The 230,686-nt window shown below is 71.6% G+C and carries 195 protein-coding genes and 13 pseudogenes (2 of these 208 cut by a window edge); 123 read left to right on the forward strand and 85 right to left on the reverse strand.

Annotation, left to right across the window (positions count from 1 at the left end; all coding sequences use genetic code 11):
- The 6 genes and pseudogenes from M2266_RS01085 to araB form a co-directional block, all read right to left on the reverse strand.
- A protein-coding gene (locus tag M2266_RS01085; protein WP_277436355.1) for an ABC transporter permease crosses the window boundary here: on the reverse strand, positions 1–1,096 show its 5' portion. 32 nt of this gene lie to the left of the window's left edge; the window shows 1,096 of its 1,128 coding nt (coding positions 1–1,096); its start codon is at positions 1,094–1,096; the stop codon falls past the left edge of the window.
- Positions 1,096–2,625, reverse strand: a complete 1,530-nt coding sequence (locus M2266_RS01090) for a sugar ABC transporter ATP-binding protein (protein ID WP_277436356.1) — start codon at positions 2,623–2,625, stop codon at positions 1,096–1,098. Before M2266_RS01090 ends, M2266_RS01085 begins: the two co-directional genes overlap by 1 nt.
- Positions 2,626–2,725: 100 nt before the next feature.
- Positions 2,726–3,754 carry an ABC transporter substrate-binding protein gene (locus M2266_RS01095; RefSeq protein WP_277436357.1) on the reverse strand — a complete coding sequence of 343 codons (1,029 nt, stop codon included), beginning with the start codon at positions 3,752–3,754 and terminating at the stop codon, positions 2,726–2,728.
- 78 nt (positions 3,755–3,832) lie between these two features.
- The gene (gene araA / locus M2266_RS01100; protein ID WP_277436358.1) at positions 3,833–5,338 is read right to left on the reverse strand and encodes an L-arabinose isomerase; all 1,506 of its coding nucleotides are present in this window, start codon (positions 5,336–5,338) and stop codon (positions 3,833–3,835) included.
- On the reverse strand, positions 5,335–6,048 hold the full coding sequence (locus tag M2266_RS01105; protein ID WP_277436359.1) for an L-ribulose-5-phosphate 4-epimerase: 714 nt from the start codon (positions 6,046–6,048) through the stop codon (positions 5,335–5,337). The genes araA and M2266_RS01105 overlap by 4 nt, the downstream gene beginning before the upstream one ends.
- Before the next feature lie 57 nt (positions 6,049–6,105).
- Positions 6,106–7,799: pseudogene (araB, locus tag M2266_RS01110) on the reverse strand (ribulokinase).
- A gap of 375 nt (positions 7,800–8,174) precedes the next feature.
- Between araB and M2266_RS01115 the strand changes: the two are divergent.
- The 7 genes and pseudogenes from M2266_RS01115 to mmsB all read left to right on the forward strand — a co-directional run bounded on the left by M2266_RS01115 (position 8,175) and on the right by mmsB (position 17,641).
- The gene (locus M2266_RS01115; protein WP_277436360.1) at positions 8,175–9,533 is read left to right on the forward strand and encodes a polysaccharide lyase family 1 protein; all 1,359 of its coding nucleotides are present in this window, start codon (positions 8,175–8,177) and stop codon (positions 9,531–9,533) included.
- Between the two features lie 110 nt (positions 9,534–9,643).
- Complete coding sequence (locus M2266_RS01120; RefSeq protein WP_277436361.1) at positions 9,644–10,168, forward strand: SigE family RNA polymerase sigma factor; 525 nt, start codon at positions 9,644–9,646, stop codon at positions 10,166–10,168.
- On the forward strand, positions 10,168–11,016 hold the full coding sequence (locus M2266_RS01125) for a hypothetical protein (RefSeq protein ID WP_277436362.1): 849 nt from the start codon (positions 10,168–10,170) through the stop codon (positions 11,014–11,016). The genes M2266_RS01120 and M2266_RS01125 overlap by 1 nt, the downstream gene beginning before the upstream one ends.
- Before the next feature lie 154 nt (positions 11,017–11,170).
- Positions 11,171–13,268: pseudogene (locus M2266_RS01130) on the forward strand (pectinesterase family protein).
- A gap of 373 nt (positions 13,269–13,641) precedes the next feature.
- Positions 13,642–14,697, forward strand: coding sequence for a multiple monosaccharide ABC transporter substrate-binding protein (gene chvE, locus M2266_RS01135; protein ID WP_277436363.1), 1,056 nt, complete (start codon positions 13,642–13,644; stop codon positions 14,695–14,697).
- Between the two features lie 139 nt (positions 14,698–14,836).
- Positions 14,837–16,384 (forward strand): multiple monosaccharide ABC transporter ATP-binding protein, encoded by a 1,548-nt coding sequence (mmsA, locus tag M2266_RS01140; protein WP_277436364.1) that lies wholly within the window; start codon positions 14,837–14,839, stop codon positions 16,382–16,384.
- Positions 16,385–16,387: 3 nt separating this feature from the next.
- On the forward strand, positions 16,388–17,641 hold the full coding sequence (gene mmsB / locus M2266_RS01145) for a multiple monosaccharide ABC transporter permease (protein ID WP_277436365.1): 1,254 nt from the start codon (positions 16,388–16,390) through the stop codon (positions 17,639–17,641).
- An 83-nt stretch (positions 17,642–17,724) separates the two neighbouring features.
- Here the strand turns inward: mmsB and M2266_RS01150 are convergent, their stop codons facing one another.
- Entirely contained in the window at positions 17,725–18,738 is a 1,014-nt protein-coding gene (locus M2266_RS01150) for a LacI family DNA-binding transcriptional regulator (protein ID WP_277436366.1), read from the reverse strand.
- A gap of 116 nt (positions 18,739–18,854) precedes the next feature.
- Between M2266_RS01150 and M2266_RS01155 the strand changes: the two genes are divergently transcribed.
- Positions 18,855–20,126, forward strand: coding sequence for an FAD-binding protein (locus tag M2266_RS01155; protein WP_277436367.1), 1,272 nt, complete (start codon positions 18,855–18,857; stop codon positions 20,124–20,126).
- 54 nt (positions 20,127–20,180) lie between these two features.
- On the opposite strand, the gene M2266_RS01160 is transcribed toward M2266_RS01155, so the two are convergent.
- Positions 20,181–21,197 carry a LacI family DNA-binding transcriptional regulator gene (locus M2266_RS01160; RefSeq protein ID WP_277436368.1) on the reverse strand — a complete coding sequence of 339 codons (1,017 nt, stop codon included), beginning with the start codon at positions 21,195–21,197 and terminating at the stop codon, positions 20,181–20,183.
- A gap of 251 nt (positions 21,198–21,448) precedes the next feature.
- Here M2266_RS01160 and M2266_RS01165 point away from each other — a divergent pair, with 251 nt between their 5' ends.
- The 3 genes from M2266_RS01165 (at position 21,449) to M2266_RS01175 (ending at position 23,872) form a co-directional block, all read left to right on the forward strand.
- The gene (locus M2266_RS01165; protein ID WP_277436369.1) at positions 21,449–22,042 is read left to right on the forward strand and encodes a hypothetical protein; all 594 of its coding nucleotides are present in this window, start codon (positions 21,449–21,451) and stop codon (positions 22,040–22,042) included.
- Between the two features lie 10 nt (positions 22,043–22,052).
- Positions 22,053–22,328 (forward strand): hypothetical protein, encoded by a 276-nt coding sequence (locus M2266_RS01170; RefSeq protein WP_277436370.1) that lies wholly within the window; start codon positions 22,053–22,055, stop codon positions 22,326–22,328.
- 503 nt (positions 22,329–22,831) lie between these two features.
- Positions 22,832–23,872: a DUF1996 domain-containing protein gene (locus M2266_RS01175; protein ID WP_277436371.1), complete on the forward strand. Its 1,041-nt coding sequence runs from the start codon at positions 22,832–22,834 to the stop codon at positions 23,870–23,872.
- Positions 23,873–23,991: 119 nt separating this feature from the next.
- On the opposite strand, the gene M2266_RS01180 is transcribed toward M2266_RS01175, so the two are convergent.
- Positions 23,992–27,018: a discoidin domain-containing protein gene (locus tag M2266_RS01180; protein WP_277436372.1), complete on the reverse strand. Its 3,027-nt coding sequence runs from the start codon at positions 27,016–27,018 to the stop codon at positions 23,992–23,994.
- Between the two features lie 301 nt (positions 27,019–27,319).
- Between M2266_RS01180 and M2266_RS01185 the strand changes: the two genes are divergently transcribed.
- The 4 genes and pseudogenes from M2266_RS01185 to M2266_RS01200 all read left to right on the forward strand — a co-directional run bounded on the left by M2266_RS01185 (position 27,320) and on the right by M2266_RS01200 (position 33,139).
- The gene (locus M2266_RS01185) at positions 27,320–28,618 is read left to right on the forward strand and encodes an ABC transporter substrate-binding protein (RefSeq protein ID WP_277436373.1); all 1,299 of its coding nucleotides are present in this window, start codon (positions 27,320–27,322) and stop codon (positions 28,616–28,618) included.
- A 43-nt stretch (positions 28,619–28,661) separates the two neighbouring features.
- Positions 28,662–29,649, forward strand: a pseudogene (locus M2266_RS01190) (sugar ABC transporter permease).
- Positions 29,646–30,581, forward strand: coding sequence for a carbohydrate ABC transporter permease (locus M2266_RS01195; RefSeq protein WP_277436374.1), 936 nt, complete (start codon positions 29,646–29,648; stop codon positions 30,579–30,581). The pseudogene M2266_RS01190 and the gene M2266_RS01195 overlap by 4 nt, the downstream one beginning before the upstream one ends.
- Positions 30,578–33,139 carry a glycoside hydrolase family 3 C-terminal domain-containing protein gene (locus M2266_RS01200; RefSeq protein WP_277436375.1) on the forward strand — a complete coding sequence of 854 codons (2,562 nt, stop codon included), beginning with the start codon at positions 30,578–30,580 and terminating at the stop codon, positions 33,137–33,139. Before M2266_RS01195 ends, M2266_RS01200 begins: the two co-directional genes overlap by 4 nt.
- A 109-nt stretch (positions 33,140–33,248) precedes the next feature.
- On the opposite strand, the gene M2266_RS01205 is transcribed toward M2266_RS01200, so the two are convergent.
- Positions 33,249–33,926 (reverse strand): hypothetical protein, encoded by a 678-nt coding sequence (locus M2266_RS01205; RefSeq protein ID WP_277436376.1) that lies wholly within the window; start codon positions 33,924–33,926, stop codon positions 33,249–33,251.
- Positions 33,927–34,048: 122 nt separating this feature from the next.
- Here M2266_RS01205 and M2266_RS01210 point away from each other — a divergent pair.
- Positions 34,049–34,198 (forward strand): annotated as a pseudogene (locus M2266_RS01210) (aldo/keto reductase); the annotation flags it as partial.
- A gap of 58 nt (positions 34,199–34,256) precedes the next feature.
- Here the strand turns inward: M2266_RS01210 and M2266_RS01215 are convergent.
- Positions 34,257–35,090 (reverse strand): PaaX family transcriptional regulator C-terminal domain-containing protein, encoded by an 834-nt coding sequence (locus M2266_RS01215; RefSeq protein ID WP_277441022.1) that lies wholly within the window; start codon positions 35,088–35,090, stop codon positions 34,257–34,259.
- 304 nt (positions 35,091–35,394) lie between these two features.
- On the opposite strand from M2266_RS01215, the gene M2266_RS01220 reads away from it, so the two are divergent.
- Together M2266_RS01220 and M2266_RS01225 are read left to right on the forward strand one after the other, a co-directional pair.
- On the forward strand, positions 35,395–36,366 hold the full coding sequence (locus M2266_RS01220) for an alpha/beta hydrolase (RefSeq protein ID WP_277436377.1): 972 nt from the start codon (positions 35,395–35,397) through the stop codon (positions 36,364–36,366).
- A gap of 155 nt (positions 36,367–36,521) precedes the next feature.
- Positions 36,522–36,785 (forward strand): annotated as a pseudogene (locus M2266_RS01225) (chaplin); the annotation flags it as partial.
- Between the two features lie 446 nt (positions 36,786–37,231).
- Here M2266_RS01225 and M2266_RS01230 read toward each other — a convergent pair.
- Entirely contained in the window at positions 37,232–38,218 is a 987-nt protein-coding gene (locus tag M2266_RS01230; RefSeq protein WP_277436378.1) for an NAD-dependent epimerase/dehydratase family protein, read from the reverse strand.
- Between the two features lie 251 nt (positions 38,219–38,469).
- Here M2266_RS01230 and M2266_RS01235 point away from each other — a divergent pair, with 251 nt between their 5' ends.
- Positions 38,470–38,877, forward strand: a complete 408-nt coding sequence (locus M2266_RS01235; RefSeq protein WP_277436379.1) for a DUF2690 domain-containing protein — start codon at positions 38,470–38,472, stop codon at positions 38,875–38,877.
- 100 nt (positions 38,878–38,977) lie between these two features.
- Here M2266_RS01235 and M2266_RS01240 read toward each other — a convergent pair whose 3' ends face one another.
- Both M2266_RS01240 and M2266_RS01245 read right to left on the reverse strand, forming a co-directional pair.
- Positions 38,978–40,021 carry a cation diffusion facilitator family transporter gene (locus M2266_RS01240; RefSeq protein ID WP_277436380.1) on the reverse strand — a complete coding sequence of 348 codons (1,044 nt, stop codon included), beginning with the start codon at positions 40,019–40,021 and terminating at the stop codon, positions 38,978–38,980.
- Between the two features lie 123 nt (positions 40,022–40,144).
- Entirely contained in the window at positions 40,145–41,320 is a 1,176-nt protein-coding gene (locus tag M2266_RS01245) for a PucR family transcriptional regulator (protein ID WP_277441023.1), read from the reverse strand.
- 246 nt (positions 41,321–41,566) lie between these two features.
- On the opposite strand from M2266_RS01245, the gene M2266_RS01250 reads away from it, so the two are divergent.
- From M2266_RS01250 to M2266_RS01265, 4 genes are all read left to right on the forward strand, one after another.
- Positions 41,567–42,826 (forward strand): YncE family protein, encoded by a 1,260-nt coding sequence (locus M2266_RS01250; protein ID WP_277436381.1) that lies wholly within the window; start codon positions 41,567–41,569, stop codon positions 42,824–42,826.
- A 296-nt stretch (positions 42,827–43,122) separates the two neighbouring features.
- A complete protein-coding gene (locus M2266_RS01255) occupies positions 43,123–43,938 on the forward strand; it encodes an NPP1 family protein (protein ID WP_277436382.1) in 816 nt (271 codons plus the stop codon).
- Positions 43,939–44,054: 116 nt separating this feature from the next.
- Positions 44,055–44,798 (forward strand): TetR/AcrR family transcriptional regulator, encoded by a 744-nt coding sequence (locus tag M2266_RS01260; RefSeq protein WP_277436383.1) that lies wholly within the window; start codon positions 44,055–44,057, stop codon positions 44,796–44,798.
- A gap of 149 nt (positions 44,799–44,947) precedes the next feature.
- Positions 44,948–45,724, forward strand: coding sequence for a polysaccharide lyase family 7 protein (locus tag M2266_RS01265; protein WP_277436384.1), 777 nt, complete (start codon positions 44,948–44,950; stop codon positions 45,722–45,724).
- A 136-nt stretch (positions 45,725–45,860) separates the two neighbouring features.
- Here M2266_RS01265 and M2266_RS01270 read toward each other — a convergent pair whose 3' ends face one another.
- A complete protein-coding gene (locus M2266_RS01270) occupies positions 45,861–46,352 on the reverse strand; it encodes a hypothetical protein (RefSeq protein ID WP_277436385.1) in 492 nt (163 codons plus the stop codon).
- A 96-nt stretch (positions 46,353–46,448) separates the two neighbouring features.
- Between M2266_RS01270 and M2266_RS01275 the strand changes: the two genes are divergently transcribed.
- The 3 genes from M2266_RS01275 (at position 46,449) to uvrA (ending at position 50,968) form a co-directional block, all read left to right on the forward strand.
- Entirely contained in the window at positions 46,449–47,672 is a 1,224-nt protein-coding gene (locus M2266_RS01275; protein WP_277436386.1) for a GDSL-type esterase/lipase family protein, read from the forward strand.
- A gap of 83 nt (positions 47,673–47,755) precedes the next feature.
- Positions 47,756–48,340: a GNAT family protein gene (locus M2266_RS01280; RefSeq protein WP_277436387.1), complete on the forward strand. Its 585-nt coding sequence runs from the start codon at positions 47,756–47,758 to the stop codon at positions 48,338–48,340.
- Between the two features lie 159 nt (positions 48,341–48,499).
- Entirely contained in the window at positions 48,500–50,968 is a 2,469-nt protein-coding gene (uvrA, locus tag M2266_RS01285) for an excinuclease ABC subunit UvrA (RefSeq protein WP_277436388.1), read from the forward strand.
- Between the two features lie 2 nt (positions 50,969–50,970).
- On the opposite strand, the pseudogene M2266_RS01290 reads toward uvrA, so the two are convergent.
- Positions 50,971–51,150: pseudogene (locus M2266_RS01290) on the reverse strand (aldo/keto reductase); the annotation flags it as partial.
- Between M2266_RS01290 and M2266_RS01295 the strand changes: the two are divergent.
- A pseudogene (locus M2266_RS01295) lies at positions 51,138–51,350 on the forward strand (LysR family transcriptional regulator); the annotation flags it as partial. The pseudogenes M2266_RS01290 and M2266_RS01295 overlap by 13 nt on opposite strands.
- A 23-nt stretch (positions 51,351–51,373) precedes the next feature.
- Here M2266_RS01295 and M2266_RS01300 read toward each other — a convergent pair.
- A complete protein-coding gene (locus tag M2266_RS01300; protein WP_277436389.1) occupies positions 51,374–52,267 on the reverse strand; it encodes a haloalkane dehalogenase in 894 nt (297 codons plus the stop codon).
- A gap of 182 nt (positions 52,268–52,449) precedes the next feature.
- Here M2266_RS01300 and M2266_RS01305 point away from each other — a divergent pair, with 182 nt between their 5' ends.
- Entirely contained in the window at positions 52,450–52,914 is a 465-nt protein-coding gene (locus tag M2266_RS01305; RefSeq protein WP_277441024.1) for a MarR family transcriptional regulator, read from the forward strand.
- Between the two features lie 24 nt (positions 52,915–52,938).
- On the opposite strand, the gene M2266_RS01310 is transcribed toward M2266_RS01305, so the two are convergent.
- Positions 52,939–53,442, reverse strand: coding sequence for a carbohydrate-binding protein (locus M2266_RS01310; RefSeq protein ID WP_277436390.1), 504 nt, complete (start codon positions 53,440–53,442; stop codon positions 52,939–52,941).
- Positions 53,443–53,504: 62 nt separating this feature from the next.
- Between M2266_RS01310 and M2266_RS01315 the strand changes: the two genes are divergently transcribed.
- Positions 53,505–54,284 (forward strand): GNAT family N-acetyltransferase, encoded by a 780-nt coding sequence (locus M2266_RS01315; RefSeq protein ID WP_277436391.1) that lies wholly within the window; start codon positions 53,505–53,507, stop codon positions 54,282–54,284.
- A 452-nt stretch (positions 54,285–54,736) separates the two neighbouring features.
- Positions 54,737–55,729, forward strand: a complete 993-nt coding sequence (locus M2266_RS01320; protein WP_277436392.1) for a hypothetical protein — start codon at positions 54,737–54,739, stop codon at positions 55,727–55,729.
- 22 nt (positions 55,730–55,751) lie between these two features.
- Here the strand turns inward: M2266_RS01320 and M2266_RS01325 are convergent, their stop codons facing one another.
- Together M2266_RS01325 and M2266_RS01330 are read right to left on the reverse strand one after the other, a co-directional pair.
- A complete protein-coding gene (locus M2266_RS01325; RefSeq protein WP_277436393.1) occupies positions 55,752–56,516 on the reverse strand; it encodes a hypothetical protein in 765 nt (254 codons plus the stop codon).
- A 179-nt stretch (positions 56,517–56,695) separates the two neighbouring features.
- Positions 56,696–57,295 (reverse strand): TetR family transcriptional regulator, encoded by a 600-nt coding sequence (locus M2266_RS01330; RefSeq protein ID WP_277436394.1) that lies wholly within the window; start codon positions 57,293–57,295, stop codon positions 56,696–56,698.
- A gap of 130 nt (positions 57,296–57,425) precedes the next feature.
- Between M2266_RS01330 and M2266_RS01335 the strand changes: the two genes are divergently transcribed.
- From M2266_RS01335 to M2266_RS01345, 3 genes and pseudogenes are all read left to right on the forward strand, one after another.
- The gene (locus M2266_RS01335) at positions 57,426–58,289 is read left to right on the forward strand and encodes a class I SAM-dependent methyltransferase (RefSeq protein ID WP_277436395.1); all 864 of its coding nucleotides are present in this window, start codon (positions 57,426–57,428) and stop codon (positions 58,287–58,289) included.
- A gap of 177 nt (positions 58,290–58,466) precedes the next feature.
- Positions 58,467–59,193, forward strand: a pseudogene (locus M2266_RS01340) (spermidine synthase).
- 194 nt (positions 59,194–59,387) lie between these two features.
- Complete coding sequence (locus M2266_RS01345; protein WP_277436396.1) at positions 59,388–61,910, forward strand: discoidin domain-containing protein; 2,523 nt, start codon at positions 59,388–59,390, stop codon at positions 61,908–61,910.
- Positions 61,911–61,943: 33 nt separating this feature from the next.
- On the opposite strand, the gene M2266_RS01350 is transcribed toward M2266_RS01345, so the two are convergent.
- Complete coding sequence (locus M2266_RS01350) at positions 61,944–62,906, reverse strand: helix-turn-helix domain-containing protein (protein WP_277436397.1); 963 nt, start codon at positions 62,904–62,906, stop codon at positions 61,944–61,946.
- A gap of 206 nt (positions 62,907–63,112) precedes the next feature.
- Between M2266_RS01350 and M2266_RS01355 the strand changes: the two genes are divergently transcribed.
- Positions 63,113–63,592, forward strand: coding sequence for an ATP-binding protein (locus M2266_RS01355; protein WP_277436398.1), 480 nt, complete (start codon positions 63,113–63,115; stop codon positions 63,590–63,592).
- A 3-nt stretch (positions 63,593–63,595) separates the two neighbouring features.
- Here the strand turns inward: M2266_RS01355 and M2266_RS01360 are convergent.
- The 3 genes and pseudogenes from M2266_RS01360 to M2266_RS01370 form a co-directional block, all read right to left on the reverse strand.
- Positions 63,596–63,778: pseudogene (locus M2266_RS01360) on the reverse strand (helix-turn-helix domain-containing protein); the annotation flags it as partial.
- 74 nt (positions 63,779–63,852) lie between these two features.
- Entirely contained in the window at positions 63,853–64,374 is a 522-nt protein-coding gene (locus M2266_RS01365) for a DoxX family membrane protein (protein ID WP_277436399.1), read from the reverse strand.
- A 139-nt stretch (positions 64,375–64,513) separates the two neighbouring features.
- A complete protein-coding gene (locus tag M2266_RS01370) occupies positions 64,514–65,098 on the reverse strand; it encodes an XRE family transcriptional regulator (protein WP_277436400.1) in 585 nt (194 codons plus the stop codon).
- Between the two features lie 112 nt (positions 65,099–65,210).
- Here M2266_RS01370 and M2266_RS01375 point away from each other — a divergent pair, with 112 nt between their 5' ends.
- Positions 65,211–66,656: an MFS transporter gene (locus M2266_RS01375; protein ID WP_277436401.1), complete on the forward strand. Its 1,446-nt coding sequence runs from the start codon at positions 65,211–65,213 to the stop codon at positions 66,654–66,656.
- Here M2266_RS01375 and M2266_RS01380 read toward each other — a convergent pair.
- Positions 66,649–67,509: a UbiA family prenyltransferase gene (locus M2266_RS01380; protein WP_277436402.1), complete on the reverse strand. Its 861-nt coding sequence runs from the start codon at positions 67,507–67,509 to the stop codon at positions 66,649–66,651. The genes M2266_RS01375 and M2266_RS01380 overlap by 8 nt on opposite strands.
- A 118-nt stretch (positions 67,510–67,627) precedes the next feature.
- Here M2266_RS01380 and M2266_RS01385 point away from each other — a divergent pair, with 118 nt between their 5' ends.
- The 6 genes from M2266_RS01385 to M2266_RS01410 all read left to right on the forward strand — a co-directional run bounded on the left by M2266_RS01385 (position 67,628) and on the right by M2266_RS01410 (position 74,185).
- On the forward strand, positions 67,628–68,707 hold the full coding sequence (locus M2266_RS01385) for a 3-oxoacyl-[acyl-carrier-protein] synthase III C-terminal domain-containing protein (RefSeq protein ID WP_277436403.1): 1,080 nt from the start codon (positions 67,628–67,630) through the stop codon (positions 68,705–68,707).
- A gap of 13 nt (positions 68,708–68,720) precedes the next feature.
- Positions 68,721–69,287, forward strand: coding sequence for an isoprenylcysteine carboxyl methyltransferase family protein (locus tag M2266_RS01390; RefSeq protein ID WP_277436404.1), 567 nt, complete (start codon positions 68,721–68,723; stop codon positions 69,285–69,287).
- Positions 69,284–70,300, forward strand: a complete 1,017-nt coding sequence (locus M2266_RS01395; RefSeq protein WP_277436405.1) for an NAD(P)/FAD-dependent oxidoreductase — start codon at positions 69,284–69,286, stop codon at positions 70,298–70,300. The genes M2266_RS01390 and M2266_RS01395 overlap by 4 nt, the downstream gene beginning before the upstream one ends.
- Before the next feature lie 82 nt (positions 70,301–70,382).
- Entirely contained in the window at positions 70,383–71,789 is a 1,407-nt protein-coding gene (lpdA, locus tag M2266_RS01400) for a dihydrolipoyl dehydrogenase (protein ID WP_277436406.1), read from the forward strand.
- A 121-nt stretch (positions 71,790–71,910) separates the two neighbouring features.
- Positions 71,911–72,300 carry a response regulator gene (locus M2266_RS01405; RefSeq protein WP_277436407.1) on the forward strand — a complete coding sequence of 130 codons (390 nt, stop codon included), beginning with the start codon at positions 71,911–71,913 and terminating at the stop codon, positions 72,298–72,300.
- Between the two features lie 241 nt (positions 72,301–72,541).
- Entirely contained in the window at positions 72,542–74,185 is a 1,644-nt protein-coding gene (locus tag M2266_RS01410) for a GMC oxidoreductase (RefSeq protein WP_277436408.1), read from the forward strand.
- A 112-nt stretch (positions 74,186–74,297) separates the two neighbouring features.
- Here M2266_RS01410 and M2266_RS01415 read toward each other — a convergent pair whose 3' ends face one another.
- The 3 genes from M2266_RS01415 to M2266_RS01425 all read right to left on the reverse strand — a co-directional run bounded on the left by M2266_RS01415 (position 74,298) and on the right by M2266_RS01425 (position 76,629).
- Complete coding sequence (locus M2266_RS01415; RefSeq protein WP_277436409.1) at positions 74,298–74,777, reverse strand: carboxymuconolactone decarboxylase family protein; 480 nt, start codon at positions 74,775–74,777, stop codon at positions 74,298–74,300.
- Entirely contained in the window at positions 74,774–75,853 is a 1,080-nt protein-coding gene (locus M2266_RS01420; protein WP_277436410.1) for a dihydrodipicolinate reductase, read from the reverse strand. The genes M2266_RS01415 and M2266_RS01420 overlap by 4 nt, the downstream gene beginning before the upstream one ends.
- Positions 75,854–75,936: 83 nt before the next feature.
- A complete protein-coding gene (locus M2266_RS01425) occupies positions 75,937–76,629 on the reverse strand; it encodes a hypothetical protein (RefSeq protein ID WP_277436411.1) in 693 nt (230 codons plus the stop codon).
- A 282-nt stretch (positions 76,630–76,911) separates the two neighbouring features.
- Here M2266_RS01425 and M2266_RS01430 point away from each other — a divergent pair, with 282 nt between their 5' ends.
- From M2266_RS01430 to M2266_RS01465, 7 genes are all read left to right on the forward strand, one after another.
- Positions 76,912–78,435 carry a chitinase gene (locus M2266_RS01430; RefSeq protein ID WP_277436412.1) on the forward strand — a complete coding sequence of 508 codons (1,524 nt, stop codon included), beginning with the start codon at positions 76,912–76,914 and terminating at the stop codon, positions 78,433–78,435.
- A 115-nt stretch (positions 78,436–78,550) separates the two neighbouring features.
- Positions 78,551–78,763: a hypothetical protein gene (locus tag M2266_RS01435; protein WP_277436413.1), complete on the forward strand. Its 213-nt coding sequence runs from the start codon at positions 78,551–78,553 to the stop codon at positions 78,761–78,763.
- Positions 78,764–78,832: 69 nt separating this feature from the next.
- Positions 78,833–79,078: a hypothetical protein gene (locus M2266_RS01440; protein WP_277436414.1), complete on the forward strand. Its 246-nt coding sequence runs from the start codon at positions 78,833–78,835 to the stop codon at positions 79,076–79,078.
- Between the two features lie 287 nt (positions 79,079–79,365).
- Positions 79,366–80,001: a DedA family protein gene (locus M2266_RS01445; protein WP_277436415.1), complete on the forward strand. Its 636-nt coding sequence runs from the start codon at positions 79,366–79,368 to the stop codon at positions 79,999–80,001.
- Between the two features lie 177 nt (positions 80,002–80,178).
- Positions 80,179–83,691 carry a discoidin domain-containing protein gene (locus M2266_RS32260; protein WP_346780859.1) on the forward strand — a complete coding sequence of 1,171 codons (3,513 nt, stop codon included), beginning with the start codon at positions 80,179–80,181 and terminating at the stop codon, positions 83,689–83,691.
- A 279-nt stretch (positions 83,692–83,970) separates the two neighbouring features.
- Positions 83,971–84,261 carry a hypothetical protein gene (locus M2266_RS01460; protein WP_277436416.1) on the forward strand — a complete coding sequence of 97 codons (291 nt, stop codon included), beginning with the start codon at positions 83,971–83,973 and terminating at the stop codon, positions 84,259–84,261.
- Between the two features lie 30 nt (positions 84,262–84,291).
- On the forward strand, positions 84,292–85,479 hold the full coding sequence (locus tag M2266_RS01465; protein WP_277436417.1) for a glutathionylspermidine synthase family protein: 1,188 nt from the start codon (positions 84,292–84,294) through the stop codon (positions 85,477–85,479).
- Here the strand turns inward: M2266_RS01465 and M2266_RS01470 are convergent.
- From M2266_RS01470 to rhaI, 3 genes are all read right to left on the reverse strand, one after another.
- Positions 85,469–86,938 (reverse strand): rhamnulokinase family protein, encoded by a 1,470-nt coding sequence (locus M2266_RS01470; protein ID WP_277436418.1) that lies wholly within the window; start codon positions 86,936–86,938, stop codon positions 85,469–85,471. The two genes, M2266_RS01465 and M2266_RS01470, sit on opposite strands and share 11 nt — an antisense overlap.
- Before the next feature lie 48 nt (positions 86,939–86,986).
- A complete protein-coding gene (locus M2266_RS01475) occupies positions 86,987–89,032 on the reverse strand; it encodes a bifunctional aldolase/short-chain dehydrogenase (RefSeq protein WP_277436419.1) in 2,046 nt (681 codons plus the stop codon).
- 77 nt (positions 89,033–89,109) lie between these two features.
- Positions 89,110–90,276: an L-rhamnose isomerase gene (rhaI, locus tag M2266_RS01480; RefSeq protein WP_277441026.1), complete on the reverse strand. Its 1,167-nt coding sequence runs from the start codon at positions 90,274–90,276 to the stop codon at positions 89,110–89,112.
- 199 nt (positions 90,277–90,475) lie between these two features.
- Between rhaI and M2266_RS01485 the strand changes: the two genes are divergently transcribed.
- The 10 genes from M2266_RS01485 (at position 90,476) to M2266_RS01530 (ending at position 101,249) form a co-directional block, all read left to right on the forward strand.
- A complete protein-coding gene (locus M2266_RS01485) occupies positions 90,476–92,002 on the forward strand; it encodes a sugar ABC transporter ATP-binding protein (protein WP_277436420.1) in 1,527 nt (508 codons plus the stop codon).
- Positions 92,002–93,054, forward strand: coding sequence for an ABC transporter permease (locus M2266_RS01490; RefSeq protein ID WP_277436421.1), 1,053 nt, complete (start codon positions 92,002–92,004; stop codon positions 93,052–93,054). Before M2266_RS01485 ends, M2266_RS01490 begins: the two co-directional genes overlap by 1 nt.
- Positions 93,038–94,027, forward strand: coding sequence for an ABC transporter permease (locus M2266_RS01495; RefSeq protein WP_277436422.1), 990 nt, complete (start codon positions 93,038–93,040; stop codon positions 94,025–94,027). The genes M2266_RS01490 and M2266_RS01495 overlap by 17 nt, the downstream gene beginning before the upstream one ends.
- A gap of 95 nt (positions 94,028–94,122) precedes the next feature.
- Positions 94,123–95,208: a rhamnose ABC transporter substrate-binding protein gene (gene rhaS, locus M2266_RS01500; protein WP_277436423.1), complete on the forward strand. Its 1,086-nt coding sequence runs from the start codon at positions 94,123–94,125 to the stop codon at positions 95,206–95,208.
- Between the two features lie 71 nt (positions 95,209–95,279).
- A complete protein-coding gene (locus tag M2266_RS01505; RefSeq protein WP_277441027.1) occupies positions 95,280–95,600 on the forward strand; it encodes an L-rhamnose mutarotase in 321 nt (106 codons plus the stop codon).
- Between the two features lie 58 nt (positions 95,601–95,658).
- Positions 95,659–97,077 carry an L-fucose/L-arabinose isomerase family protein gene (locus M2266_RS01510; RefSeq protein WP_277436424.1) on the forward strand — a complete coding sequence of 473 codons (1,419 nt, stop codon included), beginning with the start codon at positions 95,659–95,661 and terminating at the stop codon, positions 97,075–97,077.
- On the forward strand, positions 97,074–98,096 hold the full coding sequence (locus M2266_RS01515; RefSeq protein WP_277436425.1) for a LacI family DNA-binding transcriptional regulator: 1,023 nt from the start codon (positions 97,074–97,076) through the stop codon (positions 98,094–98,096). The genes M2266_RS01510 and M2266_RS01515 overlap by 4 nt, the downstream gene beginning before the upstream one ends.
- Before the next feature lie 67 nt (positions 98,097–98,163).
- Positions 98,164–99,207 (forward strand): LacI family DNA-binding transcriptional regulator, encoded by a 1,044-nt coding sequence (locus M2266_RS01520; RefSeq protein WP_277441028.1) that lies wholly within the window; start codon positions 98,164–98,166, stop codon positions 99,205–99,207.
- Between the two features lie 78 nt (positions 99,208–99,285).
- On the forward strand, positions 99,286–100,209 hold the full coding sequence (locus M2266_RS01525) for a helix-turn-helix transcriptional regulator (protein WP_277436426.1): 924 nt from the start codon (positions 99,286–99,288) through the stop codon (positions 100,207–100,209).
- Positions 100,206–101,249 (forward strand): NAD(P)-dependent alcohol dehydrogenase, encoded by a 1,044-nt coding sequence (locus M2266_RS01530; RefSeq protein ID WP_277436427.1) that lies wholly within the window; start codon positions 100,206–100,208, stop codon positions 101,247–101,249. Before M2266_RS01525 ends, M2266_RS01530 begins: the two co-directional genes overlap by 4 nt.
- A gap of 94 nt (positions 101,250–101,343) precedes the next feature.
- Here the strand turns inward: M2266_RS01530 and M2266_RS01535 are convergent, their stop codons facing one another.
- Positions 101,344–102,651, reverse strand: coding sequence for an MFS transporter (locus tag M2266_RS01535; protein ID WP_277436428.1), 1,308 nt, complete (start codon positions 102,649–102,651; stop codon positions 101,344–101,346).
- A 96-nt stretch (positions 102,652–102,747) separates the two neighbouring features.
- On the opposite strand from M2266_RS01535, the gene M2266_RS01540 reads away from it, so the two are divergent.
- Positions 102,748–103,392, forward strand: a complete 645-nt coding sequence (locus M2266_RS01540; protein ID WP_277436429.1) for a TetR/AcrR family transcriptional regulator — start codon at positions 102,748–102,750, stop codon at positions 103,390–103,392.
- Between the two features lie 51 nt (positions 103,393–103,443).
- Here M2266_RS01540 and M2266_RS01545 read toward each other — a convergent pair whose 3' ends face one another.
- Positions 103,444–104,526 (reverse strand): S1 family peptidase, encoded by a 1,083-nt coding sequence (locus M2266_RS01545; protein WP_277436430.1) that lies wholly within the window; start codon positions 104,524–104,526, stop codon positions 103,444–103,446.
- A 1,036-nt stretch (positions 104,527–105,562) separates the two neighbouring features.
- Between M2266_RS01545 and M2266_RS32265 the strand changes: the two are divergent.
- Positions 105,563–105,739, forward strand: a pseudogene (locus M2266_RS32265) (amidohydrolase family protein); the annotation flags it as partial.
- A 3-nt stretch (positions 105,740–105,742) separates the two neighbouring features.
- Entirely contained in the window at positions 105,743–105,955 is a 213-nt protein-coding gene (locus M2266_RS01555) for a hypothetical protein (protein ID WP_346780966.1), read from the forward strand.
- A 95-nt stretch (positions 105,956–106,050) separates the two neighbouring features.
- Here the strand turns inward: M2266_RS01555 and M2266_RS01560 are convergent, their stop codons facing one another.
- Both M2266_RS01560 and M2266_RS01565 read right to left on the reverse strand, forming a co-directional pair.
- Positions 106,051–109,260 (reverse strand): M28 family peptidase, encoded by a 3,210-nt coding sequence (locus M2266_RS01560; RefSeq protein ID WP_277436431.1) that lies wholly within the window; start codon positions 109,258–109,260, stop codon positions 106,051–106,053.
- A 281-nt stretch (positions 109,261–109,541) separates the two neighbouring features.
- Entirely contained in the window at positions 109,542–110,924 is a 1,383-nt protein-coding gene (locus M2266_RS01565; protein ID WP_277436432.1) for a helix-turn-helix transcriptional regulator, read from the reverse strand.
- 232 nt (positions 110,925–111,156) lie between these two features.
- Here M2266_RS01565 and M2266_RS01570 point away from each other — a divergent pair, with 232 nt between their 5' ends.
- From M2266_RS01570 to M2266_RS01585, 4 genes and pseudogenes are all read left to right on the forward strand, one after another.
- Positions 111,157–111,681, forward strand: a complete 525-nt coding sequence (locus M2266_RS01570; RefSeq protein WP_277436433.1) for a DinB family protein — start codon at positions 111,157–111,159, stop codon at positions 111,679–111,681.
- A 77-nt stretch (positions 111,682–111,758) separates the two neighbouring features.
- A pseudogene (locus M2266_RS01575) lies at positions 111,759–111,893 on the forward strand (GNAT family N-acetyltransferase); the annotation flags it as partial.
- A 310-nt stretch (positions 111,894–112,203) separates the two neighbouring features.
- Positions 112,204–114,207 carry an ABC transporter ATP-binding protein gene (locus tag M2266_RS01580; protein ID WP_277436434.1) on the forward strand — a complete coding sequence of 668 codons (2,004 nt, stop codon included), beginning with the start codon at positions 112,204–112,206 and terminating at the stop codon, positions 114,205–114,207.
- Between the two features lie 321 nt (positions 114,208–114,528).
- Positions 114,529–114,783 (forward strand): DUF6296 family protein, encoded by a 255-nt coding sequence (locus tag M2266_RS01585; protein ID WP_277436435.1) that lies wholly within the window; start codon positions 114,529–114,531, stop codon positions 114,781–114,783.
- A gap of 109 nt (positions 114,784–114,892) precedes the next feature.
- Here the strand turns inward: M2266_RS01585 and M2266_RS01590 are convergent, their stop codons facing one another.
- On the reverse strand, positions 114,893–115,258 hold the full coding sequence (locus M2266_RS01590) for a hypothetical protein (RefSeq protein WP_277436436.1): 366 nt from the start codon (positions 115,256–115,258) through the stop codon (positions 114,893–114,895).
- 153 nt (positions 115,259–115,411) lie between these two features.
- The gene (locus tag M2266_RS01595; RefSeq protein ID WP_277436437.1) at positions 115,412–116,449 is read right to left on the reverse strand and encodes a helix-turn-helix domain-containing protein; all 1,038 of its coding nucleotides are present in this window, start codon (positions 116,447–116,449) and stop codon (positions 115,412–115,414) included.
- Between the two features lie 457 nt (positions 116,450–116,906).
- On the opposite strand from M2266_RS01595, the gene M2266_RS01600 reads away from it, so the two are divergent.
- The 5 genes from M2266_RS01600 (at position 116,907) to M2266_RS01620 (ending at position 125,505) form a co-directional block, all read left to right on the forward strand.
- Positions 116,907–118,844 (forward strand): phospholipase C, phosphocholine-specific, encoded by a 1,938-nt coding sequence (locus tag M2266_RS01600; protein WP_277436438.1) that lies wholly within the window; start codon positions 116,907–116,909, stop codon positions 118,842–118,844.
- Between the two features lie 237 nt (positions 118,845–119,081).
- On the forward strand, positions 119,082–119,822 hold the full coding sequence (locus M2266_RS01605; protein WP_277436439.1) for a class I SAM-dependent methyltransferase: 741 nt from the start codon (positions 119,082–119,084) through the stop codon (positions 119,820–119,822).
- 275 nt (positions 119,823–120,097) lie between these two features.
- Complete coding sequence (locus tag M2266_RS01610; RefSeq protein ID WP_277436440.1) at positions 120,098–120,643, forward strand: hypothetical protein; 546 nt, start codon at positions 120,098–120,100, stop codon at positions 120,641–120,643.
- Positions 120,644–120,822: 179 nt separating this feature from the next.
- Complete coding sequence (locus M2266_RS01615; RefSeq protein WP_277436441.1) at positions 120,823–122,499, forward strand: cellulose synthase catalytic subunit; 1,677 nt, start codon at positions 120,823–120,825, stop codon at positions 122,497–122,499.
- A 15-nt stretch (positions 122,500–122,514) separates the two neighbouring features.
- On the forward strand, positions 122,515–125,505 hold the full coding sequence (locus tag M2266_RS01620) for an SGNH hydrolase domain-containing protein (RefSeq protein WP_277436442.1): 2,991 nt from the start codon (positions 122,515–122,517) through the stop codon (positions 125,503–125,505).
- Positions 125,506–125,596: 91 nt separating this feature from the next.
- On the opposite strand, the gene M2266_RS01625 is transcribed toward M2266_RS01620, so the two are convergent.
- Together M2266_RS01625 and M2266_RS01630 are read right to left on the reverse strand one after the other, a co-directional pair.
- A complete protein-coding gene (locus M2266_RS01625; protein WP_346780860.1) occupies positions 125,597–126,364 on the reverse strand; it encodes an SDR family oxidoreductase in 768 nt (255 codons plus the stop codon).
- Positions 126,365–126,451: 87 nt separating this feature from the next.
- Positions 126,452–126,886, reverse strand: a complete 435-nt coding sequence (locus M2266_RS01630) for a hypothetical protein (protein ID WP_277436443.1) — start codon at positions 126,884–126,886, stop codon at positions 126,452–126,454.
- A gap of 297 nt (positions 126,887–127,183) precedes the next feature.
- On the opposite strand from M2266_RS01630, the gene M2266_RS01635 reads away from it, so the two are divergent.
- The 4 genes from M2266_RS01635 to M2266_RS01650 all read left to right on the forward strand — a co-directional run bounded on the left by M2266_RS01635 (position 127,184) and on the right by M2266_RS01650 (position 129,894).
- A complete protein-coding gene (locus M2266_RS01635; protein WP_277436444.1) occupies positions 127,184–127,963 on the forward strand; it encodes an SDR family oxidoreductase in 780 nt (259 codons plus the stop codon).
- Between the two features lie 189 nt (positions 127,964–128,152).
- The gene (locus tag M2266_RS01640) at positions 128,153–128,284 is read left to right on the forward strand and encodes a hypothetical protein (protein ID WP_277436445.1); all 132 of its coding nucleotides are present in this window, start codon (positions 128,153–128,155) and stop codon (positions 128,282–128,284) included.
- The gene (locus M2266_RS01645; RefSeq protein WP_277436446.1) at positions 128,281–129,276 is read left to right on the forward strand and encodes an ABC transporter permease subunit; all 996 of its coding nucleotides are present in this window, start codon (positions 128,281–128,283) and stop codon (positions 129,274–129,276) included. Before M2266_RS01640 ends, M2266_RS01645 begins: the two co-directional genes overlap by 4 nt.
- 489 nt (positions 129,277–129,765) lie before the next feature.
- Positions 129,766–129,894: a hypothetical protein gene (locus M2266_RS01650; protein WP_277436447.1), complete on the forward strand. Its 129-nt coding sequence runs from the start codon at positions 129,766–129,768 to the stop codon at positions 129,892–129,894.
- A gap of 75 nt (positions 129,895–129,969) precedes the next feature.
- On the opposite strand, the gene M2266_RS01655 is transcribed toward M2266_RS01650, so the two are convergent.
- The 5 genes from M2266_RS01655 to M2266_RS01675 all read right to left on the reverse strand — a co-directional run bounded on the left by M2266_RS01655 (position 129,970) and on the right by M2266_RS01675 (position 135,788).
- Entirely contained in the window at positions 129,970–131,514 is a 1,545-nt protein-coding gene (locus tag M2266_RS01655) for a GMC oxidoreductase (RefSeq protein ID WP_277436448.1), read from the reverse strand.
- Between the two features lie 58 nt (positions 131,515–131,572).
- Entirely contained in the window at positions 131,573–133,156 is a 1,584-nt protein-coding gene (locus M2266_RS01660; RefSeq protein WP_277436449.1) for an APC family permease, read from the reverse strand.
- Positions 133,153–134,622, reverse strand: coding sequence for an aldehyde dehydrogenase family protein (locus M2266_RS01665; RefSeq protein ID WP_277436450.1), 1,470 nt, complete (start codon positions 134,620–134,622; stop codon positions 133,153–133,155). Before M2266_RS01665 ends, M2266_RS01660 begins: the two co-directional genes overlap by 4 nt.
- Positions 134,623–134,832: 210 nt before the next feature.
- On the reverse strand, positions 134,833–135,024 hold the full coding sequence (locus M2266_RS01670) for a DUF1059 domain-containing protein (protein ID WP_277436451.1): 192 nt from the start codon (positions 135,022–135,024) through the stop codon (positions 134,833–134,835).
- A 143-nt stretch (positions 135,025–135,167) separates the two neighbouring features.
- Positions 135,168–135,788: a TetR family transcriptional regulator gene (locus M2266_RS01675; RefSeq protein WP_277436452.1), complete on the reverse strand. Its 621-nt coding sequence runs from the start codon at positions 135,786–135,788 to the stop codon at positions 135,168–135,170.
- 102 nt (positions 135,789–135,890) lie between these two features.
- On the opposite strand from M2266_RS01675, the gene M2266_RS01680 reads away from it, so the two are divergent.
- The 3 genes from M2266_RS01680 to M2266_RS01690 all read left to right on the forward strand — a co-directional run bounded on the left by M2266_RS01680 (position 135,891) and on the right by M2266_RS01690 (position 138,276).
- Complete coding sequence (locus tag M2266_RS01680; RefSeq protein WP_269275108.1) at positions 135,891–136,049, forward strand: hypothetical protein; 159 nt, start codon at positions 135,891–135,893, stop codon at positions 136,047–136,049.
- Between the two features lie 119 nt (positions 136,050–136,168).
- Positions 136,169–136,387: a DUF4190 domain-containing protein gene (locus M2266_RS01685; RefSeq protein WP_277441031.1), complete on the forward strand. Its 219-nt coding sequence runs from the start codon at positions 136,169–136,171 to the stop codon at positions 136,385–136,387.
- Between the two features lie 182 nt (positions 136,388–136,569).
- On the forward strand, positions 136,570–138,276 hold the full coding sequence (locus M2266_RS01690) for an MFS transporter (protein ID WP_277436453.1): 1,707 nt from the start codon (positions 136,570–136,572) through the stop codon (positions 138,274–138,276).
- 153 nt (positions 138,277–138,429) lie between these two features.
- On the opposite strand, the gene M2266_RS01695 is transcribed toward M2266_RS01690, so the two are convergent.
- Both M2266_RS01695 and M2266_RS01700 read right to left on the reverse strand, forming a co-directional pair.
- A complete protein-coding gene (locus M2266_RS01695; protein ID WP_277436454.1) occupies positions 138,430–138,705 on the reverse strand; it encodes a DUF2087 domain-containing protein in 276 nt (91 codons plus the stop codon).
- Between the two features lie 64 nt (positions 138,706–138,769).
- Entirely contained in the window at positions 138,770–139,435 is a 666-nt protein-coding gene (locus tag M2266_RS01700; protein WP_277441032.1) for a family 16 glycosylhydrolase, read from the reverse strand.
- A 412-nt stretch (positions 139,436–139,847) separates the two neighbouring features.
- Between M2266_RS01700 and M2266_RS01705 the strand changes: the two genes are divergently transcribed.
- The 7 genes from M2266_RS01705 to M2266_RS01735 are packed head-to-tail and all read left to right on the forward strand — an operon-like array spanning position 139,848 to position 147,190.
- Complete coding sequence (locus M2266_RS01705; protein WP_277436455.1) at positions 139,848–141,080, forward strand: substrate-binding domain-containing protein; 1,233 nt, start codon at positions 139,848–139,850, stop codon at positions 141,078–141,080.
- Between the two features lies 1 nt (position 141,081).
- Positions 141,082–141,879: an ABC transporter ATP-binding protein gene (locus tag M2266_RS01710; protein WP_277436456.1), complete on the forward strand. Its 798-nt coding sequence runs from the start codon at positions 141,082–141,084 to the stop codon at positions 141,877–141,879.
- The gene (locus M2266_RS01715) at positions 141,876–142,634 is read left to right on the forward strand and encodes an ABC transporter ATP-binding protein (protein WP_277436457.1); all 759 of its coding nucleotides are present in this window, start codon (positions 141,876–141,878) and stop codon (positions 142,632–142,634) included. Before M2266_RS01710 ends, M2266_RS01715 begins: the two co-directional genes overlap by 4 nt.
- Positions 142,634–143,521, forward strand: coding sequence for a branched-chain amino acid ABC transporter permease (locus M2266_RS01720; protein WP_277436458.1), 888 nt, complete (start codon positions 142,634–142,636; stop codon positions 143,519–143,521). The genes M2266_RS01715 and M2266_RS01720 overlap by 1 nt, the downstream gene beginning before the upstream one ends.
- Complete coding sequence (locus tag M2266_RS01725) at positions 143,518–144,825, forward strand: branched-chain amino acid ABC transporter permease (protein ID WP_277436459.1); 1,308 nt, start codon at positions 143,518–143,520, stop codon at positions 144,823–144,825. The genes M2266_RS01720 and M2266_RS01725 overlap by 4 nt, the downstream gene beginning before the upstream one ends.
- Entirely contained in the window at positions 144,822–145,739 is a 918-nt protein-coding gene (locus M2266_RS01730; RefSeq protein WP_277436460.1) for an alpha/beta hydrolase, read from the forward strand. Before M2266_RS01725 ends, M2266_RS01730 begins: the two co-directional genes overlap by 4 nt.
- Positions 145,736–147,190, forward strand: coding sequence for a PHB depolymerase family esterase (locus M2266_RS01735; RefSeq protein ID WP_277436461.1), 1,455 nt, complete (start codon positions 145,736–145,738; stop codon positions 147,188–147,190). The genes M2266_RS01730 and M2266_RS01735 overlap by 4 nt, the downstream gene beginning before the upstream one ends.
- A gap of 283 nt (positions 147,191–147,473) precedes the next feature.
- Here M2266_RS01735 and M2266_RS01740 read toward each other — a convergent pair whose 3' ends face one another.
- Positions 147,474–148,013: a 2'-5' RNA ligase family protein gene (locus M2266_RS01740; RefSeq protein ID WP_277436462.1), complete on the reverse strand. Its 540-nt coding sequence runs from the start codon at positions 148,011–148,013 to the stop codon at positions 147,474–147,476.
- Between the two features lie 216 nt (positions 148,014–148,229).
- Between M2266_RS01740 and M2266_RS01745 the strand changes: the two genes are divergently transcribed.
- Both M2266_RS01745 and M2266_RS01750 read left to right on the forward strand, forming a co-directional pair.
- Positions 148,230–149,297, forward strand: coding sequence for a glycoside hydrolase family 19 protein (locus M2266_RS01745; RefSeq protein WP_277441033.1), 1,068 nt, complete (start codon positions 148,230–148,232; stop codon positions 149,295–149,297).
- 521 nt (positions 149,298–149,818) lie between these two features.
- Positions 149,819–150,457: a response regulator transcription factor gene (locus M2266_RS01750; protein ID WP_277436463.1), complete on the forward strand. Its 639-nt coding sequence runs from the start codon at positions 149,819–149,821 to the stop codon at positions 150,455–150,457.
- A gap of 28 nt (positions 150,458–150,485) precedes the next feature.
- Here the strand turns inward: M2266_RS01750 and M2266_RS01755 are convergent, their stop codons facing one another.
- Positions 150,486–151,100 carry a TetR/AcrR family transcriptional regulator gene (locus M2266_RS01755; RefSeq protein WP_277436464.1) on the reverse strand — a complete coding sequence of 205 codons (615 nt, stop codon included), beginning with the start codon at positions 151,098–151,100 and terminating at the stop codon, positions 150,486–150,488.
- A 24-nt stretch (positions 151,101–151,124) separates the two neighbouring features.
- Here M2266_RS01755 and M2266_RS01760 point away from each other — a divergent pair, with 24 nt between their 5' ends.
- From M2266_RS01760 to M2266_RS01780, 5 genes are all read left to right on the forward strand, one after another.
- The gene (locus tag M2266_RS01760) at positions 151,125–151,538 is read left to right on the forward strand and encodes a PaaI family thioesterase (protein WP_277436465.1); all 414 of its coding nucleotides are present in this window, start codon (positions 151,125–151,127) and stop codon (positions 151,536–151,538) included.
- 194 nt (positions 151,539–151,732) lie between these two features.
- The gene (locus M2266_RS01765; protein ID WP_277436466.1) at positions 151,733–152,470 is read left to right on the forward strand and encodes a Phenylacetic acid catabolic protein; all 738 of its coding nucleotides are present in this window, start codon (positions 151,733–151,735) and stop codon (positions 152,468–152,470) included.
- An 88-nt stretch (positions 152,471–152,558) separates the two neighbouring features.
- Positions 152,559–153,353, forward strand: coding sequence for a hypothetical protein (locus M2266_RS01770; RefSeq protein WP_277436467.1), 795 nt, complete (start codon positions 152,559–152,561; stop codon positions 153,351–153,353).
- An 82-nt stretch (positions 153,354–153,435) separates the two neighbouring features.
- Positions 153,436–154,512 carry a Glu/Leu/Phe/Val dehydrogenase dimerization domain-containing protein gene (locus tag M2266_RS01775; protein ID WP_277436468.1) on the forward strand — a complete coding sequence of 359 codons (1,077 nt, stop codon included), beginning with the start codon at positions 153,436–153,438 and terminating at the stop codon, positions 154,510–154,512.
- A gap of 34 nt (positions 154,513–154,546) precedes the next feature.
- The gene (locus M2266_RS01780; RefSeq protein WP_277436469.1) at positions 154,547–155,155 is read left to right on the forward strand and encodes a nitroreductase; all 609 of its coding nucleotides are present in this window, start codon (positions 154,547–154,549) and stop codon (positions 155,153–155,155) included.
- Here the strand turns inward: M2266_RS01780 and M2266_RS01785 are convergent.
- Entirely contained in the window at positions 155,139–155,375 is a 237-nt protein-coding gene (locus tag M2266_RS01785) for a winged helix-turn-helix domain-containing protein (protein ID WP_277436470.1), read from the reverse strand. The two genes, M2266_RS01780 and M2266_RS01785, sit on opposite strands and share 17 nt — an antisense overlap.
- Before the next feature lie 284 nt (positions 155,376–155,659).
- Here M2266_RS01785 and M2266_RS01790 point away from each other — a divergent pair, with 284 nt between their 5' ends.
- Both M2266_RS01790 and M2266_RS01795 read left to right on the forward strand, forming a co-directional pair.
- Positions 155,660–155,929, forward strand: a complete 270-nt coding sequence (locus M2266_RS01790; protein WP_277436471.1) for a hypothetical protein — start codon at positions 155,660–155,662, stop codon at positions 155,927–155,929.
- Positions 155,930–156,295: 366 nt separating this feature from the next.
- On the forward strand, positions 156,296–156,787 hold the full coding sequence (locus M2266_RS01795) for a hypothetical protein (RefSeq protein WP_277436472.1): 492 nt from the start codon (positions 156,296–156,298) through the stop codon (positions 156,785–156,787).
- 37 nt (positions 156,788–156,824) lie between these two features.
- Here M2266_RS01795 and M2266_RS01800 read toward each other — a convergent pair whose 3' ends face one another.
- Together M2266_RS01800 and M2266_RS01805 are read right to left on the reverse strand one after the other, a co-directional pair.
- Positions 156,825–158,324: a HAMP domain-containing sensor histidine kinase gene (locus tag M2266_RS01800; RefSeq protein WP_277436473.1), complete on the reverse strand. Its 1,500-nt coding sequence runs from the start codon at positions 158,322–158,324 to the stop codon at positions 156,825–156,827.
- Positions 158,321–159,067 (reverse strand): response regulator transcription factor, encoded by a 747-nt coding sequence (locus M2266_RS01805; RefSeq protein WP_277436474.1) that lies wholly within the window; start codon positions 159,065–159,067, stop codon positions 158,321–158,323. Before M2266_RS01805 ends, M2266_RS01800 begins: the two co-directional genes overlap by 4 nt.
- A gap of 228 nt (positions 159,068–159,295) precedes the next feature.
- Between M2266_RS01805 and M2266_RS01810 the strand changes: the two genes are divergently transcribed.
- The 3 genes from M2266_RS01810 to M2266_RS01820 are packed head-to-tail and all read left to right on the forward strand — an operon-like array spanning position 159,296 to position 161,854.
- Positions 159,296–160,585 (forward strand): ferric reductase-like transmembrane domain-containing protein, encoded by a 1,290-nt coding sequence (locus M2266_RS01810; RefSeq protein ID WP_277441034.1) that lies wholly within the window; start codon positions 159,296–159,298, stop codon positions 160,583–160,585.
- A 5-nt stretch (positions 160,586–160,590) separates the two neighbouring features.
- On the forward strand, positions 160,591–161,058 hold the full coding sequence (locus tag M2266_RS01815) for an FMN-binding protein (RefSeq protein WP_277441035.1): 468 nt from the start codon (positions 160,591–160,593) through the stop codon (positions 161,056–161,058).
- Positions 161,051–161,854: an FAD:protein FMN transferase gene (locus tag M2266_RS01820; protein ID WP_277436475.1), complete on the forward strand. Its 804-nt coding sequence runs from the start codon at positions 161,051–161,053 to the stop codon at positions 161,852–161,854. The genes M2266_RS01815 and M2266_RS01820 overlap by 8 nt, the downstream gene beginning before the upstream one ends.
- A gap of 282 nt (positions 161,855–162,136) precedes the next feature.
- Here M2266_RS01820 and M2266_RS01825 read toward each other — a convergent pair whose 3' ends face one another.
- From M2266_RS01825 to M2266_RS01840, 4 genes are read right to left on the reverse strand one after another with little or no spacing between them, the layout of a single operon-like run.
- Entirely contained in the window at positions 162,137–163,138 is a 1,002-nt protein-coding gene (locus tag M2266_RS01825; protein WP_277436476.1) for a hypothetical protein, read from the reverse strand.
- Complete coding sequence (locus M2266_RS01830; RefSeq protein ID WP_277436477.1) at positions 163,135–164,451, reverse strand: MFS transporter; 1,317 nt, start codon at positions 164,449–164,451, stop codon at positions 163,135–163,137. Before M2266_RS01830 ends, M2266_RS01825 begins: the two co-directional genes overlap by 4 nt.
- Before the next feature lie 3 nt (positions 164,452–164,454).
- Positions 164,455–165,867 carry an alkaline phosphatase PhoX gene (locus tag M2266_RS01835; protein WP_277436478.1) on the reverse strand — a complete coding sequence of 471 codons (1,413 nt, stop codon included), beginning with the start codon at positions 165,865–165,867 and terminating at the stop codon, positions 164,455–164,457.
- A gap of 46 nt (positions 165,868–165,913) precedes the next feature.
- On the reverse strand, positions 165,914–167,503 hold the full coding sequence (locus M2266_RS01840) for a discoidin domain-containing protein (RefSeq protein WP_277436479.1): 1,590 nt from the start codon (positions 167,501–167,503) through the stop codon (positions 165,914–165,916).
- A gap of 306 nt (positions 167,504–167,809) precedes the next feature.
- On the opposite strand from M2266_RS01840, the gene cas3u reads away from it, so the two are divergent.
- Entirely contained in the window at positions 167,810–170,680 is a 2,871-nt protein-coding gene (gene cas3u / locus M2266_RS01845) for a type I-U CRISPR-associated helicase/endonuclease Cas3 (RefSeq protein ID WP_277436480.1), read from the forward strand.
- Between the two features lie 187 nt (positions 170,681–170,867).
- Here cas3u and M2266_RS01850 read toward each other — a convergent pair whose 3' ends face one another.
- Positions 170,868–171,329: a hypothetical protein gene (locus M2266_RS01850; protein WP_277436481.1), complete on the reverse strand. Its 462-nt coding sequence runs from the start codon at positions 171,327–171,329 to the stop codon at positions 170,868–170,870.
- Positions 171,330–171,571: 242 nt separating this feature from the next.
- Here M2266_RS01850 and M2266_RS01855 point away from each other — a divergent pair, with 242 nt between their 5' ends.
- Together M2266_RS01855 and M2266_RS01860 are read left to right on the forward strand one after the other, a co-directional pair.
- On the forward strand, positions 171,572–172,285 hold the full coding sequence (locus tag M2266_RS01855) for a DUF3761 domain-containing protein (RefSeq protein WP_277436482.1): 714 nt from the start codon (positions 171,572–171,574) through the stop codon (positions 172,283–172,285).
- A 12-nt stretch (positions 172,286–172,297) separates the two neighbouring features.
- Positions 172,298–172,596 (forward strand): annotated as a pseudogene (locus M2266_RS01860) (transcriptional regulator); the annotation flags it as partial.
- 22 nt (positions 172,597–172,618) lie between these two features.
- Here the strand turns inward: M2266_RS01860 and M2266_RS01865 are convergent.
- Positions 172,619–173,011, reverse strand: a complete 393-nt coding sequence (locus tag M2266_RS01865) for a signal peptidase I (protein ID WP_277436483.1) — start codon at positions 173,009–173,011, stop codon at positions 172,619–172,621.
- 135 nt (positions 173,012–173,146) lie between these two features.
- On the opposite strand from M2266_RS01865, the gene M2266_RS01870 reads away from it, so the two are divergent.
- Positions 173,147–173,359, forward strand: a complete 213-nt coding sequence (locus M2266_RS01870) for a hypothetical protein (RefSeq protein WP_277436484.1) — start codon at positions 173,147–173,149, stop codon at positions 173,357–173,359.
- Positions 173,360–173,395: 36 nt separating this feature from the next.
- Here M2266_RS01870 and M2266_RS01875 read toward each other — a convergent pair whose 3' ends face one another.
- Both M2266_RS01875 and M2266_RS01880 read right to left on the reverse strand, forming a co-directional pair.
- A complete protein-coding gene (locus tag M2266_RS01875) occupies positions 173,396–174,823 on the reverse strand; it encodes a HAMP domain-containing sensor histidine kinase (RefSeq protein WP_277436485.1) in 1,428 nt (475 codons plus the stop codon).
- Positions 174,820–175,536, reverse strand: coding sequence for a response regulator transcription factor (locus M2266_RS01880; protein ID WP_277436486.1), 717 nt, complete (start codon positions 175,534–175,536; stop codon positions 174,820–174,822). Before M2266_RS01880 ends, M2266_RS01875 begins: the two co-directional genes overlap by 4 nt.
- Before the next feature lie 35 nt (positions 175,537–175,571).
- On the opposite strand from M2266_RS01880, the gene M2266_RS01885 reads away from it, so the two are divergent.
- Together M2266_RS01885 and M2266_RS01890 are read left to right on the forward strand one after the other, a co-directional pair.
- Positions 175,572–176,123 (forward strand): hypothetical protein, encoded by a 552-nt coding sequence (locus M2266_RS01885; protein WP_277436487.1) that lies wholly within the window; start codon positions 175,572–175,574, stop codon positions 176,121–176,123.
- Positions 176,124–176,362: 239 nt separating this feature from the next.
- Entirely contained in the window at positions 176,363–177,169 is an 807-nt protein-coding gene (locus M2266_RS01890; protein WP_277436488.1) for a CAP domain-containing protein, read from the forward strand.
- Positions 177,170–177,578: 409 nt separating this feature from the next.
- On the opposite strand, the gene M2266_RS01895 is transcribed toward M2266_RS01890, so the two are convergent.
- From M2266_RS01895 to clpX, 4 genes are all read right to left on the reverse strand, one after another.
- Positions 177,579–179,498 (reverse strand): HAMP domain-containing sensor histidine kinase, encoded by a 1,920-nt coding sequence (locus M2266_RS01895; RefSeq protein WP_277436489.1) that lies wholly within the window; start codon positions 179,496–179,498, stop codon positions 177,579–177,581.
- Complete coding sequence (locus tag M2266_RS01900) at positions 179,488–180,186, reverse strand: response regulator transcription factor (RefSeq protein ID WP_277436490.1); 699 nt, start codon at positions 180,184–180,186, stop codon at positions 179,488–179,490. Before M2266_RS01900 ends, M2266_RS01895 begins: the two co-directional genes overlap by 11 nt.
- A 108-nt stretch (positions 180,187–180,294) precedes the next feature.
- Positions 180,295–181,032, reverse strand: a complete 738-nt coding sequence (locus M2266_RS01905; protein ID WP_277436491.1) for a class I SAM-dependent methyltransferase — start codon at positions 181,030–181,032, stop codon at positions 180,295–180,297.
- Positions 181,033–181,100: 68 nt separating this feature from the next.
- Positions 181,101–182,405: an ATP-dependent Clp protease ATP-binding subunit ClpX gene (gene clpX / locus M2266_RS01910; protein WP_277436492.1), complete on the reverse strand. Its 1,305-nt coding sequence runs from the start codon at positions 182,403–182,405 to the stop codon at positions 181,101–181,103.
- Positions 182,406–182,589: 184 nt separating this feature from the next.
- Here clpX and M2266_RS01915 point away from each other — a divergent pair, with 184 nt between their 5' ends.
- A complete protein-coding gene (locus tag M2266_RS01915) occupies positions 182,590–183,681 on the forward strand; it encodes a TetR/AcrR family transcriptional regulator (protein ID WP_277436493.1) in 1,092 nt (363 codons plus the stop codon).
- A 48-nt stretch (positions 183,682–183,729) separates the two neighbouring features.
- Entirely contained in the window at positions 183,730–184,236 is a 507-nt protein-coding gene (locus M2266_RS01920) for a DinB family protein (RefSeq protein ID WP_277436494.1), read from the forward strand.
- Positions 184,237–184,247: 11 nt separating this feature from the next.
- Here the strand turns inward: M2266_RS01920 and M2266_RS01925 are convergent, their stop codons facing one another.
- On the reverse strand, positions 184,248–184,688 hold the full coding sequence (locus M2266_RS01925; RefSeq protein ID WP_277436495.1) for a protein phosphatase: 441 nt from the start codon (positions 184,686–184,688) through the stop codon (positions 184,248–184,250).
- A 153-nt stretch (positions 184,689–184,841) separates the two neighbouring features.
- On the reverse strand, positions 184,842–186,404 hold the full coding sequence (locus tag M2266_RS01930; RefSeq protein ID WP_277436496.1) for an MFS transporter: 1,563 nt from the start codon (positions 186,402–186,404) through the stop codon (positions 184,842–184,844).
- A gap of 109 nt (positions 186,405–186,513) precedes the next feature.
- Between M2266_RS01930 and M2266_RS01935 the strand changes: the two genes are divergently transcribed.
- The 7 genes and pseudogenes from M2266_RS01935 (at position 186,514) to M2266_RS01965 (ending at position 193,863) form a co-directional block, all read left to right on the forward strand.
- Positions 186,514–187,212: a TetR/AcrR family transcriptional regulator gene (locus M2266_RS01935; RefSeq protein ID WP_277436497.1), complete on the forward strand. Its 699-nt coding sequence runs from the start codon at positions 186,514–186,516 to the stop codon at positions 187,210–187,212.
- Positions 187,213–187,312: 100 nt separating this feature from the next.
- A complete protein-coding gene (locus tag M2266_RS01940) occupies positions 187,313–188,233 on the forward strand; it encodes an NADP-dependent oxidoreductase (protein WP_277436498.1) in 921 nt (306 codons plus the stop codon).
- Between the two features lie 124 nt (positions 188,234–188,357).
- Entirely contained in the window at positions 188,358–188,480 is a 123-nt protein-coding gene (locus M2266_RS01945) for a putative leader peptide (RefSeq protein WP_277436499.1), read from the forward strand.
- A 76-nt stretch (positions 188,481–188,556) separates the two neighbouring features.
- A pseudogene (locus M2266_RS01950) lies at positions 188,557–189,796 on the forward strand (LLM class flavin-dependent oxidoreductase).
- Positions 189,797–189,817: 21 nt separating this feature from the next.
- Positions 189,818–191,212, forward strand: a complete 1,395-nt coding sequence (locus M2266_RS01955) for an NtaA/DmoA family FMN-dependent monooxygenase (RefSeq protein ID WP_277436500.1) — start codon at positions 189,818–189,820, stop codon at positions 191,210–191,212.
- The gene (locus M2266_RS01960) at positions 191,209–192,417 is read left to right on the forward strand and encodes an LLM class flavin-dependent oxidoreductase (RefSeq protein ID WP_277436501.1); all 1,209 of its coding nucleotides are present in this window, start codon (positions 191,209–191,211) and stop codon (positions 192,415–192,417) included. Before M2266_RS01955 ends, M2266_RS01960 begins: the two co-directional genes overlap by 4 nt.
- A gap of 204 nt (positions 192,418–192,621) precedes the next feature.
- Positions 192,622–193,863 (forward strand): MFS transporter, encoded by a 1,242-nt coding sequence (locus M2266_RS01965; RefSeq protein ID WP_277436502.1) that lies wholly within the window; start codon positions 192,622–192,624, stop codon positions 193,861–193,863.
- A gap of 63 nt (positions 193,864–193,926) precedes the next feature.
- Here the strand turns inward: M2266_RS01965 and M2266_RS01970 are convergent, their stop codons facing one another.
- From M2266_RS01970 to M2266_RS02000, 7 genes are all read right to left on the reverse strand, one after another.
- Positions 193,927–194,799 (reverse strand): helix-turn-helix transcriptional regulator, encoded by an 873-nt coding sequence (locus M2266_RS01970; RefSeq protein ID WP_277436503.1) that lies wholly within the window; start codon positions 194,797–194,799, stop codon positions 193,927–193,929.
- A gap of 217 nt (positions 194,800–195,016) precedes the next feature.
- The gene (locus tag M2266_RS01975; RefSeq protein WP_277436504.1) at positions 195,017–195,880 is read right to left on the reverse strand and encodes a class I SAM-dependent methyltransferase; all 864 of its coding nucleotides are present in this window, start codon (positions 195,878–195,880) and stop codon (positions 195,017–195,019) included.
- Entirely contained in the window at positions 195,877–197,418 is a 1,542-nt protein-coding gene (locus M2266_RS01980; RefSeq protein ID WP_277436505.1) for a 4-hydroxyphenylacetate 3-hydroxylase N-terminal domain-containing protein, read from the reverse strand. The genes M2266_RS01975 and M2266_RS01980 overlap by 4 nt, the downstream gene beginning before the upstream one ends.
- Positions 197,415–197,996 (reverse strand): flavin reductase family protein, encoded by a 582-nt coding sequence (locus M2266_RS01985; RefSeq protein WP_277436506.1) that lies wholly within the window; start codon positions 197,994–197,996, stop codon positions 197,415–197,417. The genes M2266_RS01980 and M2266_RS01985 overlap by 4 nt, the downstream gene beginning before the upstream one ends.
- The gene (gene asnB, locus M2266_RS01990; RefSeq protein ID WP_277436507.1) at positions 197,993–199,822 is read right to left on the reverse strand and encodes an asparagine synthase (glutamine-hydrolyzing); all 1,830 of its coding nucleotides are present in this window, start codon (positions 199,820–199,822) and stop codon (positions 197,993–197,995) included. The genes M2266_RS01985 and asnB overlap by 4 nt, the downstream gene beginning before the upstream one ends.
- Positions 199,822–200,673 (reverse strand): hypothetical protein, encoded by an 852-nt coding sequence (locus M2266_RS01995; RefSeq protein WP_277436508.1) that lies wholly within the window; start codon positions 200,671–200,673, stop codon positions 199,822–199,824. Before M2266_RS01995 ends, asnB begins: the two co-directional genes overlap by 1 nt.
- A 309-nt stretch (positions 200,674–200,982) precedes the next feature.
- Positions 200,983–201,909, reverse strand: coding sequence for a response regulator transcription factor (locus M2266_RS02000; protein WP_277436509.1), 927 nt, complete (start codon positions 201,907–201,909; stop codon positions 200,983–200,985).
- A gap of 642 nt (positions 201,910–202,551) precedes the next feature.
- On the opposite strand from M2266_RS02000, the gene M2266_RS02005 reads away from it, so the two are divergent.
- The 6 genes from M2266_RS02005 (at position 202,552) to M2266_RS02030 (ending at position 208,778) form a co-directional block, all read left to right on the forward strand.
- Positions 202,552–203,502: an ABC transporter permease gene (locus M2266_RS02005; protein ID WP_277436510.1), complete on the forward strand. Its 951-nt coding sequence runs from the start codon at positions 202,552–202,554 to the stop codon at positions 203,500–203,502.
- Positions 203,499–204,401: an ABC transporter permease gene (locus M2266_RS02010; protein WP_277436511.1), complete on the forward strand. Its 903-nt coding sequence runs from the start codon at positions 203,499–203,501 to the stop codon at positions 204,399–204,401. The genes M2266_RS02005 and M2266_RS02010 overlap by 4 nt, the downstream gene beginning before the upstream one ends.
- Positions 204,398–205,216: an ABC transporter ATP-binding protein gene (locus tag M2266_RS02015; RefSeq protein WP_277436512.1), complete on the forward strand. Its 819-nt coding sequence runs from the start codon at positions 204,398–204,400 to the stop codon at positions 205,214–205,216. Before M2266_RS02010 ends, M2266_RS02015 begins: the two co-directional genes overlap by 4 nt.
- Entirely contained in the window at positions 205,213–205,995 is a 783-nt protein-coding gene (locus tag M2266_RS02020) for an ABC transporter ATP-binding protein (protein ID WP_277436513.1), read from the forward strand. Before M2266_RS02015 ends, M2266_RS02020 begins: the two co-directional genes overlap by 4 nt.
- Positions 205,996–206,057: 62 nt before the next feature.
- Positions 206,058–207,692, forward strand: a complete 1,635-nt coding sequence (locus M2266_RS02025; RefSeq protein WP_277436514.1) for an ABC transporter substrate-binding protein — start codon at positions 206,058–206,060, stop codon at positions 207,690–207,692.
- Positions 207,693–207,752: 60 nt separating this feature from the next.
- Positions 207,753–208,778 carry an LLM class F420-dependent oxidoreductase gene (locus M2266_RS02030; protein WP_277436515.1) on the forward strand — a complete coding sequence of 342 codons (1,026 nt, stop codon included), beginning with the start codon at positions 207,753–207,755 and terminating at the stop codon, positions 208,776–208,778.
- Between the two features lie 70 nt (positions 208,779–208,848).
- Here the strand turns inward: M2266_RS02030 and M2266_RS02035 are convergent, their stop codons facing one another.
- From M2266_RS02035 to M2266_RS02055, 5 genes are all read right to left on the reverse strand, one after another.
- Positions 208,849–209,208: an STAS domain-containing protein gene (locus M2266_RS02035; protein ID WP_277436516.1), complete on the reverse strand. Its 360-nt coding sequence runs from the start codon at positions 209,206–209,208 to the stop codon at positions 208,849–208,851.
- 202 nt (positions 209,209–209,410) lie between these two features.
- Positions 209,411–209,632 carry a hypothetical protein gene (locus M2266_RS02040; RefSeq protein WP_277436517.1) on the reverse strand — a complete coding sequence of 74 codons (222 nt, stop codon included), beginning with the start codon at positions 209,630–209,632 and terminating at the stop codon, positions 209,411–209,413.
- 135 nt (positions 209,633–209,767) lie between these two features.
- The gene (locus M2266_RS02045) at positions 209,768–210,709 is read right to left on the reverse strand and encodes a sigma-70 family RNA polymerase sigma factor (protein WP_277436518.1); all 942 of its coding nucleotides are present in this window, start codon (positions 210,707–210,709) and stop codon (positions 209,768–209,770) included.
- 295 nt (positions 210,710–211,004) lie between these two features.
- Positions 211,005–211,199 carry a ferredoxin gene (locus tag M2266_RS02050; protein ID WP_277436519.1) on the reverse strand — a complete coding sequence of 65 codons (195 nt, stop codon included), beginning with the start codon at positions 211,197–211,199 and terminating at the stop codon, positions 211,005–211,007.
- Between the two features lie 52 nt (positions 211,200–211,251).
- Positions 211,252–212,493, reverse strand: coding sequence for a cytochrome P450 (locus M2266_RS02055; protein ID WP_277436520.1), 1,242 nt, complete (start codon positions 212,491–212,493; stop codon positions 211,252–211,254).
- 164 nt (positions 212,494–212,657) lie between these two features.
- On the opposite strand from M2266_RS02055, the gene M2266_RS02060 reads away from it, so the two are divergent.
- The 5 genes from M2266_RS02060 (at position 212,658) to meaB (ending at position 220,503) form a co-directional block, all read left to right on the forward strand.
- Positions 212,658–214,694, forward strand: coding sequence for an NB-ARC domain-containing protein (locus M2266_RS02060; RefSeq protein WP_277441036.1), 2,037 nt, complete (start codon positions 212,658–212,660; stop codon positions 214,692–214,694).
- A 38-nt stretch (positions 214,695–214,732) separates the two neighbouring features.
- Positions 214,733–215,233, forward strand: a complete 501-nt coding sequence (locus M2266_RS02065; protein ID WP_277436521.1) for a GNAT family N-acetyltransferase — start codon at positions 214,733–214,735, stop codon at positions 215,231–215,233.
- 131 nt (positions 215,234–215,364) lie between these two features.
- Positions 215,365–217,263: a methylmalonyl-CoA mutase small subunit gene (gene mutA, locus M2266_RS02070; protein WP_277436522.1), complete on the forward strand. Its 1,899-nt coding sequence runs from the start codon at positions 215,365–215,367 to the stop codon at positions 217,261–217,263.
- A complete protein-coding gene (gene scpA / locus M2266_RS02075) occupies positions 217,263–219,503 on the forward strand; it encodes a methylmalonyl-CoA mutase (RefSeq protein WP_277436523.1) in 2,241 nt (746 codons plus the stop codon). Before mutA ends, scpA begins: the two co-directional genes overlap by 1 nt.
- Before the next feature lie 4 nt (positions 219,504–219,507).
- On the forward strand, positions 219,508–220,503 hold the full coding sequence (meaB, locus tag M2266_RS02080) for a methylmalonyl Co-A mutase-associated GTPase MeaB (protein ID WP_277436524.1): 996 nt from the start codon (positions 219,508–219,510) through the stop codon (positions 220,501–220,503).
- Positions 220,504–220,519: 16 nt separating this feature from the next.
- Here the strand turns inward: meaB and M2266_RS02085 are convergent, their stop codons facing one another.
- Positions 220,520–221,524 carry a LysR family transcriptional regulator gene (locus M2266_RS02085; protein ID WP_277436525.1) on the reverse strand — a complete coding sequence of 335 codons (1,005 nt, stop codon included), beginning with the start codon at positions 221,522–221,524 and terminating at the stop codon, positions 220,520–220,522.
- Positions 221,525–221,783: 259 nt separating this feature from the next.
- Here M2266_RS02085 and snpA point away from each other — a divergent pair, with 259 nt between their 5' ends.
- Positions 221,784–222,440 (forward strand): snapalysin, encoded by a 657-nt coding sequence (gene snpA, locus M2266_RS02090; RefSeq protein ID WP_277436526.1) that lies wholly within the window; start codon positions 221,784–221,786, stop codon positions 222,438–222,440.
- Positions 222,441–222,513: 73 nt separating this feature from the next.
- Here snpA and M2266_RS02095 read toward each other — a convergent pair whose 3' ends face one another.
- From M2266_RS02095 to M2266_RS02125, 7 genes are all read right to left on the reverse strand, one after another.
- Positions 222,514–223,131 (reverse strand): DUF6629 family protein, encoded by a 618-nt coding sequence (locus tag M2266_RS02095; protein WP_277436527.1) that lies wholly within the window; start codon positions 223,129–223,131, stop codon positions 222,514–222,516.
- Between the two features lie 100 nt (positions 223,132–223,231).
- Positions 223,232–225,355: a tetratricopeptide repeat protein gene (locus tag M2266_RS02100; RefSeq protein ID WP_277436528.1), complete on the reverse strand. Its 2,124-nt coding sequence runs from the start codon at positions 225,353–225,355 to the stop codon at positions 223,232–223,234.
- Complete coding sequence (locus tag M2266_RS02105) at positions 225,352–226,530, reverse strand: hypothetical protein (protein ID WP_277436529.1); 1,179 nt, start codon at positions 226,528–226,530, stop codon at positions 225,352–225,354. Before M2266_RS02105 ends, M2266_RS02100 begins: the two co-directional genes overlap by 4 nt.
- A 291-nt stretch (positions 226,531–226,821) precedes the next feature.
- Positions 226,822–227,271, reverse strand: coding sequence for a GNAT family N-acetyltransferase (locus M2266_RS02110; protein ID WP_277436530.1), 450 nt, complete (start codon positions 227,269–227,271; stop codon positions 226,822–226,824).
- A gap of 68 nt (positions 227,272–227,339) precedes the next feature.
- A complete protein-coding gene (locus tag M2266_RS02115) occupies positions 227,340–229,274 on the reverse strand; it encodes a sigma-70 family RNA polymerase sigma factor (protein ID WP_277436531.1) in 1,935 nt (644 codons plus the stop codon).
- Positions 229,275–229,451: 177 nt separating this feature from the next.
- Positions 229,452–230,372, reverse strand: a complete 921-nt coding sequence (locus tag M2266_RS02120) for an oxygenase MpaB family protein (RefSeq protein WP_277436532.1) — start codon at positions 230,370–230,372, stop codon at positions 229,452–229,454.
- A gap of 24 nt (positions 230,373–230,396) precedes the next feature.
- A protein-coding gene (locus tag M2266_RS02125) for a hypothetical protein (RefSeq protein ID WP_277436533.1) crosses the window boundary here: on the reverse strand, positions 230,397–230,686 show its 3' portion. The gene runs 109 nt beyond the window's last position; the window shows 290 of its 399 coding nt (coding positions 110–399); its start codon lies beyond the right edge, outside the window — the gene reads right to left on this strand; the stop codon is at positions 230,397–230,399.

Here is a 230,686-nt window from a genome sequence, read left to right on the forward strand (position 1 = left end):
CGGCGTTCGCCGGTGCGTGGTCCCGGACAGTGCCCGGGCGCTTCGCGGTGACGTCCGCGCGGGCGCCACCGCCGGTACCCGATCGGCGGGGCACCTTGCGCGAGAGCACCTTGGCGCGGAACGCCGGGGATTGCAGCAGACAGACCGCCATCACGACCAGCGCCTTGAACACCAGCGTCGTCTCGGGCGGCACTCCGACGGTGTAGACCGTGGTGGACAGCGTCTGGATGACCAAGGCGCCGATGGCGGTGCCGCCGAGGTGGAAGCGGCCCCCGGTGAGTGAGGTACCGCCGATGACGACGGCCAGGATCGCGTCGAGCTCGATCCACAGACCCGCGTTGTTCCCGTCCGCGGCGGCCACGTTGGAGCTGATCATCAACCCGGCGCCCGCCGCGCACAGCGCGCAGAACGCGTAGACCGCGATCGTCAGGCCGCGGGCCCGGATGCCGACCAGCCGGCTGGCCTCCTTGTTGCCGCCGACCGATTCGAGCAGCAGCCCCAGTGCGGTGCGCCGGACGACGAGGCCGGTCAGCACGAGCACCGCGGCGGCGATCAGCACCGACAGCGGGAGGCCGAGTTCGTAGCCGCCGCCGATCAGGTGGTAAGGCTCGCTGTTGACCGTGATGATCTTGCCGCTGGTGATCATCTGTGCGACGCCGCGCCCCGCGACCATCAGGATCAGGGTGGCGATGATCGGCTGCATGCCGATCCCGGCGACCAGCACGCCGTTCCACACGCCCAGGGCGACACAGATGCCCAGGGCGAGCAGGACCGCGACGATCACCCCGCCGGCGCTGTGCTGGTCGGCGAGGTCGCTGATGTTCAGGCAGGCGACGGCGCCGGAGATGGCGACCACGGCGCCGACCGACAGGTCGATGCCGCCGATGGCGATGACCAGGGTCATGCCGAGGGCGACCAGCAGCAGCGGCGAGCCGAGCCGCAGGATGTCGACCAGGCTGCCGAAGAGGTGGCCGTCGCGGATCTGGATCGAGAAGAAGTCGGGGGTGTAGACGACGTTGGTGATCAGCAGGGCGGCGAGCAACGCGAGCGGCCAGAACAGCCGGTGGGCGGCCAGCCTGGTGACGAGGGGCGGCATCAGTGGGTCCCTCCGGTCGCGATGGTCTCCATCAGCCGGTCCAAGGTGAGTTCTTCGGTGTTGGCGAGCGTCGCCACGAGTTCGCGGTCCCGCAGCACCGCGACGGTGTCGGACAGACTCAGCACCTCTTCGAGTTCGGCGGAGACGTAGACCACCGCCATGCCGTCCGCGGCGAGCGAGGCCACCAGCCGCTGAATCTCGGCCTTGGCCCCGATGTCGATCCCGCGGGTCGGCTCGTCCAGGATCAGCAGTTTCGGTTCGGTGATCAGCCACCGGGCGAGCAGCACCTTCTGCTGGTTGCCGCCACTCAGGTTCCGCACGACCGCCTCCGGGTCCGCCGGGTGGATGTGCAGCGCGGCGATCCAGTGCGCGACCAGCTCCTCCGTCTTCCGGGCGGGCAGCGCCCTGACCCAGCCGCGGGCGGCCTGCAGGGCGAGGACGATGTTCTCCCTGACCGTCAGATCGGGGATGATCCCCTCGCTCCTGCGGTTCTCCGAGCAGAAGGCGATGCCGCGCCGGATGGCGGCGCGGGGGCTGCGAAGCGTGGCGGTCCGCCCGTCGACCGTGAGGCCGCCGGTGTCGGCGCGGTCGGCGCCGGCCAGCAGCCGGGCGGTCTCCGAGCGTCCCGCGCCGAGCAGCCCGGCCAGGCCCAGCACCTCCCCCGGGCGCACGGCGAGGTCGAACGGCGCGATGGCGCCCTTGCGCCCCAGAGCGTGCGCCTCGACGAACGCGGTTCCGGCCGGACGGTCCCGGTCGCCCCGCCCCCGCTCGGTGAGCTCCCCGAGTTCCTGCCCGAGCATCGCCGACACCAGCTCGATCTGCGGCAGGTGCGCGGTGCGGTACTCACCGACGAGACGGCCGTCACGGAGCACGGTGATCCGGTCGGACACGTCGTAGACCTGATCCAGGAAGTGCGTCACGAACAGGATCGCCACGCCCTCACCGCGCAGCCGCCGGATCACCTTGAACAGCTGCGTCACCTCCTCACGGTCCAGGCTGGAGGTGGGCTCGTCGAGGATCAGCACCTTCGCCCGGATGTCCACGGCGCGGGCGATGGCGACCATCTGCTGCAGCGCGAGCGGAAGGGTGTCCAACGGCGCGCGGACGTCGATCTCCAGATCCAGGCCTGCCAGCAGGTCACGGGCGCGGCGGCGCAGCTCGGACCAGGCGATGCGGCCGAGCCTGCGGGGCTCGCGGCCGAGGAAGATGTTCTCCGCGACCGACAGGTTGGGGCAGAGGTTGACCTCCTGGTACACGGTGCTGACCCCGGCCTGCTGCGCCTGCAGCGGGCCGGCGAAACGGACCTCGTGGCCGTCCAGCGTCACCGTCCCCGCCTCGGCCTCGTGCACGCCGGTCAGCACCTTGATCAGGGTGGACTTCCCGGCGCCGTTCTCGCCCATCAGGGCGTGCACTTCACCGGGGTACAGGTCGAGACCGACGTCGGACAGTGCCCGGACGCCGGCGAACTCCTTGGTGATGCCGGCCATCCGGAGGATGGGTGGAGCGGGACTGGGCTGCGGCGTCGACATGGGAGCTCCTCTCCTCGGGCCGCTCAGGCTCCGGCCGGGTCCGGGGCGCCCCTCCTGGGGCGCACCCGTCCCGGATCACCGGAGCTGTACTGGCAGAAACTCAGTACTGGCGGTTGGGGAGCTCCGCCGCGGCCTTGTCCTTGGTGAAGACGCCTTCCTTGGACTCGACCCGGGCCGGCACCTCGGCCTTGTCCTTGAGCTTGCGCACGAGGTCCATGACCTGCGGACCGATCAGCGGGTTGCACTCGACGACGACCTCGATCTTGCCGTCGACCATGGCCTGGAAGGCGTCCTTGACCCCGTCGATGGAGACGATCCGGATGTCCTTGCCGGGCTTGAGCCCCGCTTCCTCGATCGCCTGGATGGCGCCCATCGCCATGTCGTCGTTGTGCGCGAAGAGGACGTTGATGTCCTTGTGCGCCTTCAGGAAGGCCGTCATGACCTCCTTGCCCTTCGCGCGGGTGAAGTCACCGGTCTGGTCCGCGACCAGCTTGAACCTGGGGTCCTTGAGGACCAGGTCCTCGAACCCCTTCTTGCGGTCGATGGCCGGGGCGGAGCCGGTGGTGCCCTCGAGCTCCGCGATGTTCACCGTGCCGGTGTTGGCCTTCTCCGCGTCCAGCAGCCACTGGCCGGCGGACGTCCCCTCCTTGACGAAGTCGGATCCGATGAACGTCTTGTAGAGGGACTTGTCCTGCGTGTCGATCGCCCGGTCGGTGAGGATCACCGGGATCCCGGCCGTCTTGGCTTCCTTCAGTACGGTGTCCCAGCCCGTGACGACCACCGGCGAGAAGCCGATGACGTCCACCTTCTGCTGGATGAAGGTGCGGATCGCGGCTATCTGGTTCTCCTGCTTCTGCTGCGCGTCGGAGAACTTCAGCTCGAAACCGGCGGCCTTCGCCGCGTCCTGGATGGACTTCGTGTTGGCGGCGCGCCAGCCGCTCTCGGAGCCGACCTGCGAGAAGCCGAAGACCAGCTTCTTGGCACCGTTCGCGTCCGTGCCGCTGCCCGCGGCGGCCTTCTTGCCCGCCCCGCCGCAGGCGGCGAGGGACACGCACAGAGCGACGGCCAGCAGGGCCGCGGCGGTGTTGCGCGTACGGGGTCTTGCGGGGGTGGAGGCGGTGAGGGACATCGTGCACTCTCCTTTGAGCCGGGGAAAACCCTGCGATGCATGACCTGGTGGTACGACTGCGAATGCGGCCGAAGCCGCTCAGAAACCCCGCGCCAGACGGTGGTACGCCTGGTTCCAGCGGATCTCCTTGGTGAACTGGCGGATCGTGGTCTCCGCGTCGATGACCAGGAGTTCCGCTCCGGCCATCTCCGCGAAGTCCTCGAGCTCTTCCCTCCCGACGGCGCTGGAGAGCACGGTGTGGTGCGGACCGCCGGCCGTGAGCCAGGCCTCGGTCGAGGTCCGCAGGTCGGGCCGCGGCTTCCACACCGCGTGGGCCACCGGGAGATTCGGCAGCGGCTCGGCGGCGGCGACCACGTCGATCTCGTTGGCGACCAGCCGGAACCGGTCCCCCATGTCGGCGAGACCCACGACCACCGCCCGACCCGGGGTGGCTTCGAAGACCAGGCGGACGGGGTCCTCCCGGCCGCCGATGCCCAGCGGGTGGATCTCGCACGAGGGGACCTCGGCGGCGATCGACGGGCAGACCTCGAGCATGTGCGCGCCGAGGATGACCTCCTGCCCGGCCTCCAGGTGGTACGTGTAGTCCTCCATGAACGACGTGCCACCGGGCAGACCGGCGGACATCGCCTTCAGCGTGCGCAGCAGCGCGGAGGTCTTCCAGTCCCCCTCGCCGCCGAAGCCGTAGCCGTCCGCCATCAGGCGCTGCACGGCCAGACCGGGCAGCTGGCGCAGCCCGCCGAGGTCCTCGAAGTTGGTGGTGAACGCCTGGAAACCACCGTCGGTGAGGAACTCCCGCATGCCGAGTTCGATCCGCGCCGCGTACCGCAGCGAGCCGTGCCGCTCCGCTCCGAGGCGCAGTTCGGGCGCGAGGCGGTAGCTCTCCTGGTACTCCTTGGTCAGCTCGGTGACGTCGGCGTCGGCCACCGCGTCCACCACGGCGACCAGGTCGTTGACCCCGTAGGTGTTGACGGAGACGCCGAACCGCAGCTGCGCCTCGACCTTGTCGCCCTCGGTGACCGCGACGTCGCGCATGTTGTCACCGAACCGCGCCACCCGCAGCGTGCGCAGGGCATGGTGCCCGACCGCGGCTCGGGCCCAGGCACCGATGCGCAGGGTCACCGATGGGTTGCTGACGTGTCCGGCGACCGTCTTGCGGGGCACTCCCAGGCGGGACTGGATGTACCCGAACTCGCGGTCTCCGTGGGCCGCCTGGTTCAGGTTCATGAAGTCCATGTCGATGGAGCTCCACGGCAGCTCCCTGTTGGCCTGGGTGTGCAGGTGCAGCATCGGCTTGCGCAGCGCGTCGAGGCCGGCGATCCACATCTTGGCCGGGGAGAACGTGTGCATCCAGGAGATCACACCGACGCAGTCGTCCGCGGCGTTGGCGTCGAGGCAGACCCGCCGGATCGCCTCCGCGTCGGTGAGTACGGGCAGCCACTTCACCCGGACCGATATGTCCGGACTCTCGTTGAGGGCCGCGGCGATCTGCTGGGACTGTTCGGCGACCTGCTGGAGCGTGTCCGGTCCATAGAGCCCCTGGCTTCCGGTGAGGAACCAGACTTCACGGCCTTCGAGCGACTTCATTGCTGAGCTCCTTCGCGGCCGGCGGGCTGCTGGCCGTACACGTTCTGATAGCGGTCGTAGAGCGAGTCGATGTCCGGCGCGGCGATGCCGACCGGTTCCCCGAGCTGACGGGAGATATGGACGGTGCGGGCGACGTCCTCGCACATCACGGCTGCCTTGACGGCGGCCTTGGCGTCCTTGCCGATGGTGAACACGCCGTGGCTCTTCATCAGCACGGCGGGCGAGCGGTGTCCCTGGAGGGTGGCCACGATGCCCTGGCCGATCGAGTCGTCGCCGATCAGCGCGAACGGGCCGACGGGGATCTCCGCGCCGAACTCGTCCGCCATCGCGGTGACGACGCAGGGCACCGCCTCGCCGCGGGCCGCCCAGGCGGTGGCGTAGGTGGAGTGGGTGTGCACCACGCCCCCCACTTCGGGCATGTGGCGGTAGACGAAGGCGTGGGCGGCGGTGTCCGAGGACGGGTTGTGCGCCCCCTCGACGACCTTGCCCTCCAGATCGCAGACGATCATGTTCTCAGGCGTCAGGTCGTCGTAGGAGACACCGCTCGGCTTGATGACCATCAGGTCGTGGCCCGGCACGCGGGCCGAGACGTTCCCCGCGGTCCACACCACGAGCTGGTAGCGGACGAGTTCCTGATGCAGATCACTGACCTGCTGCCGGATCAGCTTGATCGCTGCGTCGGTCTCGGGGCCGAACGTGGGATCGGTCACGGCATCGTTCCTGAGGTCGTTCCTGGAATCGGTCATGAAAGCGGCCTTCCGTGCGCGTCAGTTGGCGGCAGAGGTGCTGGACTCGTTGCGCAACTCGCGCAGCCGGTGCAGCACCCCGCGGTGCTCGCCGCCGAGCAGGTCGTGCAGGGCGCGGTACTCGGCGAACAGCCGGTCGTACGCGTCGGCACGGGCGGCGTCCGGCAAGTACCGGTCCTCGTGCACACGCCCCATCACCTCGGCCGCGGGGCCTGGACGCTGTCGTAGGCCCCGGCCGCCACCGCCGCGTGGATGGCGGAGCCCAGCGCCGGCGCCTGCTCGGAGACCGCGATGCTCAGGGGGCGGCGCAGGACGTCCGCGTAGATCTGCATCAACAGCGGGTTCTTGGTGAGGCCGCCGGCCGCGGTGAAGCGCGTGACGGGCACGCCGGAGTCCTCGAAGGCCTCGACGATGACGCGGGTGCCGAAGGCCGTCGACTCGAGCAGCGCCCGGTAGATCTCCGGCGGTCGGGTGGCCAGGGTGGCACCGACCAGTACTCCGGACAGCCGGTGGTCGACGAGGACCGAGCGGTTGCCGTTCCACCAGTCGAGCGCCACGAGGCCGTGCCCGCCGACCGGTTGGTCCGCTGCCAGCCGGGACAGCAGCGCGTGCACGCTGACGTTCTCCGCGGCGGCCTGTTCGTGGTAGACGGGCGGTACGCCGTGCTCGACGAACCAGCCGAAGATGTCGCCGACGCCGCTCTGTCCCGCCTCGTAACCCCACAGCCCGTCGACCACTCCCCCGTCGACCACCCCGCACATGCCGGGGACCTCGGCGACCTTCTCGCCGTTGAGGATGTGGCAGGTGGAGGTGCCCATCACGGCGAGCATCTCGCCGACACCGGCCGACCGGGCCGCCGGGGCGGTGACGTGGGCGTCCACGTTGCCGACCGCGACGGCGATGCCCTCCGGGAGTCCCGTCCAGGCGGCGGCCCCTGCCGTCAGGCCACCGGCCCGGCCGCCCAGCGGGGAGAGCGGGTGCTCCAGCCGGGTCTGGGCGAAGTCCGCGAAGTCGGGGTTGAGGGCGCCCAGGTACTCGGCCGTCGGGTAGCCGCCGTTCTGGTGGATCCCCTTGTAGCCGGCCGTACAGGTGTTGCGGGTCTCGACACCGGTGAGCTGCCAGACGATCCAGTCCGCCGCCTCGATCCAGCGGTCGGTGAGCCGGTAGGTGTCCGGGTCCTCCTCCAGCACCTGGAGCGCCTTGGCGTACTGCCACTCGGAGGAGATCAGGCCGCCGTAGCGGGCGATCCAGCCCTCACCGCGCTCGTGGGCCAGCGCGTTGATCCGGTCGGCCTGACGCTGGGCCGCGTGGTGCTTCCACAGCTTGGGCCACGCGTGCGGCCGGGCGGCGAGCTCCGGGCGGAGGCAGAGCGGGGTGCCGTCGGCGCCGGCGGGAAGGCAGGTGGAGGCTGTGAAGTCGGTGCCGATGCCGATCACGTCGCCGGGATCGATCCCGGCGGCGGCGATGGCTTCGGGGACGGCTCGCCGGATCACGTCCAGCCAGTCCTCTGGATGCTGCAGCGCCCAGTCCGGCGGGAGCGGCGCGTCGGTGCCGGGCAACCGGTCGTCGATCACCGCGTGTGAGTACGCGTGGACGGCGCTGCCCATCTCGGCGCCGTCCGAGACGCGGACGACGACGGCGCGGCCGGAGAGCGTGCCGTAGTCGATCCCCAGGACATAGCTGGGCCGAGAAGAATTGTTAGCGTTAACACTCATGGGTCGCGCTTTCCGTTCAAGATGGTGAGGCCGTGGGGTGCAACGGGTGGGGCTGGTCTCCGACGCGCGGCCGGCCACCCCGGAATGTTGCACCGAGGTTACCGACCCCCAGAGTGTGAGCGTTAACAAGAGGTGGCGTCAATGCTCCGCGCTGGTCACAAATCGACAACGGGCGCGGTTCCCGGGAACCCCGGCGCGCTCCCCACCGCAACCCGGCCGCGGTAGCGCCAGAGTCCGGCCGCGGTCCCGCGGCAGCTCCTGTTCCTCCACCGGGCGGCGGCACCGAAAAAAATCCCACGTACGGCGGCAACCTTCCCTGCGGCGGCGGCCACTGAAGAGGCGAACCCTCTCTCCGCACCGAAGGAACGACATCACGTGTCTGCCTCCTCGCACCGCCGCTCGCCGTCCCGACGCCTGATGGCACTGATCGGCGTCGCCTCCCTGGCGGCCGCCGGCCTCGCCGTCGTACCGCTGACCATGGGCGCCGGCGCGGCCTCCGTCGACCTCGCGCACGCGGCCCTGCCCGCCAAGGACGGCTGGGCCGCCGACGGCTCGGGCACCACCGGCGGCCAGGCCGCCGACACCGCCCACACCTTCACCGTCTCCACCAGGGCCCAGCTGGCCAAGGCCCTCAAGTCCGGCCCCACCGGCGCCCCGCGAATCATCCAGATCAAGGGCGTCATCGACGCCAACACCGACGACTCCGGCAAGGCCCTCGGCTGCGTGGACTACGCCGCCGGCACCGGCTACTCGCTCAGCACCTACCTCAAGGCCTACGACCCGGCCACCTGGGGCCGCGGCAAGGTGCCCAGCGGAGCGGCGGAGTCGGCGCGCGGCGCGGCGCAGGCCCGGCAGGCCGCGCGGGTGGTCCTGACGGTTCCCTCCCGCACCACGATCGTCGGCGTGCCCGGCACGGGCGCGGCGATCACCGGCGGCAGCCTCCAGGTGAAGAACGCGGACAACGTCATCATCCGCAACCTCAGCCTCACCGACACCCGCGACTGCTTCCCCCAGTGGGACCCGACCGACGGCTCGACCGGGAACTGGAACTCCGAGTACGACGCGCTCACGGTGCGCGGCTCCACGCACGTGTGGGCCGACCACAACACCTTCGGCGACGGCCCGCACTACGACAAGGCGAACCCGTCGTACTTCGGGCGCGAGTACCAGGTCCACGACGGCGCCCTGGACATCACCAACGCCTCCGACCTGGTCACCGTGGAGTACAACCGGTTCACCAACCACGACAAGACGATGCTCATCGGCAGCAGTGACAAGGACACCAAGCTGCGGGTGACGCTCCACCACAACGTCTTCCAGGGCATCGTGCAGCGCGCCCCGCTCGCCCGGGTCGGCCAGATACACCTGTACGACAACTACTACGACACCGCGACGCTCAACAACTACACCCACAGCTACAGCATCAACTCCCGGGCCAAGGCCCAGGTCGTGGCGCAGAACAACTACTGGGCCCTGTCCGGCGGCCGCAAGACCTCGCAGCTGCTCAGCGGGGACGGCACCGGCTCGGTGGCGGGCAGCGGCAACCTGGTCAACGGCACCGTGACCGACCTCGTCGCGGCATACAACGCCGAGCACTCCTCCAAGAAGATCAAAACGGCGGTGAACTGGACGCCGAAGCTGACCGCGGGTCTGGAGCCCGCCGCCGGGCTGCCCGCGGCACTCGCGAAGAAGGCCGGCGCGGGCGTCCTGACCTCGACGGGAGGCACCTCCTGACGCTGGAGCGGCCGTCCGGCGGCCCACCGGGCCACCCGCGGCCGGCGGTTGCTAAGCTGCCGCCTCCACTTATGTGAACGCTCACATTTCCTGAAGAGGTCGCCACGGACATGCTTCTCGAGGACGCATCCGCCGAGTTCCACGACTTCTTCGAGCGCCACTACGCCGAACTCGCCCGCCTCGCCCATCTCCTGACGGGCGAGGCGGACGCGGCGGACGACCTCGCCGCGGACGCGCTGACCGCGCTCTGGCACCGCTGGGACCGGGTGCGGAGCGCCGACCACCCCCTGGCCTACGCCCGGGGCGTGGTGTCGAACATGGCGCGCAACCGCATCCGCGGCGCGGTCCGTGAGCGGCGGCGCGTCGCGTTGTTCTGGTCCCGGCACGACGACCGGACGGAGGACCCGGACATCGCGGCGGTCGTGGACGTCCGCGCCGCACTCGGCCGGCTTCCCTTCCGCAAACGCGCGTGCGTCGTGCTGCGGCACGCTCTCGACCTGTCGGAGAAGGACACCGCCCTCGCGCTGGGAATATCGGTCGGTACGGTGAAGAGCCAGACCTCCAAAGGCCTGGCGGAACTGGAACGCACCCTCAGCGGACGGGCCGCCGAGGCACTCGCGGGGAGGAGGAGCTGATGGACGACGTACGCAGTCAGCTGCGGCGGGCCGCATCCGCCCACCAGCCGGACCGGGCGCGCATGCTCGCCCGCGTCCAGCGCGGCATGCTCGCCTCCCCCGACCCCGCCGACCCCGGCCCGGCCGGTGCCCGCACCGCCCGGCACCGCAACCGGATCGCCCCGTCCTGGCCGAAGGTCGTGCTCACCACCCTGGTGACCGCCGCGACCCTGGCCGTCGGAGGGCTCGCGGTGGGCGCCGTCGTCAGGAACCACGAACCGCACCAGGAGTCCACCGTCGGCGGCCCCGGGACGCCGCGATCCCCCTCCCCCGGTTCCCCGTCGCCGAACGGCGCCGGACCCGGGCAGCCGAGCCGCACCGCACCACCGCCCTCCAGGACCGGCCGGCCCACCACGCCGTCCAGCACACCCCGGCCCGGCCACACGACCGCCACCCCGCCGAGCCGTCCGCACACCGAGGACGGACCCCTGTGGGCCGACGGATCCGTCGATCCCCACAGCAACACCTTCTGGGCCCAGAGCAACGTCACCCTCAAGACGCGCACGACCCTCACCGCGCTGAGCGTGGAACTGCGCATCGCCCAGACCGGCGGTGTGCACAGCACCGACAGCTGGCGAACCCTGCCCGCCGACGACTTCACCCTCTCCGTACGGGAGGACGACGACTGGCTCGTCTACCACTGGACCCTCAAAGCGGGCAGGACCGTCCCGGCGGGACAGCACACCTTCGCCGGCCAGTACAACCACACCGCGGGCGGGCGGGACGCCAGGGCCGACAGCTATCGGATCGAGGCCGGCACGGCGGACGGAAAGCCCGCGGTCTGGGGCGACTTCGCTCGCAGCACCTGAGCAGCGACGGCCGCCGCCAGGGCGTGTCGTCACATGGGCGGTGTCCGCCCGGAGGGCGGGCCCGTAATTCCTGGCGGGCGCGGCAACCTTTGCGGCCGTGGTGGTGACTGGTGGGTGCGACACCCACCAACGAACCCCCAGGGCAGATGAGGTCATGGAAAGCACTCAGCACAAGGCACGCCACCGCAGGCGCCGACTCGGCTTGATGATCGGTCTCCCGGTGGCGCTGACCACCGCTGTCGGCGTGACGTACGGAGCGGCCTTCGGGGCGTTCGGTGACGACGCGCAGCCGAAGGCGGCCGCGGCCACCACCACCCCGGCCTGGGCCGGCGCGAGCGCGGACGGCTTCGCCTCGGTCAACGCGCTGGGGCAGAACGGCACGTACGGCGGCCGCGGCGGCGCGATCGTCACGGTACGGAGCCTGGCCGACCTGGAGAAGTACGCGACCGCCACGAAGCCGTACGTCATCGTCGTGGCGGGGACGATCACCATGACCCCCAAGGGCAAGGAGATCAAGGTCGCCTCCGACAAGACGATCGTCGGCTCGGGAACCGCGGGCCAGATCGTCGGCGGAGGGTTCTTCCTCGGTCAGGGCGTACACAACGTGATCATCAGGAACCTCACGATCCGCGACTCGTACGCCGGCACGTGGAACGACAAGGAGCACGACTGGGACGCCATCCAGATGGACGGCGCCCACCACGTCTGGATCGATCACAACGATCTGCGCAACATGGCCGACGGGCTGATCGACAGCCGCAAGGACACCACCTATCTGACGGTGTCCTGGAACCGGTTGACGCACGACAACAAGGCCTTCGGCATCGGCTGGACCGAGCACACCACGGCCGACATCACGATCCACCACAACTGGTTCCACGAGACCCAGCAGCGCAACCCCTCCGCCGACAACGTCGCGCACGCGCACCTGTACAACAACTTCCTCCAGGACGACCCCGGCACGTCCATCACCGCGGCCTACGGCAACTACGCGCGCGGCAGGACGCGGATGGTGCTGGAGAACAGCTACTTCGAAGGCCTCGCCAACCCGGTCATCAAGGACCCCACCGCCGCCCTCGTGCAGCACGGCAACCTCTTCGTGCACACCAGCGGCCGCAACGAGAACGGCGGGACGGCCTTCGACCCCAAGGCGTACTACGCCTACACCCTCGACCCGGCCACCGCCGTCCCCGCGAAGGTGAAGTCCGGCGCCGGCCCCCGCTCCGCCATCGGCACCGTGTCCGCCGTGTCCGCCACCCCCTCCGCTCCCGTGGCCACGGCCCCCCGCCCCCGCAGCCACGACCGCCTTCACCGTCGCCAAGGACGGCTCGGGCCGGTACCGAACCGTGCAGGCCGCCGTCGACGCCGCTCCGGCGAACAGCGCCTCCCGGATCGTCATCGCCATCAAGCCGGGCACTTACCGGGAGACGGTCAAGATCCCGTCGAACAAGCCGCACCTCACCCTGCAGGGCACCGGCGGCAGTCGCCAGGACACCGTCATCGTGCAGAATCACGCCTCAGGAACCCCCAAACCGGGTGGAACCGGCACCTACGGGACGGGCGGCAGCGCCACCGTCGCCATCGAGGCCGATGACTTCGAGGCCCGCAACCTCACGATCTCCAATGACTTCGACGAGAAGGCCCACCCCGGGATCAGCGCCCAGGCGGTGGCGCTGCGCACCGCCGCCGACCGGGTGGTGCTCGACACCGTGAGCGTCACGGGCGACCAGGACACCCTTGAGCTGGACGCCGCCGGGAAGAAGCCCGGCCGGGTCCGCGTCACCAACTCCGAGATCGTGGGCAACGTCGACTTCGTCTTCGGCGGGGCCACCGCCGTGATCGACCGGTCGGTGCTCACCCTCAAGAAGCGGTGGGACGGGAGCTCGGGAGGCTGCGTCACGGCGCCCAGCACCGCCGCCGGCCGCAAGGGCTTCCTGATCACCCGCTCCACCATCGACGGCGCCGTCGCGCCCGGGGGCTTCGCCCTCGGCAGGCCCTGGCACGCGGGCGGCGACGCGTCCCTCGACCCGCAGACTACCGTGAGCCACTCGACGCTCGGCAAGCCCGTCAGTGCCGCCCCGTGGTCCGATATGGGCGGCTTCTCCTGGAAGGACGACCGCTTCGCGGAGTACGGGAACACCGGCCCCGGCGCGGGCGCCGAGGGCCCTGACCGCCCGTACCTGACCAAGGCGCAGGCGGCCGGCCAGGAGATCGACGACTGGCTGGGCGACTGGACGCCCGCCGGTTCGTAAGCTCTGTGCGCGGACGTCGCGGGGCGCCGTACCGGCTGCGGTCGGCGCCCCGCGACGTCGTGCGATGCGAAACGGTGACCCAAGGGCCCTTGACGCCCTTTCTGTTAGCGTTAACACTGCTGTAACGCCAGGCCAGCGACATGGCCAGGCCGGGCACCGGCGGGCTTGCCAACAGCCACCGGGCCCCTGTCGGCCGAGACCGATCCGAGCGCGGTCCCCGCGCCCTCATCGCACCCCGCCGGCCACGGGGACTCGACCGGTCCGAGGACACCGGGGTCACGCGGAGGCCGTACACGAGCCCCGCCGGCCACGGCACATCACTGGAGGAAGTGTGCGGAAGATATCGACAGGCCTCGCCCTGGTTGCGCTAACAATGGTGTTGGCCGCCTGCGGGCAGGCCGCCAACGGCGTTGGCCCCCATGCGAAACACGCTGACGCCAAGGGTGGCCTGGTGGGTATCGCGATGCCCACGAAGTCCTCGGAACGCTGGATCAACGACGGCGCCAACATGGTCAAGCAGTTCCAGGCCAAGGGGTACAAGACCGATCTCCAGTACGGCGACAACGTCGTGGAGAACCAGGTGTCCCAGATCGAGAACATGATCACCAAGGGCGCCCGGCTGCTGGTCGTCGCCGCCGTCGACGGCTCGTCGCTCACCGATGTGCTGCAGAAGGCCGCGGACGCCGACATCCCGGTGATCTCCTACGACCGGCTCATCCTCGGCACCAAGAACGTCGACTACTACGCGACCTTCGACAACTACAAGGTCGGCGTCCTCCAGGGCACCTACATCGCCGACAAGCTCGGTCTCAAGGACGGCAAGGGCCCGTTCAACGTCGAGCTGTTCGGCGGTTCTCCCGACGACAACAACTCCCCGTTCTTCTTCCGGGGCGCGATGAGCGTGCTCAAGCCGTACATCGCCGACAAAAAGCTCGTCGTCCGCAGCGGTCAGACCAACTTCAACCAGGTCGCCACCCTGCGCTGGGACGGCGGACTCGCGCAGTCCCGGATGGACAACCTGCTCAGCAAGTCCTACACGTCAGAGCGGGTCGACGCGGTGCTCTCCCCCTACGACGGCATCTCGATCGGCATCCTGTCGTCGCTCAAGGGCGTCGGTTACGGCGGTGCGGGCAAGGACCTGCCCATCGTCACCGGCCAGGACGCCGAACTGGCGTCGGTGAAGTCCATCATCGCCGGCGAGCAGACCGAGACCGTCTCCAAGGACACCCGCGCCCTCGCCAAGGTGGCCGTGCAGATGGGTGACGCGGTGCTCAGCGGCGGTAAGCCCCAGGTCAACGACACCAAGCAGTACAACAACGGCAAGAAGGTCGTACCGGCCTTCCTGCTGCAGCCGGTCAGCGTCGACAAGGACAACTACCGCAAGGTGCTGGTCGACACCGGGCAGCTCTCCGCCGCTCAGCTCAAGTAGCCGGCTCCGGGGAGCTGCTCCCCGACCTGTCCCCGACCTGTTCCGCGGCGGCCCAAGGCCGGGCCCCCGGAACGCTGGTGAGGGCGGCCCGGCCTACCAGGCCGACCGCCCCCGCCACCGACCCGAACGGATGCACATCATGGCCGGACCCGTCCTGGAGATGCGTTCGATCAGCAAGTCCTTCCCCGGCGTCAAAGCGCTCTCCGACGTCAACCTGAGCGTGGCGCCCGGCGAGGTCCACGCCGTCTGCGGTGAGAACGGCGCAGGCAAGTCCACCCTGATGAAGGTGCTCAGCGGGGTGTACCCGCACGGCACGTACGAGGGCGACATCCTTTTCGAGGGTGAGCCGTGCGCGTTCAAGGACATCCGGGCGAGCGAGCAGCGCGGCATCGTGATCATCCATCAGGAACTCGCCCTGGTGCCCTACTTGTCCATCGCGGAGAACATCTTCCTGGGCAACGAGCACGCCTCGCGCGGCATCATCAGCTGGCACCGCACCCTCACCCACGCGAAGAAGCTCCTGCAGCGGGTGGGTCTGCACGAGAACCCGCAGACCCGGGTCGCGGACATCGGGGTGGGCAAACAGCAGTTGGTCGAGATCGCCAAGGCGCTCGCCAAGGAGGTCAAGCTCCTGATCCTGGACGAGCCGACGGCCGCGCTGAACGACGAGGACAGCCGCAAGCTGCTCGACCTCATCCTCGAACTCAAGGCGCAGGGGATCTCCTGCATCATCATCTCGCACAAGCTCAACGAGATCGCCCGCGTCGCCGACTCCGTCACCATCCTGCGGGACGGCCGGACCATCGAGACCGTCGCCGTCGGCACCGAGGGCATCTCCGAGGACCGGATCATCCGGGGCATGGTCGGCCGCGACCTCGACCACCGCTACCCCGAGCGCACCCCCGACATCGGTGACGTCGCCTTCGCCATCGAGGACTGGACCGTCCTCCATCCGATCGACCACCAGCGCAAGGTGGTCGACGACGTCTCGGTCCATGTGCGGCGCGGCGAGATCGTCGGCGTCGCCGGCCTGATGGGCGCCGGCCGTACCGAGCTGGCGATGAGCGTCTTCGGCCGCTCCTACGGCCGGTACACCGGCGGGCGGGTGCTGCTCGACGGGGTCGAGATCAGGACCCGTACGGTGCCGGAGGCGATCGGGCACGGCCTCGCGTACGTCACCGAGGACCGAAAGCAGCTCGGGCTCAACCTGTCCGAGGACATCAGCCGGAACATCTCGCTGAGCGCGCTGGGAAAGGTCTCCCGGCGCGGCTGGGTCAACGAGCACGAGGAGACGCGGGTCGCGGAGAAGTTCCGCGCCTCGATGAACATCAAGGCGCCCTCGGTGTTCGCGGAGACCGGCAAGCTCAGCGGCGGCAACCAGCAGAAGGTCGTCCTCAGCAAGTGGATCTTCTCCGAGCCCGACGTGCTGATCCTCGACGAGCCCACCCGCGGCATCGACGTCGGCGCGAAGGCCGAGATCTACTCGGTGATCGCCGACCTGGCCGCCCAGGGCAAGGCGGTCCTGGTCATCTCCTCGGAACTGCCCGAGCTGCTCGGCCTGTGCGACCGGATCTACACCATGGCCGAAGGCCGGCTCACCGGCGAGGTGGACCGCACCGACGCCACTCAGGAATCACTCATGCGCCTCATGACCGTGAGCGCGGCAACCCAGAACGAGCAGGTGTGACGCATGGCCCAGACACAGACCTCCGGCATCGAGCCGAGCACACCCACCGACGGTAAGCCGACCGGCCCCACGGGTGCCGGCAGCGGGGTGGGGCAACAGCTGGTCCAGGCCCTGCGCGGCAACATCCGCCAGTACGGCATGCTGGTCGCGCTGGCGCTGATCATCGTGCTCTTCCAGATCTGGACCGACGGCACCCTCCTCAAGCCGCTCAACGTCACCAACCTGATCCAGCAGAACAGCTACATCCTGATCCTGGCCATCGGCATGATGATCGTCATCATCGCGGGCCACATCGACCTGTCGGTCGGCTCGCTCGCCGCCTTCGTCGGGGCGGCCGCCGCGGTGATGATGGTGAAACACGACGTGCCCTGGCCGGTGGCGCTCGTCGTCGCCCTGCTGATCGGCGCGGTCGCCGGCGCCTGGCAGGGGTTCTGGATCGCCTACGTCGGCATCCCGTCCTTCATCGTCACGCTGGCCGGCATGCTGCTGTTCCGCGGTGGCACCCAGATCCTGCTCCAGGGTCAGTCCGTGGCCCCGTTCCCGCGCGGTTTCCAGAAGATCAGCAGCGGCTTCATGCCGGAGGTCGGCCCGTACACCGACTATCACAACCTGACCCTGCTGCTCGGCATCGCCGTGCTGGCGATCGCGGTGTTCCAGGAGTTCCGCGGCCGTCGCCAGGCCGCGAGCTTCGGGCTCGACCTGCTGCCGGTGGGCTTCTTCATCGCCAAGCTGGTGGCCATCGCCGCCGCGGTGACCGTGTTCACCCTGACGCTCGCCAGCTACCACGGCTTCCCCATCGTGCTGCTCATCCTGGGCGCCCTGCTGGTCGGCTTCGGCTACCTGATGCGCAACTCGATCCTCGGCCGCCACACCTACGCGATCGGCGGCAACGAGCCGGCCGCCCGGCTGTCCGGTGTGAAGAGCAAGCGCGTCGTCTTCCTGGCGTTCGTGAACATGGGCGTCCTGGCCGCGCTGGCCGGCATGGTCTTCGCGGCCCGGCTCAACGCCGGTACGCCGCAGGCCGGTATCAACTTCGAGCTGGAGGCGATCGCGGCGGCCTTCATCGGCGGCGCCTCGGCCTCCGGCGGCGTCGGCACCGTCCTCGGTGCGATCATCGGCGGTCTGGTGCTCGGCGTGCTCAACAACGGCATGTCACTGGTGGGCATCGGCACCGACTACCAGCAGGTCATCAAGGGCCTGGTGCTGTTGGCGGCCGTCGGCTTCGACGTCTACAACAAGCGCAAGGTCGGCTCCTGACCTGACGCCTTCCCCACGTGCTGCGCCGCCGGCCCCCGAGAGCAGTTCTCGGGGGCCGGCGGCGTATCGGCACGGCGCGCGGCTCAGATCACCGGGGTCGTCGTGCTGCCCCGCACGATGAGCTGAGGTTCGATCACATGGTGCGGGATGCCGGTACGGTCGCCGCCCTCGATCCGGTCCAGCAGCAGCCGGATGCTGGCCCGGCCGACCGCGGCGAAATCCTGCCGGACGGTCGTCAACGGGGGCGCGAAGAACTCCGCCTCGGGGATGTCGTCGAAGCCGGCGATCGCCACGTCCACGGGGATCCGCACCCCCGCCTCCCGGAAGGCGCGCATGATACCCAGGGCCATCTGGTCGTTGGCGGCGAATACCGCCGTCAGATCGGATCCCCCGGCACCCCGGCGACCGACGCGGCCGGCGAGTTCCTGACCGGCGCGGTAGCCGGAGAGCGGGCTCCAGTCGCCGATCAGCGGCGGTGGCACCTCGGCGCCCGCCGCCTTCAGGGCCGCCTGCCACCCCGCCAATCGGGCCGCCGCCTCCAGCCAGTCCTGCGGGCCCGCCACGTGCCAGACGGTGCGGTGGCCGCACCCGAGCAGATGGTCCGTGACCAATCGGGCGCCCAGGTTCTGATCCACCGACACGCTGGGGATCTCCAGGTCGTGGCCGCCCTCGACGGTCACCACCGGGAAGGGGTGGCGCAGCTCGAACAGCGCGGCGGCCGCCTCGCGCTGCGGGGTGATCACCACAGCGCCCTCCACACCCCACTCACCGAGGTGTTGCAGCGCCTCGGTGAGGCTGAGCCGGCTGAGCGCCCGCCCGCTGACCGTCGAGACCATGTACCCCTCGGCCCGGGCCGACTCCGCCAGCCCCGCGACGGTGCTGGCCGGGCCGAACAGCGTGGTGTCCGCCGCGACCACACCCAGCGTGCGGGTGCGCCGGGTGGCCAGGGCCCGTGCGGTGGAGTTGCGGCGGTAACCGAGCTCGTCGATCGCCTTCTGTACCCCCGCCCGGGTCACCTCGCGCACGTTCGGGTGGCCGCTGAGCACCCGGGACACGGTCTGGTGCGAGACCCCGGCCAGGTGGGCGACGTCCGCCATGGTAGGGAGACGGGTGTCGTCGGCAGGCCGTGGCACGGACCCTCCTGGTGCTGACACGATGAAGAACGAATGTAATTGTTAACGATAACAAAGTTGCCCGATCAGAAAGACGAGCGATGATGACTTCCCCGCCGATCAACTGGGCCGGCAACGTGACGTTCAGGGCCCGACAGGTGCACAGCCCGTCCTCGGTCGAGGAGCTGCGGCAGATCGTGGCCTCGTCGCAGAGCATTCGCGCGCTCGGGACCGGGCACTCCTTCAACCTCGTCGCGGACACCGAGGGCGATCTCGTGCGCCTGGACGGCCTGCCGCCCCGGATCGACATCGACCGCCGCGCTTCAACCGTGACCGTCGCCGGCGGACTGCGGTACGCGCAGGTCGCCCGAGAGCTGCACCAGGAGGGCTTCGCCCTGGCGAACATGGCGTCGCTGCCGCAGATCTCGGTCGCGGGAGCCGTCGCCACCGGCACGCACGGCTCGGGGAACGGCCTGCGCGGCCTGGCCACGGCCGTGGCGGGGCTGCGCCTGGTCGGTCCGGGCGGCCGGCTGACGGAGCTGCGCCGCGAGAACCCGCAGGACCAGCTTGCCGGGGCCGTGATCGGGCTGGGTGCCCTCGGCATCGTCACCGACCTCACCCTCGACATCGAGCCGTCCTACGACGTCGCCCAGTGGGTCTACGACGGGCTCTCCCTCGACCGGCTGTCGGACGGTTTCGACGAGATCTCCGGCGCCGGCTACAGCGTCAGCGTGTTCACCGACTGGCACGCGGACGCCGCCCAGATCTGGCTCAAGACGCGGACGGACCGGCCGGGCGCCGGACGCCCCGGCGACCGTTGGCTCGGAGCCCGGCCGGCCGACGGCCCGCGCCACCCGATCCCGACCATGCCCGGCACCTGGTGCACCGTGCAGTCGGGCATCCCCGGGCCGTGGCACGAACGGCTCCCCCATTTCCGGCCGGACTTCACCCCGAGCAGCGGAGCGGAGCTGCAGTCCGAGCTGCTCCTCCCGCGCGCGGCGGCCCGCGAGGCCTTCGTGGTCCTGCGCGACCTGGGCGACCGCATACGTCCCTGCCTGCAGATCTCGGAGGTCCGCACCGTCGCGGCGGACGACCTCTGGCTCAGCCCCGCCTACCGGCAGGACTCCGTAGCGCTGCACTTCACCTGGAACGAGGACACGGCGGCGGTCCTGCCGGTCCTCGCCGCCATCGAGAACCGCCTCGTACCGCTCGGGGGCCGGCCCCACTGGGGAAAACTGACCACCCTCGTACCGGAGGACGTCATCGGCCGCTACGAGCGCGCCGGCGACTTCGAGAAGCTGATGGCCCAGCACGATCCCGCCGGGGTCTTCCGCAACGGCTTCGTGGACGACCTGTTCCCCCGTACGTCGTAGCCCGTTCCGTTCCTCCCGTGCGCGCTGCGGCACACCCACGGGAGGAGCCCGCGCTCAGCGGGACGGGGCTGGGCCCGTGCTCCTGCGCAGCACCATCTCGGGGGGCACCAGGATGTGGTGGCGCGAGTGGCCGACGCCGGCCAGCTGCTCCACCAGGAGCTCCAGCGCGCGACGTCCCAGCTCGCCGAAGTCCTGGCGCACGGTGGTCAGCGGCGGGGAGAAGTAGGCGGCCTCGGAGATGTCGTCGAACCCGATGACGCTGATGTCACCGGGGATCGCCCGGCCCGACTCGTGCAACGCCCGGAGCAGGCCGAGCGCCATGTGGTCGTTGGCGCAGAACACCGCCGTGACCTCGGGGTCCGCGGCCAGCCCCAGCCCGGCCTCGTACCCTGAGCGGGCGCTCCAGTCCCCGCTCCGCACCGTGGGCACCGGCGCGCCCGCCGCCTCCAGCGCCCGGCGCCAGCCGTTCTGCCGGGCGGTGGTCTCCAACCAGCCGGGCGGGCCCGCGACATGATGCACCGTCGGGTGCCCGAGGTCGAGCAGGTGCCGGGTGGCCGCCAGAGCGCCCGACTCGTTGTCGATCGCCACCACCGGCACGTGGGACTCGCTGCCGGAGCCGACCGCGACCACCGGCACCACGGTCGAGAGTTTGCCGAGCGCGCTGACCGCCGACGTCTGCGGCGCGATCACCGCGATACCCTCCACGCCTTGGTCACGCAGCCGGTCCACGGCTTCCTGCACCGATCGGCTGTCCAGGGACCGCAGACTCGCCACACTGACGAAGTAGCCCGCGCTGCGCGCCGCCTGCTCGATCCCGTCGAGCATCGAGGCGGGCCCGTAGAGCACGCTGCCGAAGCTGACGACGCCCAGTGTCTGGGAGCGCCGGGTGACCAGGGCCCGCGCCGCCGAGTTGGGCCGGTAGTCCAGCTGGCGGATCGCGGCGAGCACCCGGTCGCGGGTCTCCTCGCGTACGTGCGAGGCCCCGTTGAGGACCCGCGACACCGTCTGGTGGGACACGCCCGCGACCCGGGCCACGTCCGCCATCACCGGCGGACGCGCTTCGGGATCCATCCGCCCGCTACCCACGTGTCAGTACCCCTCCTCGGCGATTCCCGGCGGCCGCCCGTCCTGGGGCGACCTTCGTACGGTCACTGGGGAAGAGTCTATTTGTTCGCGATCACAGAACAAGGCACGAACCCGCGACGGTGTGAGCGCCGACTGGGGTCGGTCCGAGCCTGGTTCGGCACCTACCCGGGAAGGGCGCCGCTACCGCTACCATGATCATCTCGGCGGATCTGCCGAGTTCGTTCCTTGGGGGAATCTTGCGTTTCCAGTACACCGTCGCGGCCTGCGCCGCCGCGCTCGCCGTCCTGATCGTCCCGCTCGCCGCCACGCCCGCCGCGGCCGCCCTGCCGACCACCTCGGACACCGTGACGGAGCACGAATTCTCCGGGCACATGGACATCGGGTGGCGGGTCCAGCCGTACCGGCTGGACCCCATTCAGATCACTCTGAAGGACACGGCGACGGACGGCTACTCCATCGGCATCCGGCTGGTCACGTACGGCGAGAACGGCAAGATCATCTGGAAGTTGCGGACCATCCCGGCCGGCCAGGACACCGCCTACTGGACGACGTACGCCGAGCCGGGCGGTTACATCAGCTCCGGCCTACTTCGACGTCTGCAAGATCAAGGTGAGCACCGGCACCCTCTGGTCCTGCGAGTCCTCGAGGGTGATGAACGCCCCGTTCGACGACTCCTCGGTGAGTCGACTGGGCTGAGCACCGACACCACCCTGCCACGCGAAGGGGGCGCCCGCTCATCCGGGCGCCCCCTTCCGCATGCCCTTACGCGGCGCCGGCCCGCCTGCCGCGAGGACTCCGCCCCCGCTCGCCGGGATGGGCCGGGAGTGTGACAGTGGAGAGATGAGCTGGGCGTCGTGGACAACCACAGGAGTCTTCGCCGGGCGCGGCGGGGTGCGCACCGATGAGGTGGGGATCCTGACGGGCGACCTGTCCGTGCACACCACGTGGACCGGCGACGAGGCACGCATCGCCGTGCAGTACAGCGGCTCGTCGGACTGGTTCACCATGACGGGCAGCCCCATCCCCTGCCCGTCAGAGGCGGAGAGTCGGAACCTGCACGACGAGGTGGTCGAAGCGGTCCGCGCCGGCACGGCCGCGACCGTCCCGCCGCACTGACCGCCGACACCGTCCCCCCGCACCGACGCCGGACACCGGCACGGCGGCCGGTCCCTGACCCTCGGAGCCCTGACTTCCGGGGCCAGCCCCCCAGGCCCAGACCCTCAGGCCCAGACCCTCGGGTCCCGACCCGCAGGCCCTGACCCTCCGGCCCTGATCCTCGGGCCCTGACTCCCATGCTCTGACCCCCAGGCCGTGGACCGCCGTGGACCTCAGCCGCCGAACCTCAGCCCCCGGTCCCCCGCAGGGGCTGAGTGGGCTGTCCGCAGCACTCCGTGCGACGAACGATCACGGCCTTCCGCCCCGACGGTGGCGGAGAGCGCTCCCCCGCCGGGGTCCGCCGTCACCCCGCCAGGGGTCCCACCCCGGGGACCAGTGGCACATTTCCATCGAATAAGTCTCTTTCTGCCGGTGAGTTCACCTTCTATTGACATGTTCGCGCGCCCGGCGAAACACTGTGGGCGCTTTCGGAGAGCGCTCTCCCGCATGTCTAGGAGGCCCGCATGGTTCGCAAGTCCAAACTCTTCTCCGGTGGTCTGATCGCCACCGCCGCCGCGCTGGTCGCGTTCGGGTTGAACACGGTCGGCGCCACCGCCACCCCGACCGGCGACCCCGCCGCTCGGGCGGCGTCCCACCTCGGGCACACCGCCGCCATGATGGCGGCGCCGGCCGGCACGTATGTGCTCGCCGATCCGCAGGTCACCGGGGTCGTCCCATCCCAGGCGACCCCGCCCAACCGGTACTTCCACGAGTTCCAGGCCAACTGCTCGGTCACCCGCAACATCCCCGACGACCCGATCGTGTACCCCGGTCAGCCCGGCGCCTCGCACGACCACACCTTCATGGGCAACACCACGACGGACGCCAACAGCACCCAGGCCTCGCTCAACGCGGGCGGCACCTCGTGCAAGGCGCCCGGCGACAAGAGCGGCTACTGGATGCCGACGCTCTACAACGGCAGTCAGGTCATCAAGCCCATCGGCCCGCAGGTCATCTACTACAAGACCAACCTGATCGACTACACCAGTGTCCGTCCGTTCCCCAAGGGCCTGCGCTTCGTCGTCGGCAGCCCGATGGCGACCGCGGACCAGTTCCGGCAGGACAAGGGCTATGTGGCGGGCTGGGAGTGCGGTGACAGCTACCACAACATCGACTTCCCCGTGACCTGCACGCCGGGGAGTCAGCTCAACATCCGCTACCAGGCGCCCAGTTGCTGGGACGGCAAGTACCTGGACACCCCCGACCACAAGAGCCACATGGCCTACCCGGTCAACGGCCGCTGCTTGGCGGACCACCCGGTCGCCCTGCCGATGATCGAGTTCAAGATGGCCTTCCCGGTCTCCGGGGACATGTCCCGGGTCCACCTCTCCAGCGGCAGGGCCTTCTCGTTCCACTACGACTTCTACAACGCGTGGGACGCGCCGACCCTGGGCGCCCTCGTCAGCCACTGCATCGTCGGCGGCCTGCAGTGTGACGCCCGCGGCTACGACCAGACCCACCCCGAGGCCGGCGCCGCCCTCAACGACCAGTACGTCCTCCCGTAGCACCCGCACCACACCCCCCACAGCGCCTCTCCGAACGCAGCGACAGCACTCGGCCGGCCCGGTAACCCACCGGGCCGGCCGAGGTCGTCGCCGTTCCTCTCACGAGCCGCCGACAGCCGTCAGCCGTAGACGCCGAACTCGTACAGCGAGTAGCCGTACGTGGTGCCGCGCTGCGTCAGGTTCAGCCGTACGTAGCGGCCGGACGCGTTGACGGTGAGGTCCTCGATCCCGCCGGTTCCGGCCGTCGTGGAGTACGCCGTGTTCCAGTTGGTCCCGTCGGTGGACGTCTGGATCTGGTACGCCTTGCCGTAGGCGCCCTCCCAGCCGAGTTGCACGTGGTGCAGCGCGGTGACCTGGCCCAGGTCGACCTGGACCCACTGCGGGTCGCTCCACTCGCTCGCCCAGCGGGTGTCCCACTTGCCGTCGGTGGTGTTGGACGGCGGGAAGGGCGCGCCGTTGCCCTGTGACTGGTAGGTCGACGCCGTGGTGGGCTTGCCGAGGGCGACGTTGGTGCCGTTGACCGGCGGGGCGGTGACCCGGAAGGACTTGGTCTCGATGCCCACGTTGCCGTGGCCGTCGAAGGCGTAGACGTAGACCTTCCACACACCCAGCGTCTTCGGGGCCGTGACGGTGAAGCGGCCGTCGCCGGTCTGGGTGAAGGTGACCTGCTGGAAGCCGGTGTTCCCGTCGACGTACTTGCTGGTGTACATCAGCTGGTAGCGCAGTGCGTCACCGTCGGGGTCGGAGGTGGTGGTGCTGACGGTGAAGGTGCCGCCCGCCGGCACCGTCGTGGTGTTGCCGAGGCTCATGGCGTTGATCACGGGTGGGGTGTTGGCCTGCGGGGTGCCGCCGTAGTCCTTGGCGACGGAGTAGTAGGCGAGCCGCTTCCAGCCGCTGGGGCGGACGTTGAACCAGACGCCGCCGAAGTCGTTCTCGTTGCCGTAGTGGAAGAGCGTGGCGCCGAGCGCGACCCCGGTGTGGCCGGCGATGCAGTTCCAGGCGCTCAGGTAGCCGTCGCGCTTCTGGAGGTCGGTGGGCTCGGTCGGCACGCCGTTGGCGTCGTTGGGCACCTCCCACTCGCCGGCCTCGCCGGACTCGGTGACGATGTACGGCTTGGTGTAGCCGCCGTCGGTCCAATTCTTCTTCACGTCGCAGACCGCGCCGTAGGAGTTGACGGCGTACAGGTCCAGGCTCGGGGTGCTCGCCTTGTAGTACGCCCAGGCTCCGGTCCAGGCGTCGGTGGAGGTGACCGGGTGGTTGGGGTCGATCGCGTGGATCGCCTGGGTCACCTGCTCGACGAACTGGGCGTAGGCGACGCGCTGCTGCTCGATCGCGGCGCCCGTGTAGTGGTCCTGCATGGTGAGCAGCACCTCGTTGCCGACGTCCCACATCAGGACACCGGGGTGGCTCTTGTAGGTGGTCACCCATTTCTTGATGTCGGCGAGGGTGTTCGCCTTGTACGCGGTGTCGTTGACGTAGTCAGCGCCCTGGTTGAGCCAGAAGCCGTTGATGACCTTCAGACCGTAGGCGGAGGCACTGTCCAGCAGCGCCTTGCTGCCCGCGTCCGTGCCCCAGTCGCGCAACGTGTTGACACCCATCGACCGCAGGTCGCGCAGGTGGGCGTCGGCCGTGTCGTTGGAGGGCCCCCAGGTGATGCCCTTGACCTGGTACGGAGCGCCGTTGACCTTGAGCTGCCAGTTGCCCTGGCCGCCGGTGACGTGGACGTCACTGGCGCCGGTGGGCACCGGCGGGTCGGTGAGCGGCGCGGGCGCCGGACCGGTGATCTGGGAGACGGTGACCTGGCCCACGCTGAGCGTGCCGCCGGAGCTGGTGGCGGCGTTCGGGGAGGTACAACCGCAGACGCCGTTGGGGTACGAGCCGCCGATCGACAGGTTCAGGGAGAGGAAGAAGCCGTGGTGCACGGCCGCGTTCCAGGTGCTGACCCCGGTCTGGGACTCGTTGACCTGCCAGATCTGCTTGCCGTCGAGGTACCAGCGGATCTGTTCGTCGGACTTCGAGCGGTCGATGATCTCGGAGTAGGTGTGGAAGCCGGTCTGGCAGCCGATGCAGCTCGCCAGGCCGCTGCTCAGGCCGCCGTACTCGTCGCAGTTGCCGCCGGGGGCGGTGCCGCAGTGCAGGGTCGCCGCCTGCTGGCTGCGGCCGTGGACGTCGGCCATGATGTCGGTCTCGCCGACGGCGGGCCAGGCGGCGGGGTTGCCGCGGTAGCCGGCGCCGGTGGCGCGGAAGGACGGCCAGTAGCCGATCGCGTTGGCGGGGTTGGGCTGCTTGATGGTCGCGGAGATCTGCAGCTGTCCGCCGGCGGGTGCGGCGAAGTCGCTGCGCTGGGTCTCGATGCGGCCCGAGGTCCACGCGTCGCGGTTCCTCAGCGCGGTGATGTTCAGGTTTCCGCTGCCGTCGAGGCCGACGTTGGCGGTGGAGTCGGACGCGGTCTCCACCTCGCCGGTGCCCCAGTTCGCCGGGCCGCCGGGGTAGGACGTGCCGGTCCGGGTGATCCAGTTGGCGGCGGAGGGCGAGGTGTTGGCCGCGCCGGTGAAGTCCTCGTTCCACACCGTGGTCCAGTCACCGGCCGGGGGGTCGGTGGGCGGGGGGTCGGTGGGCCCGCCCCCGGCGCCGTAGACCTGGAACTCCCACAGCGAGTAGCCGTAGCCGTTGACCCGGGCGGTGCCGTACATCCGCACGTAGCGGCCGGTGGCCGAGACGGCGAGGGTCTCGGTGCCGCCCGCGCCGGTGGTCGTGGAGTAGGGCGTGGTCCAGGTGGTGCCGTCCACGGACACTTGGATCTTGTACGCGGTCGCGTGGTTCTCCCACTTCAGGACGACCTGGCTGATAACCGACGAACTGCCGAGGTCGACCTGGAGCCACTGCGGGTCGCTCCACGCGCTGGCCCAGCGGGTGCCGTTGTCGCCGTCGACCGCGGCGGCGGCTGCCAGGCCGCCCCCTTCGGCGGACGAGGCGAGCGCGGGCCTGCCCTGCGACAGCAGAACGGGAGCGGCGGCGTGCGCGCGGCCGGCCGGTATGACCAGCGCGTACAGCGCGAGACACAGCGCGATCACGAGAGGGGTGGTCAGTCGGAGTGCGGGAGGGAGGCCGCCGTGCCGTGCGGCGGCGCAGGGGGGAGGTCGCATACCGGGAGTCCTGTCCGGGACGTGGGGGTGAGAGCTGGGAGAGCGCTCTCTGAGTGGAGTGATGGTTTCCTTCACGTTTCCGGAGTGTCAAGCGCTGTGACGGATCGGGCGTCCTGAGGATGCTCCACCTCCGTGTTTTGTCACGCTTTCGGGCACTGCGGAGACCAGGACGTTGATTTACCGCTCCGCATCCGTCGCGAACCCTTGACAGCCACGCCCCTTCGGCAGGAATCTACGCCAGCGGGAGAGCGCTCTCCCGACCCCGACGCCGCTCTCCCTCCCCAGCCACCGAGGACCCACCATGCGCGAGACCCTCACCGGACGCACCACCCGGCTTACCGCCGTCGGCGCCACGCTCGCGGGCGCGCTGCTCGTCACCGCCTGCGGCGGCAGCGGCGCCAAGCCCGCGGCCGACAGTCCGGACGCCAAGATCACGCTCACCGTCAACCTCTTCTCCGACTTCGGCTACAAGGACCTCTACGCCCAGTACCACCAGTTGCACCCCAACATCACGATCAAGGAGAACCGCGCCGACATGGGGGCGCACCACCAGAACCTGCACGCACACCTGGTGGCCGGCAGCGGCACCGCCGACATCGAGGCCGTCGAGATCGGGCAGATAGCCGGCTTCCAGGGGCAGGCGGGCAAGTTCGTGAACTTCCTCGACCACGGCGTCGACAAGAGCCAGTGGGTTCCGTCCAAGACCAAGCCCGCCGGCAGCAAGGACGGTTCGTCCCTGTACGGCCTCGGCACCGACATGGGCGGCATGGCGCTCTGCTACCGCAGCGACCTCTTCAAGAAGGCGGGCCTGCCCACCGACCGCGACCAGGTCTCGGCGCTGCTCACGGACTGGAACGCCTATTTCGCCGCCGGCAGGCAGTTCCTGGCCAAGAGCCCCGACAAGAAGGCCAAGTGGTTCGACGCGGGCAGCAACGTCTTCTCCGCCATGGCCGCGCAGTCCCCGCAGGGCTTCTACGACGAGTCGGGCAAGGTGATCGCCGACTCCAACCCGGCCGTCAAGCAGGCCTTCGACCAGGTCGCCGGTGCCGTCAAGGACGGCGAGTCCGCCGGGGTCGCGGCCTTCACGCCCGCCTGGGACACCGGATTCCAGAAGAGCCAGTTCGCCACCGTCACCTGCCCCGCGTGGATGAGCTACGAGTTCAAGGCCAACCCGCCCGCCGACGGCGGCACGTGGGACATGGCCAGGATCCCCGGCGGCGGGGGCAACTGGGGCGGTTCCTACCTGACGGTGCCGACCCAGAGCAAGCACACGGCGGCCGCCGTCGAGCTGGCCAAGTGGCTCAGCGCGCCCGCCCAGGAGGCGTGGCTGTTCAAGAACAAGGGGTACTTCCCGTCCGACCAGGCCCTGTGGAGCCAGCCGGACATCGCCTCGTTCACCGACCCGCTGTTCAACAACGCCCCCACCGGCAAGATCTTCTCCGAGTCCGCGAAGGCACTGAATCCGCAGCCGCTGGGCGCGCACGGTGGTGACATCGGCAACGTCTTCGGCAACGGCCTGGTCTCCGTGGAGCAGGGCAAGGCCACCCCGGACAAGGCCTGGAAGAACTCGCTCGCCGAGATCGCCAACATCGGCGGCTGATCCGCCCGGCCTCCCGAACCCCGTCCGCAAGGAGTACGCCGCCATGGCCGTGTCGACGACCGCATCACCACCCGCCACCAGAACGCCCGCGGCTCCCACCGCCCGCGGGCCGTCCCGGTTCGCCTGGCGCCGCCTGGAGCGCACCTCCTCGCCCTACCTCTACATCGCCCCGTTACTTCCTGGTCTTCGCCGCCTTCGGGCTGTTCCCCCTGCTGTACACCGCGTACGTCTCCCTGACCGGGTGGCGGGCGGACACCGAAGGCAGCGAGCACACCTTCGTGGGGCTGGACAACTACCGGGCGCTGCTGCACGACCAGTTCTTCTGGAACGCGCTGAAGAACACCCTGGGCATCGGTGTGCTGTCCACCGTTCCGCAACTGCTGCTCGCCCTCGGCCTGGCCCACCTGCTCAATTACCGGCTGCGCGGCCGCACCTTCATCCGGATGGGGGTGCTGCTGCCGAACGTCACCTCGGTGGCCGCCGTCACCATCATCTTCGTCCAGCTCTTCGGGCGGGACTACGGGCTGGTGAACTGGGTGCTCGGCCTGTTCGGCGTCGGCCACACCGACTGGCAGGCCGGCACCCTGTCCTCCTGGGTCGGCATCTCCTGCATCGTCACCTGGCGCTGGACCGGCTACAACGCCCTGATCTACCTCGCCGCCATGCAGGCCGTGCCCTTCGAGCTCTACGAGGCCGCCGCCATCGACGGGGCGAGCCGGTGGCGGCAGTTCCGCAGCATCACCATCCCGATGCTGCGCCCGACGATCCTGTTCACCGTCATCACCTCCACCATCGGGGCGCTCCAGATGTTCGGCGAGCCGCTGCTGTTCAGCGCCAGCCAGACGCCCATGGCCGGTGGCTCGCAACACCAGTTCCAGACGATGGCGCTCTACACGTACGACCAGTTCTGGGGCAAGTTCAAGTACGGCTACGGGGCCGCGATCTCCTGGGCGATGTTCCTGGTGATCGTCCTCATCGTCGCGCTGAACTTCGCCCTCGCGCGACGCATGAAGGGAGTCGACGCCGCATGAGCGCCCCCGTTCCCCTCACCGGCACCACCCACCCCACGCACCAGACCCCTGCGCACCAGGCCCCGGCGCACCGGCAGCCCCGCCGCACCGGCAGCCGACGGGCCCGCGACAGCCAGCTCACCGCCGGGCGGGGCATCTACGCCGTCCTGGCCGTCGTGGTCGCGCTCTCGCTCTTCCCGCTCTACTGGACGGTGGTCGCCGCGTCCCGCGACAACGCCTCGATCACCCGCATGCCACCCGTCCTGCTGCCCGGCTCCCGGCTGTGGTCCAACATCGGCCGGGTCTTCAGCCAGTCCGACATGCAACCGGCGCTGCTCAACTCGGTGATCGTCTCCACCCTGGTGACGGCCTCGGTGATCACTACCTCGACCCTGGCCGGCTTCGCCTTCGCGAAACTGCGCTTCCGGGGCCGCAACGGCCTGCTCGGTGCCGTCGTGGCGACGATGATGGTGCCCACCCAACTCGGCATCATCCCGCTCTACATCATGATGGCGAACTGGCTGCACTGGGCCGACCACCTCCAGGCCCTGATCTTCCCGTCCATCGCCAACGCCTTCGGCGTCTTCTTCATGCGCCAGTACCTCGTCACCGCCGTCCCCGACGAACTGCTCGACGCCGGACGCATGGACGGCTGCACCACCCGCGGCCTGGCCTGGCACGTCGTGGTGCCGGCCGCCCGCCCCGCGATGGCGGTGCTGGGGATGCTGACCTTCATGGCGACCTGGAACGACTTCTACTGGCCCAAGGTCGTCATGACGCAGCAGAACCCGACCGTCCAGCTGTCCCTGTCGGAACTGGCCAGCGGCTACTTCCGGGACAACTCACTCGTACTCGCCGGCACGCTGGTCTCCAGCCTGCCGATCATCGTGGTCTTCCTTCTGATGGGCCGCCAGATCCTCGACGGAATCATGCAGGGAGCGATGAAGGGATGACCGTGACCGCAGAGGACCCCACCGAACCGGCCGTCCCCGGCGCCCCCGTACCCCCGGGCGCCGTACCCCCGGCCACCGCGGCGCTGCCGTCCGCCGAGGAACTGGACCGGCTGATCGCCAAGCTCGACCTGACCGCCAAGGTGCGGCTGCTCTCCGGCTCCGCGGTCTTCCGCACCCCGGCGGAACCCGCCGTCGGGCTGCGGGCCATGACGTTCTCCGACGGCCCGGTCGGGGTGCGGGGCGAGCGCTGGGACGAACGCGACGCCGCCCTCACCCTGCCCTCCCCCACCGCGCTCGCGGCCTGCTGGGACGAGCAGCTGGTCGAGGAACTGGGCGGACTGCTGGCGAGCGAGGCACGCCGCAAGCGGATCGACGTCCTGCTCGCACCCACCCTCAACCTGCACCGCTCCCCCGTCGGCGGCCGTCACTTCGAGTGCTTCTCCGAGGACCCGCTGCTCACCGGCCGCACCGGCGCCGCGTATGTGCGCGGGGTGCAGGGCGGCGGGGTGGCGGCGACCGCCAAGCACTACGTGGCCAACGACTCCGAGACCGAACGCCTCACCCTGGACGCGCACATCGACGAACGCACCCTGCGAGAGGTGTACCTGGCGCCCTTCGAGGCCGCCGTCCAGGCCGGTGCCTGGGTGGTGATGTCGGCGTACAACGCCGTCAACGGCACCGCCATGTCGGAGAGCCCGCTGCTCGACGAGCCGCTGAAGGGTGAGTGGGGTTTCGACGGTCTGGTCGTGTCGGACTGGGGCGCGGTGCGCTCCACGGCCGCCTCGGCCCGCGCGGCGCAGGACCTGTCCATGCCGGGGCCGAATGCCCTGTGGGGCGCTGCGCTGGTGCGGGCGGTCGAGGACGGCACCGTCCCCGAGGCCGCCATCGACGCCAAGCTCCGCCGCATCCTGCGGCTCGCCGCCCGCGTCGGGGCGCTCGCCGGCCCACCGCCGCGCCCCGTGCCGCCGCCCGCGCCCTCCCCGGAGGCGGCCCGGGCCCTGCTGCGCCGCGCCGTCGCCGCCGGGGCGGTGCTGCTCCGAAACGAGGACGCGCTGCTGCCGCTGAACCGCGCGCGGCTGCGGTCGGTCGCGGTCATCGGGCCGAACGCGGCCGCGGCCCGGATCCAGGGCGGGGGCAGCGCCGGTGTCTTCCCCGCCGCCGCGCTCTCGCCCCTGGAGGGCATCCGCGGCGCACTGGAGGGCGGCACCGAGGTCCGGCACTGCGCGGGCGTCTTCCTCACCGCCCGCCCGACGCCGTTGTCGGCCCGGAACGCCTACGACCCGCGTACCGGTGAACCGGGTGTCCTGGTGCGCTACCTCGACGACCAGGACGCCGAGGTGCACGTCGAACACCGCCTCAGCGGCCGGATCCTGGAACCCACCGACGCCGGCGCGGACATCAGTGCGGCGACCACCGTCGAGGTCAGTGCCGTGCTGCGGCCTGACCGGTCCGGCGTGTGGCGGTTCGCGGTGGTCGGTCTCGGGCAGGTGAGCCTGCGGGTCGACGGCCGGACGCTGATCGACGAGTACGTGGCGCCCGAGTCGCGGGATCCCACCTATCTCCACGTCGCGCCGTCCTTCCGGCAGGTGCCCTGGCAGGTCGAAGCGGGCCAGGACGTGCGACTGGTGGCACGCCGCCGGATGGAGGCCGATTCCGGATACCCGGTGGCGCTGGCCGCCGACCCGCCGCGTCGCGACGAGGACGCGGAACTGGCGGCGGCCGTGGAGTGCGCGCGCTCCGCGGACCTGGCGATCGTGGTGGTCGGCACCACCGACGAGTTCGAGAGCGAGGGGTTCGACCGCCCGGGGCTGGCCCTGCCGGGGCGTCAGGACGAACTGGTGGCCGCCGTCGCCGCGGCCAATCAGCGGACCGTGGTCATCGTGAACTCCGGCGGACCGGTCGAGATGCCGTGGCGTTCGTCGGTTCCGGCCGTCCTCCTCGGCTGGTTCCCCGGCCAGGAGGCGGGCGACGGGCTGGCCGACGTGCTCTTCGGCGCAGCGGAGCCGGGCGGCCGGCTCCCCACCACCTGGGCGGCCCGCACCGAGGACGTCCCGGTGTTGGACACCGTGCCCGTCGACGGCGTCCTGCGCTACGCGGAAGGCCCCCGCATCGGCTACCAGGCCTGGCTGCACGCGACGAACGAGCCGGCCTTCTGGTTCGGACACGGTCTCGGCTACACCCGCTGGAGCTACGAGGGTCTCTCGGCCCCCAAGGCGCTCGCGGCGGGGGCGGCGCTGACGGTCCACGTCCGGCTGCGGAACACCGGTGCGCGGGCGGGGCGGGAGGTGGTGCAGGTGTACCTCTCCCGTCCGCCGGACGCCTCGGCCCGCGGCCCGGAACGCCGGCTCGCGGGGTACGCCGCCGTCCGGGCGGAACCGGGCGAGACGGTGACCGCGGCTGTCCGCGTCGAACCGCGTGCCTTCCAGTACTGGTCGCCCGAGCACGCCGGCTGGCGCACCGAGCCCGGCGACGTCGTCCTGTTCGCCGGATCCTCATCGGCCGAACTGCCGCTGCGTGCCCGACTCACGGTGACGGCGGAGCCGGAACCCTCGCCCTGACCGGCACCCCCGTCCGCCTCCCCGCGGACCGAGAGCGGGTGTGCCCTCCGGTCCTGACCCCGGAGGGCACACCAGGGGCCGTGGCGCAGTATTCGGGAGCCGCGGTTTCTTACGGGGCGCTCCAGACGACGGGCCTGCTGAAGTAGGGGGTGACCTCGCCGGCCCCGGACGGCCCCTCGTTCCACCGGACCTCGCGGATGGAGCCGCCGCCCGGCACCAGGTAGGCGAGGCAGGTCTGGTAGGACTTCCCGCCCGCGAAGGGCTTCGGCGCCTTGCTGTCGGCGCACCGCTTGAACTCGCCGATGAAGGTGACGGACGACTGCTGCTGGCCGCGGTCGTCGATCGCCTGGAAGGCGATGTCCGGGTCGTCGTCCCCGGTCGGCGCGGTGCTACCCGTCGCCTTGACGCGCACCTTGACGTAGTACGGCGTGGCCGTGGACTCGGTCGCGTTCAGTTGCACGTTCTTGAAGTCGTCGATCGAGCCCTTCTCTATCGACACGACGGAGACCTGGAGCGGAAGGCCCTTCTGTACCTTCCGCAGGTCGAAGGCGCCCAGCGGGACCCAGGCGACGGTAGCGTCCTGAGCCACCGCGAGGCGCGTACCGGCCGGAGTGAGCCCGGTCGATCCGGCTGCGGGGTCGGCCGACGCCTGCGCCGGTTCGGCGGGAGGGGCGGGCGTTCCGGTGGCGGGGGTACCCACCCCGGACGATCCGCTCCCGCCGCAGGCGGTGAGGGCGGAGGTGAGTAAGGCGACCGCGATCAGCGCGGCTCTACGGTTTGGTGTCACCCAAACAGCGTGGTCCGGCACGGCCCGCGTGTCGCGTCGTGGTCCGCTCAGTGGAACGCTCATCCGCGCCCGGGGGCTGGAATCCACCGCGCCCGCCGCCGAGTTGAAGCAGGAGGGGAAGATCCGCGCCCGCGGTGTCCACCGTCATCCCCGGCATGCGCACCGTGCGCAACGTGGAGCGCAACACCGCCGTGAGAGACGGACGCCCACTGACCGCCGACCAGCTCGCCGTGCTCGCCAAGCACCGCCGGCAGCGCAACTTCTCCTCCTGACCCACTCCCGCGCCCCCACCGATTCGGCATCCCGGCCGCCCTCGGCGGGGCCGGGCCGTCATCCCGACTCCACGACGTCCTCGTAGAGCCGGAAGATCCGCGGCCCGGCCGTACCGCCTGCGCGTTCTCGTTCTCGCAGCAACGACCAGCAGCGGGAGACGAGTCGGCGGGCCTGGGTGCCGGCCCAGGGCCGGGGCAGCAGCTCCGGTGGGAGCAGGGGGTCCGGTTCCATGGCCCGGGTGAACTCCGCGGCGATCTCGACGGCGATGGTCAGGAGTTCGGGGGCGGAGAGCTCCGCCGGATCGTTCAGCCGTTCCAGGCGGGACCCGGCGACCGCGGTCAGGCGGTGGTAGCGGTCGGCGATGGCGTGCTGGGGCCATAGTTCGCGGGCGATCGCGCCCGGCTCGCGCAGGTCGCCCCTTCGCAGGTCCTTCGAGGTGAGCAGGGTGACGCGGTCGGCAACGTCCAGACGGCGGGCCTCGTCCTCGACATAGGACTCCCACGCGTTCGCACTGACGTACAGGCCGCCTTGCAGGACCGCTCCGCCCAGCCGCACGAGGGCTTCCCGCAGCGCGTCCCGGGCCGCACGGGCCGCTTCGGGTACCGCGAACGCGGCCAGGTGCCACGTGCCGTCCCAGGGCGCGAGCCCCGTGTCCTGCTGGAACGCGTACCGGACGAACTCGACGTCGGGCGCGATCGAACGGACGGTCTCGGCGGTGGCGCGCAGCAGCGCCTTACGGCCCCGGCCCTCATGGGTGAAGGCGCCCTCGGCGACGAGCCGCTTGATGCACAGCCGCACCTGCTGGTCGCTCATGGCGAGCGCGCCGGCGACGTCGTACAGTTCACCGGCGTCCACGGTGCCGTCCTCGCGGAGGAGCGCGTCGACGAGCATGCGCGTCGGGACCTCGACGGGTCCGGCGGTCCCGCGTGCCTCGGACCCGGCCGCGACGCCCCGCCGTACGACGATCGCCGCCCGCGCTTCCGATCCCACGGCGTCCACCCGCCCCTTGTCGTCATCCATGTCGGCCGCCGATCTTTCAGACTACAAACGATCGTATCGTATACGATAGTTCTACTTTCCGCCGATCCCTTGGAGGCAGTTCAGGCGGTCCGGAGACAGACCCCCGCTTCGACGGCTGCACACCGCCGTCTGGCCACTCGTCGCCGCCCTACTGGTGGTCGCGGCCCTCGGTGGCGTGATCCTTTGGCAGAACACCTTCGACGTGGATGAGCACCGGGTCACCATCCGCCAGGACGGGCGCACGCTCAGCGGCGTCCTCAGCACGCCCAGGGACGGGCGCGCCCGGCACGGGCTGGTGGTGTTCGTGCACGGCGACGGGCCGATCGACGCCACCCACGAGGGCGGATACGACCCCATGTGGGAGGCGTACACGCGGAGCGGTTACGCCCCCTTGCCCTGGGACAAGCCCGGCGTCGGCGACACGCCGGGTGACTGGCTCGGCCAGTCGATGGACGACCGGGCGGACGAAGCCGTGGCCGCCATCGCCTGGGCCCGGTCCCGCCCGGAGGTCGACACGGCGCGGGTCGGGCTGTGGGGCGCGAGCCAGGCCGGCTGGGTACTGCCGAAGATCGCCGCGCGGACACCCGTGGCCTTCGTCATCGCGCTCTCCCCCGCCATCAACTGGCTGCGGCAGGGTCGCTTCAACCTCCTCGCCGAGTTGCACGCGGAGAACGCGTCGCCCGCACGCGTCCAGCGGGAGACGGCCGGCAGCGACACCACACGCCGCCTGCTGGAACAGCGGGCGACCTTCGAGCAGTATGTGCGGATCCTGGGCGATCAGGACGGAATGACCGCCGGCCGCTGGGGGTTCATCGCGAGGAACTACACCGCGGACACGACAGCCGACCTGCGCGCGCTGCGCGGCATACCGGTGATGCTCGCCCTCGCGGGCCGGGACATCAACGTGGACACCACCGATACCGAGTCCGTCTACCGCGCCGTTCTGGCGCCGACCGGCCAACTGGCCGTCCGGCGCTACACCGACGCGAATCACTCGCTGGCGAAGCGCTCCCTCGAGGGGTCGGAGCTCAAGATCACTTTCACCGCCCTCTTCGCCCCGCGATCCCTCTTCGCCGACGGCTTCCTCGACGACCAACGGCGGTTCCTGCGAGATCTCCGCGGGAACGCCGCTCCTCAGGGTTCCTGACCCGTCGCGAGCACCGGGTGCGCTGTTGCGGTGAGATGCCACTTATGTCCTGGCAAAGTCGGCGTGTTGGTGTGCTTTTCGAGGGGAATGTGTGGGCTTGATCGTCGGGTCTGTGCCGCAACCGATGCGGTACTCACTCGACAAGGAGAAATTTGATGTCGCGTTTCGCCAAGGTCACTACGGTGGTCGCCGTCATGGGCTCCGCCCTGTTCGCCGGTGCGGGCATGGCTTCCGCCGACGCGGGTGCGCAGGCCACGGCCATCGGTTCGCCCGGCCTCCTGTCCGGCAACGTCATCCAGGTGCCGATCCACATCCCGATCAACCTTTGCGGCAACACCGTGAACGTGGTCGGCCTGCTGAACCCGGCGTTCGGCAACACCTGCGAGAACGGCTCCGGTCAGGGCAAGGGCCACGACGACGGCCGTAACGGCGATGACGGCCGCAACGGCGACGAGCACGGTCGCCAGCACGGCCAGCACGGCCAGCACGACTCGCAGGGTGGCATGGAGACCCACAGCCAGCAGAGCGGCCAGCACAGCGAGCACGGTCAGCAGAGCGGGCAGCACAGCGAGCACACCCAGCAGAGCGGCCAGCACAGCGAGCACACCCAGCAGAGCGGGCACGCCCAGCAGAGCGGGCAGCACAGCGAGCACACCCAGCAGGCCGGTCACCAGAGCCACGACCAGCACGGCAACGGTGGCGAGGACGACTGCGACCACTGATTCGCGGCGTGCCGACGGTGTGCCGGACCTTCCCGTACAAGGTCCGGTACACCGCGCGCGTCACCCTTCGATCTGAGAACGCCGATGGGCCCGACGGTCGTCCGCCGGGCCCATCGGCCTCTGGGGTCGGGGGCGCCCCCGGATCAGCTCAGCGCGGCGAGCAGTGCGCGCTCGCGCTCGCCGCTCAACCCCGCACGGCGAGGGCGGTCCAGACCCTGCTCCCGCTCCCAGCGCAAGGTGTCCGCCAGCAGCTCCGCCCGGGGCCGGTGCCGCAGGCCGGCCGCGTCGGCCGCGTCGCCGTTGCGGGCGCTGAAGCCGATCCAGTCCGGGTCGGCCATCCACATCGCGAGCGACTCGGGGCCCATGAACTCGCCCACCTCCTGGGCGAGCAGCCAGCTACGGTCGGCCTCCACCACCCGTCCGGTGTGGCCGCCGATCTCCCGCGACATGGCGAGCCAGTGCCCGAAGGGCACGACCGGCCCGACAGCGTTGTACGTCCCGGTCGTCCCGTTCTCCGCACAGCGGAGCAGCCACGCCGCGAGGTCCCTGGCATCCACCGCCTGGGTCGGCACGTCCAGTGAACCGGGCACGAGCAGCGGTGCCAGCGGCTCGCGAGCCGACCGCGCGACCCAGTACCCGGTGCGGCCGCTGTGATCGCCGGGTCCGCCGATCAATCCTGCCCGGGCGATGAGCAGCCGGCCCGCTACCGCGGCTGTCGAGATGTGCTCGCATGCCACCTTGGCCTGCCCGTACTCCTCGCGCTCGACCTCGTCCCGCTCGGCCGCCGGGAGCAACTCCGCGGACTCGTCCGCGTCCACCTGCCCGTGCGTCGCGTACGCGCTGACCGATGACACGTACGTCCAGTGCCCCGCGCGCTCGCCGAGTGCCGCCAGTGCCCCGCGGACGAAGCCGGGCTGCCACGACACCTCGAACACGGCGTCCCAGTCCCGGCCCGCCAGACTCTCGTAGGCCGACGCGTCGCCCCGGTCCGCGACGACCAGGGTCGCGCCTTCGGCCACTTCGCCGCTCTCCCCGCGGGCCAGGCACGTCACCCGGTGCCCCCGCTCCAGTGCCTGTCGCGATATCTCACGACCCAGCCATGCCGTTCCGCCCAATACCAAGATCTCCATCGGGCCACTCAAACACCGGCCGCCGGCCCGCGCGACAGGACTTCGCCGACAGCGGAGAGGTTCACCGAGAGCGGAGCGCTCCGCCCCGCACATCCGCCCGTACGTCTCACTGCGGCGGTGCGGTGAAGATGACGCGCCCCGCGGTTCGAAAGGGTGACACGCGCCGAAATCCCCGCACGACGACCACCCGATAGGACAGGATTTTCACGTTCTTCCCCCGCCTCGGGGGGAATCTGTCGAGAGGACCCCGAATGTCTGTGTTCAAGCGCCGGATCGCCGCCGGAGTCAGTGCCGTCGCCCTCATCGGGGGAGGGCTGCTCACCGTGGCACCCGCCGCCGGCGCGGCGTCCGGCGCACCGGTGGTGTGCGACACGAGCAGCGCCGTCAGCAAGAAGACCGCGCGCAACGGGAACATGATCATCGAGCTGCGCTACAACGCGTCCACCCGGTGCGCGTGGGGCCGGATCAGCAGGGCACAGGTGCAGAACCAGGTCTGGGTGGACCGGTCGTCCAATGGTGGGGCCTCCTGGACGGGTCCGATGGGGATGAAGCACCTGACGTCCGGCACGGGCACGTACACGGCCGCCTTCAACGACGCCGGCTACGTCATGCGGGCCTGCGCCTACAACGGCAGGACCGTCTGCACCGGCTGGTACTGACGGATGTGAGTGCCGGGCCACGCACCGGCGTGGCCGACACGCGTCCAATGTCCCGGCACGCGCCCAACCTCCCCGCACCCGTCCAACCGCACCGCGCGCGTCAACGACCCGCGGGGTGCTCCGCGGCCGCTTCGTCGAGGAACTCCCGGTCCCGACCGGCCCGCGAGCGGTCCTCGTCCGAGGCGTCGGTGATGTCGAGGAAGACCTGGTCGGCCGCGGGCCACTTCTCCCGCATCCCGGCTTTGATCCGACCGGAGACCTCCTCGACCTCCTCACTGTCCAGGCCGCCCACCAGGTCCACCCGTGCGGCGACCAGCGTGGAGTCCATTCCCAGCCGCATCGTCAGCAGCGAGGTGACGGCGTCCACCTCGGGCTGCTCCGCGAGGAAGGACCGTATGCGCAACTGCAGCCCTGGATCGACGGCCTCGCCGATCAGCTGTCCGCGGGCGTCCTTCCCGAGCCGGTAGGCGACGTAGATGAGGAGGACGCCGATGGCCAGCGACGCGCCGGCCTCCCACTGCACCTGCCCGGTGACCATGTGCAGCGCCATGCCGGCGATGGCCAGCAGCACACCGATCACGGCCGTGCTGTCCTCGGCCAGGACGGTCCGCAGGGCCGGGTCCTCCGCCAGCCGGAGCTGCTGGAGCATGCCGCGGCCCGCCTCGCGGGCCTGCCCGCGCACCTGGAGCAGCGCTTTCGCCAGCGACGCGGCCTCGGCGAGCAGCGCGACGACCAGGACGCCCAGCCCCACCAGATAACCGGTGTGGCTCTCCTCGCCGCTCGACCGCAGCGCCTCGACCCCCTGGAAGACCGAGAAGCAGCCGCCCATCGTGAAGATCCCCACCGCGGCGAGCAGCGACCAGAAGAACCGGTCCTTGCCGTAGCCGAAGGGGTGCTCGCTGTCCGCCGCGCGCTTGCTGCGCTTGAGGGAGGCGAGCAGGAAGACCTCGTTCAGGCTGTCCGCCACCGAGTGCGCGGCTTCGGAGAGCAGGGCGGGGGATCCGGCGAAGAGTCCGCCGACCGCCTTGGCGACGGCGATGACCAGATTGGCACCGAGGGCCATCAGGATCGTGCCCTTGGTCTCGCCGTCCCCTCCGGACGAGCCCCCGGCCGCCTCGGCCGCCTTATCGGACTGCTGTGTCATCAGCGGACAACCCTCCCGATCGGCTCCTGTCGACGTCGCCTACCCCTACGGAACACCCGCACACCCGGCCCGGTGCGGTGGCGCGCCGTCCCGCGTCGGCGAACGACCCGCGGGGGCGGCAGGTCAGCGCGGTCCGAGCCAGGTGCGCAGCGCCCACCACCAGTGGAGCGTGTCCAGGACGGCCGCCCGGCTGTGCGCGGTGACCGCCTCCAGGGAGGTGCCGACGGTTTCCTCGAACCGCGTGAGCCGGTAGCGGATGGTATTCGGATGGACGTGCAGGGCCGTGGCGGTGCGGTCGAACCGCTGCCCGTGGTCGAGGTAGGCGAGCACGGTGGTCGCGAGCTGCCGGTGGAAGGAGTCAGCCGGGTCGAGGGCGCCCAGGAGGGTGCGGCTGAGCAGGTCCGCCATCGCGGGCCGGGCGGCCAGCGCGCTCGGTCCGGCCAGATCGGTGACCTGGTGCAGGCCTCGCAGCCCCTGCTCCTCCGCGCACCCGAGGGCGTCCAGGCACAGGGCGTACAGGGGACGGATCCGGTGCAGGGGCGCCGGGGGTGCGACCACCACCAGTGCCTGGACGTCGAGCGGTCCGGGCGGCGGGAGCCGGGTGGCGATCCCGGTCAGCTTGCCGTCCACCAGGCCGAACAGGCCGGGGTTCGTGACCAGGTGCCGCTCCAGGGCACGGGCTCGCACGGGGTCGGTGACGTCCGACACGACGCAGTGGTACAGCCCTTGCGGCTGCAGCCCGGTGTCGGCCAGTTCGTCGCAGGACAGGGTGCGCGCGTCGCCGAGCAGGAGCCGGCGCAGTACCTGGGTGCGGGCTTCGCGGGCCGTGCGGGCCAACTCCAGTTCGGCTTCGTGGTACCCGGTGATGACGTGGATCTCCAGTGCGCCGGTGTACCGGTCCGACTGCAGCAGGACCTCCAGCATGACCTCGGCGGGAACACCCGCGGCCCGGGCCCGTTCCATGGCGATCCGCACCGCGCGGTTGCGGCCCGCCTGGACACCGCGCAGCAGGGCGGTGATGGGCACGCCCTGCGCGGCCCGGTCGCCACCCAGCAGGACGGCCGCCTCGAAGTCCGGCTCGAAGTCCGGTTCCGGCTCCCCCGGTTCGCGGGGCCGGACGAAGGCGGCCAGCCCGGCGGCCAGCATCACCTCGACATGCCGCCGGTTCTCCGCGGGCGGCAGCCGGGCCACCTCTACGGAGTCGGCACGCGCCGCCGCGACGACCTCGTCGACGACGGCCGGGTCATCGGCCATGGCCCGGAACACCGCGGCGAGGGCGCTGCGACCGGCTTCGACCATCACGTCCTACCGCCTCCGCCCGGTGTCCAGGGGCGGTTGGGACCGAGTCACAACCGGAGGCCGCGTCCTTGGGGACCGGTGCCTATCGGTGGTGCGAGCCGCCTTGGTTTCCTGTGGACTACCGAAAAGTAACACCAGGGTGCCGTGCGGGAGACCCCCCGCACGGTGCCGCCCCGCGTCCGCCCGAGCCGCGGCGAACCTCCGGTCGGCGGGCCCCCGTTCCACGCCATCGACTCCGGAGATTCCATGAACGCATTCAAGCGCCCGAGGACCTCTCTCGTCCTGCTCGCCGCGACCGCGGCCCTCACCGCCGTGTGCGCCGCTCCGGCCGGGGCCGAGCAGCCCAAGGCCTCCGGCCCCCTCAGGGAGGTCCTGTTCGTCGGGAACAACTGGGACGGCACCGCCGACGTGGTCCGCTCCACCGGCACCTTCGCGAAGGTCGGGCACGTCAATGTGATCCCCGACAAGGCGCAGCGGCTCACCGAGATCTATCTCAACCCGGTACGGCTCGCCATCTACCTCGCCATCCAGCAGGGCCCCGGTGAAGGCCACGACCAGTACGTCGACGACATGTACACCACGCCGGACGGACGGTCCGTGGTCGTCTCCCGCCCCAGTTTCGGCGACGTGGTCTCACTCGACCTCGCGACCGGGAAGGTCAACTGGCGTTACCAGGTGTCGGGTTACCGCTCCGACCACATGGCGCTGTCGCCCGACGGCCGGCGCGTCGTGGTGTCCGCCTCCCTGGCGAACACGGCTTATGTGATCGACATCGAGACCGGACGGCAGCTCGGCTCGTTCGCGACCGGTGACAAGCCGCACGAGAACGTCTTCACCGAGGACGGAAAGTACCTCTGGAACATGTCCATCGGTGAGGTCCAGACGAGTCTGGACGACCCGCTGTGGGACTGGACCAAGGGCGACCGGCACATCACCGTCGTCGACGGCACCACCTACCAGCCGATCCGGACCATCGACATGCGGGCCCGGCTCAACGCGTTCGGCCGCTCGGACCTCTCCAACGCCGTGCGACCGGTGGCGTTCTCCCCGGACTGGTCGAAGCTGTACTTCCAGGTGTCGTTCTTCAACGGGTTCGTCGAGTACTCGGTCGCCACGGACACGATCACCCGGGTCAAGACCCTGCCGGTGAACCCGGCCACCGACCCGGACCGGACCAAGTGGCCGAACGACTCGCGCGACCACGGCCTGTCGATGAGCCCGGACGGTGCCAAGCTGTGCGTCGCCGGCACCGTGGACGACTACGCGACGGTTGTCGACCGGGCCACGCTGCAGGAGGGTCCGCTCGTCCCGGCGTCGAAACCGTACTGGGCCACGGTGAGCGGGGACGGCAAGTCCTGCGTCATCTCCGAGAGCGGGGCGAACCAGATCACCGCGATCGACTTCGCCACCGGACAGAAGATCCTCTCCGTCCCCGTCGGCTACCACCCCCAGCGCGTCCGCCTCGGCCACGTCCCCACCGACTGGACAGGACCGGCCGCCGGGTGACGCCCCGCACCCGGCTGCGACCGGTCATCACCGGGTCCGTGCGATCAGTCGCGCCGGCAGCCGGGTGCGGGGAACGATCCGGTCGACGGCCCTTGCCGAAAGATCTTTCCGTGCACCTGCGGCCGAACAGTCGGCTTCCTCGTGAATCAGTCAGCGATTCACGGGCGGGACACCGGACCGTTCGTCCGGAGGACTTCTCCGGCCGACATCACCCTCATAGAGTGCGCGAATCCAGTACGTAATCCGGGCGAGGACTCTCACCCCACATGTATTGCCGGGGAGTTGATGTGCACAGCATGCCGTCGCCGACGAAGAGCCCGGGGGAAACGGTCGACCGCCGCCCGTTGCGTCAGGGCAGAATCCGTCGGTCCACGATCGCGAGCGTCCTCAGCGCGGCGGCCCTGGTGCTGGCGCTCCCGACCGACGCGAGCGCCTCCGTCCTCCAGGCCCTTCCCCAGAACGCCGACGGGCTCGAGCAATCCTTCTCCCCGGCCTTCGACTACGACGGGGACGGCTGCTACGCGACCGCCGCCATCGGCGCCGACGGCACCCTCAACCCCGGCCTGAAGCCCGGCGGGGACGTCAACGGGCACTGCCACGATGCCCCCCAACTGGTGAACTCCAACACGTACTCGCGCGAGAAGTGCAACAACGGCTGGTGCGCGGTCGTGTACGCCGGCTACTTCGAGAAGGACCAGGCGACCCTCGGGCCCGTGGCCATCGGGCACCGGCACGACTGGGAGCACGTCGTGGTGTGGATCAACGACAACCAGGTCCGGTACGTCTCGACGTCGCAGCACAGCGGCTGGAAGGCGTACCCGCGGTCGGCGGTGCGCTTCGACGGCTCCCACCCGAAGGTCGTCTACCACAAGGACGGCGCCTCGACCCATTTCTTCCGCCTCGCCAACGCGAACGACGAACCGCCGGAGAACGTCACCGGCGGCTGGTTCTATCCGCGTCTCGTCGGCTGGAACGGATATCCGGCGGGCCTGCGCGACAAGCTCATGAACGCCGACTTCGGCTCGGCCACGATCAAGATTTCGGACAACACCTTCCATGACGCCCTCAACAACTCCAAGCCCGCCGGGATCCCGTTCGACCCGTACGCCTGACATCAACTCGGCGGTCGTGGACCGCCGTTGCCGCCCATCACCGAACACGCGGACGCGGTGCGGGTGTTCGACGCAATACGGTTGATTCTCGGCCACATTCCCCAGGTGCGGTAGCCGTGCGTAGATCGCTCGCGTACGTTCAGTTCTCGTTGCACATGGCCAGCAGCGACAGCGGAGGTTCGGCCGTCGTCCCGTGGGGGGAACGACGGCCGGACTTCCGGCTCATCCTCAAGGGAGTCGTGGTGACAGGACGTCCTCGGGGAGTGCACGACTCGGCGATCCTGCGGACCACGGCCGAGGTGATCGGCCGGGTGGGCCCCTCGGGCCTCACCCTGGCGGTGGTGGCCCGCGAAGTGGGCATGGTTCCCGCCACGCTCGTGCAGCGGTTCGGATCCAAACGGGGTCTGCTCCTGGCACTGGCCGAGCAGTCGGCGAAGGACGCGGTCGCGCTCTTCGGGCGCGCGCGATCCGCACGCGAGACGGCGCTGCAGGCCCTGGTGACGCTGACGGTGGAGTCGATGCGTTCCATGTCCTCACCCGAGGCGTACGCCAACCACATGGCCTTCCTGTGCGTCGATCTGACGGACCCGGAGTTCCACCGGCACGCCCTGGCCGTGCACCAGGCCCAACGGCAGGCGGTCGAGGACCTGCTGACCGAGGCGGTGTCCACCGGCGCGCTCCGCGCGGGGACGGACGTCACCACCCTGACGCGGTCCGTGCAGGCGGCCGCCGCCGGCACGGGCCTGATGTGGGCCCTGGACCGCCAGGGCACCCTCGCGGAGCGGCTCCGGCAGGCGATCGACACCGCCCTCTCGTCCCACCAGCCGACTTCTCGCCAGGTCGATTGTTCACAGACATGAACTGCACGTAACACTGTGAACCGGAACGAACAACTCCATGAACAGAGAGGACCGTTGACGCTGCCGCGGGGCCGTGCTATCCAGATCTGGCGCACGGTTGGACTAGACCTAGTTCACATCCCTGAATACAGCGCTGGAAGGCCCCCCACATGAGATCTCGTTCCAAGATCCTCGTCCTGGCCACCGCCGCGGGCATAGCCGGCACGATCGGCCTGCTCGGCACCACGGCCCACGCGACGTCCCCCTCCGTCGCGCCCGGTGGCAACTTCAACCTGTCGGTATGGCAGTTGCAGGAGCCGGTCGGCTCCCCCGGCTCGCCGACCACCATCTCGTCGTCCCGGCTGCAGGGCGCGAACGGGTTCCAGGACTCGTACTTCTACACCGACACCCGTGACGGAGCGATGACCTTCTGGGCGCCGGAGAAGGGCGTCACCACCCCCAACTCGAACTACGCCCGCTCCGAGCTCCGCGAGATGAACTCCAACGGCAGCTCAGCGGACTGGTCACTCAGCGGCGCCCACAAGCTCAACGCGACGCTGCGCGTGGTGTCGGTGACGTCGAACGTCTGCGTCGGACAGATCCACCTCGGCACGGGCGGTTCCTCCACGAAGCCGCTGGTCGAGCTCTACTACCACGCGAACGGCGACATCGTCGCGGGCCTCGAGAACTCGCCCTCCGGCGGCCAGACCACGCACACCGTGGGCCACGTGGCGGTCGGCAAGACGTGGAGCTACACGATCGCCGTCTCCGGCGGTCACACGATCGACCTGACCATCAACGGCAGCACGACGCACTACGCGATCCCGTCGTCCTTCAACCCGTACAAGCAGTACTTCAAGGCCGGCTCGTACAACCAGTCGTCCTCCAGCAGCACGACCAAGGGCGCCCGAGTCGCCTTCTACGGGCTGACCGTCTCCCACAGCTGATCGGCTCCCCGGCTCCGCGCGGCGAGAGGCCCGGTGCACCGGACCTCTCGCCGCGCGGCACGACGCCGTTGCGGTCCCAACCCCTCGGGAACGGCCTGCCGGGCTGCCGGGCAGGCCCGCGACCAGGTGCGGGGGGTCACGGCCGCAGAACGGACCGATCGAGGGTGAACAGGTTGTCGGACGGGTCCACAACGACTTTGATGCGCAGCCCGAGCCTCAGCCAGGGTTCGTCGGCGAGTCGGTAGACCGCTTCGAACGGGAGCACACCCTCACCGCTGACCGCCAACCGCAGCTTCGCCCGGTCCGCGCAGCCGTCGTGCTGTTCCTCCAGCTCCAGGGCGACGATCTCGGCGACCGCCGGCAGCCCGCGGCTCCGCAGCCGCTCGGTGTCCGACTGCTCCAGGTCCGCCCCGAGCCACATCGAGACGCCGAAGAGGACGGGCAGCAGCACCATGCCGGCCTCGACGAGCACCATCCACCATGTCCGGTCGTAGTCGGCGGCGAGCAGCACCCCCGACAGGACCACCGCGCCCGCCCACCAGCACACCGCGCCGACGCGTTTCACGACGCGCGACCGCGCGTCGCCGATGAACGCCACTCTGGCGCAAGCACCCTCGTCGGTGGTCATCTCGCCAGCCTAGTTCCCCGGGCCGTCAGCAGTGTTGCCGTACGGGTCACCCGAAAATGCTGTGCGGACCACGTATCCGGTTGACAAAGTGGGTTCATGACGTCTCCGCACGACCCCGGTCCCGGCTCCGCCACCCCGCCCCGCGCCACGCAGTGGACCACCACGCCCGTCACGGCCGATCTGCTGCGCGGCGCGCTCGACGTGGAGCGCACCGAGCGCGGCCTGCTGCCGCACCGGCTGCCCGCTTGGGCACGCGCCCAGTGCGCCGACGAGCAGCTGGCCACGGTGGAGGCCCAGCCGTCCGGCGTGCGACTGGCCTTCCGCACCCGGGCCACGTCGGTCGAGCTGCACGCCCTGCGGACCAAGACGACCTACGAGGGCGCCCCGCCCCGTCCGGACGGGGTCTACGACCTGCTCGTCGACGGCCACCTCACCGCGCAGGCCAGTGTCACCGGCGGCGACGAGTTGCTGGTGGATCTGGCCACCGGATCGAAGGAGACCAGGCCGGGACCGGTCGGCACGGTCCGGTTCCCCGGTCTGCCCGAGGGGATGAAGAACCTCGAGATCTGGCTGCCCCACAACGAGCAGACCCGGCTGGTGGAACTGCGCACCGACGCCCCCGTGGAGGCCGCGCCGGACGACGGCCGCAGGGTGTGGCTGCACCACGGCAGTTCGATCAGCCACGGCTCCGATGCCGCGAGTCCCACCACCATCTGGCCGGCGCTGGCCGCATCCCTCGGCGGCGCGCAACTGATCAACCTCGGTCTGGGCGGCAGCGCGATGCTCGACCCGTCCACCGCCCGTGTGATGCGCGATACCCCCGCGGACCTCATCAGCGTCAAGATCGGCATCAACGTGGTCAACGCCGACGTGATGCGGATGCGCGCCTTCACTCCGGCGGTGCACGGCTTCCTCGACACGATCCGCGAAGGACATCCCACCCTTCCGCTGCTGGTCGTCTCGCCCATCCTGTGCCCCATCCACGAGGACACCCCCGGCCCCTCCGCACCGGACCTCAGTGACCTCGACGAAGGGCGGATCCGGTTCGTGGCCGCGGGCGATCCGGCGGAACGGGCCTTCGGGAAGCTGACGCTCAACGTCATCCGCGACGAGCTGGCCCGCATCGTGAAGCAGCGGGCGGCCGACGACCCGCACCTGTACTACCTCGACGGCCGCGACCTCTACGGCGACGCGGACCACGCCGAGCTGCCGTTGCCCGACCAGCTGCACCCCGACGCGGCGGCCCACCGCCGCATCGGCGAACGCTTCGCCGCCCTGGCCTTCGGCCCCGACCGGCCGTTCGCGGCCGAGCTGGGCTGAGCGGACCTGAGCCGCCCGCCCCGCACCGGAACCGCCCCGTGCGAAGATCCCACCACTGCGCACGATCGCCGAGGAGGACGAGAATGTTCGCGACATCGCTGGGTGACGGAGCCGAACTACGGCCGCTGGAACCCTGGCAGGCCGAGGAGTTCCTCGCCCACATGGACCGCGGCCGCGCATTCATCGGTCAGCACGTCGGGCTGCCCGACGCCACCCCCGACCTCGACTCCACGCGGAACTGGCTCCAGTCGTACGCCGACAAGACCGCGGCCGACGCAGGGCGGCTGTACGGCATCTGGCTCGACGGGCTCCTCGTCGGCGGCGTCCTGTTCCGGGTCTTCGACGCGAACGCCGAGACCTGCGAGGCCGGCTGCTGGCTGGAGCCGGCCGCCGCGGGGCGCGGCCTGGTCACCCGCGCGGCCCGCGTGATCATCGATTGGGCGATCGAGGAGCGCGGCATCCACCGTGTGGAGTGGATGGTGTCCTCCAAGAACACCCCGAGCATCAACGTGGCCAAGCGGCTCGGCATGAGCCGCGACGGCGTCCAGCGCGAGAGCTCCCGCTACCGGGGTGTCCGGCAGGACATCGAAATCTGGTCCGTGCTCGCCCCCGAGTGGCGTGCCGCGCGCTCCGCGCACCCCGCCGGGACGCCCCGGACCGAGGCGTAGGCCGGGCCCCGGCCCCGGCGGAGGCGGCAACCCTACGTGATCATCGACAGCGGTCACGGTGACGCCCGATCCCGCCCAGGTGCCGAAGCGGGGCGGGCGGTTCAGGCTGGACGGAGGAGGACGCACCGGCCAGCTGCTGCTCCCGGGCAAGGAGGGGACGTGCGGAACAACGCGACCGACCACTTCGTACATGTCCGAGGCGCCGCCGAGCACAACCTGAAGAACATCGATGTCGATGTCCCCCGGGACGCGATGGTCGCCTTCACCGGGGTCTCCGGTTCCGGCAAATCCTCGCTGGCCTTCGGGACGCTCTACGCCGAGGCGCAGCGCCGGTACTTCGAATCCGTCGCGCCGTACGCCCGCCGGCTGCTGCAGCAGGTCGGCGCACCGCAGGTGCAGGAGATCACCGGACTGCCGCCGGCCGTGGCCCTGCAGCAGCGCCGGGGGGCGCCCAGTTCGCGGTCGACGGTCGGGACCCTCACCACGCTCTCCAACCTGCTGCGGATGCTCTACTCGCGCGCCGGTACCTACCCGCCGGGAGCACCGCGGCTGGAAGCCGAGTCGTTCTCGCCCAACACCGCGGCCGGTGCCTGCCCGCGGTGCCACGGCCTGGGCGAGGTGCACGACGTCGCCGAGGACCTGCTCGTCCCCGACCCGTCGCTCAGCATCCGGGACGGCGCGATAGCGGCCTGGCCGGGTGCCTGGCAGGGCGCCAACCTGCGCAGCATCGTGAGCGGTCTGGGCATCGACATCGACCGGCCCTGGCGCAAACTGACCAAGAAGACCCGGAACTGGCTGCTCTACACCGACGAACAGCCCTCGGTGTACATCGAGCCCGAACCCGAACGCATCGACTACGGCTACTTCGGGAAGTTCTGGAGCGCCCGCGAACACGTCATGCACGTCCTGGCCGATTCCAAGAGCGAGCGGATGCGGGAGCGGGCCCTGCGGTTCGTCCGGAGCGTGCCCTGCCCGGTCTGCGAGAGCAGTGGGCTGCGGCCGGAGGCGCTCGCGGTGACCGTCGCCGACCGCTCCATAGCCGAGGTCAACGCGCTGCCGCTCACCGAGGTCGTCGCGGTGCTGCGGCCCATCGCCTCGCTGACCGACGCCGGGGCCACCACGTCGACCGCGCTGTCCGGGGAGACCACCGAGGTCGCGGTCCGGATCTGCGCCGACGTGGTCGCACGGGTGGAGGTACTGCTCGACCTCGGTCTGGGCTACCTCAGCCTCGGGCGCAGCTCGACGACCCTGTCGCCGGGCGAGGCACAGCGTCTGCGGATCGCCACCCAGCTGCGGTCCGGGCTGTTCGGCGTGGTCTACGTGCTCGACGAGCCGTCCGCGGGCCTGCACCCGGCCGACGCCGAACCGCTGTTGGACGTGCTCGACCGCCTGAAGGCGTCGGGCAATTCGCTGTTCGTCGTGGAGCACGACATGGACGTCGTGCGGCGGGCGGACTGGGTGGTCGACATCGGCCCCGGTGCGGGCGAGGGCGGCGGACGGGTCCAGTACTCCGGACCGGTGGCCGGGCTGGAGCAGGTCGCGGAGTCTGCCACCAGTGAGTATCTGTTCGGGCGCGCGCGGCCGTTGGAGCACCGCCTCCGCAAGCCGCAGGGGTGGCTGCGCCTGAGCGGCGTCTCCCGCCACAATCTGCGCGACGTGTCCGTCGAGATACCGCTCTGCGTCCTGACGGCGGTGACCGGGGTGTCGGGTTCCGGCAAGTCGACGCTGGTCACGCAGGTGCTCGCGGAGGTCGTACGCGGTCATCTCGGGGTGGTGCCCGACGAGGACGACGAGGCGGGATTCGAGGTCGATGTGCGGGACGCGGCGGGACTCGAGTCGTTCGACCGGCTGGTCCGGGTCGACCAGCGTCCCATCGGCCGCACCCCCCGGTCCAACCTGGCGACGTACACGGGGATGTTCGACGCGGTCCGCAAGGTGTACGCGGCGACGGACGAGGCGAAGGCGCGCGGCTACACCCCCGGGCGCTTCTCCTTCAACGTCCCCGAGGGGCGCTGCGAGTCCTGCCAGGGTGAAGGTTTCGTCGCGGTCGAACTGCTCTTCCTTCCCGGGACCTACGCGGCGTGCCCGACCTGCCACGGCGCGCGCTACAACGCCGAGACGCTTGAAGTGACCTACCGGGACCGGAACATCGCGGACGTGCTGGCGATGACCGTCGACGAGGCCGCCCCCTTCCTCGCCGACGTCCCGGCCGCCTCCCGGAGCCTGGAGACCCTCCGGGAGGTGGGGCTGGGGTACCTCCGGCTCGGCCAGCCGGCGACGGAGCTCAGCGGAGGCGAGGCCCAGCGCATCAAACTCGCCACCGAGTTGCAGCGAGCGCGCCGCGGCCACGCCCTCTACCTGCTCGACGAGCCGACCGCGGGACTGCACCCCGCGGACGTCGCGCTGCTGCTGCGGCAGCTGCACCGGCTCGTCGACGCCGGCAACACGGTCGTCCTGGTCGAGCACGACCTGGACGCGATCGCCACCGCGGACTGGGTCATCGACCTCGGCCCGGGAGGCGGGGACGCCGGTGGCCGGGTGGTCACGACGGGCACTCCGGCGAAGGTCGCCAGATCCAGCCGCAGCGCCACGGCGCCCTACCTGGCGTGCCGACTGGTGAACTCCTGAACTCACTCCACGCTCTCGCGGGCGTGGAGAGCGTCCAGGACCGCCAGTTCATCCTCGGACAGGCGCAGGGCACCGGCTGCCACGTTCTCCACGACGTGCTCCGGGTCTCCCGTGCCCGGGATGGCCGGCACATGAGGACCGCGGGGCAGCGTCCGCGCCAGGCGGACCTGCGCCGCACTCGCTGGGAGGCATCCGTAACATCGCGGGCCCCGAGGTCTTCCCCCTGGACGAGCTGGGCCGGATTGCCCTGGCCCGCAACTCCGACGGCCGCACCGTCGTCACCGACCCGACGGCCGGCATGTTCGCCGCCGTCAAGGGCGACGTCCTCACCGACCAGGACGCCCACCTCGCCACCACCCACTACGCCGACTGGCTCGCCTGAGCCGATCGCCCTCCCGCGGCGCATCAGGACGACACCACGTCCTTGACCGCGTTCGAGGTCAGCCCCTGTGCGTCGAGCCAGCGGGCGATCGCCTCGCCGATCGCGTCGGGCTGGTCCTCGGGGGCGTGGTGCCCGGCGGGTCCGCAGTGCTCGATCTCCAGGGAGGCGATGTTCTCCCGGCTCCAGGCGATCATGTCCTCGCCGATCAGCAGGGTGGGCGAGGAGTCGAAGGTGAGCAGCAGCTTGGGGACGTCGGTACTGGCGGCGAGCCAGGCGTCGTACGCGGTGATACGGGCGACGACGTCGGCCGGTTCGCCGTCGATCGGCATCATGCGCGGCCAGGCCAGCAGGGGTCGGCGGCTGCGCGGAGTCGGGTACGGGGCGCGGTAGGGCTGGACGTCGGCCTCGCCGAGCGGATTCAGGACGCCGCCGGTGAACGCGGTTTCGATGAAGATGTTCTCCTCCAGCACCAGTTGCTCGCCGACGCCGGGGGTGCGAAACGCCTCGAACCGGGACCGTGCGGGAGCGGGCATCTCCGCGGAGGCCAGCGGCTTGAGCATGGTCTCCAGCAGAGCGACACCGCGCACCCGTGCCGGGTGGCGGGCGGCCCAGTCCAGCGCCAGGACACCACCCCAGTCGTGGCCGACCAGGACGACCTCGTCCAGATCCAGCGCCTCGAACCAGGCGTCGAGGTAGCGGACCTGGTCGGCGAAGCCGTAGTCGATGTCGGGCTTACCCGAAGTACCCATGCCGATCAGGTCGGGCGCCAGGGTGCGGGCCCGTCCGGAGACGTGCGGGGTGACATTGCGCCACAGGTGCGAGGAGGTCGGGTTGCCGTGCAGGAACACCACGGGCAGGGCGCCTTCTCCGGCCTCGGCGTAGGCGATGTGGGAGTCGATGACGTGGGCGGTGGCCATGGTCGGTGGGTCCTTTCCAGGGTCCAATTCCGTTTGCTCGACGAACGTTCGCCGCACTAACGGTTTGATGTGGACGACGGTATACCGTTAGTGCCACTAACGCAACGGGTAGGATCAGTGCCATGACGACTGAGCACGCCCAGGCCACCCCGGCGACGACCGCGCAACCCAGCGACGACGACATGGACGACCGGGCGACGCCGGACCGGCTGCGCAAGCTGCCCAGCCGGCTGCTGGTCAGGACCGCGTCACACGCCGACCGCCTGGTGAGCGAGGCCCTGGCGACCGAAAGCGCCCGCAAATGGCACTTCGTGGTGCTGGTCGCCCTCACCGAGGCCGGTCCGGCCAGCCAGTCGGCCCTCAGCACCCGCACCGGGATCTTCCGCAGCGACATGGTCGCCGTCATCAACGACCTCGCCGACCGGGGCCTGGTGGAACGCGCGCCCGATCCCGACGACCGCCGCCGCAACGTCATCACCGTGACCGCGCGGGGCCGCGCGTATCTGCGCCGGCTCGACGACATCATCGACACGGCCCAGGAAGACCTGCTCGCCCCGCTGAACGAGGCCGAGCGCGGTCAGCTGACCAGCCTGCTCACCCGGCTGCTGGACCACCACGCGAAGGCGGCACCGCACGGGGGCAGGTGAACCACCGAGTGCCCGCGGCCTCCGTCAGGACGCGAACTGGAACCAGTTGAGATTGACCACGTCGCCGGAGCCGCTGGTGGTGAACGTGACGTAGACGGCGTGCACCCCTTTCGCCGCCCCGCTCAGCGCGGTCGTCCTGCTCGCCCAGTTCTGCCATCCGCCCGTACTGCTGACCGGCTCGCTCGCAATCACCGGACCCGTCGTGCTGTCGAGGCGATACTGCACCGTGCCGGTGACCCCCGCGCCCGAGGCGAACCGGGTGGTGACCGAGGCCGCCCCGGTCGCGCCGAAGTCGAGGCTGCCGTAGCCGATCCAGTCGCCGGCCGCGATGTACCCGACGTCGGTGCCGCCACCGGTGTCGCCGCAGGCCTCGTTCTGCGTGCCCGACTGGGAGGCGAAAGCCTCCGCCTGCGTCACCTGGTAGGCGCTCGGAACCGACGCGGGACCGTAGGTGAGACCGAAGGCGTACGGGAACAGGGCGGGCTTCCCGTCACCGTCGTTGATCGGCTGCTGGCTCGCGGACTGCATCCAGGTGCTGTCAGGACAGTTCTCGGTTGCCGCCGTCGTCCGTTCGGTGGTGGACTGGGCCGATGGATCACGAAGCGGTACTCGCCCGGTTCGACCAGCAGATGCGGCGGGACGCGGACGCCGACGATCCCTCGGCACGGATCGAGCGGACCGGCGACGTGGTGCGGCAGGTCGGCGCGGGAAGCGACGACTGGAACGGCGTCATCTGGTCGGATCTCGACGTCAACACCGCGGACGACGCGATCGCCGCACAGGTCCGGCACTTCACCTCGCTGGATCGTGAGTTCGAATGGAAGCTGTACGCCCATGACCGGCCCGGGGATCTGGCCGGCCGGCTGCGGGCGGCGGGGTTCTCCGCCGAGCCGGAGGAGACCGTGATGGTCGCTCGGATCGACGACCTCTCCACCGATCTCGCCCTACCGGACGGCATCCACGTCCGGCCGGTCACCGATCCGGCCGGCGTGGACCTCGCGGCAGACGTCCACGAGCAGGCGTTCGGCACGAGCGCCGACCGGCTCCGGCATCGTCTGCTCTCCCAGCTGGCCGGGAGGCCGGACACCTTCAGCATGGTCCTCGCGATGGCCGGCGACCTGCCGGTGTCCGCCGCACGGATGGAACTGCACCCCGGCACCGACTTCGCCGGCCTCTGGGGCGGCGGCACGGTGGCCGCGTGGCGGGGCCGGGGCATCTACCGTGCGCTGGTCGCCCACCGGGCCCGCATCGCCGCCGAGCTCGGCTACCGTTATCTGCAGGTCGACGCCTCCGACCAGAGCCGCCCGATCCTGCGACGCCTCGGCTTCACCGCCCTGACCACGACGACGCCCTACGTGTACCAGCCCTGACGACCTCCGGTGTTCCCGCCGGGGGTGGGGCTGCCGACGCCGGGACTGCCGACGATGGACCCATACGTGAGGCGCAATGTGCGCGCGGATCGCCCGGCTCCGCCACGTCCGGGGCCTGGGCCTGGGCCTGGGCCTGGGCCATCCAGGGATATTCGGATGCATTTCCGCTTCTCGTACGTGCCAGCCCTGCCCCCCTCTGACGGGGCGTTCCTCCGCGGACGGCGCACGGTCACCCCGACGCACGCCCGTTCCGAGGGGGCTTCCGAGCGCGCCGAACCGAGCTTTCGATGTTCCTCTTCAGGGGTGACCCGGCGGGTATCGCCGGGCTGCGGGGCCCCGGCGGCGGCCACCGCCAACGCGTCCGCGACCGGCGGTCGCGACCATCCCTGCCGGTTCAGGCCGGTGGGGGGCTGGCGCGCGGGTCGGAGGCTGCGCTTGGGTTGGACCGTCACATGCGGTCGATCAGAGGGGAACTGATGATGCGCGGGACCCAGATCATCGGACACGCCGTCGCGTCCGTCGCGGCGCTGCTGCTCTGCGCCGGGCTCGCGCCGGCGGCCTCCGCCACGGACGGCCCGGCGCGGTCGAATCCGGCCGCCGTCCGGCTCGACGCATACTGGAGCCCGGCCCGGATGGCGGACGCCCTGAGCGAGGGGCCGGGCAGCGGACTCGATACCGGCAGTGCCAGCCCCGCCGTGGACGGACCCCGGCCCGGCGAGATCATCCCGCCGAGCCGGAGCTTCGACGGCATTCCCCAGGCCGGCACCTTCTTCTGGACCGACGCGTCCGGCTCCGGGCGGACCTGCAGCGGCTCGGTTGTGCTCGCTCCCGGCCGTGACCTGGTGCTCAGCGCCGGGCACTGCCTGAAGGGCTACTCCGGCACCGCCCCGCGGCGCGATCTGGCGTTCGTGCCGCAGTACCACGACGGGCTCAAGCCCTTCGGCGTCTTCCCCGTCAAGAACAACGGCGTCTACGTTTCGCAGCAGTACTACGACCTGGGCGAGCACGCGGGGGCCGCGTACGACGTCGCCTTCGCGGTCACCGAGCCCAACCAGGACGGGACGCGCCTGCAGGACGCCGTCGGCGGCGTGTGGCTGCTCACCGGGACCGGGTACGACCACTTCCCGGTACGGATGATCGGGTATCCCGCGGGGGCGGCGAAGCCGCTGGAGTGCTGGAGCCGGACCACCACGTGGGTGAGTGACGATCCGGCCGACCCGGGTACCTTCTCGCGCATCGCGTGCGACGGGTTCGTGGGCGGGACCAGCGGCGGTCCGATGCTCGTGGCGTGGCCGGGCGGCTGGGCGGTGATCGGGGTCATCGGCGGCTACCACACCGGCGGCAACACACCCAAGGTCTCCTACAGCGCCTACTTCGGCTCCGCCACCCAGAGCCTCTACCGCGCCGCCACCACCGGCGCGCCGCCCGCCGGCCCGGCCTCCTGACAGGTCGGCGCGCCGTAGCGCCTCAGCGCTTCAGCGCCGGAAGGTGACGGCACAGCGCCTCGGGGAACGCCGGGGCGACCTGCCGGATCCACGCGCATCCGGCCACGCCGGACGTGCCAACTGCCCGCCACCCGTCGGGCGCCGCCCGGTAGAACCACCGGAACGTCACCGCGTTCTCCTTGCAGCCCGAGGACGCGTCGCCGCAGGCGGGCCCGGTACGGGCGGAGAGGTCGAGGATCAGCCAGTGGCCGTCGCAGCCGCGGTCGTCCCAGTAGGTGTGCTTCGGGGTGTCGGCGGCGAGTACCGCCTGCTCGTAGGACTGGCTCGTGCAGCCGGTGGGCGCCGGGTCGCAGCCCAGTTCACCGCACTTGCGCAGCGCGGGTCGGGTCGCGCCGGACAGGGTGAAGACGTCGGAGCTGTTGACCATGACACGGTGGCCGACGACGGACAGCGGCAGGCGAACACTCGTCAACGCGCTCTCGTCGCCCGTACACCCCGAACGCTGGTCCCCGCTGCGGGTTTCGAAGGTCACCTTCACGTAGATGACGCCGTTCGCCACGGTGTCGACGGCGGCTTTGAGCCCCCGGGTGCACTTCGTCCCCGACGGCACCTGGACGTCGAGCCGGAGGGTGCGGTCGTCGGACGCCACGCTCACCTTGTTCACCGCCATGGGGCCGGCCAGCGTCCACGAGATGCGGGAATCCGCGGCGGAAGGACTTCCGGTGCCGGCCGTGCCGCCATCGGCGTGCACCGTGCCGCAGCCGCTCAGCAGCCAGCACACCGCCATGAGGGCGCCTGCGAGCCGGGCGACAGCGCCGCCCGGGGCCCGCCGCCTCACGCGCTGTCCGATGTCGTCATCCGGTCCCCCGTTCGCGCCGCCGGGCCTGCGCCCGTCGCAGGTCATCCTGCCACGGGGGCGATGACGACGGCGGGCCCCGATCGGGGCGCCGGCAACGGACGGTGACATCAGGCTCGCGGGCGAGGGACTCCGAGCAGCACGGCGACCAGGCGCTCCGCCTGCGCACGCGCGTCCGGCGCCGCGGCCGGAGCGGTCATCAGCAGGTGATGGACGGTGCCGACCAGGGCGAGCGCGACCGCGGGGGTGTCGGTGCCCTCCGTGAGGCGGCCGAGGCACTGTTCGGCGTCCAGGTAGTCGGCGATCGAACCCTGGATCGTGGCGAAGCCCGGCGCGCCGGCCTCCAGTGCCTGACGGATCAGGAGGGAGGCGCCGGGGCGGGTGACGGCGAGGCCGGCGACGGTGGGGCCCGCGGAGGTCAGGAGTGCCAGGGCGACGGCGACCAGGTTCTCGGCCACGGTGGCCCGGCCCGCGAGTCCGCGCAGTTCCCCGGCCTGCCGCGCGGTGCGCGCGAACCGGTCCAGGACCAGTTCGGCGACGAACTCGTCGAGGCCGGCGAAGTGGGCGTGCAGCATCCCCTTGGCGCAGTTCGCCTCGCCGGTGATCGCCCGGCTGGTCAGCGCGGCCGGCCCCTCGCGCGCCAGGACCTGCTCCGCGGCGGCGAAGAGCCGCTGGCGAATGTCCGGGATGGCCACTCCACGCGGTGACATCAGGCTCCTCCTCCGGCGTCGCAACACCCCTGCTCCGGGCGGGGGTTGTCAGTATGGGCGTGCGCCCATACTGTTTGGGCACTTGCCCATACTAGCCCTGGCAAGCCCCCGCGACCGCCGGAGGTCCGCAGTGCAGCACGTCGTCAACACCGATCAGGCGCAGGCATGGAACGGATACGAGGGGACGCACTGGGCCCGGAACCAGGAGCGTTGGGACGCGGTGAACGAGGGCTTCAACCAGCCCCTGCTCACCGCCGCCGCGATCGGCGAGCGGCACCACGTGCTGGACATCGGGTGCGGGGCCGGGTGTACGACGCGGCTGGCGGCACGCCGGGCGGTCGAGGGCCGGGCCGTGGGCCTGGACCTGTCGGCGCCGATGCTGGAACGCGCCCGGGAGTCGGCGCGGCGCGAGGGCCTGGCCAACGCCGTCTTCGAGCAGGGCGACGCCCAGGTCCACGCCCTTGAACCGGCCGCTTTCGATGTGGTGATCAGCCGTTTCGGGGTGATGTTCTTCGCCGATCCGCGCGCCGCCTTCACCAACATCGCGAAGGCGTTGCGGCCGGGCGGCCGCCTCGCGTTCGTCTGCGGCGCGGATGCCGAGCGCAACGAGTGGCTGCGGGCCGTCATGGCACTGCGCGCGTTCCTGCCCCTCGGAACGTTCGGTGCGCCGGAGCGTTCCGGAGCGCCGACCGGTCCGGGCATGTTCTCCCTGGCGGACCCGGACACCACCCACGCGATCCTGTCCGCCGCCGGCTTCGAGCACATCACCGCCACCCGTGTGGAGGCGTACGGCAACTGGGGCGGGAACGCGGACGAGGCGGCCGACTTCCTGCTGGATTCCGGCCCTGGGCGGCACCTGGCGGAGCAGGTCGGCGCCGAGAAGCGGGACGACGCCCGCCGGGCGCTCACGGACACCCTGCGCGCCCATGAGGAGCACGGCGCGGTACGGCTGCGCGGCACCGGCTGGCTGATCACCGCCGGCCGCCCGCGGTAGGACCCGGCTTCGACGTGGCGCCCGCCCGCGGGGGCGAAGCGGAATGCGCGCGGCGGACGCCGTGCGGCATGCCGGCGCCGTGGAATAGTGGGCGTTTCGGACCCGCCGGAGCGGTTCTCGTGTCCTGCCGGCACGGATCGGCGCGGGGCGGACCGACGGGATGAGAAGGGCGAACGGATGAGCGCGCGTTTCGAGGAGATCGACTGGCGGCCGACGCCGATGGGCGACATCAGTCTGCGGCGGCGGCGCGACCCGGTGTCCGGCGACGAGGTGTACGAGGTGAAGCTCGGGGACGAGTTCCTGATGTCCAGCCTCTTCACCGCCGGCGAGATCGCGCTCACCCGACTCGGACTCGCCCAACTCCCGGACGCCGCCGACCTGGATGTCGTCGTCGGCGGGCTCGGCCTCGGCTACACCGCGCAGGCGGCGTTGGACGACCCGCGGGTGCGCTCACTCGTCGTGGTCGACACGCTCGGCGAGGTGATCGACTGGCACCGGCGCGGGCCTGGTCCCCCTGGGTGCCGGGCTGGCCTCCGACCCCCGCTGCCGCCTGGTCCAGGGTGACTTCTTCGCCATGGTCGGCGACGACACCGGCCTGGATCCGCGGACACCGGGCCGCCGCTTCCACGCCGTCCTGCTGGACGTCGACCACTCGCCCCGCCACGTGCTGCACCCGCGTCACGCGGCGCTCTACCAGCCTGCGGGGCTGCGCGCCCTGGCGGACCGACTGCATCCCGGCGGCGTCTTCGCCCTGTGGTCGAACGACCCGCCGGACCAGGAGTTCAACGCCGTCCTCGGGCAGGTCTTCGACCGATCGCAGGCGCACGTCGTCGACTTCGACAATCCGCTGCAGGAGGGGACGGCGACGAACACCGTCTACGTGGCGAGGACAGCCGGGCCGTAGTCCCCGGGGCGAACGGATCGGGCCTCCGGGGCACTTGGCTGACCCGGGGGCCGGTCGGATGATTGCGCGAGGGCCCTCTTTACAGTCGAGCTCCTTGCTGGCACGGTCTTCTTGGCCATCGCCGGGTTCAATTGGGGGGCACGGCGGTCGCTGACGTGTCTGGGGGGACCGTTGTGCCGTTTCTGTCTTCGCGTTTGCCGTGGCTGCTCCGCCTGCGCTCGCGCCGGCTCATACTGATCGCGCTCGGCGCGGTCGTCGCCGCGTTCGTGCCGTTCCTGGCGGCGGGCGGGTCCGCCGTCGCGGACGGCCGGCCGGCCGTTCCCGTCGCGGACGGGACGGCTCCGCCGCCCGCTCCGCACCACGGTGTCGCGCCGGCGTCGGCCATGCAGCCGATCGCCCCGGTCCTGTCCAGGGCGGGCTGGACGGCGGCCGCGAGCGACGAGGAGACGATCGGGGAGAACGGCCGGGCGGTCAACGTCCTGGACGGTGACCCCGCCACGCTGTGGCACAGCAAGTGGACGGCGCCGGCCACCGCGCTGCCCCACAGCATCACCATCGACATGCACCGCACGGCGGTGGTGTCCGCCCTCGTGTACCGGCCGCGTACCAACGGTCCCAACGGCCGGGTCGGGGTCTACGCCATAGCGCTCAGCGCGGACGGGCTGACGTGGACGCGGCCGGTGGCCACCGGCACGCTGCCGGACGACAGCACCGTCAAGACGTTGAACTTCGCGGCGCAGGGGACCAGGTTCGTACGCCTGACCGCCTCGACGGAGGCCGGGAACCGGGGCCCGTGGACCTCGGCAGCCGAGATCGACCTGCTGGGCGATCCCGGCCTACCCGCCTCTGTCGTCGAACTCCCCGTCACCGGCTGGACGGCGACGGCGAGCGACGAGGAGACCGCCGCGGAGAACAACCGCGCGAGCAACGTCCTGGACGGCGACACCACCACCCTGTGGCACAGCAAGTGGTCCGGCACCCCGACCGCCCTGCCGCACTCCATCACGCTGGACATGCACACCAACCAGCTTGTCTCCGCGCTCAGTTACACCCCCCGCGTCTCCGGGGCCAACGGCCGTGTCGGCGGCTACTCCATCGCCACCAGCCTCGACGGGGTCACCTTCGGGGCCCCGCTGGCCGCCGGAACGTGGAAGGACGACGACACGGTCAAGAACGCCACCTTCACCACCCCGACCACGGCCCGGTTCGTGCGCCTGACCGCCACCAGCGAGGCCGGCGGCCGCGGACCGTGGTCCTCCGCGGCCGAGATCCGTCTCAGCGGGCCCGCCGACCCGGCCGTCGCCGGGCTGTGGAGCCCGGTCACCGGCTTCCCGCTCGTCCCGGTGGCCACCGCGCTGCTGCCGAACAACAAACTGCTCGCCTGGTCGGCCTACGCCGTCGACCGCTTCGGCGGCAGCAACGGCTACACCCAGACCGCCATCATGGATCTGACCACCGGCCAGGTCACCCAGCGGCGCGTCGACAACACCGGTCACGACATGTTCTGCCCCGGCATCGCGATGCTCGCCGACGGCAGGGTGCTGGTCACCGGCGGCAGCAACGCCTCCCGCGCCAGCATCTACGACCCGCGCACCGACGCCTGGACCGCGGCCGCGGACATGAACATCCCGCGCGGCTACCAGGCCATGACGCTGCTCTCCAACGGTGACGCCTTCGTCCTCGGCGGCTCGTGGAGCGGCGCCCAGGGAGGCAAGGACGGCGAGGTGTGGTCCGCCGCGACCAACACCTGGCGCAAGCTGCCCGGCGTACCGGCCACCACCACGATGACCGCGGACCCCGCCGGGCCCTACCGTGCCGACAACCACCAGTGGCTCTACGGCACGTCCAACGGCCGGGTGCTGCAACTCGGTCCCAGCAAGCAGCTCAACTGGATCGACACGACCGGCGACGGCACCATCACCCCGGCAGGAGTGCGCGCCGACAGCCAGGACGCGATGAACGGCAACGCCGTCGCCTACGACATCGGCAAACTCCTCACCCTCGGCGGCGCCACCGCGTACCAGGACGTCAACGCCACCAACCGCGCCTACACCGTCGACCTCACCGCCGGTCCGCAGCCCGTCAGCACCCGCACCGGGGACATGGCCTTCGCCCGCGCCTTCAGCAACAGCGTCGTCATGCCGGACGGCAAGGTCGCCGTCTTCGGCGGCCAGTCCCGGCCCGTACCCTTCTCCGACGCCACCTCGGCGATGACACCGGAGATCTGGGATCCGGCCACCGGCGCCTTCACCCGCATGGCGACCATGGCCGTACCCCGCAACTACCACAGCACCGCCGACCTGCTGCCCGACGGCCGCATATTCTCCGGCGGCGGCGGACTGTGCGGCGACTGTGCGACCAACCACTTCGACGGAGCGATATTCACCCCGCCGTATCTGCTCAATCCCGACGGCACGCGGCGGCCGCGGCCCGCCATCACCAACTCGCCGCCCGCGAGCGCCGGTTACGGCACCACGCTGACCGTCACGACGAGCACGCCGGTGACGGCCTTCTCCCTGGTCCGCACGGGAGCGGCCACCCACTCCACGGACAACGACCAGCGCCGTGTGCCGCTCGCCTCGCACCAGGTGTCGGCGGGGGTCTACGAACTGACCATCCCCACCGACCCGGGAACAGCGCTGCCCGGCAGCTACCTGCTGTTCGCCCTCGACGCCGCCGGGGTCCCCAGCATCGCCAAGACCATCACCCTCGGCTGACCGCCACCGCGGGAACGACGTCGCGGGTCCCGCCTACAACCAGCCGCGCTTGGCTGCCTGCAGACCGGCCTGGAAGCGGGTCTTGGCGTCCAGAACCTCCAGCAGGTGGGCCACGCGGCGGGTCATGGTCCGCTGGGTGATGCCGAGCGCGCGAGTGATCGTGGCGTCCTTCATGCCGGCCGCCAGCATCGACAGCAACTCCTGGTCGGCGGGGACCAGGGCGCCGGCCGCGCCCTTCTTGTCGACGGCCAGTGGGGTCGCCCGCTCCCACAGCAGGTCGAAGCAGGTGACCAGCGCCGTCAGCAGCGGAGAGGGATGGACGAACAGGGCCGCCATCGACTCGGTCGCCTCGAAGTTCAGCGGGATCATGGCGGCACGGCGGTCCGCGATGAGCATCTTCATCCGCACCGCCGGCAGGCTCCTGGCCTGCTCGCCGGCGTCGATACAGTCCTGGACGAAGTGCATGCGGCCTTCGAGCGACACCGAGTCGTAGATGACCCGGCAGCTGACCCCGCGGCGCAGCAGGTCGAACTCGATCGGATTGAACGTCGGGCTGCTGAAGTACGGCGGGCAGTCGATGACCTGCATCTCCTCCTCCGAACCGAGCTGCATCTGCTCGACCCGGTTCAGCTGCGCCTCGCGGCCTTCCACCAGCTCGACCAGCTCACTGGGGTGCCCCGCGCCCTCGCCCTGCAGCCGCAGGGCGAGCGAGCGCACGTGTGCGCGGAGCTCCTCCAGTTCCCGCTCCCGGCGGGAGGCGAGTGAGCCGACGGCCGCTTCGGGAGGGGAGGCGACGTAGCGCACGGGCGAGCCGGTCAGCCGCGTGATGAGGCCGGCGTCCGCCAGGCGGCCCAGGGCCGGGCGCAGGCGCGCCGCGGTCGAGCCGTCGAGGGCTGCCAGCTGGGCGGCGGTGCTGCGCGGTGCGGAGAGCAGGTGCAGGTAGAGGGCGCTTTCGACCTCGCCGAGCCCCACCGGCGCCAGAAAACCGTCGGACACCTGACCCCCAGATGGGTGCGTCTACTTATGGTCAATGTCTACTATCCGGCATTCCCCTCAGGAAGGGACCGGTTTACGGTGGGTTTCGGCCAATCCGTTCGGACCTCTGGATCGGCCTCCCCAGCGGCAGCACTCCGAGGCGGCCCCGCTCGGCCTACGGACACTTTCGACCCGGGTTCGATGCCGCCCCACCGGAAGGATCCGCTGTGCCGGTCTCCATCCAGTCCCAGCTCCGCCAAAGCGTCTTCACGGTGCCCACCGTCGCGCTATCGGTGCCGACCACCCGGCGCCGCGCGCGGGCGCACTTCGCCGAGTGGGACCTGGACGTGGAGCACCCCGTGGTGGAGACGGCCCTGTTCATCCTGACCGAGCTCCTGACCAACAGCGTCGAGCACACCGCCCACCGCTCCCCGACCGCCGATATCATCCTGGCGCTCGGCCCGCGCAGTCTCATCGTCGCCGTGCACGACCGCCACCCCCACTGCCCCCGCCCGACTCCCGCCCCGCATGCCGATGGAAGCGGCGGATGGGGGCTGCGCCTGGTGGCGGATCTCGCCGCGGAAGCCCATGGCAGCACCCACACCCGCACCGACGCCGACGAGCAGGGGAAGACGCTCCTGGTCCGTCTCCCCCGCCCGGACCGGACTCCGGCGTGCGCCCACGACGCCTTCCCGTACTCCTCGTAGGACTCACGCGGCGAAGCGGCGGAACGAGGACCGGTAGGCGTACGGGGTCACTCCGACGACGCGTTGGAATCGCTCGCGGAACGCGGTCAAAAACCCGAAACCCGCCTGCGTGGCGATCCGCTCGACCGCGTGGTCGGTGGTCTCCAGCAGGAACTGCGCCCGGCGCACGCGCGCCCGCAGCAGCCAAGGCGGCCTCCTCGCCCTGCGCCGGCTGGCAGCGCGGCAGGCGGACGGTGCCACGCCGTGAGAACGCGGGTGTCCTACTCCTCGTCGGCGGCCGCCTGGGCCTTCGCCCGCTTCGTGACCACGGCGGCCGCCGCCAGCGCGCTGCCCACGAAGGCGGCCGAGACCATCCACGGCCGGTCGAACCGGTGGTCGGTGGCGTGGTCGAGGGCGTAGCGACCCGCTCCCGCGAGGCCCACCGTGGCCGCGGTGAACCCGAGGAACGCGGGGTATTCGAAGCCGCCGCCCTGCGCGAAGAACCCGGCCGGCGCGTGGACCGCCACGGCTCCCGCCATCGCGCCCGCCGCTGCCGCGCCGGCCGCGGGGGTGCCCAGGCCCAGTGCCAGCAGTGCCCCGCCGCCCGCCTCACCGAGGCCGGCGGCGAGCGCGCTCTGCCGGCCGGGTGTGAACCCCATGTGCTCCATCGCGTCCGCGGTCGCGGCCAGTCCTCCGCCACCGAACCAACCGAACAGCTTCTGCGTCCCGTGGGCCATCAGCACCGCGCCGGTGCCGACTCGAAGGGTCAGCAGACCGAGGTCCCGTCGGTTGATGCACGTCATCACTGTCTCCAGGTGGGTGGCTGCGCTCGAACGGCTCCGGGCAGATCTCTCCACTGTCCGTGCCACGAGCCGCGTCCGCGCCCCGGCCGTGGGCCATCCGGGCGTCGGCGCGCCGAGCGTCACCGCACCACCGGGCCCGTCACGCGCGAGGCTTGGCGCGCACGTGCATGCGCTCTCCCTGCCTCCCGAAGAGGCTGAGGACCTCGACCGGCCGCCCGTCCGCGCTGCCGAACCAGTGCGGCAGCCGGGTGTCCCACTCGGCGACCTCGCCGGGGCCGAGGACCAGATCGTGTTCGGCGAGGACGAGCCGCAGCCGGCCTTCCAGCACGTACAGCCACTCATAGCCCTCGTGCGTACGAAGATCCGGCTCGGTGCCCCGGTCGGGGATGATCATCTTGTACGCCTGCAGTCGGCCAGGAGTGCGGGACAGCGCTATGGACGTACCGCCGTTCGTCATCGGGCGCGGTGTCAGCCGGACTCGCGGATCCCCCACTTCGGGAGCGCCGACCAACTCGTCGAGAGCGACGTGGTAAGCGGCGGCGAGCGGCAGCAGCAGTTCCAGGCTGGGGCGGCGCTGCCCGGACTCCAGCCGGGACAGGGTGCTCCTGGAGATGCCGGTCGCCTCGGAGAGCGCGGCCAGGGTGAGGCCGTGCTCGGCGCGCAGTCGCCGGAGCCGGGGAGCGACCTCGTCGAGGACCGCTTGGTGGGGCGCGGGGTTGTCCATACGCGCATTCCATCCTGGCGTCCCGGGATTGGCAACAAGAGTTGCCGCCCCGCCGCGCCGGGTCCACGCTCCACGGCATGACTGCCACAACGACCAGGGAACGGAGTCCACGGTGACGACGATCAACGCGGGACGGGACACGGCGGCGGCCGAAGCGATGGCGCCTTCCGTCCGATGGGCGCTCACCGGTCTCTCGCTGTCCATGCTGCTGTCCTCACTCGGTACCAGCGTCGCCAATGTCGCCCTGCCGACACTGGCGCACGCGTTCACCGCCTCGTTCCAGCAAGTCCAGTGGATCGTCCTGGCGTACCTCCTCGCCATCACCACGGTGATCGTCAGCGTCGGGCGGCTCGGTGACCTCATCGGCCGCCGACGGCTGTTGCTGGCCGGGATCCTCCTGTTCACGGCGGCCTCGGTGCTGTGCGGGCTCGCGCCGGGGCTGTGGTCGCTGATCGCCGCCCGGGCGGCGCAGGGCCTGGGAGCAGCCATCATGATGGCGCTCACCATGGCGTTCGTCGGTGAGACGGTTCCGAAAGCGCGAACGGGCAGCGCCATGGGACTGCTCGGAACGATGTCCGCTGTCGGCACCGCGCTCGGTCCCTCACTGGGCGGCGCGCTGATCTCCGGACTCGGCTGGCGGGCGATCTTCCTCGTCAACGCGCCGCTGGGCGTCCTGGCGTTCTTCCTGGCACGCCGTCACCTGCCCGCCGACCGGCAGCGACCCGGGACCGGCCGACCCCGCTTCGACCGGGTCGGAACGCTGCTGCTCGCTCTGACGCTCGGGGCCTACGCGCTCGCCATGACCTGGGGACACGGAAGCTTCGGTGCGCTCAACGCGACGCTGCTGGCGGCGGCCGTCGTCGGTGTCGGTCTCTTCGTGCGCGCGGAGGCCTCGGCGGCGTCGCCGCTGATCCGCCTGACGATGTTCCGCGATCCCGCGCTGAGCGCGAGTCTCGCCATGAGCGCGCTCGTCTCGACGGTCATGATGGCCACGCTCGTGGTCGGGCCGTTCTATCTCGCGCGCACGCTCGGACTGCACGAGGCGCTAGTCGGGCTGGTGCTGTCCGTCGGTCCGCTGGTCGCCGCGCTGACCGGAGTGCCCGCCGGTCGCATCGCGGACCGTTTCGGCGCCCACCGCATGACGATCCTCGGCCTCGTCGCCATGACGGCAGGCTCGTTGGCGCTGTCCCTGACACCGGCATCCGCCGGCGTCAGGGGCTACCTCGTCCCCATCGTGGTCATCACCGCCGGCTACGCGGTGTTCCAGACGGCCAACAACACCGCCGTCATGACCGATGTCCCGCCGGATCGGCGGGGTGTCGTCTCCGGCATGCTCAACCTCTCGCGCAACCTGGGCCTGATCACCGGCGCTTCCGTCATGGGAGCCGTGTTCGCGCTCGCGGCGGCGACGAACGACCTCACCACGGCGCGCCCGGAGGCCGTCGCCACCGGGATGCGGATCACGTTCGCGGTGGCGGCGGCGCTGATCGTCGTCGCGCTCGTCATCGCCGTCGGAGGCCGGGCGCTCGCACAGCGCCGTACGGGCCGCGTCAGGTGATCGCCGCGCCGCGGCCCACGAGCAGCGCCACGTCCAGCGCCGCCACCGCGATGGCGGCGGCGAAGGCCGCGCGCTGCCGGTGGCGGCCCACCACCGACCCGGCGACGGCGACGAGGACGGCGGCGAGGAGCGCCGCCGCACTGCGGGTGCCGGGCGGGCCGGGCGGTCCGAGCGCCAGGGCGGCGGTCGCGGCCACCAGCGGCAGGGGGAGCAGCAGGCGGGTTCCGCGGGCGCCCAGCCGCTGCGGCCACCCCCGCACCCCGAGCGCGAGATCGGCACGGATGTCCGGCAGCACATCGCCCAGATGGGCGCCGACGCCCAGCAATGCCCCCGCGCAGCCGATCCACCAGGCCGGCCACGGGTGGCCCGGCAGGCTGAGGGCCACGAAGGCCGGCAGGCTCGCGAAGCCGGCCGCGTAGGGCAGCCAGGACCACGCCGTCGACTTCAGGCGCAGGTCGTACGCCCATGCCGCGGCGACCCCCGCCAGGTGGACGGCGCCCGCGAGCGGACCGCAGGCCAGCGACAGCGGCACGCACAAGGCCAGGGCGCATCCCGCGGCCGTCCACACGGTCCCGGCCCGCACATCGCCCGCGGCGATCGGCTTGTCCCGGCGACCGGCGGCGAGGTCGCGGCGCGCGTCGAACGCGTCGTTGCACCAGCCCACCGACAACTGGCCGGTCAGAACCGCCGCCGCGATCAGCGCCGTGCGCGCGACGGTGTGGCCCGCGGCCCCGGCCAGCACGGTCACCAGCACGGTGACGGCCGCCGTCGGCCCGGGGTGGCAGGAGCGCGCCAGCGCCCACAAAGCGGCCCACGCGGGCGCACCGGCGGTCGGCTCCTCGGGGATGGCCACGGGCCGATCCTAGGCACATCCGGTCGTGTCGCAACGTGTCCGGTCGATCACCGGGTGTTGAATTGCCCGTCCCGGGCGAAGTTTCCCGAGCAGGCCGCGCCCCCACGTCGGGAGTCCCATGACCCGTATCGCAGCCGTTCACGGCGCCCTGGCGCCCCACCGTCACGCGCAGGCCGAGATCACGGACATAGTGGCGCGGACGTGTCTGCCCCCGAGCGCCGACCGCCGGGTGCTGGACCGGCTGCACCAGGGATCCCGGGTCCGTTCGCGCCATATGACGCTGCCGCTCGACCGGTACGCGGAGCTCGACGGGTTCGGCGCCGCCAACGACGCCTTCATCGCCGGTGCCACCGCCCTGGGTTCCCAGGTGATCCGCGGGGCGCTGCGTACGGCGGGGCTGACCCCCTCCGACGTGGACCTCCTGATGTTCACCTCCGTCACCGGGATCGCCACCCCTTCGATCGACGCCCGGCTCGTCGGACGGCTCGGACTGCGCGAGGACGTCAAGCGCATGCCGTTGTTCGGCCTCGGCTGCGTGGGCGGAGCCGCCGGGCTGGCCCGTGTGCACGACTACCTGCTCGGACGTCCGGACCACGTAGCGGTGCTGCTGTCGGTCGAGCTGTGCTCGCTCACCTTCCAGCGCGACGACGACTCCCCGGCCAACCTGGTGGCCTCGGCGCTGTTCGGCGACGGCGCCGCCGCCGTCGTGGTCTGCGGCGCCGCACGCGCCGCCGAGCCGTCCGCCGGGGCACCCGCGCCCTCGGGACCGACGATCGTGGCGACGCGCAGCCGGCTGTACCCCGACACCGGACACGTCATGGGCTGGAACATCACCGACTCCGGTTTCCGGGTCGTCCTGGATCCGGCCGTACCCGACGTGGTGCGCCGATACCTCGCCGACGACGTCAAGGGGTTCCTGAGCGAACACGGGCTGAAACCGAAGGACGTGGCCACCTGGGTGTGCCACCCGGGCGGCCCCCGGGTCCTCGAGGCGGTCGCGGAGAGCCTCGAACTGCGGGAGGACGCACTGGACGTGACATGGCGGCACCTGGCCGACGTCGGGAACCTCTCCTCGGCGTCGGTGCTGCACGTGCTGCGCGACACGTGGGCGGAACGCCGCCCACCGGCGGGCGCCCCCGGCCTGCTGTTGGCGATGGGGCCCGGTTTCTGCTGCGAACTGGTGCTGCTGCGCTGGTAGGTCGGAGGATTTCATGATCTGGTACGTGCTGCTGGTGACGGCGCTCGCCGCCGAGCGGGTCGCCGAACTCGTCGTCGCCCGGCGCAACGAGCGGTGGAGCATGGCCCGGGGAGCGGTCGTGGCGGGCCGGCGGCACTATCCGGTCATGGTCGCGCTGCACACGGCACTGCTCGCGGGATGCCTGTGCGAAGCGGGTCTCGCCGGCCGTGCTTTCGTCCCGTCCCTGGGCTGGCCCATGCTGGGCGTGGTGGCGGCGGCGCAGGGCCTTCGCTGGTGGTGCGTCAGCACCCTGGGGCCGCGCTGGAACACCCGTGTGATCGTCGTTCCCGGGATGCCGCTGGTCACCGGCGGCCCCTACCGATGGCTCGGCCACCCCAACTACGTCGCCGTCGTCGCCGAAGGCCTCGCACTGCCCCTGGTGCACAGCGCCTGGATCACCGCCGTCGCCTTCACCGTTCTGAACGCCGCACTGCTCACCGTGCGCGTCCGCTGTGAGAACGAGGCCCTGGCCGCAGCCGGGCCACGGCCCGCACCGGCCGGAGCGCCGGGGCCGGCCGGCGGGCCGGCCGCGACGACGTGATCGACATCCTGGTGGCGGGCGGGGGTCCCGCCGGGCTCGCCGCCGCCACGCACGCCGCCCTCGCCGGGATGCGGGCCGTCGTGGTGGAACCCCGGACCGCTCCCGTGGACAAGGCGTGCGGCGAGGGGGTCATGCCGGGCGGGGTCGCCGCCCTGCGCGCGCTGGGCATCGGCGACGTCCACGGCCGCGAACTGCGCGGTATCCGCTACCTCGACACCACCCGTTCCGCCGAGGCCCGCTTCCGCGGCGGAGCCGGGCTGGGGGTCCGCCGCACCACCCTCCACGCGGCACTGCACCGACGCGCCCGGGATCTCGGCGTGGAGATGGTGACCGGCAAGGTGTCCGACGTGCTCCAGACGGCGGACCACGTGGTCGCCGCGGGGATGACGGCACGCTGGCTGATCGGCGCCGACGGCCTGCACTCCCCCGTCCGCCGCGGCCTGGGGCTGGCGCTCCCGGATCGTGCCGAGGGACGGTACGGGCTGCGCCGGCACTACCGGGTGGAGCCGTGGACGGACCTCGTCGAGGTGCACTGGTCCGCCCACGCCGAGGCCTACGTGACGCCGGTCGCCGACGACCTGGTGGGGGTGGCCGTACTGAGCCGTGTCCGGCGCGGCTACGCCGAACACCTCGCCGAGTTCCCGGCGCTCGCCGCGCGGCTGGAGGGCGCGGCCGTGACGGCGGTGCGCGGCGCGGGACCGCTGCGCCAGCGGGTCCGCCGCCGCGTCGCCGGCCGGATCCTGCTCGTCGGCGACGCCGCGGGATACACCGATGCCCTCACCGGTGAGGGCATCGCGCACGGTCTGCGGAGCGCCGAGGCCGCGGTGCGGTGCCTGCTCGGCGGGCGGCCGGAGCGGTACGAGGCGGAATGGACGCGGCTGACACGCCGCCACCGCCTGCTGACCGCGGCGCTGCTGGCGGCCGCCCGCCACCCGCCCACGGCCAGGCTCATCGTCCCGGCGGCCTCGCGGCTGCCCGCCGTCTTCTCGGCCGCGGTGCACGCTCTGCGGTAGGGCGTGGGCGAGCCGTGTGAGAGACGGCACCCTTGCCCGGATGCCCGCTCGAACCGGGTCCCGGCTGTCTAGGGTGTGGATCATGAGTACACACTTTGACGTCGTGGTCCTCGGCGCGGGTCCCGGCGGGTACACCGCCGCGGTCCGCGCGACCCAGCTCGGACTGCGGGCGGCGGTCATCGAGGAGAAGTACTGGGGCGGGGTGTGCCTGAACGTCGGGTGTATCCCGTCGAAGGCGCTGCTGCGCAACGCCGAGCTGGCGCACATCTTCACCCAGGAGGCGAAGACCTTCGGCATCCGGGTCGAGGGCAAGGTCAGCTTCGACTACCGCGAGGCGTACCTGCGCAGCCGGAAGGTCGCCGACGGCCGCGTCGCCGGCGTGCACTACCTGATGAAGAAGAACAAGATCACCGAGTACGACGGGCGGGGCACCTTCACCGACGACCGCACGCTGCGGGTGGCATTGCGGGAGGGCGGGACGGAGACGGTGACGTTCGATCACTGCATCGTCGCGACCGGGGCCACCACGCGACTGCTGCCGGGCACCTCGCTGAGCGAGCGGGTCGTGACCTACGAGGAGCAGATCCTCACCGACACGCTTCCGGAGAGCATCGTCATCGCGGGTGCCGGCGCGATCGGCGTCGAGTTCGCGTACGTGCTGCACAACTACGGGGTGAAGGTCACGATCGTCGAGTTCCTCGACCGTGTCGTGCCGCTGGAGGACGCCGAGGTCTCCGCCGAACTCGCCAAGCGGTACCGGCGGCTGGGCATCGAGATCCTGACCTCCACCCGGGTGGAGTCCATCGACGACAGCGACCCGGCGGGCAAGGTGCGGGTCACCGTCGCGCGCGACGGGCAGCAGCGGGTCCTGGAGGCCGACAAGGTCCTGCAAGCGATCGGCTTCGCGCCCCGCGTCACCGGCTACGGCCTGGAGGCCACCGGGGTGCGGCTGACCGAGCGCGGCGCGATCGACGTGGACGCGCGGGGCCGCACGAACGTGCCGCACATCTTCGCGATCGGTGACGTCACCGCGAAGCTGATGCTGGCCCACGCGGCGGAGTCGATGGCGGTGATCGCGGCGGAGACCATCGCCGGTGCCGAGACGATGGAACTCGACTTCACGATGATCCCGCGCGCCACCTACTGCCAGCCGCAGATCGCCAGCTTCGGCTGGACCGAGGCCCAGGCCCGCGAGAAGGGCTTCGACGTCAACGTGGTGAAGTTCCCCTTCACCGCGAACGGCAAGGCCCACGGTCTCGGCGACCCGGCCGGCTTCGTGAAGGTCATCAGCGACCGGACCCACGGCGAGCTGCTCGGCGCGCACCTGATCGGCCCGGAGGTCACCGAACTGCTGCCGGAGCTGACCCTGGCCCAGCAGTGGGACCTGACGGTGCACGAGGTGGCGCGCAACGTACACGCCCACCCGACGCTGGGCGAGGCGGTCAAGGAGGCCGTCCACGGCCTGGCCGGTCACATGATCAACTTCTGAGGGCGGCGGCCGCGGAGGGTCCCGGCGGGCAGCACGGACCCTTCGCGCCGCGCCGTGAGGACCCCTTCGCGCCGCTCCACTCCGCGCGCTTCGCCGCCCTGTGCCGCACGATGAGATCGTGATGACGGTACTGCTCATGGAGCACGACAGCGACACGTCCAGTGACATGCGTTCGGCGATCCACGCCAACCGGCACTTCCGCGTCATCGCGCACGGGACGGACCACGCCACCGTGCTGGCGTTGGCCCGGACCCTGCTGACCGATGTCGTGGTCATCGATGCCCGGCTCGACGGCATCGACCCGCTCGCCCTCTGCGAGCAGCTCCGCGCCCTGACCCCGCCACCGGCGGTCGTGATCGTCGCCGCCCACCTGGCCGGCGCCGGGCCCACCCACCACCTCGCCGCCCGCGGTTCCGTCCATCTGCTGCGCGGTTCCGAGCCGCGCGACGTCGTGAACGCCCTGCGGGCGATCGGCGTCCGCCGCAGCAGCTCCGATCCCGACGCCCTGTGAAGCGACCCGGGCGCGGCGCGGGTTCCTCCCGGGCCGGTGGGACGCCGCCGCTTGGGCACACGCTGCGACCGACGTGCGGCAGGGCAATGAGGCGACGCCCTCCGGTTGTGCGGTGGACGCGCACTGCCGTCCGCACGCCGTAGCTGCTGATCGGGCAGAAGTTACCCATAAGTATGTCGTGACTTCACAAGCTGTTAACAGTAGAACTTGTTCCCATTCCGCCAAGAGTGAGGAACATCACATGAGTGACTCTACCATGGGCCGTAACGGTTCTGAGGGTGTTTCACGCCGCCGGTTCATCACAGGAACAGGTTCTATTCTGGGTGCCATGGCGCTCTCCGCGCAGGTCACCGCAGCCCACGCGGCCGCCGCCCCCGCGGCCGCCGCGATCGACGACGGCGCCCACATTCCGGTTCTGGTCATCGGGACCGGATACGGCGGCTCCGTAGCCGCTCTACGTCTCGCGCAGGCGGGCGTCAGCGTACAGATGGTCGAGATGGGTATGGCCTGGGACACCCCAGGCTCCGACGGCAAGATCTTCTGCAACACGACCGCACCCGACAACCGGTCCTACTGGCTGCGCACCAAGACCAAGCAGCCCCTCAGCAACTTCTTCGGCATCCCGATCGACAAGAGCATCCCGCGCTACACCGGGATCCTCGACGCCGAGGACTTCAGCGGCATCACCGTCTACCAGGGCCGCGGTGTCGGCGGAGGTTCGCTGGTCAACGGCGGCATGGCCGTCACCCCCAGGCGCGAGAACTTCGGCGCCATCCTCCCGTCGGTCAACGCCGACGAGATGTACAACACCTACTACCCGCGCGCCAACGCGGGACTCGGCGTCGGCACCATCGACCCGGCCTGGTTCGACACCACGGACTGCTACCAGTACGCCCGGGTCGGCCGCAAGCAGGCCCAGCGCTCCGGATTCCCGTTCGTCTTCGTGCCCGACGTATACGACTGGGACTACATGAAGCAGGAGGCGGCCGGCACCGCCACCAAGTCGGCACTGACCGGCGAGATCCTCTACGGCAACAACTACGGCAAGAAATCGCTCCAGAAGACCTACCTCGCCCAGATCAGGGCGACGGGCAGGGTCACCATCTCAGCGCTGCACAAGGTCACTTCGGTCTCCCCGGCCGCCGGCGGCGGCTACACCGTCGTCATCGACCAGATCAACACCAGCGGGGACACCACCGCCACCAAGACCGTCACCGCGGACAAGGTGTTCTTCGCGGCCGGCAGCGTCGGCACCAGCAAGCTGCTGACCAAGCTGAAGGCCACCGGCGCGCTGCCCAACCTCAACAGCGAGATCGGCAAGGGCTGGGGCGACAACGGCAACGTGATGTGTGGCCGGGCCAACCACATCTGGGACCCGACCGGCGCGCTCCAAGCGACCATCCCCTGCGGAGGCATCGACAACTGGGCCGCCGGCGGCGCGTTCGCCGAGGTCGCACCGCTGCCAACCGGCATCGAGACGTTCGCCTCGTTCTACCTGTCGATCACCAAGAACCCGAACCGCGGCACGTTCACCTGGAACGCCGGGGCCAACCGGGTCGACCTGGACTGGCAGACCGCCTGGAAGCAGCCGTCCATCGACATGGCCAAGACGATCTTCGACAAGATCAACGCGAAGGAGGGGACGATCTACCGGACCGACCTGTTCGGCGTCTACAAGGTCTGGAACGACACCCTCACGTACCACCCGCTCGGCGGCGCGGTACTGAACAAGGCCACCGACAACTACGGCCGCCTGCACGGCTACTCCGGCCTGTACGTCATCGACGGCGCGCTGATCCCCGGCAACACCAGCGTCAACCCGTTCGTCACCATCACGGCGCTCGCCGAACGGAACATCGAAAAGATCATCGCCACCGACCTGTAGCTCCGGTGGCGACAGCCCGACGACAGCAGGCACCTGTGGGAGACGGCCGAAGGTATCTCCCGCGGGGTGGGCCCCGGGGCCGGCCGGATGCGCCGCGCGGCCCCGGAGCGGCTCAGCCCGTGGGCAGCACGCACACCGCGTCGAGGCCCAGCACGTGGTTGAGCCGGCCGAACGCCAGCCAGGCGCCGATACTCATGCTCAGCTCCACGATCTCGACCTGGCTGTAGTGGGCGGTCATCCGGTCCCAGAAGGCGTCGTCGAGGCCGTGGTGGTCCAGCGCGTAGCGCTCGGCGTACTCGGCGGCCAGGCGCGTGCGGTCGTCGAACGCGTCGGTGGTGCGCCACCCGGTCACCGCGTCGGGGAAACTCTCCTCGACCTTCTCCCCGTCCCGGTCGGTGCGCCAGTCGAGGCAGAACAGGCACCCGTTGATCTGGGCGATCCGCAGCCTCGCGGCCTCGAACTCGCGCAGGCCCAGGGTGGTGTGGGCGTACACCGACAGCGAGAAGTTCGCGGCGGCCATCCCGATGCCGGGGACCATGTCGCCCCACACGTACCCGATCGGCTCCTGGCCCTCGGGGATGTCGATTCTCATCGTTGCTTCCTTCCGAGTTTGCCGACTGCGGGACGCAGCGGGACGTCGAGTGCGTCGTAGAGTCCGGGCGCCGCGTCCACCAGCCAGTCGATGGCCCCCACCAGCCGGCCGACCGCGGTGGCGTTCCCGCCGGCGGAGCGGTTCTCGCCCTCGTCGGCGGCCTCGACGGTGACCTCGATCCGCGGGCGGCCCTCGATGATCACCCGGTGGGCGCCGGTGCCGTCGGGCGGCTGTGGCCAGTCCGGCGCGCAGGTCGGATGGATCCGGGTGACGTGCTCGATGACGATGCGGACCTCGCCCTCGACGATGCCCTGCACCTCGAACCGCACGGCGCCCTGGGTGCCGGCTTCGAACTCGCCCATCGTCCGGGTGCTGACGGTGGTGTCGAGCGGCCGCCGGTCCATCGTCTCGCGGATCTCATCGAGTTCGACGCCCAGAGCTCGGGCCATCAGCCGTATCTGACCGCCCCACACCATGGTGGGGATCGTCTCCATCAGCATCAGCGGCTCGTACTCCATCGGCTGGCCCATGCCGACGAGGTACCGGACCGAGTCGGGCTGCTCGTAGGTGGAGTAGTCGAAGATCTCCTGACAGCGGATCACGTCGATGGTGGTGGCGAGTCCGCTGATCAGCAGGGGCAGCACGTCGTTGCCCCAGCCCGGGTCGACGCCGGAGACGAACAGTGAGCCACCGCCGTCCGCGATGGCGGCCAGGACCGGCTCCCGGAACTCCGGCGGGGCGTTGCGCTGGTCGTAGAGCGGGTACAGCGCGGGGGTGACGACGACGGCCCCGGCCCGTAGCGCCCTGACGATGTCGGCGAGGGCGCCGTCGGGACGGATGTCGCCGGAGGCCGCGTACACCACGGCCTGGGGGCCGGCGGCCAGCACCGCGTCGATGTCGTCGGTGGCCGCGACGCCCAACGGGTGGTCGAGTCCGCCGAGGTCGCCCGCGTCGCGGCCGACCTTCTCGGGGTCGTGGACGAGCACGTTCACGAGTTTCAGCGCCGGGTGGGCCTCGACGGCGCGGACGGCGGCGCGCCCGACATTCCCGGTGCCCCAGACGACCGTGGAAATCATGCGGCGGAGGGTAGCAAGGGCCGTCAACAGTTCATAGGGTCACGCGGCACCGTCCGTGATCCCCTCCGCGATCCCCTTCGTCGTCAGTATTCCTGCGGCGGCGGCCTGCGGTGCGCGCCCTCCGGAGTGAAGGTGAAGGTGCCGGCGAACGGGCCGGCGCCGCCGTCGGCACAGCGCACCGCCATGACGACCGGCTGGCCGTACATCGGCGGACCCGACGGGGGGTTGCCCGGCCGCGTCCCGTTCCAGAGGTGGAAGAAGACCATCGGATCCTCGGGCCGCCCGGTGGCGTAGCCCAGCGCCTTCGAGAACTGCGGGTTCGTACCGCCGATGAGCAACGAGGGCGGCCCGAACGACTCGACGACATCGGTGAACCACTTGTTCTCCGTGCACCAGACGGGCACTGCGTCGCGCAGCGCCCGGTACTCCTCGGGCGTCAGCACCCGGTCCAGCTCCAGCCAGCCGTTGCGGTGGGCGAACTCGGCGTAGACGGACGCCGCTGCCTTCTGGTCGCGGTGGTCCGGCAGCAGCCGGGCGAATCCGCCGATGACGCCGGTGGCCTGGAACGCGCCGCTCGCCCGCAGCGCCCGGTTCTCGTCCGCCCACGCCTGCTCGCGGTGGTCCACGAAGGCCAGCGGGTCGATCAGCGTCCGCAGGGCGATCTCCCCGCCGAACACCTCCGGCCGGGGCAGAGCGGCGTTCAGCCGCCCGACCAGGTACTCGCGGATCTCGTCCGCGGAGCGCGTGCCCTCGGTCGCGGCATCGGTGGGGTTCATGTCCGAAGCTTCGCAGATGAACGGGGTGGGCGATCACGCGGACGTGAGCGGAAGGGAGCCCGACCGGCGGGAGACCGGTTTCGGCCATCGTGCGGCGGCGCCCCGATGTGGTCCAGTGCGCGGAGCGGCTGCTGGGCTGGCGGGAGACCGGCCGATCCGTCTATTGGTCTAGTCCTATCTTGGTCCAGACCATTGACATGTCTCCTGCTCAGGGGGTCCCATACTCAAAGCCGCCCCGTAACAAGGGAATTGGCGGTCACCCCCCTCACAGCTTGGACAAGCATGAGAAGCATGCGCTCCCTCCGCGCGGTACTCACCGCGACCGTCACCGCTGTGGCCGCCGCAGGCCTGGCCACGCTCGGCGGTGGCACCGCCCAGGCGGCCACCCCCCTGCCGGCCCACGTCTTCGCCCCCTACTTCGAAGCCTGGACCGGCGAAAGCCCCGCCGCCCTCGCCGCCCAGTCCGGTGCGAAGCACCTGACGATGGCGTTCATCCAGACGGCGGCCAAGGGTTCCTGCACGGTGCTGTGGAACGGCGACAGCGGTCTGCCGATCGCCGCGTCCTCCTTCGGCAGCGACATCAAGACCATCCAGTCGAGGGGCGGGGACGTCATCCCCTCCTTCGGCGGCTACACCGCGGACACCACCAACACCGAGATCGCCGACAGCTGCACCGACGTCAACCAGATCGCCGCCGCGTACGAGAAGGTCATCACGACCTACGACGTCTCGCGGCTCGACATGGACATCGAGGTCGACTCGCTGGACAACAGCGCCGGCATCGACCGGCGGAACAAGGCCATCAAGATCGTCCAGGACTGGGCGGCGGCCAACGGCCGCAAGGTCGAGATCTCCTACACGCTGCCGACGACCACCCACGGCCTCGCCTCCAGCGGGCTCGCCGTCCTGCAGAACGCGGTGGCCAACGGCGCGCGGGTCGACGTCGCGAACCTCATGACGTTCGACTACTACGACAACGCCACCCACAACATGGCGAACGACACCCAGACGGCCGCGCAGGGTCTGTACAACCAGCTCGCGCAGCTCTACCCGGGAAAGACCGCCGCGCAGCTCTGGGGCATGGTCGGCATCATCGAGATGCCGGGGGTCGACGACTTCGGTCCGGCCGAGACGTTCACGTTGGCCAACGCCACCCAGGTGTACAACTGGGCGGTCTCCAAGGGCATCAACACCCTCTCGTTCTGGGCGCTGCAACGTGACAACGGCGGCTGCCCGGGCGGCGCGGCCGCCGACAACTGCTCCGGCATCCAGCAGAACACCTGGGACTTCACCCACATCTTCGCCCCCTTCACCGGCGGCACCACGACCCCGGTCAACGACTTCTCGGTGACCGCCACCCCGGCCTCCGGCTCCGTGGTCGCGGGCAGCTCGACCACCAGCACCGTGAAGACCGCGGTGACCGCGGGCCAGGCGCAGACGGTCAACCTCTCCGTCAGCGGAGCCCCCGCGGGAGTCACCGCCTCGCTCAGCCCCACCTCCGTGACGGCGGGCGGCTCCTCGACGCTCACCCTCGCCACGACCGCCGCGACGGTGTCGGGCACCTACACCATCAGCGTCACCGGCTCGGGCACCTCGGGCAGCCACACGGCGGCCTACACCCTGACCGTCACCGGCGGCACGGGCCACCAGTGCACCGCCGCCGCGTGGGCGAGCGGCACCATCTACACCGGTGGACAGCAGGTCTCCCACAAGGGCCACACCTGGAAGGCCAAGTGGTGGACCACGGGCGAGGAGCCCGGCACCACCGGCCAGTGGGGCGTCTGGCAGGACCTCGGCGCCTGCTGACCCCCCTCCTCCGCGGTGCTGCCCGGCAGGAACCCTGCCGGGCAGCACCGCGTGCGGCGCAGGTCCCGGCGCGCGCCGCCGAGCGCCGGGACCGGAGTCGGCCTACAACAGGAACATGAGGACAGACGAGCTCCCCGACGGATACGGCAGCGTCAGCATCCAGGCGGCCGACGAAGCGACGGTCGCCGCCATCGAGGAGCTGCTGCGCCTGCACTTCCCCGCGGGTCCCGCGGTGCGCTACAGCGAACACCACGCCACCTCGATCCCGCACCGCACGCTCCACCACCTCACCCTGACCCTCGACACCCGGGTCCCCACCGCACCCTGAACGGTCCACCCAGGACCGACCGGGCGCACGCGTACGGGTTATGCGGCACATAAGGCGCACACTGGGGCTATGTCCCTACCCGCAACGCACCAATGCCGTACGTGTTCCACCGACGCCACCGACGGAACGACTCTGCACGAGGATCTCGTCGTGGGAGCGCCGTTGTCCATGGAAGCACTCGACGAGGCGCAGCGTCTGGACCGGTTCGCCCGCAAGTACGCCCACGACGGGTGCCGGGTGACCGAGGTCCGGCAGGTCCCTTCCAGCAGCACCAGCGGTTACGCGTGGTCCGTCCGCTTCCTCGACCACGCCTGAGCGAACTTCCGGGCCGCCGTCCCGGCCGGCCCGGCCCTCGCACGCCCCTCACCCGGCCGGCGCAACGACATCACGCCGGACCCGGGCGTGCGGGTGCGTGTCGTGCCGTCCGTCGGCACGCGGCACCGCTCCGCGACGGGTTCCCTCCAGCTCGAAACCCGCCGTGACCGCCACCCGGCAGCGGCCCTCACCGGGCCGGTGCCCGGCGGCACGGGTACGGTTCAAGATGTGTTCAGCTCCCCTGCAGGACGACACGCGGATGTGTGGCGCCATCCAGTGGGGACGCCATGAGCTGGGCCCTCATGGCGGTCGACCCGACGAGCGGGGCCTCACTGCTCGCCGCCTTCGGCGCGCTGGCCGTCCTGGTGGTGGTCTTCGCCGAATCGGGCCTGCTGGTGGTCGGTTTCTTCCTGCCCGGAGACACCCTCCTCTTCCCCGCCGGAGTGCTCTGCGCCGGCAGGGGTGACTCCGGAGCGCACCTGTCCTTGTGGCAGGTGCTCCTCTGCGCCGCCATCGGGTCGATCGCCGGAGCGCAGGTCGGCTTCCTCCTGGGACGGCACGGCGGCGGTGCGGCCCTGGCCCGCAGCAAGAACGAACGGCTGAAGGCGGCGGTGTGCCGTTCGGACGAGCTGCTGCGCCGCTACGGATACCGCAAGGTGATCGTGATCGGCCGCTTCATCCCACTGGTCCGAACCGTGCTGAGCCCTCTGGCGGGCGCGCTGAACGTGCCGGTGCGCACCTTCACCCTCTGGCAGATCGTCGGGGGCCTGGCCTGGTCGCAGAGTCTCGTGCTGGCCGGGTACTGGCTGGGGAACGCCGTGCCGGGCATCGAGCGCTACCTGCTGCTGATCGTCGGGCTGATCGTCGCCTTCTCGCTCCTTCCGCTGCTGTTCGAGGCCCGCGGACGTTCCCGGTCCCGTTGACGCGCAGAGCTTGAAGCCGTGCCGCCCTGGAGTCGGCACCAGGTCTGCCCAATCTGTTGACAGTGTTCGGACATTGCAAGAAACTCCCTCCGGGAGAGCGCTCTCCATCCCGTTTGGCGTCAATAGCCGAACGCACGAAGCAAGCCGCGCATCACACCCCACCCCCCGGAGATGTGCATGAGCCTCCTGTCTCTCCTCCTTCACCACCTCGCCCGGCGCCGACGGCTGATCGCGGTGGTTCTCGCGGCGGTCCTCGCGACCGGCGGCGCGCTCGGCGCCGTGAACGTCACCGCGAACGCGGCCACCCTCCTGCTGTCGCAGGGCAAGCCCGCGACGGCGTCCTCCACGGAGAACGCCGGCACCCCGGCGTCGGCAGCGGTCGACGGCGACGCCGGAACCCGCTGGTCGAGCGCCGCCGCCGACCCGCAGTGGCTGCAGGTCGACCTCGGCTCCGTCCAGGACATCACCCAGGTCACCCTCAACTGGGAAGCCGCCTACGGCACGGCGTTCAGGATCCAGGTCTCCGCCAACGGCGCCGCCTGGACCGACGCCTACTCCACCACGACCGGCGCCGGCGGCCATCAGACGCTCGACGTGACCACCTCCGGGCGCTACGTCCGGCTGTACGGGACGGCCAGGGCCACCGGCTACGGCTACTCCCTGTGGGAGTTCCAGGTCTACGGAGCCGGCGGCACCCAGCCCGGCACCTGCGGTACCGACAACGCCGCCCTGAACCGTCCGGCGACCGCTTCGTCGACCGAGAACGGCGGCACCCCGGCCTCGGCGGCGGTCGACGGAAACGCCGGGACCCGCTGGTCGAGCGCCGCCGCCGACCCGCAGTGGCTGCAGGTCGACCTCGGCTCCGCGCAGGACATCTGCCAGGTCTCGCTGAGCTGGGAGACGGCGTACGCCACAGCCTTCCAGATCCAGGTCTCCGCCACCGGAACCGGTGACTGGACCACCATCCACACCGCCACCGCCGCCGGCGGCGGGACGCAGAACCTCACCGTCACCGGGAACGGCCGCTACGTCCGGATGTACGGCACCGCGCGCGCCACCGCGTACGGCTACTCCCTCTGGGAGTTCGCGGTCCACACCGGCGGACCCGGCGGCGGACCCGGCGACCCGGGCGGCGGCACCGTCATCTCCGCGTACCAGCAGGCCTCGGCCTCCTCGTGGGAGGGCGCGAACGCTCCCGCGGCGGCGCTGGACGGCCGCGTCAACACCCGCTGGTCCAGCCTGTCCACCGACAACCAGTGGCTGCAGGTGGACCTCGGCGGCCGTGCCACGGTCAGCGGCCTGGCACTGAACTGGGAGTCCGCCTACGCCACGGGCTACCACGTCGACGTGTCCGACGACGCCTCCACCTGGACACCCCTCTACAGCACCACCAGCGGCAAGGGCGGTGTCGAGAACCTGACCGTCACCGGCAAGGGCCGCTACGTCCGGCTGACCGGAACCGCCCGCGCCACCGGGTACGGCTACTCGTTGTGGGAGTTCCAGGTCCTCGGCACCCTCGACACGTCCACCGCCACCCCGCCCATGCTCTCCGGACCCACCAGGGCCCCGGCCCCGGTGAACCAGTTCGCCCTGGCGTCGCCCGCGGACCACGCCATGGTCACGGACACCCGCCGGCCGGCGCTGTCCTGGGCCGGCGTCGCCGGGACCGCCCACTACGAGGTCTGGCTCAACATCAGCCGCACCGACTACGACTTCACGGCCTCCGGCAACCTCCTCGACCTCTACACCAAGGTCGCCGAACCCACCGGCACCACCTACACCCCGACGTGGGACATCAGCGACCGGTGGACCTACCGGTGGTTCGTCGTCGCCGTGAACGGCTCCGGTGCGCGCACCACCTCCGACATCCGCACCTTCAGCGTCTACCTGCCCGACATCGAGACCGTGAACGACGGCGTCGGCATCGTCAACGGCGCCCGGGACCTGAACAAGAACGGCACCATCGAGCCGTACGAGGACTGGCGGCGGCCGATCGAGGTCAGGACCGCCGACCTCCTGGGCCGGATGACCCTGGAGGAGAAGGCCTTCCAGATGTTCTACAACGTCCAGTCCTACCCGATGTCGGGCTGGCACTTCGGCCCGGCCCAACCCGCCGACCTGCACAACGTCCTGCTCTCCACGGCGGCCACCCGGCTGGGCATCCCACCGGTCTCCGCGGGTGACACCACCGCCGGCTACCAGACCACGTACCCGTTGCAGAGCGCGATGGCCGCCAACAAGGACTACCCCCTCGACTACCGGCTGGGCGACATGCAGCGCAAGGAGGAGCTGGAGGTCGGTGCACGGGGAACGCTCTCACCGCTCGCCGAGGTCGGCACCAAGGTGATCTACCCGCGCATCCAGGAGGGCGGCGGAGAGAACGCCGATGTCGCGGCGGCCCAGCTGCGGGCACAGGTCGCCGGGCTCCAGGGCGGCCCGGAACTCAACCCCGGCTCGGTCCTCGCCACCGTCAAGCACTGGCCCGGTGAAGGCGCCGGCGGCGAGGCCGGCATCGTCTACGACGCGGTGACCATCAAGTACCACATGATCCCGTTCCGGGCCGCGATCGAGGCGGGAGCCGTCAACATCATGCCGGGGTACGCGGGCAGCTCCTACCTCGACCCGGGAGGGCCCGGCGCCGGCGACAGTGCGAAGATTCTGAACTACCTGCGGCAGAACCTCGGTTACACCGGTCTGATCACCACGGACTGGCTGCCGTCCGGTGCCTGGGTGAACGCGGCCAACGCCGGCTCCGACGTGATGGGGGGCGCCGACCCGGGCGCCCCCGGGTTCACGATGGCCGACTTCGAGTCGCAGGTCCCGCTCGCACGGATCAACGACGCGGTGACCCGCGTCCTGCGGCTGAAGTTCCAACTCGGCATCCTCGACCACCCCTACGGTGACCCGGTCAACGGTCCCTACCGGTTCCACCAGCCCGCCTACACCGCGCTGGCCAACCAGGCGGCGCGCGAGTCCAACACCCTGCTCAAGAACAACGGGGTACTCCCGGTCAAGCTCAACGCCGGAGACAACATCGTCGTCGCCGGCGCCCGCGCCACCGACGGCGCCGCGTGCTGCATCTGGTCCAGCTACTTCCACCCGGACTACGGCTCGCTCACCCCGCTACAGGCCATCAAGGCCCGGGCCGCGAAAGCCGGAGTCAACGTCTACCAGGACACCGGCCCCTCCCCCAGGCTCGCCGTCGTAGCGGTGGGAGAGCCGTCCTACACCCACGCCACCTCCTGGGTGAACACCCAGCCCTACCTGCCGCCCGATCAGCTCGCCGTCATCCAGAACTTCAAGAACCAGGGGATTCCGGTGGTGGTCGTCCTGACCCTGCCACGGCCGATCGTGATCAGCGACTGGAACGGTCTGGCGGACGCCATCGTGGTGACCTACCGCGGCGGTGAGGAGACCGGACCCGCGACGGCCAGTCTGCTCTTCGGGGACTACCTCCCCAGGGGCAAGCTGCCCTGGCAGCTTCCCCGGAGCCTGGACCAGGTGCTCAAGCCCGGCGGCACCGACACGGTCGCGGACGCGAACGAGAAATGGGACCTGCCCTACGACCTCGGCGCCACGGACGCCCAACGCACCGAGATCCGCGCGAAGATCGATGCCGGGCAACCGGTACCGACCACGTACGGGAACCCGCTCTACCCCTACGGCGCCGGACTGACCGGCTGGAACTGATCCCGCACGGACCGGGTGACGGCCGCACCGCGGCGCGCTGAGGCAGGACGAAGCCCCGACCGCGATCCACCTCAGGCGCGTTGGTGCCCGAGGTGGAGAGCGGTACGGCGGCGGAACCCGGGTAGGTGTGTGGCACACCGGATGTTTAGGGTGAGACGTCCGGTGAACGACGGAGGAGGCGAATCACGTGGGTGCCACACCACGGAGCAGGCTCGGGGACACGACCCGCAGGCCCGCTCCTGCCCGGCCCGCCGGCCGGCCCTCTCCGGGACGGCAGCGATGACGGCCAACCGGCGGCGGCTGCGGTCGGGCACCGTAGTGCTGGGCAGCATGGGTCTACTGGCGGTGAGCCTCGTCTCGTGCTCGTCCTCCTCGGATCCCGACAAGCGGTGCGTGAACCCGACGACGTACAAGAAGCTGGCCGACAAGGAGTGCCGCGACGGCGGTTCCGGCCGGTACTACTACGGCGGCTCCGTGCACAACGGCACCGTCTCGGGGGGCGGTTTCGACAAGTCGACGGTGAAGCGCGGCGGCATCGGTCACGGCGGCTCCGACTCCGGCGGCGGCTGATCCGATGCGCGGCTACATCCGGGGCCGTCGATGAGACGCCACACCGTCGTCCCGCGTCCCGACTGGCAGAACATCGTCGAGCAGCAGGGCGTCGTCTACCCCCTGACCCGGTACCCGGACGGTTCGCTGCGTCCGTACTGGGACGAGAGTGCCTACTACTCCTTCACGCTGCCCGAGGTCGAAGCACTCGAAGACGTCGTGGAGGAACTGCACCGGCTCTGCCTCGACGCGGCGGCGTTCATCGTCGAGCACGACCGCTTCGCGGATCTGGGGATCACCGACCGCCGGCTGGCCGGGCTGATCGCCGAGTCCTGGCGCCGTCGCGCTGAACTGCCGTCCCTGTACGGGCGGTTCGACCTGCGGTACGGCGGGGTGGACGGCGGTCCCGCCAAGCTCCTTGAATACAACGCCGACACCCCCACCTCGCTGGTCGAGGCGGCGAGTGCCCAGTGGTTCTGGATGGAGGACCGGTTCCCGGGCGCCGACCAGTGGAACTCACTGCACGAACGGCTGGTCGCCGCCTGGAAGCGGCAGGCGCCGCTCCTGGCGCCCGGCCCGGTGCACTTCGTCCACTCGGAAGCCGACGAGCTGGGCGAGGACCTGATGACGGTCGCCTACCTGCGCGAGACGGCCGAGCAGGCGGGTCTCGCGACCGAGGCGATGTCCGTCGAGCGCATCGGGTGGGACGAGTTGACGGGACGGTTCGTGGACGAGCGGCTGGGGTTCATCCGCAGCTGCTTCAAGCTCTATCCCTGGGAGTGGCTGGCGGCCGACGACTTCGGTCCACATGTCCTGGACACGCTGGACAACGGCGGCGGGACCGGCGCGACCTGCTGGATCGAACCGGCCTGGAAGATGCTGCTGTCGAACAAGGCGCTGCTCGCGATCCTGTGGGAGCGGAACCCCGGCCATCCGAACCTGCTGCCCGCGTACCTGGACGGGCCCCGTGAGCTGGCCGCCGGTCCGGGGTACGTGATGAAACCGCTGCTGGGCCGCGAAGGCGCGGGGGTCACCCTGCACGAGCCCGGTGCGCCGCCGGCCGTGCCCGACGAGCCGTCCTGCTATCAGGAGCTGGCACCGCTGCCCGACTTCGACGGCAATCGCGTCGTGCTGGGCGCGTGGGTGGTGGAGGACGAGGCCGCCGGTCTCGGCATCCGCGAGTCGGCGGGGCCGGTCACGGACGAGTACGCGCGCTTCGTGCCGCACATCATCGAGTGAGGACCGGCCCGGCCGCCACCTCGTTCCAGCGGCTGCGGTCAGCGGTCGGCGTGTAGTGGCGTAGCGGCTGGGTGACGCGCAGCAGGGAGCGGACGGCGGTGCGGCCGCCGCCGATCACTCCCGCGGCGCGCGCCTGCACCAGGATGTTGCCCAGTGCCGCGGCCTCGGCGGGGCCGGCCACCACCGGCAGGCCGCACGCGTCCGCGGTCAGTTGGCAGAGGAGTTCGTTGTGGGCACCGCCGCCGACGATGTGGACGACGTCGACGTGCCGTCCCGACAGGCGTTGGGCGTCCTCGATGGCCGCGCGGTGCGCCAGCGCGAGGGAGTCCAGGACGCAGCGCACCGTCTCGGCGGGATCGCGCGGGACGGGGCCGCCGGCCCTGCGGCAGGCTTCGGCGATGCGCTCCGGCATGTCGTGCGGGGCGAGGAAGGCCGGGTCCGCCGCGTCCACGACGGAGCGCAGCGGCGGTGCTTGCGCCGCCCGGGCCAGCAGGCGGGCCAGGTCGTGCTCGAGGCCGGCGGCCTTCCAGGAGCGTAGGCACTCCTGCAGCAGCCACAGGCCCATGATGTTGCGCAGGTAGCGGACGGTGCCGTCCACGCCCAGTTCGTTGGTGAAGTTCGCGGCGCGCGAGTCCTCGGTGAGGACGGGAGCGTCCAGTTCCACACCGGCCAGGGACCACGTGCCGCAGGAGATGTACGCGAAACGGTCGGTGTCCGCGGGGACCGCGGCGACCGCCGAAGCGGTGTCGTGCGAGCCGACGGTCACCACCGGCACGGGATGCCGCAGTCCGGTCGCCGCCAAGACGTCCGGCAGAACCTCCCCCGCGGGGTCGCCGGGCCGGCGCAGGGGCGGGAAGAGCGACAGGTCGATGCCCAGGTGCGCGGCCAGGGCGTGGGCCCAGTCGCCGGTGCGCGGGTCCAGGAGCTGGGTGGTGGAGGCGTTGGTCAGCTCCGTGCCGGCCGTTCCGGTGAGCCAGTACGACATCAGGTCGGGCATCAGCAGCAGTCGCTCGGCGGCCTCCAGTTGCGGGGTCCCCCGGGCGGCCAGCAGCTGGTAGAGGGTGTTGAACGGCGCGTGCTGCACACCGGTGGCCGCGTACAGCTCGGGCGGCGGCACCGTTTGCCGGACGCGCTCGGGAACGCCTTCGGTCCGGGCATCGCGGTAGTGGACGGGGTTGCCGAGCAGCGACCCGTCGGCGGCCAGCAGACCGTAGTCGACGGCCCAGGTGTCGATCCCGACGGACGTCACAGGACCGGCCGCCCGCAGTCCTTCCAGGACTCCGCGGTACAGCGCCAGCACGTCCCAGTGCAGGGTGCCGCCGACGTGTACCGGCTCGTTGGGAAAGCGGTGCACCTCGTCCAGGCCGACCGACCCCGCGGTCACCCGGCCGACGATGACGCGCCCGCTGGAGGCGCCGAGGTCGACGGCGGCGAAGGCACGGGGGGCGCTCGGTGGCATGGAAGACCTCACAGGAACAGCAACAGGAAGTGGATCGGAAGGGGGGCCCTAACGCAGGAAGGCCGCTGCCACTCCGGCGTCGACGGGGATGTGCAGCCCGGTCGTATGGCTCAGGTCGCCGCCGGTCAGGGCGAAGACGGCGTTGGCCACGTGTTCGGGCAGCACCTCGCGCTTGAGCAGGGTGCGCTGGGCGTAGAACGCCCCGAGGTTCTCCTCGCTCACCCCGTACACCGCGGCGCGCTGCGCGCCCCAGCCGGCCGCGAAGATCCCCGAGCCCTGGACCACCCCGTCGGGGTTGATGCCGTTGACCCGGATGCCGTGCTCCCCCAGCTCGGCGGCGAGCAGCCGCACCTGGTGGGCCTGGTCGGCCTTGGTGGCGCCGTAGGCGATGTTGTTGGGGCCGGCGAAGACGCCGTTCTTGCTGGAGATGTAGACGATGTCGCCGCCCAGGCCCTGCTGGATCATGATCCGTGCGGCCTCCCGCGAGGTGAGGAACGATCCGCGCGCCATGATCGCGTGCTGCAGGTCCCAGTCGTGGGCGGTGGTCTCCAGCAGCGGCTTGGAGATGGAGATGCCCGCGTTGTTGACCACCAGGTCGACGCCGCCGAAGGCGAGGACCGCCGCGTCGAACGCCGCCCGGATCTGCTCCTCCGAGGTGACGTCGGCCGTCACCGCCACCGCGCGGTCGGCCCCGCCGAGTTCCTCGACGACCTCGGCCGCACTGGTCGCGTTGATGTCGGCGACGACCACGCAGGCACCTTCGGCCGCGAGCCGGTGGGAGATCGCCCTGCCGATCCCCGAGCCGGCGCCGGTCACCAGCGCGACCCGGGTCGCCAGGGGCAGCGCCGGGGGCATCCGGCGCAACTTGGCCTCCTCCAGGTCCCAGTACTCGATCCGGAACTTCTCGGATTCCTCGATCGGCAGGTACGACGAGACCGCCTCGGCACCGCGCATCACGTTGATCGCGTTGCGGTAGAACTCCCCCGCGACGCGCGCGGTCTGCTTGTCCTTGCCGTAGGAGAACATCCCCACGCCCGGGATGAGGATGACCGCCGGGTCGGCGCCGCGCATCGGCGGCGAGGCGGCGGTGGCGTGCCGCGCGTAGTAGGCGGCGTACTGCTCGCGGTACGCGGTGTGCAGCTCCCGCAGCCGCTCCACCGCCGCGTCGAGCGGGGTGTCGCCCGGCAGGTCCAGGACCAGTGGGCGGACCTTGGTGCGCAGGAAGTGGTCCGGGCAGGAGGTGCCGAGCGCCGCCAGCCGGGGGTGTTCCGCGCGGGCCAGGAAGTCCAGTACGGCGTCGGAGTCGTCGAAGTGGCCGATCTGCGGACGGTCCGCGGAGGCGAGGGAGCGCAGCACCGGGGCCAGTGCGGCCGCTCTGGCCCCGCGCTCCGCCGGGGGCAGCGGCGCGAAGCCGGGCAGCGGCGGCCCGAACGGTTCGCTGCTGCCGCGCCGCTCGAGGAACTCCGCGGCGGTGCGGATGATGTCGAGGGAGTTCCGCTCGCACTCCTGCGAGGTCGCACCCCAGGCGGTGATGCCGTGGCCACCGAGTACGCAGCCGATGGCCTGCGGGTTCGCGGCCTTGACGGCGGCGATGTCCAGGCCCAGTTGGAATCCCGGACGCCGCCACGGCACCCAGGCCACCCGGTCGCCGAAGCACTCCTTGGTCAGTGCCTCGCCGTCGGCCGAGCAGGCGAGCGCGATGCCGGAGTCCGGGTGCAGGTGATCGACGTGTGCGGCGCCGACCAGGGCGTGCATCGCGGTGTCGATGGACGGCGCCGCCCCGCCCTTGCCGTGCAGGCAGTAGTCGAAGGCGGCCACCATTTCGTCCTCGCGGTCGACGCCCGGGTAGACGTCCACCAGCGCGCGCAGCCGGTCCAGGCGCAGCGCGGCGAGCCCGGACGCCTGCAGCGTGCCCAGGTCGCCCCCGGACCCCTTGACCCACAACAGCTCGGTGTCCTGCCCGCTCACCGGGTCGATGGCCGAACCCTTGGCGGAGGTGTTGCCGCCGGCGTAGTTGGTGTTGCGGGGGTCGGCTCCCAGCCGGTGGCTGCGCGCCAGCAGCTCGGCCGCCTGCGGGTGCGGTTCTGCGGTCATCGTGGAATCCCTTGCGCGTGGAAGCGGAATTTCGGGCCGCCGGAACAGGAGGCTGTGGTGACAGCGGTCGGGAGCGGTTACGCGCCCCAGCCCGCCTGTGTCCCGCCGACCCGTTCGGCGACGATGCGGTCGGCCCAGCCGGACCGCTTGTAGGCGGCGATCGGGTCCGGGTCGATGCCCTGCTCCTCGCGGACCTCGCGCAGCAGGGGCCGGACGTCGGTGTTGTACGCGTCCATCAGGACGGCGTTCGCCTCCAGCACCTCTCCGGCCTGCTGGGCGGCGCGCAGCGCGACGGGGTCGACCAGCAGCGCCTTGGCGGTGGCTTCCTGCACGTTCATCACGGACCGGATGATCGCCGGGATCTTCGCCTCGATGTTGTGGCACTGGTCGAGCATGAAGGCCACCCCGGTCTCGGGCGCGAGCCCGCCGCCGCGCACCACTTCGTACATGATCCGGAAGAGCTGGAACGGGTCCGCCGCGCCGGCCATCAGGTCGTCGTCTGCGTAGAAGCGCGAGTTGAAGTCGAACCCGCCGAGCTTCCCCTCGCGCAGCAGCGTCGCCACGATGAACTCGATGTTGGTTCCGGGGGCATGGTGGCCGGTGTCGACGACGACCTGGGCCTTGGGGCCGAGTTTGAGGCAGTGGGCGTACGCGGTTCCCCAGTCGGGCACGTCCGTGGCGTAGAAGGCGGGCTCGAAGAGCTTGTACTCCAGCAGCATGCGCTGGTCGTCGGCGAGCCGCTCGTACACCTCGGTCAGCGCGTCGCCCAGGCGTCCCTGACGATCGGCGATATCGTCCTGTCCGGGGTAGTTCGTCCCATCGGAGAACCAGAGTTTCAGATCGCGCGAGCCGGTGGCGTCCATGATGTCGACGCATTCCAGCAGATGGTCGGTGGCCTTGCGCCGGATCTTGGGATCGGGGTGCGTGACGGAACCGAGCTTGTAGTCGTCGTCCTGGAAGACATTGGAGTTGATCACCCCGAGGCGCACACCGCGCTCGGCCGCGTGGGCCGCCAGCGCCGGGTAGTCGTCGGTCCTGTCCCAGGGGATGTGCAGCGCCACCGAGGGCGCGGCCGCGGTGAACTCGTGGACGCGCGCCGCGTCGTCGATCTTCTCCTGCGGGGTGCGGGGCACGCCCGCCTGCGCGAACACCTTGAAGCGCGTGCCGGAGTTGCCGTACGCCCAGGACGGCGTCTCGATGGACTGGGCCTTCAGCGCGGCCTTCACCGTGGACAGGTCGGTCATGTTCATCGCTCCCGCCATGAATCGTTTCACTGAGGGGAAGCTAAGTGCCCGACGAGAGAGTGTCAACCTCCTGGTCACGGGAGTTCACCGCGCGAAGGAGACCGAAGCGGAAATCTTGAAACGAAACCATTGACGCGTCATGTCGCGCTGCCCTAACGTCCGTGCAACTCAGTTGAAACCTTTCATGTGAGGCCTCACCATGGACCAGTCGAAGCCCGCGGAACGGCCCGTCCTGTCGCTGGAGGACACCAGCAAGTCCTTCGGCGCGGTCCGGGCCCTGCAGGGTGTGTCCCTGGCCCTGTTCGCCGGGGAGGCGCACGCGCTCGCCGGGGAGAACGGGGCCGGGAAGTCGACCCTGATCAAAGTGCTCGCGGGAGTGCACCGCCCCGACGCCGGACGGGTACTGGTGGACGGTGAGCCCGTCACCTTCCACGGCCCCTCCGACGCGCGGGACGCCGGCATCGCGGTCATCTACCAGGAACCGACGCTGTTTCCCGATCTCACCGTCGCCGAGAACATCTTCATGGGCCGCCAACCGCGCCGCTCCCTGGGCCGCGTCGACCACCGGTCGGTACGGGACGCGACCAGGGCCCTCATCGAACGGCTGGGGGTCGACCTCGACCCCGGGCAGCTCTGCCGCGGCCTGTCCATCGCCGACCAGCAACTCGTCGAGATCGCCAAGGCGCTCTCCTTCGACGCCCGCGTCCTGATCATGGACGAGCCCACCGCGGCCCTGACCGGAGCCGAAGTGGCCCGGCTGTTCGGTGTGGTGCGGACGCTGCGCGAACAGGGCACGGCCGTGCTGTTCATCTCGCACCGGCTGGAGGAGATCTTCGCCCTGTGCCAGCGCGTCACCACCCTGCGGGACGGCAGGCTGATCTCCAGCGACACGGTCGAAGGACTGACCGAGGACGACCTGGTCCGCCGGATGGTCGGCCGGGACCTCGACGAGCTCTACCCCAAACAGCCCGCCCGGATCGGTGAGACGGCCCTGGCCGTGCGCCGCCTCACCCGCGAGGGCGTCTTCACCGACGTCTCCTTCGACGTCCGCCGCGGAGAGATCGTCGCACTGGCCGGGCTCGTGGGCGCCGGCCGCAGCGAGGTCGTGCGCGCCGTGTTCGGCGTCGACCGCGCCGACGCCGGCGATGTGCACGTGGCCGGGGCCAGACTGCCGGCCGGTTCGCCGACGGCCGCGATGGCCGCCGGCGTCGCCCTGGTTCCCGAGGACCGGCGCCAGCAGGGCCTGGTGATGGAGCTGTCCATCGAACGCAACATCGGCCTGACCGGACTCGACCGGCTCGGCCGCGGCGGCCTGGTGCGCAGAACGCTGGAACGCGGCCGGGCGACGGACTGGGCGGTCCGGCTGCAACTGAAGTACAACCGGCTCTCCGACCCCGTCGGTGTGCTCTCCGGTGGCAACCAGCAGAAGGTCGTGCTGGCCAAGTGGCTGGCCACCGAGCCCGGTGTGCTGATCGTCGACGAACCGACCCGGGGCATCGACATCGGCACCAAGGCCGAGGTCCACCGGCTGCTGTCCTCGCTCGCCGCCGAGGGCCTCGCCGTCCTCATGGTCTCCTCCGACCTGCCGGAGGTCCTGGCCATGGCCGACCGGGTGCTGGTCATGCACGAGGGACGGATCACCGCGGAACTCCCGCGCTCCCTGGCCACCGAGGAGTCGGTCATGGCCGCGGCCACCGGCCGCAACGGCGGAGAGAAGGCAGCCTGATGACAGCGACCGTGGAACAACCCACCGCCCCGCCCGACGCCCGCAGGACGACGGCCCGCTCCCTCACCGAGACCGTCTTCCGGGCCCGGGAGATCAGCATCGCCGGGTGCCTGGTGCTGCTCGTCCTCGGCACCTGGGCCGCCAACCACCGCTTCCTGTCGGAGCAGGGCGTCAAGGACCTGCTCCTCAACGCCTCAATCCTGATCCTGCTGGCCGTCGGCCAGTCGGTCGTGGTCCTCACCCGCAACATCGACCTGTCGGTCGGCTCGGTGGTGGGGCTGTCCGCCTTCGCCTGCGGGAAGTTCGTCTCCGGCACCGACCACAACGCCGCCCTCGCCCTCCTGCTCGGCATCGGCGTCGGCGCGCTCTGCGGCCTCGTCAGCGGCCTGCTGGTCAGCTTCGGGCGGGTACCGGCACTCGTGGTCACCCTCGGGATGCTCTACATCATCCAGGGCACCGACTACTGGTGGGCGCACGGCCAGCAGATCAACGCCGCCGACGTCCCCGCCTCCGTCCTCGACCTCGGCAGCGGAAGCGTCCTCGGCATCCCGTACCTGACGCTCATCGCCGTCGCCGTACTCACCGCCGCCGCCTATTACCTGCGCGCCTACCGCGGCGGCCGGGAGCTGTACGCCATCGGCTCCAGCCCCGAGGCCGCCCGGCTGGCGGGCATCCCCATCCGCCGACGGATCCTGGCCGCGTACGTCCTCTCCGGCGCCGTCGCCGGATTCGCCGGCGCGCTGTGGCTGGCCCGCTTCGGCACCGTCGTCGCCGACAACGCCCACGGCTGGGAACTGACGGTGGTCAGCGCGGTGGTCGTCGGCGGCGTCGCCATCACCGGCGGCACCGGCAGCGTCTGGGGCGCGGCGCTGGGCGCACTGCTGCTCACCACCGTCGGAAGCGTCCTGGTCGTCCTGAAGGTCGACTCCTTCTGGCAGAGCGCCATCACCGGAGCCCTGCTGCTCGCGGCCATCAGCATCGACCGCATCGTGACCCTGCGCATGACCAGCGCCCTGAGGAAGAGGAACGCGCGCCATGTCCACCACGTCTGACCTGAGCCGGTTCCTGCGCTGGGACATCGCCGTCGGCATCCTGCTCGTGGCCGTCTTCGCCACCGGAGCCGGCACCACCGACGGGTTCGCCACCACGGGCAACCTCTCCTTCGCCCTCAACGACATCGCCGAGGTCGCGATCATCGCGCTGCCGATGACGCTGCTGGTGGTCGCGGGCGAGATCGACCTGTCGGTCGCCTCCATGCTGGGCCTGGCCGGCGCGGTCAGCGGCAAACTGTGGGAGTCCGGCTGGTCGTTCGAGAGCATCGTGCCGGTGGTGCTGGCCATCGGGGTCCTCGGCGGCCTGCTCAACGGCTGGCTCGTCACCCGGGTCGGACTGCCGTCGCTGGCCGTCACCATCGGCACGCTGACGCTCTACCGCGGACTGGCCTCGGTGGCGCTGGGGAGCAACGCGGTCACCGACTTCCCCGAGACGTACGCCCGGTGGACGTCGGACACCCACACCGTGCTGGGCATCCTGCCCTACCCCTTCGCCCTGTTCATCGTCCTGGCGGCCGTCACCGGCGTCGTGCTGCACGCCACGGGGTTCGGCCGCTCCCTGTTCGCCACCGGTGCCCAGGAGGAGGCAGCCTATTTCTCCGGCATCCGGGTCAAGCGGCTCAAACTGCTGCTGTTCGTCCTCACCGGTCTGCTGTCGGCCTTCGCGGGCATCGTCTTCACCCTGCGCTACGGCAGCGCCCGCGCCGACAACGGCCAGGGCTTCGAGATGCTCGTCATCGCCTCCGTCCTGCTGGGCGGCGTCGACTTCGACGGCGGCAAGGGCACGCTCGGCGGCGCCATCGCCGGGGTGCTGCTGATCGGCCTGCTCAAGAACCTGCTCATCCTCAACGACGTCGCCAACGAGGTCCAGGTGATCGTCACCGGGCTGCTGCTCGTGGCCTCGGTGCTGACCCCTCGGGTGATCGCCGCGGCCATCGAACGGCGCCACCGGCGCGCAGCCGCGGCTGCCTGACGGCGCGCACCCCATCCGCACCACCGTCACCCCGCACCACTGTCACCCCGAGGACGTCCCCCGTCATCCCGGCAATTCCGAAGAAGGGCTTCGCCATGTCCCTCCCCACCCCCGTCACAGTGCGCGCGCTCACCGCGGTGACCGCCGTCTGCGCCCTCGCCCTGACCGCGACCGCCTGCGGTGGCACGACGAAGAAGTCCAGCTCCGACCAGGGTCCGGGCACCGCCTCGACGGCGTCCGCCGACCCCGGCGCCGCACTCAGGAAGGGGCTGAAGCTCGCCTTCCTGCCCAAGCAGATCAACAACCCCTACGAGACCATCGTCGACAACTCCGGCATCGCGACCGCGAAGGAGATGGGCGGCACCGCCAAGGAGGTCGGCCCCTCCGACGCGAGCGCGTCTTCGCAGGTCTCCTACATCAACACGCTCATCCAGCAGCAGCAGGACGCGATCCTGCTGGCGGCCAACGACCCCAACGCGGTGTGCGGTCCGCTCAAGCAGGCGATGACCAAGGGCATCAAGGTCGTGGCGTACGACTCCGACACCGCCAAGGAGTGCCGCCAGCTGTTCATCAACCAGGCGAGCTCCGAGCAGATCGGCCGCAGCCTGGTGCAGAACCTCGGCAAGCAGCTCAACTTCCAGGGCAAGATCGCGGTGCTCTCCGCCACCCAGAACGCGACAAACCAGAACACCTGGATCGCGTTCATGAAGAAGGAGCTGGCGCTGCCCGCGTACAAGGGGATGGAACTGGTCAAGGTCGCCTACGGGGACGACGACGACCAGAAGTCCTTCCAGCAGACCCAGGGCCTGCTGCAGGCGTACCCGGACCTGAAGGGCATCATCGCCCCGACCACCGTCGGCATCGCCGCGTCCGCCCGCTACATCAGCTCCTCGTCCTACAAGGGCAAGGTCGTGGTCAACGGGCTGGGCACCCCGAACCAGATGCGCAAGTACGTCAAGGACAGCACCGTCGCGCAGTTCTCCCTGTGGGACCCCAAGAAGCTCGGCCGGCTCGCCGCGTACGCCGCGTCCGCCCTGTGCTCCGGTCAGATCACCGGCGCGGAGGGACAGACGTTCAAGGCCGGTGACCTGGGCACCTTCACCGTCGGCAAGGACGGCGAGGTCATCCTCGGCAAGCCCACCGTCTTCGACGCGTCCAACATCGATGCCTTCGACTTCTGAGCGTGCTCCGCATTCCGGCCCGCCGCGTCGCCGCGGCGCGGCCGGCCGCCGGGGACGAGAGGACCGGGACCGTGCCACGCGTCTGCTTCCTGCTCAAGGTCCGCCAGGACCGGATCGACGAATACCGCCGCCGGCACACGACCGTGTGGCCGGAGATGACCGCGGCGCTCTCCGCCGCCGGCTGGCACGACTACTCCCTCTTTCTGCGCGAGGACGGGACGCTGGTGGGCTACCTGGAGACCGACGACTTCACCGCGGCCCAGAACGCCATGGCCGCAACCGAGGTCAACACCCGCTGGCAGCGGGAGATGGCCGAATTCTTCGAGGACACCGACGACGACCGGCCCGACCGGGCGATACGCCCGCTCACCGAGATCTTCCACCTCCGGTGACGGCCGGCGGCCCGGCCGCCCCGCTGCCCGGCCGACCCCACGAACGGAGACATCCGCCATGACCCGCACCCCCGCCACCGCGCGCAGGCCGAAGATCGGCCTCGTGGCGGGGGGACTGGGCGCCTACTGGCCCCAGTTCCCCGACCTGCTGCCCCAACTGCGCCGCTCCGCCGCCCGCGTCACCGAGCGCATGCGGGACTTCGACGCGGACGTCGTCGACGTCGGGTTCATCTCGGACGCCCAGGAGGGCGCGGCCGCCGCGGAGGAACTGCGCGCCGCCGGCTGCGACCTCATCGTCGGATTCCTCACGACCTACATGACCGCCACCATGCTGGCGCCGGTGGCCCAGCGCTCGGGCGCTCCGGTCCTGCTGATCAATCTGCAGCCCACCGAGGCGATGGACCACGCCTCGTTCGACACCGGTCAGTGGCTGGCGTACTGCGGAGCCTGCCCGCTGCCCGAGATGGCCAACTCCTTCGAACGCGCCGGAGTTCCGTTCCGCTCCGTCTCCGGCCACCTGGAGGACGAACGGGCCTGGGCCCGCATCGGCCGGTGGATCCGTGCCGCCGGAGTGCGGTCGGTGCTCCGTAACGGGCGGCACGGCCTGATGGGCCACCTCTATCCCGGCATGTACGACGTCTCGACCGACCTGGCCATGGTCTCCGGCAACCTCGGCGGCCATGTGGAGGTGCTGGAGTTCGACGACCTGCGGGTGCGGGTGGAGAGCGTCACCGACGCCGAGGTCTCCGGGAAACTCGCCGAGGCCCGTGAGACCTTCGTGTTCGACGACTCCGTCGTCGCGGACGACGTCGAGTGGGCGGCCCGGGTGTCGGTCGGACTCGACCGGCTGGTGGCCGACTTCGACCTCGACAGCCTCGCCTACTACCACCGGGGCCTGGACGGCGAGATCCACGAACGGCTGGGCGCCGGCATGATCCTCGGCGCGTCCCTGCTCACCGCCCGCGGCGTCCCGATGGCGGGCGAGTACGAACTGCGGACGTCGTTGGCCATGCTGATCGCCGACCGGCTCGGCGCGGGCGGTTCCTTCACCGAGCTGCAGGCGCTCAACTTCCGGGACGGCGTGGTGGAGATGGGCCACGACGGGCCCGCCCACCTCGGCATCAGCCGGCACCGTCCACTCCTGCGCGGACTCGGCGTCTTTCACGGCAAGCGCGGCTGGGGCGTCTCCGTCGAGTTCGACGTGCGGCACGGCCCGGTCACCCTGGTCGGCCTCGGGCAGACCCGCGACGGCCGCTACAAGCTGGTCGCCTCGCAGGGCGAAGTCGTCGGCGGACCGCTGCTGAAGATCGGCAACACCACGTCCCGAGTCGACTTCGGCACCGACCCCGGCGAGTGGACCGACGCCTGGAGCGCCACGGGCGTCGCCCACCACTGGGCCTTGGCCACCGGTCACATCGTGCCCGACCTGCGCGCGGTCGCCGACCTCACGGGCCTGGAACTGGTCGAGGTCCCTTGAGAATCGGCATCAAGGACGTCGCCGAGCAGGCGGGCGTCTCGCTCGGCACGGTCTCGAACGTCCTGAACCGGCCCGAGACGGTCGCGGAACCCACGCGGCGCCGGGTGCTCGCGGTCATCGAGCGGCTCGGGTACGTGCGCAGCGAGACGGCCCGCCAGCTGCGGGCCGGCCGCAGCAGGATGCTCGCGCTGCTGGTCCTGGACCTGGCCAACCCCTTCTTCGCGGAGCTGGCCAGAGGAGCCCAGCAGGCCGCGCGCGAGGCGGGACTGGCCGTCATGGTGTGCACCAGCGCGGGTGATCCGTCGCAGGAGGGTGTGTACCTGGGCATGTTCGCCGAGCAGCGGGTGCGCGGGGTGCTGGTCACCCCGACCGACGCCACCCGTCCGCATCTGCGGGCGCTGCGGAGCAGGGGAATATCCGTCGTCGCCGCCGACCGGGCCTGGTCCGGCGCCGAGGCCTGCTCGGTGTCGGTCGACGACGTGGCGGGCGGCAGGCTGGCCGTGCGGCATCTGCTCGCCTCGGGCCATCGGCACATCGCCTACGTCAGCGGCTCCCCGCACCTGGCCCAGTCCCGTGACCGGCGGCAGGGCGCGCTGGACGCCCTGGACGAGGCGCGGGTCGCCCGGGAGGGTCTGACGGTGCTGGAGGTGGAGCGGTTCGACGTCGCGTCCGGCCGGGAGGCCGGGGCCCGCCTGCTGGCCGCCGCGGACCGCCCGACCGCCGTGTTCTGCGCGAACGACCTGCTGGCGCTGGGCGTGCTGCAGGCCCTGTTCGCGGCCGGGATCCGGGTGCCGGACGACATCGCGCTGGTCGGCTACGACGACATCGAGTTCGCCGCGGGCGCCGCCGTCCCGCTCACCTCCGTGCGCCGCCCCGCGTTCCGCATCGGCCGCACCGCGGCGGAACTGCTGATCGAGGAGACGGACGGGCGGCCCGACGCACACGAGCACGAGCACATCGTGTTCCAGCCGGAGCTGGTCGTCAGAACGTCCTCGCTGGGCGCTCGCTCCCGAGGGTGATGTGCGTAGCATGAGACCGCGGCCGCTGAGAGCCGCGGGAGACGGTGGTTCGGAGCACGTGGCGCGCATGATGGGCATCAAGGACGTCGCACGGCAGGCCGGGGTCTCCGTCGGCACCGTGTCGAACGTGATCAACCGGCCGGACATGGTCTCCGAGCAGACCCGCACCCGGGTGCTCGAGGTCATAGACCAACTCGGCTACGTACGCAGCGAGTCGGCCCGCCAGCTGCGCGCCGGTCACAGCCGGATCATCGCCCTGCTCGTCCTGGACATGGCCAACCCCTTCTTCGTGGACGTCGCCTCGGGCGCCGAGCGTGCCGCCCGCGAGGCGGGGCTCGGCGTGATGCTCTGCAACAGCGCCGGCAGCGCGACCGAGGAGGCCGAGTACCTGGGTCTGTTCGCCGAGCACCGGGTGCGCGGGGTGCTCGTCACGCCCGCCGACACCACCGGGCGCAACCTCGACTCCTTCCGCCGCCACGACATCCCCTTCGTCTTCGTGGACCGGGTGGTGCCCAGCGCGTCGGCGTGCTCGGTGTCGGTCGACGACATCGCCGGCGGGCGGCTGGCCGCCGGCCATCTCCTGGACCAGGGGCACCGGCGGCTGGTCTACGTCAGCGGCCCCATGCACCTGACCCAGTGCCGGGACCGGCGGACCGGGGCGCTCGACGCGCTGGCCACGGCGGGGCTGCCACCGGAGGCGCTGTCCCACATCGAGACGGACCGGCTGGACGTCGCCTCGGGGCGGGACGCGGGCGCCCGCTTGCTGGGCATGGCCGGTCGGCCCACCGCGGTGTTCTGCGCGAACGACCTGCTCGCGCTGGGCGTGCTGCAGGCGCTGTACGCGGCGGGGGTCGCCGTGCCGCAGGAGCTCGCGCTCGTCGGCTATGACGACATCGAGTTCGCGGCGGCGGCCGCGGTCCCGCTGACGTCGGTGCGCCAGCCCGCCCACCGGATGGGCCGGGCCGCCGCCGAGCTGCTCATCGCGGAGACCGGCGACCGTGCGGGCGAGCACCGGCACCAGCAGATCGTGCTGCAGCCCGAGCTGGTGGTCCGGGGCTCGACCCTGGGCAAGCAGCGCCCGGCCTCCAGCGCCGACACGGGTCGCCGGTAGCCACACCTGCGGGAGGGGGGTCTGACAGACCTACCCTCAGGGGCCCGAAAGGTCTCCGATCGCGTCAATACTTGAGCCATGGGTCTGGACCACGATGTCGAACTGGGTGAATTCCTCCGCTCCCGCAGGGCCCGGCTGGGCCCCGGGGACGCGGGGGTCACCGTCAACGGATCCGCCCGCCGCGTGCCCGGCCTGCGCCGGGAGGAGCTGGCCCGGCTGGCCGGAGTCAGCACGGACTACTACGCGCGGCTGGAGCAGGGGAGGCACCGCAACGTCTCCCTGAGCGTCCTGGACTCCGTCTCCCGTGCGCTGCGGCTCAACGAGGTGGAGCACCTCTACCTGATCCAGCTCGCCCGCCCGCAGCCGCGCGCCGCCCGGCGTCCCGCCACGCGGCCGCAGCGGGTGCGGCCGGGTCTGCACCGGATGCTGGAGACGCTGGACGGGATGACGCCGGCGTTCATCATCGGTCGCGGGATGCAGGTGCTGGCCAGCAACCGGCTGGCCCGCTCGCTGATCTCCGATTTCGAGGCGCTGCCGCACCGGGAGCGGAACCTGGCCCGGTTCATCTTCCTCGACGAGTCCGCCCGGCAGCTGTACCCGGACTGGAAGCAGATCGCCGCGGAGACCGCCGCGGTGCTGCGCCTCGACGCGGGGCGCAACTGCGAGGACCGGGCGTTCTGCGAGCTGATCGGGGAGCTGGCGGTCAAGAGCGAGGAGTTCCGCACGGCGTGGGCCGCGCACGACGTGAGCCGTCGCTCGCACGGAACCAAGCGCTACCGCCACCCCCAGGTCGGGGAGATCACCGTCGCGTACGAGGCCCTGACCCCGCCGGGCGACGCGGACCAGACCCTTTTCGTCTACACCACCGAGTCGGGGTCGCCCTCCGAGACCGCGCTGCAGTTGCTGGCGAATCTCACGGCGCCCCTGACCGCACCGGAGCCGGCCGTGCCACGGCCGACACCTGCCGATCCCGACGACCTTCTGGAGATCCACGCACGATGACGACCACCGTTAACGCCTACGCCGCCCCTTCCGCCAAGGCTCCGCTGGAGCGCACCACCATCCCGCGGCGCGCCGTGCGTGAGCACGACGTACTGATCGACATCAAGTTCGCCGGCATCTGCCACTCCGACATCCACCAGGCCCGCGACGAGTGGGGCGGGGCGCAGTTCCCGATGGTGCCGGGCCACGAGATCGCCGGCATCGTCACCGAGGTCGGATCCGGCGTCACCAAGCACGCCGTCGGCGACCGGGTCGGTGTGGGCTGCTTCGTCGACTCCTGCCGCGAGTGCGAGAACTGCGTCGCCGGTGACGAGCAGTACTGCCTGAACGGCGGCACCGGCACGTACAACGCCACCGGCCGCGATGGCGAGCCCACCTACGGTGGCTACAGCACGCACGTCGTCGTGGACGAGCACTTCGTCCTGGGCATCCCGGAGGGCCTCGCCCTCGATGTCGCGGCTCCGCTGCTGTGTGCCGGCATCACCCTCTACTCGCCGCTGAAGCACTGGAACGCCGGTCCCGGCAAGAAGGTCGCGATCGTCGGCATGGGCGGCCTCGGCCACATGGGCGTCAAGATCGCGGCGGCCCTGGGCGCCGAGGTCACCGTCTTGAGCCAGAGCCTGCGCAAGCAGGACGACGCCAAGCGGTTCGGCGCCGAGCACTACTACGCGACCAGCGACGAGGCCACGTTCCAGCAGCTCGCCGGGCACTTCGACCTGATCGTGAACACCGTCTCGGCCAACCTCGACCTGGACGCGTACCTCTCGCTGCTGCGGGTGGACGGCACCCTGGTCAACGTCGGCGCGCCCGAGCACCCGGTCTCGCTGAACGTCTTCTCGCTGATCGGGGGCCGGCGCAGCCTGGCCGGCTCGATGATCGGCGGCGTCCGTGAGACCCAGGAGATGCTGGACTTCTGCGCGGAGCACGAGCTGGGCGCCGAGATCGAGCTGATCTCCGCCGACCAGATCAATGAGGCGTACGAGCGCGTCGTCGCGAGTGACGTGCGGTACCGCTTCGTCATCGACACGGCCACCATCTGACGGCAGCCCCAGGCCACCAGGCCACCGAAAGGCCCTGCCTCCCGCGGAAGCGGGAGGCAGGGCCTTCGTCGTCGACGCCCGTCCTGCTGCGGGTCTAACGCCGCGCGTACTCGACCTCCTGGACGGCGGCCCGCTGCGGCGCGGGGACACTGCCGCCCACCACGACGGAGTGCTGCACCGCGCGCGTCCCCCGGCGCGGTACCGCCAGCCCGAGCAGCGCGAGCGCCCCGAGGGCCATCACGGCGATGCCGTACTCCCGCGTCGTCGTCAGCAGCCCCCCGCCGTGCACGACCAGGTAGCCGCCGATCACCGCGGGCAGGCCCATGGCCAGGTACGACAGCACGTAGATGGTGGACAGCAGCCCAGAGCGCTCGTGCGGCGCGGCCAACGGGACGATGGTGCGGATCGCACCCTGGAAGCCGCCGCCGAAGCCGACGCCCGCGATGACCGTCCCGGTGAAGAAGGCGGCCGCCGAGTTGTGGTCGACCGCGAGCAGGGTGACGCCGACGCCCACGATGAGGGCCACGGTGCCGAGCAGCATCACCCGGCCCGGGGCGGCGTTGCGCAGCAGTAGTACGGACACCGCACCGCTCCCGGCGAGGGCGAACAGCGCCAGGCCGCCGAGCAGCAGGGAGTCGGAGCCGACCACGCCCCGGACGACCGCCGGCATGACGGAGCCGTACAGCCCGGCCAGTGCCCACACCGCGACCAGCACCGGCGCGGCCACCAGCAGCGGTCCGCGGGCCGCCTTCGGGACACCGAAGCGGGGGCGCAGCGAGGCCAGCGCGCCCGGCTCGGGCGCGGAGGTCTCCCGCATCAGGGCGACGCCGACGCCCTGCAGGACGAACACGGCGAGCAGGGCCACGTAGACGAGGTGGGTGGGTGCGGGGAGGAACTGGACCAGCAGGCCGGAGGCCAGGGCCCCGGTGGCGGTGCCGGTCATGGGGGCGATCGCGTTGGCGATGGTGCCCTTGGCCTTGTCGAGGTCGAGCATGCCCGCGCCGACCGCGCCGACGGCCGCGCCGGTCGACAGTCCCTGGACGATCCGGGCGATCATCAGTTCGGGCACCCCGCCCGCCGTGGTGAGCACGACCATCGCGACGGCCTGCAGCACGAGCGCCGCGAGTAGGACCGGACGGCGTCCGACGTGGTCCGACAGCGACCCGACGGTGAGCAGCGCGGCGAGCACGGCGAGGGCGTAGATGCCGAAGACCATGGTCGTGGTGATGGGCGAGAAACCCCACTCGCCCTGGTAGACGGCGTAGAGGGGGGTGGGGGCGCTGGAGGCGGCGAGGAAGGCCACCACGATTGACGCCTGGAGGTAGAAAGCGGCCCCGGGGCCGAGCCGCCGTTCACGGCGGACGAAGGGGTCGGTCACGGGGAACGTCGGCGGCAAGGACATCGCAGGACTTCTTTCGCCTAGCGGGCGCCGGTCCGATCAGACCGGTCTGTCTAGTTGGCACTTACGGTAGACAGACCGGTCTGGTACTGTCAAGTCATGGCTACGAAAGCGATCGCAGACCCGCCCGCCGCCGCGGGACGTCCCACCGCACGTGAGCGTCTGCTGGCCGCCGCCAACGAGCTCTTCTACGAGGAGGGCATCCATGTCGTCGGCATCGACCGGGTGATCGAACGCGCCGGCGTCGCCAAAGCGACCCTCTACAGCGCGTACGGGAACAAGGACGGGCTGATCAGCGCCTACCTCGCCGGCCGGCACGAGATCCGCCGCCGCCGGGTGACCGCGGCCGTCGGCCGCCACGAGGCGCCGCGCGAGAAGCTGCTCGCCGTCTTCGACGCGCTCGGCGAGGCGTTCGCGGACCCGAAGTACCGCGGCTGCGCCTTCCTCAACGCCAGCGCGGAGGTCGGCCCCGACAGCCCCGTCATCCAGGCCACCGACACCTACCGCGGCTGGGTGCGCTCCGTGTTCACCGACCTCTCCCGCGCCGCCGGCGCGCCCGACCCGGAGCAGCTGGCGAGTCGGCTGGTGCTGCTCTACGACGGTGCGGGCGTGGCCGCCAGGATGGACCGCGACCCCGGCGCCGCCGCGAAGGCGAAGACGGTCGCCGCTCTGCTCATCGACGCGGCCCTCACCGACGCGGCGCTCACCGACCCGGCGCTCACCGACCCGGCCGCGACGGGCTGAGGGGCGGACCCCCGGTAGGAGGTCCGCCCCTCAGTCGTCCGCTGGTGAGGGTCAGCCGATCTGCGCGCCGTACTGGGTGAGTGCGGCCGTCACCGGCTGGAAGAACGTCTCCCCGCCGGCGGTGCAGTTGCCGCTGCCGCCGGAGGTCAGGCCCACTGCGGTGTCGCCCGAGAAGAGCGCGCCGCCGCTGTCGCCGGGCTCCGCGCAGACGTTCGTCTGGATCAGTCCGCTGACCGAACCCTCCTGGTAGTTGACGGTGGCGTCGAGTCCGGTGACGGTGCCGCCGTGCACCTTGGTGGTACTGCCGCTGCGCTGCACCGTCTGGCCGACCGTGGGGTCGCCGGCCTGGGTGATGGGCTGCGTGCTGCCGTTGTACAGGTCCACCGCGCTCGGGTGGGCCACGCTCGTGTCGGTGTACTTGACCAGCGCGAAGTCATGGCCGGGGAAGGTGGCGGCCTCGACGTTGCCGATCTCCGGGCCGCCCGACTTTTCCGACCAGCTCTTGAATGCCACGCCGCAGTGGCCGGCGGTCAGGAAGTACGGCTGACCACCCTTGACCACGTTGAAGCCGAGGGAGCAGCGTGCACCGTCGGCGAAGATCGCGTCCCCGCCGGCGACGAACGGGGTGAAGCGACCGTTCGAGCGCCGCAGTTGCGCGGCGCCGCCGAGCGCCGTGACGCTCTTGGTGAGGCTGTCGAGCCGCGCGCCCTTCACCGTGCTGTCGGCGGTGACCACCACCTGGTTGCTGCGGGGGTCGATGGACCACGCGGTGCCCGGGATGCGGGGCTGGGCGCGCAGGCTCTGCGCCGAACGGCGCAGTTCGGCCATGGTGTGCGTGACGGTCCGGGGGACCGCGCCCGCGTCCCGCACCTTCTGGTCGGCAGTGGCGTCCAGGACGTTGACGACGAGCTGCCTGGTCTTCGCGTCGTAGTACGAGCCGGCGGTGCTGTCACCCAGACGGGAGGTGAGGTCGCTCGCGAGCCGGGCCGCGTCGGTGGGGGCGAGCGCCAGGGGGGAGGGCGTGGTCGGCTGGGCGGCGTTGGCGTGGGGAAGGAGAAAACCCGCGGCGACTACTGCGGCGGCGCTCGACCCGGCGATCGCGATACGACGCCTGGATATCCGACGGTGCTTCAACTCAGTGCCTCCTGTGGGGGGTGGGCCCGCAGCCAGCAGCGGGCCCGCAGGATGTGCGGTCACGAACGGGCGGAACCGCAGGAATCGCTCGTCCGTGCCCGTTGGTGCGGCCGAGTATCCCGACAGCGGCCGGAATTCTGCAAGGTCATGATCAAGCCCTGCCTCCACATCTGTGAACAGGGCGAAGATACCTCGCAACCCGCCCATCGGCAGTGCGGATCAGGGGCTGCCGGAGCGCGGTGCGACGACCCGTTTGCCCGGGGTGAGGTCTAAACCTGTCCGAGAACCGACGCTCGCATTCCGTTTGTGAAGCCGGATATGTTCCCATACGTCAGGTAATCCCGCCGGGGCCACCGGGATCGCGCAATGCCGTCAAGTCCGGTCGGATCGCCGCTCGTTCGCGTGATCTTCCGGGGCCGGGAGACGGAAGGCACCGGCTCCAGGGCGACGCCGACGGCAGCACGCTTCGCGCTCCCCGCGCACACCAGGCCCCCAGAGCTATGTTCATCCCCATGGATCACTTCAACGAGTTATCCCGTCGAGGATTTGTCAGGGCCGGAGTGGGCGGTCTGGGTGTAGCCGCGCTGTCGCTCCCCGCGGGGAACGCCCTCGCCTCCCCGCCGCACGGTCCCACCACCGACCGGCCCCGGACACCACCCGGACCCTCCGATTCACCGCGGGCACCAACGCCTCGGTGACCGCCTCCCCCGCCGGTGACCGGCTGGTCATCGAGGTCCAGCACCGGCGTCGAGGACTACGACCCGGCCTGGCACCCGAACGGCGACGACATCCTGTTCGTGCGGGCCGGAAGCAAGGGCGCCCGCACCCTCGCCTCCGTGGACACCCGCGGTGGAGCGGTGACGGTGGTGCGGACCACGACCACCGGGCTGCTCTCCTCCCCCGCGGTCTCCCGCGACGGCCAAGTGGCCTACGTCCAGGTTGCGGAGACGGTCCCGTTCGCCTACGCGCCCGCCTCCGTCCTGATGGTGGACGGCGAGCCCGTCACCGACGGCGAGGACGTCGCCCCGCTGCCGCCGTGCTGGACCGCCGACGGCAAGCTCCTCTACACCGCCGACGGGCCCTGCGGGCCCTGCACCACGCCGGCGGCCTCAGCCCGGCCCAGGCACTGCGCACCGCGACCGTCGCACCGGCCGAACTCTTCGGCGTCGGCGACGACCTCGGCACCCTCGAGGCCGGCAAACTCGCCGACCTCACGGTGATCGACGGGAACCCGTTCCAGGACTTCGACGACCTCGTCCGCACGACCTGGGTGATGCGCGACGGCATCGTGTACCGGCAGGACGACCTCGTAGCGGAGTACGGCACGACCCTGGCCCAACGCCGCACCACCGACCGGACCGACCGGCTCGACGTCAGCCGCCGACTGCGCCGCGAACCGTGCTGCTCACAGCACGCGTTCCCGCTCTGACGCGCGGCTCACACCCCTCGCACCCCTCGCACCGCGGCCCGCGTCCGTCGAACATGGACACGGGCCGCGGCTCCGCAAGGCCAGAACTGCTCCGCTCAGCAGACGCCCAGATCCTGCCAAACGCCCCACTGACCAGTGGTGCCGGGCTCCTCCCCGGTGGTCCACCACTTGGCCCGCCAGTTATGGCCCTTCCAGCTGACCAGGTTCCCGCCGACATAAATGGCGTTCGGGTCCCAGGTCGTTCCGGTGCAGCCACCGCCTCCACCGGTGACCGTCAGCGAGTAGGTGGTGCTGTGGACGGCGGTGCCGGTACCGGTGACCGTCAGGTTGTAGGTGCCCGCCGTCACCGACGCTCCGACGGCGACGGTCAGGGTCGCGGACGACCCGGACTGCACGGAGGACGGGGAGAACGAGACGCTCACGCCGGCCGGAGCCCCGGAGGCCGACAGGTTGACGGTCTGGGCGCTGCCGCCGGTGGTGGCGGTGGCGACCGTCGCGGTGGTGGTGCCGCCGGGAGCGGCGCTGCCGGAGACGGGGCTGACCGCGACCGAGAAGTCGTCGGTCGGCGCCGTGGTGCCGACCGCGGTCTTCCACAGCGTGTAGGCGACACCGTCGGCGCTGCGGTCCAGCGCCGTCGCGTTGATGTTGCCGGTGGTGTCGCAGGACTGGTGGTAGCAGGAGTCGTACGACCGGTTCGCCGTGCCGCCCCACTTGGTGGCCTGGGCGGTCGTCTTGACGGCGTCGGCGCCCGCCGCGTACCCGGACGTGGGGATGCCCGCCTGCTGGAAGGAGTAGTCGTCGGACCGCCCCTGACCCTCGACGTTCTCCTCGGGACGCAGGTTCAGCGAGTCCCAGTACTCCTTCATCGGGGCTGCCGCGGACGTGGTGATGTTGTTGATGAAGTAGCCGGCGTTGGGCGAGCCGACCATGTCGAAGTTGTAGTACGCCTTGATGGCCGCGCGCTGGGCGGAGCCGAGCTGACTCACATAGAACTGCGAGCCCTGCAGGCCCTGTTCCTCGCCGTTCCACCAGGCGAAGCGGGCGTGCTTGACCATGGTGGGATTCTGCTGGGCCAGGACGAGGGCGTTCTCCAGCAGGGTGGCCGATCCGGAGCCGTTGTCGTTGATGCCGGGTCCGGCCGACACGCTGTCCAGGTGCGCGCCGAACATGACGACCTGGTCGGTGGGCCCACCGGGCCAGTCGGCGATCAGGTTGTTGCCGCGGTTGGTGCAGCTGGAGCAGGACTGCTCGGTGACGCTGTAGCCGGCCGCCTGCAGCTTGCCCTTCACGTAGGCCAGCGACGCCGTGTAGCCGCCGCTGCCGGCCTGACGGGTGCCGCCGTTCTGCTGGGCGATCGTGTACAGCTGCGCCAGGTGTGCCTGGACGTTCGCCACGCTGATGTCGGGCGCGGTGCCGCCGGGGTTGGTGCCACCGGGTGTCACGGTGAGGGTGTACTGGACGGTGTGGCTCTGGGTTCCGCTACCGGTGACGGTGATGACGTAGGAGCCGGCCGCGACCGCCGGCCCGACCGTGACCTTCATCGTCGAGGAGGCACCGGACTGCACCGAGGACGGGGTGAACCCGACCGTCACACCGGCCGGGGCACCGGAGGCCGTCAGGTTCACGGTCTGGGCACTGCCCGACGTGGTGGCGGTGTTGACCGTGACGTTGGCCGAGGCCCCCTGCTGCACCGACCCGGCGGTGGGGCTCAGCGACATCGAGTAGTCGCCGGTGCCGCTGGGGGTACACGTCGGCTCGCCGCTCTGCGCCGGGATGGTGATGGCGTCCCAGGCCGCCTTGGTCCTGGTGAACAGGACGCAGCTCGGGTCGAGGTTCTTGGCGGCGGTGAGTGTGGTGACGCGGTACCGCTTGTAGGTCATGCCGCTGGTCTTGAGCAACATCCCGCCGTAGAAGACCTTGCCGGCCTGCTGGATGCCGACGCCGGTGACGGTGGAGTTGTTGCAGGTCGGGCTGGTGGGCTTGCCGCCGCCGGGGTTGGAGCCCTCGGCCAGCAGGTAGAACCAGTGGTTCAGCGGGCCGGCCGCCGCGTGCTCCTCGGTGCTGGGTATCGAGGAGCTGTAGCAGTTGGGGTCGCCGAGCTGGGAGGGGTTGTACATGATGCGGATCGGACCGTTGCCGGTGAGGTTGATCTTCTCGCCGACGGTGTAGTCGGGGTCGTCGTACGGGGCCGGCTCGTTGGTGTAGGCCTCGGTGAGCGCGCCCATGATGTCGCCGGTCGCCTCGCCGAGACCCGCCTCGTTGTTGGCGCCGCCGGGGGTGTACTGGTCGATGCCGTGGCCGAACTCGTGGCCCACGACGTCGATCGCGGCGATCCACTGGTTGGCCGTGTTGTGGCCGATGGAGACCGAGGAGCCGTCCCAGTAGGCGTTGACGTCGTTGAGGCCGACCTTCACCGGCCAGCTGCCGCCGTTGCCGTTGTGGCCGTTGCGTCCGAGCCAGTCCCGCAGCATGTCCCACTCGTGCTGTGCGGCCCACATGACGTCGACGCAGCCGGTCTCCTTCGAGGTGGCGCTGCCGGTGCCCCAGGAGTCGGTGGACTTGGTGAACACGCTGCCGGTGGTGTAGTCGGCGCAGGTCAGGCCGGGTCGCCCGGGGTCGCGCAGCGAGTAGCCGCCGCCCGAGTTGGTGGTGGCGATGGTCAGTGGGTTCGGCCCGTTCCACTGGCTGTTGCCGCTGCCGGCTCTGACGTCGTCGTAGCTGTCGAGCACCGCTCCGGTGGTCGCGTTCACGAAGACGTGCAGATGGCTGGGGGCCTTCGCGGTGCGGCCGGTGAGGACCGTCTCCCAGGCCAGTTGGTCGCTGCCGTCCTTGACGCGCACCACCAGGCGGCGCGAGTCGACCTTGTCCACCGTGGCGAGCGCGCGGCGGGCGGTGGCCTCGGCGGTCGCGGCCGGGACGGTCGCCGTGGTCGGGACGTTGATCCGCGTCGAGTCGGCGGACCGGGTGGCCTGCACGCGGCCCCGCCCGTCGGCCAGGACCACCGCGTCGCCGCCGACCACCGGCAGACCGCGGTAGGTGCGCTCGTAGGCGACCGAGTACAGGCCGTTGACCCACGGCGTCACCTGACGCCGTTCGTACCTCTCGCCCGGCCCGTTCACCAGCGTGTCGAAGCCGCTGGCGGCGGCCCGGTCGGCCGCCGTCACCGCCAGCGCCAGCGGTCCGGGGGCGACGGCCGGGGTGGGGGCCGCGGCGGTTGCCGCGACGGCCGGCGGGCCGCTGGTGGCGACCATCATCCCGGCGAGGACGGCCAGGGTTGTCCCGGCCGTCACGGTTCTGCGTTTCATGGGGGGCTCCTTGTTGTGGGGCATGCCTCGACCACGAAGTCGCCACTCCACGGCCGGACGATCGGCCCGGGCCGGTGAGGGAGGGGCGGGACTCTCGCGTTGCGAGTGAGCGAGCGAAACGTTCACATCGCGCCATGTCCTCGTCAATGGACTAGTCCAAGTACGGCAACATCCGGCAACTTCCGTCGGAGCGGAGCGGAGCCGACCGGACGGGAGCGGAGCCGACCGGACGGGACCGGAGCGGTGGCGGGACAGGGGGGTGTCGAGGGCCAAGGTGCCGCTCAGATGCGGCGGGGCAGATGCTCCAGCAGATCGCGGGTCTCCCGGGCGCCGGGGTACCGCGTCGTCAGCCTCGCGCGCAGCCCGTCGAGCTCCTGGTTCACACTGGTCCGATCCGCCGCGACCGCCTCCGGGAGCACCGGCGCCGCGGTGGCGACCGCGGCGTCCAACTGCCCTGAGCACACGAACGCGTCGGCCAGTCGCAGGGTGAGCAGCAGCACGGTGGGGCGGTGGGTGGCGGGCAGACAGCTCAGCGACGCCTCGGTGGCCTGGACGGCCTGCCGGGCGATCCGCCGGTCCCCGGTGATCGCGGCGGCGTCGCGCAGCGTCCCACCGATCGACGCCTCCACCTGCAACCGGCCCGTGGCGCCGGCGAGCCAGGGCGCCTCGAGGAGGTCCCGCCCGCCGAGGCGGTCGAGCGCCCGGCGCGAGAGCACGACGCGCCCGCGGCACTCCCTGAGGTCGCCGCTCAAGGCCTGCGCCCGCGCCTGGTGCAGGTGCGACATGGCCGTCATCCACGCGCGGCCCGGGTCCACCGCCCCCAACTCCCGCGCGTAGGCCAGCGCGGACGCGCCGTCCCCGTCGAGGCGGACCAGGGTGCAGACGTCGCACAGCAACGTCGCCCGAGCCACCGCGTCACCCGCGACGTCCGCCCAGGTGAGTCCCCGTGCGAACCAGGCCATGCCGAGGACGCGCTGCCCCCGCTCCACCCGCAGCCACCCCGCGATCTGCGCGCACTCGGCGGCGAGCCGCAGCTGCGGTACCGGCAGCGTCCCGTGCCGGTTCAGCGTCTCGGCCCACCGCACCACGACGCGCAGCACCCGCTCGACCGAGCCGACGGTCGCGGTGGAGACGCTCTCCAACCCGTCCTGGGTGTATCCGACGATCAGGGCGGTCAGCGCGTGCACGGCGTCGGCCTCCGTGCCCGGCCACGTCCTCGTCCGCCGGGGATCGCCGTCGGCGGCGGCCAGCAGCGTGAGCGCGTCGGCGAGCGGTGGCACCTCGCAGTGCCCGCCGTGCAGCGGGCAGGACAGCAACCGGGCGGGCCAGTGCCGGACGGGCCGCGGCGCGGCCGGATCGCCGCTGTCGCGGGGCGTGGTCGAGAACAGCGTCGCGGGCAGGACGGGCGCGCCGTGCCGCGCGTCCGGCCGGTCGGCGAGGATCGCGAGGAGCTCGCCGCCGCCCCCCAGCAACGAGTCGAGCCGCAACGGCAGCCCGGCGGGCGGTTCCCGTACGCCGCCCTCCAACTTGCTGATGAGCGTGTGGTGGTACCCCATCCGGAGCGCCAGTTGACGTTGGGTCAGCCCGGCCGACCTGCGCAGCGTGCGCAGCCGACGCCCGAACTCCGCCCACGACTGCCGAGCTGCGACCGTGTCGGCGCCCATGGACCCTCCCGGCCGCAAGTCGTCTTACCGCCACTGCCGTCCCGGCACCGGCGCACCGAACGGCGCTGGATCCTACTAGAAGATTGCGCCGAGGTGACCGGCGCGTGGGGGCGACCGACGCGATCCGGACGCCTCGGAGCAGGCCCGTTGGGGCCTGACGGGGCCGCGTTCCGGGCCCGAACGGCGATGGTCGATGATGTCGGCCATGACAAGCCCACGAAGAAGAGCAGAGATGTTCGTCGGCGCCGAGCACGACTCCCGGTTCCGCGCCCCGGCCACGGGTGACGAGCGCGCCATGCTCGTCGACTTCCTCAGGTCGCAGCGCGCGACGCTGGAGCTGAAGTGCTCAGGTCTCGACGCCGAGTTGTCCCGGCGAGCCGTGGAACCGTCCACGCTCTCCCTGCTCGGACTCGTCCGCCATCTCGCCGACGTGGAACGCCGCTGGTTCCGGGTCGTCCTCGCCAAGGAGGACGTGCCGCTGCGCTTCTCCTCGCGGGACGACCCCGACCAGGACTTCGCCGGCGCGGTGCCCGTCCCCGAGGTCGCAGCGGCGGCCTGGGAGGCCTGGCGCGCCGAGGTGGCGTTCGCCGACGACTTCGTGGCGGCCGCGCCCGACCTCGACATCGAGGGTGACGACGCGTGGCGGGGGACGGTCTCCCTGCGCTGGGTCCTCATCCACATGATCGAGGAGTACGCCCGGCACAACGGCCACGCCGACCTGCTGCGGGAGCGGATCGACGGAGCGCGCGGCATCTGAGGCCGCGGCGGGCCGCCGCGCGGCGGCCCGCCGCGGCGGTGTCAGTACCCTGGCCCGGCCGCCTGGCTGGAGTGCGCCAACCAGTGGACACACGCGTCGCCCATGTCCATCCGGATCACCGGGCGTCGGCCGCCGTCGCTGCGGCCTGCGGGCTGACACCCACCGGCCGATGGCACGACGGCGAGATCAGGTGGCAGCGGAACCTGCGCTGACGCCCTTCGCGTCCTGTGCGCTCCACCCGCGCTGCGCGCCCGCCCGACTGCGCCCCCTGTCGCGCCCGGCCGCCCGCCCTGCTCCGTGCGTGCTTCCATCCACCGGTTCGGCGAGCGGTGATGTGGGCCGGAGTTGGGCAGGTCTAGGTGCTTCCGGGCCTTTTCATCGCATCGGCCGTCGCATCGGCCACCGCACCAGCACGTGCCGCGCACCGTCCGAACCGTCGAAGGACACCGCCATGGCTCGCCGCGCACCTACCTGCCGTCCGACCCCGCGCACCTACCCGGCCGACGCCTGGGTGGTGCGGTGATGAGGAAGTGGCTGCGCCGGCCGCGGCCTGTCGAGACGACCGTGTCCGACAGCGAGCAGCTGCTGTTCGGCGGGGCGCTGCGCTACGACTGCGGATGGAACCGGCACGACTACACGATGCTGGAGCACTCGGCGCTGTCCATGGCCCGGTCGGCACCGCGGCTGGTGGGCAGAACCGTTCGGCTGGCCTGGCGGGCCGACCGGACCGCCATGCTGACGATGGTCCTGGCCGAGGTCTATCAGGGCCTGGCACACGCCGTCGGACTGCTGGTCACCAACGAGGTGCTGCAGTCGCTGTTCGGGAGTGGGGACACGGACGTGCGGGTGCGCGCGGCGGTGCCCGCGCTGATCGTCGGCATGGCCATCGCCGTGACGAGCGCGGTGGCGGCGTCCCTGTCGACGGCCGGCACCGGCCGCCTGGAGCCGAAGGTCGAGCGGCTGGCCACGCAGGAGTACCTGCGGCACGCCGAGCGGGTGGAGCTGGAGGCCGTCGAGGACGGGGCGTTCCGCAAGCTGCTCGACTCCGCGCAGTTCGGTGCCCAGGCCTCCCGCCAGATGATCAGCGCGATGGTTGCGACGCTGAACGGCACGTTCTCCCTGATCGCCGCGGCAGGCGTGCTCACCGTGTTGCACCCGGTGCTCCTGTTCCTGCTGATGCTGATCGCGGCGCCGCGCGGCTGGGGCGCGCTGCATGTGGCGCAGCGCCGCTACGTGTCCACGATGGCGTGGATCGAGCACGATCGTGCCGCGCGGGTCATCGGTGAATCGATCACCGGGCAGTCGGCCGCCCAGGAAACCCGCGTGCACGGCGTCGGGAAGTTCCTGCTGCACCACTTCGGGCAGATGGCCGGCACGGCCGAGGCGGAGCAGACGCGGCTGGCCAAGGAGAAGGCGGTCACCGAGCTGCTGGCCGCGTCCCTGTCGGGCGCCGCGTCACTCCTCGCGTACGCCACGCTGGCGTGGCTGCTGCTGTCGGGGCGCATGAGCATGGCGGTCGCCGGGACCGCGGTCATGGCGGTACGGACGGGTTCCGCGAACCTGGGCGCGCTCGTCGCGTCGGTCAACCGGCTCCACGAGGAGTCCCTGTACGCCGGCGACCTGGACCGGTACATCGTCGAGGCGACCACCCGCGCCATCCCCGCCGGCGGCGTACCGGTACCCGAGCCCCCGAACGAGATCCGCTTCGAGCACGTCACCTACCGGTACCCGGACCGCGAGCGGCCCGCCCTGGACGACATCTCACTCACCATCTCCGCGGGCAGCGTGGTGGCGCTGGTGGGAACCAACGGATCCGGCAAGAGCACGCTGGTGAAACTGCTCGCCGGCCTCCACAAGGCTCAGGCCGGACGCGTCGTGTGGGACAAGGTCGATCTCGCGGAGGCCGACCGCGACCAGGTCTTCTCTCATATCGCGCTGCTCGACCAGTCCTTCGCGAGATGGCCGTTCACCGCGGAGACCAACCTGGCGATCGGCAGCCCGTCCCGGGCCCCGGAGCCCGATCAGCTGGCCGCGGCGGCCGCCTTCTCCGGCGCGGACGCCGTCATCGGCACGCTTCCCCACGGCATGAAGACCCTCCTGGCGCTGCAGTTCCGGGGCGGATCGGAGCTGTCCGGCGGCCAGTGGCAGACCATCGGGCTCAGCCGCACCCGGTACCGCGACGCCTCACTGATCATCGTCGACGAACCGACCTCCGCGCTGGATCCCGAGGCGGAGATCGCCTGTTTCGAGAAGATCCGCCGGCTCCGCTCACCGACCACCACGGTCGTCCTGGTCACCCACCGCATGGCTGCCGTCCAGCACGCCGACCTGATCTACGTCCTGCACGAAGGCCACCTGGTGGAGCAGGGTACCCACCAGGAACTCCTGGCCGACGGCACCGGGCGCTACCACCGCATGTTCCAGTCCCAGGCGGACCAGTACCTCCCCGCCGGGCCGGCCGGCGGAGGGGCGCACCGGATCCCCGTGGGAAGATCCAGGGAGGTCGGCAGCGAGCCGGCCCAGTGAAAGGGCGCCGGCACATGGCAGCAGGATTTTCGGACTGGAAAGTCAAGAAGCAGTACACGACGAATGACCGCGTGTCGTATTTGGGAAAGGAGTACCGCTGTTTGGCCTCCCACACCTCGAATTCGGCATGGAATCCCAAAGCAGCCGTCACGAAGTGGCAGGAATACAAGCCGTAGCCGCCTGCGGTCGCGTGCCGCGCGGGGCAGTCGTAGCGTCGGAGTATGCCGTCGCACCGTATGCGGACCTTGAGCCGCCCGGTGCCGCTGTGCGACGGCCGACCCGCACTCTCCCGCTGCATACGGTCATTGTTGGGAGCACGCCATGTCCGAGCGCGCCGGCTTCGAGCTCACCTTCACCAACCCCCTCCCGGCGGACGGCACGCCCGCCGAGCAGGTCGTCGAGGTCTTCCCGACGACCGCGGTCGGGTCGGGCGGATATCCGATCTACGTCGACGCGACCAAAATCATCCGCGCCGAGATCAGCGACGCCGGGCAGGTACGCATGATCGCCAGCGGAGGCGGCCAGCGCCCCCAGTCCCCCACCGCGGTCCACCGCCTGCCCCCGGCCGACGACTGACGACCGATGCGCTGACGGCTGACGGCCACGGGTGCGGTTCGGCCGGGACGGCTCGGGCCGGATCTTCCGCCGAAGACCCGACCCGGGCGACGTCCTGCCGGACGAACGGTTACGGGTTGAGCCGGATCGAGTTGATCGGCGACAGGTTCTTGTCCATCCACCAGCCGGGGGCCCCGTAGCCCTCACAGTTCGTGCCGTTGTACCCCAGACAGGTCTGCATGGTCGCTCCCCCGGTCTGGTTGTTGAAGATGCGGTGCATGCCCTCCTGGTTGCTCAGGTTGTGGCCCCCATAGGAGTAGAAGATGAGCGACGGGTTGCCGCCGTTCCAGTCGGGCCCCGGGTAGACGCACGCAGCCCCGGACGGGCATCCCTGGACGGTACCCGCGGCCTGGGCGTCGGTCGTGCCGACCATTGCCAGGGCGCCGGCGGCGAACGCGATCGCGGCGGTCCTCTTGATCCTGCTTACCTCGAACATGGTGGTCTGCTCCTCGGCACGTCAGGTTCTCGTACGACACCCGCGAGTGGCCTTCGGCCCCTCGTCCCGCTGTCGTGTCCGCAGCTTGTCGCGGCACAGCGCACGTCCGCCGCTCACTTTGGCCCGGGCCAAAACGATGCCGGACGCCCCGTGTCAGGCGAGGGGTCCGGCAGGCCCGTCGGCACGCCGGGGACCGGGACCGGGACCGGGACCACCTTCGAGGAGCAGCAGTCCCAGCGACGTAACCGAGTGCAGCTGGTGCTTTCCCTCGCGTCTGCTGACGATCAGGCCCGTGTCGCGCAGCACGGCGAGCTGCTGGCTGGCGGTCGGCACCGACACCCTGGTCGCCGCCGCGAGCTGCGTGGTGGACCGGCAGCTCCCGCCCGCGACCGACGCCAGGAGTACGGCCCGGGTGCGCCCCAGCAGGACCGCCAGGCTCTCCGTGGACAGGTCCTGGGCCGGACCGGTGGAACGGTCCACCGGATAGACGAGGGTCGGCGTCAGGTCCGGGTCCGCCAGGGTGACGGGTTCGCGCCGGCAGAAGTAGGACGGCACGAGGCGCAGGCCACGGCCCTCCAGATGGAGGTCCTGGTCGACGGGGTAGCGGACCCGCAGGACCGGTGGCTCCCACTGCGCCATCGGGCGCAGACTCTTCAGCAGCCCCTCCGTGCCGCCGCCCATCAGTGCCCGGGCGCGCAGGGCGATGTCCGCGCCCACCGTGGCGGACAACCGTTCCCAGACCGGGGCGATGAGCGCCTTCTCATAGGTGACCAGAGCCCATCCCAGGGCGGCGAGCGCGCCGGTGCCGGCATGGGCGAGATCCGTCGGGAAGGGCGCGGTCGTCGGCGTGGCCGCGCCGAGGATCCGCAGTTCCGCGGTGATACGGCGTTGCGGCGTCGAGAGCACCCGGTCGACCGAGGACGCCAGATCGGGTGACGAGGAGGCCGGGGTCAGGAAGTCGGGGAAGTAGGGACCCAGGGGGACGAGCGTGCGCAGCATGGAGGCGGCTCGGTGCGCCGACCCGTGCCGCCGCATCTCAGCCGCCGACGAGCGCCGCCAGGCGCCGAACGTTCCCTCGCCGCCGCGGTCTTGGAGGCGGCACATGCTGCAGACGATCTCCCAGAGCGGATCGGGGTGCTGGATCAGCGATATGCGCTGGAGGTCCTCCGTCGTGAAGTGGATGCGCAGCATATGGTCCCCCCGGACTCCTGTAGGCCCATAGGCCCCGCCACCGTGGCTCCCCTGACCCGGTCCCGGGCCCGACCCGACCCCGGACCCGGACCCGGACCCGGGATCGGGATCGGTGGCGATGTGGATCAGACCGAGGTGAACAGTACGTCCGACCGGGCGCCGTCAGACCGCATACGCGGTGGAACGGCTCGAATCATCCCCTGGCCGCAGCGAGTCGGCCATCGGTGCGGACGGGCGGAGTGACCGGGTCGGAACGCACGGACATCCGGTCGGATAATCACCTGAATTTTCGGCGGAAATGTTCGACACAAGGAATTGAAATCCTTTCTGTAATTCCTTTCGCGACACCCGCGTGGAATACTCCAGGCCGCAATGCGGGCGCGATCGCCCGCCGCCTACGGGTGGTTCGATGGCGCTGACGCCGCTATCGCCGCCGCGCGCTCCGAAAGGCCGACCGATGACCCCACTCAGCCGCCGTACCTTTCTGTCGGCCACCGCCGCGGGCGCGGCCTCCATGGTCGGCCTCGCGGCCGCCCAGGAAGCGGCCGCGGCCCGCACCGGCACCGTGGCCGACGTGAAGCACGTGGTCATCCTGATGCAGGAGAACCGCTCCTTCGATCACTACTTCGGAACCCTGAACGGCGTCCGCGGCTTCGGTGACAAACAGGCCCTGCAGTTCCCCGACGGTGGCGATGTGTTCCGCCAGCCCGACCCCGCCCGCACCGACGGCGGCGCCATGCTCCCGTACCGGATGGACACCTCCAAGTACAACGCGCAGAACGCGGCCGGCCTCCCGCACGACTGGAACACCGGCCACCAGGCCGTCAACAACGGCGCGATGAACGCCTGGATCGCCGCCAAGGGCGAGCGCACCATGGGGTACTTCACCCGCGCGGACATCCCGTACCAGTACGCGCTGGCCGACGCGTTCACCGTGTGCGACGCGTACTTCTGCTCGCTGGCCGGGCCGACGATCCCGAACCGGCTCTACCTGTGGAGCGGCACCTCGGGGCCCGGCCACGACGGCACCACCGGCCCGTGGACCGACAACACCGCGAGCCCGGAGAATCCCGTCGCCGACTGGACGACCTACGCGGACCGACTGCAGGCCGCCGGGGTCAGCTGGCGGGTCTACCACAACCCGACCGAGGACGATCTGACCGGGAACTACGGCGACAACGCCCTCGCGTACTTCAAGCAGTTCCACACCTATGCCCAGGACGACCCGCGGTACGTCAACGCGATGACCAAGTTCGATCTCACCGTCTTCGACCAGCACTGCAAGGACGGCTCGCTGCCCACCGTCTCCTGGTTGGTCGCGCCCTACGTGTACTGCGAACACCCCACGGCCAGCCCGGACTACGGCGCCTGGTGGGTCGACTCCGCCCTGCGGTCGCTGATGTCGAACCCGCAGGTGTGGAAGGAGACCGTGTTCCTGGTGATGTACGACGAGAACGACGGCTACTTCGACCACATGATCCCGCCCACCCCCGAACCCGGCACCCCCGAGGAGTTCGCCAAGGACCGGCCGGTCGGACTGGGCAGCCGGGTTCCCCTGTGGGTGGTCTCCCCCTGGTCGCGGGGCGGGTACGTCAACTCCCAGGTCTCGGACCACACCTCCGTGCTGCGCTTCCTGGAGACGGTGACGGGCGTCCAGGAGCCCAACATCAGCGCCTGGCGCCGGACCGTGTGCGGCGACCTCACCAGCTGCTTCGACTTCACCACCCCCGACTACTCCATCCCCGCGCTGCCCGACACCGTCGAACTGATGGCCAAGGCCGACGCGGGTGCCAAGCTCCCCGCCGTCGCCCTGCCCGCCGCGGGCACGCAGTACGTGCCCGCGCAGGAGACCGCGGCACGACCGCATCGCCAACTGCCCTACGCGCCCCATGCCGAGCTCGCGATCGACCGCTCGACCGGCGTGCTCACCTGCACCATGACCAACTCCGGCAAGGCCGGCTTCCACTACACCGTGTACCCGAACATCATCCAGCCGTTCGCCGGCACCCCGTTCACGGTCGCCCCGGGCGACTCGAAGACCTATACCTGGACGACGTCGTCGGATGACGCGCGCTACGACTTCACCGTGCACGGCCCCGACGGCTTCGTCCGCCGCTTCGCGGGGAGCGTCCACCCCGACGGCCAGAACGCTGCCGCGGTGCCCTCGGTGACGGCCGCCATCGGCAAATCCGTCACCCTGCACCTGGCCAACACCGGCCTGGCCGACGCCTCCTTCGCCGTCACCCCGCACGACCACGCCGGTACCGCGCAGTCCGTCACCGTGGCCGCCCTCTCCCGCGCCACCCTCACCTGGCCGCTGGCCGACGGCCGCTACGACGTCATCATCACCGCCGCCAACGGCTACGTCCGCCGCTACGCCGGAACTGTGCACTGACCGCCGCCGGCCGCCCGAACGCGATCGACCGGAAACCCGCCCCGGCGGCGCCGCACATGCCGTCAGGACGGCCTTGGGCGCACGCCTGGGCGGCCGGAAACACGGCGTCGCGGGTGCTGGGGCACCCCGACCGCCGCCAGGCCGGCCGGCAGCCCCTCAGCCCTTCGGCAAACACCAGCTGACCTGGTCTTATACCGCCGCTGTCGATAGAATCGGCCGCTACGGAAGGGGGTCCGGATGGACCGGGACATCCGCACGGTCGACGACGTTCTGAGGTTGCTGGACGGCCTGTTCGCGCCGGGGGCCGACCGTTGGACCGCCGACGCGGCCGACTGGTGGGACGGCTTCTACGCGGACCGCTCCAAGCCGGTGCCGTTCTTCGTGGCGAGGCCGGACGAAAGCCTGGCCTCCTACGTCGAACGGGGTCTGATCGCTCCTGGCCGCGCCCTGGATCTGGGCTGCGGCCCCGGCCGCAACGCCCTGCACCTCGCCTCCCTGGGCTTCGAGGTGGACGCCGTCGACCTCTCCCCCGCGGCCATCACCTGGGCCGAGGACCGGGCCCGCGAGGCCGGCGCCGACATCCGGTTCCACTGCGCCGACGCCTTCACCGCGACCGGGCTGAACGGCCCGTACGACCTCATCCACGACTCGGGCTGCTTCCACCACCTGCCGCCCCACCGCCGCGTCAGCTACCTCGCCCTCCTGGACCGCGCCCTCGCCCCCGGCGGACACCTCGCCCTCACCTGCTTCGCGGCCGGTGAAACGGGCATGGGCTCCGAACTCCCCGACGCGGACTTCTACCGCGAGTCCGGCCTCCAGGGCGGCCTCGCCTACACCCCGCAGTCCCTGCGCTGGATCTTCTCCGACCTGACGGAGATCGAACTGCGAAGGATGCACGACGAACCACCGGAGTCCCCCTACTTCGGCGAGCCCTTCCTGTGGACGGCCCTGTTCCGCCGCGACACCGGGACCCGGTGACGCCAACGCGGGCGGCGCGGCGGTAGGAGAGCCGGGCCCGGCCGGTCTCCGGGCAGACATCGAGCGTCGGCATTCCGTCCGGGGCCTTGCGGTCGGTGAGGAACAGCGGGCCGCGGGTGGGACGCCGCCGGCTCGGCGAGCACCGACGGCGGGGATCCGCCCCGCATCCGGGAAGGTTGACCTCCGCCGGGACCGGGTAGCCCAGTCGGGCGTCCCCTTCGCGGAGCGGGGTGGCCGCCGGTCGCTGACCGCACCCATGCCGGCAAGGAGTCAGCGTGACCGCGAAGCCCCTCCTCCTCATCGATGTCGACGGCCCGCTCAACCCGTTCGCGGCGCGGCCGCACCGGCGGCCGGCCGGGTACACGACGCACCGCACGCGGCCGTCCGGCTGGGACCTGCCCTGGCAGAAGCCGCTGCGGGTGTGGCTCAACCCGGCCCATGGCCCGCTGCTGCTGGCGCTGCCCTTCGAGCTGGTGTGGGCGACGACCTGGGGCGTGCAGGCCAACCGCTGGATCGCCCCGCACCTCGGCCTGCCCGAGCTTCCCGCCGTCGACTGGCCGGAACTGCACGCCCGGCGCGACGACGGCACCTACTTCAAGACCCACGACATCGTCCGCTACGCCGCCGGCCGGCCCTTCGCGTGGATCGACGACGAGATCCGGCTCCCGGACCGCGAGTACGTCGCCACGCACCACCGCGGCCCCTCCCTGCTCCTGCGCGTCGAACCGAGCCTCGGGCTGCTCCCGGCGGACTTCGACCAGCTCGCCGCCTGGGCACGCGAGCTGGCCGCGGGAGAGCCCGGCAGCGCCGGGCGGACCTGACGGACCGCTTCTGACCTCGGCGTAGCCGGAACGGCGGATGACGGGGCCGTCACGGAAACCTGTCCGCACTGTGAATATGTGCGCGGCCGTCTCGGTCCGTGGATTCTCCCGCAAATGGTCTATACCTTTGGCGGTAGGGTGCGCGGTAGATCGTCAATCGAGCGCCCGTGGGGGGACACTTGACCGTCGACCATCTACCTCAACCACCGTCAGATCACGAGCTCTACTGGTACTTCGGACCACAGCGCCGGTGGGTACTGATCTGTACCTCACTCGCCTTCGTGTTCACCGCGGCCACCATGTTCACCTTCGCACTGCGGACGCCGGCCCTGTGGGCCTTCCTCGCGGTGCTGCTGCTCAACCTGGTGGCCCTGGCACTCTCCTCCGTCAACAGCCTGCGCCAGCGGCGGCTGACCCGGCACTCGCACGAAGTGCTCACCAAGGCCTGGCGTCCGGCCGAACCGCCGGACGTCGACCTCTATCTGCCGACCTGCGGCGAGCCGCTCGCCGTCCTGGAGAACGCCTACCGGGCCGTCGCGGCCGTCGACTGGGCCGGGACGCTGACCGTCTGGGTGCTCGACGACGCCGACCGTTCCGAAGTGGCCGCCCTGGCCGCCGCCCACGGCTACCGGTACGTCGTCCGTCCGGACCGGGGGCACCTGAAGAAGGCCGGCAACCTCAACCACGCGCTCACGGTGAGCGGCGGACAGTACATCGCCATCCTGGACGCCGACTTCGCGCCCAGGCCGGACTTCCTGCACCACCTGCTGCCGTACTTCGCCGACCCCGGCATCGGCATCGTCCAGAGCCCGCAGTGCTTCGACACCGACGAGTCGATGGACTGGATCCAGCGCGCCGCCGGCTCGGCCCAGGAGTGGTTCTTCCGCTGGATCCAGCCCTCGCGGGACGCCAGCGACGCGGCCATCTGCTGCGGCAGCAACGCGGTCTACCGCCGCACCGCGATCGAGGCGGCGGGCGGCTTCGCGAAACTCGACCACAGCGAGGACCTGTACACCGGACTCGCCCTCTACGAGCAGGGGTTCCGGACCCTCTACGTCCCGGTGCTCGTCGCCAAGGGCACCTCACCGGACAACCTCTCGTCCTTCGTCAACCAGCAGTACCGCTGGGCGATGGGCAACCTGCACCTGATCAGGAACTCCGACCTCAAACGCATGGGCGCGCCCTGGCGGATGCGACTGTGCTTCTACGAGGGCATCATCGGCTACCTGACGGCGGCGGTGAACACGTTCGCCGCTCCGCTGCCACCGCTGGTGATGATGTTCTGGTACCCGGACCGGATACGTCCCTGGCACGTCCTGCCGCTGCTCGCGCCCCTGTGGCTCTGGCACGTGCTGCTGCCCCGGATCAGCCACACCCGGTGGCGCGTCGAGGTCATCCGCGCCAACGTCCTGACGAGCGTCGCCGCCGCGGCCGCGTTCCTGCACACGCTGCGCGGTCACAGCGCCGCCTGGGTTCCGACCGGCGCCGGCCGGACGAGACCCAGCGGGATGGCCCGCAAAGTGGTGCTGGTCTCGCTCGCCTGGCTCATCGGATCCATCGGCGCGGCCGCGGCCGGACTCGCCCTGTCGGTCAACCGGAACGGCTGGATGCCCAACTGGGGGCTCGGCCTGTACCTGTTGGTGCAGTGCCAGATCGGCCTTCCGCTGGTCCGCGACCTGATCGCCGAACTGCACCCGGCCAGGACGGCGTCCGCGACCGTACGAACCACGCGGCCGGCCCGGCTCGGCATGCTGCCCAGGCGCTGGCCCGAAGCGCTGGCCGCCACCTCACTCCTCCTGCTCACCGCCCTGCTCGCCTCCGGATGGGTCAGCCCCATGCTTCCCTGGCTGAGCTGAAAGGTCATCGCACCCATGTCCTCCACCACGGTTCCGGACCGACATCCGGAAACCGCCGGCCGTTCCAGCCGTCCGACCCACGGGCCGGACTCCACGGGAAGGATCGGGAAAGCCGCGTCCAGGCCCCCCGCTCCCGGCTTCCGCCCCGACATCGAGGGCCTGCGCGCCGCGGCGGTACTCGCCGTACTCGCCTTCCACGCCGAACTGCCCGGCCTGAGCGGCGGATTCGTCGGCGTGGACGTCTTCTTCGTCATCTCCGGCTACCTGATCACCGGGCTGCTGATCCGCGAGGCCGCCACGACCGGCCGCATCCGCATCGGCGAGTTCTTCTCCCGCAGGGCCCGCCGACTCCTGCCATCGGCGGCCGTGGTGCTCGGCGCGACCGCGCTGGCCGCCGCCTGGCTCACCGTCCCACTGCGCCGAACCGACCTCGAATACGACGTACTGGCCGCCGCGCTGTCCACCGCCAACTGGCGCTTCGTCTCCCAGCAGACCGACTACCTGGCCGCCGGGCGCGATCCGAGTCCGCTGCTGCACTTCTGGTCACTCGCCGTGGAGGAGCAGTTCTACCTGTTCTGGGGTCCGCTGCTCGCACTGATCGTCTTCGCGGTGCTCAGGACGTCCCGCAGGGGCCGGGCCGTGCGGTCGGCCGTGTTCGCGGTCACCGCCCTGCTGACGGGCGGCTCCTTCTTCCTGGCGCTGCACTGGACCCACACCTCCGTCTCCCTGGCCTACCTCGGAACACCCTCCCGGGCCTGGCAGTTCGGGGTCGGGGCGCTGCTGGCGCTGACCCCGTGGCACCGGCTGCGCGGACTGGCGCTGATCCGCCCGGTGTGCGGGTGGGCCGGCGCCGCGGCCCTCGTGTGGTCCGTGGCGCGCTTCGACGCCGCCACGCCGTACCCCGGATACGCCGCGCTCCTGCCCACGCTGGCCACCGCCGCGATCATCCTGGCGGAGACCGGTGACGCGAACGCGTCGTACGGTGTCGGCCGGATCCTGCGCGGCCGCGCACCCCGGGCCGTCGGGCGCCTCTCCTACACCCTCTACCTGTGGCACTGGCCGGTACTCGTCCTCGCCGAAGCCCGGCTGGGAACCCTCGGCTGGCCCGCCAGGGCGGCGTTGACCGCGGCCTCCGCGCTGCCCGCCCTGGCGACGATGCGCTGGATCGAACAGCCGCTGCGCCGCAGCAGGACCGTCTCCGAGTTCCCGAGGCGCGGGCTCGCGCTGGGCATCGCGGCGGTCGTCCTACCGGTGGTCCTGGCGCTGGTGGTCGGCACCGGAACGATGAACCTGCTCGCGTCGGCCCCGGCGTTCGACCCGAAGGGGCTGCCACCGGGCGCGGCCGACGGCAGGTCGCTGCTGGCACGGACCGGCACCCCGCTGCGGGACGGACCGCCGGTGCCGGGAGCCGTCCAGGCCCGCAAGGACTTCCCGCCGGACGGCCCGTGTGAGGTGGCACCCACCGCGACCACCAGCCCGCCCTGCCTGTTCGGCGTGACCACCAGCCCGGACCGGATCGTCCTGCTCGGCGACTCGCACGCCGGCCAGTGGTTCTCCCCCCTGCTGGGCATCGCCGCCGAACGCGGCTGGGCCCTGCAGGAACTGGTGAAGCAGGGCTGCCCGCTGCCCCGGCTGACCGTGCGGAACCCGCAGTTGGGCCGCGCGTACACCGAATGCGACACCTGGCGCGCGAACGCCCTGTCCCGGCTGCGCCGAGGACCGAAGCCCAAACTCGTCGTCATCTCCTCGCTCAACCGCTACACCGACGACCGGAAGCTCCTCACCGCGGGCTGGGAGAAGACGCTGGCGGCACTGCGCGACCTCGGCGTGCCCATCGTCTACATCCAGGACACCCCCGTCCCCGGGACGGACGTTCCGGCCTGCGTCTCCGGACACACCCAGGACCCGGAGGCGTGCGCGTTCGACCGCGACACCGCGCAATGGCCCGATCCGCTCGCGGCATCGATCGCGGCCGGCCGGCTGCCGGGTGTGCGGGCCGTCGAGGTGAACTCCGTGCTGTGCCCCGGCGCGGGCCCCACCTGCCCGGCGGTACTGGAACGGGTCCTGCTGTACCGGGACGACGCGCACCTGACCAATGTCGCCGCCACCGTACTGGCGCCCCGGCTGAAGCGGCTGCTGACGGACGCCGGAGCCCTCCCCGGTTCCGACGCGCTACCCTCGGAGCGGTGGACGCAGCTGCTCAGGGACGACTTCGACGGACCGGCCGGCAGCCGCCCGTCGGCCGCGAAGTGGCAGTACGACCTCGGCACCTGCTATCCCGGCTGCCCGGCCCCCCAATGGGGAACCGGGGAGATCGAGACCATGACCGAGTCGACGGACAACGTCCGGCTGGACGGGAAGGGCGCGCTGGAGATCGTGCCCCGGCTGCGGAACGGGCAGTGGACCTCGGGCCGCATCGAGTCCAAGCGCTCCGACTTCGCCCCACCGCCCGGCGGCGTGTTGCGCATCGAGGCCTCGATCGCGCTGCCCGATGTCACCGGACCCGCGGCGGCCGGCTACTGGCCGGCCTTCTGGACTCTGGGCTCCGGACTGCGCGACGGCTACACCGGCTGGCCCTCCATCGGGGAACTCGACGTCATGGAGAACGTCAACGGCCGCGATTCCGTCTTCGGGACCATGCACTGCGGCACCCTCGAAGGCGGCCCCTGCAAGGAGCCCCAGGGGCTGGGCTCGGGGGACCGCTCCTGCCCCGACTGCCGGACGGGATTCCACACCTACGCCGTGGAGGTCGACCTCACGGCCGGCGCGGAACAGGTGCGCTGGTACCTCGACGGACAGGAGTTCCACAAGGTCACCGCGGCGCAGATGGATCGCGGAACCTGGGACGCGGCCGTGCACCACGGCCTGTTCCTGATCCTGAACGTCGCCGTCGGCGGTAACCTCCCCGCCGCGCTCGGCGCCACCGCGGGGCCCACGACCGCACCGGGGCACCCGATGCGCGTGCGATATGTCGCCGTGTCGGCCCGAGGAGGCGCCCACCCCTGACGCGGCGCGGGGAAGCGCGCCCGCCGGCCCGCACGGACACTGCCGTGCGGGCCTAGGCCGAGCGGGGCGATCCGCCGCCCCGGCACGGCGGTCAGCTGGGGAACATCCCCGCGGTGGCGTTGACCCAGGTCCCGGTGATGGCGACGCCGGCATCGGAGGCGAGGAACGTCGCCAGCGCGGCGATGTCGGCGATCCGCGGCGAGCGCTTCGTCATCCGCATGCTGTCCAGGTGCCCGACCAGGCCCTGCACCGCGGCCTCGTCCATGCCGGTGGCGCCCGCGGCGGCCAGCTTCTCCGGTGTCAGGCTGTCGGCGACACCCGCCGTCCAGATCCCGCAGACGCGGACTCCGGCCGGACCGATCTCCTGGGCGAACTGGCGGATCAGCGCGTCCAGCGCGCCGTCGGCGGCCGCGGTGCCGCCCATCATCGGGCTGCCGTTGGCAGAACCGCTGTTCAGCGAGAGGATCACGCCGGAGCCCTGCGGCACCATGTGGCGGGCGGCGGCCCGCGCGGTGATGAACTGGCAGGCGATGCCTTGGACGACCGGCCGGGTGTAGTCCTCGAGCGACATGTCCGTGAGCGGCACCCCCTGGAAGTCGCCCCGGGGCACGAGGTTGACGGACACGTCCAACCGGCCGGCCCGCTCGACGACCGACGCCGCGTGGGCCTCGACGGCCTGTTCGTCAGTGGCGTCGAGGACGTCGTACTCGGCACCCGTCTCAGCGGCGGTCTTCTTCAGCGTGGCCTCCGTGCGGCCGACGAGGAACACCCGCGCACCGGCCTCGGCGTAGGCCTTCGCGACGCCCGCACCCAGCGAGCCGGCTCCGCCGTAGACGACCGCGACCTTGTTCTGCAGCATGATTCCCGATCCCTTGCTCAGAGGCGCCGTGCGCGCCCGTCATCCTGTACGACGTACCTGGTGCGGAAACTCATCGGTCCGGCCCCGTCACAGCGTCACCGGCAGCCCGAACGCGGCGAACAGCTCGTCGGTGAGCGTCGCGAAGGCCTCCTCGCCGAGCGTCACGCGATTCGTCACGCGGTCGGGTGTGACGTTTTCCGCGGCCGTGGCCTCCAGCGGCGTCGGCGGCGGAGCCGGTGTCTCCTCGCGGGCTTCGCGTGCCTCCCGGGCCAGCCGCCGGAGCTGTGCGAACCGCGGGGAGAGCGACTCGACGTCGGCGTGGAAGGCGAGTGCGGGAGCCAGTCGCAGTCGCCGCACCCGGTCCCCGATCTCCGTGACCAGCTCCTCCGCCGGGACTCCTGCCGGCTGCCGCCGCTCCCGGTAGGCGCGCTGCCTGCACGCCTGGGAGCAGTACACCGCGGTCCTTCCGGACCGCCCACCGGCCACGATCGGCTCTCCGCAGGTCTGGCACTTCCCTGTCATGCCTCACACCCTAAGGACCCGGGCCCGCTCCCCCGCGGCACTTCCCCGTCCCGCTTTCCCGCACCTGATCGAAAGCGCCCCTGGCGTCCTCCGAACAGGCACGCCCTCTCAAGGGTGTTGCGAAAGTCCCGCCTGGCCCGCGACGCCTGGCACGCCCGCCTGCTGCGTTGTCGGGCTCGTCCAAGGACGTCCCGTCGAGGACGACCCTCCGCCTTGCGGTCGGCCGCAGCAGCCGCCGCGGACCCTGCCTTAACGGGCGAACGGGGCTACTTTCGCAACACCCTTTAGGGTGCTCAGATGATCTCGCAAGGATATCTCTCCGACCTGTTCGCGCTGGACGGCCGCGTCGCCCTGGTGACCGGCGGCAGTTCCGGCATCGGCCGCGCCATCACCGGGGCGCTGGCCCGTGCCGGGGCGAGCGTCGTGGTCGTGGCCCGCAGGGAGGCGGAGCTGGCCGGCACGGTCGACGAGTTGGCGGCCGACGGCTGCCGGGCGGCCTGGGTGAGCGCCGACCTGGCCACCGGCGACGGAGTCCGCACGGCGGCGGACGAGGCGTCCGCGGTGTACGGGGAGCCCGACATCCTCGTCAACTGCGCGGGGATCAACCTGCGGCCGCCGATGGACGAGTTGGACGATGCGGTGTGGGACGCCACGATGGCGGTGAACCTGAAGGCCCCCTTCCTGTTGGGGCAGCGGTTCGGTCCCGGCATGGCCGAACGCGGTTTCGGGCGCATCATCCACATCACCTCGCAGCAGGCCCACCGGGCGTTCGTCCAGAGCGGCGCCTACGGGGTCTCCAAGGGCGCGCTGGAGTCGCTGGCCCGCTCGCAGGCCGAGGCGTGGTCGCCGCACGGCGTCACCTGCAACACCCTCGTACCCGGGTTCGTCATGACGCCGCTGAACGCTCGGCTGTCGTCGGATCCCGAGCGGGTCGCGGCGCTGGCCGCGCGCACGATGGTGGGGCGCAACGGCCTGGCCGAGGACTTCGCGGGCGCCGCGGTGTTCCTGGCGAGTGGCGCCTCGGCCTACGTGACGGGGCAGGCGATCTTCGTCGACGGCGGGATGTCCGTGCACTGAGAACGGAACCGGGGCGGGACGCGGACGCGGACGCGGTGGTGAACGGTTCGCGTCCCGGCCCGGCTCTCCTTCCGGCCGCCTCCGAGTGGAGTCACCGGGGACGGCTGCCCGGCGCCGCCACCAGGACCGGAGGGCAATAGGCCGCTCCGAGACGGAAGTTGACCCTTGACAGCGCGGAGACCCCTTCTCGTGCGCACCCAGGGCCGTCCCCTCGACGACCTCGCGTGGTCCGAGCACGAGGTGACCCTCGAAGACCTCGTCCTGGCCTACCTCACCGCCGCCACGCGTCCGGCCCGCTCCCCGATGGATGTGACCGCATGATCTGGCTGACCTGGCGCCAGCACCGCAAGCAGGCGCTGTTCACCGCGGTCGGGCTCGCCCTGCTCGCCGCTCTTCTGGTCCCCACCCGCCTGCGGATGCACGACGCCATGGACGGCTCCGGTCTGGCCGACTGCCTCTCCAAGCTGGGTTCGGCCGAGCTCGTGTCGCATAACGACTGCCAGAAACTGAGTACGCAGTTCTCGAACCAGTTCACCGCCATGCCGTTCGTCAGCGTGCTGTTCGTGGCGCTGCCGCTGCTGGTGGGGCTGTTCTTCGGCGCCCCGCTGATCGCCCGTGAGGTCGAGCACGACACCCACCGGTTCGTGTGGACGCAGGGCGTCAGCCGCCGGCAGTGGGCGCCGGCGAAGTTCGGGATGATCGGCGCCGCCACGACGCTGCTCGCCGTCGTGTACGCCCTGGGCGTCTCCTGGTGGGCCGAGCCGCTGGCCACCATGGGCAACGAACGGTTCACCTACATCATCTTCGACGTACAGGGCATCGCGCCGATCGGCTACACCCTGTTCGCGGTGGCACTGGGCATCTTCGCCGGAACCGTCTGCCGCAAGGTGATGCCCGCCATGGGCATCACACTCGGCGGGTTCCTCGTGGCCCGCATCGGCATCGAACTACTGGCCCGCATCCACTACATGGCTCCGCGCGAGCTCGTCTACGCGGTCACCGGCAACCTGCAGCCGAACCCGAGCCTGAGCAACTGGGTCTCGTCCCTGGGCGGGCGCGACGCCGGCGGCAAACTCGTCCTGAGCGGCAGCCAGACGGGCTGCCCGCCGGTCGGGACCAAAGCGGCCCCGGGGATGCCCGACGCCGACGCGTGCTTGAACCAGATGGGTCTGGGGCGCGGCGCCTACAACTGGCAGCGCTACCAGCCGGGTGACCGCTTCTGGGCGTTCCAGGGCATCGAGACGGGCATCTTCGTCGCCTTGGCCGCACTGCTGCTCTACCTCGCCGTCCGCCGCATCAGCCGAGTCGCCTGAGCGAGCGCCGGGAGCCGCCCATCCGACGCCGAGCAGACGGGTACGGGGGCCGCCGGTCCTGCGACCGGCGGCCCCCTGCGCACCAGGAGCCGCCGAAGCGCCTCACGCGCCGACGTCAGCAGGGCAAGAGCGCGCCGCGCGGCACGCTGGATGAACGCACGACCGCGGCGGCGACTCTACGCCGCCGCACCCGCTCCGCCGCCTGACGCGCCCGGCCCGGCCCCGCACCGGGAGCGCCGTACCCAACCCGGCCGTGATCCAGCGGTGACCGGTCCGGGCGGATATCGCTCCCCCGTGCGAGAGGCGTGCCCGTGCGTTACGTCCGGGTCGTCTCGTGCACCCGGTGGGGTGAAGGGCGGCTTCGGGGGATTGCCTGTCCGGGGCGACGTCGTTGGTCGAGGCGTGACAGTGATCCAGGAGCCCGGGGTCCCGACCGGCCGGCGGCGACGCAGGCCAGGTGACGGCAGGGCTGAAGAATCGGTTCTCCTGATGGACGAGCCTCCGATCTACGCCGCGCTCATCAGGCAGTGGCACCAGCGCGGATGCATACTGCCCGGCCAGAACGACCACGAGTGGTCCACGCTGGTGGCCTCCCGCCCGGGAGCGGGAGGCCACTGATCCGAGCGGGATGCCGGACTTCCCCCCGGCATCCCGCTGTCGGCCGGGCCGTGCGGGTACGGTGAAACGCGGTGCTCAGCCTGACTTGATCATGTCGGCGCACTTTTCGCCGATCATCATCGTCGTGATGCACGGATTGACCGCCGGCAGGAACGGCATCACCGACGCGTCCGCCACCCGCAGCCCGCTGACGCCCTTGACCCGCAACTGCGGGTCCAGAGGCGACTCGGCGTCGCCGGACGCGCCCATCCGTACGGTGCCCGCGGGGTGGTAGACCGTGTTGTGGGTCTTGCGGATGTAGTCCAGCAACTCCTCGTCGGACTTCGCCCCGGGACCGGGGGCCAGTTCCGCGCCGGCCCAGTCGGCCATCGGGGACTGCGCGACGATCTCCCGCGCGAGGCGCAGCCCGTGGGTCATCACCCGCACGTCGTGCTCGTCGGTGAAGTAGCGGGGGTCGACGCGCGGCTTGTCCCGGGAGTCACGGGTCCGCAGCCTGACGGTGCCCATCGAGCGGGCCCGGGTGACGTTCGGCGTGAGGCAGAAGGCGTTCTCGGTCGTCGGGTAACCGTGGCGGTAGGTGTTCATGTCGAACGGCACCTGGCCGTAGTGGAACATCAGGTCCGGCCGGTCCAGGCCCTCCTGGGTGTCGGTGAAGATGCCGATCTCCCACCACTGGGTGGAGGTGGAGACCATGGGCCGCTTGGCCTCCCACATGACCAGTCCCTCCGGGTGGTCCTGGAGGTGGGAGCCCACGCCGGGGGAATCGACCAGGACGTCCACGCCGGAGTCCTTGAGGTGCTCGGCCGGGCCGATGCCCGACAGCATCAGCAGTTTGGGCGAGTCGATGGCCCCGCAGGCGACGATCACCTCGCGCCGCGCCCCGACCGCCAGGGTGTGGATGGTGTCCGGCGCCAGGTACTCCACGCCCGTGCAGCGCTTGTCGGCGTCGAACGACAGCCGCTTGGCCTGCAAGCCGGTGCGGACCTCCAAGTTGGGCCGCTTGCCGAGGATCGGGTGCAGATACGACACCGACGCGGAGGAGCGGGTGCCGTCCTCGCGGGCGTTGATCTGGAACCAGTGCGCGCCGCGCACCACCGTGGTTCCGGTGTTGAACGGTGTGGTGGGGATACCGGCCGCCGCGCAGGCCTCCAGCAGTGCCGTGCCGCACGGGTCGTTCGGCGGGACGTTGCGGATGGTGACCGGGCCCGAGCGGCCGTGGTGGTCACCGGGCGCGTCGTTGGTCTCCAGCCGCTGATAGAGCGGGAAGCAGTCCGCGGCGCTCCAGCCGCTGCAGCCCAGCGCCCCCCATTCGTCGAGGTCCTCCGCCGGCGCCCAGAAAGCGATGCAGGAGTTGTGTGAGGAGCAGCCGCCGAGCACCTTCGCGCGGGCGTGCCGCATGAAGCTGTTGCCGTTCTCCTGCGGCTCCACCGGGTAGTCCCAGTCGTAGCCGGACTCCAGCAGACCCATCCACTTGTCGAGTCGCAGGATGTTGTCGTCGCCGACGTCCGAGGGCCCGGCCTCCAGCACGCAGACGCTGACGCTCGGGTCCTCGGTCAACCGCGCGGCCACCACCGCGCCCGCCGTGCCGCCACCGACCACGACATAGTCGAACTCGTCCATGTCAGTTCTTCCTCGTTTCCCAGTGCGTGCTCACGGTGCGTTCGATCCGTCTCCCCGCCTACGGGGCGCCGTGGACCGCTCCCGGCGCCCCGCCGAAGGCGTGCTCGGAGAGCACACCGGTCTTCTTGCGCTGGACGAACCAGTAGTAGGCGAAGCCGCCGATCGCGACGACGCTGACGAACAGGACGCCGCCCCAGCGCAGGTACCAGTGCTGGGGGCCGGTGGCGTTGTAGACCTCGGGGCGCGGCCACAGGAGGTTGACGGTCATCGCGATGCCCCAGAGCACCGCCAGGATGTTGACCGGCAGGCCCCAGCGGCCGAGGGAGAAGTGCTCGGTCGACGGCGTCCACGTGCCGCGTAGCCGCTGCACCAGCATGGGCATGGTGACCATCAGGTACGCGATGTAGATCATGATGATGGCGATGCTGGTGACGACCGAGAAGATCTGCGGCTGGTTGATGTTGACGACCAGGATGGCGATCGCCACGATCCCGATCACACAGGTGGCCAGCACCGGCGTCTGGAACCTCGGGTGCAGTTTGGCGAGCTTCGAGCCGGCCGGCAGGTTGTTGTCCCGGGCCATCGCGAAGGCCAGGCGCAGCCCCGCGGTCTGCACGGACAGCGCGCACACCGTGATCGCGATGACGACGCACCAGAGCACGGCCTGACCGATCGTCTCGCCGAGCGCGGCCTTCACCACGTACTGGAGCCCGTCGACGGAGAGTTCCTTGGCGTGCAGGTCCGGGGTGGCCAGCAGCGCGAAGAGCAGGATCAGACCGCCGAGGAAGAATGAGGCGATGAGGGCGCGCAGGATGGCTCGGGGCGCGTTGCGGGACGGGTCGATGGACTCCTCGCCGAGCGAGGACGCCGTGTCGAAGCCGTACATCACGTACGCGGAGGCGAGCGAGGCGGTGAGGAACGCGCCGAAGTAGCCGAGCGGCTGCCCCTGGCCGAGTCCGTAGGTGTGCATGATGGCGCTCGGGCCGCGGGTGATGTGCGCGGCGAGCAGGATGATCAGGACGACGGCGGCGATCAGCTCGATGAAGACGCCGGTGGAGTTGATGGTGGCCATCAGCTTCACCCCGAAGGCGTTCACCACGGTGGTGAAGACGATCAGGATCGTGCCGAGCAGTACGGCGTTGGCGGCCGCGTCGTACTTGCCGGTGCCGTCGCCGATGACCTGGAAGAAGCTGGAGATCTGCGGCAGCGTCAGCTGGTAGGCCAGCGCCACGGCGGCCAGCGACACCATGGTGGCGACCGTCATCATCCAGCCCGCCAGCCAACCGACGTGCGGGCCACCCGTCTGCTTGGCCCAGTTGTAGACCGAGCCCGCGACGGGGAAGCGCGCGGCGAGTTCGCAGAAGCACAGCGCGACCATCAGTTGCCCGACGAAGACCATCGGCCAGGACCACCAGTAGGCGGGCCCGCCGAAGCTGACACCGAAGTAGAAGAGCTGGAAGGTGCCGGTGAGGATGGAGATGTAACTGATGCCCGCGGCGAAGGTGTGGAAGTTGCCGAGCGTGCGCTTGAGTCCGGGCTTGTACCCGAGCTCGGTCAGCGCCGCGTCGCTGTCGACCTCACCGGCGACCTCACCGGCGGCGGGTCCGGGGGTCTGGCCGGGGGTCTGGCCGGGGTCGCTCATTCGAACCACCGCTGCGGGCGCGGGGCGGTGTTCCGCCAGATGTGCTTGGCCTCCTGGTATTCGGCCAGTCCGGCCGGGCCCAGTTCACGGCCGACGCCGGACTGCTTCATGCCGCCCCACTCGGCTTGAGGCACGTAGGGGTGGAAGTCGTTGATCCACACGGTTCCGGCGCGCAGCCGGGCGGCCACCCGGTGCGCGCGTTCGCTGTCCTGCGTCCAGACCGCTCCGGCCAGGCCGTACACGGTGTCGTTGGCGAGCGCGATCGCCTCGGCCTCGTCGCGGAAGCGCTCGACGGTCAGCACCGGGCCGAACGACTCGTCGCGGACGACGGACATGTCCGAGGCGCACTCGTCCAGCACCGTCGGCGGGTAGTAGTAGCCGTCGGCCAGTGCCGGGTCGTCGGGCCGTGCGCCGCCGCAGCGCAGCACCGCGCCTTCCTCGAGCCCGGCCGCGACGTAGGCCTCGACCTTGTCGCGGTGCGCGGCGGAGATCAGCGGGCCGGTGCGGGCGTCCTGGTCGAAGGGGCCGCCGAGCCGGATCGTCTGAGCCCGTCGCACCAGCTCGTCCACGAACCGGTCGTGCAGTTCGTCCTGGACCAGCAGTCGGGCGCCGGCCGAGCAGACCTGGCCGGAGTGCAGGAACACCGCCATCATCGCGTAGTCGACGGCGGTGTCGAACTCGGCGTCGGCGAAGACGATATTGGGGTTCTTGCCGCCCAGTTCCAGGGCGATCTTCTTCACGGTGGGCGCGGCGGCGGCCATGATGCGCCGTCCGGTGAGCAGCCCACCGGTGAAGGACACCAGGTCCACGCGCTCGTCCGTGCTGAGCGGCGCTCCCGCGGTGGCCCCGGCGCCGAGCACCAGGTTGGCCGCTCCGTCGGGCAGGCCGGCCTCCTTCAGCAGCCCCATCAGGAGGATGGCGGTGTGCGGAGTCAGCTCACTGGGCTTGAGCACGAAGGTGTTGCCGGCGGCCAGCGCCGGGGCCACCTTCCAGGCGGTCTGCAGCAGCGGGTAGTTCCACGGGGTGATCAGGGAGCAGACGCCGACCGGCTCGTGGACGACCCTGCTGTCCGTCTCCGGGTTGCCGGTGTCGATGACCCGGTCGGTGCCGCCCGAGGCGGCCAGGTTGCCGAAGTAGCGGAAGCAGTTGGCGATGTCGACCATGTCGTATTCGCTCTCCACCAGCCGCTTCCCGGTGTCGAGGGATTCGGCGCGGGCGAAGGCGGCGTTGTCGCGCTCCAGCAGGTCGGCGACGCGCAGCAGCAGCCGTCCGCGCTCGGCGGCCGGAGTGCCGGGCCAGGGCCCGTTGTCGAACGCCTCGCGGGCGGCGGCCACCGCGGCGGCGGCGTCCTCGGGGCCCGCCTCGTCGACGGTGGCGACCAGTTTCCCGTCCGCCGGACAGCGGATCTCGCGCACCCGCCCCGCGGAGGCGGCGGTCCACTGGCCGCCGATGAACAGCTCCGGCATGAAGGCTCCTGTGCGGTTCGTGATGGGCTGTGCGGTCCTGTGACGGTCTGTTACCCGACACTAAGGCGGCCGCCCGGCTACCGCAGCACACAAGCGGCCAACCGGACGGCATCCCTCCGCGCACCTCTCCACGAATCCGGAAACCATGCACACCCATGCGGGCTAATCGCTGACCAGCGGTTCGCGCACAGGGAGATGAACGGAACGCGTTCAGACGTGTTGCGGGGCTTCGTCCTTGAGCATGCCGCGCACACCATCGCGCAGCTCGGCGCCGTCCGTGTGCCCGTGGACCGACACGGCGTGCTCGGACGCGGCGCGGACGACTTCCTCCTCCTCGCCGGTGATGGTCAGCGTGCACCCGGATTCACTGGGCATGTCCCGGCAGTCGGCGACCTTACGCATGACAGACCTCCAGTCCGCCCGATGCGCCGTGCCGCGGGCCCGCGAGCGCGGTGAGCACTGGAGCCGGAGGCCAGGGGCGGGCGCTAGGGCTATATAGCACAAATATAGGCATTTCTACTGAAGAGCACCAGCTCGCGAGTCCCTCAGGAATCGAGCCAGTGCCGCCGGCCGAGACTGATGACGCGCAACTGGCGGCGGGCGGTGGAGGTGATGCGCTCCTCGTCCTGCGGCGTGGCTTCCAGGAACTGGGTCGCGGTTGTCACCATGTGGTCCACATAGAGCTCCGCGAGCATCCGCACGTCGTCCGCCACCCACCCCTCGGAGACGGACTGAAGGGCCAGGCCGGCGGCCACCTCGTCGGCGAAGTGCCGCAACTGGGCGGCGATCGCCTCGCGGACCGGGCGCACGCCGCCGTGCCGCTCGCGGGCGATGAAGCGGATGTGCGGCCGGTGGTCGAGGACGTGGCGGGCGATGATCTCGACCGTGCGGTCGATCAGCCGGTCCGGATCCCGCTGCTCGGCCATCGCCGCCCGGATCACCGAGTGCAGGCTGCCAAGCGACTCCTCCACCAGGGCGACGCCCAGGTCCGACAGGTCCCGGAAGTGCCGGTAGAACGCGGTGGGCGAGACGCCTACCGCACGGGTGACCTCACGCAATCCGAGACTGCTCAGATTCTGGTGCTCCAGCAGGCCCAGCGCGGCATCCAGCAGGGCCTGGCGGGTCTGTTGTTTACGGGCCTGTCGGACGCCGGTGGTGTGACTCATGTCATTCAGTAAACATGTGTTCTCCCAAATCCGCCAGGATAGACTCCTACTCAGTGAACAGTTGTTATCCGAACTTCCCAACTCCCCAAGGGGGAACCGCAAATGAGCCTCGTCGTACTCCTCGTGGCCATGGGCATCCTGATGGGCGCGGCCGCTCACGCCTCGCTCTCGGTCTTCACCGTCGCCTCGGCCCTGATCATCGCCTGGCTGCTGGCCTTCGGCGTCCGCGAGGGCATCGCCCGCGTCCGGAACCACCGCTGACCGGCGGAACCACCGTGGCGTCCACGCGCCACACCAACCAGCAAGGGGGAAACACCGTGAACACCCAGCTCACCTCGTCCGTCGCACACCCGGCCCGCGAGCGCAAGGATGCCGACGGCATGGCCGTCGCCTCGTTCCTGCTCGGCCTGCCCGGCCTGCTCGTCCTCAACCTCGTACTCGGCCCGTGCGCCATCGCGCTGGCCTGCACCGCGCTCATGAAGGGCACCCAGCGCCGCGGCCGTGCCCTGCTCGGCCTGGCCCTCGGCATCGCCGACCTCGTCATTCTGGTGGTCACGACGGTCGCCAACCACGGCGTGCTCTGGCAGTTCGGCGGCTGACCAGCGGGACCCGGCGGCCGACCAGGGGCTCGACGCGGCGCTCGACGTAACCGTCGCGCCGTGTCCGACCGACGGGAATCCTTCGTGCAGACATCTAGGCGTACCGACTGGTCGGTACTACCCTCTGGCCACGCCCCCTGAAGGCGCATCCGCTCGGCACATCCGCACCCAGGAGGAGCCGCATGGCCACGCCCCCGTCGCCGCACGACGACGCCAACGCCGTCCCCGACCCGCCCACCCCGCCCCGGCCGGGCCTCGCCGGCCGCCTGTGGCACCGCGACCTGGCGCACTACCCGGCCAGCGGCCACCGCATGGCATACCTGGCGATCGTCGTCGTGACCACCGTCGTCCTGTACTACATGCTGTACATCCAGTACGCGGTCGCGACCTCGATCATCGAGCACTTCCACATGACGTACACCTACTTCATCTGGGTCTCGGTCATCGGCAACGCGGTGGGAGCCTTCGCCTCCCTGGCCGCCGGTCTCGCGGACCGCTGGGGGCGGGCCAACATGGTCGTCTACGGGCTGCTGATCGCCGGGCTGCTCGTCCTGTTCGGGCTGCCCAACGCCTCCTCCAAAAGCGTGTACCTGGTCCTCTTCACCCTGGTGAGCTTCATCGAGGGTGTCGTCCTGGTCGCCACCCCCGCGCTCATCCGCGACTTCTCCCCGCAACTCGGGCGGGCCACCGCCATGGGGTACTGGACGATGGGCCCGGTGATCGGCAGCCTCGTCGTCACGACGGTCACCAGCCACACCCTCGACACGACCGGCTGGCAGGACGAGCTGCGCTACTCCGGCGCCTCCGGCCTCGTCGTCTTCGTCATCGCGCTGTTCGCGCTGCGCGAGCTGTCACCCGCGCTCCGCGACCAGATCATGGTCAGCCTGCGGGACCGCACCCTGGTCGAGGCCCGCGCCAAGGGCATGGACCCGGAGGCCGTCCAGCAAGGGCACTGGCGCCAGATGCTCCGGCTGGACGTCGTCGGCTCGGCGTTCGCCATCAGCGTCTTCCTGCTGCTGTACTTCGCGGCCGTCGGGAACTTCGTCGTCTACTTCGCGACCGTCTTCGGCTACACCGAGCAGCGCGCCAACGCGGTGGCCAACTGGTACTGGGCTGCCAACGCCATCGCCCTGGTGGTGGCCGGCCTGCTCTCGGACCGGCTCCGGGTGCGCAAACCGTTCATGGTCGTGGGAGCGCTCGGCTCGATCGTGGTCACCGCCGCGTTCGCGATGCGCGCCACTCACTCGGGCACCGACTACTACACGTTCGCCTGGCTGTTCGTCGGTATCGGCGTCTTCGCCGGGCTCGCCTACGCGCCGTGGATGGCGAGCTTCACCGAGACGGTCGAGATGCACAACCCGGCCGCCACCGCCACCGGCCTGGCCGTCTGGGGCTGGATCATCCGGGCCGTCGTCGCCGTCTCGGCCGCGTTCATCCCGGTCCTCGTCACGGCTGTCACCCCGCTGGTCGACCACGGCGCGGAGGTGAAGGCGGCCCAGGTCCAGGCGGGTCCCGCGCTGGCCGTCGTCGGCGCGCACCAGGAGTTGTTCGCCGAGCTCGGCAAGTACCCGCCGACCGCCATCCCGCCGGACCTCACCGCCCGCGCGGTGCAGGAGGTCGGTCCGGCCGACCTCGCGGTGGTCCAGAAGGCGCAGCCGCAACTGCAGTTGCTGCGGGAGTACGGACCCGAGGTGCAGAAGGCCGCCGAGGACGGCCCCGGGCAGTGGCGCACCTGGTGGTGGGTGTGTGTCGGCGGCCAGGTGCTCTTCCTTCCCTTCATCTTCGTGATGTCCGGACGGTGGAGTCCCAAGAAGGCCAAGGAGGACGCCGAGGAGCACCGGCTCGCCGTCGACCGCGAGCTGGCGGCCCTCACGGCGGGACGGGCCTGACGGCAGCGATCGATCGCGGCAGCAGTGACCTCGTCCGCGTCACCGGAACCCCGGTGGCGCGGACGCTCACTGCTCCCGGCACGTGCGGACGCGGGGCGGGTGACGGCGCAGTCGGACGCGGACGGGCGCGATCGGGCGCGATCGGGCGCCCGGTCAGCGGGCCCGTCGGTAGCTGGCGCCGTCGCGGGTCCGGGTCAGGAAGCCGCCCCCCACCAGATACCGCCGCAGCGCCGCGCTGTCCTCGTGCACCGTGTGCAGCGCCTCGTTGATCTCGCGTTCGGTGTACTCCCGGTCGTGCTCGAAGAGCGTCTGTGTCAGGTGGACGAGCAACTGCTCGCGGCGCCTGGCCTTACGCGGGATCGCCACCAGCCTCCCGCGGGAGAACAGGTCGGACACCCCTCGTGAACTGCTTTGATCGTTGTCGGACATGGCCAGAAGCCTGCTCCACCGGCCGGCCCCGGGCAACGTGTTTTCGGTGCGGCGGCGGGGCCGCTCAGGGGCGCGCGGGTCCATGGATCCGCAGGTAGGCCACCTCGTACGACATGGCCGTCACCCCTTCCTCCGGCGCCGGATGGTATCTGCCGCCGGACACCGAGAGGTTCACGATCAGGTAGGCGTGCCAGCCGCGGCCCACGCCCTTCCGGTCGGCGAAGACCCGTGTGCCGTTGACCCACCAGATGACGGATCGCGCGCGGAACTCGACCTTCAGATCCACCCAGGCCCCGGGAAGGATCGACGCGTCGGTGTAGGAGCGGTGGGCGCCCTTGACGTGGTTCGACAATTCCAGCAGATGCGGATTATCGGGGTGGTATTCGAATACGTCGATCTCGTTTCCACCGTCCCGCCACGTCCAGATCGCCGGCCAGGCGCCGATCACCTCGGGCAACTTGACCCGGGTCTCCAGAATGTCGCCGGTACGGACGGTGAATTCCTCGGCACTGCCTTCCGTGGTCAGCAGCCCCGCGTCCCAACTGCCGTCGGCACGACGGGACGCACGGAACGACCCGGTGCGGCAGTAGGCGGCATCGTCCACGAGGTGGTCGAGCTTGTCGTCCCCCGGATTGACCGGCCCACCCTCGGGATACGCCCAGGAGCGTCCCGCGACCCACTGCTCCTGGCTGGTGAAGTCGGCCGTGAAGCGAGGAGGAGTGCCCTCGATCGGGGGCGGCCCGCCGGGAGCGGGAACGGAGTTGTTTGACGCGAGTTTTTGGGTGAGCCATTCCCGGAGCACTGATCCGCGCTGGTTCACGGCGTCCCTCCTGTCGAAAAGGCGGGATGAGATTTCAACCGCGTTTCATGCTAGGGGAATCCGTCTGCAAAGCGCCCGGTACGGCCCTCGAAACCACTCGTACGGTGCGACCTGCATCGAAATTCGCCGGAGGGCGCGTTCAGTGCGGCCGGCGCCTTTCCCGACCGGAGTCGGCTGCGATTGACCAGGGGGCGTCCAGAGAGTGGTCATGGGCCCGCGCGCCATGCCGGACACGGCGGGAACGTGCGTTCCGCACATGTCCGGTGCGGCGGGGCGCTCCTACGGTTTGCGCAACCCATCACCTCTGCGGGAGCCGGTCACCATGCGTTTGCGTACATCGCGCACCACGAGCAGCAGATTCCTCCGCGGGCTGTCCCTGTTGGCCGCCGGCGCGGTGGTGGCCGGGTGCAGTGCCGCGGGGACGGCCGGCGGTTCGGCCGCCGACGGCGCGGAGTCCGCCGCCGTCAAGGTCGGGTTGGTCTACTCCCGCAGCGGGCCGCTCGCCGCGTACGGGAAGCAGTACCGGGAGGGCTTCACCGCGGGGCTCGCCTACGCCACGCACGGCACCGGCAAGGTCGGCGGCCACCCCCTCGAGGTGATCGAGCAGGACGACGCGGGCGAGCCCGCCAAGGCCGTCGCCGAGGCCAAGGGCCTGCTCGGCAAGGGTGTCCGAATCCTGGCGGGGACGACGGACTCGGGAGTGGCCCTGCAGATGGCGCCGCTGGCGGCGCAGAACCACGTCCTGTTCGTCAGCGGTCCCGCGGCGACCGACGCGGTGACCGGGATCAACAAGTACACCTTCCGGTCGGGGCGCCAGTCCTACCAGGACATCCTCACCGCCGGCTCACTGCTCGGGGACCCCGCCGGCAAGAAGGTGACGGTGCTCGCGCAGAACTCCGCGTTCGGCCAGGCGAACGTGGCCGCGGTGAAAGCGGTCTTGGGCGCCCGGGGGGCACGCGTGAGTTCTGTGCTGGCACCGCCCGGCGCCGGTGACCTCACGCCGTTCGCCCAGCAGGTGAAGTCCGGAGGGCCGGACCTGGTCTTCGTGGCGTGGGCCGGCGCCTCCGCCCCCGCGCTGTGGACGGCACTGAACCAGCAGGGGGTCCTGGACACCGCCAAGGTGGTGACCGGGCTCGCCGGCACCGCCTCCTACCCGGTGTTCGGTCCCGCCGGGGGCAAGGTGTCCTTCCTGGCCCACTACTTTCCCGGCGCCGCCGTCAACCCGGTGGAGACCGCGATGATCGACGGCATCACCAAGGCGGGCGGGACGCCGCCGGACCTGTTCAGCCCCGACGGCTTCACCGCGGCCCAGATGGTCGTGCGCGCCATCGGGTCCGGCAGCCCCACCGACACCGCGGCGATGGTGAAGGCGCTGGAGGACTGGACCTTCGAGGGACCCAAGGGAAGCGAGCGGATCCGCGCCCAGGACCACGCCCTGCTGCAGCCGATGTTCACCGCCCGGCTGACCGGGACGACCGCGGCCGCCGTACCGCACCGGCTCTCGGCGCTGCCGATGACGGCGGTCACGCCCCCGGTGAAACCGATGGCGGGCTGACATGACCTCCGCGACCCGCACACCGCAGGGCGCCGGGGACCGACCCGGCACGAGCCCCGCTCCGGTTCTCCGGCTCGACGGGGTCGGCTGGAACGTGGGAGGCGCCACCATCGTCCAGGACGTCTCCTTCGACGTGCACGAGGGCGAGTTCCTCGCCTTCATCGGTCCCAACGGGGCCGGCAAGACCTCCCTGTTCAACCTCATCAGCGGACTCGTCCCGGCCACCCGGGGCACCATCGGACTCGACGGTGCCGACATCACGGCCGAGTCCGTACCGGCCAGGGCCCGGCGCGGGCTCGGCCGTACCTTCCAGACCTCCAGCCTGTGGCCGGCGATGACGGTGGCCGACCACGTACGGCTGGCGGCGCAGGCGGCCGCGGGAGGCTCGTACCGGATCTGGCGGCGCGCCGACCGCCGTCAGCGGCAGGTCGACGAGGTGCTGGAGCGCACCGGTCTGCGGGAGCGTGCCGAGACCCCGGCGGCGAGCCTGTCGCACGGCGAGAAGCGCCAACTCGAACTGGCGGTGCTCCTGGTCGGGGAACCGCGGCTGATGCTCCTCGACGAGCCGATGGCCGGCGTCAGCGCCGAAGAGGTCCCCGCGCTGACCGACCTCATCCGCTCCCTGCACCGGGACGAGGGCCGCACCGTACTGATGGTCGAACACCATATGGAGGTGCTGCTGGGCCTGGCCGACCGGCTCGCGGTGATGCACCACGGCACGCTGCTGGCGCTGGACACCCCGCAGACGGTGATGGACGACGCCACCGTGCAGCAGGCCTACCTCGGGGAGGCGCTGTGAGCGCGGCGGCACCCCTGCTGGCCGTCCGCGACCTGCGGGTCGTCATCGGCGGACGGCACATCCTGCACGGCGTCGACCTCGATGTCGCCGCCGCCGGGGTGACCGCGCTGCTCGGCCGCAACGGCGCGGGCAAGACCACCACCGTGCGCGGCATCCTCGGACTCGTCCCGCGCACCGGCAGCGTCCTGCTCGGCGGCGAACAGACGGTCCGGCTGGCCACCCACGCGCTGGTCCGCCGCGGCATCGGGTACGCGCCCGAGGACCGCGGGGTCTTCGCCGGTCTCACGGTCGCGGAGAACCTGCGGCTCGCGGAGCGGCGAGGGGCCGGCGAACCCGCCTACGACCTGGTCCACGAGCTCTTCCCGGAACTGCGGCAGCGGGCACGGCAGGCGGCCGGAACGCTCTCCGGCGGACAGCAGCAGATGGTCGCCATCGGGCGCACCCTGCTGAACGGGAACCGGCTGATCATCGCCGACGAGCCGACCAAGGGGCTCGCGCCCAGGGTCGTCACCGAAGTGGCCGGGGTGCTGGAGCGCGCCGCGCAGGCCGTACCCGTACTGCTCGTGGAACAGAACCTCTCCATGGTGCGCCGGCTCGCCGAGCACTGCGTCGTCCTGGCCGACGGCCGCACCTCGCACCGCGGCCCCGCCGCGGCCCTGCTCGCCGACCCCGAGGCCATGCGTCGCCTGCTGGGCGTCGGGCGGGCCGGCGGAGCGCCGACCGGGACCGATCGTTTCGAGAAGGGCGGCGTCTGATGCCCACCATCGTGCTGCTCGCTCTCACCGGACTGGGGCTGGGGGCGCTGTACTTCCTCGTCGCGTCCGGACTGGCCCTCATCTTCGGCCTCATGGACGTCCTGAACTTCGCGCACGGCGCGCTGCTGTCGATCGGCGCCTACGGCACCTGGTGGGCCGCCTCCGGCCACCTCCCGGGAGCCGGCTCCGGCGGCTTCGGGTTCGTCCTGGCCGTCGCCTTCGGCACCGGGACGGGAGCCCTGGCCGCCGTGCTCCTCGAACTGGCGCTGATCCGGCCGCTGTACGCGCGCCCTCGTGAGCAGGTCCTCGCCACCGTCGGCGTCGGACTGGCCGTTCCCGCGCTGCTCTCGGCGATCTGGGGAGCCGACGCCCGCCCCTTCCCCGGGCCGCGGGCGCTGTCGGGCACGTTCGTACTGCTGGGTGCCCACGTACCCGTCAACCGCCTCGTCCTGACGGGCGCCGCCGTGGTGGTGCTCGCCGCTGTGAGGCTCTTCCTCGGCGGCACCCGGCACGGGCTCGTCGTCCGCGCCGGGGTCGAGGACCGGGCCATGGTCGCGGCGCTGGGCATCGACGTCCGCAGGGCCTTCACCCTGGTCTTCGCCATCGGCGGGGCCGCGGCCGCGCTGGCGGGCGCCCTCAGCGGCCTGTACTTCGGATCCGTCGACCCCGGTCAGGGCACCTCGCTGCTCATCTTCGCCTTCGTCGTGGTCGTGATGGGCGGCCTGGGGTCCGTCACCGGCGCCGCGCTCGCCTCGGTCGCCGTCGGTCTCGTCCAACAGTTCGCCAACTACTACACCACCGCGGGACTCGGCGACCTCGCCGTGGTCGTGCTGCTCGCCGCGCTGCTCCTCGTCCGGCCGCGCGGCCTCACCGGGAGACTCGCGTGACCACCACGACCCAGACGCAGGACCCCGTCCGCGAACGCCCCGCCACCGCCGCCGACCGCGGTCGCCGTCGGGTCACCCGCTGGTGGCCGGCCGTCGTGCTGCTGGTGCTGTTCGCCGCGCCCTACAGCGCACTGCCCCTGCCGGGGCTGCTGGACGGACCGATCGGCAGCCCCGGCAGTCTGCAACTGCTGGCCCTGTGCCTGGTCTTCGGGGCCCTGGCCACCGGCTACGACCTGTTGTTGGGCCGTACGGGGCTGCTCTCCTTCGGCCACGCCCTGTACTTCGCCGCCGGCAGCTACGCCACCAACACGCTCCTGCTGGAGGCCGGGCTGCCCTTCCTCACCTCGGCGCTCCTCGCGCTGCTCTTCGGCACGGCGCTGGCCGCGCTGCTGGGCTCCGTCGGCCTGCGGGTGAGCGGTATCGGCTTCTCGATGGTGACGCTGGCGTTCGCCCAGGCCGGGTCGATCCTCGTGCAGCGCGACCCGGGCGGCCTCACCGGCGGGGAGGAGGGGCGGGCCGCCCCGGCGGACCGGTTGCCCGCCTCCCTGGTGGGTATCGACAACACCGTCAACCTGTACTGGATCGCCCTGGCCTACCTGGTCGTCACGCTGGTGGCCGTCCATTGCGCGGTGCGTTCTCCCACCGGCCGGGTCTGGGAGGGCATCAAGGAGAACGAGCGCCGGGTGGAGGTGCTGGGACTGCGGCCCTACGGCTTCAAGCTCGTGGCGTTCGTCCTGTCCGGCGCCCTGGCGGCGCTCGGCGGCATCGTCTACTTGCTGCTGACGGGCGGGGCCACCCCGCAGACCACCACGTCGAACTTCACCCTGTCGCTCCTGGTGATGGTGGTCCTGGGCGGCTCCGGCTCACGCTGGGGACCGCTCGTCGGCGGGGTCCTGTACACCTGGGCCGACCACCGCCTCGGCGACCTGGCCGGGTCCGGCGCGGTCACCCTGTCGCTCCTGGTGATGGTGGTCCTGGGCGGCTCCGGCTCACGCTGGGGACCGCTCGTCGGCGGGGTCCTGTACACCTACACCACGGCGACGAAGACCGGGCCGTGGGCCGACCACCGCCTCGGCGACCTGGCCGGGTCCGGCGCGGTGGCCGGACTGCCCGCGGTGCTGCGCGTACCGCTCTCCCAGCCCCTGTTCCTGCTCGGCACCGTCTTCGTCGCCGTGGTGTACCTGCTGCCCGGCGGAGTGGTGCGGCTGCCGGAACGGATCCGCGCCACCCGGACCCCGAGAGCCACCGGCCGCACCATGACCGACGCCGAGCCCACCGAACGGAAAGAGATCCCCGCGCCATGACGCAGACGCCCACCCCCGCCGTCGAACCCGCGGCGTTCGAGGAGTTCACCGTTCCCGTCGAGGGCGGGGACCTCGCCGTGCTGCGCTGGCCCGCGACCGTGCCGGACGCGCCGGTGGCGCTGGCACTGCACGGCATCACCGGCAACGCCCTGTCCTGGGCACGCGTCGCCCACCACCTGGCGGGCCGCGTCACACTGATCGCCCCCGATCTGCGTGGGCGGGCGGGCAGTTCCGCGCTGCCGGGACCGTACGGGATCGCGCGCCACGCCGACGACGCGGCGGCCCTGGCGGCGGTGGTCGGGGCGCGGCGCGTGCTGCTGGCCGGGCACTCCATGGGCGCGTTCACGGCGTCCCTGGCCGCGGTGCGCCACCCGGACCGGTTCTCCTCCCTGCTGCTGGTGGACGGCGCCGTCGGATTTCCGGCCCCGCTGGAGCTGGCACCCGACGAGCTGATCACGGCGGTGATCGGGCCGGCCATGAGCCGCCTGTCGATGACGTTCCCCGACCGCGCCGGCTACCGGTCCTTCTGGCAGGCGCACCCGGCCTTCGGCTCGTCCTGGGGGCCTTGGGTGGACGACTACGTCCAGCGCGACCTGGTGGGGCAGGAGCCGGAACTGCGCTCCTCCTGCCGGATCGAGGCCGTCCGCACCGACGGCGTCGACTTGTTCTCCGAGGACGTGCTGGCCGCCGTCCACCACCTGCCCTGTCCCGCCCGGCTGCTGTGGGCCGAGCGGGGGCTGATGGACGAGCCGCAGGGGCTGTACGACGAGGAACGCCTGGCCGCGGCCGGCCTGGACCGTCGTGTCGTCACCCCGCTGATGCTGGCGGGCACCAACCACTACACCATCCTCATCGGGGACGACGGCGCCCGCGAGGTGGCCCGGCACCTCATGGAAACGGCAGGCTCGTCATGACCGCATCCATCCTGCGCGGCCTCTTCCGGCGCCTCAACGTGATCGTCGTCCTCGGGCTCCTCGCCGCAGGACTGGTGAGCGGGCCGGCCGCCGCGGCGGGCGGCACCTACCAGCAGGTCACCGGCTTCGGTTCCAATCCGGGCAACCTGACGATGTACCAGTACACGCCGGCGAACCTTCCCGTCGGCGCCCCGCTGGTCCTCGCGCTGCACGGATGTACGCAGACCGCGAACGACTACCACACGCACTCGGGCTGGCAGAAGTTCGCCGACCTGTGGGGCTTCGCCGTGGTCTACCCGCAGACCAGCGCGGTCAACAACAGTCTGTCGTGCTTCAGTTGGTTCGACGCGACGAAGGACACCCGAGGGCGCGGCGAGGCGGCCTCGGTGCTGCAGATGGTGGACCACGCCCAGGCCCAGCTCGGTTCGGACCGCCACCGGATCTTCGTCACGGGCCTGTCCGCGGGCGGCGGCCTGGCGGCCGACCTGCTCGCCGACTACCCCGACGTGTTCGCCGGCGGATCAATCGACTCCGGGCTGCCCGCCCAGTGCGCGACCACCCAGAACGCCGCCTCCTCCTGCCAGAACGGCACCCGGAACCTGACCCCCGCGCAGTGGGGCGACACGGTCCGCGGCTCCTTCCCCGGATACACCGGACCGTGGCCGCGGGTGGCGATCTGGCAGGGCACGTCCGACACCACCGTCAAACCGGTCAACGCCACCGAGCTGCGCGACCAGTGGACCAACGTGCAGGGCATCGGTCAGACCGCGTCCAGCACGCGGAGCCTGCCCGGCAACACCACCGTCAGCACCTACGCCGACAGCGCGGGCCGTCCCGTCGTCGCGCTGTACTCGATATCCGGCATGGGCCACGGGCTGGCCGTGGACCCCGGTTCCGGCGACGACCAGTGCGGCACCGCCGGCGCCTACTTCCTCGACACCGTCTGCTCCAGTTACCACACCGCCACGTTCTGGGGTCTGGACGGCTCCCCCACCGCGCCCGGCCCCCTTCCCGCGCCCACCGGCCTGCGGGTCACCGCGACCACCGGCAGCACCGTCTCCCTGACGTGGAACGCGGTCGACGGCGCCGTCTCGTACTCCGTTCGGCGCAACGGCACCGCCGCGGGATCCACCGCCTCGACGTCGTACACCGACACCGGGCTGGCCCCCGAGGCGGCCTACGGCTACACCGTCGCCGCGGTCGACTCCTCCGGCGCCACCGGTTCCGTCTCGGCGACGGTCACGGCGACGACAACCGGGGCCGCACCCCGGTGCTTCACCGCCGGTAACTACAGCCATGTGGCGGCCGGGCGCGCGCACCAGAGCGGCGGTTACGCCTACGCCAACGGCTCGAACCAGAACATGGGCCTGGACAACGTCTTCACCACCCACACCCTCCAGGAGGCCCCGAACGGCTACTTCGTCATCGCCGACGGCGGCTGCCCCGCCTGACGCCGCTCGGGGCACCCGCGCCGGACCGACCACGCGCGCACCGCGCACAGGGGTGATATCAGTCCACTGTGGAAGAACATCGTGATGTGAACGGACCGGACCGGATGTCCCGGCAGCCGCGGCTGCTCTCGACCTCCTGCGGCGACTGCGCGTGCTGCGGGGAGGGGGCCTGCGTCAGAGGACCGGACAACGGCTGCCCGGTGGACCTGGAGAGCGTGACGTCCTGCCCCTGCCTCCTGACCTGACCCGCACGGCCCGGCAGTGGGATCCGGGGTCGGGAGGTTCAGCCGCGCAGCGGGAACGTCCGCCCGTCGTGCCAGCGCTCGCCGTCCCAGACCACGAGCTGGACCGCCGTGACGCGACCGGTGAAGGGGAGCCCGCCCGTCAGCTCGGTTTCGATCGTGTCCAACACGCTCGGATCCGGGCTGTAGGCGACGGTCAGGTGCGGGACCACGTCGGCATGGCGGCCACCGTACGGCGGCGCCTCCGGCCAGCGGTCGACGACGCCGGCGGTGAGCGCGCGAAGGGGGCCGTCCGGCTCCGGGGCGAGATAGAGCATGCCGGGGAATCGTCCGCAGCGGCGGAAGCGCGTCTCGAACGGCGGGTGCGCGGCCAGCGTCGTCTCCAGGGCCTCGATGACGCCGTCGTCGATCCGCGCGTGGTCCAGGAACGGGTAGAGCACCGACACGTGCGCCGGGACCCCGGTCGCGGCCGCGGGGTCGAACCGCCCCCGCCACGGGCCAACGAGCTGTTCCGCCTCCGGAATCTTGATGACCAACGCCGTCCGGCCCGCCGGATACCTCGCGCTGTCCTCTGACGCCATCGTTCCGTACCGGTCCCGTCCGTCGCTCAGCGGTCGCCGTTCGGCAGGCTATCGCAGGCGTCGTCGACGGCTTCACCGCGCCTCCCCCACCGAACGGCCGCCACCTCGGGGAATGTTGGTCCAGACCTTGACAGGTCCAGACCAATCCGATTAAGTGCAGGACGATCCTCCACTCAACCCCCCACTAGGAGTGGCCCCGTGTCCAAACAACGCATCATGGCGTTTCTCACCGCTCTGATCGTCGCGGTCGGACTGGCGGTCCTCGTACCGCTGGCGTCCACCGCTTCCGCCGCGCAGTGTACGACCGCGTGGAACTCCTCGACCGTGTACACCGGCGGGCTGTCGGCGTCCTACAACGGTCACAACTGGTCCGCGAAGTGGTGGACCCAGAACGAGACCCCCGGCACCGCGGCCGTCTGGGCCGACCAGGGCGCCTGCGGCAGCACGGGCGGTGGCACCGGTGGTACCGGCGGCACCGGATCGTGCGACTACCCCGCGTGGGTCGCGGGCCGGGCGTACGTCACCGGTGACATCGTCAAGTACACCGACGGCAAGGCGTACCAGGCCGAGCACGACAATCCCGGCTACGACCCGGTCATCAGCACCTGGTACTGGGAGCCCTACACCTGCGGCGGCTCGTCGACCACGCCGCCGCCCAGCCAGGGCGGCTTCCCGGTCACCGAGGCGCAGTTCAACCAGATGTTCCCGAGCCGCAACTCGTTCTACTCCTACAGCGGCCTGACCGCGGCCCTGAGCGCCTACCCCGGATTCGCCAACACCGGGAGCGACACCGTCAAGCGCCAGGAAGCCGCCGCGTTCCTGGCCAACGTCAACCACGAGACCGGCGGACTCGTCTACATCGTCGAGCAGAACACCGCCAACTACCCGCACTACTGCGACGCGAGCCAGTCCTACGGCTGCCCCGCCGGCCAGTCCGCGTACTACGGACGCGGTCCGATCCAGCTGAGCTGGAACTTCAACTACAAGGCGGCCGGCGACGCGCTCGGCATCGACCTGCTGCACAACCCCTCCCTCGTGCAGACCGACTCGGCCGTCGCCTGGAAGACCGGCCTGTGGTACTGGAACACCCAGAGCGGACCGGGCACCATGACCCCGCACAACGCCATGGTCAACGGCGCCGGCTTCGGTGAGACCATCCGCAGCATCAACGGAAGCATCGAGTGCAACGGCGGCAACCCCGCCCAGGTCCAGAGCCGGATCGACGCGTACCAGCGCTTCGTCCAGATCCTCGGAGTCCCGGCGGGCAACAACCTCGGCTGCTGATACCCACTCCCGACCCCATGCCCCACGAACGGCTCACGGACCAGGCGACCTGCTGCCCGGTCCGTGAGCCGTCGGCGCGTCGGAACCATTCCAGGTCACCGAAGAACCGATTGTTTTCGGAAGCAATGGCTCATTCAGGCAGTCGGCGCAGCTGTCAATAGCCCTATCCGGAATATCTCATTCATGTCTCCCCATGTGGGTTACCGTGATGTAAGCTTCGGCGCGGGTCCAAATGAACCATAGAAGGCCACACGTCGGACAACCCGCACGTAGGCCTTCTTCCGCTGTGCGCCCGTTTCCCGTCCGCGCGGAATGTTTTTGGATCGCTTTACTCCCTGAGGAAGTGCGCTGTGCCGACCAGCGGGAAAACTGACCTCGTTGCCGCGTCCTCCCCCTGACCATGGGGAGACGCGGCTTGTTTGCGGTCGGTTCTCCGACTTTATTCGATCTTGTGGTCGTCAGACACGGCTCTCCACAAGAGGACCGCAGACGGCCATACGGGGGAAGGCAGGACGCCGCACATGGCTCAGATACAACTGCTGATCGCCGATGACCAGGTCGTGACCCGATCCGGTCTCATGGCGATGACCAGGGAAGCTCCAGGACTGGACGTGGTCGCGGTGGCCCATGACGAGGCCGGCGTCCTGACCGCGGTGGACCGCGCGGATCCCGACGTCGTCCTGCTCAATCTCCGCACCCTGACAGCCGAGCGGTTCCGACATCTCGTCCGACTGGTCGGCGCGCATACCTCGATCATCGTCCTGTGGTGCCACGACTCCCTCGTCACGATCCAGGACGCCCTGCGGGCCAAGGTCGCCGGCTTCATGGACCTGGAGATCCTGCAGGAGGACTTCGCCAGCGTGATCTCCCTGGTCAATCGCGGCTGTGCGGTATATCTCCTGCCCCATGAACGGCTCTCCGATATCAGCACCGAATATCCGGTGTCGTCCGACCCGGTCGCGATATCAAGTCTCACCTCGCGGGAGAACGACGTACTCCTGCTGCTGGCCGACGGGATGACGAACAAACAGATCGGCTCGACCCTGCATATCGCCGAGAACACCGTCAAGAAACACGTCCACCGCGCGATGATCAAGTTATCGGCCTCCAACCGGGTGGAAGCGGCGCTGCTCGTCTCCCAACTCGGCCCCAAGCGGTGAGGGGCGATGCCCGGCGCGACCGCTCCGATCACTTCAGGAGGGACGTGAGCAGCACGTCGTACGTCCGTCCCGTGCCAGTGACCGCCGCGACGCCCTTCATGGCGACCTCGTGCCCGAGGTAGGTCAGCGCGCCCAGCAGCGCGAGCGCGAGTTGCCGGGACGTCTCGGCGCCGTCGAGGCCGGGGTCACCGGAGTTGCCACCGGGTCCGGTGGTGGGACGGGCCCGCTCCACCAGTCGGATCGTCGCCGACAGCCACCACTGCTCGTCGATCCGTCGCCATCGCTCGTACCCGAGCACCGCCGGCGCGTCGAGCAGCAGCAGCCGGGCCACGGCAGGATCGGCGCACAGGGCGAGGAACTCCTGCCCGGAGCGGAGCAGCCGCGCGACGGGTTCGTCCTCGACATCGAGTGCCTGGATCCGTAGCGCCAGTTCACGGTGGATGTCGTGCACGACATCCACCAACAGCGCCTCCTTGCCCGCCCAGTGGTGGTACAGCGCACCGGTCGTCACCCCGGAACTCCTCGCGATCTCCGCGATGGTCGTCGCGGAGTAACCGCGCTCGCTGAACAACTGCCGGGCTTGACGGGTCAGTTGGGCGCGGGTGCGCTGGGTTCGCTCCACGTTGGATCTGCGCGTCGACATACCGAACGATGCTATGTTATTGCGATGATGGATGTCGATGCAGCTCAGGCCGTTCTCGATGACAGCCCCTTCGGGCCCTGGTGGGGATTCCGCGTGAAAGCCGTCGGCAAGGGACAGGCCAAGGTCTCGCTGCCGCAGCGCCCGGAACTCTTCCGCCCGGGTGGTGTCCTGCAGGGCGGCTGCGCGATGACGCTCGCCGACGTCGCCTGCTGGATCGCGATCATGTCGCTGTTCGGCGAGGACGATCCTTCCGTCACCCAGCAGATGACGACGAGTTTCCTCGGCCCGGCGCGCACCGATCTGGTCTGCGAGGCGACGATCGTCCGGCCCGGCCGCCTGATCGTCTACGGCACCGCCGCCACGACCGACACCGCCGGCAAGCTCGTCTCCCACCACACCCTGACCTACATCCGGCCACCGGAGCGCAACGCGGTCTGAGACCTCCAGCCGTCCCCCGGTCGCAGCCGGCACCGCCGGCTCGGAAGGTACTCCGCGAGCACCCCCTGGATACCCCGTAAGTGCCACCGGCATACTCCCTTCGTTCCCCGCCGATAGGGCCCCATCGTGGCCTACCGACGCCGTGAACCCCCCGGATAGGCTGAATTTCATCAGCTACCCGGAGGAGAATTCGTATGGCGACCGTCTTTTCGGAGACCGTGGATTTGGAAAGCGTCGGGGAACTTCCGGAAGAATACCGGGAGGTGCTGACGCATCAGATGCTCGCCAACGGTGAAGGCGAGTTGAGCGCGGGCGACACCTACGTCGACTCGTTCTATCCGCTGGCTCCCAATGCCGACGAGCGCTATATGTGCCTCAAGTTCGGCATGGAAGAGGTGGACCACTTCCGGCGCTTCGCCAAGCTGCTCACCCCACTCGGCGTCGACACGTCGCACATGGTGAATCAGGCGGTCGCGGACCGGCGTTACTTCCCGGCCGAGAGCATGACCACGCAATTCACCGTCTGGGAGGAGCGCGCCGCGTTCAGCTTCCTGTGCGAGCTCGAAGGGCATTTCCAGATCAAGGAGATGACCACGAGCACCTACGGGCCGCTGCGGGTCGAGGCCGACGCGATCCTCAAGGAAGAGGCCCGGCACTTCGGTTACGGCAAGCGCCTGATGCAGGAGTCCTACGACGCCGGCGCGCCGTCGCGGGACCGGGCCCAGAAGGCGCTCGACAAGTTCTATCCGATGGCGCTGGACATGTTCGGCCGGCCCGACTCCCGCCGCGGGCGGCTCGCCGTCCGGTGGGGCCTGCGCAAGAACGACAACGGTGAGTTGCGCGAGCTGTACAAGGCCGCGATCGCCGAGCACATCGAGAAGATCGGGTTCTCCGTCCCCAAGGTCGACCCCTCGCAGCTGCAGTTCGCCTGAGCGCCGCGCCGCCGGCCCGCCCTGCCGGCCCGCCCTCCCCGCCCGATCCACCTCCCCGGAACCATCCACCTCACCGGAGTAGGAATCGATGACGACGACCGACATGCTGATCGACCGGATCAAGACGCACCGCGTCTTCGACCACCCGCTCTACGAGCACTGGGCCGCGGCGCCCCCGTCCGCCGAGGTCTCGGGCGCCCTCTTCCACCAGGTGCAGTCGTTCTGTGCCTCCACCCGCCCCGGTGGCGACTTCCCCACCGCCCTGCGCGGTCTGGGCTGGGAGGAGCAGGCGGTCCTCATCGAGGAGATCGTCGACAGCGAGTCCGGGCACGGCCCGGAGCTGGCGACGATGGCGGGCCACATCGTCAACCGCACCGGCGCCCAGGTCTTCGACGACGTCTATGACACCGAGCGCGTCGAGGAATGGCTCAAGAGCTCGTCGGACCGGCTGCTGGCCGGACTGCCGGGGTACGACCTCGCGACGGGCCTGACGCCCCAGGCGGCGGCCGCCATCGAGGTGTTCCGGCGCCGGTTCTCCTCCGACGCGGACACCACCGTCCGCAACCTCGGTACGGCGCTCGCGCTGGAGATCATCTCCAATCAGTCCCTGATCCCGGGCGAGAAGCGCGCGCTCATCGACTCCGGTCACTACAAGGCCGACATCGACGAGCCGGAGATGCACTACATGGCGGAGCACTGGGGTGACGCCGGTGCCGAGCAGCAGCACGAGGCGAACGTGATCCTGGCCGTCTCCTCCGTCATGGACTCCTCGAACAGCGCGCGGATCGAGGAGGGCGTGGAGGACTTCCTCGAGTCCCTGTGCGCGCTGTGGGACGTCCTGGACGCGGCGCTGCTCGCGTCCGGGCTGCGACCGGCCGCATAACTCTCTGCCGGACGGGCCGGCGGTTCACGCCCGCGGGCGGAGCCGCCGGCCCGGCTGTCACCGACGGACCCAGGGGTGGACCATGAGCGTGTTCAAGCAGATGGACGGCCACGAACAGGTGCTGCTCAGTTCGGGCCCCGGTGGGCTCCGCTGCGTCATCGCCATCCATTCGACCTTGCTGGGCCCCGCGCTCGGCGGCGTCCGCTTCCTTCCGTACCGCGACGACGACCAGGCCATCGACGACGCGTTGCGCCTCTCGCGCGCGATGACGTACAAGGCCGCCTGCGCGGGTCTCGACATCGGCGGCGGAAAGGCCGTCATCTTCGGAAGCCCCGGCGTCGAGAAGTCCGAGACGCTGCTCCGCGCGTTCGGGCAGGCGGTCGAGAGTCTGTCCGGGCGCTTCATCGCCGCCTGCGACATGGGCATCACCACCGCCGACCTGCGGGTGATGCGCAAGGAGTCGCAGTGGATCCGCGGCCTGGACGTCGAGGAGGGCGGCTCGGGTGAGTCGGGTGCCATGACCGCCTACGGGGTGAGCCTCGGCATCCGGGCGTGCCTGGAGTTCCTCTACGGCAGCGACAGCCTGGACGGCCGCCACATCGCCCTCGACGGGGTCGGCAAGGTGGGTGCCCGGCTGGCGGCCCATCTGGCCGACGCCGGCGCGCAACTGACGGTGGCCGACATCGACCAGGACAAGGCCGAGCAGGTGGCCGACGCGTGCGGGGCGGAGGTCGTCAGCCGGGAGCAGCTCTACCTGCTCGACGTGGACGTGCTGAGCCCGAACGCGGTCGGCAACGTCATCGATACCGGTCTGGTGGACAAGCTCCGCTGCCGGATCGTCGCGGGCGGGGCCAACAACCAGCTCACCGCACCGGCGGTCGCCGACCGGCTGGCGGCCCGCGGCATCCTGTACGCACCGGACTTCGTCATCAACGCGCTCGGCCTGATCCAGGTGGTCGACGAACTGCACCCGGCGGGGCACGACATGGCCCGGGTCAGGCAGCGCGCGCAACTGATCCCGGAGCGGCTCGTCGAGATCTTCACCCGGGCGAAGAACCTGAACATCAGCACGGCCGCCGCCGCGACCGGCATGGCACGGGACCGCCTCGCGGCGGTGCGGGGGGTGCGGTCGTTCTGGCTGCCGCCGCGGTGCACGTGAGCCGGCCGCACGGCGCGAGGGGGAGCGTCCGCTGATGGAACTGGAAGCCGCCGTCCGCACCCGCCGCAGCGAGCACCGGCTGCTCGATCCCGCCCCGAGCGACGAGGAGTTCACCGACCTGCTCGGCTGGGCGGCGACCGCGCCCGACCACGGCCATCTGCGTCCCTGGCGGTGGATCCTCGTGCGCGGCGAGAGCCGGGCGGCGCTGGGCGCGTCCTTCGCGTCCGGCGCCACCGACGCGGAGACCGTCCGGCGCGAGACGCGGAAACCGCTGCGCGCCCCGCTCCTCGCGACCCTGGTCTTCGTGCCGCGACGCAGTCACCGGGTGCCGCACTGGGAGCAGCTCGCCGCGAGCGGCGCCATGGTCAACTCCCTGATGCTCCTGCTGCACGACCGCGGGTTCGGCAGCATCTGGCGCACCGGCTCGTCCGTCGACTCCGTCGGGACCCGGACGCTGCTGGGCCTGGCCCCGCACGAAGGACTCATCGGCTGGCTGTACGTCGGCACCCCCGACCCCACCCGGCGGTCGGTCCCGCGCTCCCCGGTACCGGTCGCCGACCGGGTCTCCCGGCTCGCTCCCCCGCCCTGCCCCGCGTCCGCCGGCCCAGGGGACGGACGGGCGGTCACTACGAGCACGCGCTGAACGGGCCCCGCGGGAGCGGGGCGTCGGCCAGGTCCGGCGCTCCCCCGCCGAGCAGCCGCAGGCCCAGCGGGGTCGCCGCGTGCAGGACGTACTTGCCGTCGCGGCGGCTGTCCACGAGCCCGCCGTCCCGCAGGACCCCGATCTGGTAGCTGACGCCGGGCAGAGTGACGCCCACCGCCTCGGCCACCTCGGAGGTGGTGCGGGCGCTCCGGCCGGCCACCGCGGCCAGTGCTCTGGCTGGAAAGGGAACACCTTCGTGAGCTTCGTGAACACGTGCTGATCCTCCTGGGACGGGCGCCGAAGCCCGCTGAGGAGGTAAGACTCTCCCGGGCCGCCACCCCCGGTCTGGCCATATCCGGTCACGAGCGCCGCCCTCGTGGAGGGGGTGTCAGGGGTCACCGTCCGCGTATACCCAAAATTTAGCGACTTGTCAGTGGGGCCTGACAGGATCAGCGTGCTCGGTCCACGAGCGCTACGGGGGACGTACGGGGGATGGGGAACGGCATGACGGAATTCCTATGGCCACGGGGGGCGGACGCGGAGGACACCGCCGCGCTCGAGGCCTGGCTGGACGCGCGCGGATGGGAGATCGACCCGACCATCTTCATGGCCGGCGTCGGGGGTCCGGCGGTCCAGGTACGCCGTATCGGCGAGACATGGCAGGACGGGGACGACGGCCTGCTGATACTGCCGGGCGAGTCCGTGACGTTCGACGCCTGGCGGATGAGCGTCGTCCGGACGACCGGCAGGGGAATGCTCTGCCGCAGCGCGTAGAACGGCTCGCCCGGCCGCCGCGATGGACGAGCGGCGGCCGGGCGAGGCCCGCCGGCGGGCCCGAGGGGGATTCCAGTGCCGCGCGAGGGGGCGGTGACAGGCTTGGAGGGACCGCTTAGGCCGTGTCTGACACATCCCGCCTGGCCCGGGACGCCTGGCACACGCGCTCTCCCCCAGCTACCGCTGGGAGGGGCCCCCAGTTGTCGGGCCCGCCCCGGTACGTCCAGTACAGGGGCGACCCTCCGCCGTGCGATCGCACGCACCAGACGCCCCGGGCCCCGCCCTCCGGGCGGACGCCGGTATGTGTCAGACACGGCCTAGCGTCGCGATTCCGCGAACCCTCCGGCCACACACCCAAGGATCTCCGTGCTCGACATGAATGCCCTCCAGCGGGGCGATGTACTGCTCCAGGCCGCCGTCGCCGAAGCCGCTCTCGGCGAGTCGGCCACGGCCCGCGGCAGGATCGACCTGCTGCTCGAACTCGACGACGAAACGCTCTACACCCTCACCAAAGCCGCGGTGACCTACCTCATGCGGATCCATCGGGCCGAGGGCGGGGAATGGACCCCCGGCCCGGACGCCGGGGCCGGTGAGAGCCACGCCTCCGCGGGCCGGAGTTACACCGTCGCGCTGCTCGACGCCTGGTCCGCGCGCGAGGGTGGCACCTTCAAGTCGCTCTTCGCCGCCGCGGCCGCCGATCCGCGACACCGTGCCGAGATCCTGCGCGACCCGTTCGACTTCGCCGTCGAAAGGGCGCTGGAACTGGCCGCCAAGCACGTCGGCCCGCACACCCTCGTCCGGCAGTTGTGCAAGTCCATCGCCCGGGAGGACCGCTCGATGTCCCAGGACTGGCCCTGAGCCCGCCGGGTGGGAACGCACGCCGCGGGAGCCCGCGCTACCGCGGCCCCGCGGCCTGATCCGCTCCGTCCGGCGCGTCGCCGTCCGCATCACCCTGGGGCAGCCGCACGGTGAACTCGCTGCGTCCCGGCCTGCTGCGGGCGGTGACCGTACCGCCGTGCGCCTCGACCACGGCGGCGACGATGGCCAGCCCCAGGCCCGCGCCGCTGCCCGCGCCGGCTCGCCGCCGGTCGGCCCGCGCGAAACGTTCGAAGAGCGTCGCGCGGACCGCCTCCGGCACCCCGGGGCCGTTGTCCGCGACTCGCACTTCGACCGTTCCGGCCGTCCCGTCGCCCGCCGGAACGGTCCGCAGCCGCAGCGCGACCTCGGTCCCGTCCGGGGTGTGGACCCGCGCGTTGGCCAGCAGGTTGGTCACCACCTGCTGCAACCCATGGGCGTCGCCGGGGACGGTGACGGGCTCCTCGGGCAGTTCGAGCACCCACCGGTGCCCGGGTCCCGCGGCCCGCGCGTCGTCCACCGCGTCCAGCACCAGCCGGGTCAGGTCCACCGGCCGGCGCTCCAGCGGCCGGCCCGCGTCCAACCGGGCGAGCAGCAGCAGGTCGTCGACCATCTCGCCCATCCGCGCGGACTCCGCCGCCACCCGCTCCAGCGAGCGCCGTACCTCGGCCGGAACCGGTCCCGGGTGGCGCAGCGCGAGTTCCGCGTGGCCGCGCACCGAGGCGACGGGGGTACGCAGCTCATGACTGGCGTCGGCCGCGAACCGGCGCAGCCGTTCCTCGCTCGTGTGCCGCTTGGACAGGGCGTCCCCCACGTGGCCGAGCATGAGATTGAAGGCGGTGGCGACCTGGCCCGCCTCGCTGCGCGGATCCGCGTCCGGAACGCGCAGCGGCAGCGCGACCTCGCCGCTGTCCAGTGGCAGCCGCGTCACGGCCGTGGCGGTCGCGGCGACCCTGCGCAGCGGCCGCAGCGACCAGCGCACCCACAGTGCCCCGGCCACACCGGTCACCACCAGGGCCCCGCCGAAGACCGCCGCCTCGACCAGCTCGAGGCGCTCCACGGTCTCCTCGACACCGTGCAGGGGCAGACCGGTGATCAGTAGGTCCTGGTCGTTGCCGGCCACGGCCTTCACCCGGTAGCCGCGCAGCGCCGACAGTTCGATGTCGTGGGCCCGGCCGTCGACCGGGACGGCCGCCAGGGCCGCCTTGTCGGCGGCGGTCAGTTCCACCGTGGTGTCGGTGCCTGAGCGCACCACCGCGGCGTCGGTGACCACTCCCGCGAGGAGCCGCGCGCCGAAGGTGCCGGGTGACTGGCGACGGGTGTCAGCGTGCTTCTCCCCGCCGGGTCCGCCGCGCTCCCCCGCGTGCTCCAGGCTCGCCGGGAACTTCCCGCCCGCGTCGCCGAGCTGCTGGTCGAGACGCTCGGTGAGGAAGCCCCGCAGCGCGAGCACCGCGGCGATGCCGACGGCCGCGCAGCTGACCGCGAGGAGCACCACCAGTCCGCAGGTCAGCCGGGCGCGCAGGGAACGCGGGCCGATCACGCGGTAGCCGGCTTGAGGACGTATCCGGCGCCCCGCACCGTGTGGATCATCGGCACCCGTCCGGCGTCGATCTTCTTGCGCAGATAGCTGATGTAGAGCTCCACGATGTGGGCCTGGCCGCCGAAGTCGTACGACCAGACGCTGTCCAGGATCTGCGCCTTGCTCAGTACCCGGCGGGGGTTGCGCAGCAGGTACCGCAGCAGCTCGAACTCGGTCGGCGACAGCTCGATGGTCAGCCCGCCCCGGGTCACCTCGCGCGCCTCCTCGTCCATGACCAGGTCGCCGACGGACAGCAGCGCCCCCTCGGACCGCTGCCCGCTCATGCCGGCGCGCCGCAGCAGACCGCGCAGCCGGGCCAGCACCTCCTCGAGGCTGAACGGTTTGGTGACGTAGTCGTCACCGCCCGCCGTGAGGCCGGCGATCCGGTCCTCGACGGCGTCGCGGGCGGTCAGGAACAGCACACAGATCCCGGGCTGCCGGTCCCGCAGCCCGCGCAGCACGGACAGTCCGTCGAAGTCCGGCAGCATGATGTCGAGGACGACGGCGTCGGGCTCGAAGTCGCGGGCCGTGGTGAGCGCCGAGGCCCCGTCGGCGGCGGTACGCACCTGCCAGCCCTCGTAGTGCAGAACGCCGGCGAGGACCTCGAGCAGGTCCGGCTCGTCGTCCACGACGAGGACCCGGACCGGGGTGCCGTCCGGGCGGGTCAGGGAGGGTGGCGGGGGCGCCGCGGGAGGGATGTCCATGGTCGGTCCAGCATGCCGCCCCCACCTCTGAGTTTCCCATGAGACCCGCCCCTGACATCCCTTTCAGAGCTGATTCAGAGGTTGCGGCGACACAGTGGGCGGTCAGCCGACGAAAGGGGACATCTCGTGGCGACGACCTACGGTCATCAGGCGGGCCGGCAGGGTTCCGCGCCGGCCGGCCACGGCAGACCGCCCGCTCCACGCGGCCGGCGCTCACCGGCCGGACCGGTGCTCGCCCTGGCGGGGGCCGGAGCGGTCGCGGTGCTCGCCCTGTGGTGGCACGACACCGCCGCGGTCGTCGGACCGGCGGGGTGGTTGATCGGCGCGGGCCGGATCGCCGGCCTCCTCACGGGCTACGGCTGCGCTGTCCTGGTCGCCCTCATGGCCCGGGTGCCCGCCCTGGAACGCGGGGTGGGAAGCGACCGGGTGGCCCGCTGGCACGCGATGGCCGGGCGCTACACCATCTGCCTGCTGCCGGCCCACATCGTCCTGATCGTCTGGGGCTACGCGGTCCAGGCCCACACCGGCCTGGTGCACGAGACCACGACCGTGGTGTTCGACTACCCGGAGATGCTCAAGGGGACGATCGCCGGGCTGATCCTCCTCGCCACCGGCGTCCTCTCCGCGCGGGCCGTGCGCCGCCGGGTCAGCTACGAGACCTGGTATTACCTGCATGTCCTGACCTACCTCGCGCTCTTCCTCGCTTTCGGCCACCAACTCGCCCTCGGCGCCGACTTCGCCGGGAACGCGGCGGCCCAGAACGCCTGGTACGTGCTGTACCTCGGCGTCGCGGCCCTGGTGGTGTGGTTCCGCGTGCTGGCCCCCGTACGGTTGAACCTCCGCCACCGGTTGCGGGTCGCCGCCACCGTGCGCGAGGCGCCCGGCGTCGTCTCCGTCATCATCCGGGGCCGCCGGCTGGCTGAACTGCACGCCGAGCCGGGCCAGTTCCTGCGCTGGCGGTTCCTCGCCGACGGGCTGTGGTGGACCTCCACCCCGTACTCGCTGTCGGCCGCCCCAGGCCCGGACCAGCTGCGCATCACCGTCAAGGCGCTCGGCGACCACAGTGCGGCGCTGGCCCTGCTCCGGCCCGGCACCCGCGTCTGGGCGGAGGGACCCTACGGGGCGCTGACCTCCGCCCGCCGGACCCGGTCCAAGGTGCTGCTGCTCGCCGGCGGCGTGGGGGTCACCCCGCTGCGCGCCCTGTTCGAGACGCTCCCCGCCCGCCCCGGCGACCTGACGCTGCTGTACCGGGGCCGCACGGCCGACGACCTGGCGCTGCGCGCGGAACTGGAGGCGATAGCGCGTTCCCGCGGGGCCCGCCTGTACTACGCCGTCAACGCGGCGGACGGCACCCGTGCCGCCATCACCACCACCGGCCTGCGGACGATACTGCCCGACATCGGACAGCACGACGTGTACCTGTGCGGGCCGGACGGCATGGCGCTTGAGTCGTACGACGCCCTGCGCGCGGCCGGGGTGCCCGCCGCCCACATCCACCACGAATCCTTCGAGCTGTGAGCGCCATGCGAACCCATCCCCTGCGCCGCGTCGTGCTGAGCGCCGCCGCCACCGTGACCGGCGTCGTCCTCCTGCTGTCCCTGAAGCCGCACGCGCAGCAGCAGTCGGTGGCACGGGCCGGCACGGACTCCGGCTCCTCCACGCCCACCGCGACGGGCTCCGCCCCGGCGCCGTCCACGGGCTCGGCCTCCGGCGCGGCCCGCACCGTCGACGGGGACACCGTCCAGACGCGGTTCGGGCCCGTGCAGGTGCGGGTCACCCTGAGCGGTGCGAAGATCACCGCGGTCACCGTGCTCCAGGTACCGGACGAGAACGGCCGCGACCAGGAGATCACCGACTTCTCCGTCCCGCAGCTGACACAGGAGGCGCTCGACGCGCAGAGCGCGGACATCGACACCGTCTCCGGGGCGACCTACACCAGCGAGGGGTACATCAGCTCCCTGCAGAGCGCCCTGGACAGGTCCCATGGCTGACTCCGCGCAGCGACTGCGGCACGTCGAGCACGTGATGGGCACCGTGTTCTCGTTCGACGTCCGGGGAGACACCGGTCCGCGCACCCGCACCGCGCTGGCCGCCGCCACGGCCTGGCTGCACCACGTGGACGAGGAGTTCTCGCCCTACCGGCCCGGCAGCCAGGTCAGCCGGCTGGCCCGCGGCGAACTCACCGCCGACGGGTGCTCGCCGGAGGTACGCGAGGTGCTGCGGCTGTGCGCCGACGCCGAACACCGCAGCGGCGGCTGGTTCAGCGCCCGCTACGCGGGAGGGCTCGACCCGACCGGACTCGTCAAGGGCTGGGCCGTGGAGCGGGTGGCCGCGATGCTGCACTCCGCGGGCGCGCCCGACGTCTGCGTCAACGGCGGCGGAGACGTGCAACTGCACGGCGGACCCTGGCGGGTGGGGGTCGCGGACCCGCTGCGGCCCGGTGCCGTCGTGACCGTCGTCGAGACCCGGCAGACGCTGGCCGTGGCCACCTCGGGACCCGCCGAACGGGGCTGCCACATCCTCGACCCGCACACGGGCGCGCCCCCGGCCGATCCCCTCGCCTCGGTCACGGTGGTCTGCCGCGCCCTGGGCGACGCCGACGCGTGGGCCACCGCCGCCTGCGCGATGGGCGCCGAGCGGGCTCACGGGTGGCTGGAGGGCCTGCCGGGGGTGGATGCCTTCACGGTCACGCCCGACGGCGGCACCTGGCAGACCGCCGGCTTCGCCCGGCTCAAGGGCAGATACATCTCACTCTGTGGCAGCGGGGACAGACGACGCGTCTACTGACGTCAACGACCGGCTCCGGGTCCATTACGCGCTCCTGACTCTCCAGCACCCGCCACGGCTGTGCCCGGCGGGCTCGTTGTGCTCGCTCCTTTAGACGCTTGAGCCGCAGTTTGGGTTCGCCTTTGACGCAACTTCGTGACAGCGCACGGCCCGACGGCGCTCGTACGCCCCCTCTTGGTGCTCCGCGTCCGAGTTGTACCCGGACTCAGGTTTCACACAGTGAAGGCCCGGTGGCCGCCGGTGGTCCACCGGCGGCCACCGTGTGTGCCCGGAACCCTTCCGTCAGCGACTTGGTGACGCTGCGTCGACAATGAGTTCACGGGGCCGACCCGTCCCGTCGGCCGGGACCGCCCAGACGTCGGACCCGCCCTTGCCCCGGGACTTGGCGTACATGACGGTGTTCCCGTCGAACCACGCGGCCTGGTCGTCCACGCTCGCCGTCTCGGCGAGCGGGGTCTCCCGCATCGTCGACAGGTCGAGCACGTGCAGCCGCCAGGGCCGCGCCGCGTCGGCGGAGACCCGCTTCTTGAACACCACCCGGGTGCCGTCCGGCGACAGGGAGGGGCATTCGGCGTTCTCCCGCAGGGTGTGCGCCTGCCACGTGCCGTAGTCGCCCTGGACGAGGTACGTCTTGCCCTTGGTCGTCACCGTCGCGTAGAAGCGGTTGTCGTCCGCCGCGAAGGTCACCCCCCAGAAGTTGACGTCCGACGCCCGGTAGCGGCGGCCGTCGATGAACAGCGGGATGTCCTCGATGTTCAGCACCGCGTAACCCGTGCGCGTGTCGAGGATCCCGGTCCAGGTGGAGAAGCCGCCCCGATTGTAGGAGTCCCCCTGCACGAACACCGTCCAGGAGACCATGCGCCCACTGGGTGAGACCCGGGCGCGGTTGGGGATGCCCGACAGCTTCACCCGGCGGACCTCGCGCAGTTGGCGGTCGACGATCAGCGCGTACGTCTTGGGCAGGGCGCCGGTGCCGGTGACGAGGCAGACGCCGGTGCCCGCCGCGCTGTAGAACCGCTCACAGCCCAGCCCGCCGACCGTGCGGGGAGCGCCGGGTCCGCCGGCCGGCACCGCCGCGACGTTGCCGTGACCGGCCCCGGGAGCGGTGTCCCGGAAGAGCAGTTGTCCGGGCCGCCCGGTGTCGATCGGTTCGCCGTGGAAGGCGGGAACCGCTTCGCGCCGGGCGGCGTGCACGCTGTAGCCGACCCCCAGCCCGGCCAGCACCAGCAGGGCGAGCACCGGGGCGAGCAGCCGGACATGAGCGTGCCGGCGGATGTCGATCATGCGCTGGTCTCCTGGTGGTGCGAGAGGACATCGGGAGGTGCGTCGGGGCCGCCGGTCCCGGCGGCGTCCGCCGGGAAGCCGAACCGGGCCACCAGCAGGCACACCGCCAGCCCCGCCGCCATCACCGCGAGCCCGGTGCGCGGCCCCCACGCCGTCCAGGCCGCGCCGAGGATGATCGAGGAGACCACCCGGGCGCCCGCCTGGCCGGTCTGCAGCAGGGCCATGCCGCTGGTCCGCAGCCCGGCGGGGAGCAGCGGGCCGGCCGCGGCCATCAGCACGCCGTCGGTCGCGGCGTAGAACACCCCGTGCAGCAGCAGCGACGGGATCAGGACGAGCAGCCCGCCCGCGGGTCCGAGCAGCATCGCGTACGCGCCGAGCAGCGCCACATGGCCGGCGAGGAACATCCTGAACCTGCCGGTGCGGTCCGCCATCCGTCCCAGCGGCACGGCGAGCAACAGGTAGGCGCCGGTGGTGCCGAGCGGCAGCAGCGGGAAGTACTCCGGGGCGATCCCCAGCCGCCGCTGCAGCAACAGGTAGACGAAGGAGTCGCTGACCGTGACGAGACCCAGTGCGGCGGTCAGCAGGCAGGTGCGGCGGAACGCGGCCGCGCGCAGCAGTCCGAACGCGGCGCGCAGCGCGGGCTCCCGCCGGTCCGGGGACGGATCCTGCCGGTCCCGCACGAGTGAGACGAGCAGCACCACCCCGAGGGCGGCGACGCAGAAGCTGACGACGAACACCGCGTCGTAGGCGGTGCCGGTCGCGGCCAGGACCGCGAACGCCGCGAGTGGGCCGATGAAAGCGCCGACGGTGTCCATCGCCCGGTGCACGCCGAAGGCGAGCCCGAGGATCTGCGGCGGTGTGCTGAGGGAGATCAGCGCGTCCCGCGGTGCGGTGCGCAGGCCCTTGCCGGCCCGGTCGGCGGCCACCACGGCGCCCAGCGCACCCACCGAGCTCCCCGCGGCCAGCAGGCCGAGTTTGCACACCGCCGACAGCCCGTAGCCGATCCCGGCGACCAGTTTGCGGCGCCGGCGGCGGTCGGCGAGATGGCCGCCGACGAGCCGCACCAGGACGGAGGCACCGGTGTACAGGCTGTCGAACATGCCGAACGCCAGTGGACTGAGGCCCAGTTGCAGGACGAGGTAGAGCGGGAGCACCGCGCTGACCATCTCCGAGGAGACGTCGGTGACCATGCTGACGGCGCCGAGCGCGACCACGTTGGCGGGGACCGAGCGCAGCAGTCCGGCCCGGCGCCCCGGGCGGAGGCCCGGGGCGCCGTCGGCGGCACTGGTGGTGCTGCTCGCCGAGATGTACATCGGCTACTTCCACCCGCTGATGTCGAGCAGTACGCCGTGTCCGGTGACGTTGTACTGGACGATCACGTACAGATGGCGCCCGGACGCGTCGAAGACGCCCCCGGTGAACGAGCCCATCGGGTCGTTGACGGTCGCCACCCGGACACAGCCGTCGCTCTGCAGGTCGGGGTCCGAGCCGTCCGGCAGGCAGCTCCACAGGTCGTTGCCGTGGAAGCCCTGCAGATCGCTCTCGGTGTCACCGTCCTCGTGCACGACCCAGGTGCCGCGGCCGGGCCGGAAGGCCATGTTGTCGGGCATGTTGACCGCCGGACTGCCCGGAACGAACAGCTGGAGCTGCGGGATCGCCGCGTTGGTCACGGCGGTGGCCACCGTCCCGTCGGTCAGGCACACCGACTGGCCCCAGTTCTGCGCCTCGTCCTCGTCCCCCGTCTCGTTGACGCAGGCGCGCACCTGCCCCGCGGCGAGCGCGGTTCCGTCCAGGTCCATGTCCTCCGGCCGGTACAGGCCGGTCAGATGGAGCGCCTCGGTGGCCCCGGTCAGGTCGGGGTCGGTGCGGTCGGGGACGGGGATCCAGGCGCCCTGTCCGGTCTGGGTGCCCTGGCCGTAGTCCCGGCCACCCTCGTAACGGCCCAGCCGCAGCCCGTAGACCCGGCCGGAGGCGAGCGGCGACTCGCTCAGCCGGTGGACGGCGCCGGCGCCCGCCGCACGCGGCTTGTCCGGCACGAACTTGAACAGCGCGCCGCCGGGCGCGCCCTTGTCGGGGCGGTTCTCGTCGGCGTAGTAGAGCAGGCCGTTGGGCAGCACCGAGATGCCTTCGTAGGACATCCGTCCGATGCCGGGCCTGACGGTCAGGTTCGCCGCCCCGGTGCCACCGCTGAAGCGGCCGGTGGAGCGGTCGAGCGTCACGCCCGTGGTGTGCAGCGGGTCGATCAGTTCGTAGAGCCGGCCGCCCTCCGGCCCGCCACCGGTCTCCTCGCCGATGACGATGGTTCCCCAGGCGGTGCGCCGGACGGGGTCGCAGGCCTCGGCACCGGTCAAAATCGTCTGGGACCTCCCGGTCGCCAGTTCCGTGCGCAGCAGTCCCGGCTGGTCCGGGTCGCTCTCGTTACAACTGATGAGCCACCGCGGGTCGGAGTCGCTGGGCCACAGGGCGCCCTGATCGGTCGTCAGCGGCAGTCGCGCGGTGACGACCCGCACCTTGAGGCTCTTGGCGAGGGTGACCAGTCGTTCCGGGTGCGCCAATGCCTCCGCCTTGCCGATCGGCCGGGTCGAGGAGTGCGCCAGGTCGCCGGTGACGCCGTGCGGGTTGCCGCGGTCGGCGGCGTCGGCCCGGCCGGGCGCGGCGCCGGCGAAGATCGCACCGGCTCCGGCCGCCAGGGCCACCATGGCGGCGAACGCCGTCAGGTGTCGTTTCACGTGTTCTCTCCTTGTTCCACGGCGTGGGCCGCGGGTCGCGCGTGGGTCAGTGGCAGGTGACGGGACCGAAGGTGTCGAGCACCGAGCCGTTGTCCTGGACCAGCTGTCCCGCGTACGTGGTCGGGGTGAGGGTCAGCTTCAGGACGGCCTTGACGTCGGTGATCCGCTTCTGGCTGTTCGGCTGCGCGCTCTCGAAGCCGTAGCTGTCGGCGCCGCCGGTGCCCACGAGCAGTTCGCGGACGCCCGCCGGGTCGGCGCCGCCGGTCGCGTTCTGTGGGGCGTAGCGCTCGTAGAGGTGGTCGTGGCCGTTCAGGATCAGGTCGGCGCCGTGGGCCCGCAGGATCTGCCACATGGGCTTGCTGACCATGTCGGCCTGCGGTCCGGAGCTGTACAGCGGCCGGTGCCAGTACGCGGCGACGCAGCCGTTGGTGTTCCTGGTCAGGTCCGCCTCCAGCCACTTGCCCTGCGCGGAGGTCGCGGACATGGAGATCTCGGTGTCGAGTGCGACGAAGTGCCAGCCGCCGCGGTCCCAGCTGTAGTACGTCTTGCCGTCGGGGGTGGCGCGGGCGCCGAAGTACGACTTGTAGCCGGCCGCCGGGGTGCTGTCGTCGTACTCGTGGTTGCCGGTCGACGGGTGGGTCTTGTTCAGGAACCGGCCCCAGGTCGTGCCGTAGTACTTCTTGAAGTCACTGAGGCTGCCGGTGTCGTACTGGTTGTCGCCGAGGGTGAGGACCTCGTCGGGGTTGATGGCCTCGACGCGCTTGGCGGTGTTCTCCGCCCCGCAGTCCTTGCCCGCGGAGCAGCCGGGGTCGGCGATGTCACCGGCGGCGACGACCGTGAAGGAGGCCGCGCTCTGACCGGGTGTGCCGATCACCGGCGCGCTCGCGGCGGAGAGGTTGCCGGCCGCGTCCTGGGCCCTGACGGTGTAGGTGTACGCCGTCCCCTGGGTGCGGCCCGGATCGGTGAACGTGGTGCCGGTCGCGGTGGCGACGACCGCGCCGTCCCGCGACACCTGGTATCCGGTCACGCCGGTGTCGTCGGTGGACGCGTCCCAGGCGAGGGTGACGGACGTGGTGGTGGTGCCGGTCACCCGCGGGTTCCCGGGCGCGGTCGGCGCGGTGGTGTCCGGGCCACCGGCCGGGCCGTACACCTCGAACTCGTTGAGGGAGTAGCCGTAGGCGGTGCCCCGGGCGGTGCCGTACACGCGGACGTACCGGCCGGAGGTGCCGGACGGGACGGTCACCTCGTCGATGCCGCCGTCACCGGTGGTCGTCGAGTACGCCTTGGTCCAGGCGGAGCCGTCGGACGACACCTCGACGCGGTACCCCTTGCCGTAGGCGGCCTCCCAGTCGAGGTGCACGCGGGTGAGGGTGCGAGGGGTGCCGAGGTCGACGCGGATCCACTGCGGGTCGAGCCCTTCCTCACTGGCCCAGCGGGTGGTGGTGCTGCCGTCCACCGCCTTGGCCGCGTTGTAGGAGGAGCTCTCGTCGGACGACGACAGGGCCGGCTTGCCGCGGGACAGCAGCACGTCGCCGGCGGCGTGTCCGGACGACGTGGCCGACAGGCCGATGAGCAGGGCGAGGGCCGCCACCAGGCCGTACAGGCGGCGATGGCGGGCGGACAGGGATGGGGACAACGTCTGCCTCCGGGCGTGGGAGATCCAACCGCGGCGCCCGGATGTGCCGGGACGTCGCGAGGCCCACGGCCGGGACAGATCTCTCACTGAGCGCGTCACATCCGGGGATGCCGCGCCAAGCCGCGTGCAGCGAGAGTGACAAAGGTCCTGAGAGCCGTCAAGAGGAGTTAGTAAAGTTTCCTAACTTGTCATGCGGATCAGTCCTCCGTTCACGCGGTGCCCGCCCCGTCCGGCGGCCGGGTCATCCTTCACAAGTCCGGGTGCGGCCTGGGAAACTGGGGCCGACACCCAGGAGGAGTCCACCCCATGCTGGAACGCGAACTGGAACCGGGCGACTTCACCGCCTTCTGCCGCGAGACGCACGGACACGAGCCCTTTCCGTGGCAGACGGCGCTGGTGGACCGGGTGGTGAAGGACGGCTGGCCGCAGGCCGTCACGGTGCCGACCGGGCTCGGAAAGACCTGGGTCCTGAACGTCGCGGTGTTCACCGCCGCCCTCCGGCGCGGCCGGCCCGGAGCCGCCCCGCGGACACCCCTGCGGATCTTCTACGCCGTCGACCGGCGGTTGGTCGCCGACGAGGCCTACGAGCACGCGGCGCGGCTCGCCCAGGTGCTGCGTGAGGCACTGGCGGATCCGTACGCGGGCCGGCCGGTGCCTCCGGTGGGCACGGTCACCGGACGCGTCGCGCGGGCGCTGTGGCGCGAGGGCGACAAGGACGTGCTGGAGGCGACCCGGATGCGGGGCGGGGTGACCTGGTCGCCGAACTGGCTGGAACGCCCGGACCGACTCTCCCTGGTGACCGGCACGGTCGACCAGGTGGGCAGTCGCCTGCTCTTCCGCGGCTCCGGCACGGGCACCCGGCGCCGGTCGATCGAGGCCGCCCTGACCGGCACCGAATCGCTGATCATCGTCGACGAGGCGCACGGCGCCGAGGAGTTCGCAGCCGCGGTACGCGCCGCCTTCGCGCTGGACGGGACGCCCGAGGACCTGCACCCCGTCCTGATGACCATGTCCGCCGTCACCGGACGCGGCAGCGCCGACGCGCACGGCATCACCGATGACGACGAACGTCACCCGGTGGCGGGCACGCGCCTGCGGTCGGCCAAGCGGCTGCATCCCGTCGAGGTCGGAACGGACCCGGCCGATGCCGACCGGCAGCTGCCCGTCTCGCTCGCGGCGTGGGCCCGGCAACTCGGCGAAGGCGGCCGCGTCGTCGGGGTCGTGTGCAACACCCTCGGGCGGGCCCGAGCCGTCCTGGAACTGCTGCCCGGGGAGAAGGTACTGCTGACCGGGCGCAGCCGGGCCGTGGACCGGGAGTACCTGCGCTGCGGGTGGTACGACCGGACGAAGTCCGGTCGGGAGACCCGCCACGACGGCCCGTTCTACGTGGTGACCACCCAGAGCGTCGAGGTTGGCACCGACCTCGACTTCGACGCGCTGGTCACCGAGGCGGCCCCGCTCCCCGCACTGGTCCAGCGGCTGGGCCGGCTCAACCGCGTCGGGCGGCACACCGCCGCGCGGGCCGTCGTGGTCCACGGTGCGGCCGAGCCGGGTGGGAGCGGCGGCGCCGCGCGCGACGCCACCTGGCGCCGACTGACCGCACTGTGCCCGCCCACCGTCACCCACCCCGGCGGGACTCCCGAACTCACCGGCCCGGGTCTGGACGCCTCCCCCACCGCCTTGCGCCGACTGGCAGCCGAGGTCGATGCGGAGGAGTGGGAGGCGATGCGGGGCGCCCGGCCGGCCGGTACCCCCGTGCGTGCGGCGGACCTGGACGCCTGGGTGCGCACCGAGCCGGCACCGGACCCGGATACGCCGGTCGCCCCGTATCTGCACGGCATCGACGCGGGCGCCCGGCCCCGCGTCCACGTCGTCTGGCGGACCCGCGAGACGGGCCGGACGGCCGAGGAGTGGCGCGAGACGGTGAACCTGTTCCCGCCGGCCGCCGAGGAGAGCGTCGAACTGCCGCTGCACGCCGTACGGCGGTGGTTGACCGGCAGACCGAACGCCGCCGCCGTCTCCGACGACGACGCGTTCCCCGGGCCGGGCGAGGAGCCTGCGGACGGCCCGCCCGGCGGCGGGGCCGCAGTGGAGATCCTCCGGTACCGGTTCGACGCGCCCACCGCGATCGTCACACCCGACGACCTCGAGCCCGACGACCTCGTCGTACTGCCGACGGCTTTCGGGGGGTGCGACGCGTACGGCTGGAACCCCGGCTCCACGGACCCGGTCCTCGACGTGGCGGACCTGGTGGGAGGCGGCGACGAGCGGGCCGTCGTCAGGATCGGACCGGGCCTGGCCACCGCCGTGCGCGTCTGCGACCCCGCGCTCGCCTCCCCCGTGGACCGGCTGGTCACGGAGATCGCCAGCGACAGCGCGCCCCTCACCGCCGAACGCGAAGCCCGCTACCGCGGCCGTTTCGCCGAATTGGCCGGCAGCGCGCCCGATGACCTTCCGCACCTCAGGGTCTTCCGGGCGCTGGCCCGCGGCGGCCGGCTCCTCACCGTCGGCGGCCCGCCGCTGTTCGTCGCCGGCCGCGCGAGCCTCGACGGGCCGTCCACGGCGGGCCTGCCGCAGACCCTCGCCGAACACCAGGCCGAAGTGTCCGCGGCGGCCGAGTGCTACGCCCGCAACCTGCGCCTGGACGACCGAACGGTCGCCGCCGTCGCCCTCGCGGCCGCCCTGCACGACGAGGGCAAACGGGACCCTCGCTTCCAGACGATGCTGCACGGCGGATACGAGGAAGCAGCTCTCGCCGCACCCGAGCCGCTCGCCAAGTCCGGTACGGACCCGGCCGACCGGGCCGGGTCCGGAACGGCCCGGCGAGCCTCCGGCTATCCGCAGGGGATGCGCCATGAAGCGCTGTCGGCCCGCATCGCCGCGCTGCACACGGCCGCCCGCGACGACCTCGACGCCGAGTTGGTCATCCATCTGGTCGCGTCCCACCACGGTTTCGCCCGGCCGCTGCTGCCGCCGGTCGTCGACCCGGACCCCCGCTCCCTGCACCTGACCATCGCCGGCCGGGAGGTGACCGTGGGCACCGCGCAGACGGTGGACCCGGCGGGCCCGGCACGGTTCGAATCGCTCAACCGCCGGTACGGACGGTGGGGGCTGGCCCGGCTGGAGGCGATGGTGCGGCTCGCCGACGTGTACTGCTCCATCCAGCGGGAGACCTGACGGAGTCGGGCGGGATCCATCCGGCCTGGTGCTCTGGCCGGAAAGGTTCACCGGTTCGCGACGCCCGGCACGGCACTTCGCTGCGTTGTCGCAGTCGTCCGAATACGCCCGGTACGAGGACGATCCTCCGCCGTGCGACGCACCGCGCCGGACGCCGCGAACCAGGCAAACCCTTCCGGCCAGAGCACTAGAAGAGCTTCTGGCCGGTGGACCGCCACCGCTCGCCGTGCGGTTCGGCCAGGCCGTCCTGGGCCAGCACCTTGAGGTGCTTGAGGATGGTGCGGGACTGGTAGCCGACGGCCGTGCACAGCTCGTCCACCGTGATGCCGCCGTCCCCGGCGGACCGCACCTCCTGCCAGGTACGCACTGCGTGGTGGCCGAGTCCGCCGTCCGGCGCCGCTTCGGAGGATCTGGCGGCGTCCGGCGACACCGGCTGCGCCGCCGCCGGCGTCCGCGGGGTGGTCCGCGCGTTCTGCGGGGTGGTCTGCGGTGTGGGCGCGCCGCCCCGCTCGTCGTCGAGGACGGCCCTTGCAGCGGCCGGAGCCGACGCGGCCGGGGTCCGGGGCGCGGCCGGCGGCCGCGCGGGGCCGGCCGGACGGGGGTTGCGGTTGACCGTCCGGTGCCTACGGCCCTTCTGGTGCTTGCTCATCGTGTCGTCCTGTTCCGCGGCGTCTGCCGCCGCCTGAGGGATACCACTGGCCCGGAAAGGTGGTGCGGGCCTCTCACCTCAGGAAACGATCACAACGACAGCAGGTCACCCACCGGCCTTCTGCGATGCCGCCCCCGCGCGTCCCGCCGTGATCGCACTCGGTAACAGCTCGGCCACTTCGCCCCGGCCGCCTCCGCGTCCCTGCCACGCTGCATCTCCAACCGATCTGGGGGACGACCACCATGCACCGCATCCTTACCGCCGCGTGTCTCGCGGCGGCCGCGACACTCACGTTGACGGCCTGCGACCCGGCGGCCGACGACAGCAAGTCCATACCTCCGGCGGTCACCACGACCGCCGGCGCACCGACCACCGCGCCCACCACCCCCTCCGCCGGCACGCTGCCTTCACTGATCGGCAGGCCGCTCACCGCCGCACGGGAAACCGCTCGCACCGCGGGCTTCACCACGGTGAACGCCCACGACGCCACCGGCGCGATGAGGGCGCAGACCACCGAGTCCGACTGGAAGGTCTGCTTCCAGCGGCCGGGCCCCGGCCCCGCGGACCTCGCGACCCCCGTCGCCCTGGCCGTCGCGTTGACCGCCGAGACCTGTCCGACCGCCGACGGCAGGCCCGCCCCGACGCCGACACCGACCCCGAAACCGACCCCGACGCCGACCCCTGCCCCCAGCACCTCGAAGCCGAAGCCGAAAGCGACCACCACGCACTCGGGCAACGGCACCAGCGGCGGAAGTACCAGCGGCGGTAGCAGCACCTCGGGAGGCGGCTCGGGAGGCGGCTCAGGAGGCAGTGGTGGCGGTAGCGGCCACACCGAACCGCCCGTCGACGACCACGGCGGCGCCACCGCCCTGTGCAACGACGGCACCCTCTCCTTCGCCGCGCACCACCAGGGCGCCTGCTCCCACCACCACGGCGTCGCGGTCTTCTACAAGTAGTCGCCGTGCGCGGAGGACCCGTTCCGGGCCGACCCGCACGTCGCCGCGCTCGCCGACGAACCGACCGTCACCGCGGGGAGGCCTTCGCCGGGCGGATGGGGAGCCTGCCGGGCCTCCCCCGGTCCCACGGCGTCGAACGGCTGGTCCACCCCGGAGCGGGCGAACTGCGCCTGGCCTACGAGTCGCTCGAGTTGGCCGCCGACGACGACCAGCGGCTCGTCGTCCACCTTCCCGCGGACGACGCCACCTCCGCCGCGCTCGACCGCCTCACCGGCCGCCGGCCCGGCGCCCTGCGCGCGGTGGCCGGCTGAGGACCGCGCCGAGGGCCGGCCGTCAGCCGGACACCCGTGCGGAGTCGTTCTCCTCGACCACCTTGTAACCGGCGACGGAGGGCCAGCGGACGGTCAGCACGACCGACTCCTCCTCCGCGTACCAGGAGTGGTCGACGCCCCGGCCCCACACGACGTAGTCGCCCTGCTCGGCCAGGAGAACGCTGCGTCCGGGGAGCTCCACCCGGAAACGGCCCTTGATGAGGACCAGCAGAGCGGTCCGTTCCTCCGCGGTGACCCAGACGGCCCGCTCGTCACCCGGCGGGTGGACGCCCCACTTGATCTCGACGTCCTCGCTGTGCCGGGGGTCGGATTCGTCCTTGAAGTGACCGAGCAACCAGCCCCGGTCCAGTGCGGCGTCGACGCCCGCGTTGCCCACATACACGCTGTCGTTCATGATTCCCGACGGTAGCAGCCGGCCTTCGCGGCGCCGACGCGGCCCGATGGAAGCCCGATAGCGGGGCCGGGTGACGATCCGGTTGCGGTGGCGCCGGGCGCGTATCCCGTCCCGGGCCGGTTCGTTGGCGTTGACATGCAGCACGTCGACAACAAGGACCGGACCCCGCTCGTCGTCCGGTGGCTGAGCATGTACGGCCCGGAGGGCATGGCGCACGAGCCACCGCGGGGCGGCCGCCGCGGTGGACCCCCGCCGCGGGTGGATCCGGCCCGGCGGGCGCGCGGGGCGATGCTCGGCTTCGCCGTCGTCACGATCGCGGCGGCGGTGGCGGCGGTGCTCCTCGGCTGAGCACCCGCACGACCGACCGCGCGCGACAGGACGGGCTCATGACCGGGCCCACCAGCGCGACCGCGCACCCCGTGCGGCCGCGGTACGCCGGCGGCGCTTGCTGCGGCCGCCGCTGCCCTGTGCGGCGGCGAGCCCGAAGGTCACCTCGATCCGGGCGCCGCCCAGCCGGCCCCGGGTGATCTCCACCGCTCCGCGGGTCACGGCGGCGGCCCGGTGCGCGATGTCCAGTCCGAGGCCGGTGGAGACCGTACTGACCCCTCGTCCCACGGCACCGTCCGGATCGGGGATCCCGAGACCGGCGTCCTCGACCGTGAGCACCACACTCTGCGCGCCGCGCTCCAGGCGCACCGAGAAGGCGGTGCCGGGAGCGGTGTGCCGGAAGACATTGCCGACCAGGGCGTCGAACACGGCCGCGAGGTCGTCCTCGGGCAGGTCGATCAGGGCTTCCTCGGCGGTGACGTCCACCTGGAACGGCCGGTGCTGCTGCTCGGCCAGGACGGCCCAGAACGCGGCTTTGCGCCGGATCACCGCGGCCGCCGCGCAGCCCTCCGCGGGCGCGCCCGCGCCCCCCGGCCGGCCGGCGGTCGCGACCCCGGACAGCGGCCGCAGACCCCGGCCCATCGGCCCCACGGCGAGCGGCGTGCGGGCGGCGGTGATGATGGAGTGCAGCTCGGCGTCGAGGTGGTGGATCGCGGCGGCGATGCGTTCCGCGTCGGCGGTCGGCCCCATCCGGTCGGCGGTCAGGCGCAGCGCGGTCAGCGGCGTGCGCAGCCGGTGGGAGAGGTCGGCGACGAGTTCGCGTTCGACGGCGAGCAGCTCCAGCATGCGGTCGGCCATCGCGTTGAAGGCCAGGCCCGCCTCGTACAGCTCGGGCGGTCCCATCGGGTCCACCCGGACGTCGAGGTCCCCCCGGCCCAGGGCGTAGGTGGCGCGGGACAGGTTGTGTGAGGAGCGCACGACGCGGGCCGCGAGCCGGTCGGCGACGAGCGTGGAGCCGGCCACCAGCGCCACCGCGAGCAGTGTGATGGCCCCCCAGGAGGCGGCCACCCCCCGGTTGAGCCGCTCCTTCGGGACGAATTCCTCGATCACCGCCACCCGTCCGGGTCCGAGGACGACCGGCTGGAGGTAGACCCAGCCGCCCGGCCGGTTCTGGGCGATGGCCTCGCCGTCGCGGGCGGCGCGCCGCAGCAGGGCGGCCGGCGCGTGCGTCGGTCCGACGACCTGGCCGGTCGGCAGGTGGACGCTCAGGTCCTCGCCGGGGGCCAGCACCGAGATGGCCTGGCGCAGGTCGGGTATGTCGTCGGTCAGGGCCAGTACGGGGGCGAGCGCGGCGGCCTGCTGTTCCGCGGCGGTGATCGCCTGGTTGCGGGCCTCGGAACGCACCAGCAGGGCGAGGGGTATCAGGAAGGACAGGGCCACCATGGAGGTGACCGCCAGTGCCACCCCTGCCAGCGTGCGTCTCATGGCGGCGTCACCAGCTTGATGCCGACGCCCCGCACCGTGTGCAGGTACCGCGGACGGATCGCGCGCTCACCGAGTTTGCGTCGCAAGGCGGACAGATGCACATCGATCGTTGCATCGTCGACATACGACTCGCGCCACACCTCGGTCAGGATCTTGCGCTTGGAGACGACGCGGCCGGCGTTGCCCGCCAGAAAGGCGAGGAGGTCGAACTCGCGCCGGGTCAGCTGCAGCTCCCGGCCGCCCAGGTGCGCGGTGCGGGCCATGGCGTCCACCCGCAGCTCACCCACGACCATGGGGCCCTGCGTCGCGGTCGGGCCCTCGTGCAGACCGCCGGGGACCGAGGCGACGGCGCGGCCGACGCGTCGCAGCACCGCGGTCAGCCGGGCGGTCAACTGCCCGCTGGAGAAGGGCTTGACGAGGTAGTCGTCGGCGCCCGCGTTGAGCAGCCGGACGATCTCGGCGTCGTCGTCCCTGGCGGTGACCACGAGCACCGGCACCTGCGAGATGCCACGGATCATGCGCAGCGCGTCACTTCCATCCAGATCGGGCAGCCCCAGGTCCAGGATCACGGCGTCGAGGGGCCCTTGTGTCACCTCTCTCAGTCCGCTGAAACCATCGGCGGCACTGCGCACCACATGCCCGTCACCGGTCAGGATCTCGATCAGTGCCGCGCGTATGGCGGGGTCGTCTTCCACGACAAGGACGCTGGCCATGCGGCACACCGTAACGGATCAGCCATGATGGTGCCGTGCCCCGTCCGCTGCGCTACCTCATGATCTGGCTGTGCTGCACGGCTCTGACCGTGACCGCCGCCTTCCTGGCCGTGCGCTTCGTGGTGCATTCGACCTCACCGCTGCCGCCGACCGCCCGTGCGCTGCCGACGGTCTTCAGCACGCCGACCTCCCCGCCGGGCCCGCTGGTCCCCGCCACCTCGGCGCCGCGGACCCCGCCCACTCCCACCCCCCGCAGGACACCGACGGCGACGCCGTCCACCCGGACGCCCACCACGCGGCCTCCGACGACGGCCGCGACCACCGGCGGGCACACCGCGTCGAGCGACTGCCGGGGCGGCGCGGGGGTGCACAGCATGCAGTCGGTGGGCGGCCGGGTGACGTTCAACATGGGGGCCGACGCGATCTGCCTGGTCTCCGCGGTGCCGGCGCAGGGCTTCACCACCAGTACGAAACAGGACACACCGGATACTTTGACCGTGACGTTCCTCAGTGCCACCCACCGCTCGGAGACCACGGGGACCGTCCGCCCGCAGCCGCAGGCGGTCACCCGCGAAGTCTCCTGGTAGCCGCGGCCGTTGTCCGCGCGGGCTCCAGGGGCCCCGAACCGAGCGGAACCTGTGGAGAACCTTAGGAGAACCTAAGGTTCCCGTCGCGGTGTGGGACGGGGCCCGGAAAGCCTCTAAGTTCGATTTCGGCCGGTCACCGAAGCAGCACCCCTCCGACCGGCCGTGTCACCTTCCGGCGCGGGGCACCCCCCTGTGCTCCGCGCCGGCCCCCACCTCCGATCCCCCGAGGTCTTCCCCACATGAGCTCGCACCGCCGCGCCGATCTGCCCAGCGCCCCCTCGCCGCAGCACCGCGCACCGCGGCAGCCCCGACTGCGCAAAGCCGTCCTGGGCGCGGCCGTCATCGCCGCGCTGGGTGGCGGGACGGCCTTCGCCTGCATAGGCGGCGGCTCCGGCCGCGCCCCAGGACAGCCCACCGCTGCGTCCCCCACCGCAGCGGTGGGCACCCACGACCCGGCACCCACCACCCTGCCCGCCTCCCCGGTGACGCACCCCGCCCGGCCGACGGCGAAGCCCACCCGCACTCCCCCGCGCCACACCACGCCGCCGCCCCGGCCGACGCCGACCGCGACCACGGCGAAGCCCGCCCCCACCACGTCCGCCCCGTCGGATCCGCCGGTCTCCGGCGACGCGGTGCAGCAGGTGCTGGCCAAGGTCAACCAGGCCAGGGCGGCCCAGGGCCTGCCGGCCTACACCCTCCTCGACGGTCTGAACCGCAGTGCGGCAGCGCACAACAAGGTGATGTCCGCCGGTTGCGGACTGTCCCACCAGTGCCCCGGTGAACCCGCGTTCGGCGACCGCGAGCGGGCGCAGGGCGTGCAGTGGATGTCGGCGGGAGAGAACATCGGCGAGGGCGGACCGGTCGCGAACACCGAGCAGGCCATCGCCAAGATGGCACTCGGACTCACCCAGAGCATGCTCGACGAGCGGCCGCCCAACGACGGACACCGCCGCAACATGCTGAGCTCCTCCTTCACCCACATCGGGATCGCGGTGTTCCGGGACGGTTCCGGAACCGTCTGGCTCACCCAGGACTTCTCCAACTGAGCCTCCGCACCGCGCTCCGCGCCGGGGAAGACGACGCGATGGCGGATATGCGCCGCCGCCGCGCACGCCTCCCCGCCGCGGCGGAACCGCACAGCGGCCGCCACCTCGGTGGCGGCCGCTGTCGCGGCTGTTCCGGCGGCAGGGCCCGTTGCGGCCGGTACGCGTGACGCGGCGGCGGACCCTGACAACTTCCTAAAAAGTGTCGGCAACACTGACCGGCATGATGAGTGCGCTGAAGCGATCGATACCGGCTCGGCCGCGGAGGTGGCGGTCCGTGGCACTCGCCACCACCGTCCTCGCGGCCCTGACGGCGGTGACCGGTTGCGCGGGTTCCGGAGCCGGCGGCGTCAGGGCGTCACGGGTGGTGCTGGCACCCGACGTACCCGACACGGCCGGCGCACCCGCCAGATCAGTGACCGCGGTGACGATCACGCGGGCGGTTCCCCCGGAAACGGCCGCGTGGCTCGGCGGCGTCGCCAGGTACCCGTCCCGCTGATGCCGGGCCGGTGGCCGTACCGTCCGGGGCCTCGGTCGCGGGACGCGCCGGCAGCCGCAGGGTGAAGACGGTGGACTCGCCCAGGACGCTGCGGGCGCTCACCGTGCCACCGTGGGCCTGCGCGAGCTGGCGGACGATGGCCAGCCCCAGTCCGCTGCCGCCGGTGCGGCGGCTGCGGGACCGCTCCGCCCGCCAGAACCGGTCGAAGACGTTGGGCAGATCCTCGGGCGCGATCCCCGAACCGGTGTCGGCGACCTCGATCACGACCATCTCGCCGCTCCCGTGGGCGTGCAGGCGGACGGTGCCGCCGGACGGGGTGTGCCGCAGCGCGTTGGACACCAGGTTGCCGAGCGCCTGGCGCAGCCGGACGGGGTCCGCACTCAGCTGGGGATCCCCTCGCACCTCGCACTCGATCCTCACACCGGCCACCTGCGCGTGGGCGAGGTTGGCGTCGGCGACCTGGTGCAACAGGTCGCGCAGTCGCACCGGTTCGGGGTGCAGTCGCAGGGTGCCGGCATCGGCGGACGCGAGGTCCTGCAGGTCGTCGATGATGTGCTGCAGGAGCAGCGCTTCGTCGTGGAGCGACGACAGCAGCCGCTGGTCGGGCACGACGATGCCGTCCTTGGCGACCTCCAGCCAGCCGCGGATGTTGGTCAGCGGGGTGCGCAGTTCATGGGCGATGTCGCTGACCATGGCCTTGCGCTGCGTCTCGGTGCGCTCCCGGCGTTCCGACAGGTCGTTGAAGGCCTTGGCGAGGAAGCCGGTCTCGTCGCTGGTGGTGACCGGGACGCGGGTGTGCCGTTCGGTGGGCTCCTGGGCGGCGTCGGTCAGGGCACGCAGCGGCCGGACCAGGCGGGTGGCGATCAGGGCCGTCACGATGACGGTGAGCAGCAGGACGAGTCCGGTCACGCCCGCAATGCGGGTGGTGTTGGCCCGGGACAGGTCGAAGCGTGGCGAGCTGGCGGCGGTGTCGCTGACGAACAGCTGCGCGGCCGGGGCGACGAAGGTGCGCAGTTGCTCCCGGCGGCTGGCGTCGATGCACTCCTGCAGCACCTGGAAGTCCGGCGCCGCCTTGCGCCCCTTCTCCCAGGTGAAGTCGGCCGACAGGGCCACATAGCCCGCGATGACGGACCCCTGACGGGTCAGGCAGGCGTTGACCAGGGTGTCGAGGCCGGACAGGGCGCGCCGCTCGGTGGCGGTGGGCCGGGTCATCTCCACCAGACCGCAGTCGTCGAAACCGTAGGCGTCCGGCGTCGTCCGACCTTCGCGGGCCACCTGCACGGTGGGCCGCCCGCTGGGGCCGTCGACCACCTTCCCCACCCAGCCCTCGTCGCGCAGGCACGCCAGCACCTTGCCGGCGACCAGCGCCAGCTCCGCGCGCTCGGCGGCGGGCAGCAGGTACGGTCCGACGGCGCGCGGATCGATGCGCGAGGCCGCCTGGGTCGCGCTCTGCCCCTGCAGGGGGGTATCGGTCCGCAGGGCGTCGATGACGGCGAACGCCCGCGGCGGCAGCCCGGGGCCCTCGGGCGCGGAGTCGGCGAGCACATGGCGTTCCTGGTCGGTGAGCGCGACGCGGCGGCCCGTCACCCGGGCCAGCCGCTCGATCGTCGGCCGGACTCCGCTCCAGGCCCGGTGTCCCGCGGCGTAGCCGGTCAGGGTGTCGTGGATCATCGCGTCGTCGGACAGGATCTGGCCCTGTTCCTGCTGGATGGCCCGGGTGGTGGTCTGCACGGCGAGCCACGCGGTCGCGACGATCGAGCAGAGCGCGATCAGCATCGAGGTGACCAGCAGCCGGGCCAGCAGGCTCTTGCGCAGCGGGACGTTACGGCCCACGGCGGCCTCCGGTGAGTTTGTACCCGACGCCGAACACCGTCAGCAGGCGCGCCGGCTTGCGCGGATCGAGCTCGATCTTCTTGCGCAGGTTGAGGATGTGAACGTCGATGGCGCGCTCGGAGATGGCGCGCTCGTATCCCCTGACACACTCCAGCAACTGACCGCGGGTGAAGACCCGGTCCGGTTCGGCCGCCAGCACCCGCAGGATCTCGAACTCCCCCGGTGTGCAGACCACCGGATCCCCCGCACAGGTCACCGCCCGCCGGGCGGGGTCCACCGCCAGGGTGTCCACCCACAGGACACCGTCGGCGGCCACCGGCGGTCGCTGGACGCGGCGCAGCAGGGCGTGAATGCGGGCCATCAGCTCGCGCGGGCTGTAGGGCTTGGTCATGTAGTCGTCCGCGCCCAGTTCCAGGCCGAGCAGCAGGTCGTCCTCGTGCGAGCGGGCCGTGAGCATCAGCACCGGCAGGTCGCTGCCGGGCCGCAGGATCCGGCACACGCCCAGGCCGTCGATCTCCGGCAGCATCACGTCCAGGACGAGCAGGTCGGGCCGGCTGCGTCGCACCTCGTCGACGGCGGACCGGCCGTCATGGACGACGGTCGCGGTGTGGCCGTGCGCTTCCACGCACCGGCGCACCAGTTCGGCCTGCATTTCGTCGTCTTCCGCGACCAATATATGTGCGCACACCCTCGCGATGTTAAACGCACAAGTGTTCAGGAATGCCGGCGTGAGAGGTTTCCCGCACCCTGACACTTTCCTCATATCCACCCGCGAGAATCCGCCGGCGGAAACGGCTCAGGTGCGCCGGGCCACCACCAGGCGGCAGTGCGGGCTGCCGTCGGGGCGCCGGCCGAACTCCTCCAACGGCACCAGTTCGACCCGGAACCCGGCCCGAACCAGGTCGTCGCGGACCCCCCGCAGCGGGAAGGTCCGGTAGTACATGACGAACGGCGGACGCCACAGCGCGTTGCGGACGCGCATGACGGCGTCGAATCCCCACAACCCCCAGTACAACGGGGAGCGGACGGGCAACGGCGCGGCGAGCGGGAAGGCGAACACACCGCCCGGCCGCAGCGAGCGGTGGACCTCGGCGAACAGCCCCGGGCGCTCGGCGGGCAGGAAGTGCCCGAACGCTCCGAAGCTGACGGCCAGGTCGAACGCCGCTGTGAACGGCAGCGCCCGCACGTCCGCCCGCACCCAGTTCACCGCGGGCCCGCCCTTCGCGGCGACCTCCCCCGCGGCGGCCTCCCCCGCGGCGGCCAGCATTCCGGCGCTGAAGTCGACTCCGGTGACCCGCTCCCCGCACAGCTCCCGCAGCACCCCGACCCCCGCGCCCGTACCGCAGCAGACGTCGAGTCCCGTTCCGAACGGCCCGAGCGGCCGCAGCGCGCCGGTCACCGCGTCCAGGAAGCGGTCGGGCGTACGGAAGGGCGTGTGGTCGAACTTCGGCGCCAGCAGGTCGTAGCCCTGCTCGATCGAGGAGAGCGCCTGCACCGTCAGTTCGCGGAAGGTGGGTCCTTGGGAGGTGAACACCGCACCCAGCCTAAAGGGTGTGGTGAAAGTAGCGCCGGACCAGGCGGGACTTTCGCAACACCCTTGCGTCAGGCGGTGCGTTCGCCGGGTTCCGGCGCGGGGGCGGGGCGGTCGCGCGGGATCAGCGTCGGGTTGACGTTGTCGAGCACCGTGTCGCGGTCGACGACAACGCGGGCCACGTCGTTCCGGCTCGGCACCTCGTACATCACGTTGAGGAGCACCTCTTCGAGGATCGTGCGGGCCGCCCGGGCGCCGGTGCGGCGCAGCAGGGCCTGCTCGGCCACCGCCGCGATGGCGTCCTCGGTGAACTCCAGCTCGACGCCGTCGAGTTCGAAGAGCTTCTGGTACTGCCTGACGAGCGCGTTGCGGGGCTCGGTCAGGATCCGGGTCAGGGCCGCGCGGTCCAGGGGCTGCACGGTCGTCACCACGGGCAGCCGGCCGACAATCTCCGGGATGAGCCCGAACTTCACGAGGTCCGCGGGCATCACATCGGCGAAGGCGTCCTCGTCCCGCTTGCGCCGCTGTTCCGTGCCGCGCACCTCCCCACCGAATCCGATGCCCGCGCGGCTCGCGCGCCGCTCGATGATCCGCTCCAGCCCGGCGAACGCACCGCCGACGATGAACAGAACGTTGCTGGTGTCGATCTGGAGGAACTCCTGGCGCGGCTGCTTGCGGCCGCCCTGCGGCGGCACGCTCGCGACCGTGCCTTCCAGGAGCTTCAGCAGCGCCTGCTGGACACCTTCGCCGGAGACGTCGCGGGTGATCGACGGCCCGTCGCTCTTTCGGGCGATCTTGTCGATCTCGTCGATGTAGATGATGCCTCGCTCGGCCTTGCCGATGTCGTGGTCGGCGGCCTGGATCAGCTTGAGCAGGATGTTCTCGACGTCCTCCCCGACGTAGCCGGCCTCGGTGAGGGCGGTGGCGTCCGCGATCGCGAACGGGACGTCGAGCATCCGGGCGAGGGTCTGGACGAGGTACGTCTTGCCGCAACCGGTCGGCCCCATCAGCAGGATGTTGGACTTGCCGAGCTCGACGCCGTCGCCCTTCGCGCCGCGCTGCCCGCTCCCGGCGATCGGCGGGCGCACCCGCTTGTAGTGGTTGTAGACCGCCACCGACAGCGCCTTCTTGGCACTGTCCTGCCCGATGACGTATCCGTCGAGGAACGCGTGGATCTCGCGCGGGGTCGGCAGCGCGGGTGACGCGGCTCCGAGGGGTTCGCCGGTCTCCTCCACGAGGAGTTCGTTGCAGAGCTCGACGCACTCGTCGCAGATGCAGATGTCGGCGGGTCCCGCGATGAGCTTGTTGACCTGCTTCTGGTTCTTCCCGCAGAACGTACATTTCAACAGGTCACCGCCGTCACCGATGCGTGCCACGCGGAAATGTCCCCTCAAACGGTCGTACCGGTCGGGTGGCCCCGTTGAAACCCCGTTGGAAATGATCTCGCTATCGGGAAACCCACTCGAATGCTGTGACCATATGACGTCACCATTTGAATGGTCAAGGTATCTTGAGCCGCGACGGACGCAACGCGGAAGCGCGAAGGCAAGAGTGAGGGCGATGGGCCGGCCCAGCAGGGTGGAGCTTCAGGAGCGCAACCGCGCCAAGGTCCTGGCCGCGGCCCGGGACGAGTTCGCCGAACACGGCTTCCGCGACGCGAAGGTGGACCGTATCGCCGGACGCGCCGGCCTGACCCGCGGCGCCGTCTACTCCAACTTCCCCAGCAAGCGCGCACTGTACTTCGCCATCCTGGCCGCGCTCGCCGAGCACGCCCCCGAACCGCCGCACCCCGAGCCGGGGCACACCGCCTCGGACGCGCTCGGTGCGCTCGCCCGCGCCTGGGTCGCGCGGCTCCCGCTCGCGGACACCGACGAGCCGCACGGCACCTCCCGGCTGGGGATGTACGTGATGCCCGAGATCCTCGCCGAGGAGCGCATCCGGCGGCCGTTCGCCCAGCTGATGAAATTGGACGCGCTGCTGCTCGGCCTGGCCCTGGAGGGCCTTCGGGCGCCGGGAGCGCCCTCCGGCAGCCTGGTGCGCGTCGCGGAAGCCGTCCTGACGACCCTGCACGGCGCCGCGCAGATGGCGGCGGTCGCGCCCGGCTTCGTCGAGCCGTTCAACGTCGTCAGTGCCTGTGCGCGGCTGGCCGGCCTGGACCTCAACGGCTGGTGGCCGCCCCCGCATGTGATCACCCAGGCGTGGCCGACCGACGAACCGTGGGCCCCGCCGCCCACGGTCGACGCGGTGCACGGCGGACCCGCGCGGCTCGTGGACGACGGCGTGGTGGCCGTGCTCGGACTGCACCGACTCGAAGCGGTGGAGGAGGCGGTCCGGGCGGCGGCGCCCGGAGCGACGGTCACCGCCGTCGTGGTCACCGGGGACCCCGACGAGTTGGCGCCGCTGGCGCGGCTGGCCGTCGCGGACCTCTGCGGCTGCCTGCGGCGGGCCTTCCCGCCGTCGGCCTGGCCGCGCCTGCAAGTGGTCTTCGACGAGTCGGGCGCCCTCGCCGCGGCGGCCGGCGTGCCGTCCGTCAGCGACGGGACCGAGGTCGCCGTCCGCATCCGGGGCGGCCGGATCACCGCCCGCGCCGACGGCCGCGGCGCCTGCCACGCGACCGCGTCGTCCCCCGACCCACGACCCGGCGGGCGCTGACGCACCCGCTGCCCGAACTCCGCCCGACAGCCGAGATGAGGACCCGTCATGGCCACCGAACGCATCGGCCCGCCCACGGTCGCCGATGAGCGCGAGATGCTGCGCGCCTTCCTCGACTACCACCGCGCCACGCTCGCCATGAAGTGCGACGGACTCTCGGACGAGGACCTGCGCCGCCAGTCGATGCCGCCCTCCACGCTCTCGCTGCTCGGGCTGGTGCGGCACATGGCCGAGGTGGAGCGGGCCTGGTTCCGCCGGATCATCGACGGACAGGACATACCGCTCGTCTGGTCCGACGAGCGCGACTTCCAGGCGGCGTACGACGCGCGTTCCGCCACCCGGACCGAGGCGTTCGACGCCTGGCGGACGGAGGTCGAGCACGCACGCCGGATCGAACAGGAGGCGACGTCGCTCGATGTGACCGTCCACGAGCCCAAGGGGGACGAACACGTGTCGCTCCGGCTGGTGATGCTCCACGTGACGCTCGAGTACGCCCGCCACAACGGCCACGCCGACCTCCTGCGGGAGGGCGTCGACGGGACCGTCGGGGCCTGAGAACGCGGCCGTCAGGAGTGCTCGCTCGTGAAGCGGCGGACGTAGCGCCGCTGCCAGGGCGTCTCCACCGCGTGGGCGTCGTAGTGGCGGCGGACGAACGCCACCGCCTCGCCCGGCGGGACGCCGTCGAGGACGGCCAGGCACGCGAGGGCGGTACCGGTCCGCCCCCGTCCGCCGCCGCAGGCGAGTTCCACACGTTCGTCCGCGGCCCGCTCCAGCGCCTCGGCGAGGACGGATCGGGCCTGTGCGTCGTCGCTCGGCAGCCGGAAGTCGGGCCAGCGCAGCCAGCGCGCTTCCCACGGCACCTCGGGCGGCCGCTTGCCGAGCAGGTGGACCGCGAAGTCGGGCACCGGCCCCGCCGGAAGCGGCCTGCGCAGCGCCCGACCACGCACCAGACGTCCGGAAGGGAGCCGGACGACTCCGGCGTCGGTGGCACTCCAGGCATGCGTCACCCGCCCACCGTAACCGCCGTGCCACGCGGGGCGTTGGAGTTCCCCGCACCGGCGCACGGCGCCGGGAGGACCGTCCTCGGCCGTGTTCCGGTGCGCTCGGCGCAGTGCCCCGCGCGGCCGAAGGCGCCGCCTCCGCATCCATCCGCGGGCGACTTACGCGCCGAGAGCCGCGTCGGACCGTTCCAGCGCCGGTCCCGGCACCGGGGACAGCGGCTCCGGGCGGGAGCGCAGCAGGAGGAAGACGGCCACGGCGGTGACGGCCATGACCGCCGCCCCGCACCGGACGGCGAGGTGCAGGGCGTCCACGAAGGACGCGTCCATCGTGCGGTGCAGCGCCGGGGGCAGCCCGGAGCCCCGGACGAGCCCGCCCGCGCCGTCGCCCGTGACCGAGGCGACGATGTCGCGACGCGCCTGCGGCGGGGTGCCGGCGGATTCCAGCCGGTGGGCCAGGCCGGCGGCCAGCCGACTGGTCAGCACCGCGCCCAGGACGGCCACGCCGACGACACCGCCGAGTTCCCGGACGGTGTTGAGCGCCGCGGAGGCCATGCCCGCGGCGGACGGTTTCACCCGGCGCAGCACCGCGATGGAGGCGGGGGCGAAGCTCAGGCCCATGCCGAAGCCCATCAGCGGCAGGACCCACAGGTACTGCGGATACCGGGCGGCCGACCCGTAGAGGGAGAGCCCCGCCAGCGCCACGGCGCACAGCGACAGACCGGCGACCAGCGGGGGGCGCACGCCGTACCGCAGAGCGAGCCTGCCGGACAGCGGCGACGCGATCATGATCATGGCGGTGCACGGCAGCGCCGCCACTCCCGAGCCGGTGGGCGCCCACCCCAGCACGTTCTGCATGTACAGCGGCAGGAAGAACATGACGCCGAACATGCCGAAGCTGACGGTGAACGCGGCCAGCGCCGCCCCCGCCAGGACCCGGTCCGCGAAGAACCGCAGGTCCATCATGGGGTCGGTGGTCCGCAGTTCCACGACGACGAACAGCAGCAGCGCCACCACCCCGCCCAGCGCGGCGGCCTGCGTGACGGGATCGGTCCAGCCGCGGCTGGGGCCCTCGACCAGCGCGTAGACCAGTCCGCCCAGTCCGGCGGCCGCGAGCAGCTGTCCCGGCAGGTCGAGCCGGGCGGTGCGGGAGAAGTACTCCGGCAGCACGCGGGAGCCCAGGAGCAGCGCGGCGCCGCCGATCGGGACGTTGATCCAGAAGACGCTGGCCCAGCCGAAGGCGTCGACCATCGGGCCGCCGATGACCGGTCCCAGGGCGAGTCCGATGGCGGAGATGCCGGACCACAGGCCGATGGCACGGGCGCGTTCACGCTCGTCCTCGAACGTGTGGCGCAGGATCGACAGGCTGCCCGGGGTGAGCAGTGCCGCGCCCAGACCCTGCGTCATGCGTGCGGCGATGAGCAGTCCGGTGGTTCCGGAGAGCGCGGCGAACGCCGATCCGGCGGTGAACAGGGCGAGGCCGGCGAGGTAGATCCGGCGCCGCCCGTAGCGGTCGCCGAGGGTGCCGCCGGTGAGCAGCAGGGCGGCAAAGACGAGGCTGTACCCCTCCACGACCCACTGCAGGCCGCTCACTCCGGCGTGCAGCTCCTGCCCGATCCGGGGCAGGGCGGTGTTCACCACGACGTTGTCGAGCATGGCCATGAACATCGTGGCGCACAGTGTCGCGAGCACCAGGTTCTTACGTCGGGAGCTGAGCTCCGCCATGAGGTCCCCTTACAGTGTTAGTCGATTCTCTAACACCGTTAGATTGCCTCTAACGGTGTTAGATGGCAAGGGGATGCCGACGGCGACAGTGAGGACGAGGTGGCGACCGATGAGGACAGACCGCGCGAAGGCGCCCAACCAACAGCCGCCGCTGACGCAGGAAGCGCTGGTGGCGGCGGCCCTGCTGGTGCTGGAGCGGGACGGCCTCGACGCGCTGTCCATGCGCAAGGTGGCGGCCGAGCTGGGGGTACAGGCGCCCTCGCTCTACTGGCACGTCCGTAACAAGGAGCAGCTGCTGGACTTGCTGGCCGACGCCCTGGTCGCCGACGCCGAGCCCCCGCCGCGGGTGGGCGACTGGCGCGAGCAGCTGCGCGCGTACTGCCATCTGCACCGCCGGCACCTGCACGGCAAGCGCGACGCCGCCCGGGTCGTCGCCGGGCGCTTCAACCTCGGCCCCAGTCTCCTCGTCATCCTGGAGGACCAGCTGGACCGGCTCCAGGAAGCCGGGTTCCCGGCCGCGGAAGCCGCCCTGACCAGCTACCTCCTCGGCAACTATGTGACCGGCTTCGTGCTCCAGGAGCAGTCCCCCCTCTCGGCCGCCGAGGCCGTGGGGCACGCCACCCGCACCGAGGTCGTCAACGCCGCCCGCGACCACCTCCAGCAGCTCCCCGCCGACCGGTTCCCGCACCTGGTGGCCCTCGCCGTGCCGCTGTCGGAGCCGAACATGGAAGACCGTTTCGCCTTCGGACTGGAACGCATCCTCGACGGGCTGGCCACCCTGCTCGAGCCGGAGCGCGGCACGCGGTGACGACGGCGGACCGCGCACCGGATGACACCCGGGCCGGGGCTCCGGCAGCATGGTGCCTCCGCGCCCCCTCCGACACCTCGACCAGAGATGCGAGACACCGATGCCCAAGGCGTATGTGTTCACCCGGTTCGGCGGTCCCGAGACCGAGGCCTTCGCCGACGTGCCGAGGCCGGTGCCCGGCGCGGGCCAACTCCTGGTGGCGGTCAGGGCGGCCGGGGTCAATCCGGTCGACTGGAAGCGCCGGACGGGATACGTCCAGGCCAACGCGCCGGCGGTGGAGCTGCCCGCGGTGATGGGCGGTGAGGTCTCCGGTGTGGTGGAGCAGGTGGGCGAGGGCGTCGAGGGGTACGCGGTGGGGGACGCCGTGTTCGGCAACCCCCTCACCGGCGGGTACGCCGAGTACACCCTGCTGCCGGCGGCGAGCACCGCGCACAAGCCCGCCGGAGTGTCCTGGGCCGACGCGGCGACGCTGCCGGTCGCCGTGGCCACCGCCTACGACGGCATCCAGCAGCTCGATCTGCCGGCCGGAGCGACGCTCCTGGTCAACGGTGTCGGCGGCGGAGTGGGCAGCGCCGCCGCACAGATCGCGACACATCGCGGTCTGCGGGTCGTCGGCACCGCGAGCGCGGCGAAGAAGGGATTCGCCGAGTCCTTGGGCGTGGTGCACGTTGAGTCGGGTCCCGGCGTGGCGGACCGGGTCCGCGCGGCGGCGCCCGAAGGCGTCGACGCGGTCTTCGACCTGGTCGGCGGCGCTTCCCTGGAGGAGGTGGCCGCGCTGCTCGCGGACCCGGCGGGACTGATCAGCGGGCCCGACAAGGTCAACGTCGTCAAGCTCGGCGGATCGACGGTGGCGCGGAAACGGAACACCGAAGTGCTCGACGCCGTCGCGCGGTTGGTCGCCGAGGGCGTCCTCGACCCGTTCGTGACGCGGACCTTCCCCTTCGAGCAGGCCGGTCAGGCGCTGCGTACCGTGGAGGAGGGCCACACCCGCGGCAAGGTCGTGATCGAGGTCGCGCGGTAGGTCGAGGCCTCGCGGTGGTCCGGCACGGGCGGCCGACGGCCATTGCGCCGGACGATCCCGGCGGGATAGCGTCGATACGAGGTGCCGAGGCCACCGGCCGTTCGAACCGGAAGAGGTGATGACGATGCGGACAGCACAGGATCGTGTCGTCGTCGGCACTCTCGTCCCCCGCGGACCCGTCGTCCACCTGTACGGCCGCCAGCACATCGATCTGCAACGGGTCGCCGGCTCCCTCTGTTGTCACTGATCTGACTCCCTGCCGACGCACCACGCCTCCGGGGCGGTGCGTCCTCATCCGGTCACATCAGGAAGGCAACCGCGCCATGTCCGCATCCCTGAACCCGTTGCACCTCGCCGTCGCACTCGACGACGCCGGCTGGCATCCGGCCGCCTGGCGGGAGCCCGGGGCCCGTCCCCGGGAGCTGTTCACCGCCGGCTACTGGGCCGACGCCGTCCTCGAAGCCGAGCGCGGGTTGCTGGACTTCGTCACGTTCGAGGACTCCCTCACCCTCCAGTCCGCCGACCGCACCGGGCCCGACGAGCGCACCGACCAGGTACGCGGCCGGCTGGACGCGGTGCTCGTCGCCGCCCGGGTCGCCCCGCTGACCACGCACATCGGGCTGGTACCGACGGCGGTCGCCACCCATACCGAACCGTTCCACCTCTCGAAGGCGATCGCCACCCTCGACTACGTCAGCTCCGGCCGCGCCGGAGTACGCGTCCGGGTCTCGGCACGGCCTGACGAGGCGGCGCACTTCGGCCGCCGCACCTTCCCGCCGCTGCTCGGTACCGCGGACTCCGGCCGGTCGCACTCGCCGGACGTGGTCACCGAGTTGTTCGACGAGGCGGCCGAGTACGTCGAGGCGGTGCGTCGGCTGTGGGACAGCTGGGAGGACGACGCGGAGATCCGGGACGTGGCCTCCGGCCGGTTCATCGACCGGAGCAAGCTGCACTACGCCGACTTCCGCGGCCGGCACTTCGACGTGAAAGGGCCCTCGATCACGCCGCGGCCGCCGCAGGGACAGCCCGTCGTGACCGCTCTCGCCCACTCGGCGGGGCCGTATCAACTGGTGGGCCGGGCGGCCGACGTCGGCTACGTCACCCCGCACGACACCGACGAGGCCCCGCACGATCGTCGCCGCGGTCCACGCCGAACAGCAGGCCGCGGGACGGGGCGACGAGACCCTGCACGTCTTCGGCGACCTGGTGGTCTTCCTCGACGAGCGGCCGGGAGTGGCGCGGTCGCGCCGGGACCGGCTCGACGCCCTGTCCGGCGAAGCCTGGACGAGCGACGCCGAGGTGTTCACCGGAACACCGTCGGAACTGGCCGATCTGCTCCTGGACCGGCGGCGGTCCGGACTCACCGGCTTCCGGCTGCGCCCCGCCACCCTCAGCCGGGACCTGCCGGCGATCACGCGCGCACTGGTACCCGAACTCCAGGCCCGCGGCGCCTTCCGCCGTTCCTACGAGGCCGGCACGCTGCGCGGCCTGCTCGGCCTCCCGCGCCCCGCCAACCGCTTCGCCGCCGGTGTCGGCGGCGCCGCCGACACCGTCAGTGCCTGAGCCGGAGGGATCCGACCGACCATGAGCAAGCCCCTCAAGCAGATCCATCTCGCGGCGCACTTCCCCGGCGTCAACAACACCACCGTGTGGAGCGACCCGGAAGCGGGCAGCCACATCGAGTTCAGCTCGTTCGCGCACTTCGCCCGCACCGCCGAGCGCGCCAAGTTCGACTTCCTGTTCCTCGCCGAGGGCCTGCGACTGCGCGAGCAGGGCGGCGAGATCTACGACCTCGACGTCGTGGGCCGCCCCGACACGTTCACCGTGCTCGCCGCGCTGGCAGCGGTCACCGAACACATCGGCCTGACCGGCACGATCAACTCCACCTTCAACGAGCCCTACGAGGTCGCCCGCCAGTTCGCCAGCCTCGACCACCTCTCCGACGGACGCGCCGCCTGGAACGTCGTCACCTCCTGGGACGCCTTCACCGGAGAGAACTTCCGGCGCGGCGGCTTCCTCGCCCAGGACGACCGCTACTCGCGCGCCGAGCAGTTCCTGCGCACCGCGTGGGAGCTGTTCGACTCCTGGCAGGACGATGAGATCATCGCCGACGCGGAGTCCGGCCGCTTCCTCCGTGACGCGGAAGCGGGGGCGTTCCGCCACCGCGACCAGCACTTCGACATCTCCGGTCGGTTCAACGTCCCGCGCAGCCCGCAGGGCCGCCCCGTCATCTTCCAGGCCGGTGACTCCGAGGAGGGACGCGAGTTCGCGGCGGCCACCGCCGACGCGATCTTCAGCCGGCACAGCACCCTGGACGCCGGGCGGGCGTTCTACACCGACGTCAAGGACCGCCTCGCGCGCCATCACCGCAACCGCGACGAGCTGCTGATCCTGCCCGCCGCGACGTTCGTGCTCGGCGACACCGACGCCGAGGCGCGCGACCACGCGCGCGACGTGCGCAGGGCGCAGGTCAGCGGGCAGACCGCGATCAAGTACCTGGAACAGCTGTGGAACCGCGACCTGTCGGGTTACGACCCGGACGGTCCGCTGCCTGACATCGACCCCGACCCGGGCGAACACACGGTCGCACGGGGCCGGGCCAGCGTGCGGATGTTCCGGGACCCGTTGGCCACCGCGAAGGAGTGGCGGCAGAAGGCCGAGGCCGGCGGGTTGTCGATCCGCGAACTCGTGATCGAGACCACCGGCCGCCAAACCTTCGTCGGTTCCCCCTCCACCATCGCCACCACCATCGACGAGTTCGTCCAGACCGACGCGAGCGACGGCTTCATCCTCGTCCCGCACGTCACCCCCGGCGGCCTGGACGCGTTCGCCGACACGGTCGTCCCGCTGCTCCAGGAACGGGGCGTCTTCCGGCACGAGTACGAGGGCAGCACACTGCGCGACCACCTCGGCCTGGACCGGCCGGCGGCCGGGAACAGCACACGAAGCAACGACAGCACGAAGAAGGCGGCGTCGTGACGGAACCCCACTCGGACCACGGTCGGCCCGTACCGCTGTCCGTCCTGGACCTGGCCCCCATCAGCTCCGGCTCCACCGCGGCCCAGGCACTGCGCAACACCGTCGACCTGGCGCAGCGCGCCGAGGCCGCCGGATACCACCGGTACTGGCTGGCCGAACACCACCTCACCACCGGCGTCGCCGGGGTGTCCCCGGCGCTGCTGATCCAGCTCGTGGCGGCCGCGACCGAGCGGATCCGGGTCGGCGCCGGCGCGGTGCAACTGGGCCACCGCACCCCGCTGTCGGTGGTGGAGGAGTTCGGACTGCTCGACGCGCTGCACCCGGGCCGGATCGACCTCGGCCTGGGCCGCTCGGGGTTCCGCAAGCCGGGCGGCACCGCGGCAGCCGCGCCGCGACCGGCCGTCACGCCGCCGTCCGCCGGGCCCCGCTCCACCCCCGAGGGGCTGCTGATCCCCGCGCCCTACGACATCAGCCGGCTCATCGGCTCCCCGCTGCTCGCCCGCTACACCGAGCTCGTGCAGTTCCCCGGCGCCGAACTCCCCGACTACCGGGACCAGGTGGAGCAGATCCTGGCCCTGATACGCGGCGATCACCGCACCGAAGGCGGTCTCGAGGCCCACGCCGTTCCCGGGGAGGGAGCCGACCTGCAGGTGTGGATCCTCGGCAGCAGCGCCGGGGCCAGCGCCCGCGCCGCCGCTGCGCTGGGGCTGCCCTTCGCGGCGAACTACCACGTCAGCCCGGCCGCGGTGCTGGAGGCCGTGAACGCCTATCGGGAGGCGTTCACGCCCTCGACGGTGCTGGACCGGCCGCACGTACTGGTCTCCGCCGATGTGGTGGTGGCCGAGGACGACGACACCGCGCGCCGTCTCGCGAGCCCGTACGCCCTGTGGGTGCACAGCATCCGCTCGGGCCGGGGCGCGATCCCGTTCCCCAGCCCGGAAGAGGCTGCCGCGCACGTGTGGACCGAGGAGGAGCGGGCCCTGATCGACGACCGGGTGCGCACGCAGTTCACCGGCTCGCCGGGGACTGTCGTCGAGAAACTGCGCATCCTGCAACGGGCCACCGGTGCGGACGAGTTGCTGGTCACCACCATCACCCATGACCACCAGGACCGCGTCCGCTCCTTCGACCTGCTGGCACCCGCCTGGCACGCCGCGCAGGCAACCCGTCCCCAGCAGACGGGTCGTGACTCCTCCGCGGCCTGAGAGCCTATGAGCTGCGGTCACAGGATGTTCGCCTGTCTGGCTGGGCGTCGCGCGGTGGCACACGATGGTGGGGCCGGACGGCCCCGTCCCCACCGGAGCCGAACCCCGCCGTCCCGCCCCGTCCCCGCCCCGCCGCAGAGCGCGGCGGGAGCGGGCTCGGGTTCCCCCGGCTCCGGACCCACGCTCGCAAAGGCTGTGATCCCCTTGAGCCGCACTCCCGGCGCACCCGCTGAGCCGGCCGCCGCGCCCGAGACCTACGACTGGCTGCGCTATGCCGGCGTGTTCGCCCTGCTGTTCCTGTTCGGGACCGAGACGTTCCTGGTCTCCCCCCTGCTTCCGACCATCGCGGGGGACATCGGCGTCAGCGAGACGGCCGCCGCTTCCAGCGTCACGGCCTACGTACTGGTCTACGCCGTCTGCGCGCCGTTCCTCGGCCTGCTCAGCGACCGGATCGGCCGCCGGCAGACGCTGCTCGCCGGCACCGCGCTGTTCATCGCGTCCAACGCGGCAGCCGCGCTCTCGACCGGACTGGCGCCGCTCGTGCTCTCCCGGGCGGTCGCCGGGCTGGCCGCGGCGGCGGCCGGGCCCGCGATCTGGGCGCACATCGCCGAGACGGCCCCCGACCGCTTCCGCGGCCGGGCGCTCGGGCTCGGCATGGCGCTGTTCTCCTGCGGGCAGGTCGTCGGCGTGCCGCTGGGCAGCGCGCTGGCCGGGATCGCCGGATGGCGCTCGGCCTTCGTGGCGCTGGCCGTCGGCACCGCCGCCGCGCTGCCGCTGCTCCTGCGGCAGGTCGCGGCGACCCCGCACACCGCGGCCCCGATCGGCGCCGCCAAGGCCATCCTGGCCGGCTGGACCGACCCGGCGCTGCGCCGGGCGCTGGTCGTCAACACGGTCTTCCACGCGGCCAACCTCGGGGCGTACACCTTCCTCGGCGCCCTGCTGGTCCACCGCTTCGCCCTCTCGGTGGCCCAACTCGGACTGGTCGGCGTCCTGGTCGGCGCGGGCAGCGTGACCGGCTCGCTCGTCGCCGGCCGCCTCGGCGACCGGGCCCGTGCGGTCGGCCGCTCCCATCTGCCGCTGCTCGGAGTGTGGGGCGTGCTGCTCGCCACGGGCGTCGCCCTCACCGCCGGCGGTCCCGGCCTGATCGTGGCGCTCGTCGGGGTGACGGTGTGGTTCGTGGCCAGCGGCGGCTTCGTGACCGATCAGCAGACTCTGGCGGGCACGGTCGCACCGGAGTTGCGTGCCACCTCCAGCGCCTGGCTGACCTCGACGATGTACGCCGGAACGGGCGTGGGAGCCTGGGCCGTCGGGGCCTTCGGGAACGTCTCGACGGGCACGCTGGTCATCGGGGTGAGCCTCGCGCTGCTCGGCGCCCTGGGAGGCCTGGCGGTCAGCCGCGGGCTGCGCACGCCGGCGGCTCCCGTCGAGGCCGCCGAAAGCGTCTGACCGCGAACACGGGTGAGGGCCGCGGCATATGCCGCGGCCCTCACCCGTACGATCCGTGGCCGCTCAGCCGACGTGGCGTTCGGGCAGTCCGGTGACCGCGCGCAGCGGATGTTCGGTCAGCGCCGACATGCGGGAGTGGTCCTCGGCGGTGCGCGGGGTGAACAGCAGGACGAGCGCCGAGGGGTCGTCCACCGGGTGGAACGAGGACAGCGCCAGTTCGATCCGGCCGATGCCCGGGGGTTCGACGACCACGGCGCGCGCGGTCAGTTCCGCCACCGAGTGGCAGCCCCACCAGTGGCGCAGTTGCGGGGCGTCCTCGTCCAGACGGCGGTAGACCTCACCGGTCCTGGGGTCGGACAGGGAGGTACCGGCCTGGGCGCGGAAGTGCTGGAAGACGTTCATCGCCAGCGGCTCCCAGTCGTGCAGCACCGCGCGCAGCTGTCGGCCCGCCACCATCAGCCACATCAGGTTGCGGCGGTCCGCCGGCACCGCCTCGGGCGCTCCCCACAGCGCACTCCACGCCGTGTTCCACCCGAGCAGGTCGAAGTGCCGGTCCAACAGGACGGCCGGGCTGGTGGGCCAGGAGTCCAGCACCGGCTGCACGGTCGACGCGAGGGCCCCGGACCGGTCGGTGTCCAGCGGACCGGTCGGCTCGTGGTGCCCCGCCAGCCGCATGGCGTGCCGCAGCCCCGCCGGATCCAGCCGCAGGGCCCGCGCGACCGCCTCCAGCACCTGCCGGGAAGCGGTCACGCGGCCCTGTTCCAGCCAGGTGTACCAGGCCAGTCCGACTCCGGACAGCGACGCGACCTCCTCGCGCCGCAAACCGGGCGTGCGGCGGCGGGAGTTGGCGGGCAGCCCCACGTCCGCCGGTTGGAGCAGTTCGCGGTGGGCTCGCAGGAAGGCGCCGAGTTCCTGGCTGGGGAGGGGGGTGGACATCGGAGGTGACTCCTCGGCCGGCGGGGTCGGTACGGGACTTCCAGACTAAGGGCTGTCCCGCAATCCCTGGTGGAGCAGCGCGCGGCGTCAGATGCGGTGCACCGCACGGCGGAGGGGCACCCGCATACTGGATGTATTCGGGCGTTCCGACAACGCGGCGAGGTGCCCGTAGCTGTCGTCGGGCGCCCGCCAGGGATTACGGGACAGCCCTGAGGGGTCAATCACGTTGCCGGAGTTTCCACAGTCGTACGGGCATGTTGCTGACCCAGCCGCGTTCACCCTGCCGCCGCCAGGCGGCGTCTCCGACCGCGCGGAAGAACTCCTCGCGCCGTTCGGGCGGGACGAGGCGGCTGTAGTAGTCGCCGAAGGTGGCGGCGTGGAAGTGGCTGTACTGGGCCGCGTCCTCGACGTGCACCACCGCGTCGCGGTCGAGGACCGACTCGACCTGGAAGTACTCCTCCAGGAGCCCGGCCAGGTCCTCGACGGTCCGGGTACGGGTGGCGATGGGAAGCACCACGCCGTCCGCATCCCCCTCCCCCGCCGCGAACACGCCGGGCACCGAGTCCCGTTCGGCGCCCAGCGCCACCAGGGCGTCGCGGACGAGGTCGTCCTCACCGCCGAGGCCGTGCGCGTCGCGCGCCGGGTGGTAGGTGGTCAGCAGGAAGCGTCCGCCGGGTGCGAGGTGGTCGGCGACCCAGGCCAGGATCCGGTCCTCGTCGGGGTACAGCCAGTGCAGCACCGACGTCATGGTGACCACGTCCGGCCGGTACTCCAGCGGCGCCGGCACCGTCAGATCGGCCTGGTGCAGCGCGACCCGGTCGCCGTACGGTCGCAGCCGCTGCGCCGCCTCGGCGATGCGGTGTTCCGAGCGTTCCAGGCCGACCGCCAGCCGCAGCGACGGGTGGCGGTCGAGGGCGGAGCGCAGCAACTGGCCGATGCCGCTGCCGAGGTCGAGCAGCACCTCGGGTTCGCCCGGCACCTGGTCGAGCACCCAGTCACGGTCGTGAACCTGCCGGAGCCTGCTGGCGTCCGCGTACCCGGACAGGGTCCGGGCCTGGATCTCGACGGCTGACGCGGTCACGGCTGGACCTCCGGGGATGTGGGGTGCTGGACAGCTTCCGGGGCTTCCGGAGCTGCGGTTTCAGCGGGGTCGGCGGGGTCGGCGGGGTCGGCGATCAGACGCTGCAACCGCTCACGCACGCTGCTCTGGTCGTAGCGCCGGTACAGGTTGATGCGGTTGCGGGCCAGGTCGCCTCGGTGCACGAACTCGTAGAGGTCCTGACGCTGCCCGAAGCCGTCACCGGTCAGTTCCCAGGCGAGCCGGAACAGCCGGGACTTGTGTTCGGCGTCGATGCCGCGCCCGCGCATGTAGCGGTCCAGGTGCGGCCGCAACCGCGGGTTGGCCAGGTCGTTCGCCGTCGGCTGCATCAACAGCCCGGAGGCACCGATGCCGCGGACGATCTCGACCGCCTTGCCCGCCACCTCCGCGGACCACACCCGGCTGGCCGCGGTGTCGCCCGGCGCCAGCAGACCGCTGTCGGTGACGGTGGCACGGGCCTCGGCGGCGTCCAGGAAGTACTCGGTGAGTTCGGCGTATCCGGCGAGCGTTCCCAGGTCCTCCTGGATGTTGCGGAAGCCGTCCACCCCGATGCTCTCGGCCACGAGGGTCGCGGTGGCCAGCAGGGTCCGCAGCCGTTCGCGGTAGCGGACGTGGCCGATGTAGGCGCTCCAGGCGTTGATCCGGCCCAGCCCGGTCCTGGCCAGTTCGCTCTCGCGCAGCAGGAAGACGCGGTCCCAGGGCACCAGGACGTCGTCGAAGAAGAGCATGGCGTCCTGCTCGTCGAACCGGGCGCCGAGCGGATGGGCGTGCCCCCACGGACTGCTGCCGAGCGGTTCGCGGCACAACGTCACCAGGCCCGGCGTGTTCAGCGGCAGGGCGAACCAGACGACGAACTGCTCACCGCGGCGCTGGGCGAACGACGCCGACAGGTAGACCAGCACCTCGTGCGCCAGCGGCGCCAGGGTGGTCAGCTGCTTGGCACCGCGCACGACGATGCCGCGCTCGTTCTCCGACAGCACGCGCAGCGCGAGATCGGGGTCGTCCACCGGGTCGGTGGAGCGGTCGATCTGCGGGTCACCCAGCGCGTGCGAGAGCACCAGGTCGTTGCGGGAGGTGTGGTGGTACCAGGCCTCGGCGTTGGTGCCGAAGCCGGTGCGGGCCCGTTCCAGCTGGTGGCGGAAGTCGTAGAGGCCGACCGCGATGGAGGCCATGAAGGCGGGTGAGCGCCCGTGCTGGCCGAGGGATTCGGCGTGCCAGAACTCGGCGCTGCGCCGCTGCACGCGCAGCTCCTCCACCGTGCGCGGCGGCTGGTAGGCGCGGGCCAGCCGCTGACCGGTGGCCGGGTCCTCCCAGGTGAGCAGGGACCGGTGGTCGGGGTGGTGCTGGAGGTCGAGGAGCCGGCCTATCTCGTCGGCGGCGGGCTTGAACGCCGGATGGCCGGCCGGGTCGGTGACGCGCTTCCCGTCGAGGTACAGCTCGCGGCCGTCGTCGAGTTCGGCCCGGTACCGGTCGGCGGTGAGCAGCCCCCGTCCGGTGTCGGTGGTGTCCAGCAGGGTCATGCGTGCACTCCAGTCGGGGTGGTCGGTTGGCGGTCGAGGGAGCGGTACCGTCCGTCGTGGTAGAGCAGCGGTTCGCCGTCGCCGGTGCTCGCGGCGACGGCCTGCCCGACGAGGATCGCGTGGTCGCCGCCGGGCAGGACGCTGTGCAGCCGGCAGTCGAACCAGGCCAGGCAGTGCTCCAGGACGGGTGCGCCGGTGGTCTCCGCGCGCATCGGCGCGGTGGTGAAGAAGCCCAGGGCGCGGCCGGCGCCCGGAGCGGCGAACCGCCGGGCGATGGACTCCTGTTCGCGGCTCAGCGCGCTCACGGCGAAGCGGCCGCTGCCGCGGACCGCGTCCACCAGCGGGCTGCGCCGGTCCACCGCGACGCTGACCAGCAGCGGGTCCAGGGACAGCGGGCTCAGCGAGGAGACGGTCTTGGCGAACACCTCCTCGCCGTGCCGGGTGGTCAGGACGGCGACCCCGGTGGTCCAGTGCCGGGCCGCGGCGCGGAAGGCGTCCGCTCCCAGGGCCGGATCGGCCCGCGGGCGGCCGGACGACGCGGTCTGCGTACGGGCGGCGGACCGCGCGCCGGGCGTCATCGCAGCCCCACCCGGTAGGCGCGCAACCACTCGTCGACCTGCACCAGGTGGTCGAGGCCGCCGACGGGGTTGGGAGCCGTTCGCGGACTGGGCAGCGGACGTCCCTCGGTGAACGCCCGCCGCACCACGTCCCGGTCCACCAGGTCGAAGACCGGCGCCCGCGGGTCGGCCAGCAGTTCGTGCGCGCGGGCGGTGAGCACCTCGGTGTAGCGGACCGCGGGCGTCGACGGGTACCCGCTCTTCGGCCGGTCCGTCACCTGCGGTGGCAACAGGTCGCGGACGGCGTCACGGAGCAGGCCCTTGGAGCGACCGCCGGGGGACTTGAGGTCCCACGGCACGTTCCACAGGTACTCCACCAGCCGGTGGTCGCAGAACGGCACCCGCACCTCCAGACCCACCGACATGCTCACCCGGTCCACCCGGTCCAGCAGCGGCGGGAGCCAGCGGGTCAGCGCCAGATGGAACACCTCCCGCAGCCGCCGGTCCGCTCCGGTCTCGCCGTCCAGCCGCGGCACCGCGGCCAGCGACCGCCGGTACGCCTCGGCGGTGTACTCGTCGGGGCGCACCTCGGCGCGGACCTCGGGGCGCAGCAGGGCGGCCGGGGTGGTGCGGCCGTGCAGCCACGGGAAGGTGTCGGCGGCGAGAGCCTGCCGGTCGTGGAAGTAGGGGTAACCGCCGAAGATCTCGTCGGCGGCCTCGCCGGAGAGCGCCACCGTCGAGTGCCGCCGCACCTCACGGAAGAGCAGGTGCAGTGAGGCGTCCATCTCGCCCCAGCCGGGGCGGTCGCGGGCGCGCAGGACCGCGTCGCGGGCGTCGAGCAGGTCGTCGTCGGGGACCAGCACGGAGGTGTGCCGGGTGCCGATGTGCTCGGCGGCGGCCTGGACGTACGGGGCGTCCAGGGTGGTGCGCCAGGCGTCCGGGGTGCGTTCCGCGCTGCCGGGGAAGTCCACCGAGAAACTGGTCACCTTGCCGTGGCCGGCCCGTTCGCGGGCGGCCGCGGCCAGCGCGGTGATGGCGCTGGAGTCCACTCCGCCCGACAGCAGGGTGCACAGCGGCACGTCGCTGAGCAGTTGGCGCTCGACGCTGTCGGCAAGGAGCGCGCGGACCGTCTCGCGGGTGGTCACCGCGTCGTCGGTGTGCGGCCGGGACTCCAGCGCCCAGTACGTCGACTGCCGGGTCGCAGACCTGGCGACCGTCACCACGGTGCCGGGGCGCACTTCGTGCAGACCGCGGAAGAGCCCGTGGCCCGCTGTCGGCGCGGCCGGCAGGGCGAAAAGTTCGGCGATGCCCTCGGCGTCCAGTTCGGGCCGGAAGAGCGGGTTGGCCAGGACGGCCTTGGGTTCGGAGCCGAACAGCACCCCGGTGGAGTGGGCGTGCCAGTACAGCGGCTTGATCCCCAGGTGGTCGCGGACCAGCAACAGTTCCTCGCGGCGGGTGTCCCACAGCGCGTACGCGAAGATGCCGTTGAACCTGCGGGGTGCCCGGTCGCCCCACTGCACGTGAGCCCGCAGCACGACCTCGGTGTCCGAAGCGGTGCGGAACTCGTGTCCCAGTGCCCGCAACTCGGTGCGCAGCTCGCGGTAGTTGTAGAGCTCGCCGTTGTAGCTGAGCACGGCGCGCGGAAGGGGGAGGTCGCGCAGCGGCTGCACACCGCCGTCGAGGTCGATCACCGAGAGCCTGCGGTGTCCGAGTGCGGCGTACTTGGAGAGCCAGACACCGTCGGCGTCCGGTCCCCGGCACGCCAGGGTCTCGGTCATGGACCGCACGGTCTGTTCCCGGGTGCGCAGGTCGGTGTCCCAGTCGACCCAACCGGTGATGCCGCACATCACGCCTCCCGCGGGGTGGTGGGGAGGGTGGCGCCGGCGGCCGGGGCGTCGGCCTCCCAGCGGCAGCCGTGCCCGGTGGGTCCGCTGCGCAGCCGGTGCGCGGGGCGGTAGCCCTTGGCTCGGATGTTGGCGGACAGCGCCTGCGTGCAGTAGGTGCACGGCGAGGCGAGCGTGATGGCCACTCCGCTGCGGCGGGCCTTCTCGCGGTAGTCCCAGATGGCGCAGTGGGTGATGGTCAGCGCGGCGTGGTCGGGACCTTCGGGTTCGTCGGAGTCGAACTCGTAGTCGGAGCCGTAGAGTTCGGCCTGCCGGGCGATCCGGTGGATCGGGTCGGCGGCGCCCCGCCCGTGGTCGGGCTCGACCGTGCGGTACACCTCGGCGTTGGCGCCGGCCCACCCGGCGAGCGCCTCCTCGCCGTAGCGGGAGACGAGGAAGCGCTCCATCAGGGCCTGGCCGCGGAAGAACACCCGCTGCCAGGCGACCGAGTCGGCGTCCCGCGCGTCCGGCAGGTCGGCGAAGAGTTCGGCCTGCAGCGCGAACCAGTCGGTCAGGTGCAGGTGGTCGCCCCGCGCGACCAGGAACGAGGTGAGCCCGGCCTCGGCCTCGTGCAGCCGTTGGCGCCACAGGGCCGAGCGCTCGTCGTCGGGCATCGACCGGTACGCGGGGCGGTACGGGGCCGGGTAGGGCAGGTCGTACGGGACGCCGGACGACGGGAGCGCCGCGCCGTCCCCGGAGCGCGGCTCCCCCAGCACCGCGGTGCGCGGTCCTGGGACGGTCCCGGCGCCCGCGCCGTGTGGAGGGGGTTCCTGGGGTCCGGTCCGTGCGATGGCTGCCTCGGGCACATCGCTCATCAGGGTCTCCTTCTACAGGTTCGCAACGGGGGGGCGGGTCGTGCGGGACCGCGGGCCCCGGGCGGTGCGGCCGCCGCGCGACCCCGGTCCGGGTGTCGGCCGCGGCGGTCTCGGTCGTCGGCAACGCTACGGAGCGGCGCCCCGTGGCCAGAAGCCCCGAACGGAGCGGGCCCGGGCGACCTACGGAGCCCGCGGCTGCTCCTAACGTCGCCCCGTCCTTGGCCCCGTCCGGCCGAACCCGGACACGCCGGAGGCGGGCACCCCCTACGGGTGCCCGCCTCCGACCAAAAGTCCCCTGGGGGGCCGCTCTCAGCCCGCCAGACCGTGCCGGTGGGCGTAGAGCGCGGCACGCAGCCGGTCGGACTGGCCGATCTTGCGCATCGCCTGGGTCAGGTGTTTCTTGACGGTGGCCTCGGCCAGCGCGAGTTCGCGCCCGATCTCCGCATTGCCCAGGCCCCGGGCGAGCTGGGAGAGCACGTCGCGCTCCCGGTCCGTCAGTCCGCAGTGCTGCGGCGGTGACTCCGCCGCGTGCCCGGCCAGGCTCGCCAGGTGTACCCGGGCCGACGGCGGAGCCGGCAGGAAGACGGCCCCGCCCGCGGCGGCGGTCGCCACCGCGCTGATGATGCGGTCCTCCGGCAGGTCCAGCGGGAAGCACCCGTTCGCCCCGGTCAGCAGCATCCGGCTGGCCTCCGCCGTACTCTCCGCCCGGCGCAGCAGCAGCACCCGCGCGTCGGGCGCCCCGTCGGGGCCGCGCAGTTCGACCACGGCGGCGAGGTCGTCGGCGAGCGTCGCGCCACCACCCAGCAGGATGACGTCGGGCTGTACCCGCCGCACACCCTCCACGGCGCGCAGCGGGTCACCGGTGCTGCTGCCCACCACGGTCATCCCCGGCACGCTGGCCAGCACACTGCGCAGTCCGGCGCTGGCCACCGGGTGCCGTTCCACCAGGAACACCCGGGTGGTATCGGTCGCCCGGTCGGCGGCCACGGTGCACAGCGGGTGCCCACAGGAGCAGGCCGGTTCGGCGGCGGGGCGGCGTGCGGGGCCGCTTCCGGCGGAGAACGCGTCCGGCTCGACCAGCAGTTGGTGCCCCGCGATGAGGTCCAGCGGGTTGTCGATCTCGATGTGCAGCGCGTTCGCCGTGTCCGGCCGGGGCGGGGCGGACGCTCCCCGCCGCCCGGACTGACGCCGGTTGCGTCCGGAGCACGGGTCGGCCAGTTCGGTCAGCGTTCCCATCGGGAACCCCCGGACCGGAAGGGCGGGTTGACGGTGCGGGCGGGCTGTCCGGCCCGGCCGGCTGGTCGACGGGTCAGGTCGCGGATGTCGTGCGGCATGGCGGTGCGGTCCCCTCGGAGGTGACGGAGCCGGTCCCTGGCGGGACGGGGGCGGCGATGCGGCGCGGACGCCACCCACGTCCCCGACGGTTCCGTGGTCGGGGAACGTCACTGACGGATCATCAGGAGGGCGGCCGGCCGCTACTGGAGGAGGGGCGCTGCCGGGCAGCCAGGGGCTGGGCGGTCAGCGCGGGGCGCCGGGGCGACAGGTTTCGTCGAAGCACCTGCGGTGCCACGAGCCGCAGATGCCGACCAAGGTGAAGTCGGTGCGCCGGATAGCCATGCGCGCAGGGTAATTCCGTACTCGAGTACGGGTCAAGGTCGGTCCACGACCGCCGTTGCGGGGCAGCGCGCTGATCCGCACCGCCGATCCTATGACCTCAGGTAACAGCATGAACGCCTGACTGGCTGTCGCCCCGCCCGCTGAGCCACCTTCAATCCCATCGGCCGGAGTGACCGGCCCTGGAAGGACCACGCTCATGCCTGCCGCTGCCCGCCTCTCCGCCGCCCGTCCGCCGGGCGCCCCTGTCCGGCCGGTGCCCGCATGAGACGGTTCCTGATCCGCCGGCTGCTGCTCGCAGTGCCGACCCTCGTCGGGGTGACGCTCGTGGTCTTCGCCACCGTGGCCCTGGTGCCCGGTGACCCCGTCAGCGCGTTCCTGGGCCCCGGGGCACCGCCCGAGGCGCGCCGGGCGCTGACGGAGCGCCTCGGTCTCGACCGGTCGCTGCCCGTGCGGTACACCGACTGGCTGACGCACGCCCTGCACGGCGACCTCGGAACCTCGATCGCCGGCCAGCGCCCCGTCGACCAGCTGCTGCTGCCGGCGCTCGGCCAGACGCTGCTCCTGTCGGCCGCTGCGTTCACGCTGGTCCTCGTCGGCGGGATCGTCCTCGGCGCCGTCGGCGCCCTGCGGCCCCGCGGGCCGCTCGGCAGACTGTCCGGCGCGCTGAGCACGGTGTCGGTCTCCGCCCCGCAGTACTCGGTGGCGCTGCTGCTGATCGCCGTCTTCGCGGTGCGGCTGCGCTGGCTGCCGGCCGGCGGTACGCATGACGTCTTCGGCGACGGCGGCTTCCAGGACCTGCTGCGCCACCTGGTCCTGCCCGCCGTCGCGGCGGCCCTGGTCCCGCTCGGGCTCACCGCCAAGGTGTTCCGGGCCGCCCTCGGATCGGTGCTCGCGGGCGATCTCGCCGACAGCCTGCGGGCGCGGGGCCTGAGCCGGGCGGCGGTGCTGCGGCACTGCGTGCACAACGCCTCCCCCGCACTGCTCACGATCGGCGGGCTCCAACTGGCCTACCTGCTGGAGGGGGTGGTCTTCGTGGAGACGCTCTTCGCCTGGCCCGGCCTCGGACATCTGCTCTACGACGCGCTCAGCGCCCGCGACCTGCCCCTCATCCAGGGCGGCGTCCTGGTGGTCGCGGTGGCCTTCGTCGGCGTCAACATCCTGGTCGACACCGCGCACGCCTGGATCGACCCGCGGGTCCGGAGCCCGCGATGACCGTGCTGCGTACCGAAGCCCCCGCGCGCGGGCGGCTCTCGCTCCGGGCCCTGCGGGCCGGAGCCGCGCTGCGCCGCGACGTGGGGCTGCTGCTACCCGCCGCGCTCGCCGGGCTGCTGCTCCTGCTGGCCGTCGCGGCGCCCCTGCTCGCCCCGTACGACCCGGTGGCCGGATCCCTGCAGGCGCGCCTGCTCGACGTCGGCAGCCCCGGGCACGTCCTGGGTACCGACGGGCAGGGCCGCGACGTGCTCAGCCGGCTCATCTGGGGCGCCCGGCCCTCCCTGATCGGCGGATTCGTCCCGGTGGCGATCGCCGCGACGGCCGGGACCGCGCTGGGCATCGCCGCCGGGCTCGGCAGCCGGGTCACCGAACAGGCGCTGCTGCGCTCCCTCGACGTGCTGTACGCCTTCCCCGGCATCCTGCTGGCGATGACCATCGCCACCGTGCTGCCGGCGGGGCTCGGCGCGACCGTGTTCTCGCTGTCGGTCGTCCTCACCCCGGCGGTGGCGAGGGTCGCCCACACCGAGGTCGCGCGGATCCGCACCGCCGAATACCTCGAGGCCGCCAGGGTCAGCGGCGCCGGGCGGACGACGGTCGCCGTGCGCCAGGTCGTGCCGGTCATCGCTCCCGTGATCCTGGCCTACGCCTCGTCCCTGATCGGGCTGTCCGTGGTGTACGCGGCGGGGCTCTCCTTCCTCGGGCTCGGGGTGCCACCGCCCACCGCCGAATGGGGGGCGATGCTCGACGAGCTACGCCCCAGCCTGCTCACCCACCCCGGCACCGCCGTCCTTCCCGCTGTCACCATCCTCCTCGTCTCGGTGGTCTTCAACACCCTCGGCGAGGCCCTGCGTCGCCGCATCGGCGACTCGCGCGACCTCGCACCGGAGGCTGTCCGATGACCCCGCGCGAACGGCCGCCGACCGGTCGGCCGGCGCTGTACGTGGAGGAGTTGTCCGTCCGGTACCCGGGCCGGGAATCCGCCGTGCACGCCGTGGACACCGTGTCGCTCTCCGTCGAGCCCGGCGGCGCCCTGGTGCTGCTCGGCGAGTCGGGCAGCGGCAAGACCACACTCGCCAGGACCGTGCTCGGGCTGCCCGGCCGCAACGCCCGGGTCACCGGCCGAGTTCACCTGGGCCCGACCGACCTGCGCGCGCTGCCGGAACGGGAGTTCTCCCGGGTGCGGGGCAGCCGGATCGGCTACGTGCCGCAGGACCCCACCGGGTCGCTCGACCCGCTGCGCCGCATCGGCCCGCAGATCACTGAAGTCCTACGCCGCCACCGTGTGGCCACCACCCGCCGCGCGGCCCGCGACGCCGTGCCCGGACTGCTGACCGCGGCCGGGATCCCGGAGCCGGAGCGCATCGCGCGCAGCTTTCCGCACGAACTCTCCGGCGGGCTGCGCCAGCGTGCGGCGATCGCCCTCGCGGTCGCCTGCGAGCCCGAACTGCTGATCGCCGACGAACCCACCACGGCGCTCGACGCCCTGGTCAGAGCTGAGATCCTGGACCTGTTCGGCAGTCTGCGCACCCGACTCGGCCTCGCGGTGCTGCTCGTCACCCATGACCTCACGGTGGCCCGCAGGGTCGGCGGACAGGTGGCGGTGATGCGCGCCGGGCGCATCGTCGAGTCCGGTTCCACCGATCAGGTGCTCTCCCGGCCGGCCCACTCCTTCACCGCCGAACTCGTGGCGGCCCGGACGGCGGTACGCCGATGATCGGGCCGGCGGGCACCCCCCTGCTCCACCTCGACCGGGTCACCAAGCGCTACCCCGGCGGCCGGCTCGCCCTGGACGGGGTCAGCCTGGGCCTCGGCCGCGGTGAGACGGTCGGCCTGGTCGGCGAGTCCGGCTCCGGCAAGTCCACCCTCGCCCGGCTGGCGCTGGGACTGCTCGCGCCCGACACCGGTTCGGTCCGCTTCGCCGGCCACGACCCCCACCGGCTCCGCGGCCGCGGAGCGCGGGCGGTACGCGGACGGCTGCAGTTCGTCCCGCAGAACCCCGGCGGCTCGCTCAACCCCGCCCTGCGGGTCGGGGACGCGGTGGCGTTCGCGCTGCGCCTGCACGGCACCGCCCGGCGGGATCGGCCGCAGGCGGTGGCCGCGCTCTTCCAGCAGGTCGGGCTCGACCCTGCGCTGGCCCGGCGGTACCCGCGCGAGCTGTCCGGCGGACAGTTGCAGCGCGTGGCCATCGCGCGCGCCCTGGCCCCCGGCCCCGAGCTGCTGGTCTGCGACGAACCCACCTCCGCACTGGACCGCACCGTCCAGGCGCAGGTGCTGGACCTGCTCGTGGAGCTCCAGGACCGCACCGGCGTCGGGTGTCTGTTCATCTCCCACGACCTCGCGGTCGTCCGGCATCTCGCCGACCGGGTGCTGGTCCTGCGGCACGGACTCGTGGTGGAGGAAGGACCGACCGCCGACGTGTGGCGGGCACCTCGTCACCCGTACACCCGCGCCCTGCTCGCCGCGGCCGGCGATGAACCGGCCGACCTCGTCTGACCGTTCGGGCCGCCCTGTGCCCGTCCGCCGCACCCATCTCCCAGCCAACCCGAGGACTCACGATGACGCACCACCACGCCACCCCCCGCCTCCGGCGCAGAACCGGGGCCCTGTTGACCGCGGGAGTGCTGCTCGCGGCGGCCGGCTGCGGATCGGCGGCCTCCACGACGGGCGCCGACGGCACGGGCGCCTCCGACGCCACCGGCCGGGGCGGCACCCTGGTGATCGGCGCGACCGGCAAGCTGCCCAACCCCGACACCGTCATCGGCGGCGCCGGATTCGAGGGCAAGCGCCTGGTCAGCTTCCAGCTGTACGAGGGGCTCACCCGCTACGACCTGTCCAGGACCGACGCGCCCCCGGAGATCACCGGCGCGCTCGCGGAGTCCTGGAAGGTCGCGGCCGACGCCAAGACCTGGACGTTCACCCTGCGCAGGAACGTGAAGTTCCAGGACGGCACCCCCTTCGACGCCGACGCGGTCGTCTTCAACCTCGACCGCTACCTGGACAAGCACAGCGCGCAGTACACCGACGCACTCGGTGCGGCGGCGCAGGAGTACGCCGGGGACATCGCCACCTACCGCAAGGTCGACGCCGAGCACGTCGAACTGGTCACCACCGCGCCGAACGGGCACTTCGCCGAAGACCTCGCCCATGTCCTGATCGCGAGCCCCACCGCCGTCCGCAAGTACGGGGCGGCCGACTTCGGGCAGCACCCGGTCGGCACCGGGCCCTTCGCCTTCAGCTCCCAGACCGCCGGGCAGGAGATCACCCTGGTCGCCAACAAGGGGTACTGGCGGGGCGTGCCCAAGCTCGACAAGCTGGTGGTCAAGTCGCTGCCGGACGTCGCCGCCCGCACCGCCGCGCTGCGCTCCGGCGGCGTCAACTGGATCGAGTATCCGAACCCCGACGACATCGACAGCCTCAAGGCCGACGGGGTGCAGCTCGTCACCAACAGCTATGACCACCTGTGGTACTGGATCCTGGACACGTCCAAGGCGCCGTGGAACGACCCGCGGGTCCGGCAGGCGGCCAACTTCGCCATCGACCGCAAGGCGATCGCCGAGAAGCTGCTGCACGGCACCGCCGACCCGGCCTACCAGGCCGCGCCCCGCGCCACCTTCGCGTTCGACCCGGCGGGCGACGCCTACTCCTACGACCCGGCCAAGGCGAAGCGACTGCTGGCCGAGGCGGGGAAGACGGGCGGTTTCAGCACCACGGTCACCGTGCCGACCGGCGGCTCGGGGAACCTGCTCCCGGTCCCGATCAGCGAGGCGATCCAGCGCGACCTCGCCGCCGTCGGCATCAAGGTGCAGCTCCGCACCACCGACTGGTCGACGCTGATCAGCGCGGAGGCCAAGGGCCAGGTCGCCCTCGGTTCCGACGCTATCGCGCAGTCCACCACCCTGTTCCAGTCCGAGGCGCTGCTGCCGCTCTTCATCGGCAGCAAGAGCCCCTTCTGGACCGGCCACTACACCAACCCGCGGGTGGACTCCCTGCTCGCTTCCGCGTCGGCCTCGACGGACCAGACCAAGCGGCGGGCCGACTACCGGCAGGCGCTGGATCTGGTGAGCAAGGACGCGCCGTGGCTCTTCGTGGTCAACGACCGCAATCCGCGGGCGCTGTCGCCCAAGGTGCGCGGCCTGGTGCAGCCGCAGTCCTGGTTCCTGGACCTGACGACGGTCTGGGTCCGCTCGTAGGTCCCGGCGTCAGGCTGCGCCTTCCCACCGCTCACCCGCCACGAGAGGACCCGTCGTCCCATGACCGCCCCGCACGAACCGCCCGCACGAACCGCGGCGGCCCCACCGCGGTGGGGTATCACCCTGCCGCTGCCGGGGCTCACCATCGACCGGCACCGTTTCATCGTCGAACGGCTCCCCGACCTCGGGTACACCGATATCTGGAGCGCCGAGGGCGGCGGCACCGACGCCTTCACCCCGCTGGCGGCCGCGGCCGCCTGGTCCTCGTCGCTGCGCATCGGCACCGGCATCGTCCCGGTGCACACCCGTGGTCCGGCGGTGCTCGCCCAGACCGCCGCGACCCTCGCGCAACTCGCCCCCGGGCGGGTGCTGCTGGGAATCGGCGCCTCGGTGCCCGCCCATGTGACCGACATCAACGGCATCCCGTTCGACGAGCCGTTCAAACGCACCCGGGACGTCCTGCGGTTCACCACCCGGGCGTTGCGCGGCGAGCACGTCTCCGGGGACTTCGACACCTTCTCGATCACCGGCTTCCAGCTGCCGCATCCGCCCGCCGCACCGGTCAAGGTCATTCTCGGCGCGCTGCGTCCCGGCATGCTGCGGCTGGGCTTCACCGAAGGGGACGGGGCGATCACCAACCTGCTCTTCCCCGAGGACGTGCCCACCGTGCTGAACGCGGTCGGGCCGCAGCCTGCCGGCAAGGAGCTGGTGGTCAAGGTGTTCGTGTGTCCCACCGAGGACACCGACTACGCCCATCGCGCCACGCGTCCCTTCCTCGCGTGGATCCTCAACCGCGAGCCGTACCGCAAGTTCCACGAGTGGCTCGGGCACGGCGAGTTGCTGCGCGAGTCGCACGAGCGCTGGGAGGCCGGGGACCCCGAGGGAGCCCAGAAGGCGCTGCCGGACGAGGTGGTGGATGGTCTGTTCATCAGTGGGTCGCCCGAGGAGTGCCGGGAGCGCATCCTGCGCTACCACATCCCGGGGGTGACCACGATCCAGCTGTACGTCTCGCTGCCGCCGGAGGTCTTCGTGAGCCGTGCCAAACTGCTCGACACGCTGGCCCGGCTGGGGCCCGCCGCCGGCTGAACCGGCGGTCCTGGTCCGCGGTCACCGGTTCCGCCGAACGGAGTCCGCGGGGCCGGCCCTCCCCTCGGGCCTACGTGGCCGGTTCGGGTGCCGGCATGTGTTCCAGCACGTCGAAGTCCAGACGGAGTTCGGGGAGCCGGAGGACCCGTAGCAACGGCGGGTGGGTGCAGAGCAGGCGCACCCGTCCCTCCCTGGCGACCGCGCGGCTGCGGGCGCGCACCAGGGTGGTGATGCCGCTGCCGTCGAGGAACTCGACCTGCCGCAGATCGATGAGCAGGTCCGGGTGGCGGCCCGCGGTCAGGGAGTCCAGGAAACGGGTGAGGTCGGGGGCGGTCAGAAGATCGATCTCGCCGCGGAGCGGCACCACGGTGCAGTCACCGTGGGTGTGGGTGTGGTCCGGTGCGAACACGGGCGTGCTGGACTCTTCCACGACGGCTCCCTCGGATACGGGACGATCGTGCAGGGGCACCGACAGGGTCAGGGTCGACGCGAGTTACCGTACGTGCGCTCGACACGATTCGGACCTTGTTCGCGAAAGCGATGCGTGGGCAATACCAGTGTGGTAGGAAACGAGTTCCTACGCCGCGCCGACCCACCACAGCACCCCTCCGGGCCCGTGGCCCGCGGGACGGTCAGGCGCAGTAGCGGATCAGCCAGTCGTTGTCGGGGTCACGGCCGAACCGCGGGTCGCTCGGCGCGTTCGACGGGCTCTCCTCGACCATCTGCTCCGGCAGGACGCGCTCGGGAAGCCGCCCGAAGCGGGCGGCCCGCCCTCCGGCCGGGGCGTCGACGGGACGCTGCCCGTCTGGGCCCTGCCTGCTGGAATGACCCGCTCGTTCGTGACGTGTGTTCATGGCGACCTCGGACTCGGCTCGGCACAGCTGGGAGCCCGCATGGCTCCTACCGCGCCAACGAACCGCGCGCCCCGGAGATTCCCCGGCCGACCCCTCCCACGCCGCCGACCCCGCCCACCCCGGCCGGGACCCGCGTCAGCCCATGCGGGAGAGCTTGTCGGGGTTGGTCACGAAGTAGATGCCCTGTACCTGGGCGCTGCCCGGGACCAGTTCGACGACCAGTACCGCGAAGGGCGTTCCGGCGCGGAACAGCACCGCCGAGGGGTCCCCGTTGATCCGCTCGTAGCGGATGTCCAGTCCGCGGCCGGCGCGGCCGGCTCCGGCGTGCAGGACCCTGGCCACCTTGTCGCGACCGTGGACCGGCCGCCGCCCGGCGGCCGTGGCCTTGCCTCCGCCGTCGGCCCACAGCGTCACGTCGGGCGCCAGCAGTGCGAGCAGCGCTTGCAGGTCGCCGCCGGACACCGCCGCGGCGAACCGCTCGGTCACCTGCTGCCGCAGCCGCGGGTCGGCCCGGTAGCGGGGGCGCCGGGCGTGCACGTGCTCCCGGGCGCGGTGCGCGAGCTGGCGGACCGCGGCGGGCGTGCGGCCGAGGATGTCCGCGGTCTCGGTGTGGGCGTAGCCGAACAGCTCGTGCAGGACGAACACCGCGCGTTCCAGCGGGGTCAGGGTCTCCAGGACGACCAGCAGCGCCATCGACACCGACTCGGTGCGCTCGGCCACGTCGGCGCCGTCACTGGGGGCGGGCACATCGGCGAGCGGGGTGATCAGCGGCTCGGGGAGCCACGGTCCGATGTACGTCTCCCGTCGCCGGCTGATCACGGCCTGCCGGGCGAGCGCCTTGTTCACCGCGATCCGCACCAGGTACGGGCGTGGAGCCGCGATCGGCTCCGCACCGGGCGCTCCCGCCCGGGACGTCCAGGCCAGCCAGGTCTCCTGCAGCACGTCCTCGGTGTCGGCGACGCTGCCGAGCATGTCGTAGACGATGGAGAACAGCAGCTCGCGGTGGCCGACGAACACCTCCGTGGCGTCGTCCGCCGTCGTTGCGCGGGCACGGTCGGCGGGCGGGGTGTCGGACATCGGGGGCCTCCTGTCGCTGGTAGCACCCGAGAGCGGTGCGGACGGCCGGAGTGTGACATCCGCACCGGCCTACCGGGCGGTATCAAAGGGGGCGTGACCCCTCGACGCGGGGGTACGCGACGAGCGACGAGTGTCGCCCGCGAGACCCGGAGGTGTGCCGTGGATTCTTCCCGCCTGCTGCTGAACGCCGTTGTGCGCGTCGTCTGCCCGCGGTGCTACCGCGCCAGGTGCATCTGCGCGAAGCGGGGGCAGTGCGCGTACTGACCGGCCCGCTCCCGGCGGGGCGCCCACGGTGTCAGTCCTCGACCTCGATGGCGCCCGCCGGGCAGCACGCGACCGCCTCCTCCACGGCGGACCACGCGCTTTCCGGCGGAGCGCCCGGCAGAAGGACCACCCGCCCGTCGTCGTCCGCCTGGTCGAAGACCTCGGGGGCGGCCAGGACACACAGGCCCGAGCTGCAGCACAGGGAACGGTCGACGGTGACGCGCACGGGGTACTCCTTCACAACAGGGGGGTCGGGCGGTGTCCGGCGCAGGCCCGGCTCACCAGGCCACGGGCAGCTGGAAGAGTCCGAAGATCGCCATGGTGTCGCGGAACGACAGCTCCCCGGTGGGGACGGCGATGCGCAGCCCCGGCAGCCGCCGCACGATGCCGGTCAGGGCGATCTGGAGTTCCAGGCGGGCCAGCGGCTGGCCCAGACACTGGTGGACGCCGAAGCCGAAGGCCAGATGGCGGCGGCCGGGACGCCCCACGTCGAGCCGGTCCGGCTCGGGGAAGGCCCGTTCGTCCCGGTTGGCCGCGGCCAGTGAGACGAGCACGCCGTCGCCCGCCCGCACGGTGACGCCGCCGATCTCCGTGTCGGCCAGCGCCACCCGCGGCAGCCCGGTGTGCACGATGGTCTGATGGCGCAGCAGTTCCTCCACCGCTCCGGCCACCCGGCCCGGATCGGCGCACAACAGCTCCCACTGGCGCGGATGTTGCAGCAGGTCCAGGACGGACAGCGCCGTCATGTTGGCGGTGGTCTCGTGTCCCGCGATGAGCAGCAGCAGGGCCATCCGGACGGTGTCGTCCAGGGTGAGTTCATCGCGGTCCGGATGGGCCGCGAGCAGCCGGCCGAGCAGGTCGTCCTGGGGATGGACGGCCTTCTCCTCCACCAGGTCCCGCAGGTAGCCGCTCAGCTCGTCGCGCGCGGCCCGCACCTGCTCGACGGGGGTGTGCTGGTTCAGCAGCACCCGGCTGCGGTCCTGGAAGAAGGCGTGGTCGGCGTAGGGCACACCCAGCAGTTCGCAGATCACGAGCGAAGGCAGCGGCAGGGCGAACGCGTCGACCAGATCCGCCGGCGGGCCGGCGGCGATCATGTCGTCGAGCAGGCCGTCCACCATGCGTTCGACGCGCGGTCCGAGCCGCGCGACGCGCTTGATCATGAACTCCTGCGTCACCATGCGGCGCCGGCGGTCGTGCTCCGGCGGATCCATCCGGATGAACGAGGGGGGCGAGTCGCGCAGGGCGGTCGCGGCCCGCGAGACGAACGGGAAGCCGTCACGGCTGGAATCGGCGCTGAACCGCTCGTCCCGCAGCACTTGGCGAGCCTCGGCGTGCCGGGTGACGAGCCAGGGCCTGCTGCCGTCCCAGAGCGTGACACGGGACGCGGGAGCCTGCTCGCGCAGTTCACCGAGAAGGGCCGGCGGATCCATCGGGCAGCCGCGCCGCGCCGGGAAGGCGGGGTCCACGGCACGGCCGGCGGACGGGCCGCCGGGGGACGGGGTGGCATCGGTGTGGGTCATGGAGAACGTGCACCTCCGGTGGGAGCCTCCGGGTTGATTGGTCGCCTGAGGAAACTAATTCGACCGTAGATCGTCCGCCCCGCAAGCGGTAGGGCGCCTTCCGGACAGGTGGATTCCCCGTCCCGGCTGCCCGCGCTTCCGCCGAGTGCCAGACTGGGCCCGTGATGGGGCACATTCCCGAGGAATCAACCAGTTTCGTCGGACGCGTCAGCGAACTGGCCTGCCTGGACGCAGCGTTGACCGGCCACCGGCTGGTCACCTTGACCGGTATCGGCGGCGTGGGCAAGACCCGGCTGGCGTTACGGGCGGCGGCCCGCGCCGCCGAACGATATCCCGACGGCGTGTGGTGGACCGACCTGTCGTCGCTGGACGGGGAACGGCTGCTGCTGGCGACCGTCTCGGACGCGGTCGACCTCGCCGACCACTCGTCCCGCATGCCGGTCGAGGCGCTGTGCGAATGGCTCGCCGGCAAGGAGATGCTGCTGGTGCTCGACTCCTGCGAGCACCTGGTCGACGGCTGCCGGGACCTCGTGGCGGATCTCCTGACCACCGTGCCGGGCCTGACCGTCCTGGCCACCAGCAGACAGCCGCTCGGCCTGGACTCCGAACACGTGGTGGACGTCCTGCCGATGCCGACCGACGGCGGGGACGCGCACTCCCTGTTCGTCGAACGGGCCACCGCCGCGGGATCCGCCGGCCGGCTCACGGAGCCCGGAGCGGACGCGGCCGTCGGCATGATCTGCCGCCGGCTGGAAGGCATCCCCCTGGCCCTGGAGCTCGCCGCGGCCCAGGTCGGCCGGGCCACCGTCCAGGAGGTCGCCGAACGCCTGGGCTCCCGCTTCGACCTGGTGAGCCGGTCCCTCGCCGTGTGGCCGCAGCGGCACCGCACCCTGCGGACCACGATCGGCTGGAGCCATGAGCTCTGCCGGCCGGTGGAGCGACTGCTCTGGGCGCGGCTGACCGTCTTCCGGGGCGGCTTCGACCTCGAATCGGCCCGGTCGGTCTGCTCGGGCGGCCCGTTGAGCGCCGAGGCCGTCGGCTCGGTGCTGGAACGCCTGGTGGCCCAGTCGGTGGTCCGCCGGGACGGCGGGCGCTACCGCATGCTGGACACCATCCGGGAGTACGGCCAGTGGTGGCTCCGGGCACTGTCCGAGGAATCCGCGCTGGCCGACCGCCACGCCTACCACTACCTGCGGCTGGCACGTCAGGCCGACGCGGGATGGCTCAGCGCCGACCAGGCCGGCTGGTACCGCTGGGTCAGCGCGGAACGCACCGACCTGTGCACCGCCCTGGACCACCTCCTGGCCACGGACCCCCGGCACGCTCTGGACCTCGCGGGTCTCATCGGGTTCTTCTGGAGCGGCTGCGGACTCCTCCACGAAACCCGCGAATACCTGGAACAGGGACTCGCCGGGTACCGGACGCGCGGCCCCGAACGGACCCGGGCCCTGTGGGTGCTGGGACTGACCGTGACCCTGCAGGGGCAGTACGAGGACGCCCGGCGGCTGAGCGTGGACGCCGCGCGCGCGGCCTGGGAGGACGGCGACACCGAGGCGGTGGTCGCGGCGGCCAACATCAGCGGCCTGATCTCCGTGCTGACGGGGCAGCCGCTCGCCGCGCGGGTGACCTCCGACCACGCCCTGGAGGTCGGTCCCGGCCGGTCCTTCGTCTCGGCCGCCCGGTTCCGCTGCCGGCTGGTCAAGGTCTTCGCCCTCATCGGACTCGGCAAACTGCCGGAGGCCCGGGCCGAGGCGGAAGCCCTGCGCGAACGGTGCGTGGAGCTCGACGAGTGCTGGACCCGCTCGTACCTCGACTACCAACTCTCCATCGTCGCCCTCCTCGCGGGCAATCCCACCGCCGCGGCCTGCCACGCCCGCACGATGCTCGACGGCAAGCGGCTCCTGCGCGACAACTTCGGCATCGCCCTGGGACTGGACCTGCTGGCCGCCGCCATCGCGGCCCAGGGCGAGGGCGAACGGGCGGCGGGGGTCTTCGGCGTCGGGCAGGCCTTCTGGCGCACGGTCGGACATCCCCAGCGCGGGACACCGGAGTTGGGCCCGATCCGGGCGGAGTGCGAACGCACGGCCCGCGCCCGGATCGGCGACGAGGCCTACGAGCGCGCCTTCCGGCGCGGCGCCGCCGCGGACCTGCAGACCGCCCTCGCCTCCGTGCTGGACGCCGCCTCCCCCATCGAGGCCTGATCCGGACCGCCGCACCCCCGGGATGGCATCCTCGGCCCATGAACGCACCGCGGGTCATCCCGATGAGCACGGCGCACGCGCCCGACGTCCTGGCGATCTACCAGGCCGGGATCGACGAGGGCGACGCCACGTTCGAGACCGCGGCGCCGGACTGGGCGGCCTTCGACGCGGCCCGGCTCCCCGCCCACCGGAGGGTCGCGCTCGACGGGGACGGCGGCGGTGTCCTGGGGTGGGTGGCCGTCTCACCGGTCTCCGGCCGCCACGCGTACGCCGGGGTGGTGGAGCACTCCGTGTACGTCGACCCCCGGGCCCGCGGGCGCGGGGTCGGCGCCGCCCTGCTCGACGCGCTGGTCGCCTCCACCGAGGCGGCCGGCGTCTGGACCATCCAGTCCGGGATCTTCCCGGAGAACACCGCCAGCCTGCGCCTGCACGACCGGGCGGGCTTCCGGGTGATCGGCACCCGCGAGCGCATCGCGCGGCACCGCGGCGTCTGGCGGGACGTGGTGCTGCTGGAGCGGCGCAGTCCCGTCGTCGGCTGACTCCCGACATCCGTGGGGCCGCTGCACCGAAGGCCCAAAAGCCCCGGTTCAGGACGGCGGGGGCGGACAACGAGGGCAAGGTCACAGTCGTGGGCCTGCCCTGTCTTTAGCGGCTGCCCTAGCCTTTCCCCATGACGGTCCTGCCTGATCACGGACTCCCTCTGGCCGACGAGTTCCCCGACGCTTCCCGCGAGCAGTGGCAACGCCTTGTCGAAGGCGTACTGCACAAAGCGGGCACAGCGGTCCCGGGCACCCCGGCCGAGGAAACGCTGTCCACCACGCTCCAGGACGGGATCGCCACCCGTCCGCTGTACACCGCGCAGGACAGCGCCGCGGAACCCGGATATCCCGGTTTCCCGCCGTTCACCCGCGCCGGACGGCCGGAGGGCACCGCGCGCGCCGGGTGGGACGTACGCCAGCGGCACGCACGGCCCGATCCGAAGCGCACCAACGAGGCCGTACTCGCGGACCTGGAGAACGGCGTCACCTCGCTGTGGCTCCTGGTCGGCGGCTCCGGCCTGCCCGTGTCCGCGATCCCGGCGGCCCTCGAGGGCGTCTACCTCGACCTGGCACCGGTCGTCCTGGACGCCGGCCCCGAGTTCGACGCCGCCGCCCGTGAGCTGCTGAGCCTCTACGAGACGCGCGACGTGCCGGCGCACTCGGCGCTCGGCAACCTCGGCGCGGACCCACTGGGCCTGGCCGCCCGCACCGGGCAGCACTCCGGGTACGGGACATGGGCCGCGGCGGCCGCCGAGCTGGCCGCCCTGTGCCACCGGGAGTACCCCGGGCTGCGGGCCCTGACCGTGGACGCGCTGCCCTATCACGGAGCGGGCGCCTCGCCCGCGCAGGAACTGGGCGCCTCCCTCGCCACCGGCGTCGCCTACCTGCGCGAGCTGACCTCCGCGGGGCTGACCGTCGACGCGGCCCTCGGCCAGCTGGAGTTCCGTTACGCGGCCACCGCCGACCAGTTCCTGACCATCGCCAAGCTGCGCGCCGCGCGGCGGCTGTGGGCCCGGGTCGCCGAGGCGAGCGGGGCGGCCCCCACCGCGGGGGCGCAGCGCCAGCACGCCGTGACCTCGCCGGTGATGATGACCCGCCGTGATCCGTGGGTGAACATGCTGCGCACCACCGTCGCCTGTGTGGCGGCCGGGGTGGGCGGCGCCGACACCGTCACCGTGCTGCCCTTCGACGACGCGCTCGGCCTGCCGGACGACTTCGCCCGGCGGATCGCCCGCAACACCTCGTCGATCCTGATGGAGGAGTCGCACCTGGCACGGGTCATCGACCCGGCGGGCGGCTCCTGGTACGTGGAACAGCTGACGGACGAACTGGCGCACGCGGCCTGGTCCTGGTTCCAGGAGATCGAACGCGCCGGCGGCCAGGCCGCGGCCCTGCGCTCCGGGCTGATCGCCGAGCGCCTGTCGGCCACCTGGGAGCAGCGGTCCGCGGACCTCGCCCACCGCCGCGAGCCGATCACGGGGGTCAGCGAGTTCCCCCACCTCGCCGAGCAGGGGGTGGAACGCGAGGCCGCTCCCGACGCGCGGCTCGACGGCGCCGGCGGCGGACTGCCCACGGTCCGGCGCGACGACGCGTTCGAGGCGCTGCGCGCCCGCTCCGACGCGCACCTCGCCGCCACCGGTTCCCGCCCGCGGGCCTTCCTGGCCGCGCTGGGCCCGGCCGCGGCGCACACCGCACGGGCGAGCTTCGCCGCCAACCTGTTCCAGGCGGGCGGCATCGAGACCGTCCAGGACCCGGTGACGGTCGACGCGGCGACGGCCGCCGAGGCGTTCACGCGCAGCGGCGCCACCGTGGCCGTCCTGTGCTCCAGCGACAAGCTGTACGCCGAGCAGGCCGCGGACACGGCGGCCGCCCTGGTCTCGGCCGGCGCGCTGCGGGTCTTCCTCGCGGGACGCCCCGGCGACGAGCAGCGGGAAACGTATCTTCGGGCCGGAGTCGACGAGTTCGTCTTCGCGGGCGGCGACGCGGTCGCCGTCCTCGCCTCCGTCCTCGACCGCATGGGAGTGGCGTGATGCAGGGCAGCACGGGACAGCCGGGACCGATTCCGGACTTCACGGAGATCGGCCTGGAGCCCGAGGGCCCGGCCGACGGCGGCGGCGTCACCGGGGAGCAGTGGCGGGCGGCCGTGCGGGAGAGCACGGGCAAGGACGACGAGGACCTGCTCTGGCAGACCCCCGAGGGCATCGCCGTCAAGCCGCTGTACACCTCCGACGACCTGGCCGGTCTCGACTTCCTGGAGACGTATCCGGGGATCGCGCCGTACCTGCGCGGGCCGTACCCGACGATGTACGTCAACCAGCCGTGGACCATCCGGCAGTACGCCGGCTTCTCCACCGCCGAGGAGTCCAACGCCTTCTACCGGCGCAACCTCGCGGCCGGTCAGAAGGGGCTGTCGATCGCGTTCGACCTGCCCACCCACCGCGGCTACGACAGCGACCATCCGCGGGTCACGGGCGACGTCGGCATGGCGGGCGTGGCCATCGACTCCATCTACGACATGCGGCAGCTGTTCGACGGCATCCCGCTGGACCGCATGAGCGTGTCGATGACGATGAACGGCGCGGTGCTGCCGGTCCTCGCCCTCTACATCGTCGCGGCCGAGGAACAGGGTGTGCCCCCCGAGAAGCTCGCGGGGACCATCCAGAACGACATCCTCAAGGAGTTCATGGTCCGCAACACCTACATCTACCCGCCGCAGCCGTCGATGCGGGTGATCTCCGACATCTTCGCGTACACCTCGCAGAAGATGCCGCGCTACAACTCCATCTCCATCTCCGGCTACCACATCCAGGAGGCCGGGGCCACGGCCGACCTGGAGCTGGCCTACACGCTGGCCGACGGCGTCGAGTACCTGCGCGCGGGGCTGGAGGTCGGTCTGGACGTGGACGCGTTCGCGCCCCGGCTGTCGTTCTTCTGGGCCATCGGCATGAACTACTTCATGGAGATCGCGAAGTTGCGGGCGGCCCGGCTGCTGTGGGCCAAGCTCGTCAAACAGTTCGACCCCAAGAACCCCAAGTCGCTGTCACTGCGCACCCATTCGCAGACGTCGGGCTGGTCGCTGACCGCGCAGGACGTGTTCAACAACGTGCCGCGCACCTGCGTCGAGGCGATGGCCGCCACCCAGGGCCACACCCAGTCGCTGCACACCAACGCGCTGGACGAGGCGCTGGCGCTGCCCACCGACTTCTCCGCCCGCATCGCCCGCAACACCCAGCTGTTCCTGCAGCAGGAGTCGGGCACCTGCCGGGTGATCGACCCGTGGGGCGGCAGTGCGTACGTCGAGAAGCTCACCCATGACCTCGCCCGGCGCGCCTGGCAGCACATCGAGGAGGTCGAGGCCGCGGGCGGCATGGCGAAGGCCATCGACGCGGGCATCCCGAAGCTGCGCGTCGAGGAGGCCGCGGCCCGCACCCAGGCCCGCATCGACTCCGGGCGGCAGGCGCTGATCGGCGTCAACAAGTACCGCGTGGGCACGGACGAGAAGATCGACGTCCTCAAGGTCGACAACTCCTCGGTGCGCGCCCAGCAGATCGAGAAGCTGCGGCGGCTGCGCGCGGAGCGCGACGAGAGCGCCTGCCAGGACGCGCTGCGTGCGCTGACCGCGGCCGCCCGGGACGGGAACCGACCCGGCGGCGGCCTGGAGGGCAACCTGCTCGCGCTCGCGGTGAACGCCGCGCGCGCCAAGGCGACCGTCGGTGAGATCTCCAACGCCCTGGAGGAGGTGTACGGACGGCACGTCGGCCAGATCCGTACCATCACCGGTGTGTACCGAGACGAGGCAGGAACGTCACCCGGCGTGGAGCGCACCCGCAAGCTGGCGGACGCGTTCGCCGACGCGGAGGGCCGGCGCCCGCGCATCCTGGTCGCCAAGATGGGCCAGGACGGCCACGACCGCGGCCAGAAGGTGATCGTCACCGCCTTCGCCGACCTCGGATTCGACGTCGACGTCGGCGCGCTGTTCCAGACGCCGGCCGAGGTGGCCCGGCAGGCGGTCGAGGCCGACGTGCACATCGTCGGTGTCTCCTCGCTCGCGGCCGGCCACCTGACGCTGGTGCCGGCGCTGCGCGAGGAACTCGCCGAGGCGGGCCGGGAGGACATCACGATCGTCGTCGGCGGCGTCATCCCGCCACAGGACGTCGAGACCCTGCACGAGGCGGGCGCCGCCGCGGTGTTCCCGCCCGGCACGGTGATCCCGGACGCCGCGTACGACGTGCTGAAGAACCTGGCCGCCGCTCTCGGCCACGAGTTGTGAGCCGATGGCACCCACGATCGACATCGACGGTTACATCAAGGGCGTCCTCGACGGGTCGCGGCCGCACATCGCCCGTGCGATCACCCTCGTCGAGTCCACCCGCCCCGCCCACCGCGAGCTGGCCCAGCGGCTGCTGACCGAGTTGCTCCCGCACTCGGGAACGGCCCGCCGGGTCGGCATCAGCGGGGTTCCCGGCGTGGGCAAGTCCACGTTCATCGACGCGCTCGGCACCCTGCTCACCGGCCTCGGCCACCGGGTCGCGGTACTGGCCGTCGACCCGTCCTCGACCAGGACCGGCGGCTCCATCCTGGGCGACAAGACCCGGATGGAGCGCCTGGCGGTGGATCCGGCGGCCTTCGTGCGGCCCTCCCCCACCTCCGGCACGCTGGGCGGCGTGACCCGGGCCACCCGCGAGTCGATCATCGTCATGGAGGCGGCGGGCTACGACGTGGTGCTGGTCGAGACCGTGGGTGTCGGCCAGTCCGAGACGGCCGTGGCCAACATGGTCGACTCCTTCCTGCTGCTCACCCTGGCCCGCACCGGCGACCAGCTGCAGGGCATCAAGAAGGGCGTCCTGGAACTCGCCGACCTGGTCGCCGTCAACAAGGCCGACGGTCCGCACGAGCGCGAGGCCGCCTCCGCCGCCCGGGAACTGGCCGGCGCGCTGCGGCTGCTGCAACCGCTGGACGCCGGCTGGACGCCGCCCGTGCTCACCTGCAGCGCCCGCGAGAACAGCGGACTCGACGCCGTCTGGGAGCGCCTGGAGCAGCACCGGAAGGTGCTGCTGACCGATGGCCGGCTTGAGGCGAAGCGGCGCGACCAGCAGATCGAGTGGACCTGGTCCATGGTCCGCGACCAGCTCCTCGCCCGGGTGCGCGAGCACCCGGACGTACGCGGTCTGGCGCCCGCCGTGGAACGGCAGGTCCGCGAGGGCACGCTGACCGCGACGCTGGCCGCCGAGCGCCTGCTCGCCGCCTTCCAGCCGCCGGACGGCGGCTGACCCGCCGCGGCGGGCGTCAGGCGCAGCCGGCGGTGCGGGACAGCTCGTCCTCGTACAGCAGCGGGGTGTTGTTCCTGGCCAGCCACTGCCGGTACGTGGCGGCCCCGGCGGCCGCCTCCCGGTAGGCCGCCGCCAGGTCGGCGTAGAGCGCGTCGACCCCGTCGGTTCCCACCCCTCCGGGGGCGCCTTCGGGCAGCGCTCGGGAGGCCACGAAGAGTTCGACCGCTATCGGGTCGCCGCGCAGCGGCCGGATGGCCATGCCGTGCCGGGGCTGCGAGGTCGGCTGGCACGGCGCTACCGCCTCGCCGGCGGCGACCATGTCGGCGGCGGTGAGGTAGTCCCCGTACGCGACCCTCGGCGTGAAACCCGAGGCGCGCAGGGCCCGCTGGACACCGTCCCACTCACCGTCGACACTCGGGTCGACCATCCAGCGGTCGCCGGCGACGTCCGACAGCGACACCACGCTCTTGCGCGCGGCCGGATGGTGCGCGTGCAGGGCGATGAACTGCGGTTCCCGCGCGACCAGGACCCGCCGTTCGAGGCCGTCCGGGATCCGCAGCGGCGCGCCCTCGACCTCATGGACGAACGCGACGTCGAGCTGGTTCAGCGCGACCATCTGCAGCAGCGCGTTGGCCGACACGTCCACCCGGATCGTGGTCTCCGCCTCGGGCAGCCGGGCGTGCACCCTGCTGACCCAGCCGGCCATGGCGCGGCTCGCCGTGCCGCCGATCCGCAGGTGCGGCCCCGCGGCCCTGACCACCGCCGCCTGGGTCTCGGCCACCAGCGTGTTCATCTCGGCGACGAGGGGCCGCGCCCGGCACAGGACCGTCCGCCCCAGCGGCGTCGGGCGGCTGCCCGTGCGCTCCCGGGAGAACAGCTGGCCGCCGAGCGCGCTCTCGATCCGTCGGAGCTGTGTCGTCAAGGACGGCTGGGTCATCCCCAGCTGCCGCGCCGCCTTGCGGACACTGCCCGTATCGGCGATGGCGCACAGCGCGCGAAGGTGCCTCACCTCGAGCTCCATGAGCGGAGGATATGGCGGCGTCCGCACGTCGCACCAGGGTCCCGAATCGCAGCAATACCCGTCTTTCGCGTACGAGTTGGCCTCCCCGTTTCGGGTGATGTCGCCGGCCTATCGGCCCCTGACATCATCCGCGGCGGCGTGCGCCTCCCGCACACTCACCGGCATCAGCAGTTCATCCCCCAGCCCCGGTCGCCGTTCCCCCCAATTCAGCTCCACCCGACGGCGATCGACGGCTTCTCGGAGGAGAAGGAGACCCCCCATGCGATACCCCAAGGTGCTGCTTTCGGCAGCGCTGGGCATCGGCCTCGCTGTGAGCCTGGGCACCGTGCCCGCCATCGCCGCCGCCCCCCAGTCGGACCGGACCGCGGACGCCTCGGCGTCCTACGCCGCCTACGCCGGATCGAACGAGAACGCCGCTGCCAACAAGGCGTTCTTCGAGGCGGTCCAGCGGTCCGTCGCCGCCAAGCGGGCGGCCAACCCCGCGCTGCAGACCGTCACACTGATCTACAGCACCGGCAGCGCGCCCTCGTTCAGGTCCCAGATATCGCGCAGCGCGCAGATCTGGAACGCCGCGGAGAAGAACGTGAAGCTCCAGGAAGGCAGCAACGCGGACTTCGCGTACTACGAGGGCAACTCCAGCCAGGGTTCGTACGCCAGTACCGACGGACACGGCAACGGCTACATCTTCCTGGACTACCGGCAGAACCAGCAGTACGACTCGGTCCGTGTCGTCGCGCATGAGACCGGGCACGTGCTCGGCCTTCCGGACCACTACTCGGGCCCGTGCAGCGAGCTGATGTCGGGCGGCGGCCCGGGCACCTCCTGCCGCAACGAGGTCCCGAACGCCACGGAGCGCGCCCGCGTGGACCGGCTGTGGGTCAATGGCCTGGCCGCCGGGATAGCGGCACGCGGCTGATCCACCTCGCCCGACGGCCCCGAGGTCCCCGCGCCGCACAGCGCGGGGACCTCGCGGCGTTCCGCGCCATGGTTCACGGACCGGCCGGCCGGCGGCGCACCCAGGTGAGGACGACGACGGAGGCGGCCGCGGCGAACGCGCACCAGGTGGAGATGAACTCCAGCTGCCAGGCCGCCGCGCAGATCACCGCCCCGGCCGCGACGAGTCCGCCGAGCAGCCACAGCCACCGGTCGCCGCTCAGCAGCAGGGAGCCGATGGTGGCGAGGAGGTAGCCCGCGATGATCAGCGACGGTCGCGGCAGGTGGACGCCGTAGCCGACGGTGTGGCCGCGGACCTCTGCGGTCACGGTCCCGGTGGCGAGGAAGTACGCGAGCGCCATGGCGGTGACCAGCCCCACTGCGGCGGGAAGCGCCAGTAACCGCCGTGCGCTCCCGGGCGCGGCGAGCAGGACCCCGAACGGCACCAGCACCGGCAGCACCGGCAGGGCGATGACGGCCCAGGCCGTGGTGTCCGGCCCCGCGCCGCCGTCGGTGCGCCAGACGGACGCCTCGATGATCTGGTGGGCGCCGAGGAGCAGTGGCAGCGCCGCGAGCGGCAGATCGCGGGGCTGCCGCACCCGCGCCACGCAGGCCACGCCGATCGCGGCGATCCCGGCACCCGCCACGAGGTCGGCGGTCGCGCTCCAGCACATGACGTCATCCCGGGTTCGGCGGAGGAAGGGGCAAGTACACCGTTCGCCACCGTACGTCCCGGGAGGCGGCAGACGGCTCAGGCGCCCCGCCCCTCCCCCGTCAGCCCGCCACCGCGACCGCGAGGGCGGTCTGGCACTCGGCGAGTTGGCCCTCGATGGCGTCGCGGTCGGCGCCGGTCAGGTCCAGGGCCCGCCGGTAGTCCGCGATGGCGGACCGCCAACTGCCCGCCGCCTGGTGCGCGAAACCGCGGTTGTACAGCAGGTCGGCGTCGTCCCCGGTCACCGACAGGGCGCGCGTCAGGTCCTCGACGGCCGCGGCGTGGTCACCGGCCTCGTAGTGCAGGACGGCGCGGTTGGCGAGCGCCGCCGAGCGCAGCGGGTCGGCGGCCAGCGCCGCGTCGAAGGCGCGCAGGGCCGCGTCCGCGTCCTCCTGCTCCATGGCGAGCAGTCCCCGCGCGCACAGCAGGTCCGGTTCGCCCGGGTGCAGTTCCAGGCCCTGCGCGAGGTGCGCGGCGGCGTGGTCCGTGTCACCCGCGTCGATGAGCAGGGAGACGAGGTTGACCCGTGCGGCGAGGTAGTCGGGTTCGAGCTCCAGCACGTACCGCAGATCGCTCAGCGCGCCGTCGGTGTCCCCGGCGGCCGCGCGGGCGTCGGCCCGGTTGTAGTACAGCTCGTGGATGGGCGGGGTGAGGGTGGCGGCCGTGTCGTAGTCGGCGAGCGCCGCCTCCAGGTCACCCCGCCGGTACTGCAGCGCGGCACGGTCGCAGTAGTACTCGGGGTAGTACGGGTCGAGCGCGAGGACGCCGTCGAAATCCTCCAGCGCCTCGTCCAGCCGGCCGAGGGCCACGTTCACCTGGGCCCGGTTGTGCAGCAGCACCGAGCGGTGCAGCGACTGCGCGCCCGGCTCCAGTTCACGGTCCAGCCGGGCGAGTCCCTCGGTGACCAGCCGCAGGGCGGTCTCCGGGTGGCCCCGGCGCAGTTCGACCAGGGCCAGTCCGTTCTCGTGGAAGACGGTGTGGAAGGCGCGGTCGGCGGGGTCGGGAAGCTGCTTGGCGATGGCGATGGAGTTGTTGACGTACTGCTTCGCCAGATCCGAGTCCTGCCGTTCGACGGGGTGGATCCGCGTGTACAGCATGGCCAGGGCGTAGCTGGAGACCATGTGCACCACCGGGTCGGCATACCGGCCGCGCAGCTCGCGGTAGATCGCCTCGGCCTCCTCGGTGCGTCCCAGTGCTCCCAGCGCCTGGGCCGTCTTGCCGCCGGCCACGCAGTACAGCCGCTCCTGCGCCACCGGGTCGAAGCTCTCGCGTCCTTGGGTGGCGAGTTCGATGGCCGCGTCGTAGTAGCCCATCCGCAGGCAGTAGTCGGCGGCGGTCAGCAGGTCGCGGCACTCCTCGTCGGTCCGGGCGCCCGCGTGCGCGCGGTGGTAGGCGATGGCGCCGAGCCGCAGGCTCCAGTCGTCCTCCTCCTCCAGTTCGACGGCGCGGACACGGTGCAGTCCTGAGCGCAGCCGGGGGTCGGCGTTCCGGTAGGCGGCCGCCTCCGCCGGGTCGTCGCCGGTGCCGTCGGAGGTGATGTACGCCTGGAGGAGTTCGTTCGGGACGCGGGTGTCGGGCGCGGTGGGCGCGGCCGGCAGTTCGGTGCGCAGCGTGTGGCGGCCCAGTGCTTCCGCCAGGGTCTCGGGGAGGTCCGGGTCGGCACCGGTGCCGATGGCGAGCGTGAGGACCTCGGTCCTGGCGCGGCGCAGCAGAACCGCGATCAGCTCCTGATCGGTGGGGTCGGCGGCGTGCAGGTTGTCGAACAGGACCAGTTGCGGCCGGCCCGCGCCCGTGCCGGCGTCCTCGGCCCAGGCGTTGAGGAACTCGGTGAGTCCATGGGCGATCCTGCGGGTGCGCAGGGGCGAGTAGTACCGGGTCCGTTCGGTCGGCGACGCCAGGGACGTCAGCGTCTGCGGCGGCGCGTCGACGGTGTCCTTGAGTTCGGGCGCCACCGACAGGATCTCGATCGCGTGCCGGGCGACGAGCGCGGGTCTGCTCCGCAGCACGTCGGGCACGATGGCGCGCAGCAGGCTGCCCGCCGCGGTGTACGGTCCGCGCAGCCGTCGGTGGCAGTCGACGGTGGTCAGGTGCCCGGGGGCGGCGAGTTCTCCGGCGGTCGCGGCCCGCACCGTGCGGTCGGGTCCGCTGAGCCAGTGGTGGCGGGGCGCCTGGCGGTTGCTGGTCATGCGGTGGGTTCCTCTCTGCGGGCGCTCTTCCTGGCCGGCAGGAGGAACGGCAGGGCGAATTGGGCGAGGATCACGGTCACGGAGCCGATGGAGTCCCAGAAGTGCGGGTCGGTGCCGCCGTCGCCGGTCAGCCCGGCGGCCACCCGGGTCGTGAACTCCACCAGCGCCGGGATGATGGCCAGGGCAGCCCAGCCGAACAGGAGGAGGACGCCGCCGATCATCGCGGGCGCGTACCACCGCGCCACCGCGGCGTCGCGCGGCGACCAGGGCCCCGCGTCGGCGGGCCGGGGGCGCACACCGGGCACCCACCGCCACTGCCGGCGCAGCCGGGCGGTCGCCGCTTCGTGCAGGTCCGTGCAGCCCAGCACCGTCGTCACCAGGTAGTAGAGGTCGGTGCGCAGGAAGAAGAAGAACTGCCAGGCGATCCTGAACAGGGTGGGGAAGGCGAACGCCAGGGCGAGGCGGCCCGGCCAGGACAGTCCGCCGTCGGCGGCGTCGGCCGCGGCGGCCAGCGTCAGGGCCGAGAAGAGCAGGACGTCGGCGAGGACCCCAGCGGTGAAGGGCAGGTAGCGGCGCCGGCTCGGTACACCGAGCAGGCCGTCGAGATGGGTCTCCAGGACGAGGAAGTACATCCGTCGACCGACGGTCATCCGGGATCCGACGCCGAGCCGGCGGGAGGCCAGGACGTGGAACATCTCGTGCCACAGCAGGCCCGGTATCTGGCCCAGCAGCAGGACGAGTTGCGTGAGCAGCAGCGAGTCCGCCAGGAAGATCGCGTGGGGGTGCGGGCGGGCCTGCGGCTCCCGCACCATCGCCATGACCCCGGCGGCGGTCAGCGCGGCGAAGACGATCCAGGCCGCGGGCGAGAACAGCCACCGGCCCAGCCGCTGGTAGCGCACCGTGCCCAGCCGTGCGGTGTCCTCACCCTCGGAGCGGACGAATCCGCAGTCGTCGAGGGTACTGAGGAAGTCGGTGATGTCGACCGGCTCGCCGTAGGTCTCCTGGTACCAGTGGGCGGCGGCGGCCGTCTCCATGCCGGCCATGAGGCGTCGCAGCAGTGCGGCGCCGTCCGCCGGGAAGGTCACGTAGGACTCGATGTCCGGGCGTCCGACCGTGACCTCGTCGCGTTCGGTCACGAAGGTGAGCTCATGGAATTCCGGGTGCGGTGCTGTCATCACACGTCTCCTGCGACGGCCCGAGCCCGCGCACGGGAGGGCTTCCCGCGCACGGGCCACCAGCGGGAACTCAGATCAGCACCAGGGCCAGGTCCCGTACTGGGACGAAGCCGAGGTCAGCTTGACCGGGCCGTTCTTGCGCACAGTGATCTTCTTCATGACATCACCTCCTCCGGCGGAAGGTGATGACCGTGTACGTTCACACTTCAGAGACACTCAGGTCCTGCGGGATCCCCAGCTCAGCACGGTGTGCGCGACCGGCGACACACCGTCATACGGAAGCAGTGACAGTCAGTTCTGCGGCCCGTCGAGCACCACGTCGTAGCAGATGAAACCGCGGTGGCGGGCGATCTTGTCATACAGGGCACGGGCCTGCGCGTTGTCCTGGCGGGTGTGCCAGTACAGCCGCGGCACACCGCGCTCCCGCGCCGCGTCGGCCACCTGCTCGATGAGGGCCCGGGCCGCCCCCCGCCCCCGCGCCGCCTCGTCGACGAACAGGTCCTGCAGGTAGCAGGCACCGGCCGACCAGACGTTGGCGTGGAACAGGTAGTGCGCGATGCCGACGACCTCACCGTCCAGGCGCGCGGCGATCCCGTACAGTTCACCGCCGTTGATCAGCCGCTGCCACGTCTCCTCGTACCCGGCGTCGGGCACCACCGTCTCGTAGAACGCCTTGTAACCGCGCGCGAGCGCTTCCCATTTCACCCGGTCCCAAGGACGGAGGGGACTGATTTCGACCATGCCGCCATCCTGACACGGGCTGGTGGAACCCGGTCCCCTCACGCCGTCCGCCGCCGGGCTTCCCCCTGTCAGCGTGCGGCGCGGAACGCCCGGCCCGCCTCCGTCGCGACGGCGCCGCTGCGGAACAGCCCGCTGCTGGGAGCGGTGTCCGACGCCCCGAGGCCGAACCAGGCGTAGCGCTGCAGGTAGGGCAGACCCGCGAGCATCGAGGTCGAGGCGGTGACGAAGGATGCCTGCTGCCGGGGGGTGGGGAACCGGGTGCCGTGCGAGAAGTCGATCAGGGCGTACTCGGTCAGCCAGATCGGCTTGTGGTACCGGTCGTGGACGGCCTGCAGGTACGACTTCAGCCGGCTGACGGCATTGGGGGTGGAGAAGTCCCCGCCGTACCAGTGCAAGGCGATGAAATCGACGCGGTAGCCGCGGGCGGAGGCCCCGGACATGAAGCGGTCGAGCCAGCCGCCGGGGGTGTCGCCGCCGTAGGCGACGGCTGGGCTGCCGAGCGTCCGGCCGGCCGTGGTCAGCCGCGGCCACAGGGACAGCGCCTGCTCCACCGTCATGTTGGACTGCTCGGCCATGTCGGGCTCGTTGAAGCCGAGCAGGTAGGGGCTGGCGGCGCGGGCCTGCGCCAGGGCGGTGTCGGTGACGGAGGCGGCGCCCCAGATCATCGGGACGAAGCCCGCTCCGGATCCCGCGACCCCCGGGTGCTGCGTGGACCAGGTGTAGTACCAGCTCGCGCCGGACTGCGTCAGCGCCTGGTCCACCCCGGGGAACGTCCAGACGCCCACGCCCTTCTTCGACGAGCGCGCGACGGGGACGGTGGCCGCCGGCGCCGGGTGCCGGGACGGGGTGCCGGCCGCCGTGGGGGTGGGCGTGGGCTTGCGGGAGGAGCTGGGCGTCGCCGACGGCGGGACCGACGGCGTCGCGGACGACGGGGTGGCGGACGCCGACGTGGACACGGCCGGCGTGGGTACGGCGTCGGCGGCGAGCGGGACCGGGGGTTTCGCGGTCAGGTGGCCGGCGATCAGGACGCCCGCGACGATGACCGCCGCGGCCGCCAGCGCCGCCGCGCCGGCGACGGGCGGGCGCCGGAGGACCGACCTGGGGCCGCGCGGCGGCCGGGAGTGCGTCCTCCGCGACCTTCCGGGCGCGCCGCTCGAACCGAGCCCGTGCGGTACGGCGCTCTGGGGTGATGTGGCCGGAAGGACGCGTGCGGCCAGGTCGGCCGGCGGCACCAGCAGCGGCAGCCCGCCCAGCAGCCGGTTCATCGGCAGCAGCTCGCCGATCTGTCCGCCGCACGCGGCGCAGCCGCGTACGTGCCGGGCCAGCCGCTTGCGCCACAGCGGGCTGGGGGTCCCGTCCCAGTCCCGGGTGAGGACGCCCAGCTCGGCGCAGCCGCCCGGCTGTCCGACGTGGTGCAGCGCGCGCACCACCGAGCGGGCGGCCTCCATCTGCTCCTTCATCCGCTGCACGCGTACGGCGGCGTGGCGTCCGGACAGGCCGAGGGCGTCGGTCAGTTCGGCCCGGTCGAGTTCACCGGTCTGCTCCAGCCACCACAGGGCGAGCAGCTCCCGGTCGTCCCCGTCGAGCCAGCGGGTGGCCTCGGCCACCTCGCGGCGCTGGTCGGTCAGGCGCAGCCGCAGGATCGTGACGGCGGCGAAGTCGGATCCGGGGTCGGGCAGTTGCTCGGCGGTCTCCAGATCGGCGCGGCGATGGCGCGCGGCCCGGTGCTGCTGCTCCCGGTCGCGCACCTGGTGGACCGCGATGGCGACCATCCAGGACCGGAAGGACCGCGGGTCCCGCAGGTCGGGCAGTCCGCGCACGATCCGCAGCAGCGTCTCCTGGACCACGTCATCGACGTCGCTGTGCCCGTTCAGCGCCCGTCCGACGATGTTGTAGACGAGAGGGACGCAGTCGGCGAGCAGCTCGTCCAGCGCCCGCCGGTCGCCGCCCCGGGCCGCGATCACCGTGCCGGTGTCCGGTCCGCTCCGCTCGGTTCCTCGCATCGCGCTGCGCTCCCTGTCGTTCGCCCGTCGTCCCGCCCCGCGCCGTCCGCCGGGATCGGCACTTACCTGCCGTTCAGGAGACTCCCGCGCGGCGGCGGGACAACAGAAAACGTCGGACTTCCCCGACGGGGGCGGGCGCTGCCGCCCCCAGTGTGCGGCAGGCAGCCGCGCCGGCGGTCACCCGTCCGGCATGTAGTGCTGCGGCAGGTGCCGTTCACCGGCCGGGGGGAGGTTGCGCGGCGGGGTGTGGACGGTGGGCGCGTACGTAGGCAGCCGGCCCCGCTCCCGCTGCCAGCCGGCCCGCGCCCGCGGGTGGAAGCGGCGCTCGTGCGGCACGAGCCGCCAGCTCCGGTTCACGAGGTGGCCGAGGGCGCGCAGTCTGCGCTCGTCGCGGCGTGTCCACGCGTAACCCAGCCGGTCCCGTACGGCCTGCGGGTACATGCCGACCGTCATCCACACCGTCAGCCGGGCCAGGGGTATCCGGGCCGCGGCCCACACCGGGGCCGGCAGCAGACGCAGGACGGGCGGCCTGGCGACCTCGCCCACGTCGAGGACCTGCCGTGTGGGCGCGTTGTCCTCCAGCACGTCCGCGCACATGTGGTCCCAGTACGCCTGGAACTCCTCCCAGCTCGCGGGGACCGGCTTCATACTCAGCCCGTACAGCGCGTACCAGCGCACGTGCTCGTCGAAGAGCTGCCGCCGCTGGGCCTCGGTGAGCCCGCCGCCGAAGTACTCCGCCACATGCATCGTCAGGACGAAGAAGGTCGCGTGCGCCCAGTAGAACGTGCCGGGGTTGAGTGCGTGGTAGGGGCGACCCGAGCTGTCCACACCCTTGATCGTGTCGTGGTAGCCGCGGACGGTCCGCGCGGTCTCGGCGGCGCGCGGACCGTCGTAGACGACGCCCCCGATCGGATAGAACGAGCGGAACAGCCGCTCCCAGCGCTCCTCGAAGAACCGCGAGTGCTCCGCGACTCCGGCGCCCAGTTCGGGGTGCATGTTCTGCATCGATCCCGCCCAGGTCGCCAGCAACAGGGCACGCCAGTCCCCGAAGTACTTCCAGGTGAGTGATTCCGGTCCGAGCGGTATGACGTCCGACATGGTGCACCTCCAACCGCGGGCCCGCTACCCCGTCGTGCAGGCGACGGACAGCCGGCCCGCCGCGTCCGCGAGGGGCGTGACGTCCGGGCCCTTGCCGGTCCCGGCACGCTCCTCGACGCGGCCGAGGGCGACGGACAGATCATCGACGGCCTTGCGGACGTCACCACCGCTGTCACCCCCGACCTGCTGGAGGTCCTTCTTCAACTTCGCCAGGGACGCGGCGGTGTCCTGCCGGCGGCTCTGCTCCGACAGTTGGCCGATATTGGTGGCCGTCGACTGCAGGTCCTGTACATCCCCGGCGATCCGGGTGGCGA

Origin of the sequence: Streptomyces sp. SPB162 (assembly GCF_029504575.1) — a bacterium.
Classification (GTDB): domain Bacteria; phylum Actinomycetota; class Actinomycetes; order Streptomycetales; family Streptomycetaceae; genus Actinacidiphila.

Coding starts and splice junctions, on each gene's coding strand:
- M2266_RS01245 (WP_277441023.1), bottom strand. CDS start 41,320: ATGGTCGAAGCCGGTCGCAGCGCCCTCGCCGCGGTGTTCCGGGCCATG.
- M2266_RS01540 (WP_277436429.1), top strand. CDS start 102,748: ATGGCTACGAAAGCGATCGCAGACCCGCCCGCCGCCGCGGGACGTCCC.
- M2266_RS01920 (WP_277436494.1), top strand. CDS start 183,730: ATGGCCACCGAACGCATCGGCCCGCCCACGGTCGCCGATGAGCGCGAG.
- M2266_RS01580 (WP_277436434.1), top strand. CDS start 112,204: ATGAGGAAGTGGCTGCGCCGGCCGCGGCCTGTCGAGACGACCGTGTCC.
- M2266_RS01695 (WP_277436454.1), bottom strand. CDS start 138,705: ATGTCCGACAACGATCAAAGCAGTTCACGAGGGGTGTCCGACCTGTTC.
- M2266_RS01120 (WP_277436361.1), top strand. CDS start 9,644: ATGCTTCTCGAGGACGCATCCGCCGAGTTCCACGACTTCTTCGAGCGC.
- M2266_RS01560 (WP_277436431.1), bottom strand. CDS start 109,260: ATGAAACGCAGAACCGTGACGGCCGGGACAACCCTGGCCGTCCTCGCC.
- M2266_RS01150 (WP_277436366.1), bottom strand. CDS start 18,738: ATGGCGGACGTCGCCCACCTGGCCGGGGTCTCGCACCAGACCGTGTCC.
- M2266_RS01305 (WP_277441024.1), top strand. CDS start 52,450: ATGGACGACCGGGCGACGCCGGACCGGCTGCGCAAGCTGCCCAGCCGG.
- M2266_RS01590 (WP_277436436.1), bottom strand. CDS start 115,258: ATGTTCGAGGTAAGCAGGATCAAGAGGACCGCCGCGATCGCGTTCGCC.
- M2266_RS01875 (WP_277436485.1), bottom strand. CDS start 174,823: ATGAGACGCACGCTGGCAGGGGTGGCACTGGCGGTCACCTCCATGGTG.
- M2266_RS01270 (WP_277436385.1), bottom strand. CDS start 46,352: ATGACCACCGACGAGGGTGCTTGCGCCAGAGTGGCGTTCATCGGCGAC.
- rhaI (WP_277441026.1), bottom strand. CDS start 90,276: ATGACCGACCTGTCCACGGTGAAGGCCGCGCTGAAGGCCCAGTCCATC.
- M2266_RS01935 (WP_277436497.1), top strand. CDS start 186,514: ATGAGGACAGACCGCGCGAAGGCGCCCAACCAACAGCCGCCGCTGACG.
- M2266_RS02110 (WP_277436530.1), bottom strand. CDS start 227,271: ATGGTCGAAATCAGTCCCCTCCGTCCTTGGGACCGGGTGAAATGGGAA.
- M2266_RS01420 (WP_277436410.1), bottom strand. CDS start 75,853: ATGATTTCCACGGTCGTCTGGGGCACCGGGAATGTCGGGCGCGCCGCC.
- M2266_RS01915 (WP_277436493.1), top strand. CDS start 182,590: ATGGGCCGGCCCAGCAGGGTGGAGCTTCAGGAGCGCAACCGCGCCAAG.
- M2266_RS01775 (WP_277436468.1), top strand. CDS start 153,436: ATGAGCGTGTTCAAGCAGATGGACGGCCACGAACAGGTGCTGCTCAGT.
- M2266_RS01470 (WP_277436418.1), bottom strand. CDS start 86,938: ATGCCACCGAGCGCCCCCCGTGCCTTCGCCGCCGTCGACCTCGGCGCC.
- M2266_RS01385 (WP_277436403.1), top strand. CDS start 67,628: ATGACCCGTATCGCAGCCGTTCACGGCGCCCTGGCGCCCCACCGTCAC.
- M2266_RS01820 (WP_277436475.1), top strand. CDS start 161,051: ATGGCTGACTCCGCGCAGCGACTGCGGCACGTCGAGCACGTGATGGGC.
- M2266_RS01240 (WP_277436380.1), bottom strand. CDS start 40,021: ATGACACAGCAGTCCGATAAGGCGGCCGAGGCGGCCGGGGGCTCGTCC.
- M2266_RS02100 (WP_277436528.1), bottom strand. CDS start 225,355: ATGACCAGCAACCGCCAGGCGCCCCGCCACCACTGGCTCAGCGGACCC.
- M2266_RS01850 (WP_277436481.1), bottom strand. CDS start 171,329: ATGAGCAAGCACCAGAAGGGCCGTAGGCACCGGACGGTCAACCGCAAC.
- M2266_RS01685 (WP_277441031.1), top strand. CDS start 136,169: ATGGCCGTCGCCTCGTTCCTGCTCGGCCTGCCCGGCCTGCTCGTCCTC.
- M2266_RS01955 (WP_277436500.1), top strand. CDS start 189,818: ATGAGCAAGCCCCTCAAGCAGATCCATCTCGCGGCGCACTTCCCCGGC.
- M2266_RS02025 (WP_277436514.1), top strand. CDS start 206,058: ATGACGCACCACCACGCCACCCCCCGCCTCCGGCGCAGAACCGGGGCC.
- M2266_RS01280 (WP_277436387.1), top strand. CDS start 47,756: ATGTTCGCGACATCGCTGGGTGACGGAGCCGAACTACGGCCGCTGGAA.
- M2266_RS02045 (WP_277436518.1), bottom strand. CDS start 210,709: ATGTCCGACACCCCGCCCGCCGACCGTGCCCGCGCAACGACGGCGGAC.
- M2266_RS01315 (WP_277436391.1), top strand. CDS start 53,505: ATGGATCACGAAGCGGTACTCGCCCGGTTCGACCAGCAGATGCGGCGG.
- M2266_RS01445 (WP_277436415.1), top strand. CDS start 79,366: ATGAGCTGGGCCCTCATGGCGGTCGACCCGACGAGCGGGGCCTCACTG.
- M2266_RS01645 (WP_277436446.1), top strand. CDS start 128,281: ATGATCTGGCTGACCTGGCGCCAGCACCGCAAGCAGGCGCTGTTCACC.
- M2266_RS01710 (WP_277436456.1), top strand. CDS start 141,082: ATGACCTCCGCGACCCGCACACCGCAGGGCGCCGGGGACCGACCCGGC.
- M2266_RS01705 (WP_277436455.1), top strand. CDS start 139,848: ATGCGTTTGCGTACATCGCGCACCACGAGCAGCAGATTCCTCCGCGGG.
- M2266_RS01325 (WP_277436393.1), bottom strand. CDS start 56,516: ATGGCGGTGTGCTGGCTGCTGAGCGGCTGCGGCACGGTGCACGCCGAT.
- M2266_RS01650 (WP_277436447.1), top strand. CDS start 129,766: ATGGACGAGCCTCCGATCTACGCCGCGCTCATCAGGCAGTGGCACCAG.
- M2266_RS01865 (WP_277436483.1), bottom strand. CDS start 173,011: ATGAACGACAGCGTGTATGTGGGCAACGCGGGCGTCGACGCCGCACTG.
- M2266_RS01630 (WP_277436443.1), bottom strand. CDS start 126,886: ATGACAGGGAAGTGCCAGACCTGCGGAGAGCCGATCGTGGCCGGTGGG.
- M2266_RS02010 (WP_277436511.1), top strand. CDS start 203,499: ATGACCGTGCTGCGTACCGAAGCCCCCGCGCGCGGGCGGCTCTCGCTC.
- M2266_RS01890 (WP_277436488.1), top strand. CDS start 176,363: ATGAGCTCGCACCGCCGCGCCGATCTGCCCAGCGCCCCCTCGCCGCAG.
- M2266_RS01390 (WP_277436404.1), top strand. CDS start 68,721: ATGATCTGGTACGTGCTGCTGGTGACGGCGCTCGCCGCCGAGCGGGTC.
- M2266_RS01155 (WP_277436367.1), top strand. CDS start 18,855: ATGATGACTTCCCCGCCGATCAACTGGGCCGGCAACGTGACGTTCAGG.
- M2266_RS01595 (WP_277436437.1), bottom strand. CDS start 116,449: ATGCTGCGCATCCACTTCACGACGGAGGACCTCCAGCGCATATCGCTG.
- M2266_RS01275 (WP_277436386.1), top strand. CDS start 46,449: ATGACGTCTCCGCACGACCCCGGTCCCGGCTCCGCCACCCCGCCCCGC.
- M2266_RS01625 (WP_346780860.1), bottom strand. CDS start 126,364: ATGCTGCAGAACAAGGTCGCGGTCGTCTACGGCGGAGCCGGCTCGCTG.
- M2266_RS01485 (WP_277436420.1), top strand. CDS start 90,476: ATGGACCAGTCGAAGCCCGCGGAACGGCCCGTCCTGTCGCTGGAGGAC.
- M2266_RS01495 (WP_277436422.1), top strand. CDS start 93,038: ATGTCCACCACGTCTGACCTGAGCCGGTTCCTGCGCTGGGACATCGCC.
- M2266_RS02085 (WP_277436525.1), bottom strand. CDS start 221,524: ATGGAGCTCGAGGTGAGGCACCTTCGCGCGCTGTGCGCCATCGCCGAT.
- M2266_RS02115 (WP_277436531.1), bottom strand. CDS start 229,274: ATGCGAGGAACCGAGCGGAGCGGACCGGACACCGGCACGGTGATCGCG.
- M2266_RS02120 (WP_277436532.1), bottom strand. CDS start 230,372: ATGTCGGACGTCATACCGCTCGGACCGGAATCACTCACCTGGAAGTAC.
- M2266_RS02015 (WP_277436512.1), top strand. CDS start 204,398: ATGACCCCGCGCGAACGGCCGCCGACCGGTCGGCCGGCGCTGTACGTG.
- M2266_RS01880 (WP_277436486.1), bottom strand. CDS start 175,536: ATGGCCAGCGTCCTTGTCGTGGAAGACGACCCCGCCATACGCGCGGCA.
- M2266_RS01620 (WP_277436442.1), top strand. CDS start 122,515: ATGTCCTCCACCACGGTTCCGGACCGACATCCGGAAACCGCCGGCCGT.
- M2266_RS01510 (WP_277436424.1), top strand. CDS start 95,659: ATGACCCGCACCCCCGCCACCGCGCGCAGGCCGAAGATCGGCCTCGTG.
- M2266_RS01805 (WP_277436474.1), bottom strand. CDS start 159,067: ATGGACATCCCTCCCGCGGCGCCCCCGCCACCCTCCCTGACCCGCCCG.
- mutA (WP_277436522.1), top strand. CDS start 215,365: ATGACGGTCCTGCCTGATCACGGACTCCCTCTGGCCGACGAGTTCCCC.
- lpdA (WP_277436406.1), top strand. CDS start 70,383: ATGAGTACACACTTTGACGTCGTGGTCCTCGGCGCGGGTCCCGGCGGG.
- M2266_RS01825 (WP_277436476.1), bottom strand. CDS start 163,138: ATGATCGACATCCGCCGGCACGCTCATGTCCGGCTGCTCGCCCCGGTG.
- M2266_RS01200 (WP_277436375.1), top strand. CDS start 30,578: ATGACCGTGACCGCAGAGGACCCCACCGAACCGGCCGTCCCCGGCGCC.
- M2266_RS01765 (WP_277436466.1), top strand. CDS start 151,733: ATGGCGACCGTCTTTTCGGAGACCGTGGATTTGGAAAGCGTCGGGGAA.
- M2266_RS02000 (WP_277436509.1), bottom strand. CDS start 201,909: ATGGGAACGCTGACCGAACTGGCCGACCCGTGCTCCGGACGCAACCGG.
- M2266_RS01655 (WP_277436448.1), bottom strand. CDS start 131,514: ATGGACGAGTTCGACTATGTCGTGGTCGGTGGCGGCACGGCGGGCGCG.
- M2266_RS01185 (WP_277436373.1), top strand. CDS start 27,320: ATGCGCGAGACCCTCACCGGACGCACCACCCGGCTTACCGCCGTCGGC.
- rhaS (WP_277436423.1), top strand. CDS start 94,123: ATGTCCCTCCCCACCCCCGTCACAGTGCGCGCGCTCACCGCGGTGACC.
- M2266_RS01465 (WP_277436417.1), top strand. CDS start 84,292: ATGAGACGCCACACCGTCGTCCCGCGTCCCGACTGGCAGAACATCGTC.
- M2266_RS01940 (WP_277436498.1), top strand. CDS start 187,313: ATGCCCAAGGCGTATGTGTTCACCCGGTTCGGCGGTCCCGAGACCGAG.
- M2266_RS01995 (WP_277436508.1), bottom strand. CDS start 200,673: ATGAGCGATGTGCCCGAGGCAGCCATCGCACGGACCGGACCCCAGGAA.
- M2266_RS01320 (WP_277436392.1), top strand. CDS start 54,737: ATGCGGTCGATCAGAGGGGAACTGATGATGCGCGGGACCCAGATCATC.
- chvE (WP_277436363.1), top strand. CDS start 13,642: ATGGTGTTGGCCGCCTGCGGGCAGGCCGCCAACGGCGTTGGCCCCCAT.
- M2266_RS02055 (WP_277436520.1), bottom strand. CDS start 212,493: ATGACCCACACCGATGCCACCCCGTCCCCCGGCGGCCCGTCCGCCGGC.
- M2266_RS01475 (WP_277436419.1), bottom strand. CDS start 89,032: ATGACCGCAGAACCGCACCCGCAGGCGGCCGAGCTGCTGGCGCGCAGC.
- M2266_RS01830 (WP_277436477.1), bottom strand. CDS start 164,451: ATGTACATCTCGGCGAGCAGCACCACCAGTGCCGCCGACGGCGCCCCG.
- M2266_RS01945 (WP_277436499.1), top strand. CDS start 188,358: ATGCGGACAGCACAGGATCGTGTCGTCGTCGGCACTCTCGTCCCCCGC.
- M2266_RS01750 (WP_277436463.1), top strand. CDS start 149,819: ATGGCTCAGATACAACTGCTGATCGCCGATGACCAGGTCGTGACCCGA.
- M2266_RS01665 (WP_277436450.1), bottom strand. CDS start 134,622: ATGCCGGAGCTGTTCATCGGCGGCCAGTGGACCGCCGCCTCCGCGGGG.
- M2266_RS02020 (WP_277436513.1), top strand. CDS start 205,213: ATGATCGGGCCGGCGGGCACCCCCCTGCTCCACCTCGACCGGGTCACC.
- M2266_RS01735 (WP_277436461.1), top strand. CDS start 145,736: ATGACCGCATCCATCCTGCGCGGCCTCTTCCGGCGCCTCAACGTGATC.
- meaB (WP_277436524.1), top strand. CDS start 219,508: ATGGCACCCACGATCGACATCGACGGTTACATCAAGGGCGTCCTCGAC.
- M2266_RS01690 (WP_277436453.1), top strand. CDS start 136,570: ATGGCCACGCCCCCGTCGCCGCACGACGACGCCAACGCCGTCCCCGAC.
- mmsB (WP_277436365.1), top strand. CDS start 16,388: ATGGCCCAGACACAGACCTCCGGCATCGAGCCGAGCACACCCACCGAC.
- M2266_RS01985 (WP_277436506.1), bottom strand. CDS start 197,996: ATGACGCCCGGCGCGCGGTCCGCCGCCCGTACGCAGACCGCGTCGTCC.
- M2266_RS01330 (WP_277436394.1), bottom strand. CDS start 57,295: ATGTCACCGCGTGGAGTGGCCATCCCGGACATTCGCCAGCGGCTCTTC.
- M2266_RS01585 (WP_277436435.1), top strand. CDS start 114,529: ATGTCCGAGCGCGCCGGCTTCGAGCTCACCTTCACCAACCCCCTCCCG.
- M2266_RS01490 (WP_277436421.1), top strand. CDS start 92,002: ATGACAGCGACCGTGGAACAACCCACCGCCCCGCCCGACGCCCGCAGG.
- M2266_RS02005 (WP_277436510.1), top strand. CDS start 202,552: ATGAGACGGTTCCTGATCCGCCGGCTGCTGCTCGCAGTGCCGACCCTC.
- M2266_RS01770 (WP_277436467.1), top strand. CDS start 152,559: ATGACGACGACCGACATGCTGATCGACCGGATCAAGACGCACCGCGTC.
- M2266_RS01530 (WP_277436427.1), top strand. CDS start 100,206: ATGACGACCACCGTTAACGCCTACGCCGCCCCTTCCGCCAAGGCTCCG.
- M2266_RS01415 (WP_277436409.1), bottom strand. CDS start 74,777: ATGAGAATCGACATCCCCGAGGGCCAGGAGCCGATCGGGTACGTGTGG.
- M2266_RS01740 (WP_277436462.1), bottom strand. CDS start 148,013: ATGGCGTCAGAGGACAGCGCGAGGTATCCGGCGGGCCGGACGGCGTTG.
- M2266_RS02065 (WP_277436521.1), top strand. CDS start 214,733: ATGAACGCACCGCGGGTCATCCCGATGAGCACGGCGCACGCGCCCGAC.
- M2266_RS01780 (WP_277436469.1), top strand. CDS start 154,547: ATGGAACTGGAAGCCGCCGTCCGCACCCGCCGCAGCGAGCACCGGCTG.
- M2266_RS01180 (WP_277436372.1), bottom strand. CDS start 27,018: ATGCGACCTCCCCCCTGCGCCGCCGCACGGCACGGCGGCCTCCCTCCC.
- M2266_RS01970 (WP_277436503.1), bottom strand. CDS start 194,799: ATGTCCACCCCCCTCCCCAGCCAGGAACTCGGCGCCTTCCTGCGAGCC.
- M2266_RS01670 (WP_277436451.1), bottom strand. CDS start 135,024: ATGCGTAAGGTCGCCGACTGCCGGGACATGCCCAGTGAATCCGGGTGC.
- scpA (WP_277436523.1), top strand. CDS start 217,263: ATGCAGGGCAGCACGGGACAGCCGGGACCGATTCCGGACTTCACGGAG.
- M2266_RS01090 (WP_277436356.1), bottom strand. CDS start 2,625: ATGTCGACGCCGCAGCCCAGTCCCGCTCCACCCATCCTCCGGATGGCC.
- M2266_RS01730 (WP_277436460.1), top strand. CDS start 144,822: ATGACGCAGACGCCCACCCCCGCCGTCGAACCCGCGGCGTTCGAGGAG.
- M2266_RS01175 (WP_277436371.1), top strand. CDS start 22,832: ATGGTTCGCAAGTCCAAACTCTTCTCCGGTGGTCTGATCGCCACCGCC.
- M2266_RS02040 (WP_277436517.1), bottom strand. CDS start 209,632: ATGAACACACGTCACGAACGAGCGGGTCATTCCAGCAGGCAGGGCCCA.
- M2266_RS02030 (WP_277436515.1), top strand. CDS start 207,753: ATGACCGCCCCGCACGAACCGCCCGCACGAACCGCGGCGGCCCCACCG.
- M2266_RS01310 (WP_277436390.1), bottom strand. CDS start 53,442: ATGCAGTCCGCGAGCCAGCAGCCGATCAACGACGGTGACGGGAAGCCC.
- M2266_RS01565 (WP_277436432.1), bottom strand. CDS start 110,924: ATGGGCGCCGACACGGTCGCAGCTCGGCAGTCGTGGGCGGAGTTCGGG.
- M2266_RS01265 (WP_277436384.1), top strand. CDS start 44,948: ATGAGATCTCGTTCCAAGATCCTCGTCCTGGCCACCGCCGCGGGCATA.
- M2266_RS01755 (WP_277436464.1), bottom strand. CDS start 151,100: ATGTCGACGCGCAGATCCAACGTGGAGCGAACCCAGCGCACCCGCGCC.
- M2266_RS01675 (WP_277436452.1), bottom strand. CDS start 135,788: ATGAGTCACACCACCGGCGTCCGACAGGCCCGTAAACAACAGACCCGC.
- M2266_RS02095 (WP_277436527.1), bottom strand. CDS start 223,131: ATGTGCTGGAGCGCGACCGCCGACCTCGTGGCGGGTGCCGGGATCGCC.
- M2266_RS01125 (WP_277436362.1), top strand. CDS start 10,168: ATGGACGACGTACGCAGTCAGCTGCGGCGGGCCGCATCCGCCCACCAG.
- M2266_RS01435 (WP_277436413.1), top strand. CDS start 78,551: ATGAGGACAGACGAGCTCCCCGACGGATACGGCAGCGTCAGCATCCAG.
- M2266_RS01720 (WP_277436458.1), top strand. CDS start 142,634: ATGCCCACCATCGTGCTGCTCGCTCTCACCGGACTGGGGCTGGGGGCG.
- M2266_RS01855 (WP_277436482.1), top strand. CDS start 171,572: ATGCACCGCATCCTTACCGCCGCGTGTCTCGCGGCGGCCGCGACACTC.
- mmsA (WP_277436364.1), top strand. CDS start 14,837: ATGGCCGGACCCGTCCTGGAGATGCGTTCGATCAGCAAGTCCTTCCCC.
- M2266_RS01410 (WP_277436408.1), top strand. CDS start 72,542: ATGAGTGACTCTACCATGGGCCGTAACGGTTCTGAGGGTGTTTCACGC.
- M2266_RS01170 (WP_277436370.1), top strand. CDS start 22,053: ATGAGCTGGGCGTCGTGGACAACCACAGGAGTCTTCGCCGGGCGCGGC.
- M2266_RS01745 (WP_277441033.1), top strand. CDS start 148,230: ATGGCGTTTCTCACCGCTCTGATCGTCGCGGTCGGACTGGCGGTCCTC.
- M2266_RS01525 (WP_277436426.1), top strand. CDS start 99,286: ATGGGTCTGGACCACGATGTCGAACTGGGTGAATTCCTCCGCTCCCGC.
- araA (WP_277436358.1), bottom strand. CDS start 5,338: ATGAAGTCGCTCGAAGGCCGTGAAGTCTGGTTCCTCACCGGAAGCCAG.
- snpA (WP_277436526.1), top strand. CDS start 221,784: ATGCGATACCCCAAGGTGCTGCTTTCGGCAGCGCTGGGCATCGGCCTC.
- M2266_RS01535 (WP_277436428.1), bottom strand. CDS start 102,651: ATGTCCTTGCCGCCGACGTTCCCCGTGACCGACCCCTTCGTCCGCCGT.
- M2266_RS01760 (WP_277436465.1), top strand. CDS start 151,125: ATGATGGATGTCGATGCAGCTCAGGCCGTTCTCGATGACAGCCCCTTC.
- M2266_RS01235 (WP_277436379.1), top strand. CDS start 38,470: ATGTCTGTGTTCAAGCGCCGGATCGCCGCCGGAGTCAGTGCCGTCGCC.
- M2266_RS01460 (WP_277436416.1), top strand. CDS start 83,971: ATGACGGCCAACCGGCGGCGGCTGCGGTCGGGCACCGTAGTGCTGGGC.
- M2266_RS32260 (WP_346780859.1), top strand. CDS start 80,179: ATGAGCCTCCTGTCTCTCCTCCTTCACCACCTCGCCCGGCGCCGACGG.
- M2266_RS01300 (WP_277436389.1), bottom strand. CDS start 52,267: ATGGCCACCGCCCACGTCATCGACTCCCACATCGCCTACGCCGAGGCC.
- M2266_RS01430 (WP_277436412.1), top strand. CDS start 76,912: ATGAGAAGCATGCGCTCCCTCCGCGCGGTACTCACCGCGACCGTCACC.
- M2266_RS01160 (WP_277436368.1), bottom strand. CDS start 21,197: ATGGATCCCGAAGCGCGTCCGCCGGTGATGGCGGACGTGGCCCGGGTC.
- M2266_RS01815 (WP_277441035.1), top strand. CDS start 160,591: ATGCGAACCCATCCCCTGCGCCGCGTCGTGCTGAGCGCCGCCGCCACC.
- M2266_RS01405 (WP_277436407.1), top strand. CDS start 71,911: ATGACGGTACTGCTCATGGAGCACGACAGCGACACGTCCAGTGACATG.
- M2266_RS01195 (WP_277436374.1), top strand. CDS start 29,646: ATGAGCGCCCCCGTTCCCCTCACCGGCACCACCCACCCCACGCACCAG.
- M2266_RS01215 (WP_277441022.1), bottom strand. CDS start 35,090: ATGCTCGTCGACGCGCTCCTCCGCGAGGACGGCACCGTGGACGCCGGT.
- M2266_RS01250 (WP_277436381.1), top strand. CDS start 41,567: ATGAACGCATTCAAGCGCCCGAGGACCTCTCTCGTCCTGCTCGCCGCG.
- M2266_RS01930 (WP_277436496.1), bottom strand. CDS start 186,404: ATGGCGGAGCTCAGCTCCCGACGTAAGAACCTGGTGCTCGCGACACTG.
- M2266_RS01095 (WP_277436357.1), bottom strand. CDS start 3,754: ATGTCCCTCACCGCCTCCACCCCCGCAAGACCCCGTACGCGCAACACC.
- M2266_RS01605 (WP_277436439.1), top strand. CDS start 119,082: ATGGACCGGGACATCCGCACGGTCGACGACGTTCTGAGGTTGCTGGAC.
- M2266_RS01980 (WP_277436505.1), bottom strand. CDS start 197,418: ATGACCCTGCTGGACACCACCGACACCGGACGGGGGCTGCTCACCGCC.
- cas3u (WP_277436480.1), top strand. CDS start 167,810: ATGCTGGAACGCGAACTGGAACCGGGCGACTTCACCGCCTTCTGCCGC.
- M2266_RS01520 (WP_277441028.1), top strand. CDS start 98,164: ATGATGGGCATCAAGGACGTCGCACGGCAGGCCGGGGTCTCCGTCGGC.
- M2266_RS01660 (WP_277436449.1), bottom strand. CDS start 133,156: ATGAGCGACCCCGGCCAGACCCCCGGCCAGACCCCCGGACCCGCCGCC.
- M2266_RS02105 (WP_277436529.1), bottom strand. CDS start 226,530: ATGACAGCACCGCACCCGGAATTCCATGAGCTCACCTTCGTGACCGAA.
- M2266_RS01570 (WP_277436433.1), top strand. CDS start 111,157: ATGTTCGTCGGCGCCGAGCACGACTCCCGGTTCCGCGCCCCGGCCACG.
- M2266_RS01870 (WP_277436484.1), top strand. CDS start 173,147: ATGCAGCACGTCGACAACAAGGACCGGACCCCGCTCGTCGTCCGGTGG.
- M2266_RS01370 (WP_277436400.1), bottom strand. CDS start 65,098: ATGGACAACCCCGCGCCCCACCAAGCGGTCCTCGACGAGGTCGCTCCC.
- M2266_RS01600 (WP_277436438.1), top strand. CDS start 116,907: ATGACCCCACTCAGCCGCCGTACCTTTCTGTCGGCCACCGCCGCGGGC.
- M2266_RS01680 (WP_269275108.1), top strand. CDS start 135,891: ATGAGCCTCGTCGTACTCCTCGTGGCCATGGGCATCCTGATGGGCGCG.
- M2266_RS01425 (WP_277436411.1), bottom strand. CDS start 76,629: ATGAACCCCACCGATGCCGCGACCGAGGGCACGCGCTCCGCGGACGAG.
- M2266_RS02060 (WP_277441036.1), top strand. CDS start 212,658: ATGGGGCACATTCCCGAGGAATCAACCAGTTTCGTCGGACGCGTCAGC.
- M2266_RS01440 (WP_277436414.1), top strand. CDS start 78,833: ATGTCCCTACCCGCAACGCACCAATGCCGTACGTGTTCCACCGACGCC.
- M2266_RS01365 (WP_277436399.1), bottom strand. CDS start 64,374: ATGACGTGCATCAACCGACGGGACCTCGGTCTGCTGACCCTTCGAGTC.
- M2266_RS01635 (WP_277436444.1), top strand. CDS start 127,184: ATGATCTCGCAAGGATATCTCTCCGACCTGTTCGCGCTGGACGGCCGC.
- M2266_RS01230 (WP_277436378.1), bottom strand. CDS start 38,218: ATGGAGATCTTGGTATTGGGCGGAACGGCATGGCTGGGTCGTGAGATA.
- M2266_RS01790 (WP_277436471.1), top strand. CDS start 155,660: ATGACGGAATTCCTATGGCCACGGGGGGCGGACGCGGAGGACACCGCC.
- M2266_RS01255 (WP_277436382.1), top strand. CDS start 43,123: ATGCCGTCGCCGACGAAGAGCCCGGGGGAAACGGTCGACCGCCGCCCG.
- asnB (WP_277436507.1), bottom strand. CDS start 199,822: ATGTGCGGCATCACCGGTTGGGTCGACTGGGACACCGACCTGCGCACC.